At 65.9% G+C, this 229,471-nt stretch carries 211 protein-coding genes, 6 tRNA genes and 3 pseudogenes (2 of these 220 only partly in view); 80 read left to right on the top strand and 140 right to left on the bottom strand.

The features are described 5' to 3' along the window. Nucleotides 1-213, top strand: the final stretch of a protein-coding gene (locus tag IPM73_01355; GenBank protein ID MBK8916741.1) for a TVP38/TMEM64 family protein. Its footprint begins 378 nt before the window's first position; the window shows 213 of its 591 coding nt (coding positions 379-591); its start codon lies off the left edge, out of view; it ends in the stop codon at nt 211-213. Between the two features lie 117 nt (nt 214-330). Here IPM73_01355 and IPM73_01350 read toward each other — a convergent pair. Beyond that, nucleotides 331-1,338 (bottom strand): annotated as a pseudogene (locus IPM73_01350) (catalase family peroxidase). 816 nt (nt 1,339-2,154) lie between these two features. Here IPM73_01350 and IPM73_01345 point away from each other — a divergent pair. The 3 genes from IPM73_01345 to IPM73_01335 all read left to right on the top strand — a co-directional run bounded on the left by IPM73_01345 (nt 2,155) and on the right by IPM73_01335 (nt 9,223). Then, nucleotides 2,155-2,886, top strand: coding sequence for an MFS transporter (locus IPM73_01345; protein MBK8916740.1), 732 nt, complete (start codon nt 2,155-2,157; stop codon nt 2,884-2,886). A 1-nt stretch (nt 2,887) separates the two neighbouring features. Further along, nucleotides 2,888-3,448, top strand: a complete 561-nt coding sequence (locus IPM73_01340; protein ID MBK8916739.1) for a hypothetical protein — start codon at nt 2,888-2,890, stop codon at nt 3,446-3,448. Between the two features lie 810 nt (nt 3,449-4,258). Next, the gene (locus IPM73_01335; GenBank protein MBK8916738.1) at nt 4,259-9,223 is read left to right on the top strand and encodes a heme utilization protein; all 4,965 of its coding nucleotides are present in this window, start codon (nt 4,259-4,261) and stop codon (nt 9,221-9,223) included. Here IPM73_01335 and IPM73_01330 read toward each other — a convergent pair. Beyond that, nucleotides 9,136-10,620, bottom strand: a complete 1,485-nt coding sequence (locus IPM73_01330) for a hypothetical protein (GenBank protein MBK8916737.1) — start codon at nt 10,618-10,620, stop codon at nt 9,136-9,138. The genes IPM73_01335 and IPM73_01330 overlap by 88 nt on opposite strands. On the opposite strand from IPM73_01330, the gene IPM73_01325 reads away from it, so the two are divergent. Next, on the top strand, nt 10,604-20,431 hold the full coding sequence (locus IPM73_01325) for a hypothetical protein (protein ID MBK8916736.1): 9,828 nt from the start codon (nt 10,604-10,606) through the stop codon (nt 20,429-20,431). The genes IPM73_01330 and IPM73_01325 overlap by 17 nt on opposite strands. Nucleotides 20,432-20,498: 67 nt before the next feature. Further along, entirely contained in the window at nt 20,499-22,331 is a 1,833-nt protein-coding gene (locus IPM73_01320; GenBank protein ID MBK8916735.1) for a tetratricopeptide repeat protein, read from the top strand. Nucleotides 22,332-22,359: 28 nt separating this feature from the next. Here the strand turns inward: IPM73_01320 and IPM73_01315 are convergent, their stop codons facing one another. Next, entirely contained in the window at nt 22,360-23,139 is a 780-nt protein-coding gene (locus IPM73_01315; GenBank protein ID MBK8916734.1) for a hypothetical protein, read from the bottom strand. Nucleotides 23,140-23,358: 219 nt separating this feature from the next. Here IPM73_01315 and IPM73_01310 point away from each other — a divergent pair, with 219 nt between their 5' ends. From IPM73_01310 to IPM73_01290, 5 genes are all read left to right on the top strand, one after another. Further along, complete coding sequence (locus tag IPM73_01310; protein MBK8916733.1) at nt 23,359-25,020, top strand: type I secretion system permease/ATPase; 1,662 nt, start codon at nt 23,359-23,361, stop codon at nt 25,018-25,020. Beyond that, nucleotides 25,017-26,348, top strand: coding sequence for an HlyD family type I secretion periplasmic adaptor subunit (locus IPM73_01305; protein MBK8916732.1), 1,332 nt, complete (start codon nt 25,017-25,019; stop codon nt 26,346-26,348). Before IPM73_01310 ends, IPM73_01305 begins: the two co-directional genes overlap by 4 nt. Nucleotides 26,349-26,496: 148 nt before the next feature. Next, entirely contained in the window at nt 26,497-26,847 is a 351-nt protein-coding gene (locus tag IPM73_01300; GenBank protein ID MBK8916731.1) for a YXWGXW repeat-containing protein, read from the top strand. Nucleotides 26,848-26,977: 130 nt separating this feature from the next. Next, the gene (locus IPM73_01295; GenBank protein MBK8916730.1) at nt 26,978-27,253 is read left to right on the top strand and encodes a hypothetical protein; all 276 of its coding nucleotides are present in this window, start codon (nt 26,978-26,980) and stop codon (nt 27,251-27,253) included. 141 nt (nt 27,254-27,394) lie between these two features. Then, the gene (locus tag IPM73_01290; protein MBK8916729.1) at nt 27,395-27,580 is read left to right on the top strand and encodes a hypothetical protein; all 186 of its coding nucleotides are present in this window, start codon (nt 27,395-27,397) and stop codon (nt 27,578-27,580) included. Nucleotides 27,581-27,584: 4 nt separating this feature from the next. On the opposite strand, the gene IPM73_01285 is transcribed toward IPM73_01290, so the two are convergent. From IPM73_01285 to glyQ, 7 genes are read right to left on the bottom strand one after another with little or no spacing between them, the layout of a single operon-like run. After that, nucleotides 27,585-28,193 carry a hypothetical protein gene (locus IPM73_01285; GenBank protein ID MBK8916728.1) on the bottom strand — a complete coding sequence of 203 codons (609 nt, stop codon included), beginning with the start codon at nt 28,191-28,193 and terminating at the stop codon, nt 27,585-27,587. 58 nt (nt 28,194-28,251) lie between these two features. Continuing rightward, nucleotides 28,252-28,635, bottom strand: a complete 384-nt coding sequence (gene gloA / locus IPM73_01280) for a lactoylglutathione lyase (GenBank protein ID MBK8916727.1) — start codon at nt 28,633-28,635, stop codon at nt 28,252-28,254. An 8-nt stretch (nt 28,636-28,643) separates the two neighbouring features. After that, complete coding sequence (locus IPM73_01275) at nt 28,644-29,453, bottom strand: M48 family metallopeptidase (GenBank protein ID MBK8916726.1); 810 nt, start codon at nt 29,451-29,453, stop codon at nt 28,644-28,646. Next, nucleotides 29,341-30,090, bottom strand: coding sequence for a 1-acyl-sn-glycerol-3-phosphate acyltransferase (locus tag IPM73_01270; protein MBK8916725.1), 750 nt, complete (start codon nt 30,088-30,090; stop codon nt 29,341-29,343). The genes IPM73_01275 and IPM73_01270 overlap by 113 nt, the downstream gene beginning before the upstream one ends. Beyond that, on the bottom strand, nt 30,087-30,638 hold the full coding sequence (gene gmhB, locus IPM73_01265; protein MBK8916724.1) for a D-glycero-beta-D-manno-heptose 1,7-bisphosphate 7-phosphatase: 552 nt from the start codon (nt 30,636-30,638) through the stop codon (nt 30,087-30,089). Before gmhB ends, IPM73_01270 begins: the two co-directional genes overlap by 4 nt. 8 nt (nt 30,639-30,646) lie before the next feature. Then, nucleotides 30,647-32,764, bottom strand: coding sequence for a glycine--tRNA ligase subunit beta (locus IPM73_01260; GenBank protein MBK8916723.1), 2,118 nt, complete (start codon nt 32,762-32,764; stop codon nt 30,647-30,649). Continuing rightward, nucleotides 32,761-33,735: a glycine--tRNA ligase subunit alpha gene (glyQ, locus tag IPM73_01255; protein ID MBK8916722.1), complete on the bottom strand. Its 975-nt coding sequence runs from the start codon at nt 33,733-33,735 to the stop codon at nt 32,761-32,763. The genes IPM73_01260 and glyQ overlap by 4 nt, the downstream gene beginning before the upstream one ends. 442 nt (nt 33,736-34,177) lie before the next feature. Between glyQ and IPM73_01250 the strand changes: the two genes are divergently transcribed. After that, nucleotides 34,178-34,873, top strand: a complete 696-nt coding sequence (locus tag IPM73_01250; GenBank protein MBK8916721.1) for a transglycosylase SLT domain-containing protein — start codon at nt 34,178-34,180, stop codon at nt 34,871-34,873. 12 nt (nt 34,874-34,885) lie between these two features. Here the strand turns inward: IPM73_01250 and lnt are convergent, their stop codons facing one another. From lnt to IPM73_01220, 6 genes are all read right to left on the bottom strand, one after another. After that, nucleotides 34,886-36,334 carry an apolipoprotein N-acyltransferase gene (gene lnt / locus IPM73_01245; GenBank protein MBK8916720.1) on the bottom strand — a complete coding sequence of 483 codons (1,449 nt, stop codon included), beginning with the start codon at nt 36,332-36,334 and terminating at the stop codon, nt 34,886-34,888. Continuing rightward, nucleotides 36,327-37,184: a CBS domain-containing protein gene (locus IPM73_01240; GenBank protein MBK8916719.1), complete on the bottom strand. Its 858-nt coding sequence runs from the start codon at nt 37,182-37,184 to the stop codon at nt 36,327-36,329. Before IPM73_01240 ends, lnt begins: the two co-directional genes overlap by 8 nt. Before the next feature lie 76 nt (nt 37,185-37,260). Next, complete coding sequence (ybeY, locus tag IPM73_01235) at nt 37,261-37,710, bottom strand: rRNA maturation RNase YbeY (GenBank protein MBK8916718.1); 450 nt, start codon at nt 37,708-37,710, stop codon at nt 37,261-37,263. Continuing rightward, nucleotides 37,688-38,686, bottom strand: coding sequence for a PhoH family protein (locus tag IPM73_01230; protein MBK8916717.1), 999 nt, complete (start codon nt 38,684-38,686; stop codon nt 37,688-37,690). Before IPM73_01230 ends, ybeY begins: the two co-directional genes overlap by 23 nt. After that, nucleotides 38,667-40,016, bottom strand: coding sequence for a tRNA (N6-isopentenyl adenosine(37)-C2)-methylthiotransferase MiaB (miaB, locus tag IPM73_01225; protein MBK8916716.1), 1,350 nt, complete (start codon nt 40,014-40,016; stop codon nt 38,667-38,669). Before miaB ends, IPM73_01230 begins: the two co-directional genes overlap by 20 nt. Before the next feature lie 8 nt (nt 40,017-40,024). Beyond that, entirely contained in the window at nt 40,025-40,375 is a 351-nt protein-coding gene (locus tag IPM73_01220) for a hypothetical protein (GenBank protein ID MBK8916715.1), read from the bottom strand. A 75-nt stretch (nt 40,376-40,450) separates the two neighbouring features. Here IPM73_01220 and IPM73_01215 point away from each other — a divergent pair. The 3 genes from IPM73_01215 to IPM73_01205 all read left to right on the top strand — a co-directional run bounded on the left by IPM73_01215 (nt 40,451) and on the right by IPM73_01205 (nt 42,327). After that, nucleotides 40,451-40,527: transfer RNA gene (locus IPM73_01215), tRNA-Met, on the top strand. Nucleotides 40,528-40,710: 183 nt separating this feature from the next. Continuing rightward, entirely contained in the window at nt 40,711-41,406 is a 696-nt protein-coding gene (locus IPM73_01210; GenBank protein MBK8916714.1) for a class I SAM-dependent methyltransferase, read from the top strand. Between the two features lie 93 nt (nt 41,407-41,499). After that, the gene (locus tag IPM73_01205; protein ID MBK8916713.1) at nt 41,500-42,327 is read left to right on the top strand and encodes a lipopolysaccharide kinase; all 828 of its coding nucleotides are present in this window, start codon (nt 41,500-41,502) and stop codon (nt 42,325-42,327) included. 135 nt (nt 42,328-42,462) lie between these two features. On the opposite strand, the gene ahpF is transcribed toward IPM73_01205, so the two are convergent. The 6 genes from ahpF to IPM73_01175 form a co-directional block, all read right to left on the bottom strand. Further along, entirely contained in the window at nt 42,463-44,043 is a 1,581-nt protein-coding gene (ahpF, locus tag IPM73_01200) for an alkyl hydroperoxide reductase subunit F (GenBank protein ID MBK8916712.1), read from the bottom strand. Nucleotides 44,044-44,229: 186 nt separating this feature from the next. Continuing rightward, nucleotides 44,230-44,793 (bottom strand): peroxiredoxin, encoded by a 564-nt coding sequence (ahpC, locus tag IPM73_01195; protein MBK8916711.1) that lies wholly within the window; start codon nt 44,791-44,793, stop codon nt 44,230-44,232. A 113-nt stretch (nt 44,794-44,906) separates the two neighbouring features. Continuing rightward, nucleotides 44,907-45,431 (bottom strand): peroxiredoxin, encoded by a 525-nt coding sequence (locus tag IPM73_01190; protein ID MBK8916710.1) that lies wholly within the window; start codon nt 45,429-45,431, stop codon nt 44,907-44,909. Between the two features lie 56 nt (nt 45,432-45,487). Continuing rightward, nucleotides 45,488-45,994 carry an SRPBCC family protein gene (locus tag IPM73_01185; protein MBK8916709.1) on the bottom strand — a complete coding sequence of 169 codons (507 nt, stop codon included), beginning with the start codon at nt 45,992-45,994 and terminating at the stop codon, nt 45,488-45,490. Next, nucleotides 45,991-46,809, bottom strand: coding sequence for a cupin domain-containing protein (locus IPM73_01180; GenBank protein ID MBK8916708.1), 819 nt, complete (start codon nt 46,807-46,809; stop codon nt 45,991-45,993). Before IPM73_01180 ends, IPM73_01185 begins: the two co-directional genes overlap by 4 nt. After that, a complete protein-coding gene (locus IPM73_01175; protein ID MBK8916707.1) occupies nt 46,806-47,297 on the bottom strand; it encodes a sigma-70 family RNA polymerase sigma factor in 492 nt (163 codons plus the stop codon). Before IPM73_01175 ends, IPM73_01180 begins: the two co-directional genes overlap by 4 nt. 877 nt (nt 47,298-48,174) lie before the next feature. On the opposite strand from IPM73_01175, the gene IPM73_01170 reads away from it, so the two are divergent. From IPM73_01170 to IPM73_01155, 4 genes are read left to right on the top strand one after another with little or no spacing between them, the layout of a single operon-like run. Next, entirely contained in the window at nt 48,175-48,474 is a 300-nt protein-coding gene (locus IPM73_01170; GenBank protein MBK8916706.1) for an HU family DNA-binding protein, read from the top strand. A gap of 56 nt (nt 48,475-48,530) precedes the next feature. Then, nucleotides 48,531-48,869: a hypothetical protein gene (locus IPM73_01165; GenBank protein ID MBK8916705.1), complete on the top strand. Its 339-nt coding sequence runs from the start codon at nt 48,531-48,533 to the stop codon at nt 48,867-48,869. A 44-nt stretch (nt 48,870-48,913) separates the two neighbouring features. After that, a complete protein-coding gene (locus IPM73_01160) occupies nt 48,914-50,077 on the top strand; it encodes a UbiH/UbiF family hydroxylase (GenBank protein ID MBK8916704.1) in 1,164 nt (387 codons plus the stop codon). 9 nt (nt 50,078-50,086) lie between these two features. Beyond that, nucleotides 50,087-50,794, top strand: coding sequence for a DsbC family protein (locus tag IPM73_01155; protein ID MBK8916703.1), 708 nt, complete (start codon nt 50,087-50,089; stop codon nt 50,792-50,794). Nucleotides 50,795-50,912: 118 nt separating this feature from the next. Here IPM73_01155 and IPM73_01150 read toward each other — a convergent pair whose 3' ends face one another. Continuing rightward, nucleotides 50,913-51,893, bottom strand: coding sequence for a patatin-like phospholipase family protein (locus IPM73_01150; protein MBK8916702.1), 981 nt, complete (start codon nt 51,891-51,893; stop codon nt 50,913-50,915). 211 nt (nt 51,894-52,104) lie between these two features. Here IPM73_01150 and IPM73_01145 point away from each other — a divergent pair, with 211 nt between their 5' ends. Further along, entirely contained in the window at nt 52,105-53,706 is a 1,602-nt protein-coding gene (locus tag IPM73_01145) for a fatty acid--CoA ligase (GenBank protein ID MBK8916701.1), read from the top strand. A gap of 91 nt (nt 53,707-53,797) precedes the next feature. Here IPM73_01145 and IPM73_01140 read toward each other — a convergent pair whose 3' ends face one another. Further along, nucleotides 53,798-55,000, bottom strand: coding sequence for an ammonium transporter (locus IPM73_01140; protein ID MBK8916700.1), 1,203 nt, complete (start codon nt 54,998-55,000; stop codon nt 53,798-53,800). A 150-nt stretch (nt 55,001-55,150) separates the two neighbouring features. Next, entirely contained in the window at nt 55,151-56,449 is a 1,299-nt protein-coding gene (locus IPM73_01135) for a murein transglycosylase A (GenBank protein ID MBK8916699.1), read from the bottom strand. 58 nt (nt 56,450-56,507) lie between these two features. Between IPM73_01135 and IPM73_01130 the strand changes: the two genes are divergently transcribed. Both IPM73_01130 and IPM73_01125 read left to right on the top strand, forming a co-directional pair. Then, nucleotides 56,508-57,386: an ATP-binding protein gene (locus tag IPM73_01130; protein ID MBK8916698.1), complete on the top strand. Its 879-nt coding sequence runs from the start codon at nt 56,508-56,510 to the stop codon at nt 57,384-57,386. Continuing rightward, on the top strand, nt 57,383-58,324 hold the full coding sequence (locus IPM73_01125; protein MBK8916697.1) for a Nudix family hydrolase: 942 nt from the start codon (nt 57,383-57,385) through the stop codon (nt 58,322-58,324). Before IPM73_01130 ends, IPM73_01125 begins: the two co-directional genes overlap by 4 nt. A gap of 37 nt (nt 58,325-58,361) precedes the next feature. Here IPM73_01125 and IPM73_01120 read toward each other — a convergent pair whose 3' ends face one another. From IPM73_01120 to IPM73_01100, 5 genes are all read right to left on the bottom strand, one after another. Further along, nucleotides 58,362-58,562, bottom strand: coding sequence for a DNA gyrase inhibitor YacG (locus IPM73_01120; protein ID MBK8916696.1), 201 nt, complete (start codon nt 58,560-58,562; stop codon nt 58,362-58,364). A gap of 13 nt (nt 58,563-58,575) precedes the next feature. Then, nucleotides 58,576-59,334, bottom strand: a complete 759-nt coding sequence (zapD, locus tag IPM73_01115; protein ID MBK8916695.1) for a cell division protein ZapD — start codon at nt 59,332-59,334, stop codon at nt 58,576-58,578. Nucleotides 59,335-59,397: 63 nt separating this feature from the next. Beyond that, the gene (locus IPM73_01110; protein MBK8916694.1) at nt 59,398-60,021 is read right to left on the bottom strand and encodes a dephospho-CoA kinase; all 624 of its coding nucleotides are present in this window, start codon (nt 60,019-60,021) and stop codon (nt 59,398-59,400) included. Continuing rightward, nucleotides 60,018-60,731: an SPOR domain-containing protein gene (locus IPM73_01105; protein ID MBK8916693.1), complete on the bottom strand. Its 714-nt coding sequence runs from the start codon at nt 60,729-60,731 to the stop codon at nt 60,018-60,020. The genes IPM73_01110 and IPM73_01105 overlap by 4 nt, the downstream gene beginning before the upstream one ends. A gap of 190 nt (nt 60,732-60,921) precedes the next feature. Continuing rightward, entirely contained in the window at nt 60,922-61,905 is a 984-nt protein-coding gene (locus IPM73_01100; GenBank protein ID MBK8916692.1) for a diguanylate cyclase, read from the bottom strand. Between the two features lie 116 nt (nt 61,906-62,021). On the opposite strand from IPM73_01100, the gene IPM73_01095 reads away from it, so the two are divergent. The 7 genes from IPM73_01095 to pqqE all read left to right on the top strand — a co-directional run bounded on the left by IPM73_01095 (nt 62,022) and on the right by pqqE (nt 67,332). Then, complete coding sequence (locus IPM73_01095) at nt 62,022-62,582, top strand: DOMON-like domain-containing protein (GenBank protein MBK8916691.1); 561 nt, start codon at nt 62,022-62,024, stop codon at nt 62,580-62,582. Beyond that, nucleotides 62,579-63,799, top strand: coding sequence for a DUF1343 domain-containing protein (locus IPM73_01090; GenBank protein ID MBK8916690.1), 1,221 nt, complete (start codon nt 62,579-62,581; stop codon nt 63,797-63,799). Before IPM73_01095 ends, IPM73_01090 begins: the two co-directional genes overlap by 4 nt. A gap of 145 nt (nt 63,800-63,944) precedes the next feature. Continuing rightward, nucleotides 63,945-64,019, top strand: a complete 75-nt coding sequence (gene pqqA / locus IPM73_01085; GenBank protein MBK8916689.1) for a pyrroloquinoline quinone precursor peptide PqqA — start codon at nt 63,945-63,947, stop codon at nt 64,017-64,019. Between the two features lie 213 nt (nt 64,020-64,232). After that, nucleotides 64,233-65,147: a pyrroloquinoline quinone biosynthesis protein PqqB gene (gene pqqB, locus IPM73_01080; GenBank protein MBK8916688.1), complete on the top strand. Its 915-nt coding sequence runs from the start codon at nt 64,233-64,235 to the stop codon at nt 65,145-65,147. Continuing rightward, nucleotides 65,144-65,899: a pyrroloquinoline-quinone synthase PqqC gene (gene pqqC / locus IPM73_01075; GenBank protein MBK8916687.1), complete on the top strand. Its 756-nt coding sequence runs from the start codon at nt 65,144-65,146 to the stop codon at nt 65,897-65,899. The genes pqqB and pqqC overlap by 4 nt, the downstream gene beginning before the upstream one ends. Next, a complete protein-coding gene (gene pqqD, locus IPM73_01070) occupies nt 65,896-66,171 on the top strand; it encodes a pyrroloquinoline quinone biosynthesis peptide chaperone PqqD (protein ID MBK8916686.1) in 276 nt (91 codons plus the stop codon). The genes pqqC and pqqD overlap by 4 nt, the downstream gene beginning before the upstream one ends. Before the next feature lie 21 nt (nt 66,172-66,192). Then, complete coding sequence (pqqE, locus tag IPM73_01065) at nt 66,193-67,332, top strand: pyrroloquinoline quinone biosynthesis protein PqqE (protein MBK8916685.1); 1,140 nt, start codon at nt 66,193-66,195, stop codon at nt 67,330-67,332. A gap of 127 nt (nt 67,333-67,459) precedes the next feature. Here the strand turns inward: pqqE and IPM73_01060 are convergent, their stop codons facing one another. From IPM73_01060 to ftsY, 5 genes are all read right to left on the bottom strand, one after another. Then, the gene (locus IPM73_01060) at nt 67,460-67,711 is read right to left on the bottom strand and encodes a type II toxin-antitoxin system Phd/YefM family antitoxin (protein MBK8916684.1); all 252 of its coding nucleotides are present in this window, start codon (nt 67,709-67,711) and stop codon (nt 67,460-67,462) included. A 100-nt stretch (nt 67,712-67,811) separates the two neighbouring features. Then, a complete protein-coding gene (locus IPM73_01055) occupies nt 67,812-69,434 on the bottom strand; it encodes an FAD-dependent oxidoreductase (protein MBK8916683.1) in 1,623 nt (540 codons plus the stop codon). After that, nucleotides 69,427-70,326, bottom strand: coding sequence for an ABC transporter permease (locus IPM73_01050; GenBank protein MBK8916682.1), 900 nt, complete (start codon nt 70,324-70,326; stop codon nt 69,427-69,429). Before IPM73_01050 ends, IPM73_01055 begins: the two co-directional genes overlap by 8 nt. Continuing rightward, nucleotides 70,323-70,976 (bottom strand): cell division ATP-binding protein FtsE, encoded by a 654-nt coding sequence (gene ftsE, locus IPM73_01045; protein ID MBK8916681.1) that lies wholly within the window; start codon nt 70,974-70,976, stop codon nt 70,323-70,325. Before ftsE ends, IPM73_01050 begins: the two co-directional genes overlap by 4 nt. Next, the gene (gene ftsY, locus IPM73_01040) at nt 70,973-71,935 is read right to left on the bottom strand and encodes a signal recognition particle-docking protein FtsY (GenBank protein ID MBK8916680.1); all 963 of its coding nucleotides are present in this window, start codon (nt 71,933-71,935) and stop codon (nt 70,973-70,975) included. The genes ftsE and ftsY overlap by 4 nt, the downstream gene beginning before the upstream one ends. Before the next feature lie 98 nt (nt 71,936-72,033). Between ftsY and IPM73_01035 the strand changes: the two genes are divergently transcribed. Genes IPM73_01035 through IPM73_01015 form a run of 5 tightly spaced genes read left to right on the top strand, consistent with a single transcriptional unit; the run spans nt 72,034 to nt 76,069 of the window. Beyond that, on the top strand, nt 72,034-73,431 hold the full coding sequence (locus IPM73_01035; protein ID MBK8916679.1) for an insulinase family protein: 1,398 nt from the start codon (nt 72,034-72,036) through the stop codon (nt 73,429-73,431). A 10-nt stretch (nt 73,432-73,441) separates the two neighbouring features. After that, on the top strand, nt 73,442-74,740 hold the full coding sequence (locus IPM73_01030) for an insulinase family protein (protein MBK8916678.1): 1,299 nt from the start codon (nt 73,442-73,444) through the stop codon (nt 74,738-74,740). A gap of 20 nt (nt 74,741-74,760) precedes the next feature. Continuing rightward, nucleotides 74,761-75,303 carry a 16S rRNA (guanine(966)-N(2))-methyltransferase RsmD gene (gene rsmD / locus IPM73_01025; GenBank protein MBK8916677.1) on the top strand — a complete coding sequence of 181 codons (543 nt, stop codon included), beginning with the start codon at nt 74,761-74,763 and terminating at the stop codon, nt 75,301-75,303. Then, nucleotides 75,304-75,795: a pantetheine-phosphate adenylyltransferase gene (gene coaD, locus IPM73_01020; protein ID MBK8916676.1), complete on the top strand. Its 492-nt coding sequence runs from the start codon at nt 75,304-75,306 to the stop codon at nt 75,793-75,795. 16 nt (nt 75,796-75,811) lie between these two features. Beyond that, nucleotides 75,812-76,069, top strand: a complete 258-nt coding sequence (locus IPM73_01015; GenBank protein ID MBK8916675.1) for a YfhL family 4Fe-4S dicluster ferredoxin — start codon at nt 75,812-75,814, stop codon at nt 76,067-76,069. A 73-nt stretch (nt 76,070-76,142) separates the two neighbouring features. Here IPM73_01015 and IPM73_01010 read toward each other — a convergent pair whose 3' ends face one another. Both IPM73_01010 and mutM read right to left on the bottom strand, forming a co-directional pair. Beyond that, a complete protein-coding gene (locus IPM73_01010; GenBank protein MBK8916674.1) occupies nt 76,143-78,089 on the bottom strand; it encodes a dynamin family protein in 1,947 nt (648 codons plus the stop codon). A 176-nt stretch (nt 78,090-78,265) separates the two neighbouring features. Further along, entirely contained in the window at nt 78,266-79,093 is an 828-nt protein-coding gene (gene mutM, locus IPM73_01005) for a bifunctional DNA-formamidopyrimidine glycosylase/DNA-(apurinic or apyrimidinic site) lyase (protein MBK8916673.1), read from the bottom strand. A 100-nt stretch (nt 79,094-79,193) separates the two neighbouring features. Here mutM and IPM73_01000 point away from each other — a divergent pair, with 100 nt between their 5' ends. From IPM73_01000 to IPM73_00945, 12 genes are all read left to right on the top strand, one after another. After that, complete coding sequence (locus IPM73_01000) at nt 79,194-80,915, top strand: tetratricopeptide repeat protein (protein MBK8916672.1); 1,722 nt, start codon at nt 79,194-79,196, stop codon at nt 80,913-80,915. Then, nucleotides 80,912-81,466 carry an outer membrane lipoprotein LolB gene (gene lolB / locus IPM73_00995; GenBank protein MBK8916671.1) on the top strand — a complete coding sequence of 185 codons (555 nt, stop codon included), beginning with the start codon at nt 80,912-80,914 and terminating at the stop codon, nt 81,464-81,466. Before IPM73_01000 ends, lolB begins: the two co-directional genes overlap by 4 nt. Beyond that, the gene (gene ispE / locus IPM73_00990; protein MBK8916670.1) at nt 81,463-82,317 is read left to right on the top strand and encodes a 4-(cytidine 5'-diphospho)-2-C-methyl-D-erythritol kinase; all 855 of its coding nucleotides are present in this window, start codon (nt 81,463-81,465) and stop codon (nt 82,315-82,317) included. The genes lolB and ispE overlap by 4 nt, the downstream gene beginning before the upstream one ends. A gap of 27 nt (nt 82,318-82,344) precedes the next feature. Beyond that, nucleotides 82,345-82,650: an STAS domain-containing protein gene (locus IPM73_00985; GenBank protein ID MBK8916669.1), complete on the top strand. Its 306-nt coding sequence runs from the start codon at nt 82,345-82,347 to the stop codon at nt 82,648-82,650. Nucleotides 82,651-82,741: 91 nt separating this feature from the next. Then, a tRNA-Gln gene (locus IPM73_00980) sits at nt 82,742-82,818 on the top strand. 93 nt (nt 82,819-82,911) lie between these two features. After that, nucleotides 82,912-83,862, top strand: a complete 951-nt coding sequence (locus tag IPM73_00975; GenBank protein MBK8916668.1) for a ribose-phosphate pyrophosphokinase — start codon at nt 82,912-82,914, stop codon at nt 83,860-83,862. A gap of 55 nt (nt 83,863-83,917) precedes the next feature. Then, nucleotides 83,918-84,526, top strand: coding sequence for a 50S ribosomal protein L25/general stress protein Ctc (locus IPM73_00970; GenBank protein MBK8916667.1), 609 nt, complete (start codon nt 83,918-83,920; stop codon nt 84,524-84,526). Nucleotides 84,527-84,598: 72 nt separating this feature from the next. Then, nucleotides 84,599-85,201, top strand: a complete 603-nt coding sequence (gene pth, locus IPM73_00965; protein MBK8916666.1) for an aminoacyl-tRNA hydrolase — start codon at nt 84,599-84,601, stop codon at nt 85,199-85,201. Nucleotides 85,202-85,217: 16 nt separating this feature from the next. Continuing rightward, nucleotides 85,218-86,309: a redox-regulated ATPase YchF gene (gene ychF / locus IPM73_00960; protein MBK8916665.1), complete on the top strand. Its 1,092-nt coding sequence runs from the start codon at nt 85,218-85,220 to the stop codon at nt 86,307-86,309. 119 nt (nt 86,310-86,428) lie between these two features. Then, nucleotides 86,429-88,159, top strand: a complete 1,731-nt coding sequence (locus tag IPM73_00955; GenBank protein ID MBK8916664.1) for an EAL domain-containing protein — start codon at nt 86,429-86,431, stop codon at nt 88,157-88,159. Nucleotides 88,160-88,717: 558 nt separating this feature from the next. Next, nucleotides 88,718-89,815: a zinc ribbon domain-containing protein gene (locus IPM73_00950; protein ID MBK8916663.1), complete on the top strand. Its 1,098-nt coding sequence runs from the start codon at nt 88,718-88,720 to the stop codon at nt 89,813-89,815. Nucleotides 89,816-89,896: 81 nt separating this feature from the next. Next, nucleotides 89,897-90,184: a hypothetical protein gene (locus IPM73_00945; GenBank protein MBK8916662.1), complete on the top strand. Its 288-nt coding sequence runs from the start codon at nt 89,897-89,899 to the stop codon at nt 90,182-90,184. Nucleotides 90,185-91,104: 920 nt separating this feature from the next. Here IPM73_00945 and IPM73_00940 read toward each other — a convergent pair. From IPM73_00940 to glnA, 12 genes are all read right to left on the bottom strand, one after another. Next, on the bottom strand, nt 91,105-93,459 hold the full coding sequence (locus IPM73_00940; GenBank protein ID MBK8916661.1) for an RHS repeat-associated core domain-containing protein: 2,355 nt from the start codon (nt 93,457-93,459) through the stop codon (nt 91,105-91,107). Between the two features lie 6 nt (nt 93,460-93,465). Next, nucleotides 93,466-95,025, bottom strand: a complete 1,560-nt coding sequence (locus IPM73_00935) for a polyamine aminopropyltransferase (GenBank protein MBK8916660.1) — start codon at nt 95,023-95,025, stop codon at nt 93,466-93,468. Then, a complete protein-coding gene (locus tag IPM73_00930; GenBank protein MBK8916659.1) occupies nt 94,967-95,113 on the bottom strand; it encodes a hypothetical protein in 147 nt (48 codons plus the stop codon). The genes IPM73_00935 and IPM73_00930 overlap by 59 nt, the downstream gene beginning before the upstream one ends. Then, a complete protein-coding gene (locus IPM73_00925) occupies nt 95,113-97,032 on the bottom strand; it encodes a DUF4178 domain-containing protein (GenBank protein MBK8916658.1) in 1,920 nt (639 codons plus the stop codon). Before IPM73_00925 ends, IPM73_00930 begins: the two co-directional genes overlap by 1 nt. Before the next feature lie 33 nt (nt 97,033-97,065). Then, on the bottom strand, nt 97,066-98,118 hold the full coding sequence (locus tag IPM73_00920) for an SPFH domain-containing protein (protein ID MBK8916657.1): 1,053 nt from the start codon (nt 98,116-98,118) through the stop codon (nt 97,066-97,068). A gap of 17 nt (nt 98,119-98,135) precedes the next feature. Further along, nucleotides 98,136-98,537: a DUF350 domain-containing protein gene (locus IPM73_00915; protein MBK8916656.1), complete on the bottom strand. Its 402-nt coding sequence runs from the start codon at nt 98,535-98,537 to the stop codon at nt 98,136-98,138. Between the two features lie 195 nt (nt 98,538-98,732). After that, nucleotides 98,733-99,446 (bottom strand): type III pantothenate kinase, encoded by a 714-nt coding sequence (locus IPM73_00910; protein ID MBK8916655.1) that lies wholly within the window; start codon nt 99,444-99,446, stop codon nt 98,733-98,735. Continuing rightward, nucleotides 99,443-100,249 carry a biotin--[acetyl-CoA-carboxylase] ligase gene (locus IPM73_00905; GenBank protein MBK8916654.1) on the bottom strand — a complete coding sequence of 269 codons (807 nt, stop codon included), beginning with the start codon at nt 100,247-100,249 and terminating at the stop codon, nt 99,443-99,445. The genes IPM73_00910 and IPM73_00905 overlap by 4 nt, the downstream gene beginning before the upstream one ends. A 111-nt stretch (nt 100,250-100,360) precedes the next feature. Next, nucleotides 100,361-101,770, bottom strand: a complete 1,410-nt coding sequence (gene ntrC / locus IPM73_00900; protein ID MBK8916653.1) for a nitrogen regulation protein NR(I) — start codon at nt 101,768-101,770, stop codon at nt 100,361-100,363. 126 nt (nt 101,771-101,896) lie between these two features. Next, nucleotides 101,897-102,958, bottom strand: coding sequence for a PAS domain-containing protein (locus IPM73_00895; protein MBK8916652.1), 1,062 nt, complete (start codon nt 102,956-102,958; stop codon nt 101,897-101,899). 70 nt (nt 102,959-103,028) lie between these two features. Next, the gene (locus IPM73_00890; GenBank protein ID MBK8916651.1) at nt 103,029-103,505 is read right to left on the bottom strand and encodes a DUF4124 domain-containing protein; all 477 of its coding nucleotides are present in this window, start codon (nt 103,503-103,505) and stop codon (nt 103,029-103,031) included. 108 nt (nt 103,506-103,613) lie between these two features. Then, nucleotides 103,614-105,029, bottom strand: a complete 1,416-nt coding sequence (gene glnA / locus IPM73_00885) for a type I glutamate--ammonia ligase (GenBank protein MBK8916650.1) — start codon at nt 105,027-105,029, stop codon at nt 103,614-103,616. Nucleotides 105,030-105,347: 318 nt separating this feature from the next. Between glnA and IPM73_00880 the strand changes: the two genes are divergently transcribed. Genes IPM73_00880 through clsB form a run of 4 tightly spaced genes read left to right on the top strand, consistent with a single transcriptional unit; the run spans nt 105,348 to nt 108,905 of the window. Next, nucleotides 105,348-105,800, top strand: coding sequence for a rhodanese-like domain-containing protein (locus tag IPM73_00880; GenBank protein ID MBK8916649.1), 453 nt, complete (start codon nt 105,348-105,350; stop codon nt 105,798-105,800). 51 nt (nt 105,801-105,851) lie between these two features. Continuing rightward, nucleotides 105,852-106,937: a quinolinate synthase NadA gene (gene nadA, locus IPM73_00875; GenBank protein ID MBK8916648.1), complete on the top strand. Its 1,086-nt coding sequence runs from the start codon at nt 105,852-105,854 to the stop codon at nt 106,935-106,937. Nucleotides 106,938-106,943: 6 nt separating this feature from the next. Next, nucleotides 106,944-107,702 carry an endonuclease/exonuclease/phosphatase family protein gene (locus IPM73_00870; GenBank protein MBK8916647.1) on the top strand — a complete coding sequence of 253 codons (759 nt, stop codon included), beginning with the start codon at nt 106,944-106,946 and terminating at the stop codon, nt 107,700-107,702. A 6-nt stretch (nt 107,703-107,708) separates the two neighbouring features. Beyond that, complete coding sequence (gene clsB, locus IPM73_00865) at nt 107,709-108,905, top strand: cardiolipin synthase ClsB (GenBank protein MBK8916646.1); 1,197 nt, start codon at nt 107,709-107,711, stop codon at nt 108,903-108,905. Here the strand turns inward: clsB and gluQRS are convergent. From gluQRS to scpA, 5 genes are all read right to left on the bottom strand, one after another. Beyond that, nucleotides 108,895-109,809, bottom strand: a complete 915-nt coding sequence (gluQRS, locus tag IPM73_00860) for a tRNA glutamyl-Q(34) synthetase GluQRS (protein ID MBK8916645.1) — start codon at nt 109,807-109,809, stop codon at nt 108,895-108,897. The genes clsB and gluQRS overlap by 11 nt on opposite strands. A 627-nt stretch (nt 109,810-110,436) precedes the next feature. Beyond that, entirely contained in the window at nt 110,437-112,440 is a 2,004-nt protein-coding gene (gene accC, locus IPM73_00855; GenBank protein MBK8916644.1) for an acetyl-CoA carboxylase biotin carboxylase subunit, read from the bottom strand. Nucleotides 112,441-112,612: 172 nt separating this feature from the next. After that, nucleotides 112,613-114,148: an acyl-CoA carboxylase subunit beta gene (locus IPM73_00850; GenBank protein ID MBK8916643.1), complete on the bottom strand. Its 1,536-nt coding sequence runs from the start codon at nt 114,146-114,148 to the stop codon at nt 112,613-112,615. Nucleotides 114,149-114,174: 26 nt separating this feature from the next. Further along, on the bottom strand, nt 114,175-115,521 hold the full coding sequence (gene meaB / locus IPM73_00845) for a methylmalonyl Co-A mutase-associated GTPase MeaB (GenBank protein ID MBK8916642.1): 1,347 nt from the start codon (nt 115,519-115,521) through the stop codon (nt 114,175-114,177). A gap of 62 nt (nt 115,522-115,583) precedes the next feature. Beyond that, entirely contained in the window at nt 115,584-117,740 is a 2,157-nt protein-coding gene (gene scpA / locus IPM73_00840) for a methylmalonyl-CoA mutase (GenBank protein MBK8916641.1), read from the bottom strand. A 150-nt stretch (nt 117,741-117,890) separates the two neighbouring features. Between scpA and IPM73_00835 the strand changes: the two genes are divergently transcribed. The 3 genes from IPM73_00835 to IPM73_00825 all read left to right on the top strand — a co-directional run bounded on the left by IPM73_00835 (nt 117,891) and on the right by IPM73_00825 (nt 121,438). Continuing rightward, nucleotides 117,891-118,562, top strand: coding sequence for a GntR family transcriptional regulator (locus tag IPM73_00835; GenBank protein MBK8916640.1), 672 nt, complete (start codon nt 117,891-117,893; stop codon nt 118,560-118,562). 156 nt (nt 118,563-118,718) lie between these two features. Next, nucleotides 118,719-120,032 carry an HD-GYP domain-containing protein gene (locus tag IPM73_00830; protein MBK8916639.1) on the top strand — a complete coding sequence of 438 codons (1,314 nt, stop codon included), beginning with the start codon at nt 118,719-118,721 and terminating at the stop codon, nt 120,030-120,032. Between the two features lie 32 nt (nt 120,033-120,064). Continuing rightward, a complete protein-coding gene (locus IPM73_00825) occupies nt 120,065-121,438 on the top strand; it encodes an EAL domain-containing protein (GenBank protein MBK8916638.1) in 1,374 nt (457 codons plus the stop codon). 94 nt (nt 121,439-121,532) lie between these two features. Here the strand turns inward: IPM73_00825 and ubiA are convergent, their stop codons facing one another. Together ubiA and IPM73_00815 are read right to left on the bottom strand one after the other, a co-directional pair. Next, the gene (ubiA, locus tag IPM73_00820; protein MBK8916637.1) at nt 121,533-122,411 is read right to left on the bottom strand and encodes a 4-hydroxybenzoate octaprenyltransferase; all 879 of its coding nucleotides are present in this window, start codon (nt 122,409-122,411) and stop codon (nt 121,533-121,535) included. 51 nt (nt 122,412-122,462) lie between these two features. Beyond that, nucleotides 122,463-123,671 (bottom strand): MFS transporter, encoded by a 1,209-nt coding sequence (locus tag IPM73_00815; GenBank protein ID MBK8916636.1) that lies wholly within the window; start codon nt 123,669-123,671, stop codon nt 122,463-122,465. A gap of 38 nt (nt 123,672-123,709) precedes the next feature. Here IPM73_00815 and IPM73_00810 point away from each other — a divergent pair, with 38 nt between their 5' ends. After that, nucleotides 123,710-123,889: a hypothetical protein gene (locus IPM73_00810; protein ID MBK8916635.1), complete on the top strand. Its 180-nt coding sequence runs from the start codon at nt 123,710-123,712 to the stop codon at nt 123,887-123,889. Here the strand turns inward: IPM73_00810 and IPM73_00805 are convergent. From IPM73_00805 to IPM73_00745, 13 genes and pseudogenes are all read right to left on the bottom strand, one after another. Continuing rightward, nucleotides 123,879-125,900: a methyl-accepting chemotaxis protein gene (locus tag IPM73_00805; protein MBK8916634.1), complete on the bottom strand. Its 2,022-nt coding sequence runs from the start codon at nt 125,898-125,900 to the stop codon at nt 123,879-123,881. The genes IPM73_00810 and IPM73_00805 overlap by 11 nt on opposite strands. Nucleotides 125,901-126,058: 158 nt before the next feature. Beyond that, a pseudogene (locus IPM73_00800) lies at nt 126,059-127,429 on the bottom strand (radical SAM protein). 9 nt (nt 127,430-127,438) lie between these two features. Then, nucleotides 127,439-128,608, bottom strand: coding sequence for an ATP-binding protein (locus IPM73_00795; protein MBK8916633.1), 1,170 nt, complete (start codon nt 128,606-128,608; stop codon nt 127,439-127,441). A 30-nt stretch (nt 128,609-128,638) separates the two neighbouring features. Further along, nucleotides 128,639-129,395, bottom strand: a pseudogene (locus tag IPM73_00790) (prolipoprotein diacylglyceryl transferase). Beyond that, the gene (locus tag IPM73_00785; protein MBK8916632.1) at nt 129,392-129,622 is read right to left on the bottom strand and encodes a hypothetical protein; all 231 of its coding nucleotides are present in this window, start codon (nt 129,620-129,622) and stop codon (nt 129,392-129,394) included. Before IPM73_00785 ends, IPM73_00790 begins: the two are co-directional and overlap by 4 nt. A 15-nt stretch (nt 129,623-129,637) precedes the next feature. Next, on the bottom strand, nt 129,638-129,949 hold the full coding sequence (locus tag IPM73_00780; protein ID MBK8916631.1) for a hypothetical protein: 312 nt from the start codon (nt 129,947-129,949) through the stop codon (nt 129,638-129,640). Then, nucleotides 129,946-132,690: a DUF2339 domain-containing protein gene (locus tag IPM73_00775; protein ID MBK8916630.1), complete on the bottom strand. Its 2,745-nt coding sequence runs from the start codon at nt 132,688-132,690 to the stop codon at nt 129,946-129,948. The genes IPM73_00780 and IPM73_00775 overlap by 4 nt, the downstream gene beginning before the upstream one ends. 32 nt (nt 132,691-132,722) lie before the next feature. After that, nucleotides 132,723-132,980: a hypothetical protein gene (locus tag IPM73_00770; GenBank protein ID MBK8916629.1), complete on the bottom strand. Its 258-nt coding sequence runs from the start codon at nt 132,978-132,980 to the stop codon at nt 132,723-132,725. Nucleotides 132,981-132,987: 7 nt separating this feature from the next. Beyond that, nucleotides 132,988-134,871 carry an MFS transporter gene (locus tag IPM73_00765; GenBank protein ID MBK8916628.1) on the bottom strand — a complete coding sequence of 628 codons (1,884 nt, stop codon included), beginning with the start codon at nt 134,869-134,871 and terminating at the stop codon, nt 132,988-132,990. Continuing rightward, entirely contained in the window at nt 134,868-136,457 is a 1,590-nt protein-coding gene (locus IPM73_00760) for a hypothetical protein (GenBank protein MBK8916627.1), read from the bottom strand. Before IPM73_00760 ends, IPM73_00765 begins: the two co-directional genes overlap by 4 nt. A gap of 88 nt (nt 136,458-136,545) precedes the next feature. After that, nucleotides 136,546-137,796, bottom strand: a complete 1,251-nt coding sequence (locus tag IPM73_00755) for an amidohydrolase family protein (GenBank protein MBK8916626.1) — start codon at nt 137,794-137,796, stop codon at nt 136,546-136,548. A gap of 4 nt (nt 137,797-137,800) precedes the next feature. Further along, nucleotides 137,801-139,942 (bottom strand): bifunctional acyl-ACP--phospholipid O-acyltransferase/long-chain-fatty-acid--ACP ligase, encoded by a 2,142-nt coding sequence (gene aas / locus IPM73_00750; protein ID MBK8916625.1) that lies wholly within the window; start codon nt 139,940-139,942, stop codon nt 137,801-137,803. 92 nt (nt 139,943-140,034) lie between these two features. After that, entirely contained in the window at nt 140,035-140,346 is a 312-nt protein-coding gene (locus IPM73_00745; protein MBK8916624.1) for a winged helix-turn-helix transcriptional regulator, read from the bottom strand. 169 nt (nt 140,347-140,515) lie between these two features. On the opposite strand from IPM73_00745, the gene IPM73_00740 reads away from it, so the two are divergent. Both IPM73_00740 and IPM73_00735 read left to right on the top strand, forming a co-directional pair. Next, nucleotides 140,516-141,115, top strand: coding sequence for a hypothetical protein (locus IPM73_00740; GenBank protein MBK8916623.1), 600 nt, complete (start codon nt 140,516-140,518; stop codon nt 141,113-141,115). Then, nucleotides 141,108-142,118 carry a nucleotidyl transferase AbiEii/AbiGii toxin family protein gene (locus tag IPM73_00735; protein ID MBK8916622.1) on the top strand — a complete coding sequence of 337 codons (1,011 nt, stop codon included), beginning with the start codon at nt 141,108-141,110 and terminating at the stop codon, nt 142,116-142,118. Before IPM73_00740 ends, IPM73_00735 begins: the two co-directional genes overlap by 8 nt. Before the next feature lie 253 nt (nt 142,119-142,371). On the opposite strand, the gene IPM73_00730 is transcribed toward IPM73_00735, so the two are convergent. Then, entirely contained in the window at nt 142,372-143,349 is a 978-nt protein-coding gene (locus tag IPM73_00730) for an IS5 family transposase (protein ID MBK8916621.1), read from the bottom strand. A gap of 359 nt (nt 143,350-143,708) precedes the next feature. Then, a complete protein-coding gene (locus IPM73_00725; protein MBK8916620.1) occupies nt 143,709-144,005 on the bottom strand; it encodes a hypothetical protein in 297 nt (98 codons plus the stop codon). A gap of 164 nt (nt 144,006-144,169) precedes the next feature. Here IPM73_00725 and chrA point away from each other — a divergent pair, with 164 nt between their 5' ends. Then, nucleotides 144,170-145,492: a chromate efflux transporter gene (chrA, locus tag IPM73_00720; GenBank protein ID MBK8916619.1), complete on the top strand. Its 1,323-nt coding sequence runs from the start codon at nt 144,170-144,172 to the stop codon at nt 145,490-145,492. A 31-nt stretch (nt 145,493-145,523) separates the two neighbouring features. Here the strand turns inward: chrA and IPM73_00715 are convergent, their stop codons facing one another. The 6 genes from IPM73_00715 to IPM73_00690 all read right to left on the bottom strand — a co-directional run bounded on the left by IPM73_00715 (nt 145,524) and on the right by IPM73_00690 (nt 151,968). After that, on the bottom strand, nt 145,524-147,533 hold the full coding sequence (locus IPM73_00715) for a hypothetical protein (protein ID MBK8916618.1): 2,010 nt from the start codon (nt 147,531-147,533) through the stop codon (nt 145,524-145,526). Between the two features lie 463 nt (nt 147,534-147,996). Beyond that, a complete protein-coding gene (locus IPM73_00710) occupies nt 147,997-148,686 on the bottom strand; it encodes a hypothetical protein (protein MBK8916617.1) in 690 nt (229 codons plus the stop codon). Continuing rightward, nucleotides 148,683-149,006 (bottom strand): thioredoxin family protein, encoded by a 324-nt coding sequence (locus IPM73_00705; GenBank protein ID MBK8916616.1) that lies wholly within the window; start codon nt 149,004-149,006, stop codon nt 148,683-148,685. Before IPM73_00705 ends, IPM73_00710 begins: the two co-directional genes overlap by 4 nt. Continuing rightward, nucleotides 149,003-149,401 carry an FKBP-type peptidyl-prolyl cis-trans isomerase gene (locus tag IPM73_00700; protein MBK8916615.1) on the bottom strand — a complete coding sequence of 133 codons (399 nt, stop codon included), beginning with the start codon at nt 149,399-149,401 and terminating at the stop codon, nt 149,003-149,005. The genes IPM73_00705 and IPM73_00700 overlap by 4 nt, the downstream gene beginning before the upstream one ends. 75 nt (nt 149,402-149,476) lie before the next feature. Further along, nucleotides 149,477-151,588, bottom strand: a complete 2,112-nt coding sequence (recG, locus tag IPM73_00695; protein MBK8916614.1) for an ATP-dependent DNA helicase RecG — start codon at nt 151,586-151,588, stop codon at nt 149,477-149,479. Beyond that, nucleotides 151,585-151,968: a RidA family protein gene (locus IPM73_00690; protein ID MBK8916613.1), complete on the bottom strand. Its 384-nt coding sequence runs from the start codon at nt 151,966-151,968 to the stop codon at nt 151,585-151,587. The genes recG and IPM73_00690 overlap by 4 nt, the downstream gene beginning before the upstream one ends. A gap of 39 nt (nt 151,969-152,007) precedes the next feature. Between IPM73_00690 and IPM73_00685 the strand changes: the two genes are divergently transcribed. Continuing rightward, on the top strand, nt 152,008-152,346 hold the full coding sequence (locus IPM73_00685; protein MBK8916612.1) for a tetratricopeptide repeat protein: 339 nt from the start codon (nt 152,008-152,010) through the stop codon (nt 152,344-152,346). Nucleotides 152,347-152,409: 63 nt separating this feature from the next. On the opposite strand, the gene IPM73_00680 is transcribed toward IPM73_00685, so the two are convergent. Genes IPM73_00680 through IPM73_00665 form a run of 4 tightly spaced genes read right to left on the bottom strand, consistent with a single transcriptional unit; the run spans nt 152,410 to nt 155,398 of the window. Further along, nucleotides 152,410-153,141: an SPOR domain-containing protein gene (locus tag IPM73_00680; protein MBK8916611.1), complete on the bottom strand. Its 732-nt coding sequence runs from the start codon at nt 153,139-153,141 to the stop codon at nt 152,410-152,412. A gap of 15 nt (nt 153,142-153,156) precedes the next feature. Then, nucleotides 153,157-153,690, bottom strand: a complete 534-nt coding sequence (locus tag IPM73_00675) for a DUF2802 domain-containing protein (protein ID MBK8916610.1) — start codon at nt 153,688-153,690, stop codon at nt 153,157-153,159. A 24-nt stretch (nt 153,691-153,714) separates the two neighbouring features. Further along, nucleotides 153,715-155,007, bottom strand: a complete 1,293-nt coding sequence (locus IPM73_00670; GenBank protein MBK8916609.1) for an outer membrane protein transport protein — start codon at nt 155,005-155,007, stop codon at nt 153,715-153,717. Continuing rightward, complete coding sequence (locus IPM73_00665) at nt 155,000-155,398, bottom strand: acyl-CoA thioesterase (protein ID MBK8916608.1); 399 nt, start codon at nt 155,396-155,398, stop codon at nt 155,000-155,002. The genes IPM73_00670 and IPM73_00665 overlap by 8 nt, the downstream gene beginning before the upstream one ends. 91 nt (nt 155,399-155,489) lie before the next feature. Here IPM73_00665 and IPM73_00660 point away from each other — a divergent pair, with 91 nt between their 5' ends. From IPM73_00660 to IPM73_00650, 3 genes are read left to right on the top strand one after another with little or no spacing between them, the layout of a single operon-like run. Further along, the gene (locus IPM73_00660; protein MBK8916607.1) at nt 155,490-157,301 is read left to right on the top strand and encodes an ABC transporter ATP-binding protein/permease; all 1,812 of its coding nucleotides are present in this window, start codon (nt 155,490-155,492) and stop codon (nt 157,299-157,301) included. A gap of 30 nt (nt 157,302-157,331) precedes the next feature. Continuing rightward, on the top strand, nt 157,332-160,034 hold the full coding sequence (locus IPM73_00655; protein ID MBK8916606.1) for a CHASE domain-containing protein: 2,703 nt from the start codon (nt 157,332-157,334) through the stop codon (nt 160,032-160,034). 30 nt (nt 160,035-160,064) lie between these two features. Beyond that, nucleotides 160,065-161,600, top strand: coding sequence for a SpoIIE family protein phosphatase (locus IPM73_00650; GenBank protein MBK8916605.1), 1,536 nt, complete (start codon nt 160,065-160,067; stop codon nt 161,598-161,600). Nucleotides 161,601-161,676: 76 nt separating this feature from the next. Here the strand turns inward: IPM73_00650 and rplQ are convergent, their stop codons facing one another. The 48 genes from rplQ to ilvD all read right to left on the bottom strand — a co-directional run bounded on the left by rplQ (nt 161,677) and on the right by ilvD (nt 196,447). After that, complete coding sequence (gene rplQ, locus IPM73_00645) at nt 161,677-162,081, bottom strand: 50S ribosomal protein L17 (GenBank protein MBK8916604.1); 405 nt, start codon at nt 162,079-162,081, stop codon at nt 161,677-161,679. 57 nt (nt 162,082-162,138) lie between these two features. Continuing rightward, complete coding sequence (gene rpoA / locus IPM73_00640) at nt 162,139-163,113, bottom strand: DNA-directed RNA polymerase subunit alpha (protein ID MBK8916603.1); 975 nt, start codon at nt 163,111-163,113, stop codon at nt 162,139-162,141. Nucleotides 163,114-163,137: 24 nt separating this feature from the next. Next, nucleotides 163,138-163,767 (bottom strand): 30S ribosomal protein S4, encoded by a 630-nt coding sequence (gene rpsD, locus IPM73_00635; protein MBK8916602.1) that lies wholly within the window; start codon nt 163,765-163,767, stop codon nt 163,138-163,140. Between the two features lie 12 nt (nt 163,768-163,779). After that, the gene (rpsK, locus tag IPM73_00630; GenBank protein ID MBK8916601.1) at nt 163,780-164,169 is read right to left on the bottom strand and encodes a 30S ribosomal protein S11; all 390 of its coding nucleotides are present in this window, start codon (nt 164,167-164,169) and stop codon (nt 163,780-163,782) included. Between the two features lie 12 nt (nt 164,170-164,181). After that, on the bottom strand, nt 164,182-164,544 hold the full coding sequence (gene rpsM, locus IPM73_00625) for a 30S ribosomal protein S13 (protein ID MBK8916600.1): 363 nt from the start codon (nt 164,542-164,544) through the stop codon (nt 164,182-164,184). Nucleotides 164,545-164,597: 53 nt separating this feature from the next. Further along, nucleotides 164,598-164,711, bottom strand: a complete 114-nt coding sequence (gene rpmJ, locus IPM73_00620; GenBank protein MBK8916599.1) for a 50S ribosomal protein L36 — start codon at nt 164,709-164,711, stop codon at nt 164,598-164,600. A 74-nt stretch (nt 164,712-164,785) separates the two neighbouring features. Then, nucleotides 164,786-165,004 (bottom strand): translation initiation factor IF-1, encoded by a 219-nt coding sequence (gene infA / locus IPM73_00615; GenBank protein MBK8916598.1) that lies wholly within the window; start codon nt 165,002-165,004, stop codon nt 164,786-164,788. A gap of 6 nt (nt 165,005-165,010) precedes the next feature. Further along, the gene (gene secY, locus IPM73_00610) at nt 165,011-166,333 is read right to left on the bottom strand and encodes a preprotein translocase subunit SecY (protein ID MBK8916597.1); all 1,323 of its coding nucleotides are present in this window, start codon (nt 166,331-166,333) and stop codon (nt 165,011-165,013) included. A 23-nt stretch (nt 166,334-166,356) separates the two neighbouring features. Beyond that, nucleotides 166,357-166,791: a 50S ribosomal protein L15 gene (rplO, locus tag IPM73_00605; GenBank protein MBK8916596.1), complete on the bottom strand. Its 435-nt coding sequence runs from the start codon at nt 166,789-166,791 to the stop codon at nt 166,357-166,359. 3 nt (nt 166,792-166,794) lie between these two features. Continuing rightward, a complete protein-coding gene (gene rpmD / locus IPM73_00600) occupies nt 166,795-166,977 on the bottom strand; it encodes a 50S ribosomal protein L30 (protein MBK8916595.1) in 183 nt (60 codons plus the stop codon). A 3-nt stretch (nt 166,978-166,980) separates the two neighbouring features. Then, complete coding sequence (rpsE, locus tag IPM73_00595; GenBank protein ID MBK8916594.1) at nt 166,981-167,508, bottom strand: 30S ribosomal protein S5; 528 nt, start codon at nt 167,506-167,508, stop codon at nt 166,981-166,983. Nucleotides 167,509-167,534: 26 nt separating this feature from the next. Beyond that, a complete protein-coding gene (gene rplR, locus IPM73_00590) occupies nt 167,535-167,891 on the bottom strand; it encodes a 50S ribosomal protein L18 (protein MBK8916593.1) in 357 nt (118 codons plus the stop codon). Nucleotides 167,892-167,900: 9 nt separating this feature from the next. Then, complete coding sequence (rplF, locus tag IPM73_00585) at nt 167,901-168,434, bottom strand: 50S ribosomal protein L6 (GenBank protein ID MBK8916592.1); 534 nt, start codon at nt 168,432-168,434, stop codon at nt 167,901-167,903. Between the two features lie 10 nt (nt 168,435-168,444). Then, nucleotides 168,445-168,840 carry a 30S ribosomal protein S8 gene (gene rpsH, locus IPM73_00580; protein ID MBK8916591.1) on the bottom strand — a complete coding sequence of 132 codons (396 nt, stop codon included), beginning with the start codon at nt 168,838-168,840 and terminating at the stop codon, nt 168,445-168,447. A 12-nt stretch (nt 168,841-168,852) separates the two neighbouring features. Further along, nucleotides 168,853-169,158: a 30S ribosomal protein S14 gene (gene rpsN, locus IPM73_00575; protein MBK8916590.1), complete on the bottom strand. Its 306-nt coding sequence runs from the start codon at nt 169,156-169,158 to the stop codon at nt 168,853-168,855. Between the two features lie 7 nt (nt 169,159-169,165). After that, entirely contained in the window at nt 169,166-169,705 is a 540-nt protein-coding gene (rplE, locus tag IPM73_00570; protein ID MBK8916589.1) for a 50S ribosomal protein L5, read from the bottom strand. A gap of 9 nt (nt 169,706-169,714) precedes the next feature. Beyond that, nucleotides 169,715-170,032 carry a 50S ribosomal protein L24 gene (rplX, locus tag IPM73_00565; GenBank protein MBK8916588.1) on the bottom strand — a complete coding sequence of 106 codons (318 nt, stop codon included), beginning with the start codon at nt 170,030-170,032 and terminating at the stop codon, nt 169,715-169,717. A gap of 10 nt (nt 170,033-170,042) precedes the next feature. After that, a complete protein-coding gene (gene rplN / locus IPM73_00560) occupies nt 170,043-170,411 on the bottom strand; it encodes a 50S ribosomal protein L14 (protein MBK8916587.1) in 369 nt (122 codons plus the stop codon). A 145-nt stretch (nt 170,412-170,556) separates the two neighbouring features. Then, on the bottom strand, nt 170,557-170,823 hold the full coding sequence (rpsQ, locus tag IPM73_00555; protein ID MBK8916586.1) for a 30S ribosomal protein S17: 267 nt from the start codon (nt 170,821-170,823) through the stop codon (nt 170,557-170,559). Further along, nucleotides 170,820-171,014, bottom strand: coding sequence for a 50S ribosomal protein L29 (gene rpmC / locus IPM73_00550; GenBank protein MBK8916585.1), 195 nt, complete (start codon nt 171,012-171,014; stop codon nt 170,820-170,822). The genes rpsQ and rpmC overlap by 4 nt, the downstream gene beginning before the upstream one ends. 2 nt (nt 171,015-171,016) lie before the next feature. Continuing rightward, nucleotides 171,017-171,430 (bottom strand): 50S ribosomal protein L16, encoded by a 414-nt coding sequence (gene rplP / locus IPM73_00545; GenBank protein ID MBK8916584.1) that lies wholly within the window; start codon nt 171,428-171,430, stop codon nt 171,017-171,019. Further along, nucleotides 171,431-172,240 carry a 30S ribosomal protein S3 gene (rpsC, locus tag IPM73_00540; GenBank protein MBK8916583.1) on the bottom strand — a complete coding sequence of 270 codons (810 nt, stop codon included), beginning with the start codon at nt 172,238-172,240 and terminating at the stop codon, nt 171,431-171,433. Between the two features lie 9 nt (nt 172,241-172,249). After that, nucleotides 172,250-172,579 carry a 50S ribosomal protein L22 gene (rplV, locus tag IPM73_00535; protein ID MBK8916582.1) on the bottom strand — a complete coding sequence of 110 codons (330 nt, stop codon included), beginning with the start codon at nt 172,577-172,579 and terminating at the stop codon, nt 172,250-172,252. A 9-nt stretch (nt 172,580-172,588) separates the two neighbouring features. Continuing rightward, nucleotides 172,589-172,864: a 30S ribosomal protein S19 gene (rpsS, locus tag IPM73_00530; protein MBK8916581.1), complete on the bottom strand. Its 276-nt coding sequence runs from the start codon at nt 172,862-172,864 to the stop codon at nt 172,589-172,591. 10 nt (nt 172,865-172,874) lie between these two features. Beyond that, entirely contained in the window at nt 172,875-173,702 is an 828-nt protein-coding gene (rplB, locus tag IPM73_00525; protein ID MBK8916580.1) for a 50S ribosomal protein L2, read from the bottom strand. After that, entirely contained in the window at nt 173,702-174,016 is a 315-nt protein-coding gene (gene rplW, locus IPM73_00520; protein MBK8916579.1) for a 50S ribosomal protein L23, read from the bottom strand. Before rplW ends, rplB begins: the two co-directional genes overlap by 1 nt. Beyond that, a complete protein-coding gene (rplD, locus tag IPM73_00515; GenBank protein MBK8916578.1) occupies nt 174,013-174,636 on the bottom strand; it encodes a 50S ribosomal protein L4 in 624 nt (207 codons plus the stop codon). Before rplD ends, rplW begins: the two co-directional genes overlap by 4 nt. Before the next feature lie 9 nt (nt 174,637-174,645). Next, complete coding sequence (rplC, locus tag IPM73_00510; GenBank protein MBK8916577.1) at nt 174,646-175,284, bottom strand: 50S ribosomal protein L3; 639 nt, start codon at nt 175,282-175,284, stop codon at nt 174,646-174,648. Nucleotides 175,285-175,395: 111 nt separating this feature from the next. After that, a complete protein-coding gene (gene rpsJ / locus IPM73_00505; protein ID MBK8916576.1) occupies nt 175,396-175,707 on the bottom strand; it encodes a 30S ribosomal protein S10 in 312 nt (103 codons plus the stop codon). 59 nt (nt 175,708-175,766) lie between these two features. Continuing rightward, nucleotides 175,767-176,957 carry an elongation factor Tu gene (tuf, locus tag IPM73_00500; protein ID MBK8916575.1) on the bottom strand — a complete coding sequence of 397 codons (1,191 nt, stop codon included), beginning with the start codon at nt 176,955-176,957 and terminating at the stop codon, nt 175,767-175,769. A gap of 21 nt (nt 176,958-176,978) precedes the next feature. Further along, a complete protein-coding gene (gene fusA, locus IPM73_00495; GenBank protein ID MBK8916574.1) occupies nt 176,979-179,072 on the bottom strand; it encodes an elongation factor G in 2,094 nt (697 codons plus the stop codon). Between the two features lie 18 nt (nt 179,073-179,090). After that, nucleotides 179,091-179,561 carry a 30S ribosomal protein S7 gene (gene rpsG, locus IPM73_00490; GenBank protein ID MBK8916573.1) on the bottom strand — a complete coding sequence of 157 codons (471 nt, stop codon included), beginning with the start codon at nt 179,559-179,561 and terminating at the stop codon, nt 179,091-179,093. 122 nt (nt 179,562-179,683) lie between these two features. Then, a complete protein-coding gene (rpsL, locus tag IPM73_00485; protein ID MBK8916572.1) occupies nt 179,684-180,061 on the bottom strand; it encodes a 30S ribosomal protein S12 in 378 nt (125 codons plus the stop codon). Nucleotides 180,062-180,261: 200 nt separating this feature from the next. Then, nucleotides 180,262-184,464 (bottom strand): DNA-directed RNA polymerase subunit beta', encoded by a 4,203-nt coding sequence (gene rpoC, locus IPM73_00480; GenBank protein ID MBK8916571.1) that lies wholly within the window; start codon nt 184,462-184,464, stop codon nt 180,262-180,264. A gap of 22 nt (nt 184,465-184,486) precedes the next feature. Then, nucleotides 184,487-188,770 carry a DNA-directed RNA polymerase subunit beta gene (gene rpoB, locus IPM73_00475; GenBank protein ID MBK8916570.1) on the bottom strand — a complete coding sequence of 1,428 codons (4,284 nt, stop codon included), beginning with the start codon at nt 188,768-188,770 and terminating at the stop codon, nt 184,487-184,489. A 212-nt stretch (nt 188,771-188,982) separates the two neighbouring features. After that, nucleotides 188,983-189,354 (bottom strand): 50S ribosomal protein L7/L12, encoded by a 372-nt coding sequence (gene rplL / locus IPM73_00470; protein MBK8916569.1) that lies wholly within the window; start codon nt 189,352-189,354, stop codon nt 188,983-188,985. Nucleotides 189,355-189,392: 38 nt separating this feature from the next. Further along, a complete protein-coding gene (gene rplJ / locus IPM73_00465; protein ID MBK8916568.1) occupies nt 189,393-189,890 on the bottom strand; it encodes a 50S ribosomal protein L10 in 498 nt (165 codons plus the stop codon). A 228-nt stretch (nt 189,891-190,118) separates the two neighbouring features. After that, a complete protein-coding gene (gene rplA, locus IPM73_00460) occupies nt 190,119-190,817 on the bottom strand; it encodes a 50S ribosomal protein L1 (protein ID MBK8916567.1) in 699 nt (232 codons plus the stop codon). A gap of 2 nt (nt 190,818-190,819) precedes the next feature. Continuing rightward, entirely contained in the window at nt 190,820-191,251 is a 432-nt protein-coding gene (gene rplK / locus IPM73_00455) for a 50S ribosomal protein L11 (GenBank protein MBK8916566.1), read from the bottom strand. Nucleotides 191,252-191,411: 160 nt separating this feature from the next. After that, on the bottom strand, nt 191,412-191,945 hold the full coding sequence (gene nusG / locus IPM73_00450) for a transcription termination/antitermination protein NusG (protein MBK8916565.1): 534 nt from the start codon (nt 191,943-191,945) through the stop codon (nt 191,412-191,414). After that, entirely contained in the window at nt 191,942-192,295 is a 354-nt protein-coding gene (secE, locus tag IPM73_00445; GenBank protein ID MBK8916564.1) for a preprotein translocase subunit SecE, read from the bottom strand. The genes nusG and secE overlap by 4 nt, the downstream gene beginning before the upstream one ends. Before the next feature lie 21 nt (nt 192,296-192,316). Beyond that, a tRNA-Trp gene (locus IPM73_00440) sits at nt 192,317-192,392 on the bottom strand. A gap of 61 nt (nt 192,393-192,453) precedes the next feature. Then, the gene (gene tuf / locus IPM73_00435; GenBank protein ID MBK8916563.1) at nt 192,454-193,644 is read right to left on the bottom strand and encodes an elongation factor Tu; all 1,191 of its coding nucleotides are present in this window, start codon (nt 193,642-193,644) and stop codon (nt 192,454-192,456) included. A gap of 50 nt (nt 193,645-193,694) precedes the next feature. Next, nucleotides 193,695-193,769: transfer RNA gene (locus IPM73_00430), tRNA-Thr, on the bottom strand. A gap of 30 nt (nt 193,770-193,799) precedes the next feature. Beyond that, nucleotides 193,800-193,873 (bottom strand) — tRNA-Gly (locus tag IPM73_00425). 47 nt (nt 193,874-193,920) lie between these two features. After that, nucleotides 193,921-194,005, bottom strand: a tRNA-Tyr gene (locus IPM73_00420). A 108-nt stretch (nt 194,006-194,113) separates the two neighbouring features. Further along, the gene (locus tag IPM73_00415; GenBank protein MBK8916562.1) at nt 194,114-194,419 is read right to left on the bottom strand and encodes a c-type cytochrome; all 306 of its coding nucleotides are present in this window, start codon (nt 194,417-194,419) and stop codon (nt 194,114-194,116) included. A 171-nt stretch (nt 194,420-194,590) separates the two neighbouring features. Continuing rightward, a complete protein-coding gene (gene ilvD, locus IPM73_00410; GenBank protein MBK8916561.1) occupies nt 194,591-196,447 on the bottom strand; it encodes a dihydroxy-acid dehydratase in 1,857 nt (618 codons plus the stop codon). A gap of 73 nt (nt 196,448-196,520) precedes the next feature. Here ilvD and IPM73_00405 point away from each other — a divergent pair, with 73 nt between their 5' ends. The 3 genes from IPM73_00405 to IPM73_00395 are packed head-to-tail and all read left to right on the top strand — an operon-like array spanning nt 196,521 to nt 198,634. Then, nucleotides 196,521-197,315 carry a prolipoprotein diacylglyceryl transferase gene (locus IPM73_00405; GenBank protein MBK8916560.1) on the top strand — a complete coding sequence of 265 codons (795 nt, stop codon included), beginning with the start codon at nt 196,521-196,523 and terminating at the stop codon, nt 197,313-197,315. Nucleotides 197,316-197,372: 57 nt separating this feature from the next. After that, a complete protein-coding gene (locus IPM73_00400) occupies nt 197,373-197,849 on the top strand; it encodes a VOC family protein (protein MBK8916559.1) in 477 nt (158 codons plus the stop codon). After that, complete coding sequence (locus IPM73_00395; protein MBK8916558.1) at nt 197,846-198,634, top strand: hypothetical protein; 789 nt, start codon at nt 197,846-197,848, stop codon at nt 198,632-198,634. Before IPM73_00400 ends, IPM73_00395 begins: the two co-directional genes overlap by 4 nt. Before the next feature lie 200 nt (nt 198,635-198,834). Here the strand turns inward: IPM73_00395 and IPM73_00390 are convergent, their stop codons facing one another. Both IPM73_00390 and htpX read right to left on the bottom strand, forming a co-directional pair. Beyond that, nucleotides 198,835-199,746 carry a GAF domain-containing protein gene (locus tag IPM73_00390; GenBank protein ID MBK8916557.1) on the bottom strand — a complete coding sequence of 304 codons (912 nt, stop codon included), beginning with the start codon at nt 199,744-199,746 and terminating at the stop codon, nt 198,835-198,837. Between the two features lie 199 nt (nt 199,747-199,945). Continuing rightward, on the bottom strand, nt 199,946-200,818 hold the full coding sequence (gene htpX / locus IPM73_00385) for a protease HtpX (protein ID MBK8916556.1): 873 nt from the start codon (nt 200,816-200,818) through the stop codon (nt 199,946-199,948). Between the two features lie 108 nt (nt 200,819-200,926). Between htpX and IPM73_00380 the strand changes: the two genes are divergently transcribed. Genes IPM73_00380 through lipA form a run of 6 tightly spaced genes read left to right on the top strand, consistent with a single transcriptional unit; the run spans nt 200,927 to nt 205,786 of the window. Then, a complete protein-coding gene (locus tag IPM73_00380) occupies nt 200,927-201,835 on the top strand; it encodes a LysR family transcriptional regulator (GenBank protein ID MBK8916555.1) in 909 nt (302 codons plus the stop codon). A gap of 29 nt (nt 201,836-201,864) precedes the next feature. After that, nucleotides 201,865-203,007, top strand: a complete 1,143-nt coding sequence (locus IPM73_00375) for a D-alanyl-D-alanine carboxypeptidase (GenBank protein ID MBK8916554.1) — start codon at nt 201,865-201,867, stop codon at nt 203,005-203,007. Continuing rightward, on the top strand, nt 203,007-203,891 hold the full coding sequence (locus IPM73_00370) for a D-amino acid aminotransferase (GenBank protein MBK8916553.1): 885 nt from the start codon (nt 203,007-203,009) through the stop codon (nt 203,889-203,891). The genes IPM73_00375 and IPM73_00370 overlap by 1 nt, the downstream gene beginning before the upstream one ends. Continuing rightward, nucleotides 203,888-204,154, top strand: a complete 267-nt coding sequence (locus IPM73_00365) for a DUF493 domain-containing protein (GenBank protein MBK8916552.1) — start codon at nt 203,888-203,890, stop codon at nt 204,152-204,154. The genes IPM73_00370 and IPM73_00365 overlap by 4 nt, the downstream gene beginning before the upstream one ends. A gap of 21 nt (nt 204,155-204,175) precedes the next feature. Further along, nucleotides 204,176-204,829, top strand: coding sequence for a lipoyl(octanoyl) transferase LipB (gene lipB, locus IPM73_00360; protein ID MBK8916551.1), 654 nt, complete (start codon nt 204,176-204,178; stop codon nt 204,827-204,829). Continuing rightward, nucleotides 204,830-205,786 (top strand): lipoyl synthase, encoded by a 957-nt coding sequence (gene lipA, locus IPM73_00355; protein MBK8916550.1) that lies wholly within the window; start codon nt 204,830-204,832, stop codon nt 205,784-205,786. It begins immediately after the preceding gene. A gap of 64 nt (nt 205,787-205,850) precedes the next feature. Here the strand turns inward: lipA and IPM73_00350 are convergent, their stop codons facing one another. After that, the gene (locus IPM73_00350) at nt 205,851-207,077 is read right to left on the bottom strand and encodes an HD domain-containing protein (GenBank protein ID MBK8916549.1); all 1,227 of its coding nucleotides are present in this window, start codon (nt 207,075-207,077) and stop codon (nt 205,851-205,853) included. Nucleotides 207,078-207,246: 169 nt separating this feature from the next. Between IPM73_00350 and IPM73_00345 the strand changes: the two genes are divergently transcribed. The 4 genes from IPM73_00345 to IPM73_00330 all read left to right on the top strand — a co-directional run bounded on the left by IPM73_00345 (nt 207,247) and on the right by IPM73_00330 (nt 210,933). Then, entirely contained in the window at nt 207,247-209,022 is a 1,776-nt protein-coding gene (locus tag IPM73_00345; protein MBK8916548.1) for a thioredoxin domain-containing protein, read from the top strand. Continuing rightward, entirely contained in the window at nt 209,019-209,591 is a 573-nt protein-coding gene (locus tag IPM73_00340; GenBank protein MBK8916547.1) for a TlpA family protein disulfide reductase, read from the top strand. Before IPM73_00345 ends, IPM73_00340 begins: the two co-directional genes overlap by 4 nt. Before the next feature lie 130 nt (nt 209,592-209,721). Then, entirely contained in the window at nt 209,722-210,030 is a 309-nt protein-coding gene (locus tag IPM73_00335; protein ID MBK8916546.1) for a hypothetical protein, read from the top strand. A gap of 57 nt (nt 210,031-210,087) precedes the next feature. Beyond that, on the top strand, nt 210,088-210,933 hold the full coding sequence (locus IPM73_00330) for a DUF692 domain-containing protein (protein MBK8916545.1): 846 nt from the start codon (nt 210,088-210,090) through the stop codon (nt 210,931-210,933). A gap of 19 nt (nt 210,934-210,952) precedes the next feature. Here IPM73_00330 and IPM73_00325 read toward each other — a convergent pair whose 3' ends face one another. The 3 genes from IPM73_00325 to IPM73_00315 form a co-directional block, all read right to left on the bottom strand. Further along, nucleotides 210,953-211,381, bottom strand: coding sequence for a type II toxin-antitoxin system VapC family toxin (locus IPM73_00325; protein ID MBK8916544.1), 429 nt, complete (start codon nt 211,379-211,381; stop codon nt 210,953-210,955). Continuing rightward, nucleotides 211,381-211,635: a type II toxin-antitoxin system Phd/YefM family antitoxin gene (locus IPM73_00320; GenBank protein MBK8916543.1), complete on the bottom strand. Its 255-nt coding sequence runs from the start codon at nt 211,633-211,635 to the stop codon at nt 211,381-211,383. The genes IPM73_00325 and IPM73_00320 overlap by 1 nt, the downstream gene beginning before the upstream one ends. Nucleotides 211,636-211,722: 87 nt before the next feature. Continuing rightward, nucleotides 211,723-213,018 carry an acetyl-CoA hydrolase/transferase family protein gene (locus tag IPM73_00315; GenBank protein ID MBK8916542.1) on the bottom strand — a complete coding sequence of 432 codons (1,296 nt, stop codon included), beginning with the start codon at nt 213,016-213,018 and terminating at the stop codon, nt 211,723-211,725. A 194-nt stretch (nt 213,019-213,212) separates the two neighbouring features. Here IPM73_00315 and IPM73_00310 point away from each other — a divergent pair, with 194 nt between their 5' ends. From IPM73_00310 to IPM73_00285, 6 genes are all read left to right on the top strand, one after another. Then, the gene (locus IPM73_00310) at nt 213,213-213,899 is read left to right on the top strand and encodes a DUF4197 domain-containing protein (protein ID MBK8916541.1); all 687 of its coding nucleotides are present in this window, start codon (nt 213,213-213,215) and stop codon (nt 213,897-213,899) included. A gap of 207 nt (nt 213,900-214,106) precedes the next feature. After that, a complete protein-coding gene (locus tag IPM73_00305; protein ID MBK8916540.1) occupies nt 214,107-218,417 on the top strand; it encodes a type VI secretion system tube protein Hcp in 4,311 nt (1,436 codons plus the stop codon). Nucleotides 218,418-218,528: 111 nt separating this feature from the next. Next, nucleotides 218,529-220,289, top strand: a complete 1,761-nt coding sequence (locus IPM73_00300; protein MBK8916539.1) for a bifunctional alpha/beta hydrolase/class I SAM-dependent methyltransferase — start codon at nt 218,529-218,531, stop codon at nt 220,287-220,289. Continuing rightward, complete coding sequence (locus IPM73_00295) at nt 220,286-221,656, top strand: phosphatase PAP2/dual specificity phosphatase family protein (GenBank protein ID MBK8916538.1); 1,371 nt, start codon at nt 220,286-220,288, stop codon at nt 221,654-221,656. Before IPM73_00300 ends, IPM73_00295 begins: the two co-directional genes overlap by 4 nt. A gap of 4 nt (nt 221,657-221,660) precedes the next feature. Then, on the top strand, nt 221,661-222,263 hold the full coding sequence (locus tag IPM73_00290) for a nuclear transport factor 2 family protein (GenBank protein ID MBK8916537.1): 603 nt from the start codon (nt 221,661-221,663) through the stop codon (nt 222,261-222,263). 191 nt (nt 222,264-222,454) lie between these two features. After that, nucleotides 222,455-223,105, top strand: a complete 651-nt coding sequence (locus IPM73_00285) for a PEP-CTERM sorting domain-containing protein (GenBank protein ID MBK8916536.1) — start codon at nt 222,455-222,457, stop codon at nt 223,103-223,105. A 384-nt stretch (nt 223,106-223,489) separates the two neighbouring features. Here the strand turns inward: IPM73_00285 and IPM73_00280 are convergent, their stop codons facing one another. From IPM73_00280 to IPM73_00260, 5 genes are all read right to left on the bottom strand, one after another. Continuing rightward, nucleotides 223,490-225,541, bottom strand: a complete 2,052-nt coding sequence (locus IPM73_00280; protein ID MBK8916535.1) for an elongation factor G — start codon at nt 225,539-225,541, stop codon at nt 223,490-223,492. Nucleotides 225,542-225,553: 12 nt separating this feature from the next. Next, nucleotides 225,554-226,000 carry a hypothetical protein gene (locus tag IPM73_00275; GenBank protein MBK8916534.1) on the bottom strand — a complete coding sequence of 149 codons (447 nt, stop codon included), beginning with the start codon at nt 225,998-226,000 and terminating at the stop codon, nt 225,554-225,556. Beyond that, complete coding sequence (gene glmU, locus IPM73_00270) at nt 226,000-227,358, bottom strand: bifunctional UDP-N-acetylglucosamine diphosphorylase/glucosamine-1-phosphate N-acetyltransferase GlmU (protein ID MBK8916533.1); 1,359 nt, start codon at nt 227,356-227,358, stop codon at nt 226,000-226,002. The genes IPM73_00275 and glmU overlap by 1 nt, the downstream gene beginning before the upstream one ends. Before the next feature lie 45 nt (nt 227,359-227,403). After that, on the bottom strand, nt 227,404-228,144 hold the full coding sequence (locus IPM73_00265; protein MBK8916532.1) for a hypothetical protein: 741 nt from the start codon (nt 228,142-228,144) through the stop codon (nt 227,404-227,406). Nucleotides 228,145-228,374: 230 nt separating this feature from the next. Then, on the bottom strand, nt 228,375-229,471 hold the 3' portion of the coding sequence (locus IPM73_00260; GenBank protein ID MBK8916531.1) for a glutamate synthase subunit beta. Its footprint extends 373 nt past the window's final position; the window shows 1,097 of its 1,470 coding nt (coding positions 374-1,470); its start codon lies beyond the right edge, outside the window — the gene reads right to left on this strand; the stop codon is at nt 228,375-228,377.

Raw genomic sequence — 229,471 nt, 5'->3', positions numbered from 1 at the left:
GCCTTCGCCCACCTGGACGCAAAGCCGGTGGCTTGCGTGGTAGTCCTCCGCCTGATGTTTCAAACCCTGCCAGCGCTCAATGTCGCGCTCGCTTTATCTGGCGTTCGCTTCCCCAACTACCTGGTGGGAACACTGCTCGGCCTGCCACTGCCGATTGCCGCGTATTGCCTGTTCTTCGACCAGTTCGCGCGCATCGTGGGAATCCATGCTTAGGGAATTCCAGGCAGGGCGCAATGACTAGGCGACCCTCGGCCTGCAACACACATGAAATTGCTGCCGGGCTGCCGATTCAGGATCGGCGTGAACCACCCGGCCTTATGTTGGCAGTCACTACTGCTTGGCACCCTCGCCCAAGCGACGTCCCAGCGAAATTGCATAAGGCGCTGCGCGCGCGGCCAGCATCGGGTCAGCCGAAGCTTCCACACCCTTGGGCAGAATCATGGGGTTGTAAGTGATGCTGAGACAGGGACCGCCCGCGTCATCCGATACCGAAGTGATCTTGAGCATTCCCAGCGTGACTTTCTTGCGGCCTTGCGGCAACGGAACCGTCGCGTTATCGATCTTGTCCCCCGGCTGAGCCAGTTCCAGATTGAAGTTGAACGCGACCTTGCCTTCCTTGACCCGTTGGCGCAAGTCATCAAAAAGGAAGCTTGGGCCTTTGGCCTTGGCTTCTTCGTCGCTCAGGCCCTGGACGCCGGCAGCGGGCTCGAAAATCCACTTGCCGAATTGCTTTGTACCGTTGGCAGCGACGAAGCCAAAGCCATGCACACCCCAGTAGTTGATGCTGCCGAAACTAGCCGGCACGGGCTGCGAAGCCAGGTATTTTGGCAAAAGCAGCACATCGGGGTTGCCCTCATTGAATGCCTTGACCTTGGCGGGGTCGGCAGCCTTGGTTGCGGGGTCAGGCTGGCGGGAGGCAACCAGCGCGATGAATTGCTGTGGCGATGAGGCGCCAAAAACGGGAGCGGAAATATTGCCCATCTGCCATTGCTCACCGCCGGGCAGATCGAATTGCAGCGCCATGTTGCGTTGTGACTTGGCGTTATCAGGCGCCTTCGGATTGGCACCTCCGACTGAGAAGCGCACGATCACGGGCACCGGTTTGCCGCTGAAGGCCGAGGCGGTGGAAAGAGAGCGGGCATCTGCAGGTGCCGACGAATTCGCCCATCGCACAAATGCCCTTGGCGCCTGACCGGCGGTATCCTCGAACTTGCCGAAGGTGGCCTCAAACTGATCAACGAAGGCAGAAGGGTCCACCGGGGCGGGCGATTGCGCAAAGGCATTTACGGCAGAGAGGACGGCAACGGCTGCAACGGCGAATACGAAAGGTGGTTTCATTAAATGGCACTCCTGATGTTGTTGATGAAAAGGAAGTAGTGGAAGCCTGACGCTCGGCTATCAGCGCTTCTGCGAAATAGTCGATCCTCGATCGAATACCTTACAAACGGCCCAAAAATGACGAGCGCAGGCGCAGTGCTTCAGCAGTCTCCGCAGTTTCGGCAACCGTGGTCATTGCGGAAGCTAGCGCGTCGCTTCGGGGTATGCAGCGGTAATGAGTTATACCGTTGGTGTGGCGTAGGTAATCCGCCAATGCGGCGACTGCGCTAGCCCAACGTACGGAAAAGAAGGGGCACCCTTAAATACACGACCACTTCGGAGCGAACGGTAAAAAGAATGGCCGCAATGGAGTAAGTCCCGAGCGGTGGATCATGACTGTCAGCAGACCTGCACCTTGCGGCCGTTAGTGGAGACACACCTCAATGATCGGATTGGCCGAAGCGGAGACGGTGAGCATCAAAGCTCAACAGGCAGGTTCAGGATCGGAAAGCCGCCATCTGGCTTGCGAACATCATCAGACCGTTGTGGGTCGAACAGAGCCACTCCCGTTTTTTTGAGTCCGCAAGAGATGCGAACCAGCTTGCTGCATTGCGGTAGGCGATGGGGCGATCAACCACGGATTACGGATACCCGTAATTTTTCGTGAGGCTCACTTGGCGAGCCTGTACGGAATTGAAAATGGCGCGAGGGGGGGGGGCTTGCACCACGCTCCATTTGTGCTACTCCTATGGGCGGGCGAGTTCGGCCTTTGAGCGTTTTCCCGGAGGGAATCTAGCTACATACAGAGGTCATCCAGGTCTATATAATTTAGTAATCATGGAAGAGATTTGCGACTTCGACTTGCGCATCACGGCATACACGCCCGCCACGATTCCTATGGATCGTCTGGCGAGGTACATGCTGGAATTCGCCGCCCTCATGGGTAGCTCGGAGCGTGTCCATTTTGGCAAGTTGCGGAAGGGCAGTACCCATGTCATTGCCCATGTTGACCGCGATGATGTTCAGCGGGTTAGTGAACGCCTCGCGTTAGCTCATCGCGCCGACGCACCGAGTGATATGTTGCGGTCGATCCGCAACATCAACGCACTGCTCCGGGAAGACGGTGCGCGCGGGACGTTGAAGCGAGGAACCGCGCAAATATTCAAGTTCCCAGGCGTTGACGAGCAGATTCCCAAACGTATCGGGCCGATCAGAGAAGCTGGCGTACTGGATGGGGAAATTGTTCGCGTTGGCGGCAAGGATCGGACGATTCACATTCAGCTTGTCGGACCGGATGGTCAAGATTACAAGTTGGTCACTACCAGCCGCGATGTCGCTAAAAGCATGGCCAATCACCTCTTCTGCCCGGTCCGCGTAACCGGAACCGGGACTTGGAGCCGGAATGAGGAAGCTGTGTGGGAATTGGAAAGCTTCAGCGTGCAGGGGTTTGAACCGATTGAAGAGCGAAGCCTGATCGAGGCTGTGGCGGCGCTACAGGCGGTCGAAGGTAGTGACTGGAAGCGGATGGAAGATCCGCTCTCGGCTTGGCAAAAGCTGCGGAGTAACTAATTTGACCGTCCTGTTCGATACCAGCACCCTTCTGCTGGCGCTTCAGCCGGACGCGAGACCCCCGCTTGACCCTGAAACCAATCTGCCGCTTGAACATGCCAAGCAGCGCGTTGAGTTCCTGATCAAGACGCTTAGCAAGAACAAGACGAAGGTCATAATTCCCGCGCCAGTGCTGGCAGAGGTACTTGTCCACGCTGGTGATGCCGCAAATGAATACATCCAGATCCTCCAGACGAGCCCATTTCGGGTCGCCCCTTTTGACACACGTGCCGCTATCGAATGTGCTGATGCGATCTCTCGATTTGGACTGAAAGCGAAAGGGAAGGAAAACATCCGCGCCAAGGTCAAATTCGACCGACAGATTGTGGCGATTGCAAGTGTCGAGCGAGTTGAGGCGATTTACGCTGATGACGGACACATCTGCACGATCGCCAAGCAGTTTGGCTTGAAGGTTATTCGTACTTTCGAGCTGGAACGCGACCCGGCCGATCGCCAAGGGCACTTAGCCTTCGAAACTCCTGACGCAGAGAACACCGATGGTGCCGACCTCGCCGGCGACTGATGAATTACGGGACACTTCCAGTCATTAACCCGATGGACAACGCTGCATAAGCGGGAACGTCCTTCGGTCCATTTCCGGTACTTCCGGTGGCATATGGTCCCGATCTGGTCATCGATCCGCGGCTTGTCGCTCGTTCTGATTTCTATACATTGTCTTTACAATCAACCACCTAAGAGGTTTTTCGAAGTCTAGAGGAGTGGGACTCATAATCCTTTGGTCCAGGGTTCGAGCCCCTGCGGGCCCACCACCCCTCCGCGCCTCCCTGGCGCCCCCCGCACGCCGTTTCACCTCCGCATTGACCCTGCCGCCAGAGCTCCTGGCTGCCCGAGGGGCCGAATTGACTTGGCCTTTTTTCGTGCTAGTATCAGAATTCACAAATTTGATACTACGCCTTTTTGCTCTGCAACAATGCTTTGATTTCGCCATTTTTATCACTTTATGGCGATTCCTCCGGGCCCGCTGCGCAGCACACTCCAGGGAACCGTAAAGTTCCCGTCCGATTGAGCCGTTAAGGTACGGTACGAATGGGTAGGGTCAGCCCATACCCCGCGAGGGACGGGCGGGCATGACCTTTTTGCGTGTTGGTGAGGAGACAAAATGAGCATCATCGATAGCGGCATGACCACGGCACAAATCGCGGCAATTTCGACCGACGACATTGCGGCGATGACCACCGACGACGTGGCAGCCTTCACCACCGCACAGATACCCGCCCTCACCACCGACCAGATCCAGGTCATCACCACGGCCAACATCGCGGCCTTCAGCACCACCCAGTTCCCCGCCTTCACCACGGCGCAGATCGTGGCCATGACCACCGCCCAGGTGGCGGCCATCGAACCCGCCGATCTCGCGCGCCTTGCCACCGACCGCATCGCTGCGATGGAAACCGCCGACGTGGCCGTCCTCACCACCGCCCAGATCGCCGCCCTCTCCGTCGGCCAGATCGCGGCCCTGACCACCGCCCAGGCGGCCGCCATTTCCACCGCCGGCATCGTTGCCCTCTCAACTGCCCAGGTCAATGCCCTCACCTCGTCGCAACTGAGCGCCCTGACCACGGCGCAGATCGCCGCCATCGAGGCCGGCGATTTCGACAACATCGGCACCCTCGCCCTCAGCGCCCTGACCACCGACCAGATCGTCGCCATAACCACCGCCCAGGCGGCGGCCCTCACCAATACCCAGGCGTCAAGACTGACCACCGCCCAACTGGCGGCCATGGAAACCGCCGATGTCGCCGCCCTCACCACCGCGGCCGTCAATTCCCTCACCACCACCCAACTCGTGGCGCTGACCACGGCCCAGGTGGCAGCCCTCACCACCGCCCAGGTCTTCAACCTGACCAACACCCAGGTCGCCGCCCTGACCACGGCCCAGGTGGCCGCGCTGTCCACCGCCGCCATTGCTGCCCTCAGTTCAGGCCAGATCAACACCCTCACGTCCGCCCAGGCCGCAGCCCTGACCACGGCCCAGATCGCGGCCATCGAAACCGCCGACATCGACAACCTCTCCACCACTGCCCTCGCCGCCCTGTCGACGGCGCAAATCGTCGCTCTCACCAGCAGCCAGGCCGCCGCCCTGTCCGCCACTCAAGCCGCAAAGCTCACCACAGCCCAGATTGCCGCCCTGGAAACAGCCGATCTCGCCGCCCTCACCACCTCGGCCATTGCCGCCCTCACCACGACGCAGGTGGCGGCCCTCACCACGGCCCAGATCGCGGCGCTGACCACCGCTCAGGTCGGCGCCTTGACTGCCGCCCAGTTCTCGGCGCTATCCACGGTCCAGATCGCTGCCCTGGAGACTGCCGACGTTGCCGCCCTGACCGGCGCCCATGTGGCCCTGCTCACCACCACCCAGATCGCCGCCCTCAGCACCGCTCAGATCGCCGCCATTGAAACCGTGGACATCAACGATCTCTCCACGGCCGCCATCGCCGCCCTGTCCACCGCCCAGATCGTCGCCCTCACCAGCGCCCAGGCCGCCGCCCTCACCACCGCCCAGGCGCCCAAGCTCAGCACCGCCCAACTGGCGGCCATGGAAACCGCCGATGTCGCCGCCCTCACCACCGCGGCCATCGCTTCCCTGTCCACCACGCAGGTCCGCGCCCTCACCACCGACCAGATCGCGGCCCTCACCACCGCCCAGGTCGCCGCCCTCACCACGGCCCAGGTCGTCGCCCTCACCACCGCCCAGGTCGCCGCCCTGGAGACGGCCGACGTCGCCGCCCTCCGCAGCGACCACATCGCCGCCCTGTCCACGGCCCAGATCGCCGCCATGAGCACGGCCCAGATCGCCGCCCTCGAAACGGCGGATATCGACAACCTCACCACCGCAGCCGTCGCCGCCCTGACCACCGCTCAGATCGTCGCCCTCAGCACCGGCCAGGTGGCGGCCCTCACCGCGGCCCAGGCGGCCAAGCTCACCACGGCCCAGGTCGCCGCTCTGGAAACGGCCGATGTTGCCGCCCTCAGCTCCGCCGCCCTCACCTCCCTGACCACCACCCAGGTGCGGGCTCTCACCACCGCCCAGATCGAAGCCCTCACCACGGCCCAGGTCTCCAAACTGACCGGCGCCCAGATCACCGCCCTGACCACCGCCCAGGTCGCTGCCCTGGAAACCGTCGACGTCGCCGCCCTCACGTCGACTCAGGTCGCCGCCCTCACCTCGGCCCAGGTGGCTGCCCTGTCCACGGCGCAAATCGCCGCCATCGACGTCGGCAATATCGACAATCTCACCACCGCCGCCGTACGGGCCCTGACCACGGCGCAGATCGTCGCCCTGTCCACCGCCCAGGCCAACGCCCTCACCGGCGCGCAGCTGGCGGCCCTGACCACCGCCCAGGTGGCCGCTATCGAGACCGCCGACCTCGCCGCCCTGGCCACCGGCGCCCTCAGCGCCCTCACCTCGGCCCAGATCCAGGCGCTGACCACCGCCCAGGTGGCGGCCCTCACCACCTTCCAGGTCAGCAAGCTCATCTCCACCCAGATCGCCGCCCTGGAAACCGCCGACGTCGCCGCCCTGTCTACCGACCAGATCGTCGCCCTCACCACCGGCCAGACCGGCTCTCTCACCTCGGCCCAGATCGTCGCGCTGTCCACTGCTCAAATTGCCGCCCTGGAACCGGCCGATCTGGCCAAGCTTTCCACCGGCGCCCTGGCCGGCCTGGGGACCGACGACATCGTCGCCCTCACCACGGCCCAGGCCAACGCCCTGACCGGCGCGCAGCTCGCGGCCCTCAGCACCGCCCAGATCGCCGCCCTGGAAACCGCCGATGTGGCCGCCCTGTCCACCGGCGCCATCACCTCCCTCACCACGGCCCAGATTCGCGCCCTCACCACCGCCCAGACGGCCGCCCTCACCACCGCCCAGGTGGCCAAGCTGACCAATTCCCAGGTGGCGGCCATGGAAACCGCCGACCTCGCCGCCTTCACCACGGACCAGATCGTCGCCCTGACCACCGGCCAGGCCAGCGCACTTACCTCCGGGCAGGTCGCCGCCCTCACCACTGCCCAGGTCGCCGCCCTGGAAACCGCCGACCTGCGCGCCATCACCACCGCGGCCATCAAGGGCATGACCACCGACCAACTGGGGGCCCTGACCGCGCCCCAGACCGCGGCCCTCACCGCGGGCCAGATCGCCGCCCTCACCACCGCCCAGATGGCGGGCCTGGACGTCACCCAGCTGTCGCCCTCTTCCATCGCCGGGCTGACCACGGCCCAGATCGTCGCCCTCACCTCCACCCAGGTCGCCGCCCTCAGCACGGCCCAGGTCGCCGCCCTCACCGCCGGCCAGATCGGCGTGCTGCAAACGGACGACATCGCTGCCCTCACCACGGCCCAGATCGTCGCCCTCACCACCGCCCAGGTCGCCGCCCTCACCACCACCCAGATTCCCGCCCTGGACAGCGACCAGATCGCCGCCATCGAAACCGCCGACATCGGCTCCCTCACCCTGGCTGCCGTCGCCCGCCTGTCCACCGACCAGGTCGTCGCCCTCACCACCGCCCAGGCCGGCGCCCTGCGCTCGACCCAACTCGGCGCCCTGACCACGGCGCAGATCCAGGCCATCGAAACCGCCGACCTCGCGGCCCTGGCCACTGGCGCCCTGGCCGGCTTCACCACGGCCCAGATCGTCGCCCTCACCACGGCCCAGGTCGCCGCCCTCACCACGGCCCAGGTCGCCGCCCTCAGCACCGCCCAGGTGCGCGCCATCGAAACCGTCGATATGGCCGCCCTCACCTCCGACCAAGTCGCCGCCTTCACCCCCGATCAGCTGGGTGCCCTCACCACGGCCCAGATCGCCGCCCTGACCAATCCGCTTTCTTCTACCCAGGACGACATCCGCGAAATTCGGCTGCTCACCACCGCCCAGATCGCCGCCCTCACGACCGCCCAGATCGCCGCCTGGACGACGACCAATGCCTCGGCGCTCACGTCGACCCAGGTGGCCGCCCTGACGACCGCCCAGGTCGCCGCCCTGGAAACCGAAGACCTCGCCGCCCTCAGCACCTCCGCCACCGCCGCCCTCACCACCGCCCAGGTCAAGACCCTATCCACCGATCAGGTGGCCGCCCTCACCACGGCCCAGGTGGCCGCCCTGTCCACCCAGGCCGTCATCGCCCTCACCACCGCCCAGGTGCAGGCCCTCACCACCGCCCAGGTCGCCGCCCTCACCACGGCCCAAGTGCGCGTCATCGAAACCGCCGATCTCGCCTCCCTCACCACCGCCCAGGTGGCAGCCCTGACCTCCACCCAGGTCGGTGCCCTCACCTCCACCCAGGTCTCCAAGCTCAGCACGGCCCAGATCGCCGCCCTGGACAGCCAGGATGTCGCCAACCTGTCCACCCTGGCCATCCCGTCCCTCACCACGGCCCAGATCGTCGCCCTCACCAGTGCCCAGGTCGCGGCCCTCACCAGCGCCCAGGTGCAGGTGATGACCACCGCCCAGATCGCCGCCATCCAGACCGACGACATCGACAATCTATCCACCGCCGCCATCGCCAAACTCAGCGCGGCTCAGATCGCCGCCCTCACCGTCGGCCAGGTGGCCGCCCTCACCACGGCACAGGTCGCCGCGCTGACCACGGCCCAGATCGCCGCCATGGAAACGGCGGACATCGCCCAACTGACCACCGACCACATCGTCGCCCTGTCCACCGCCCAGGTCGCGGCCCTGACCACCGCCCAGGTGGCCGCCATGACCAGCGACCAGATCGCCGCCCTGGAAACCGCCGATTTCGCCAAGCTCCAGCCCACTGCAGTCGCCAAACTGTCCACGGCCCAGATCGAAGCCATCACCACCGCCCAGGCAGCGGCCATGACCACCGCCCAGGTCGCGGCCCTCACTACCGCCCAGATCCCGCTCCTCGAAACCCAGGATCTCGCGGCCCTCAGCACCTCGGCCATCGCCGCCCTGTCCACCGCCCAGATCGCCGCCCTCTCCACCACCCAGATTCCGGCCCTCACTACGGCCCAGATCGCGGCGCTGTCCACCACCCAGATCGCCGCCCTGCAACCGGCTGACGTGGCCCGACTGTCCACCGACCAGATCGTCGCCCTCACCACCCTCCAGGCGGGCGCCCTGACCTCGGCCCAGGTGGCCGCCCTCACCACCGCCCAGATCATCGCCCTGCAAACGGCGGATCTGGCCAAGCTCACCTCCACCGCCATCGCCGCGCTGACCACCGATCACATGGAAGCGCTGACCACGGCCCAGATCGCCGCCCTCACCACCGCCCAGATCATCGCCCTGGAAACCGGGACCTCGCCCGCTTGAATCCGGAACAGGTCGCGGCCCTCACCACCGGGCAGGTCGCCGCCCTCACCAGCCTCCAGGTCGCGGCCCTCACCACCGAGCAGGTCGCTTCCCTGGAAACGGCCGACCTGGCCGCCATGGGCACCCTCGCCTTCAAGAACCTGTCCACCGCCCAGGTCGCGGCCCTCACCCCGGCCCAGGTCGCCGCCCTCACCACGGCCCAGATCGCCTCCCTGAGCACCGCCGTGCTCCCGTCGCTGACCACGGATCAGGTTCCCGCCCTGACCACCGCCCAGGTGGCCGCGCTGACCTCGACCCAACTCGCCGTCCTCACCACGGCGCAAGTGGCTTCCATAGAAACCAACGACCTCAGCGTCATCACCACGACGGCCATCAAGGGACTGACCACCGCCCAGGTGGCGGCCCTCACCACCGACCAGGTCATCGCTCTCACCAGCGCCCAGATTTCCGCCCTCACCTCGACCCAGCTCGCCGCGCTGACCTCCAGCCAGATGGCCGCCATCGAGACCGCCGACGTCGCCGCGCTGTCCACCGCCTTCCTGCGTGCCCTGGGCACCGCCCAGATCGCCGGCCTGTCCACGGATCAGATCGTCGCCCTCACCTCGACCCAGATCGCCGCGCTGACGACCACCCAGATCGCCGCCCTCACCACGGCCCAGATCGCCGCCATCGAGACCGCCGACCTCGGCGCCCTGTCCACCGCCGCCATGGCCGCGCTCACCAGCGCCCAGGCCGCCGCCTTCACCACCAGCCAGATTCCCGTCCTGGCCACGGCACAAATCCGCGCCCTCACCACGGCGGCCATCGCGGCCCAATCCACCGCGCAGATCCTGGCCCTCACCACCGCCCAGGTGGAAGCCCTCTCCAGCGCGCAACTGGGCGCCCTCGGCACCGCCCAGATCGGCGCCCTGGAGACCCAGGACATCCAGGCCCTCAGCACGGGCAGCATCGCCGGGCTGACCACCACCCAGATCCAGGCCCTGACCAACACCCAATTGGGCGCCCTCACCACCGCGCAAGCGGCCGCCCTGACCACCGCCCAGGTCGCTTCCCTGACCACCGCCCAGATCGGCGGCCTGGTCACCGACGACCTGCAAGCCCTGTCCACCGCCGCCGTGGCCGCCCTCACCACGGCTCAGGCCCAGGCGCTCAGCGCCGAGCAGGTCGCCGCCTTCTCCAATGCCCAGATTCCGGCCCTCACCACGGCCAACGTCGTGCTCCTGGGCACCGCCCAGGTGGCGGCCCTCACCTCCGACCAGACCGCCGCCCTCACCACCGCCCAGGTCGCGGCCCTCACCACGACCCAGATCCAGGCCCTCGACACCGAAGACGTGGCCAGCCTGGCCACCTCCGCCGTCGCCGCCCTCAGCACCGCCCAGGGTGGCTGCCCTTGCCACGGCCCAGGTCGCCGCCCTGACCTCGGCCCAGACCGCTGCCCTCACCACGGCCCAGGTCGCCGCCCTGTCCACGGCCCAGGTCGCCGTCCTCGACCCGACCGACGTGGCCGCCATGAGCACCGCCGCCGTGCAGACCCTGTCCACGGCGCAAGTCCAGGCCCTCACCACGGCCCAGGTCGCCGCCCTGGGCACCGCGCAGGTCCAGGCCCTGGACACCGCCGACGTCGCGCTCCTCAGCACCACCCAGATCGCCGCCCTGACCAGCCGGCAGGTGCAGGCCCTCACCACCGCCCAGGTGCAGGCCCTGACCACCGCCCAGGTGGCGGCCATCGAAACCTCCGACATCGTCGGCTTCGGCACCGCCGCCATCGCCGCCCTGTCCACCACCCAGCTCGCCGCCCTCACCACCGACCAGATCATCGCCCTCACCTCGGATCAGATCGGCGCCCTGTCGTCGGCCCAGTTGGCCAGCCTGTCCACCAGCCAGTTGCGCGCCATCGAAACCGGCGACCTGCCGGCCATCGCCAGCGGCATCATTCCGGCCCTCACCACGGCCCAGACCGCCGCCCTCACCACCGACCAGATCGCTGCCCTGACGCCATCCCAACTGCGGGCTCTGGAAACCGCCGACGTGGCAGCCCTCACCACGGCCCAGATCGTCGCCCTGACCACCTCCCAGGCCAGCTTCATCACCTCGACCCAGCTCGCGGCCCTCACCACCGCCCAGGTGGTGGCCCTGCAGACCGCCGACCTGGTCGCCCTGTCCACCTCCGCCCTGCCGGGCCTGACGACAGCCCAGGCTGCCGCCCTGACCACCGGCCAGATCGCCGCCCTCACCACCAACCAGCTGCGCATCCTCGGCACCGACGACATTGCTGCCCTCACCACGGCCCAGATCGTCGCCCTGACCACCGCCCAGGTGGCCGCCCTCACCTCGGCCCAGGTGGCCGCGCTGACCTCGGCCCAGGTGGCTGCGCTGGAAACGGCAGACCTGGTGACCATCCCCACCGGCTTCATCGCCGCCCTCACCACCGCCCAGGCCGCCGCCCTCACGGCGGACCAGATCGCCGCCTTGACCACGGCCCAGGTTCGCGCCCTGCCCACCGCCGACGTCGCCGCCCTCAGCACGCTGCAAGTGGTCTCCTTGACCACCGCCCAGGTGGCCGCCCTGGCCACCAGCCAGGTCGCCGCCCTCACCACCGCCCAGGCCGCCGCCCTCACCATCGATCAACTGGGTGCCCTGAGCACCGCCCAGATCGCGGCCATCGAGACCGCCGACGCCGCCGCCCTGACCACCGACCAGATCGTCGCCCTCACCACCGCCCAGGCGGCGGCCCTCACTTCGACCCAGCTCGCCGCCCTGACCACGACCCAGATCGCGGCCATGGAAACCGCCGACCTCGCCACCCTGAGCACGGCCGAAGTCGCCGCCCTCACCACGGCCCAGATCGCCGCCCTCACCACCAACCAGATCGGCAGCCTCTCCACAACCCAGGTGGCCGCCCTGACCACCGCCCAGGTCGTCGCCCTCACCACGGCCCAGGTGGCTGTCCTGAGCACCGCGCAGGTCGCGGCCCTCGCCACGGTCCAGGTCGCCGCCCTGGAAACGGCCGACCTCGCTGCCCTCACCACCGCTCAGGTGGCGGCCCTGAACAGCGGCCAGGTGGATGCCCTGAGCACCACCCAGCTCGCCGCCCTGAGCACGGCCCAGGTGGCCGCCATTGCGCCCTCCGTGCTGGCTGCACAATTCACCGACACCCTCCGGGCGCTGTCCACCGCCCAGACCGCCGCCCTGACCACCGCCCAGGTGGCCGCCCTGACCACCGCCCAGGTGCGCAATCTGGAGACCGCCGACGTGGCGGCCCTCACCACCGCCCAGGTGGTCGCCCTGACCACGGCCCAGGCCGTAGCGCTCGTTTCGGCCCAGGTGGTCGGCATGAGCACCGCCCAGGTGGCGGCCCTCGAAACCGCCGATTTCGCCGCCCTCACCACCTCCGTCATCACCAATCTCACCACGGCCCAGGTCGCCGCCCTGACCTCGGACCAGGTGGCAGCCCTCAGCACCGCCCAGCTCGCCGCGCTCACCACCACCCAGTTCGCCGCCCTCAGCACCGACCGCATCGTCGCCCTCACCACCGCCCAGGCGGCGGCCCTCACCACCGCCCAGGTGGCCGCCATGACCACCGCCCAGATCGCCGCCCTGGAGACGGCCGATCTTGCCGCCCTGGCCACCAGCCGCATCGCCGCCCTCACCACCGCCCAGGTGGCGGCCCTGACCACGGACCAGATCGCCGCCCTCACCTCGACCCAGATCGGTGCCCTCACCACCGGCCAGATCGCTGCCCTCACCACGGCCCAGATCAGCCGCATCGAGACCGCCGACATCGGCGCCCTGAGCACGGCGCAGATCATCGCCCTGACCACGGCCCAGATGCCGGCCCTCACCACCGCGCAACTGGTGGCCCTGAGCACCTCGCAGATCCACGCCCTGGAAGCTGCCGATCTGGCGGCGCTCACCTCAACCCAGGTCGCCGCCCTCACCCCCGCCCAGGTAGCCGCGCTTTCCAGCGCCCGCCTGCCCGGCATGACCACGACCCAGATCGCGGCGCTGACCACCGACGCCATCGCCGCCGTACCCACCGCCGTGGTCGCCAGCATGACCACGGACCAGATCGCGGCGCTGACCACCGACCAGGTACGGGCCCTGACCACGGCCCAGATCGCCGCCCTGACCAATGATCAGGTCGTCGCCCTGGGTACGGCCCAGTTCGCCGCCTTCCAGACCAGCCAGATCCAGGCCTTCACGTCGAGTCAGTTCCCGGCCGTCGAAACCGTCGATCTCGCTGCCCTGTCCACCGCCCAGATCGTCGCCCTCACCACGGCCCAGGCGGCCTCGCTGACCTCGGCCCAGCTGGCGGCGCTGACCACCGCCCAGGTCAGCGCCCTCGAAACCGCCGACGTGGCGGCCATTTCCGCTACCGTCATCCCCGGCCTCACCACGGCCCAGACCCACACCCTGTCGGTGGCACAACTCACTGCCCTGACCACCGCCCAGGTGCGCGCCCTGGAAACCGCCGACCTTGCCGCCCTGGACAGCGACCAGATCGCCGGCCTCACCACCACCCAGGTCGCCAGCCTCACCACGGGCCAGATCGCCGCCCTGTCCACCGACCAGATCACCTACCTCACCACGGCCCAGGTCGCCGCCCTCACCAGCACCCAGCTGCGGGCCCTGGAAACCGTCGACGTGGCCGCCCTCACCACGGCCCAGATCGCCGCCCTGTCGTCCAGCCAGATCGCCGCCCTGACCACCGATCAGTTCGCGTCCCTGACCACCGCCCAGATCGCCGCCATCGAAAACGCCGACATTCCGGCCCTGAGCACGGCGCAGATCGTCGCCCTCACCACCGATCAGGCCCCGGCCCTGCGCACGGGCCAGGTGGCCGTCCTGACCACGGCCCAGATCGTCGCCCTGGAAAGCGCCGACCTGGCCGCGCTCACCACAGCCCAGATCCAGGCCATGACCACGGCCCAGATCGCCAAGCTCACCACCGCCCAGATCTCCAAGCTCACTACCGCCCAGGTGGCGGCCCTCGAGACGGCCGACATCGTCGCCCTGACCACCGCCCAGGTGCAGCAACTGACCACCACCCAGGTGGCCGCCCTCACCACGGCCCAGGTCGCCGCGCTCACCACCGCCCAACTGACCACCCTGGCGACGGCCCAGATCGCCGCCCTCACCACGGCCCAGGCCCCGGCACTCACCACCACCCAGGTGCAGGCCCTGACCACGGCCCAGGTCGCCGCCATCGAAACCGCCGACCTGGCGGTCCTCACCACGGCCCAGGTCGCCGCGCTCACCACGGCCCAGATCGTCGCCCTGGGTACGGCCCAGCTCGCCGCCCTCACCACGGCCCAGGTCGCCGCCATTGAAACCGCCGATCTGGCGGCCCTGTCGGTAGCCTCCATCCAGAGCCTCACCACCGACCAGGTGGCCAACCTCACCACGGCCCAGGTCGCCGCCCTCACCACCGCCCAGGTAGCGGGCATGGAAACCGCCGATATCGCCGTCCTGACGCCTGCCCAGGTCGCCGCCCTGACCACGGCCCAGATCGCCAAACTGACCACGAGCCAGGTCGTCGCCCTCACCTCGGATCAGGTTCCGGCCATCGAAACCGCCGATCTCCAGGCCATGACCACGGCCCAGATCGTCGCCCTGACCACGGCCCAGACCGCCACGCTGACCACGGCCCAAATCGCCGCCCTCACCACGGCCCAACTCCGGGCGCTGGAGACGGCGGACATCGCCGGCCTCAACAACGGGCAATTGCAGGCCCTCACCACCGCCCAGGCGGTAGCCCTCACCACGGCCCAGGTGGCGGCCATTGCCACCAACCGCATCAGCGCCCTGGAAACCGCCGATCTCGCAGCCCTCGGCACGGATCAGATCATTGCCCTGTCCACCACCCAGGTGGCCAACCTGAGCACGGCCCAGGTCGCGGCCCTCACCACGGCCCAGGTGCGCGCCCTGGAGACCGGCGACATCGCCGCCCTGACCAGCGACCAGCTTCCCGCCCTGACCACCACTCAGGTGGCGGCACTGACCACCGGCCAGATCGTGGCCCTGGCGTCCAGCCAGGTCGCCATCCTCACCACCGCCCAGATCGCCGCCCTCACCACCGCCCAGATTCGGGCCCTGGAAACGGCCGACATCGCCGCCCTCACCACGGCCCAGGTCGTCGCCCTCACCACCGACCAGGCCGCGGCGCTCACCACGGCCCAGGCCGCCGCCCTCACCACCGACCAGATCGTTGCCCTGGAAACCGCCGACCTCGCGGCCCTCAGCACCGATGCCATTGCCGCCCTCACCACGGGCCAAGTCGCCGCCCTCACCACCACCCAGATCGCCAATCTGACCACCGATCAGGTGCGCGCCCTGGAGACCGCCGACGTGGCAGCCCTCACCACCGCCCAGGTGGTCGCCCTCGGCACGGCCCAGTTCGTGGCCCTGGCCACGGCCCAGGTCGCCGCCCTCACCACGGCCCAGGCCGCCGCTCTCCAGACGGTCGATCTGGCCGCCCTGTCCACCGCCCAGATTCGTGCCGTGGAAACGGCCGACCTCGCCGCCCTGACCACCGCCCAGGTGGCCGCCCTCACTACCGCCCAGGTGGCCGCCCTGACCACCGCCCAGGTGGCCGCCCTCACCACCGCCCAGGTGGCGGCGCTCTCCACCGCCCAGTTCCAGGCCCTGACCACCGGCCAGGTGGCCGCGCTCACCACGGCGGACATCGCCGCCCTCACCACGGATCAGGTCGTCGCCCTGACCACCGCCCAGGCCGCCGCCCTCACGGCAAGCCAGGCCGCCAAGCTCACCACGGCGCAACTGGCCGTACTCGAAACCGCCGATCTGGTGGCCCTGACCACCGGCGCCCTCGCCGGCCTGACCACCACCCAGGTGGCGTCCCTCAGCACCGCCCAGGTCGCCGCCCTCACCACGGACCAGGTGGCCGCCCTCACCACGGCCCAAGTGGCCGCCCTGGAAACCGTGCAGATCGGCGCCCTGACCACCAGCCAGCTCACCCACCTGACCACGGCCCAGATCGCCGCCCTGACCACCGACCAGGCCTCCAGCCTGAGCACCGGCCAGATCGCCGCCCTGACCACCGCCCAGGTCGCGGCCATCGAGACGGTGGACCTCGCCACCCTGTCCACCGCCCAGGTCGTCGCCCTCACCACCGCCCAGGCGGCCGCCCTGACCGGCAGCCAGGCCGCGGCCCTCACCCTGGACCAGCTCGCCGCGCTCCAGACGGCCGATCTCGCCAGCCTGAGCACCGGCGCCATCCAGAGCCTCACGACCACCCAGGTGGCCAACCTGACCACGACGCAGGTGGCGGCCCTCACCACCACCCAGATCGCCGCCCTGGAAACCGTCGATCTCCAGGCCCTGTCGCCGCAGCACATCGCCGCCCTGACCAGCGCCCAGTTCGCCGCCCTGAGCACGACGCAACTCGCGGCCCTGACCACCGGCCAGGTGGCGGCCATTTCCACCGCCAATCTCGCCAGCCTGACCACCGCCTCGGTGCGCAGCCTGAGCAGCGACCAGATCGCCGCCCTCACCAGCGCCCAGGTCGTGGCCCTCACCACGGCCCAGGTTCACGCCCTGGAGACGGCGGACATCGCCGCCCTGACGACCAACCAGGCCGGCTGGCTGACCAGCGACCAGATTGCCGCCCTGACCACCGCCCAACTCGTCGCCCTCACCACGGCCCAGGTTCCGCAACTGGCGGTGACGGGCATCGCCGCCCTGACCACCGCCCAGATCGCGTCCCTGGAAACGGCGGACTTTGCCGCCCTCAACACGGACCAGATCATCGGGCTCACCACCGAGCAAGTCGCTTCCCTGGGCACGGCCCAGCTCGTCAGCCTGACCACGGACCAGATCGCCGCCCTGCAGACCGCCGACCTCGCGGTTCTGTCCAGCGCCCAGATCGCCGCCCTCACCACCGCCCAGGTCGCCGCCCTGAGCTTCGAGCAGGTGCTGGCCCTGAGCACGGCCCAGATTCGCGCCCTGGAAACCGCCGACATCGCGGCCCTGACCACAGACCAGGTCTCGCTCCTCAGCCCGACCCAGGCCGGCGCCCTCACTTCGGCCCAGCTCGTCGCCCTGTCCACCACGCAATTGCAGGTGCTCCAGCCGGCTGCCCTGGCCGCCCTGTCCACCGCGGTCGTCCCCGCCCTGACCACCGCCCAGGTGGTGGCGCTGACCGATGATCAGCTCCTCTCGCTCACCACCGCGCAGATTCGCGTCCTGGAAACCGCCGATCTCGCCGCTCTGACCACGGATCAATTGCAGGTGCTCGACCCGACCCAGGTGGCGGCGCTGACCACGGCCCAGATCGTCGCCCTCTCCACCGCCCAGGCAGCAGCGCTGACCACCGATCAGATCGGCGGCCTCACCTCCGCCCAGGTGGCCGCCCTGGAAACCGCCGATCTCGCCGCCCTGAGCACGGCCCAGATCGCCGCCCTGGAAACCGCCGACGTCGCCGCCCTCACCACGGCCCAGATCGTCGCCCTGTCCACCGCCCAGGTCGCCGCCCTGGCCACCGATCAGATCGCGGCGCTCACCACAGCCCAGGTGGCCGCCATCCAGACCGTCGATCTGGTGGAACTGTCCACCACCCAGGTGGCGGCCATGACCACCGCCCAGATCGCCGCCCTCACCACCGCCCAGATCGCCGCCCTCACCACCGCCCAGGTGCAGAACCTGACCACGGCCCAGGTCGTCGCCCTGACCAGCGCCCAGGTGGCGGCCCTGGAAACCGCCGACCTGGTGACCCTGAGCACCGACCGCATCGCTGCCCTCGACACCGTCGATGTGGCGGCCCTGGGCACGGCCCAGATCGCCGCCCTGACCACCGACCAGGTGCAGGCCCTCACCACGGCCCAGATCGTCGCCCTCTCCAGCGACCAGTTCGTCGCCCTGGGCACCGCCGGCATCGCCGCCCTCACCACCACCCAGTTGGTCGCGGTCGAGTCGGGCGATCTCGCCGCCCTCACCACCGCCCAGATCGTCGCCCTGAGCACCGATCACGCCGCCGCCCTGTCGTCGCGCCAGTTGTCGGCCCTGAGCACCGCTCAACTGGCGGCCATGGAGACCGCCGACCTCGCCGCCGTCACCACGGCTGCCCTGCAGGGCCTGACCACGGCCCAGGCCGCCAACCTCACCACGGCCCAGGTCGCCAACCTGACCACCGATCAGATCGCTTCCATCAAGACCTCGCCCATGGCGGCATTGACCACGGCGCAAATCGCCGCCCTCGCCACCGACCAGGCCGCGGCGCTCACCAGCACGCAGTTGCAGGCCCTCACTACCGCCCAGGTGGCGGCCATCGAGACCGCCGACCTGGCGGCCATCACCGCCGCCCGCTTCGCCACCCTGCGCACCTCCAGCATCGGGGCGCTGACCACGGACCAGATCGTGGCCATCACCACCGATCAGGCCGCCGCCCTCACCTCGGCCCAACTGGCGGCCATGAGTACCGCCCAGGTCGCGGCCCTGGAAACCGCCGATCTGGTCAACATCGCCACCACCGTGGTGCCCAGCTTCACCACCGCCCAGGTGGCTGCCCTGACCACGGCCCAGATCGCGGCGCTCACCACCGACCAGATCGCAGCCCTGGAAAGCACCGACATCGCCGCCCTCACCACGGCCCAGATCCAGGCCTTGACCACCGCCCAGATCCAGGCCCTGACCACCGCCCAGGTGGCCGGCCTCACCTCGGCCCAGGTCGCAGCCCTGGAGACGGTCGATCTGGCCGCCCTGACCACCGCTCAGATCGCCGCCATCGAAGGGGTCGATCTGGGAGCCCTCAGCACGACCCAGATCCAGGCCCTGACCACGGACCAGGTGGGTGCCCTGACCACGGCCCAGATCGTGTCGCTGAGCTCGGCCCAGGTGGCCGCCCTGACCACCGACCAGATCGGCGCCCTGTCCACCGCCCAGGTGGCGGCCATCCAGGGTGGAGACCTGGCCGCCATGAGCACCGACCAGATCGTCGCCCTGTCCACGGCCCAGGTGGCCGCCCTGACCACATCCCAGATCGTCTCCCTGACCTCGGCCCAGATCCAGGCTCTGGAGACGGTGGACGTGGCGGCCCTCACCACCGCCCAGGTGGCCGCCATCCAGGGCACCGACCTGCCGGTCATGACCACCGCCCAGATCGTCGCGCTGGGCACCGATGTCGCGGCACTGACCACGGCCCAGATCGTTGCCCTGACCACGGACCAGTTCGACAGCATGACGACGGACCAGATTGCCGCCCTGACCACCACCCAGATCGAGGCCATCCAGGGCACCGACATCGCAGTCCTCACCACCGCCCAGATCGAAGCCCTCACCACCGCCCAGATCGCGGCCCTCACCACCGCCCAGATCTTCGTCCTGACGCCCGCCCAGGTAGCCGCCATCGAGACCGCCGACATCGCCGCCATGACTTCGGAGCAGTTCGGCACCATGAAGACCTCGCAATTCGCCGCCCTCACCACCGACCAGATCGCCGCCATCGAGACCGCCGACATCGCCGCCCTTACCGCGGCCCAGCTCTCGCACCTCAGCATGGCGCAGCACGACGCCTTCACCGGCGGCCAACTGGGAGCGATGAGCGCCGAGCAATTGGCTGCCCTGGCCCTGTCCACGCCGCTGGTCCTCGACCTGAACGGCGACGGTGTCGACACCGTGGGCCTCTCCGCCGGCGTCGAGTTCGACTTGAACGCCACCGGCCAGGCCGTCGCCACCGGCTGGGTCTCCCAGGATGACGGCCTGCTGGCCATCGACCTGGACGGCAACGGCAGCATCGACGACGGCCGCGAACTGTTCGGCAGCGCCTTCGTCCTGGCGGATGGCAGCACCGCCACGAACGGCTTCGAGGCCCTGGCCAGCCTGGACGACAACGGTGACGGCGTCGTCGACGGCGCGGACGGCGGCTTCGCCAACCTGGTGGTGTGGAAGGACGTCAATCAGGACGGCACCAGCCAGGGCGACGAACTGTTCGACCTCAGCGCCCTGGGCATCACCGGCCTGGGCACCGGGTCCACCGCATCCACCGCCCTGGACGACGGCAACTGGCTGGGCCTCACCGGCAGCTACAGCACGGCAGACGGCGCCACCCACGCCCTGGCGGACGTCTGGTTCCAGACCGCCCCGGTCGAGACCCCGGCGGCCCCGAGCCCTGCGGCCGATGAAACCGCCCTGTTCTCGGAAGACGACTTCCTCATGCCGCCGGCGAGCGACAGCCAGGACTGGTTGCTATAAGATCGCCGCGTCCCGAACCACAGCCGGCGGGGGCCTCCCCGCCGGCTGTTTTCTTGAGCCCGCCCCCATGACCGAAGCCCGAGTCCCCGCCGCCGACCTGGACGCCGCCCTGGCCGAAGCCCGTGGCCTCGCCGCCGCCGACGCCCTCGATCCCATGGCCGTCATCGGCCTGGCCGACCGCCTGGGGGGCGCCGGGCGCACCGCTGACGTGGTCGATTTCTACCAGCACTGGCTGCAGCACACCCGCTCGCCCCTGGCCCACATCGTCCGCTTCAACCTGGCCGTCGCCCTCACCCAGCTCGAACGCTTTGCCGAGGCCGAGGAAAGCTACCGCAAGGCCATTTTCGAAAAACCGGATTTCGTCCAGGCCTGGTTCAACATCGGCACCGTCATCGAACGCCAGGGCCGCGCCCCCCAGGCCCTCGCCGTCTGGCAATCCATGCTCGACCACCCCCTGGTCGGCCCCAGCCTGAACCGGGATCTCTACATCCTGGTCCTCAACAGCATGGGCCGCCTGCAGGAAGAAAACCGCAACTTCCAGGCGGCCGAAGAGAAACTGGCCGCCAGCCTGAGCGTCGATCCGGACCAGCCCAAGGTGATCCAGCACTGGGTCCATCTGCGCCAGAAGCAGTGCGAATGGCCGGTGTTCTGCGATTTTCCCGGGCTCTCCGTGGGCAGCATGCTGCGCGCCACCTCTCCCCTGGCCATGCTCTCGGCCAGCGACGACCCGGGCCTGCAACTCGCCACCGCGGTCCACTTCGCCCAGGAGCGCATCAATTCCCGCGTTCCCGTCCTGGCGCCCCCCGAGGGCTACGCCCACCCCCGCCTGCGCCTCGGCTTTCTTTCATCCGACTTCTGCCTGCACGCGGTCTCCCTGCTCACCGTCGAACTGTTCGAACTGCTCGACCGGGATCGCTTCGAACTCTACGGCTTCTGCTGGAGCCGGGAAGATGGCTCCGCCCTGCGCGCCCGCGTGATCCGCGCCTTCGACCACTTCTTCAAAATCGGCGGACTGGACGACGCCAGCGCGGCCCAGGCCATCCGCCAGAACGAGATCGACATCCTCATCGACCTGCAGGGCCTCACCTCCGGCGCCCGCCCCAACATCGTCGCCTACCGTCCCGCCCCGGTGCAGATGACCTACCTGGGCTTCCCCGGCCCCACCGGCCAACCGGGGATCGACTACGTCGTCGCCGACCGCTACCTCATTCCCGACGCCGAACGCCCCTACTACACCGAAAAGCCCCTTTATCTCCCCAAGGTCTTCCAGAGCAGCGACCGCCAGCGCCCCGTATCGCCCCTGCCTACCCGGCAGCAGTGCGGCCTGCCCGAGGCAGGATTCGTTTACTGCTGCTTCAACAACAATTACAAATTCACCGAGGCCATGTTCGAAACCTGGCTGCGCGTCCTGGCGCGGGTTCCCGACAGCGTCCTCTGGCTCCTGTCCGACAACCCCTGGGCCCAGGCCAGCCTCACCGCCCGGGCCGAGGCCCGCGGCATCGACAAGAGCCGCCTGCTCTTCGCCCCGCGGGTCGCACCGCCCGACTACCTGGCCCGCTACACCGCGGCCGACCTCTTCCTCGACGCCTATCCCTTCAACGGCGGCACCACCGCCAACGACGCCCTGTGGATGGGGCTCCCCGTCCTCACCCTCTCCGGCCGCACCTTTGCCTCACGCATGGCCGGGGGCCTGCTCACTTCCCTAGGGGTGCCCGAACTCATCGCCACCGACTTTGCCGAATACGAGGAAAAGGCCGTCGCCCTGGGCAGCGACCCGGACCGCCAAGGCGAACTGCGCCGCCGCGTCGAGGCGGCGCGGCAGACTTCGCCGCTGTTCGACATGCCCGGCTTCGTGCGGGATTTTGGCGACGCCATCGCCGGGGTGGCACTGCGGCGCTGATGCGTCTAAGGGGCGGAGAACCCGGCTGTCAGCGCTTGAGCACCAGGCCCTGCCCCGTGGGCAAGGGAAAGACCCGGTAGCCCCGGGCTTCGAACCAGGGGTCTTCCGCCTGTTTCTGCTTGCGATAGACCCCCGCCCATTCGTAGTCGTCGAGGATGACGATGCCGCCGCTCACCACGCGGTCGAAAAGCCCCTCCAGGGCGGCGAGTTCACCTTCGGCGTTGTTGAGGTCGATATGCAGGTAGGCGAGTTTTTCCGGCATGCCCTGGGCGAAGGAATCGGGGATGAAGCCGGCGATGAGCCGCACCTGGGGGTAGGCGGCGAAGCGGGCCTTGACCTTGTCGAAGAAGCCCGCTTCCTGACCGGCGAAGTGGTGGCCTTCGACCGGGTTGTAGTCGAAGGTGTCGTAGCCCCAGAAGGTCCTGGGAAAGGCGGCGCCCCCCAGGTAGTCCATGACGGTCTTGATGCCGGTGCCGGTGTAGACGCCGCACTCGGCGAAATCGCCCTCCAGTTGGACGCAATGGAAGGCCGCGCAGGCGAGGATGTAGCGCCGCCAGGCGATGGCCTGATCGGCGTCGTTCTGGATGTTGGCGCCCCAGGCCTCCCGGAAGGCGTCGTCTTCGAAGAGGGAGTTGTTGCGCCCCCAGGTGAGGAGGTTGTCGCCGAAGTAGACGCCGGAGGTGAGCAGTTTCTTGGCTTCTTCGAGCAGGGCCATGAAGCGGACCGGATCGCTGATTCCCCAGGACTTGGGCGTGGAGAAATTGATGACCTGTTCGAGGGAAAGGGGTTTCAGACGGGGGAGGTCCATGGGGATACGCCTCTGAGGATGGCCGTGCCGGTGGAGGGGAGGGGGTGCCGCAAGCGCCGGCAAGCGGCGCGGGGCCATGCTACCAGCTTGGCCCGCCCGGGGAAACGTCCCGCCCGGGTGGCGCTGCGTCGATCTCTGGTGCCAGGGCGCGGCCGCCGCTTTACAATCCGGCGTCCGCCGCCTTCCTCACTCTGCCCGAGCCGACTTCCCCTGCCGCCCATGAACGCTCTGCTCCGCCCTTACCGTTACGTCGTGATCCTGGCGGCGGGGATCAGTTTCTTCCTCAATCTGCTTCTGCTGGCGCCGACCTTCTACATGATGCAGATTTTCGACCGGGTGTTCATGAGCCGCAGCCTGGACACCCTGGGCTGGCTGTCCTTCATCGTCCTGCTCATGCTGCTTTTCTACCTGGCGGTCGATTGGCTGCGGGGCCGCATGATGACCAGCGCCGCTCTGCTCTGTGACCGCCTTCTCGGGGAGCGCGTGCTGCGCGTCGTCCTGGACGACGCCGTTCAGCCCGGTTTCGGCCGCCACGGCTTCCTCATGCGGGACGTCGCCGCCATACGTCGTTTCATCGCGGGCAATGGCCTGAGCGCCCTGCTCGACAGCCCCTGGCTGCCGGTCATGCTGCTGCTCATCTTCCTCTTCCACCCCGTGCTCGGCATTCTGGCCTTCGTGTGTTCCGCCGCACTGGTCATCCTGGCAGTCCTGAACAATCGCGTGAGCCAGAAGCCGGTGGAAGACCTGCAAATGGTCAGCCGCAAGGCGAGCGCTTATATCGATTCCAGCCTGCGCAACGCGGAGGTGGTCCGCGCCATGGGCATGTTCCCGGCCCTGGCCCGACGCTGGGATGCCATCAATCACCAGGCCCTGCGCCACCAGCACGAAAGCGGGCGCATCTCCGCCCTGGTGAGCGGTCTTTCCCGCTTTTCCCGCCAGATCGTCCAGGTCATCATGGTCGGCGCCGGGGCGTATCTGGTGGTGGGGCAGAACGCCACCCCGGGCATCATGCTCGCCGCCACCCTGATTCTCGGCCGCGCCCTGGCGCCAGTGGAACACCTGATCGCGAGCTGGAAGGACATTCTCGAAGCCCGTGCCGCCTATCGCCGCCTGGAGGAGGCCTTCGCGGAAGCTTCCGGCCAGGCGCCGCGCACCCGTCTACCCGAACTCAAGGGCGCCCTGGAAGCCGACCGGGTGGTCTATGCCCTGGGCCCGACCACCCCTCCCCTGGTCAAGGGGGTCAGCTTTTCCCTGGCAGCGGGGGAATTCCTCGGCATCATCGGCGCCAGCGGTTCGGGCAAGTCGTCGCTCTTGCGCCTGCTTACGGGAACCTGGCGTCCCCAGGCCGGCAGCGTGCGCTACGACAACGCGGAAATCGCCCAGTGGCTGCCCGAGGAACTGGGTCGCCAGATCGGCTACCTGCCCCAGGACATCGAGCTTTTTCCCGGCACGGTGAGCGACAACATCGCCCGCATGGGCGTGCCGGACAGCGGGGCCGTGGTGGCCGCCGCCCACCGCGCTGGAGTACACGACATGATCCTGCGCCTGCCCCAGGGCTACGACACCGAGATCGGCCCCGGCGGGGCGGCGCTGTCCGGTGGCCAGCGGCAGCGCATCGCCCTGGCCCGGGCACTGTACGGGGAGCCGCGCCTTCTCCTGCTCGACGAGCCCAATTCCAACCTGGATGCCGAAGGGGAAACCCTGCTGCAGCACGTTCTCGGCCAGTTGAAGGCCGAGGGCGTCACCCTGGTGGTGGTCACCCACCGCCGCTCCCTGGTGGCCGCCAGCGACAAGCTCCTGGTGCTGCGCGAGGGCGCCGTCGCCCTCTATGGACCCAGCCGCGAGGTGGTGGAAAAACTCTCCGGCGGAGCCGCCGCATGAAGGCGCTCCTGGCTTTCCTCGCCGGGCGACCCGACCTGGATCCGGCGGAAAAGGAGCTCCGGCTGTGGGCTTTCGCGGCCGGCGCCACGGTCGTCCTGGCCGGCCTCGTCTTCCTGGCCTGGGGGCTCCTCGCTCCCCTGGACGGCGCCGTGGTGGCCTCGGGCAGCATCCGGGTCGAGAACGCGCGGCAGCAGGTCCAGCATCAGGAGGGCGGCCTGGTGAAGCGCATCCTGGTCAAGAACGGCGACAGGGTGCACAAGGACCAGGAGTTGCTTGAAATCGAGGATTTGCGCGTTTCCGCCAGCACCGGGATCATCCGCCAGAACATTGCAGGAGAACTCGCCAAGCAGGCGCGCCTCGCCGCGGAGCGGGATTTCCACGAGCGCATCGTCTTTCCCCCCGCCCTGACAGGGAAGGTCGACGACCCCTTCATCGGCAGCATCCTGGCCAAGGAGCGGGAGCTGTTCGAACAGCGGCGCAGAACGCTGCACGAGCAACTCGACGTTCTCGGCCAGCAGATTGCCGAAACCGGACGCGAGATCGAAGCCACCCGGCAGCAGGTCGCCGCCGACGAGGCCTCCAGCAAGGCCATGGAGGACGAGTTGCGGGCCCATCAGGGTCTCCTGGAAAAAGGCTTCATCTCGCCCACCCGCATGTACGGCCTGCAACGCAGTGTGGCGGAGTATCGCTCCCGCCTGGCCGAACACCGGGCGGACCTTTCCCGCGCCCTGCAAAAGCAGAACGATCTGCGCCTCAAGCAGCAGGATGTCCGCAACACAGCGCGCCAGACCGCCCTCGCCGAACTGAAGGATTCCTTCTCCCGCCTCGCGGACCAGGAGGAGCAATTGCGCCCCGCCCAGGATGCCGACCGGCGCCAGATGGTGCGCTCGCCCACCGACGGCGTGGTGGTCAACCTCAAGGCCAACACCATAGGCGCCGCCATCGGACCCCGGGACGCGATCATGGAAATCGTGCCGGAGAATCAGGAACTCATCGTCGAGGTGCGCCTGCCTCCCGATTCCATCCTGCAATTGCGTACCGGCATGGCGGCCGAAGTGCGACTCCTGTCCTACGACGCCCGCACGACGCCCCTGGTCGCCGGCCAACTGAAGTATCTCTCCGCCGACGTGTTGAGCGACCCCAATGGCGCCACCTATTACGTCGGCCAGGTGGCCCTGGATCCCCGCGCCCTCGCCGAGGCCCGCATCGACATCGTTCAGGCGGGCATGCCGGCGGAAGTGTATATCCGCACCACGCCCCGCACGGCGTTCCAATACCTGGCCGACCCAGTCACCAGTTCCCTCGCCCGGGCGTTTCGCGAACGCTGAGCGGGTGAAGAACCCGTGGCCGGCAGCCCGCGTGCGGGGCAGGGCTGGCGCCCGAATTAACAAGTCCTAACAGGACGTAACAGCGCCGCCGTGACAGGCCGCCTAGATTCGGCCGGTCGCACGCCTCCCCGGCGTCGGAAAGGCTCCCATGAAATCTCCCCTCGTCATCGCCCTTGCCACGACCGCCCTTGCAGCCTGTAGCGCCCTTTCCCCGGGCCACCGGCACCCCCAAGGTCCGCCCGTGGCCGTCGTGCCCCCGCCCGCCCAGGTGGAAGACGTTCCCGTCGGCCCGCCACCCCCCCGTCACGAACTGGCCGGCCCGCCGCCGGCCGTCGGGCTGATCTGGATCGACGGCTACTGGAACTGGACAGACCGGCGGCACGCCTGGGTTCCCGGACATTGGGAAGCGCCCCGTCCCGGCCATCACTGGGTTCCCCGACGCTGGGAGCAGCGTGGCGGCCAGTGGGCCCTGCGCGGGGGCTACTGGAGCCGAGACTGAGGCGTTCCGGCTCCGCTTGCAATCCTTTGTACAAGCCGCAACAATAGTCCTTCGGTACGAGAGGGGGCCACAAGCCCCCTTGCTTTTGGGCGAGTCCTTTCGCCGCCCTCCCCTCCCGACAGGAGCCGCAATGCTGAAGTGGGTGTATATCTTCTGGCCGTCCTTCGCGACCGCCATCATCGGCGAAGCCGTGTTCTTCGCCTTCATCAATCCGCAGGAGCTCTATCTGATGGGCAAGCCCGTCTATTGGAGCCCCCTGGCCATCTACTCGACGGGTTTCCTCATGTTCTGGGGGCTCACGGCCCTCACCGCCTGGGCGATGCTCTTCTTCCTCAAGCCGGCGGACGAAATCAACCGTCCCATCGAATCCCGGCCGGGCGCCGCGCGGGAACGCCCGCAGTCCTGAAGCACTTGGAGGAGTAGCCAGAGACGCCCTTGGGACAAGGGTTTCCGAGGCTTCATCAGCGTCTCGTGAATTGCTTCACGGGCTCATTTTCGGGTTTCTGGGATCATCCTTTCCAAGGACACGCCCTTTGGGAAACCCGCCATGTTGGCCCTCAAGAAAGACTTCTCGCAGCCCCCTCTCCCGGTTCCGCCAGGTGCCGTGCTGAAGGCCGCCGAGGGTTTCGAGGTGGACCTGCGGGACGCCTTGGCCCACACCACGGTACGCGAACTCTCCCTGGAAGAATTCCTGCGCGTGCGGGACGATCTCTCCCACCGCAAGGCAGCCTGAATCCTCAGTCGGAAAACCGCACGACGTCCGGGTGATCGAAGTATTCGAGCAGCAGACGCTCGACCCGGGCCTGCCAACGGGCCGCGAATTCAGTCCTCAGCTCGGCACCGGCCTCCCCCGCAAGAATGCCCCCCAGCAGCCTGGCCAGGGCGGGGTCACCCGGAACCGGGCTGAGATCGAGGCTTGCCGTGCAGCACGCGCCCGTGTCGTCCCGGTTCAGACGCACGTCGCCTGGCACGTCCGCCACCGCGAAGCCGAGTCGGCCACAGCGCCCGTGCATCCCGCCCAGTCCCTTGAAGCCTCCCGGGCCGGCGGCCCCGGTCAGGAGTCCAAACACGGCCGCCTGCACCCCCACCGTCCCTTCGGCTTCGCCACGACGAAACTCGACCCGCAGGCTCCCGCGTTGCGCGGGGCCATCGGGGTAGAGGCGGCGCAACATGCGACTGGCCAGGACGTAAGTACCGGCAACCGTGGGACAAGAATGCCCCGCCAGACGCACCGCGTCCTCGTAGCGATAGCGGATATGGCCGTCGCTGGACGCCCCGAGCAGCGCCGCCAGCGGATCGAAGAGCGTGACCTCGGGCACCCGGGAAAAGAATTCTGGAAAGGACATGGCAAGCCCAAAAAGGCCGCAGTATGGCTTTGCCAGGCGGAACGAGCCTTGATACGCGTCAGGCGCGCTGGATCAGTTCGATCTTGTAGCCGTCGGGATCCTCGACGAAGGCAATGATCGTGCTGCCATGCTTCATGGGCCCCGCTTCGCGCACCACCTTGCCGCCCCGGGCACGGATTTCGGCGCAGGCCGCGGCCGCATCGGGAACCGCCAGGGCGACATGGCCGAAGCCGGTGCCGATATCGTAGGACGCGGTATCCCAGTTGTGCGTCAGCTCGAGGACCGCGCCCTCGCTTTCCGGCCCGTAGCCGACGAAGGCGAGGGTGAAGCGGCCATCGGGGTAATCCTGGCGCCGCAGGAGTTGCATGCCGAGAACTTCGGTATAGAAAGCCAGGGAACGGTCCAGGTCACCGACCCGGATCATGGTGTGCAGGATGCGCATGGGTTTCCTCAGAACAGGGGTACTCCGGCCCCACGGAGGCGGAGTTCGCGTCGGCGTTCGCGCCAGTCGGGACAAAGGCCTTCCACCAGGGACCAGAAGCGGGGACTGTGATTCATTTCCCTCAGGTGGGCAAGCTCATGCACGACGACGTAATCCACCAGGTCCAGGGGAAGAAACCCCAGGCGCCAGTTGAGGCGCACCACGCCACGGCTGGAGCAGCTCCCCCAGCGGGTGCGGGCGGCGCTGAGGGCAATGGGCGGCGCGGCAAGCGCCAGCTGCGGCGCCCAGTGGGCAATCCTTTGCAGGAAGACTTCCCGGATGCGCTGCCGCAGGGCTTTTTCCAGGGCCAGCGTTGCCGCGTCGGGGGCCTGGGGCAGACGCAGTTCAGCACCGTCGGCGGACCAGCGCACGCGGGACGTTCCGCCGAACTGGAGCGCCAGCTCGCCGCCCAGCCACGGCAGGCGCAGCCCTTCGGACAGGCGGAGCACGGCAGTCGGTAATCGTTCGCGCCAACGGTCGAGGTGCTCGACCACCCACGCGCCATGGCGCCGCACGATGTCGTCTATGGCCGCCAGGGTGGCGCTGACCGGAGCGCCGACGATCAGGCCGCGGTGATCGACGCGGAGTCCCACGCTGCGCCGGTGGCTGCGGCGCAACAGGTAGGTGACTTCCCGGTCGGCCAGCCGGACGCTGCGGGCGACAGGTTCAGGCAGCGCCACCGGTCTCGGGGTACCGATGGGGCGAGATGCGGCGCATTTCGCCTTCGATCCAGGCCTCGGCCCGTTGGTTGATTTCCTGCTCCGAGAGTCCCGTGGCATCGAAGGCCGGACCGATACTGACCGTGATGGTGCCCGGGCGCTTGAGGAAAGCCTGGCGGGGCCACAGCTCGCCGGCGTCGTGGGCCACCGGAACGACCTTGCAGCCAACGTGGTTGGCGAGGTAGGCACCGCCGACCTTGTAGCGCCGCTTCTGTCCCGGCGCTACCCGTGTCCCCTCGGGAAAGACGATGACGTAGCAGCCATCCGCCAGCCGCTCGCGCCCCTGCTCGACGACCTGGTCCAGAGCCTGCCGGCCAGCCGTGCGATCGATGGAAATATGACGCATGGCCGCCAGGGACCAGCCGAAGAAGGGCAGCCGCAACAGTTCCTTTTTGAGCACGAAGACACAGTTGGCCCCGGCGGGAACCAGTTCCTGCAAGGCGACGGTTTCCCAGGCCGACTGGTGCTTGGCCAGCATGACGGAAGGTTCGGCGGGCATGTTCTCGCGGCCCAGGACGCGACAGTCGATGCCGAGAATGAGCGCCACCGCTCCCAAGAAGCCGCGCCGCCAAAGGGCGACGATGCGAAAGGCGATGTCCCGTGCCCCGAGAAGGGCGAAAAGGATGATGAAGGGTGCCAGGACCACGGTCAGGACGATGACCCAGGCCATGAACAGGGCGCTCCGCATGATGATCATGCGGAGCGCCCCCGCAGGAGCCAGTCGACCACCGCCGCCAGATCGGCAAACTCAAGGGTTCCCTCGGGTAGCTGGCTCTCGCTGCTGGTCTTCTGGCCTTTCCCCGTCAGCACCAGGATGGGCTGGCAGCCGAGGACGGAACAGGCTTGCAAATCGCGCAGGGAATCCCCGACTGCCGGAACCCCTTTCAGGTTGACGTTCAGGGTGTCCGAAATACGACGGAACATGCCCGGCTTGGGCTTGCGGCAATCACAGGCCGAATCCGACCCATGGGGGCAGTAGAAGATGGCGTCGACACGCCCCCCGGCGGCGAAGAGCGCCTTGTGCATCTTTTCGTGGATGGCGTTCAGGGTGTCCATATCGAAGAGACCCCGCCCCACACCGGACTGGTTGGTCGCCACGACGACCCGGTACCCCGCCTGGTTGAGCCGGGCGATGGCCTCCAGACTCCCCGGAATAGGCTTCCACTCTTCCGGACTCTTGATGTAATTGGGCGAATCGACGTTGATGACGCCGTCGCGGTCGAGGATGACGAGTTTGGTAGGCATGGTCGGCTTCAGGCGGAGAGTTTCGACAGGTCCGCCACCCGGTTCATGGCTTCGTGCAGCGTCGCCAGAAGCCCCTGACGGTTGGCCCGCAGGGCCGGATCTTCGGCATTGACCATGACCTGATCGAAGAAGGTATCCACAGGCGCCTTGAGGGCCGCCAGGGACTGGAGCGATGCCGTGTAGTCGCCGGCGGCGAAGGCGGCGTCAGCCCGGGGCTTGATGGTCTGCAAGGCGCCATTGAGGGCGATTTCCGCAGCTTCCTTGAGGGCCGCGGCATCCACCCGGGCGGCGACCCCCCCCTCCACCTTTTTGAGGATGTTGCCGACGCGCTTGTTGGCAGCGGCCAGGGCGGCGGCTTCCGGCAGCGCGGCGAAGGCGCGCACGGCGGCGAGGCGCTTGGCGATGTCGCCCAGGCGCTGCGGTCGCTGGGAGACGACGGCGTCCACTTCCTGGGGGGTGTAGCCCTGGTCCTTGAGGCTGCCGGCCAGGCGGTCGTAGATGAAGTCGGCCAGGGCAGCGTCGCTGGCCTTGAAGCCCTCCACCGTCGCGAAGGGCGCGGTGGCGGTGGCGAGCAGTTTGTCCAGCGGCAGGTCGAGATCGCCTTCGCTCAGCATGCGGATCACGCCCAGCGCATGCCGACGCAGGGCAAAGGGATCCTTGTCGCCGGTGGGAATCTGGCCGATGCCGAACATGCCGACCAGGGTTTCCAGCTTGTCGGCCAGGGCGACGACGGTGCCCACGTTGCCCCGGGGCAGGCTGTCGCCGGCGAAACGGGGTTTGTAGTGATCCTCGACGGCATCGGCGATTTCCGGCGCCAGGCCGTCGTGGAGCGCGTAGTAGCGGCCCATGGTGCCCTGCAGTTCCGGGAATTCGCCCACCATGTCGGTCAGCAGGTCGGCCTTGGCCAGCAGCGCAGCCTGATCGGCCTGCAGGGCCAGGGCTTCGCCGCCCAGGGTCTCGCCGAGTTTGTCGCCAATCGCCTTGGCGATGGCGCAGACCCGCTGCACCCGCTCGCCCTGGGTGCCGAGCTTGTTGTGATAGACCACCTTGGCCAGCCCGAGGACGCGGGATTCCAGGGTCTTCTTGCGGTCCTGGTCGAAGAAGAACTTGGCGTCGGCGAGCCGCGGGCGCACCACCCGCTCGTTGCCGCCGATGACGGCGCTGGGGTCGGCCGGGCTGATGTTGCTCACCACTAGAAACTTGTTGGTCAGCTTGCCCCGGGCATCCAGCAGCGGGAAGTACTTCTGGTTGGCCTTCATGGTGAGGATCAGGCACTCCTGCGGGACGGCCAGGAATTCCTCCTCGAACTGGCCGATGAGCACGTTGGGGCGCTCCACCAGGGCGGTCACTTCATCCAGCAGGGCCTCGTCCTCGATGGGCTTGCCACCGGCCTTCTCGGCGGCGGCGGCCAACTGGCGGGCGATCTCGGCCCGGCGCTCGGCGAAGCTGGCGATGACGGCACCGTCACGCTTGAGGGTTGCGGCGTAGCTGTCGGCATCGGCGAGGGCCACAGGCTCGACGGCCGCCTCGAAGCGGTGGCCTTGGGTTTCGCGGCCAGATTCCAGGCCGAGGACGGAAACCGGCACCACGTCGGCACCGTGCAGCGCCACCAGCCGGTGGGCCGGACGCACGAAATGCACGCTGCTCCACCCGTCCTGCCGCTGGTAGCTCATAACCTTGGGGATGGGCAGGGCGGCGAGGGCCGCCTCGATCGCCTTCTGCAGGCCTTCGGCCAGGGTCGCGCCCTTGGCCTGGCTGTCGTAGAACAACACGTCGGCCTTGCCGTCCGACTCGCGACGCAGGCTGGGCACGACGGACGCGTCGGCACCGAGGGCGGCGAGTTTCTTGAGCAGCGCCGGGGTGGCGTTACCACCGGCGTCGAGACCGACGGCTACCGGCATCAGTTTCTGCACCACCGGCCTGGCGGCGGCCGCCGCCACCACGCCGGTCACGTGGGCGGCCAGACGACGGGGTGAGGCGTAGGCGGTGACGGCTGCATCCGCCGCCAGGCCTTGGGTCTTGAGGGACTGGCCGAGGGCCTGGGCGAACGCTTCGCCCAGCTTCTTCAAGGCCTTGGGCGGCAGTTCTTCGACGAACAGTTCAACGAGCAGGTTCTTCATGTTCAAGCGGCTTTCTTGGCGTTCTGTTCCTCGAGCTTGGCCAGCACTTCGGCGGCCCAGGCCTTGGGCGCCATGGGGAACCCCAAACGGGCACGGCTGTCCAGGTAGCTCTGGGCGACGGCCCGGGCCAGATTGCGGATGCGGCCGATGTAGGCAGCCCGCTCGGTGACCGAGATGGCGCCGCGGGCATCCAGCAGGTTGAAGGTATGGGCGGCTTTCAAGACCTGTTCGTAGGCGGGCAGCGCCAGTTGGGCGCCCATCAGGTGCTGGGCCTGCTTCTCGTGGGCACCGAAGGCGGTGAACAGGAAGTCAGCGTCGGAGTGTTCGAAGTTGTAGGCGGACTGCTCGACCTCGTTCTGGTGATAGACGTCACCGTAGGTGAGCCCCTCCGTCCAGGTCAGGTCGAAGACGTTCTCGACACCCTGCAGATACATGGCCAGACGCTCCAGGCCGTAGGTGATTTCGCCGGTGATGGGCTTGCAGTCGATGCCGCCCACCTGCTGGAAGTAGGTGAATTGCGTCACTTCCATGCCGTTCATCCACACTTCCCAGCCCAGGCCCCAGGCGCCGAGGGTCGGGTTCTCCCAGTCGTCCTCGACGAAGCGCACGTCGTTCTTCTTGAGGTCGAAGCCGAGGGCCTCCAGGGAGCCCAGGTAGAGTTCGAGGATGTTCTCGGGGGCAGGCTTCAAGACCACCTGATACTGGTAATAGTGCTGCATGCGGTTGGGATTGTCGCCATAGCGGCCATCCTTGGGACGGCGGGAGGGCTGGACGTAGGCGGCCTTCCAGGGCTCGGGGCCGAGGGCACGCAGGAAGGTGGCGGTATGGCTGGTGCCGGCGCCGACCTCCATGTCGTAGGGCTGCAACAGGGCGCAGCCCTGTTGGCTCCAGTACTCCTGCAGGCGCAGGATGACTTCCTGAAAACTCGGCTTTTGTTTCGGTGCAGACTCACCGCCGCCCGTTGTGGGGATAAACATCGGGGAGGACGGGGAATTCTGTCCCGCGGTCGCCGCCGCGGAAGAAGTTGCAAGCGAGGAGTTCATGGACGCACTTGAAGAGACGGAAAGCCTTGAATTTTACTTGTTTTTCCCCCTCGCCGGCAGGCGACCGCCGTCCCAAGGACAAGAAGTCCTCCCATCGCCAACCCCCCCCCACGCGGGGCTTTCCGCCATACCGCGGCGCACAACCAAGGCCCTGCGTGGAAAGCCATGGGTTTGACAAATTGGCACCAAATCAATAGACTGCGAATCTGCTGCGGTGCAACATCGTTCCGCGGGGCACCTTCACAGCAGGTTCTCACCGCCCCCGCCCGGCCCTCCCCGGATTCACCCCTTGCCGGTATCGAACGAAGTGACACCCCCTGTAACCGTTCGCTGACGGGAGATCATCCCCGCAGTGGCAACAGTCAAGGAGAATCGCATGATCGCAACGGCAGCTCTATCGCCCAATCTGTTGCGTGCCACTTCGGCCCTGCTCAACGTCTTCCAGGCCGCCCTGATGGCCGCCGGAACCGTGTTGATCATTGGCCTCGTGAGCCTGTACCAGGGCCAGACCGGCATCATCGATGGCGCGCGCGCCCTGCTTCCGCAAGCCATCGCCGGCAGTTTTGGCCGCCCCACTGAAGAACCCTCCGACGCCGACCGCCCGGCCGAGGCGCTCACGCCCCGCATGCGGAGCGCGCTGGATTACGTGAGCCGCCGCTACCGCGTCTCCACCGAGGCGCTGGAGCCGATTTTCGTCACGGCGCAGGCCACGGGACGGGACCTGCGTCTGGATCCCTTGCTCATCATCGCGGTGATCGGCGTCGAATCCGGATTCAATCCGCTTTCCCAAAGCACGGCCGGCGCGCAGGGCCTGATGCAGGTGATGCCCCGTTACCACAAAGACAAGTTGCCGGAAGACGCAGGAAATCTCCCTTTTCTCGACCCCCTGACCAATGTGCAGGTCGGCGCCCGGGTTCTCAAGGATTCGATCCAGCGTTTCGGTGGCGTGACGGAAGGCTTGCAGCAGTTCGGCGGCGCCCTGAGCGACCCGGATCGCCGCTATTCGGGCAAGGTCCTGGCCGAGAAGCAGCGGCTGGAGCAGGCGGCCCTGCGGCTGCGGGGCAACGTCTGAAGGGCGCCCACCCTATCTTCTGAAGACTCTTGCCACGACAAGGGCGGCGCAGGCCAGGGCGAGGAAGGCCAGATTGCCTGAGCTGGCATAGGGAGTCATGCCTTCGTAGGCCCGAATCTCCGCGCGCAGCACCCCCTGGGAAAAAGCCGGCAGGCTGGCCGCGACGCGGCCGTCCGGCATCACCACCGCCGTCATGCCGGTATTGGTCGCCCGGAGAATGGGGCGTCCGGTTTCCAGGGCCCTCAGACGGGCAATCTGGAGATGCTGGGGCTGGGCAAAGGAACGCCCGTACCACGCGGTATTGGATAAATTGGCGAGGACGCCGGCTTCGGGCAGGCTGCGGATGATTTCCTCGCCGAACACGTCCTCGTAGCAGATATCGACCGCCACCTTGAGCCCCGCCAAGGCGAGGGGGCGCTGCCCCTGCGGACCGCGCGCGAATTCGGACATGGGGATGTCCGCCCAGCGCAAAAACCACGAAAACCCCGGTGGGATGAACTCGCCAAAGGGCACCAGATGGGATTTGCTGTAGGCCTGGGAGGCCGAAGCCCCCAGGCTGACCGCACTGTTCCAGTAGCGCTCGCTGTCGCCCGTGACCGTACCGAAGAGGATGTCCCCGCCCCGCGCGAGTGCCAGGGCCTCCAAATCGTCCAGGAATTCCGGCGGGACGGCGTCGAGAAAGGCCGGAACGGCGGTTTCCGGCAGCACGATGAGGCGGGCGGGATTTTCGGCCACCAGTTGCCGATACCGCACCAGGGTGGCGGCAAAGTGCTCCGGCCTCCATTTCAGTTCCTGGGGAACGTTGCCCTGCACCAGCGCCACACTGACGCTTTCGCCCACGGGCCGTGTCCAGGCCACACTCCCGAGGGCGGCCCCGAGGGCGAGGCAGCCTGCCGCCGCCAACGCACCCCGGCGCACCTGGAACAACACAGCCGAAGCGAGAGCCAGGACAAATCCCAACCCGTAGACGCCGAGCACCGGCGCGTAACCGGCCAGGGGGCTTGGCGGAGCCTGGGAATACCCCCAGGCCAGCCACGGAAAACCGGTCCCCAGCCAACCCCGTAACCAGTCGGCCAGGGCGATCAGTGCGGCGAAGGCCAGGGCCCGGCCAAGCGCCCCCTGCGGCCGCCAGCGGCGATAGACAAAGGCAGCGAGGGCGTAATAGAGCGCCAGCGCGGCACAGAAAAGGGCGGTGGCCGGGGCCGCCATCCAGACGGGCATGCCCCCGAAGACGGAAAGGCTGACGTATATCCAGGAAACGCCCAGGAGGAAGAAGCCCATGCCGAAGGCGAAGCTTTCCCGGGCGGCCTGCCGGGCGCCGGGAGCACTGTCCCAGAGCCAGAAAAGCGCCAGGAGCACTCCCGGGGCCAGCCAGAACAGGCCAAAGGGTTCGAAGACAAGCACCCCCGCCGCGCCGGTCAGCGCCGCGAGGGTGGCCCGCAGGGCCGGCCGCTCAGGCAGGTGCGGAATCGGCACCGGCCGGAGCCGCGGGGCGGTCCACCAGAAGGGTGTAGAGGCGGCGGCTGTCGGCCCGCAGCACCTGGAAGCGGGTGCCGTCGATTTCCATGATCTCGTTGCGCTTGGGCACCCGCCCCAGGTGGCGCAGCACGAGGCCGCCCACGGTATCGCACTCCTCGTCGGAGTAGGCGGTGCCGAAGGCTGCGTTGAAATCGGCGATCTCGGTGCGGGCCTTGACGCGGTAACGGCCCGAGGCGTCCTGGCGGATGTTGTCGTGGGCTTCGTCGAAGTCGTATTCGTCCTCGATGTCGCCGACGATCTGTTCCAGCACGTCCTCGATGGTCACCAGGCCGGCGACGCCGCCGTATTCGTTGACCACGATGGCCATGTGGTTGCGGGAGACGCGGAATTCCCGCAGGAGCACGTTGAGACGCTTGGATTCCGGGATGAACACCGCCGGCCGCAGCCAGTCGCGCAGGTCGAAATCCTTTTCCGTGTGCAGGCGCAGCAGGTCCTTGGCCAGCAGGATGCCGAGCACCTTGTCGCGATCGCCGTCGACGACGGGAAAACGCGAATGGGCGGCGTCGATCACCACGGCGATGATGTCGTCGATGGGATCGTCCACATCGACCACGTCCATCTGGGCCCGGGGCACCATGACGTCGGTGACGCGGGTTTCGGAAGTGGCCAGGGCGCCCTCGATGATGGTGAGGGCGTCAGCGTCCATCAGGTTCTTTTCGTAGGCCGAATGCAGGAGCTGCATCAGCTGTTCGCGATCCTCCGGCTCGCGCAGGAGCAGGGAGGAGAGCCGTTCAAAAAAACCGGGTTTGTGCGAACTGGGAGGAGGTTCCATGGCGCGGTGGGCTGGGAGGAGTGAGGAGTGGGGGGTGAGGAGCAAAGGTAGGTGCCCACTCCTCACCCCTCACTCCTTACCCCTCACTGCGGTATGGGTCCGGAAAGCCCAGACCGGCGAGAATCCGTGTTTCCTCCGCCTCCATCGCGGCGGCATCGTCGTCGTTGTCATGGTCCCAGCCCTGCAAGTGCAGCATACCATGCACCACCAGGTGGGCGTAGTGGGCGGCGGCCGGCTTGCCCTGCTCCGCCGCTTCCCGGGTCACCACATCGGGGCAGATGACCATGTCGCCGGCAACGACGGGCTCGAATTCGTAGGGAAAGGACAGCACGTTGGTGGCGTAATCCTTGTGCCGATAGTCGCGGTTGAGGGCGCGGCCCTCGTCGGCATCGACGAAGCGGATGACCACCGTACCGCCACCGATCAGCCCCGCCCGGGCCCAGCGCCGCAGGTCTTGCCGCAAGGGTAGGCCCTCCTTGTTGCAGGCGTATTGCACCGAAAGATTAAGCTTTTTGCTGATTGCCATGGATTTCGTAGGCGGCGACGATGCGCGCCACCAGGGGGTGGCGGACGACGTCTTCCTTGAGGAATTCGGTGAAGGCCAGGCCGCGCACTTCCTTGAGGATTTCCCGGGCTTCCCGCAGCCCGCTCTTCTGGCCCTTGGGCAGGTCCACCTGGGTGAGGTCGCCGGTGACCACGGCCTTGGCACCAATGCCGATGCGGGTGAGGAACATCTTCATCTGTTCCGGCGTGGTGTTCTGGGCTTCATCCAGAATGATGAAGGCGTGGTTCAGGGTGCGGCCGCGCATGAAGGCCAGGGGCGCGATCTCGATGGCGCCCTTTTCGTAGAGCTTGGACACGCGGTCATAGCCCATGAGGTCGTAGAGGGCGTCGTAGAGCGGTCGCAGATACGGGTCCACCTTCTGGGCCAGGTCGCCGGGCAGGAAACCGAGGCGCTCGCCGGCCTCCACCGCCGGACGGGTGAGGATGATGCGTTCGACCAGGTCTCGTTCGAAGGCATCCACGGCGCTGGCCACGGCGAGGTAGGTCTTGCCGGTGCCGGCGGGGCCGATGCCGAAGGTGATGTCGTGGGCCTGGATGGCCTTCAGGTACTCGATCTGCCGCGGCGTGCGGCCGTGGAGCTCGGCCTTCCTGGTGATGAGTTGCGGTCCGTCCACCGGGCTTTCGCCGCTGGACACCCGGCGCACCGGGGCGTTGATCAACTCGATGAGGCCCAGTTGGATATCGTCCACCGAAAGCGGCTGGCGGGCCAGGGCGTAGAAATGCTCGATGGCCTGGGCCGCCCGCTGGGCATGGTCACCGCGCACGGTGAAACGCTCGCCACGACGGGCAATGGCGACGTCGAACGCGGTTTCGATCTGGCGGATGTTTTCGTCCAGGGCACCGCACAGGTTGGCCAGCAGGGTGTTGTCCACCGGCGCCAGAGCCAGGTCGACGGGGCGACTCCTGGGCGCCGGCTTGTCAGCTTTCGCGGAGGACAATCTCGCCCCTCAGGCTGTGGGGCAGGGCCCCGGTGATGCGGACATCGACGAAGGTGTCGATGAGCCGCGCGCTGTTGACAGACCCGCCCACGAAATTGACCACCCGGTTGTTGTCGGTGCGCCCGGCCAACTCGTTGGCGTCCTTTTTCGACCGGCCTTCCACCAGTACGCGCTGCACGCTGCCCACCATCGCCTGGCTGATGACCTGGGCCTGTTCCTCGATGCGCTTTTGCAGCCGCGTCAGGCGGGCGGACTTGACCTCGGCGGTCGTGTCGTCGGCGAGTTCCAGGGCCGGCGTGCCGGGACGGGGGCTGTAGATGAAGCTGAAGGACGTGTCGAAACCCACCTCCTCGATGAGCTTCATGGTCTTCTCGAAATCCTCGTCGGTCTCGCCGGGGAAACCGACGATAAAGTCGGACGAGAGGGAGATATCCGGCCGGGCCGCCCGCAGCTTGCGGATGATCGATTTGTACTCGATGGCCGTGTAGCCCCGCTTCATGGCCGCCAGCACCCGGTCGGAACCGGCCTGCACGGGCAGATGCAGATGGGAGACCAGCTTGGGCACCTTGAGGTAGGTGTCGAACAGACGCTGGGTCATCTCCCGCGGGTGGGAGGTGGTGTAGCGGATGCGTTCGATCCCCGGCACCTCGGCGATGTACTCGATGAGCAGCGCCAGATCGGCCTTCTCCTCGCTCCCCTCCATGTCGCCCCGGTAGGCATTGACGTTCTGGCCGAGGAGCGTGACTTCCTTGACGCCATGGGCCGCCAGACCGGCGACTTCGGTGAGGATGTCGGTGAAGGGCCGGGACACCTCGCCGCCCCGGGTGTAGGGCACGATACAGAAGGTGCAGAACTTGGAGCAGCCTTCCATGATCGAGACGAAAGCGGCGGCGCCCTTCACCTCGGCCGGCGGCATGGCGTCGAACTTTTCGATTTCGGGGAAGGACACATCCACCGCCGCCTTGCCTTTCGCCTTGCGCTCGGCGATCAACTGGGGGAGACGGTGCAGGGTCTGGGGCCCGAAGACCACGTCCACGTAAGGCGCCCGGGCGACGATGGCGTCGCCCTCCTGGCTGGCGACGCAGCCGCCAACGCCGATGACGAGGTCGGGGTTCTGCTGTTTCAGGTGCTTGACCCGGCCCAGGTCGTGAAAGACCTTCTCCTGGGCCTTTTCCCGCACCGAGCAGGTGTTGAAGAGGATGATATCTGCGTCTTCGGGACGGTCGGTCTTGACCACCCCTTCGGCAGCGGCGAGCACGTCGGCCATCTTGTCCGAATCGTACTCGTTCATCTGGCACCCGAAGGTGCGGATGAACAACTTTTTAGGCATAGGCGGAATTACTGGGATTTGGCAGCCGCGACTTCGGCGGCGGTGAGAATCCAGATACGATGGACGTTGCCCATCAAATCGAGCTGGTAACGAACGGGCACGGCCCCCTGGATAGCCCCGGGCATCAAGATCAGGTTGTTGGGGCCGCGCAATTGCAAGCCAGGTGAAGCGTAGAGCGTACTGCCGTTGATCTGGAGTTCCCGCTGTACCGGAGGCGTGAGTTCGCCAAGCTTGCTATCCGCCGGAAACGCCCTGGACAGCGCAATCATGGCCGCCTCTGGGGAAGACGGCGGCAAGTCGGCCACGGCGTTGATGACGCTATTGACGATGGCGGCGTAGATGGCTGAGGGCACAGGCATGGGTCGATTATAGCCCAGCGTTGTAACGTTGACCCTAATCCGGCCGGCAAACTATAATGCGCGCCCTCATTGTGTGGTGATGTAGCTCAGACGGTTAGAGCGATGGATTCATAACCCATAGGTCGGCAGTTCGATTCTGCCCATCACCACCAGAAAATTCGAAGGCCGCCGATCCGCAAGGGTCTGCGGCCTTGCATCTTGCGGCGCGAAGATGCACTCCTCCGGCACTGCCCCGGCCTCTGTTAAGCTCGCGCCTTTGGGCTGATCTCACCGCCCCGAGTCTCCCCTTGCGCTCCATCGCACCGTCCAACATTTTTTTCGGAACCAGGCTCCCGATGACCTCTCAAGAACCGTCCCCGAGTTATGAATTCTCCGAAAAATACACGCCGGACCATGCCGTCGAATACCTCGAAAAACATGACAATGGATTCTGGCGACGTTTGTCGACCTGGCGCGAAATCGGAATGGCGCGCAAGGCTCTCCACCTCGCCGGAAATCCCAAGTCCGTCCTGGATCTGCCCTGCGGTACGGGCCGCTTCTGGGAGATGCTGGCCGAGTCGCCCGAAAGGACCATTTTTGCCGCAGACAACAGCCAGGCAATGATCGATACCGGCATGCAGCACCGTCCCGGTCCGATCACGGCACGTATTGCCAAGGCCTTTCAGTGTTCTGCGTTTGGAACCGGCCTGCCTGACGATTTTGTCGAGTGCGTATTCTGTATCAGACTGCTACACCACATTCAGCAGCGGGAAGACCGGGTGCTCATCCTCAAGGAATTCGCCCGCATCAGCTCAGGCACCGTCATTGTGTCCCTTTGGGTCGATGGCAATTACCGGGCTTGGCGCCATAAACGCAAGCAGGTCCGCAAATTGCGCCGCGGAGAGGATGCAGCCCCCCGCGATCGACTCTTGCTTCCACGGTCCGACATTGAGGCCGAATTTGCCGAGGCAGGGCTCGAGGTGGTCGGTAGCGTGGATTTCCTGAAGTACTGGGACAAATGGCGTGCCTACGTCCTGCGAGTCACCCCCTAGCCACAAGGTACCGATGGTCATCGCCCTCCCCCGCTACAGCCCCGGCACTGCAGGAGATAGCGGGGGACACCTGTCGTCACTCGGATTGGTGACATGACTGATTTCATCCACCCGGATTGGCAGCACATCCTTGCCCATAACCACCTGCTGGACTTTGATCACGTGTGGGCGCTGGAAGCGCCGTGGTTCGAAGAGCCCAATCGCCGACGTGGGGGTTGGAGCGGCGTCAGCCGCGTCGAGCTCGCCCTACCGGGGGGCGGGAGCCGTGCCGTGTTCCTGAAACGCCAGGAAAACCATGGCACCTTTGCCCTGAGCCACCCCATCAGAGGGGTCCCCACCTTCCAGCGTGAATTCGACCGCATCGAGCTCTATCGTTCCTTGGGGATTCCTGCCCTCGTCCCCGTCTATTTCGCCGTGCGCCGCAGTTCGGTGGGGCATAGGGCCATCCTCGCCACTGAAGAACTGGTCGGTTATGTTTCCGTGCAGGAGCAGGTCAGCCGCTGGCTGCGGGACGGCGTACCGCCACGGGCCAATCGCCGCCAGGTTCTGCAGGCGGTGGCCGACCTGTTGCGCCGCATGCACGATGCGCGCCTCCAGCATAGTTGCTTCTTCCCCAAGCACATCTATATCCGCACCCTGCCCGACGGCGCGGTGGAGGCGAGGGTCATCGATCTGGAAAAATCCCGCCGCAGGCCTTTCAGAAGCCAGTGCGCCCAGCGCGACCTCTATTCACTGCTCATCCCCTCCCTTCACTGGTCGCTCTCGGACCGCCTATGGTTCTTCAAACGCTACCTTGGGCTGGACAGGCTGGATGCTCCGGCCAAAGCCCTTTGGCGGAGCATCGCACGGCGGGCGACGGGAAAGGGACGCGTCGATCCTCGGAGTGCGCGTTCCTTGCCCAAACTGCTGACACGGACCTGAACCCCCTCAGCGCCTGTGAATTTTTCGGGCGCGCGCGAGCGGCGTGCTGAGGTATGCACGATAAGGCGCAACCATAGCTCGGACTATGGCTGCGCCTTGGCAACGCCGAGCGGGGTGAATGATATTCGCAGGCTCTCAGGCGGCCAGTGCCAGCCTCGGCGGCTCAGGCATGCGGATCAGGTGGTCGAAGGCCCCCAGGGAGGCCTTGGCGCCTTCACCCATGGCGATGATGATCTGCTTGTAAGGCACCGTGGTGCAGTCGCCGGCGGCGAAAACGCCGGGCACGGAGGTCTGGCCCCGGGCGTCCACCTCGATCTCGCCCCGACCGGAGAGCGCGACCGTTCCCTTGAGCCAGTCGGTATTGGGCAAGAGGCCGATCTGGACGAAGATGCCGGCCAGATCCACGGCGTGCTTCTCTCCCGTCGCCCGGTCCTGGTAGATCAAGCCGGTGACCTTTTCGCCGTCGCCCACCACTTCGGTCGTCAGCGCCTGGGTGATGACGGTCACGTTGGGCAGGGTGGCGAGCTTTTGCTGCAGCACAGCGTCGGCCCGCAGTTTGCCGTCGAATTCGAGGAGCGTCACATGGGCGACGAGGCCGGCCAGGTCGATAGCCGCCTCGACGCCGGAATTGCCGCCGCCGATCACCGCCACCCGCTTGCCCTTGAACAAGGGTCCATCGCAGTGGGGGCAGAAGCAGACGCCCTTGGCCTTGTATTCCTTCTCGCCGGGCACGTTCATCTCGCGCCAGCGGGCGCCGGTGGCGAGGATGACGCTGCGGCTCTTCAACTCGGCGCCGCTCGCCAGGCGCACCGTGGCAAGCCCGTCTGCCCCGGCCGGCACGAGCGCTTCCGCCCGTTGCAGGTTCATCACATCGACGTCGTACTGCTTGACGTGCTGCTCCAGGGCGGCGGCCAGCTTGGGGCCGTCGGTTTCCTTTACCGAGATGAAGTTCTCGATGGCCAGGGTGTCCATCACCTGGCCGCCGAAGCGCTCGGCGGCGACGCCGGTACGGATGCCCTTGCGCGCCGCGTAAATGGCGGCGGCCGCACCCGCCGGCCCGCCACCGACGACGAGCACGTCGAAGGCTGCCTTGCCGGCGATCTTCTCCGCCTCCCGGGGGGCGGCACCGCGATCGACCTTGGCGAGGATCTCCTCGATGGTCATGCGACCCTGGCCGAAGGGTTCGCCGTTGAGGAAGACGGTGGGCACCGCCATGATCTTGCGGCGGGCGACTTCGTCCGGAAACAGGGCGCCGTCGATCATGACGCTCTCCACGCCGGGGTGGAGCACGGCCATCAGATTGAGGGCCTGCACCACGTCCGGACAGTTATGGCAGGAGAGGGAAATGAAGGCCTCGAAGCGGAAAGTCCCCGGCAAGGCCTTGATCTGTTCGATCACCGCCGGCTCCACCTTGGGCGGATGGCCGCCGGTTTGCAGCAGCGCCAGCACGAGGGATGTGAATTCGTGCCCCATGGGCAGGCCGGCAAAGTGGATGCGGGTTGCCTCGCCCGGCACGCCGATGGAGAAGGACGGACGCAGGGTGGCAGCACCGTCCTCCCGCAGGATGACCTTCGCCGAAAGACCGGCGATGTCGACGAGCAAGCGCCGCATTTCCTGGGCCTTGGGGCTGTCGTCGAGGGACGCCACCAGTTCGATGGGGCGCTGGAGCTTTTCGAGGTAGGCCGACAGTTGGGCCTTGATGGTGGCGTCGAGCATGGTTTTCTCCCTGAAGGAATTGCACTGGCAAGCGGCCGTTGGCCGCTTGGCGGTGGAATCCCCGCCTTCGGTTACCGAGGTCGGGATTTCGGTGACCGGCTGTTCGTGACGCGAAGACGAGCCGAAGACAGTGCTGTCGCACGGCGAGGCGAAGTCGACAAAGTCACGGACAGCCGGGGAGCGAAATCAGATCTTGCCGACCAGGTCCAGGGACGGAGCCAGGGTGGCGTCGCCCGGCGTCCACTTGGCGGGGCAGACTTCGCCCGGGTGGGAGGCCACGTACTGGGCGGCCTGCACCTTGCGCAGCAATTCCTTGGCGTCACGACCGATGCCCAGGTCGTGGATTTCGGCGACCTTGATTACGCCTTCCGGGTTGATGAGAAAGCTGCCACGCAGGGCCAGGCCCTCTTCCTCGATCATCACGCCGAAGTTGCGGGTGATGGTGCCGGTGGGGTCGCCGACCATGGGGTAGGCGATTTTCTTGATGGTATCGGAGGTGTCGTGCCAGGCCTTGTGGGTGAAATGGGTGTCGGTGGAGACGGCGTAGATTTCGACGCCCAGATCACGGAACTTGGCGTACTCGTCGGCCAGATCGCCCAGTTCGGTGGGGCAGACGAAGGTGAAGTCGGCCGGGTAGAAGAAGACCACGGACCACTTGCCCTTCAGGTCGGCATCGGTGACCGGGACGAATTTGCCGTTGTGGAAGGCAGTGGCCTTGAAGGGTTTGATTGCAGTGTTGATGAGGGACATGGCGATGACTCCTGGGTTGGGTGGAAAAGCAACAACGCCAGTCTAGGAACAGCCGCCCCATCAATCCAATTGAATGATCCGATAAAGATCATAGGCAATGCCTATGCCCCCGATCATGCCCCCCCCAGTTGCCGGATGTCAGCCAGGACTTCCTCCGCATGGCCGTCCGCGTCGACCTTGAGGTAGGTCCGGGCAATACGCCCCTCGGGGTCGATGAGAAAGGTGTAACGCTTGGCAAAGCGAAACACACCGAAATCGGACAGCGCTCCGTAGCGCTTCGCCACCGTGCCCCCGGCGTCGGATAGCAGGGTGAAGGGTAGGCGGTGCTTATCGGCGAAGGCCCGGTGCGAAGCTCCGTCGTCCAGACTGACCCCCACCACCTCCGCCTTCTGGGCCGCAAACCGCTCCAGCCGATCGCGGAAATTGCGCGCCTCGGTGGTGCAGCCCGGCGTATCGTCCTTGGGGTAGAAATACAGCACCAGCCAGCGTCCCCGCCAATCGGCGAGGCGCCTCTCCTTGCCGCTGGCATCGGGGAGGGCAAAATCCGGCGCCACGGACCCCGCCACCGGCGCCGCCGCCCAGGCGGATTGAGCAACGGCGAGAAACATCGCGGCCAGGGGAGAAAAGAGAGATTTCATGATCGCATTCCGGGTACGAATTGAAGCCATAGGCCCCCGGAGTGGGGGGAAGTTCCTCAACTCGGTCGCAAGGTCAGACTCGACCATTCCTCGACGCGGCCCGCTTCGCAACCCAGTTGGTGCGCCATGGCGCGGGCGCCGTCGCGCATGACGCGGAAGTGGCGCTGGGCAAAGACGGGCCAGAGCAACGGGGCGAGGAGACGCATCCAGGGCTTTTCCAGTTGCACGTCCCAACGGTAGGTCAGGCGAGCGCCGTCGCCGGCTTCCTCCAGGAGCCAGAGCCCGCTGCCCCGCAAGTTGCCGCGAGCCTCCCCTTCGAGCTCGATGGGTTCCTGGACGCGCACGGTAGCGACTGCGAATTCGATGCGATAACCCAGGCCGCTGTTCCAGCGGAATTCCGTCACTGCGCCCAGGCCGTCGGCGGCGCCGGGCACGGTTCGGCGGGCACTTTCGAGCCGGGGCCACCAGTGGGGCCAGCGCTCGGGATGGACGAGCAGTTCCCAGACGCGCTCGCGGGGAGCGGGCATCAGCCAGCGGCTGACCAGGACGAAGCGGCTCTTCATGACCCCAGCGCTCCGCCGCGCACGAAGAGCAGAGCTCCGCTTTCGGAGCAGACGTCGCCGTGGCAGGTACCCGCCGGGGCAAGATGGAAATCGCCCGCCTGGACGAGGAGATCGCCGAAGTAGAGTTCGCCTTGCAGCATCATGCATTCCTCGTCGACCGGATGGTCGTGCCCCGGAAGGCTTGCCCCAGGAGAAAGTCGGACAAAACGGGACTCGACGCCACCGCCCGACCACAGGGGGAGAAGCTCCACCCCCGGAGCAACGGACTGCCAGCCGCCATCCCGCAGAAGCACGGTACGCTGGGGGGCGCCCTGCCCGGGCAGGAGCCCGCCAAGGAGTTCGCCGATCTGGTGGCCGGGGTGTCCGAGGGAAGTGCCCCTCAGGTAGGCGAGGGCACCGCGTCGCGGGCAACTGGTGATGGCCGCGTGGCGACTGCCCGGAGGGGAGGCCTGGTAGTCGCCAGGGCCGAGTTCCAGGTCGCCGGCCAGCAAGCCCCCCGAAAGGCAGATCCCCTCCTCCAGCCAGGCGTGGCGATGGCCGGGCAGCTTTACCCCGGGCTGGAATTCGAGCAGGACCGAGGCGCCCTGAGGACCGTCCCAGAGCACTTTCTTGCGCACCCCGGCCATGACCTTGCGCCAGGTATCCTGCCGGGCGCGCACGGTGGTCATGGCTGCACGGGCGGCGGCGCTGGCGCGCACCCGGTCGAGAAGGCCGGCGGGCGACTGAGGCGCACGGGAAGCTGGGGCGAGGTCTTCGCAGAGGAGGCGACTGAGAGCCTCGTCGGAAGGCGTGAGGGGGGGGGCTGGGGGTTTCATGATGTCACCATCGATTGTTCCGCCGGCGCGAGGAAGCGCCGCAGGCGCTCCAGGGCACGGCGGATGTGGGACTTGACCGTCCCAAGGGGTATGCCGGTCTGGTCGGCGATCTCCTCGTGGCTGAGGCCACGGAAGAACGCCAGGGCAACGAGTTGACGCGGCAGGGGGTCGAGTCTGGCCAGGGCGGCGTGCAGGAGCGAGCCTTGCTGCACGGCCTCCAGGAGATCCTGGGGGCCGGCCTGGGCGTCGGAACCGCTTTCCGCCAGACGTTCGATATCGGCTTCACTCTCGGCGGGCTCACGCCGGCGCAGCGCATCGAGGGCCCGACTGCGGGCCATGGTCATGATCCAGGCCATCGCAGTCCCGCGACCGGCATCGTAACGGGGCGCCTGGCGCCAGATTTGCCAGAAAGTGTCTTCGGCCACTTCCTCCGCCAGTTGAACCTGCCGCGTGATGCGCAGGGCCAGGCCGTAGACCCGGCCGACCATGGCCTCGTAGAGCGAGGCCAGCGCCGCTTCGTCACTGTTTACGACGCGCCCGATCCAGGCGCGCAGGGCCGTTTCAGTGGCAGGATCGGCGACGTACGGCGTCGGCGCTGCCTGGGCGCCTTCGTCCTCCGTCTCGTCCTGCTCCTCTTCGGCCTCGAGTGCGTCGACGGAAGGCAGGTCGAGTGAGTCGTCGTCCCAGGATTCCATGAAAACCCCCATCTCCCATGCCTCAGTGCGGGAAGTCAGCACGCAGGGGGGCCGTCGCAAGCCCTTGCTCCGCCGCGTCGGCCCCGCCATATTCCAGATGCGGAACGGCAAAAAGCCCCTCCACTTTGGCCTGCCTCGCCGCGTGGGCGCACGCCCCCTTGACCATTCTTGCACGCCTGACGCCGACGCGACAGTCGCTGCCGCAGAGCCCTCCTGGAAGCGTCGCCTGCCCATGGGATCGCCGCGAGGACCGCGCAAGCCGTAAGCGCTTCCCGGCCTGGGTGGTGAAGATTCGGCAGAGATCCGGGAAGGGAAGGCAACAGGGTGTCAAGGCAAGTCCTTTCGAGGTCGATCAGGGGCATTCCACGGGGAGCGGCGGAGCGTGCAGCACCTCCTGGGCGTCTTGAAAACGAGTACGCAAACGACAACGATCCGGATGCAGGCGCGCAAAATCCCATCTCCGCCCATCCGCTCCCGGACTGCCGGGACGTACTCCAACCGCCGGACACCCCCGCCGAAAGGGCCTTTTTAGTCCGGATTACCACACATTGCCCGAAAAAAGGCGCAACAAAGCTATGCCACTGCCAACAATTCCAAAAAAAATGTGCTAACTTAGTTGCGCTGCCGTGAAAGCGGCCAGTCATTTCAATCACTATGAGGAGGCACGTAGATGAACAAATCCGAATTGGTCGAAGTTGCCGCCAAAGAAGCCGGCATTACCAAGGCCGCCGCCGACAAGGCTCTGTCCGCCATCATCGGCGCTGTAGTGAAGACCGTCTCCAAGGGAGAATCCGTGACGCTGGTCGGATTCGGCACCTTCAAGTCGGCCAAGCGCGCTGCCCGCACCGGCAAGAACCCCAAGACCGGCGCGACGCTGAAGATTCCGGCCACCACCGTGCCGAAGTTCTCCGCCGGCACCGCCTTCAAGGCTGCTGTGGCCGCCAAGAAGAGCGCCAGCAAGAAGAAGTAAGCCGTGTTTTACCCTGCGAGGTCCGCCTCTGCGGACCTCGTTTTAGTTTCTACTCCATGAATTCATCTGCCAATCCTCCCCCCAATGACCTGCGCCGCCGGCTGCGGGAACTGCTCTCGGTACCCGAGCGCGACCGTAGCGACGAGCAATGGGACGAGATCGTCGAACTGGAAATCCAGCTCGCTCCGGGCAACCGCATCGGCCCCGCGCCCGGTGGTGGCGGTGGTGGCGGTGGTGGCGGTGGTGGCGGTGGTGGCGGTGGAGGCGGTGGAAGTGGCGGTCAGGCTGCCGGTCCCGGGGGCAATGCCGGCCAGGGTCAGAACCCGGGTGGCAACCGCAAGCACCGTCCGCGCAGCAACAACCGACGCCCCAAGCCTCCCAAACAACCGGTCTGATCCGGCCCTTGCCGTTTGTCTGGCCCCTCGGCACAATGCGGCCGATGCAGCATTTCGACCTCGCCATCGTCGGAGGAGGACTCGCCGGCACCAGTCTGGCGGTCGCCCTCCGGGATTCCCGCCTCAAAATCGCCCTGATCGAACCGAATCCGCCGGTCCGCCCGGCCGGCTGGGATGCGCGCATTTACGCCATCAGCCCTGCTAACGCGGCGTTTCTTGAGCGTATCGGCGTCTGGCGGCATCTCGACCGGGACCGCCTGGCGCCGGTGACCGCCATGGATGTCCATGGTGACGCCGGCGGCCGGATAGGCTTCAGCGCCTACGACACCGGCGTGACCGAACTGGCCTGGATCGTGGAATCCTCTCTCATGGCCTGCGAGCTCTGGGAAAGCGCCAAGCGCCAGAGCAACCTCACCCTGATCTCACCGGCCCGTCCATGCTCTCTGGAAATCCGCCACGACGCGGCCTGTCTGGGCTTTGGGGATGGCAGTTCGCTGAGCTCCCGCCTGGTGGTCGGCGCCGACGGCCGCGATTCCTGGGTGCGGGGCTGTGCCGGCCTTGAGGCCCACAATACGCCCTATGGCGAAAAAGGCCTGGTAGCCAATTTCGCCACCACCCGCGCTCACCGTGGCATCGCCCGCCAGTGGTTCCGTGACGACGGCGTCCTTGCCTGGCTTCCCCTGCCCGGGAACCGCATTTCCATCGTCTGGTCCACCCCGGATGACCACGCAGACGCGCTGTGCGCCCTCCCTCCCGCAGAACTGTGCAGTCGTGTGGCCGAGGCCGGCGGCCACACCCTGGGTGAGTTGGAACTCCTCACGACTGCCGCGGCCTTCCCGTTGCGGCTCATGCGGGTTCCCCAGACGGTGGCCCCACGCCTCGCCCTGGTCGGGGACGCAGCCCACGGCATCCACCCCCTCTCCGGCCACGGCATCAATCTCGGTTTTCAGGATGCCGCCGAGCTCGCACTTCGTCTCGGATCTGCGCAACCCTGGCACGATATCGGCGACCTGCGTTTCCTGTCGGGCTACCAACGGGCGCGCAAGGAAGAAACCCTGCTCCTGCAAACAGCCACCGACGGCCTGCGCCGCCTCTTCCGTCACCCGGCCCCCGGCCTCAGACCCTTGCGCAACTTCGGCCTGGGCCTCACCGATTCCCTGCCCTTCATCAAGAATGCCCTGGCGCGCTACGCCCTGGGCGCCTACTAGGAGAACCCGATGTTCGCGAAGACGCTGATTCCCGCTGTGGCGGGCCTGATATTGGCCACCGCCGCAGGAGCCGACGAGGGCGAGGTGCGCAAGGCCATTGAAGCGCGACTCAAGTCCAAGGTTGAGAGCGTGACCAAGACCAGTTATCTGGGTTTGTACGAAGTCTATGTGGATGGTCACATCATCTATACGGACGACAAAGTCACCACCCTCATCGACGGCGTCCTGCTGGATGCCAAGACCGGCCAGAACATCACCGAGGAACGCATCCGCAAACTCACGGCAATCAAATTCTCCGATCTGCCCCTGGAACGAGCGATCAAGCAGGTGAAGGGGGACGGCAAGCGGGTTCTGGCGACCTTCGAGGACCCGAACTGCGGTTACTGCAAGCGTTTGGCGAAGGATCTTCAGAAGCTGGACAACGTGACCATCTATACCTTCCTTTACCCCATCCTCTCCGAGGATTCGGTCAAGAAATCCCGCCAGATCTGGTGCTCGCCTGACCGCGCCAAGGCGTGGAACGACTGGATGGTCGAGAGCAAGACCCCTCCCGGCAAGGATGATTGCGATGCCACCGCGATAACCCGCAATCAGGAATTCGGCAAGAAACTCAATATTTCCGGCACCCCGACACTGTTCTTTGGTGACGGCGAACGTGTCCCCGGCGCGGTGCCTCTGGCGCGCATCGAACAGAAGCTTTCGTCGCTGCCGCGCTGAGCGTCCGTGAATATTCCGGGCGCCCCCTTTTCACGCCCATCGGCGCCCGCGCGGGCGCGCCCGAATAATCCATAGGCTCCGCGGGGGCAACTACGGGGCGAACGGAATATTCGGGTGCTCAGCGCCGGGCCAGAAACTCCGCCCCGCTCCGGCGCCCTTCGTCCATCAACCGGGCGATGAAGGCCGAGCTGCGGTCGAGTTTGGAAGGGTAGTCGAGCTCCATTGCGAGCGTGATCGGGCGCACGGTGATGGGCTTGAAGCGGTCCGGCGGAAGCCAGCCTGCGTCGATCCAGGCATTGACCTGGGCAACGAAAAACAACTCCTGCGCCAGGGATAGATTTCCGGCCAGTTCGTTGCGCCGGTCCGCGATGTCCGCCACGGTACGCGGCTCTGCCTCGCGCCTCTCGGGATTGATCTGAACGAGCCAGATTTCGTCCGGCTTTTCCTCTACCGAAGCGCATCCGGAAATGAAGCCCCGCACCGGGGGATTCTGGGAAAAGAGACCATCCCAGTAAATGGCCTCCCCCATGCGCTTGGCGCGGAAGAGCTCGGGGATCGCCGCCGAAGCCAGGAGGGCATCCCGCCCCACCCGCAGCGCGGGTTCCGGCGCGCGGGAGCTGAACACCGTGAAGGCCCCGCTCAGAACCTCCACCGCCCCCACCAGGAGCGCTGGACCGGCAAGGCCATCCAGGCTGGCAAAGGGAATGTGCGCGTCGATGAGATCGGCCAGGACGGCCCTACCGAATTCGGGCAGGCTGTAGGGGCTGACCTCGGGCAGGGCAAGCCAGTCCCGGGAGCGTTGCAGCCAGACCAGTCCCAGGTTGGTCAGGAGATCCACCGGCGCCCGGGCGACCATGTCGTTCCAGAAGGATTCCAGGCGGCGCGCGCCATCGGCCGCATCGCCCCGCACCAGCCCGGCCCAGGCGAGGGCCGCGCAAAGGGCACCCCCGGAAGTTCCTGACAGGCCGGTAATGCGGTGCCGCGCGGGATCCACCCCGGTCAGCAGTGCCTGAAGGACTCCGGCGGTGAAGGCGGTATGACTGCCGCCGCCCTGGCAGGCGATGGCGACGGATAGGGGTTGGGCTTGAGCAGATGGCATGACAATTTCAAATGACGTTGTAAACCCATCAGTCTGCCACAAAGTTTGCGCGACCTCACCCTGGATAGATGACCGTACGGATGCATCCACACCCTGCGCGGCCGCGTAATATCCACAGACGACCGGGGCAGTTCCCGGACGCCCCGAACCCCCTCCATCGCTCCAAGCTTGCGCATTATCGGCATGCATCGGCGAACCCCAGGAGAGCGTGATGTCCGACACCGCCTATCCCTATCCCCTTCTCATCCGTCAGCTCCTGCACACCCCGTTGGCCACCACGCCGCAGCAGGAAATCGTCTACCGGGAGCGGCGCCACAGCTACCGGGAATTCGCGCAGCGTCTGGGCCGTCTGGCCAATGTCCTGGCCGGGTGCGGCGTCGGCGCCGGAACGACGGTTGCCGTCCTGGATTGGGACAGCCACCGCTATCAGGAAGCCTTTTTCGCCGTTCCCATGCTGGGAGCCGTCCTGCAAACGGTGAATGTCCGCCTGCCGGCGGACCAGGTGCTCTACACCCTCGACCACGCGGGCGCCGAGGTCATCCTGGTCCACGCCGATTTCGTCCCCCTCGTGGCGGGGTTGCGGGAGCGCCTCCCCCGGGTGAAGACCTTCATCCTGATCGAAGACGACGCGCCCGCGGACCCGGGTGCCCTACCCTTTGCCGGCGAATACGAGGCACTGCTCTCTGCTGCCCCGACCGACTACCCGTTTCCCGATTTCGACGAAAACACCCGGGCGACGACCTTCTACACCACGGGCACCACCGGGCTCCCCAAGGGCGTGCATTTCAGCCACCGCCAGATCGTGCTCCACACTCTGGCCGCCGCGCTCGCCTACACAGCCGCCCCTGTCGCCGGCCGCCTGCACCGGGGCGACGTATACCTGCCCCTGACGCCGATGTTCCACGTCCACGCCTGGGGGTTGCCATACATCGCCACCCTTCTCGGGCTCAAGCAGATCTATCCCGGGCGCTACCAGCCTGAAAACCTGCTGCGTCTGATCGCCGCCGAGGGGGTGACCTTCTCTCACTGTGTCCCGACGGTGCTGCAGATGCTTCTATCCAGCCCCGAGTCCGAGCACGTCGACCTCTCCCGCTGGAAAGTCGTCATTGGCGGTTCCGCCCTGCCCGGCGGCCTGACTGCCGCAGCTCTGGCCCGCGGCATCGACGTCTTCGCCGGTTACGGCATGTCGGAAACCGGCCCCCTGCTGACCCTGGCACGGGTTCCCGATGGAGACGGCGATACGCTCGCCGCCCGCAGTTGCACGGGCTATCCCGTCCCTCTGGTGGAACTGCGCACCGTAGACGCAGAGTTTGCCGACACCCCCCGGGACGGCAAAACCCCGGGCGAGATCGTCGCCCGTGCCCCCTGGCTCACCGCGAGCTACCGCGACAATGCGCAAGCCTCCCGGGAGCTCTGGGCCGGCGGCTACCTCCACACCGGCGACATCGGCACCCTCGACCCCGACGGCTGCCTGCGCATCACCGACCGGCTGAAAGACGTCATCAAGAGCGGCGGTGAATGGATTTCCTCCCTGGAAGTGGAGAGTCTCCTCTCCGCTCATCCCGCCGTCGCCGAGGCGGCCGTGATCGGCGTCCCCGATCCCCGCTGGGGCGAACGCCCCTACGCGCTCGTGGTCCTGCGGCAGGGCGGCAACGCAGACCCCGAGGATTTACGCCGCCTGGTACGCGAAGCCGCCGCAAACGGCAGCATTTCGCGCTACGCCGTCCCCGAACGCATCGATTTCGTCAGCGAACTGCCCCGCACCAGCGTCGGCAAGCTGGACAAGAAGCGTCTCAGGACGCAGACGGACTGAGCGCGCACGCCGACGAAGGATAGGCGCAGGCAGCAGGCTTCGCTGAAACTCCACGCCGGCCACCCTGGTCGGCGCGGAGCTCGGGTGCTCGCTACCAGTTGGCTTCCCGCTCGGGCGTGGCGGTGATCTTGTGGATCGACAGGTCCGCGCCTTCGAACTCCTCTTCCCTGTCGAGGCGCAGGCCGACGGCCGCCTTGAGACCGCCGTACACCAAACCACCGCCGATGAGGGCGATGGCGATGGCCAGCAGGGTCATCAGCAGTTGGGGCATGAAGGCCACGCCGCCCGTCCCGCCCAGGGCCTGGGCACCGAAGATGCCGGCAGCGATGCCGCCCCAGGCGCCGCAAAGGCCGTGCAGGGGCCATACGCCGAGCACATCGTCGATCTTCCAGCGGTTCTGGGTCAGGGTGAACATGACGACGAACAGGGCGCCGGCAACGCCGCCCACCGCCAGGGCGCCAATGGGATGCATGATGTCGGAACCGGCGCACACGGCGACCAGGCCGGCCAGGGGGCCGTTGTGGACGAAGCCCGGGTCGTTCTTGCCCAACACCAGGGCCGCCAGGGTACCCCCCGCCATGGCCATGAGGGAATTGAGCGCCACCAGGCCGGAAATCTTGTCCAAAGTCTGGGCACTCATGACGTTGAAGCCGAACCAGCCGACGGTGAGAATCCATGCCCCCAGGGCCAGGAAGGGAATGGATGAAGGCGGGTGGGCGGAAATGGCGCCGGTCTTGGAATAGCGCCCGTGGCGGGCCCCCAGGAGCAGCACGGCCGGCAGGGCGATCCAGCCGCCCATGGCATGGACGACCACGGAACCGGCGAAGTCGTGGAATTCGGCCCCGTAGGAAGCCTTCAGCCAGGCCTGGATGCCGTAACCCTGATTCCAGGCGATGCCTTCGAAAAAGGGGTAAACGAAGCCCACCAGCAGGAAGGTGGCCGCCAGTTGGGGATTGAAGCGCGCGCGCTCCGCGATGCCTCCGGAGATGATGGCGGGGATGGCCGCGGCAAAGGTCAGCAGAAAGAAGAACTTGGTCAGTTCGAAGCCGTTCTTGTCCAGCAGGGCTTCGGCACCGGAGAAGAAATTGACGCCGTAGGCCACGCTATAGCCGATGAAGAAGTAGGCCAGGGTGGAAACCGCAAAATCGCTCAGGATTTTGACCAGGGCATTGACCTGATTCTTTTTGCGCACGGTTCCGACTTCGAGAAAGGCGAAGCCGGCGTGCATGGCGAGCACCATGATGGCGCCCAGCAGGATGAAGAGGACGTTGCCTCCAGACTGAAATGCTTCCATGAAACCTCCCGATCAAAGAACCGGAAAGTGAAAGCAAGCACCATTCCAGTGCATCTATCCACCCAAAATCAAGGGCTTGCTACAGAACGGGGCGCCCGGTGCGCACTCATATAGTGCATGCGGCGCTCGTGCGCCATTTGCTGGTGCAATTTACCGCGGCGCAGCTTCCGGTGGCAGGAGCACCCACAGGCGGCCAGGCTGCCGCATGCGGCCGGCCTGCTCGCCGGCCTGTGCCCCGAATCCCCAGAAAAAATCCGCCCGCACGGCGCCCTTGATGGCACCGCCGGTATCCTGGGCCATCATCAGGCGATTGAGGAGGCGGCTCGAATTGGGCTGCGTGGTGGCCATAAAGACCGGCGCCCCCAGGGGAATCGTCCTGGGATCTACCGCCAGGCTGCGCTCGGCCGTGAGGGGAACCCCCAGGGATCCGGCCGGACCTTCCTGGCCGTTACCGCCCTCGCGGAAAAAGACGTAACTCGGATTGGCGTTGAGCAGTTCGGGCAGTTTGGCCGGGTTGGCCCGCCCCCAGGCCTGGATGCCCTGCATGGAGGCCTCTTCCAGACGCAGTTCGCCCCGCTCGACCAGGAGCCGGCCGATGGACTGGTAGGGATGACCGTTCTGATCGCCGTAGGCCAGGCGCACCAGGCTGCCATCAGGCAATTTGACGCGCCCGGAGCCCTGGACGTGGAGGAAGAAAAGTTCGACGGCATCATCGACCCACAACAGGGTGCGGGCGGGGAAGCGGCCTTCCTGGGCGGCAATTTCGCCGCGACTGTGATAGGGCACCAGCTTGTTGCCCTGGAGCCGGCCCCGCAGGCGCAAATGCTTCAATTCCGGGTAGAGCTCGCCCAGGTCCACGGTCACCAGGTCATCCGGCACCCCGTGCACCGGCTGGACATAACGCCCCCCCGGCGTACGGCTCCCCCGCAGCAGGGGTTCGTAATAGCCGGTAATGAGGCCACTGGCGTTGCCGTCCGCGCCGAAAACGGCATGGGGGCGCAGTTCAGCCTCGAAGAAGCGCCTTACGGCGGCCGCGTCCTTGCCATCCACTTCCCGGGCCAGATCGCAGACGCGCTTCCAGGCACTGCCCTGGGGACGGCTGGCGAGACCACGGCAGGATTGCAGGAAGGGCGGCCAGGCGGCCCGCAGGTCGTCTTCACGCCAGCCGGGAAGCTCGGACCAGGCGACGGGCTGGAGGGGTTTGGCCGGAGCGCTCGGGACGGCCGCCGGGCAGACGGGACAGGCAGGGCAAGGGACCGGAGCCGGGCAGGTCTGGGGGGGGGCTGCAGGAGCAGGCGTTGCGGGCGCGACTTCGGCCGTCGGCGCCCCCCCGGCCTGACTGCTCCAGGGCATCGAGCCCAGGCTGGCGCAACCCGCTAGCCCGAGCAGGGCCAGGACGCCTACATGGAGTTTTGCCGGGGACTTGGTTAGAGTGGCAGGCTTCTTCATCAAGCCGCGCAGTATACCGCCTCAATGATCCCGGAAACCTCCGTTGGACGAGCCCTCCATGATTGAGCCGAGGTCTGTCGAATCCTTGCTGGAGCGCCTCGAGTCCGTCCTGGCCCGCGCGGAAGCCCTGCTGCCCGCACCGCCTCCCCCATTGGACTGGACCGCGGGCCGCGCCTTCCGCTGGCGCCGCAGCGCAGGGCGATTCACCCTGCAGGCCGTGCGCGACCCCCACGCCATCCGCCTCGCCGACCTCACCGGCATAGACGAGCAGAAAGCCCGCGTCGTCGCCAACACCCGCCAGTTCCTGGCGCGCCGGCCGGCCAACAATGTGCTGCTCACCGGCGCCCGGGGTTCGGGCAAGTCGTCCCTGGTCAAGGCCGTGTTCAACGCCTTCGCCGACCGGGGATTGCGCCTCGTCGAGGTGGACAAGGACGATCTGATCGACCTGCCCGACCTGGTGGACCTGCTGGCCGGGCGCAAGGAACGCTTCATCGTCTTCTGCGACGACCTCTCCTTCGAGGCCGGAGAGACGGCCTACAAGGCACTGAAATCGGTCCTCGACGGCTCCGTGGCGGCGGCGCCGGAGAATGTGCTGCTCTACGCTACCTCCAACCGGCGGCACCTGATGCCCGAGTATTTTGCGGAAAACCTGGAAGCCCATCGCGTGGGAGACGAAATCCACCCCGGCGAAAGCACCGAGGAGAAAATTTCCCTTTCCGAGCGCTTCGGTCTCTGGGTTTCCTTCTACCCCTTCGACCAGGACCATTACCTGGCCATCGTCGCCCACTGGCTGCGCACCTACGGGGTGAGCGAAGCCCGTATTGCCGCCGCCGAGCGCGAGGCGCTGAACTGGGCGCTGGCCCGCGGTTCCCGCAGCGGCCGGGTAGCCTGGCAATTCGCCAAGGACTGGGCGGGCAGCCACCGCTCCCGGCGATGAATCCCCCGGTCGAGGTCGCTGCCGCCGTCATCCTGCGCAGCGGCGGTCGGGAATTTCTGCTGGCCCAGCGCCCGCCGGGCAAGGTCTATGCCGGCTACTGGGAATTTCCCGGCGGCAAGGTCGAAGCCGGCGAAAGCGTCCACGCCGCGCTGGTGCGGGAACTGCAGGAAGAACTGGGCATCGCCGTGCAGACCGCCACGCCCTGGCTCACCCGCCGTTTCGTCTATCCCCATGCGACGGTGCGCATCCATTTCTGGCGCGTCACCGCCTGGGAGGGAGAGATCGGCGTCACCGCCCCGGTGGAGCACAGCGCCGTCGCCTGGCTGAAACGCTGCGAGCCGATCCCGGTCGCGCCGGTGCTTCCGGCCAATGGCCCCATCCTCGATGCCCTGGCCCTGCCCACCGTCATGGGCATTACCCACTGCTCCGAAATCGGCGAGGACGGGGAACTGGCGCGCCTGGAGAGCGCCGCCAGCCGGGGCGTCGGCCTCATCCAGGTGCGCGAGAAATCCTTGCCCGAAGGCCCCCGCGCCTGGTTTGCCCAGAGCGTTGTGGAAATGGCCCGCAGCCGCGGCCTGGCCGTGGTCATCAACGACGATCCCACCCTGGCAGCGCGGCTACACGCAGGCTTGCACCTGCCGGCAGACCGCCTGCGCCGCACCTCGCAACGGCCGAATTTTCCCCTGGTCGGGGCTTCCTGCCACAACGGCGAAGAACTGCGGCAGGCAGCCGCGCTCGGCCTGGATTACGCGCTTCTCGGGCCGGTTCTGCCCACGCCCACCCATCCGGATCAGGCGGGCCTGGGCTGGGACGCCTTCACCGTGCTGGTGGCGCAAACCGAGATACCGGTGTTCGCCCTGGGGGGCCTTCGTCTTGAACATCTCGCCACGGCGCAGTCCCGGGGAGCCCACGGCATCGCCCTGATGCGCGGCTGGTAGGGCCCCGCCGCCCAAGGCTGGCAGGACAGAGCCGGTATCAGCCGCCGGCCCGTGCCGGGTTCTCGGGAGTGCCTTCGCCACCGGCATCCTCCTCGGCCACCGCGATGCGATAACTGTCGGAAGCCCAGCAGCCCAGATCGATGGCCTTGCAGCGCTCGCTACAAAAAGGGCGCCAGGGATTCTCCGGCCCCCACAGGGCTTCGTCCCCGCACTGGGGGCAACGGACCTTGCGCGTCATGGCAACCTGCGGCTCAAAGATTGCAGAAGGTCAGCTCGAAGTCCACGTCCCGGTCGCACATCTTGCTGCGCGCATCGCTGTTGGGCGGGTTGGTGAAACGGACGTTGAGGGCGTACTTGTTGGCGCTGACCTCGGGAACCGCGGCATCGACCTGAGCGACGGCGATACGCACCATCTGGGCCGCGCTGCCCCCCAGGTTGAGCTGAAATTGCCCGGCACCGGCGGTATAGGCCTTGGGCCGGCCGCTGGAGCGCAACAGCCGCAGCACGATCGCCAGCGCATCCCGCAGGGGCAACAGCGGGTTGGTCCAGGCGGCCAGGGTGTCCTGCCGCTGGGCGCCCGAGCGATGCAGCCACCAGTGGTAGGAAGGCAGGTCGAATTCGCACACGCCGCCGGGAATCGCCGCCCGGCTCTTGATGCCCATGAGCCACTCGTTCTCGCGCAGGTACTGCCCGATCTTGCCGGTCATGGCGAGCAGGGCAGCGGAGGACTGCTCGATTTCGTAGAGCGCCCCGGAAAGGGCTTCTTCAGAGATTTCCGGGTTATTGCGGTAGGCGAGCAGCGTTTGCCGCTGGCGTTCGAGCTCTTGAATGAGATCCATCTTGAGGTCGGCGCGGCCTGCCACTTCCAGGATTTCGAACAGGGTCACCAAGGCGACATGGTGTTCCTGCGCCCCATCCAATTGCGCAAAATAGAGGGTCTTGTCGAACAGGTCTTCCAGGCGCAGGAGGGTGCGAATGCGCTCGTTGAAGGGGTACTCGTAGGTGATCACGGGCTGGCGCCGTCCGACAAATTCGCGAAAATGCCTGAATTCTGAGCCATTTGCAGCAAAATCTCAACAGGCTGCTTGAAGTTTTGCGGCAGCCAATTCGAGGTATTTGCGGTGCAGCGGAGCGACTTTTTGGCCCAAGCGGTCCAGCGCACCGTCGTTGTGCAGCACCTCGGTGGCGACGGCCAGCCGCGCCTCACGGGTGGCCTGGGCCGCCATCACCGCCCGCACCTCGGCCTCCCCCAGGCCACTGCGTGCGCCAACCCGGGCGATACGCAGGGCATCGTCGCAATCGACCACCAGAACCCGGTCACAGGCATCCCGGTAGGCGCCAGTCTCCACCAGGAGCGGTACGGCGAGGATCACGTAGGGCGAAGCTGCCGCCCGGCAGCGGGCGAAGGCTGTCTGGCGGATCAGGGGGTGCAGGATGGATTCCAGACGCGCCCGCGCCGCGGGGTCGGCAAAGACCAGGGCGCGCATGGCGGCGCGATCGAGCCCGCCGTCCGGCCGCCGGATGGCCGACCCGAAGGCCTGCACGAGGGCCGCCATGGCTCCCCCCCCCGGAGCGGTGAGTTCGTGGGCAATGCCGTCCGTATCGACAACCGCCGCTCCCTCAGCCGCGAAACACGCAGCCACCGCCGTCTTGCCGCTGCCGATGCCGCCGGTGAGACCGACGATGAAGGCGCTCACGGACAGGCCTGGGATTTGAGTTCGGGGAGTTCCGCCGCGACCGTCGCCAACAAGGCCTCGCGGCTCTCGGCCGGGCCGATGGCGTCCAGACTGTGCTGGGCTTCCTTGCCGGAACGCGGGCCGTGTCGCGCGCTCTTGACGCCCTGCGCCCGCAGTTCGGCAAGCCGTCCCTGGGCGCCCGCCTCGGCGGAGAACACACCCAAGGAAATGGCCAGATGATTGGGCCCCTGCTCCTGGATGACGAAGTAGTCACTGACCCCCAGGCGCTTCAATTCGGCGGCCTTGCGGTCGGCGTCGGCCTTGCTCGGCTGGGGGGGAATGAAGACCCACCAGGTTCCACCATCAGGGACCAGTTGGCGCCGACTTTGCCGGAAGGCATCGAACTTTCCCGCCAGCAGGGCGGAAAGCCGGTCGGCCTCGACGGCAGCCATGCCGCTCCAGTGCAGACATATGGTGGCTGGTTCGGCCGCCCCGGCAGGCAGGGTCGGGGCTTCCGCGGGGGGGGCGGACGCCGCTTCGGGCACCGATCCGGGTGAAGAGGCCCCGCCTTCGACGGGAGCCACGCCGTGGGAGATCACCTTCACCTGCTCGGGCCGCACCTGCTGCTCGACGCGCAGGGCGTCGGGGTTTTCCGGGCGCCCGAAGTAGCCCTCCGTGTAGGCGAAGAAGAGCAGATTGGCGAGGACGAGGAGGAAAACGAGAATTCGCATCGGGGGAGCGCAGAAGCGGTGGAACGGCCTGGAACGGAGCACTCCGGGCGGCAAGGCGATAAGTTACCCGAAATGACGGCCGCGTCCAAGAAACCGCTTGTCCCGCCCCCGAAGGAGAAAGTCCCTTCTGGCGCTTTCCCTCGCCGCGGTACTGGAGCGCCGGGTCAGTGACCTTGCGTGCCGCATGGGCTCATCGGGCGGTCGAGCCTGCCTCCAGGCGGGGCTCGACCAAGGCGACGCGGTTGCGACCGGCCCGCTTGGCGGCGTAGAGCGCCGCGTCCGCCGCTTGCAGCAGATCGGCGGCACTGCCCCTGGCATCGGGGCGGGCGTTGGCGACCCCGAAGCTGCAGGTCACGAAGCCGGCCACCCCGCCCACATGGGGAATGCGCAGGGATTCCACCGAGTGGCGCATGCGCTCCGCGACCGCAGAGGCTCCCCCGGCGTCGTCCCCCGGCAGGACGGCGGCAAACTCTTCGCCGCCGTAGCGGGCCACCAGGTCCTCGATGCGGAAAAGGGAGTCGTGCAGGGCTCCGGCGACGGCCTCCAGGCAGCTGTCCCCCGCCTGGTGGCCGTAGTGGTCGTTGTACTGCTTGAAGAAATCGACGTCGCAGACGATGACCCCCACCGGCGTGTGCTGCCGCATGGCGCGCCGCCACTCGCTGGCCAGGACTTCGTCGAAGCGACGCCGGTTGGGAATGTGGGTGAGCCCGTCGACATAGCTCATCTCGGTGAGCAGGCGATGGGCATCGCGCAGGGCCTCGCGCATGGTGGCGATGCGCAGCATGGCCCGTACCTTGGCCATCAGGACGATTTCGGAAATGGGCTTGGTCAGGTAGTCGTCACCCCCCGCCATGATGCCCTGCGCCAGGGCCTCGTCGTCGGTCGCCGAAGACAGGAAGACGATGGGCGTCCAGGCCAGCAGATCGGCTTTTTCGCTGGATTTCTCCCGGGCCCGGATGCGCCGCGCCACCTCGAGGCCGTCCAGGTCGGGCAGGGCGGTGTCGAGCAGCACCAGGGCCGGTGCAAGTTCCTGGTAGCGGGCGAGGGCCTCCTGCGCGCTGCCCACGGCCACTGGGCGGGCATCGGGCAACTGGGCCAGACAGTCGCAGATCAGATCCCGGTTGAACGGGGAAGGCTCGACCACCAGGACCACGGGTATGTTGCATGCATTCATTGTTATTTTGACCCCCTCCGGGTGGCCCACAACCACGCTCAATCCCTGACGATGATCCCAAAGGCGGGCAAACAGGTAAAGTACCGCCTGCCCCGCCGAACCCGCCGTTCGATCCGATGTCCGCCCTGTTCAATCCGCTCCGCTGCCACCCCAGCCTCTCCTCCCCGCCCGCGGTGCGCGTCGAAGGCGCGGCCTCCTTCGACGACGCGGGCGATCTCGCGGTTGATTTCGAACTTTCGGGCGACCTGGCCGCCCTGCGGGTTCCGCCCCCCGGTCCTGCGCACCCTGCCGACGGCCTGTGGCAGCACACCTGCCTGGAGGTCTTCGCCGCAACGATGGACGGCGAGGCCTATCGCGAGTTCAACTTTTCTCCGTCCGGCTCCTGGGCCGCCTACGCCTTCACGCGCTATCGCGAGCGGCAACCGGACTTCGCGCCCGGCACCCCGCCGGCCCTCCTGGCCCTGCATGGCGAAGGGCGGCTGAGCCTGGGGGCCATCATCCCCGCCGCTGCCCTACCCCGGGAACGCCCACTCCGGCTCGGCCTCAGCGCGGTGCTGGAAAGCCGGAACGGCTCCCTCTCCTACTGGGCCCTCGCCCATCCGGCCCCGCAACCCGATTTCCATGACCACCGGGGCTTCGTCCTCGTCTGCCCCGACCCTGCACCGTCTGACCCATGACCCCAGCCCCCGCCTTCGGACTCGACCGCCTTCTCGCCGACCCCGCCCTGCGCCGCCCCCTGGCCGGCCGCCGGATCGCCCTTCTGGCCCACCCCGCCTCGGTCAGCGCCGACCTGACCCACGCCCTGGACGCCCTCGCCGCCTTGCCCGAGCTGCGTCTCAGCGCGGCCTTCGGCCCCCAGCACGGCTTGCGGGGGGACAAGCAGGACAACATGGTCGAGTCGCCGGATTTTCTCGACCCGCTGCTGGGCATCCCGGTCTTCAGCCTCTACGGCGAGGTGCGCCGCCCGACCCCCGCCATGATGGACAGCTTCGATGTGCTGCTGGTGGACCTCCAGGACCTGGGCTGCCGCATCTACACCTTCATCACCACCCTGCTCTACGTCCTGGAAGAAGCCGCCGCCCGGGGCAAGGCGGTGTGGGTGCTCGATCGCCCCAACCCGGCGGGCCGGCCGGTGGAAGGCCTCACCCTGCGCCCGGGCTGGGAGAGTTTCGTCGGCGCCGGCCCGCTCCCCATGCGCCACGGCCTCACCCTGGGGGAACTGGGCGCCTGGTTCATCGCCCGGGGTCGCCTCGACCTCGAATACCGGGTCATCCCCATGAGCGGCTGGCAGGCCGACCTGGCGCCCGGCTGGGGCTGGCCCCTGGGCGAACGTCCCTGGATCAACCCCAGCCCCAACGCCGCCAATCTCTTCATGGCCCGGGCGTATGCCGGGACGGTGATGCTGGAAGGCACGACCCTTTCCGAAGGGCGGGGCACCACGCGGCCCCTGGAACTCTTCGGCGCCCCCGATCTCGACGCCCGCGCCCTGGCGGCCGAGATGGTCCTCCTCGCCCCGGACTGGCTGGCCGGCTGCCGCCTGCGGCAGTGCTGGTTCGAGCCCACCTTCCACAAGCACGCCGGCAAGCTGTGCCATGGCCTGCAAATCCACGTCGAGGACGGCCGCTACGACCATGCCGCCTTCCGCCCCTGGCGCCTGATGGCCCTGGCCTTCAAGGCCCTGCGGCGCCTCTGCCCGGAGTACCCCCTGTGGCGTGACTTTCCCTACGAGTACGAGCGGGAACGTCTGGCCATCGACCTCATCAACGGCTCGCCCCTGCTGCGGGAATGGGTCGACGACCCGGGGGCCGAGCCCGGCGACCTGGACGCCCTGGCCCGGCCCGACGAAACCGCCTGGCGGGCCGAACGGCATCCCCACCTCCTGTACGCCTCATGAAAATCACGAGACGAACTCCCAGGATTCTTTGACGCACATCAAGCCGCCGCCGGGCACCATGGGAACCGTGTCGGGGCCTTCGCTCCGGTGCAATAAAGTCCGGAACCGCCGGTTCCGAATTGTGAAACCCAACAGGAGACTCATCATGGTCTGGCAAACTCCCGCAGCTTGCGACATGCGTTTCGGCTTTGAAATCACGATGTACATCGCCACTCGCTAAGAGCGTACTTGCACCCGCCGGCCCGTCCCTGACGGCCGGCGGGCCCAACCCGACGCGCAGCCCGCGAGCGCTTACGCAGGCTGCGAAGAGGGAATCTCCGGCAACGGGCGAAGCCGCCCGGAGAACAGATGACATCGGGACGTCGCGGTCGCAACCGGCCGGACGTCCCGATTTTCTTGGCCGCGGCCTTTTGCCCCGGCCCAGGTAAATACGATGCGAATTCACATCCTCGGCGCCGGCGCCGGCGGCGGTTTTCCCCAGTGGAACTGCAACTGCCCCAACTGCGACGGCCTGCGCAAGGGCACCCTCCGGGCCACCGCCCGCACCCAGTCGTCCATCGCCGTTTCCGGCGATTGCGAGAACTGGGTGCTGTTCAACGCCTCCCCCGACGTCCTGCAACAGGTGCAGCGCTTCCCCGCCCTGCAGCCGGCCCGCAGCCTGCGCGACACCGCCATCCGGGCCATCGTCCTCATCGACGCCCAGATCGACCACACCACCGGGCTCTATATGCTGCGCGAACATCGCCAGCCCCACGCCCTGTGGTGCACCTCCCTGGTACGCGAAGACCTCAGCACCGGGAACCCGCTGTTCAAGGTGCTGGAGCATTACTGCGACCTGGACTGGCACGACATTCCGCTGGCCGGCAGCTTCGCCATGGACGGCATCCGGGGCCTGGAATTCGCCGCCCTGCCGCTGATCAGCAATGCCCCCCCCTATTCGCCCCACCGTGACCATCCCCAGCCCGGCGACAACATCGGCGTCACCATCACCGACGCCAAGAGCGGCCGCCGCCTCTTCTACGCCCCCGGCCTGGGCCAGATGGAAGATCACGTCTGGGCGGCGATGCAGGCCGCCGATTGTGTCCTGGTGGACGGCACCCTGTGGGCCGACGACGAAATGATCCGCCTGGGGGCCTCGACCAAGACCTCCCGCGCCATGGGCCACCTGCCCCAGTCCGGCGCCGACGGCATGATCGAATGGCTCGACCGCCTGCCGGCCACGACGCGCAAGATTCTCATCCATATCAACAATACCAATCCCATCCTCAACGAAGACAGCCCCGAGCGGGCCGAGCTGACCCGCCACGGAATCGAAGTTTCTTACGACGGAATGGAAATCGAACTATGACCCACCTCGCCATGCTGAATGACACCCGCGCCCCCTGGTCCCCGGAGGAATTCGAAGGGAAGCTTCGGGACAAGGGTACCGGCTACCACATCTACCACCCCTTCCACGTCATGATGGCCGAGGGCAAGCTGACCCAGAAGCAACTCCAGGGCTGGGTCGCCAACCGCTTCTACTACCAGATCGCCATCCCCGTGAAGGACGCGGCCATCATGGCCAACTGCCCGGACCGGGAAGTGCGCCGCGAGTGGATTCAGCGCATCCTCGACCACGATGGCTACGAGATCGGCGGCGTCCAGGATCCCGGCGGCATCGAGGCCTGGATTCAACTCGGCATCGCCACCGGCCTCACCCGGGAGGACGTGACCTCCCTGCGCTTCGTCGCCCCCGCCTCGCGCTTCGCCGTGGACGCCTACATCAACTTCGCCCGCCAGCAGCCCTGGCAGGAAGCCATCGCCTCCAGCCTCACCGAACTCTTCGCCCCCCACATCCACCAGCAGCGCATCGACACCTGGCCGGACCAGTACCCCTGGGTCAAGCCGGAAGGCCTGCAATACTTCAAGAACCGCCTGACCCAGGCCCGCCGCGACGTGAAGCACGGCCTGCGCTTCACCCTGGACTATTTCAGCCAGTCCCGCGCCCTGCAGGAGCGGGCCCTGGAAATTCTCCAGTTCAAGCTCGACGTGCTCTGGGCCCTGGCCGATTCCATCATGCTCAGCCAGTGCGAAGTGGCCATCAAGGGACCGAAGGCGTGAGCGACGCCGGCGAACTCGACGCCCGCCCGGGCGTCTCGCGCAAGTTCCGCCTCCAGTGGGAGGAGGCCCAGGGCAACTGGGTGCTCCTCTACCCGGAGGGCATGGTCAAGCTCAACCAGAGCGCCGGCGAAATCCTCAAGCGCTGCGACGGCCAGACCCCCGTCGCGGCCATCGTCGCCGACCTGGAAACGACCTTCGGCCAGGCCGGCCTGGCCGCCGACGTGCTGGCCTTCCTCGCCATCGCCCGCCAGAAACTCTGGGTCGAGGGCTGAAAACCCCTTGGGAGCACGATCATGAACGCCCCCCAATCCCTGCCCCCCGTCGGCCCGCCCCTGTGGCTGCTGGCGGAAATAACCTACCGCTGCCCGCTGCACTGTGTGTTCTGCTACAACCCGGTCAATTTCGCCCGCACGGAAACCGAGCTGTCCACCGAAGACTGGCTGCGCGTGCTGCGCGAGGCCCGGGCGGCAGGGAGCGTGCAGTGCGGCTTCTCCGGCGGCGAGCCGATGCTGCGGGAAGATCTCGAAATCCTGGTCGCCGAAGCCCACCGCCTGGGCTTCTACACCAACCTCCTCACCTCCGGCGTGGGCCTCACCGACGCCCGGGCCGCCAAGCTCAAGGAAGCCGGCCTCGACCACATCCAGCTTTCCTTCCAGGATTCCACCCGGGAGCTCAACGATTTCCTCTCCCACACCCGCACCTTCGAACTGAAGCAGCGGGTCGCCCACCTGATCAAGTCCAACGGCTGGCCCATGGTGCTCAATTGCGTCATCCACCGCATGAACATCGACTACATCGGCGAAATCATCCAGATGGCCGTCGACCTGGGCGCCGAGTACCTGGAACTGGCCAACAGCCAGTACTACTCCTGGGCCGAGGTCAATCGGGACCACCTGCTCCCGTCCCGGGAGCAACTGGAGCGGGCCGAGCGCATCACCAACGAGTACCGGCAGAAGCTGGGGGACAGGATTCGCATCTTCTTTGTCGTCCCCGACTATTACGAAACCCGCCCCAAGAAGTGCATGAACGGCTGGGGCAGCGTCTTCCTCACCGTCACCCCCGATGGCACCGCCGTGCCCTGCCACACTGCCGCCATGCTGCCCGGACTCAAGTTTCCCAACGTGCGTGACATGGGCATCCGGGAAATCTGGTACGAATCCGAAGGCTTCAACCGCTACCGCGGTACCGGCTGGATGAAGGAGCCCTGCCAGAGCTGCCCCGAGAAGGAAAAAGACCTGGGCGGTTGCCGCTGCCAGGCCTACATGCTCTCCCAGGATCCCAACGCCGCCGATCCGGTGTGCAGCAAATCCCCCCACCACGCCATGATCGAAGCCGCCGTCGCCCGGGCCCAACTGCCCGACGCCCAGCGCATCACGGCACCGCTGGTGTTCCGCGACCCCAAGGAATCGAGAAGGTTGTCGGAAGTCGGCTGAGCGCTGGGATCAGCCGGCCTGCTCCCAGCCGAACTTGTCTGCCCCAACTGAATCGCGAGGATCGACAGCGGTGCACCAATGCCGTAAAGGCTGTGCCGATGAATTTCGTGCTGTCGACAACCGCAGCTCAACTTTCATCGCCCAGCAATTTTTCCAGTTCCACTTCGTTGAGCCCCCTGGCAGCCGCTTCACCGGCCGTCTGTGCCAGGATCCGGCCCAAACGCCCAGCATAGAAATCGCGCATGGCCCCATAGTCTTCCGGCGAGACCAACATCGCCACCACCCGATTGCGGCGAGTCACCTGGACGGGTTCCCGCTGCACGCGGTCGAGCAATTCGCCAAAGCGATTCCTGGCCTCGTTTGCAGTCAATGTCAGCATGAAAAGGCTCTCCGCAGTCCGATCTGGTCATGCTGAACGAATCGCGCAACTCGGTCAATCGACCCGCCGATTTGCTTGTACCTGCCGCGCCTTCCAGCCCTCAAAGGGAACTTGAAAAGCGCCGCCCCTCCGTGCGCAGTACCCGTTCGGCCGCCAGAATGCCCCGGTATTGGGCCTCTTCGAAGAGCGAGAAGCCGGAGAGGTCGGCGTGGGCGAGCTTCACCCGGGGCGACGACCACGCGGCCAGTGCCGGGCGGCCGGCACCCCACAGCGATCCGGGGATGGGGCGGCGCATGGCGTGGCCGTGGCGGAAGACGTCGAGCCGGGTGGTGTGGCGGCGGAGGTCGGGATGGACCCGCTCCAGTTCGGCGAGGATGCCATCGGCCCAGGATTCCCGGGAGGTGTCCAGCAGCAGGCGGCGGGCGGCGGCCGGCTCCAGGTCGCTGAAATCGCGGTAATACGTGAACACGGTGCCCGGCAGACGGCGGCGGATGAGCTGGTGGGTGGCGACGATATAGCCCAGGCCCTGGCCCTCGTAGAGCACGTTGTCCCAGGCCGTCGGCGCGCCGTGGCGTTCTTCGGGGAAATCCGCCAGGTGCAGGTTGGCCACCAGCCAGGGGGCGTAGTCGCCGTTCCGGGCTGCCGCCGCGAGGGGAGCCGGGAGGCCGCGCCATACCCGGGGAAGGAGAAAAAGGGGAGCCGCCCATACCACCTGCCGGGCGACGTAGCGGCGGCTCCTGCCCTCGGCGGGCACCCAGCAGTCCACCGTCACCGACTGGCGGCCTTCCTCGATGCGCCAGACCAGGGCGCCCGTCAGGACTCGCCCTTCGGCCCGCCGGGCGAGGCCCCGCAGCAGCCAGCCGTTGCCGTCCGGGCCGGTCAGAACGGTGTCGCCGGTGGCGTTGGCGGCGCGGCCAGTGCGGCAGGCGAAGTAATGCAGGCCTGCCCAGGCGGAGGTCTGGGCGCTGCGCAGGCCGTAGTCGTCGCGGCAGGCATAGTCGGCGAGCCAGCGCAGGGTGGGGGCGGTGAAGCCCTGTTCGTCGAGCCAGCGGGAGAAAGGGATGCGGTCCAGAACGAGCCACTGCGGGTCGCGGCTGGAGAGCTCCATGGGGATGGCGAAGGCCCGCCTGCCGTCGCGGCCCCGGGCCTGCTTGAGTCCTTCCATGGCCTGCTGGAAGCGGCGCTGCTGGGCGCGCTCCTCGGCCGAGACGCCCAGGTGGGGCAGGAGACCCTCCTGCCACAGGCCGTCCCGGAAGACCCGCTCCTGGGGCGTGGCGCACAGGCGATTCTCGTCGTAGACGGGGCTTGGCGCGGCCGCATCGCCTTGCAGGGTGCCGATTTCGGCCAGCAGTTCGCGCACCGCGCGGGACTCCTGCGTCGGGAGCGGCAAGTAGTGGGCACCCCAGGGGTAGGCGACCAGGGGGCTGCTTCCGGCCCGGGAATTCCCTCCCGCCTCGCTTTCCATTTCCAGGACGAGAAAATCGTCCAGGCCGGCCTTGTCGAGCTTCCAGGCCGCGGAAAGCCCGGAAACCCCGCCGCCGACGACGAGGACGCCGACCGATCGGGTTTCTTCCGCCGGCGGAAAGCCCCCATCGCGCAGGCGATGGCCCAGGGCGTGGGACATGCCGAGGAGTTCCCCCGGCGGCAGGGGCGGAACGGCGGGGGCGCAGCCCGCCACGGCGGCGGCGCCCAGGGTGCGGAGGAAATCGCGGCGGCTAGCCAAACCTGCGCAGCGACAGGCTGACCGAAAGCTGGGCGCCGAGCCAGCCGAGGAAAGCACCGGAGGCCGCCAGGGCCGCGGCGGCCGCAAGGCCGGGGCCGCGCAGCACGAAGGCGCCACCGTAGAGGCTGGCCAATTCCCCCGCCGGCGCGGCGAGAAGACCCAGGCCGGCGGCCACCAGGCCATAGGCCAGCAGGCCCCCCAGCAGCCCCTGCAGCGCGCCGAAATACTGGAAGGGCCGACGAATGAAGGCGTCGGTGGCGCCGATCAGGCGCGCCACCTCGATTTCCGCCGCCTGGGAGAGCACTTGCAGGCGGATGGTGTTGAAGGTGACCGCCACCAGGCCAGCGGCAAAAACCGCAGCAAGCAGGGTGACGGCCAGGCGCCCGAGGCGCAGGAAGGCATCGAAACGCCTGATCCAGGCGGAATCGAGCTGGACGTGGGCCACCCGGGGCCACTCGGCGAAGCTGCGGCGCAGGGATTCGAGTTCTTCCGGAGAAGCGCCCTGGGGTTCGACGATGAAGGCGTCGGGCAAGGGGTTGCGGGGCAGGCTGGCGACGATCTCGGCCATGCCTTCGCGGGCCTGAAGCCGCTTCAGGGCCTCTTCCCGGGGAACGAAGCGCCAGGCGGTGCCCAACTTCTGCCGCAGGCGGGCTTCGATTTCGGCACTTTCCTTGCGGCTCGCGTCCAGGGCCATGAAAACGCTGATCTGGGGCGCGCCGGAAACGCTGCGGCCGAGGTCGCGCAAATTTTCCAGGAGAACGAAACCGGCACCGGGCAGCGTCAGGGCAATGCCGATGGCCAGCAGAGAGAGGACGGTGTTCAAGGGCGAGCCGACCAGGCGCCGCAGGGCGCGGACGAAGGCCGCCCGGTGCTGGGAGAACCAGGCGCTCACGCGGCGAGCCTCCCGTGGTCCAGGCACAGCACATGGGGGCGATAGCGCTCGATCCACTGGGGGTCGTGGGTGGCGACGACGACGGTCACGCCGACCTGGTGGAAGGACTCGAAAATTTCCAGCACCTCCAGAGCCGAGGCGGCGTCCAGATTGCCCGTGGGTTCATCGGCCAGCAGCACCGTAGGCCGATTGACCACGGCCCGGGCGATGGCGAGGCGCTGCTGTTCGCCGCCGGAAAGCGCGATGGGGCGGGCCTTTTCCCGGGCCAGCAGCCCCACCTTGTCCAGGGCGGCCTGGGCACGGCGCACGGCCTCCCGCCGCGGCAGCCCGACGATCTCCAGGGGCAGGAGGACGTTTTCCAGGACACTGCGGTCAAAGAGCAGTTTCTGATCCTGGAACACCAGGCCGAAGTGGCGACGCAGGTAGGGCAGGGCACTCTTGCGGAGAGCGGCGAGGTTTTGGCCATTGACCACCAGGCTCCCCGAGGTGGGCCGCTCGATGGCCGCCACCAGCTTGACCAGGGTCGATTTTCCCGCCCCGGAGTGGCCGGTGATGAAGACCATTTCGCCGACCGACACTTCGAAGCTCACATCCCGCAGGGCCTCGAAGCCGCCCGGGTAGCGCTTGGTGAGGCCGGAGGCGGCGATCATTCGAACAGGGCGTCGACGAAATCCCGGGCGACGAAGGGACGCAGGTCGTCGATCCCTTCGCCCACGCCGATGAAGCGCACCGGCTTCGGGCACTGCCGGGCGATGGCGGCCAGTACCCCGCCCTTGGCCGTACCGTCGAGTTTGGTGACCACCAGGCCGGTGACGTGGATGGCCTTGTCGAAGGCCCGCACCTGGGCCAGGCCGTTCTGGCCGATATTGGCATCGAGCACCAGCAGGGTTTCGTGGGGACCGTCGGGCTCGACCTTCCTGATGACCCGGCGCACCTTGGCGATTTCCTCCATGAGATGAAGCTGGGTCGGCAGGCGGCCGGCGGTGTCGGCCAGGACGACATCGATGCCGCGGGCCTTGGCGGCGGCGATGGCGTCGAAGATGACCGCGGCCGGATCGCCGCCTTCCTGGGCGATGACGGTGACGCCGTTGCGCTCTCCCCAGGTCTGGAGTTGCTCCCGGGCCGCCGCCCGGAAGGTGTCGCCGGCGGCGAGCAGGACGCTCTTGCCCTGGCCCTGGAAATACCTGGCCAGCTTGCCGATAGAGGTGGTCTTGCCCGCCCCGTTTACCCCGGCGATCATGATGACGTAGGGCTTGTGGCCGGCAATGACCAGCGGCGCTTCCAGGGGCGCGAGGGTTTCCGCCAGGGCATCCGCCAGGGCCTTCTGGATGGCCTCGGGGGTTTCCAGCTTGTCGCGCTTGGCGCGGGCCTTCAAGGCGTCGAGCAGGTGCTGGGTCGCTTCGATGCCCACGTCCGAGGTGAGCAACAGGGTCTCCAGTTCCTCCAGCAGCTCGTCGTCCACCTTGCCGCGGGAGAAGAGCGACTTGAGCTTGCCGCCCCACTGGGCGCGGGTGCGGGAGAGGCCGCGGAAAAGCCGCTCGCGCCAGGAAGGCGCAGCCTCGGCGGCCGGCTGATCCGGCTCGCCGGACTTCTTGAAGAAACTGAACATGGAGATTGGGGTCTGAAGCGCTACTGACAGCGCGGCGGCAAGCCTTTAAGATGCCGCACGCAAACGGTATGCCATTCTAGCAGAAAGCCCCCCACCCCATGGACCTGCACGCCCCCGACCGCCGCGGCACCCCCCGTCGCCAGCTGCCCCGGCTCCTCGCCGCCCTCTTCCTCCCCCTGCTGGCCACCCCGGCCCTGCCCAACCCCTTCGAAACCACGCTCAAGAACGGGCTCAAGGTCATCGTCAAGGAGGACCGGCGCGCCCCGACGGCGGTGCAGATGGTCTGGTACCGCGTGGGCAGCATGGACGAGGTCGACGGCAACTCGGGCGTCGCCCACGTCCTCGAACACATGATGTTCAAGGGCACCCCCAGCGTCGGACCGGGCGAATTCAATCGGCTGGTGGCCGCCGCGGGCGGCCGCGACAATGCCTTCACCAGCCGCGACTACACCGCCTACTTCCAGCAGGTACCCAAGGAGAAACTGCCGCAAATGATGGCCCTGGAAGCGGACCGCATGCGCCACCTAAACGTGGACGCCAAGGAATTCGAACAGGAGATCAAGGTGGTCATGGAGGAGCGACGCATGCGCACCGACGACAACCCTCAGTCCAAACTCTTCGAGCAGATGAACGCGGTGGCCTACCAGGCCCATCCCTACCGCCGCCCCATCATCGGCTGGATGAGCGACCTGGAGTCGATGACCGCCGCCGACGCCCGCGCCTGGTACGACATCTGGTACCTGCCCAACAACGCCACCGTCGTCGTGGCGGGAGACGTGGATCATCAGGCGGTCTTCGCCTTGGCGGAAAAGCACTTTGGCGCACTGGAAGGCCGGCCCCTGCCCGTCCGCCGGCCCCAGACCGAGCCCCTGCAGGAGGGAGTCCGCCGCCTCACGGTCAAGGGCCCTGCCGAGCTGCCGGTGCTGCTCATGGGCTACAAGGCGCCCGTTCTGCGGGACGTCGTCCGGGACAGCGACCCCTACGCCCTGGAAATGCTGGGGGCCGTCCTCGACGGCCACGCCGCGGCGCGCTTCGGCAAGAAACTGGTGCGGGAAGACAAGGTCGCCGTGTCGGCCGGCGTCGAGTACGACTCCACCGCCCGCGGCCCCGGCATGTTCTACCTGCACGGCAGCCCCTCGGAAGGGCACACGGTGGCCGATCTGGAAGGGGCCCTGCGGGCCGAGATCGCCCGCATCCAGAAGGACGGCGTAGACGAGTCCGAGCTGAAGCGCGCCCGGGCCCAGATCGTCGCCAGCCAGACCTACAAGCTCGATTCCGTCTTCGCCCAGGCCATGGAAATCGGCCAGTTCGAAGTCACCGGCCTCTCTTACCGTGACGTGGGACGCATCCTGGAAAAGCTCCAGGCGGTCACCGCCGCGGACGTCCAGGCGGTGGCGAAAAAATACTTCAACGACGACAGCCTCACCATCGGCGTCCTCGACCCCCAACCCCTGGACGGCAAGCCGCGCCGCGCCGGCGTCGCCACCCGTCACTGAGAACGCCCCGATGAAACGTCTCATTCTCGCCTTCACCGCCCTCGCCGTCCTTGCCTGCGCCCCCCTGGCCCGGGCCGGCGTCGCCATCGAGCACTGGGTGTCCCCCTCCGGCGCACGAGTGTTCTACGTCGCCAGCCGGGGTCTGCCCATCCTCGACGTGCAGGTGGATTTCGCCGCCGGCTCCATGTTCGATCCCCAGGGCAAGTCGGGCACCGCGGCGCTGACCCGCGCCCTCCTGGATCTGGGCGCCGGTGACCTGGACGAAAACGCCCTTGCCGACCGCCTGGCGGACGTGGGTGCCGTGCTCTCCGGCGGCGCCGACACGGACAGGGCCTCGGTGGCCCTGCGCACCCTGGCGGCGAGCGACAAGCGCGGCCCGGCGCTGGAAGTCATGCGCGCCGTGCTGACCGCCCCCCGCTACGATGCTGCCATCTTCCAGCGCGAACAGGCCCGCACCGTCACCAGCCTCAAGGACGCTCTCACCCGCCCCGACGCCATCGGCGGCCGCGCCTTCTGGAAAGCGCTCTACCCCGATCACCCCTACGGCCGCCAGTCGTCCCCGGAGAGCGTCGCCGCGCTGAGCCGCGACGAAGTGCTGAGCTTCTACCGGAGCCACTACACGGCCAGGAACGCCAGCGTCACCCTGGTGGGCGATCTTTCCCGGGCCGAAGCGGAGACGATCGCCGAAGCCCTCGTGGCCGGCCTGCCGGCAGGAGCCGTCGCTGCCCTGCCCGCCCCGCCCTCGTCGCCCAAGGGCGGACGTGACGACGTCGCCCATCCCGCCGCCCAGGCCCACATCATGGTCGGCCTGCCCACCGTGGAGCGCGGCAATCCGGACTTCTTCCCGCTGCTGGTGGGCAATTACACCCTGGGCGGCGGCGGCTTCGTCTCCCGCCTGATGAAGGAAGTGCGCGACAAGCGGGGCTACGCCTACAGCGTCTATAGCTACTTCGCGCCCCTGAAGCAGGCCGGTCCCTTTCAAATCGGCCTGCAAACCAAGCGCTCCCAGGCCAGGGACGCCCTTGCCGTGAGCCTCGACGTACTCAAGGCCTTCCTCGCCGAAGGCCCCACGGCCCAGGAGCTGGAAGCCGCCAAGGCCAATCTCACCGGCAGCTTCCCCCTGCGCCTGGACAGCAACAAGAAGATTCTCGACAACGTCGCCAACATCGGCTTCTACGGCCTGCCCCTGGACTACCTGGATCGCTACCAGGAGAAGATCGCCGCGGTGAGCGCCGCAGACGTGCGCCGCGCCTTCGCCCGCCACGTCCGCATCGAGAGTCTGGTGACGGTGACGGTGGCGGCTGACTGAGAGTCTGCACAGGGGCACGGGTGAACACGGTCCGCATCGTCGGGGGCGACTGGCGCCGCCGCCTGCTGCGCTTTCCGGACAGTGAAGGTCTGCGCCCCACCCCCGACCGGGTGCGCGAAACCCTGTTCAACTGGCTGGGCCAGGATCTCACCGACCAGGCCTGCCTCGACCTCTTCGCAGGCAGCGGTGCCCTGGGCTTCGAGGCCGCCTCCCGGGGGGCCAGCCGGGTGACCCTGGTCGAGCAGAACGCAAAGGTTTTTGCGGCGCTCAAGACCAACGCGGCGCTTCTTGGAGGCGCGGCGCGGGTAGAGTTGCTGCGCGGGGATGCGCTACAATACGCCGCCTCGACGGCATCGCGCTTCGACCTGATCCTCCTCGACCCGCCCTATCGGCACGGATGGATCGACCGACTGGTCCCCCACCTGGACCGCCTGGCCCGGGAAGACGCAGCGCTCTACGTCGAAGCCGAATACGCCATCGACTCGCTGGGCCCCTGGACGACGACACGCCGGGGCCGGGCGGGGGAAGTCCATTACCACCTTTTGCGGCGGGAGCCCGCCTGAATGCTCGACCATAGAATCGCCATTTACCCTGGCACCTTCGACCCCATGACGCGGGGTCACGAGGATCTCGTGCGCCGTGCCGCGCTGCTTTTCGAACGGGTGGTCCTGGCCATCGCCGAGAGCCCGGCCAAGCGCCCCCACTTCGCCCTCGCCGACCGTGTGAGCATGGCCCGGGAAATTCTCGCCGATGTCCCCAACGTGGACATCGTCGGCTTCAATACGCTGCTCATGAACTTCGTCCATGAACGCGGCGCCAAGGTCATCGTCCGCGGCCTGCGGGCGGTGTCCGACTTCGAGTACGAATTCCAGATGGCGGGAATGAACCGCAGCCTCTATCCGGAAGTCGAAACAGTGTTTCTGACCCCGGGCGAGCAGTACATGTTCATTTCGGCGACCATGGTGCGGGAAATCGCGCGCCTGGGTGGCGACGTGGGCAAGTTCGTCCAGCCCTGCGTCGAACAGCGCCTGCGGGCAAGCAATTCAGTTCAATGAGAGAGGAAAGACGGCCATGGCCCTGATGATTACCGACGAATGCATCAATTGCGACGTTTGCGAGCCCGAATGCCCGAACGAAGCCATTTCGCAGGGAGCGGAAATTTACGAGATCGACCCCGGCAAGTGCACCGAATGCGTCGGCCACTACGACGAGCCCCAGTGCGTCCAGGTCTGTCCGGTGGATTGCATCCCCAAGAATCCTGAAAAGGCCGAAAGCGAGGATCAACTCTGGGTCAAGTACGAGAAGCTCACCGGCAACAAGCGGCCCTGAATCTTGCCGCTACGGCGCCCATGCAAAAAAACCCGCGCCAAGCGCGGGTTTTTCTTTGGCGCGAGGAAAGTGCTCAGGCCGCCCGTAGCGCTGCCTGAGTCGGGGCAAGCAACTGGCGCAGGCCTGTGGCGATCGTTTCCAGCCCCTGGATTTGCTGCAGGAGCGAGGCCTCGACGCTATCCAGTTCGCCGATGCGGTCTTCCAGGGTATCGGTGGCCTGGTGGATGCGCTTGATGCTTTCCAGGCGGCGCTTCAACTGGATCTGGTGCTCCCGCACCTGGGTTTCCATGGGAGCCATAATGGCCTTGAGCCACAGTTCGGCGTCCCGATTGGCGTGTTCGAAGGCGCGCCGCACGAGCACCGCCACCTCGTCGAAGAACTTGTGGATGATGTTGCGCTTTTCGTGGGTCAGAAGATTGACCATGGTGGCCAGGTGGGTCTTGCACCATTGCTCCAGGCGGTCGATTTCCTTCAGGTAGCGCAGCAGCGAGAAAGGCGTCGGCGCACCGAGCTTGAGGCCGTGCTCCACCGAGAATTTCTTGTAGATGGCATCCATCATGGAGAGGATTTCCTCCACCTCGCCACTCGACTTTTGCAGGGCGCCACGGGATTCGGAGAAGAAGTGGCCCATGGAATCGGTGAGGGTCTTGGAGAAACTGGCGCTGTCCATGGATTCCCGGGTTTCCCGGGTGAGCTGCTTGAGGGCGTCGATGCCGAGGTGGCTGAACAGCCGGTTGGTCAGGGTCGAGAAAACGCTGCGCACGGCGTAGTAGCGCTGCAGGCCGGCTTCAAATTCGTCTTTCTCGGCCCGCACCTTGCCCATCATGTACTCGACCACGCCCTTGTTCTTGCCGCGCAATTCGTTCAATTCGGTCAGTTGTTCGCGCAGGCCGGCCAGACGGGATTCCAGCAGGCCCCGCACGCGCCGGTGCACCTCGCCGAATTCGGTCTCGGTGTTGTCCCGCACGATGTCCTGCTTGGCGGGGATGAGTTCCTCGGAAAGGGCGGATTCGAGCAACGGCAGGCGACTGCGGGTGAGCAGCTCCGCCTCGCCGTTGATCTTGGCCACCAGGCCCTTCTGGGCGGAAACCGGGAAGACCTGCCGTGGCGGAAGGTTCAGGATCGAGGCGCAGGAATCGACCTGCTTGCGGATTTCGGCCTCGATTTCCTCACCGGTCTTCAACTCGTCCCACAGGCCGTCGATCTTGTTCAGCACCACCATGCGGCCACGCCGCGCCGCGCCGCCTTCGCCGATGTGCTCCTTCCAGATGGTGAGGTCGGACTGGGTCACCCCGGTGTCGGCCGCCAGGATGAACAGGACGGCGTGGGCGTTGGGGAGCAGCGAGAGGGTCAGTTCCGGTTCCGCCCCGATGGCGTTGAGACCGGGGGTATCCAGGATGACCAGACCTTCCTTCAGCAGGGGGTGGGGGAAGTTGATCACCGCGTGGCGCCAGCGGGGAATTTCGACCTGACCGTCCTCGCCCACCCGATAGGCGTCGGCATCATTGTCGCCGACCTGGAAGCCCAGCCGCCCGGCCTCCTGGGGCAGAACCCGGACGGTCTCGCTGACGTGCTTCAGGGCTTCCTGCATGGCTTCCGGAGACTCGACATCGAGGGTGACCCAATGCCACTCGTCGGGAAATTTCTTGTATTCGCCGACGCTCGCCGTGGCGCCCCGGGTCTGGATGGGCAGCAGTTCGATGCGGGGGGGACGCGCCGCGTCGTAGAGAAGTTCGGTGGGGCACATGGTGGTGCGCCCGGCCGAAGAGGGCAGCATGCGGTTGCCGTAGTCGGCGAAGAAAATGGCGTTGATCAGCTCCGACTTGCCGCGGGAAAACTCGGCGACGAAGGCGACGTTGAGCCGGTCCTCCCGCAAGCGGTCGAGCAGCTGGGTGAGGCGTAGGTCGGTCTGGGCGTCGGAAAGCTCGTTCTCTGCGAGCCACTCCTGAAATTCGCCGATGCAGGCGGAGAGCGCGGATCGCCACTCGCTGTAGGCGGCGAACTGATGACCGAGGGACATGGGGGTCTCCATCATTTCGATGTCAAGACGGTCAATCTAGCACAAAACCCCGCTTCTTCAACATGTTGAAGGCATCCGCAGCGGCTGGAAACGCCGCTCCGTGGCGTCTGTGCGCCACCCGAAGGGCACGACGCTCCCACCCATGCCGCGCGGGGGCATTCGTGCGCCACCGGGCGCTACCGCTGACAGCCGGGACAGAAGAAGGTGGTCCGCCCGCCTTGGCGCAGGCGCCCCACGGTTCCCCCGCAGCGGCGACAGGGTTCTCCGGCCCTGCCGTAGACGGCGCAGGCGATCTGGAACCATCCGGTGCCGCCGTCGTGATGGACGTAGTCGCGGATACTGCTCCCGCCGGCGGCGATGGCCTCGTTCAGGGTCTGACGCACGGCATCGGCCAGACGCCGACAGGCGTCCTTCCCCAGCCCCCCGGCGGCCCGGTCCGGCCGGATGCCGGCCCGGAACAGACTCTCCGCCGCATAGATGTTGCCGACACCGACGATCTGGTGGGCCTCCATGAGAAAGCTCTTGATCGGCCCGCGCCGTCCCCGGGTCGCGGCGTGGAGCCAGGCCCCGTCGAATGCCTCGCCCAGCGGCTCGATTCCCAGAGAGGCCAGCAGAGGGTCGCTGCCGGGATCATCCCCCTCGTGCCAGGCCAGCAGGCCGAAACGGCGTGGATCGTGGTAACGCAGCAAGGCGCCGTCCAGTTCCAGATCCACATGGTCGTGCCGCCCCGCGGGCACCTCCGGGCCAAGCAGGCGCAGGCTGCCGGTCATGCCCAGATGGACGATCAGCCAGCCGCGCCCGCCGGTGCGGCGGCAGTCGAACAGCAGGTACTTCCCGCGCCGTTCGAGGGCGGCGATCTCGGCGTCGGCGAGCTTGTCCGGCAGGGCGGCGGGAATGGCAGAACGCAGTTGCCAGAAGCGAATCGTCGCCCGCCGGATGCGCTGCCCGACCAGACGGGGATGCAGCCCCTGGCGACAAACCTCGACTTCCGGCAATTCCGGCATCTTGTTCCCCCTCTCATTCCCCAATACCATCGCGGCTGGGGTCATTGTATGCCGCGCCGCGGTGCCCGCACCCCGACCGTTCTGCCGAAAGACCACCCCCATGCCCCGTTCCCTTGCCGCCGCCCTTCTTCTGGCTTGTTCCGTCAATTGCTGCCTGGCCGCTGAAGCCGCGAAACCTGCGCCCAAGCGCGCGCCACCGGCCGCCCCCGCGGTGGAGATGCGCGAGAGCGATGCGGATTTCTACGGGCGAACGGTCTTTCAGGTCCTGATCGCCGAATTTGCCCTGCAACGCGGCCAATTGGACATCGGCGTCGGTGCCTACGCCGACCTGGCCAGGCGGACCCGGGACCCCCAGGTGGTCGCCCGGGCGACAGAAGTGGCCCTGGTCGCCCGCCAGGGCGAAGTCGCCCTCGAACTGGCGCGGCTGTGGACCCAGATCGAACCCGATTCCCAGCGCGCCCGCCAGTCGGCGTCGACGGCCCTCGTCATGCTCAACCGCATCGAGGATCTGGCGCCGGAAATCGCCGCCCTCCTGGAGAAGGACAAAGCCAGTCTGCCCGACCACCTCCTGCGCCTCAACCGCCTCCTGGGCAGGCACGCCGACAAGCAGGCCGTCCAGCGCCTGATCGACGCCGTGGCCAAACCCTACGAGGGCATTGCCGAGGCCCATCTGGCCATGGCCACCGCCGCTGCCAACGCGGGGGATCATCCCCGGGCGCTGAGCGAATCGGCCCGTTCCCTGGAACTGCGCCCCGACTGGGAAGCCGCGGCCCTTCTGCGCGCCCAGTTGCTGGCGCGCCAGTCCCAGGGCGAGGCGACCGCCCTCCTGCGCGACTTCGTGGGCAGCAACGCGGGGGCCAAGGACGCCCGGCTGGCCTTGGCCCGCCTGCTCATCGCGGAGAAACGCTACGACGAATCCCGCGGCCACTTCGACCGCCTGTTGAAGGATTTCCCCGACAATCCGGAAATCATCTACCCGGTGGCCATGCTCGCCCTGCAGGCGAACGACCCGGTTACGGGCAAGGCGCAACTGGAAAAGCTGCTGAGCGGCGATTTCAAGGACAAGGCCACGGTACGCTTTTTCCTGGGGCAGATCGAAGAGGAAGCCCGTAACCTGGACGCCGCCCTCGCCCACTACCGCCAGGTGGATTCGGGCGAGCAGCACGTTCCGGCCCGCGCCCGGGCAGCCCAGATCCTCGCGGGCAAGGGGAAACTGGAAGAGGCACGCCAACTGGTGCGCGAGACCACCGGCCGCACGCCGGAGGAAAAGACTCAGCTCCTGCTGGCCGAGGCCCATCTGCTGCGGGAGGCCAAGCGGACCGACGACGCCTTCGCCCTGCTCAACGCCGCCCTGCACAAGGCACCCGACGACACCGACCTGCTTTACGACTCGGCCCTGTTGGCGGAACGCCTGGGCAAATTCGACATCCTCGAAGCCCGCTTGCAGCGCCTGCTGGAAATCAAGCCCGACCACGCCCACGGCCTCAACGCCCTGGGCTACTCCTGGGCCGACCGAAACGTGCGCCTGGGCGAAGCCTACGAACTGATCTCCAAGGCGACGAGCCTGGCCCCCAATGATCCTTTCATCATGGACAGCCTGGGGTGGGTGCTCTACCGCCAGGGCAAGTCCGCCGACGCCCTCAAGACGCTGGAACGCGCCTACGGCTTGAAGGCCGACCCCGAGATCGCCGCCCACCTCGGCGAGGTACTGTGGTCCCTGGGCCGCAGGGACGAAGCCCGGAGCCTTCTGCTCGAGGCCGTGCGCAAGAACCCGGAAAGCGAAGTGCTGGCCGAGGCCGTGCGCAAGTTCGGCAAGCCTTGAGAGCCGTTTTCGCTGCCCTTCTCCTCGCGGGCTGCGCCTCCCTCCCTCCTTCCAGCGCAGACCGCGACGGCGTGGGCGACTTTGCCCTCGAGGCGCGCTTTGCCCTGCGCAGCGAGCGCCCCGGCGAGCCCCCAGCCCACGCCAGCGGCCGTTTGAGCTGGACCCACGCAGCAGGCCGGGACGCCATCCTCCTCTCCTCTCCCTTCGGCCAGGGCCTGGCCGAGATCACCGTGGACGCCGACGGCGCCCGTCTCAGGAGCGGCGACGGCAGCCTCCGCCAGGCAAGGGACCCGGCCGCACTGGTGCGGGAGGCAACGGGCTATGCGCTTCCCCTCGGGGAACTGCCAGCCTGGCTCCTGGGCCGCACGCGCGTTCCCGGCGCCCTTTCCCGCGATGCCCAGGGCCGTCCTGCCAGCCTGCGGGAAGACGGCTGGACGGTACGCTACACCTACGACGACCCGCGCCCCGGTGCGCTTCCCGCGGCCCTCACCATCACGCGGGAAAGCGAGCTGGAACTGCGCCTGCGCATCGAAGACTGGAAAACTCCGTGACCCCGCCGCCCTTCGCCTGGCACACCCCCTGGCCGGCCCCCGCCAAGCTCAACCTCTTCCTGCACGTGGTCGGTCGCCGCCCCGATGGCTACCACCTGCTGCAAACCGTCTTCCGCTTCGTCGATCGCTGCGACTGGCTGCATTTCGCCCCCCGGGACGACGGCCTCATCGTCCTGGCCAATCCGCTGCCGGGCGTGCCACCGGAAGCCGACCTGACCGTGCGCGCCGCGCTGGCCCTGAGGCGCGAAGCCGGGGACACCCCCGGGGTCACGCTGCGCCTGGACAAGCGACTTCCCCTGGGCGGCGGCCTGGGGGGCGGCAGCTCGGACGCGGCCACGGTTCTCGTCGCCCTCAACCACCTCTGGGGACTGGGACTGCCGCGGCAGCGGCTCCAGACCCTCGGCCTCGCCCTAGGCGCGGACGTTCCCGTCTTCGTCGCCGGCAGGAACGCCTTCGCCGAGGGCGTCGGCGAAGCCCTCACGCCGGTGGACCTCCCCGCGGCCTGGTATCTGGTGGTCGAGCCGGGCGCCACGGTTCCCACCGCAGCCATCTTTTCCGACCCCAGCCTGCGCCGGGACACACCGGCCATACCCGCCGACGGATGGCGGCCGGGATTCGGCCACAACGACCTGGAACCGGTGGCCTGCACCCGCTTCCCGGCGGTGGCCGAAGCGCTGAGCACCCTCAGACAGGTGGCCCCCGCCGCCCTGATGACGGGCTCCGGCGCCTGCCTGTTCGCCGCGTTCTCCAGCGCGGAAGCCGCTTCACAGGCCCGGGCCGCTCTGCCCGCCGGATTCCGCGCCTGGGTCGCCGCCGGGCTGGACAGCCATCCGCTCGCCGACGTAAACTGACCCTCGCCCCCCCACCGAAACCTTCTCATGAACGTCTCCAGCACCCTGAGCGGCAACGCCGCCACCCTTTCCCTCGCGGGCCGTTTCGATTTTGCCGCCCACCGCGATTTCCGCGGCGCCTACAAGCCCTTGCTCGAAAACCCGGCGGTCAGCGACATCCTGATCGATTTCCACCAGGTCGCCTACATGGACAGCTCGGCCCTGGGCATGCTCCTCCTGCTGCGCCAGGGTGCGGACGAAGCGGGCAAGACCGTCCGCCTGCGGCCGGGCGAAAGCCCGGTGCGCAAGGTCCTGGAAATCGCCAATTTCGAAAGGCTTTTCGGCTTCGCCTGAAATTCCGCGCCCAGGGCCGGTGTGGCTTTTGGAAGCGGCTTCCTGTATCATGCGCGCCTCGTTCTCGCGGTCTCCTGCGGGGACGATCCGCTGGGGAGTCGCCAAGTTGGTCAAGGCACCGGATTTTGATTCCGGCATCCGAAGGTTCGAATCCTTCTTCCCCAGCCATTCAGAATTCCTCGGGCAGGCCCAAAGCCTGCCCGAGTGCGCTTTTGGCGAGACCTTGCGGGATGGGTCTCCGCCGCTGGGAACTGAATCGAGATGGCCTACAACAGTCTGATGGTCTTCACCGGCAACGCCAACCCGAAGTTGGCCGCCGACGTGGCCGAGCACCTGAACGTCGACCTCGGCCGCGCCAATGTCGGCCGCTTCTCCGATGGCGAAGTCAGCGTCGAACTGCAGGAACACGTGCGGGGCCGCGACATCTTCGTCCTGCAATCCACCTGCGCCCCCTGCAACGATAACCTGATGGAATTGCTGGTCATCGTCGACACCCTCAAGCGCGCCTCCGCCGGCCGCATCACCGCCGCCATCCCCTACTTCGGCTACGCCCGCCAGGACCGCCGCCCCCGCTCTTCCCGGGTGCCCATCGCGGCCAAGCTGGTGGCCAATATGCTGGCCGCGGCGGGCGTCGACCGGGTGCTGACCATGGACCTCCACGCCGAGCAGATCCAGGGCTTCTTCGACATCCCGGTCGATAACATCTACGCCCTGCCCATCCTGCTCGACGACATCAAGAAACAGAATTTCGAAAACCCCCTGGTCGTTTCCCCCGACCACGGCGGCGTGGTTCGCGCCCGCTCCCTGGCCAAGCGCCTCGAATGCGACATGGCCATCATCGACAAGCGCCGCCCCAAGGCCAACGTCTCCGAGGTGATGAACATCATCGGCGAAGTCGATGGCCGTACCTGCATCATCATGGACGACATGGTCGACACCGCCGGCACCCTGTGCAAGGCCGCCACGGCCCTCAAGGCCAACGGTGCCAAGCGCGTGGTGGCCTACTGCACCCACCCGGTCCTGTCCGGGCCGGCGATCGAACGGGTTAACGCCTCCGACCTGGATTCCCTGGTCGTCACCGACACCATTCCCCTGCACGACGAAGCCTCGGCGTCGCCGCGCATCCGCCAGCTTTCGGTGGCGGAAATCATGGCGGAAACCATCCGCCGCATCAGCAACGACGATTCCGTTTCGTCGCTGTTCATCGATTAAGTTTTTTTCAACCTCCCGCTCTGGTCGCGGCGCGGGAATCAACTCTGGAGTCATCATGCAATTTGAACTCAACGCGCAACTGCGCACGCTGCAGGGATCGGGTGCGAGCCGCCGCCTGCGCCGCGCTGGCAAGGTGCCGGGCATCGTCTACGGCGGGGAAGCTGCCCCCGTCGCCATCGAACTCGACCACAACGCCCTCCTCCTGGGCCTGAAGAAGGAAGCCTTCCACTCTTCCATCCTCAACCTCCTCATCGACGGCAAGAAGGAACAGGTTCTGCTGCGCGACACGCAAGTGCACGCCTACCGCCCCCTGGTCCTGCACGTGGATTTCCAGCGCGTGGACGCCACCCACGAGCTGCACATCAAGGTGCCGCTGCACTTCGTCAATGAAGATGTTGCCCCCGGCGTCAAGCTCTCCGGCGGTCTGGTGAATCACGTCATGACCGAAGTGGATATTCACTGTCTGGCCAAGGATCTGCCCGAATTCGTCGAAGTGGACGTCGGTGGCCTCAAGGTCGGCGAGAACCTCCACGTCTCCCAGCTCAAGCTGCCCAAGGGCGTCAAGGCCGTGCAGCACGGTTCCGAGGACCCCATCGTCGTCGGCATCGTCGGCAAGGGCGGCACCGAGGAAGGCGCCGAAGGCGAAGCTCCGGCGGCTGCCTAAGCGACTCCTGCTCCCCGGACGGCCGCCGCAGGCATCCCGCCCCGGCGGCCGTCTTGCGTTCCGACCCCCGCCATGCCCTCCGCCCCCCGCCTCCTCGTCGGCCTCGGCAACCCTGGCGCCGAGTACGAAGCCACCCGGCACAACGTCGGGTTCTGGTTCGTGGACCAGCTCGCAGCCGCTCTGCGGGTCAGCCTTGCCCCCCAGGCCAAATTCTTTGGCCGGGCCGGACGGGCCGGCGAGTTGTGGCTGCTCCAGCCCACCCCCTTCATGAACCACTCGGGCCAGGCGGTGGCGGCGCTGGCCAATTTCTACAAGATCGCCCCGGACGAAATCCTCGTCGTCCATGACGACCTCGACCTGCCTCCCGGCGGCATCCGCCTCAAGCAGGGGGGCAGCAACGGCGGCCACAACGGCCTGAAGGACATCCAGGCGCGCCTGGGCACGCCGGATTTCTGGCGCCTGCGCCTGGGCATAGGCCACCCGCGCAGCCTGGGTCTCGCTCAAGGGGTGGTGGATTTCGTCCTCCATCCCCCACGGCGCGAGGAAATGCCCGCCATCGAAGCGGCCCTGGAACGCTGCCTGCGGGCCTGGCCCGCCCTCGCCGGCGGCGAGTACGAAACGGCCCAGCGCAGCCTGCACGCCAAACCCGCAACCGGCGGCCCCGCCGCCCCCTGACCCCGAAGGAAACCCCATGTCCCTCAAGTGCGGCATCGTCGGCCTGCCCAACGTCGGCAAGTCCACCCTGTTCAACGCCCTCACCAAGGCAGGCATCGAAGCGGCCAACTACCCTTTCTGCACCATCGAGCCCAACGTCGGCATCGTCGAGGTGCCGGATGCGCGTCTCGCGCAGCTCACCACCATCGTCAAGCCGCAGCGGGTCGTTCCCGCGGTGGTCGAATTCGTCGATATCGCCGGCCTGGTGGCGGGGGCCTCCAAGGGCGAGGGCCTGGGCAACCAGTTCCTGGCCAACATCCGGGAAACCGACGCCGTCGTCCATGTGGTGCGCTGCTTCGCCGACGACAACGTGGTGCACGTTTCCGGCGGCGTCGATCCCATCCGGGACATCGAGGTCATCGACACCGAACTCGCCCTGGCCGACCTGGCCACGGTGGACAAGGCCCTCAACCGCTATCGCAAGCCCGCCAACGCCGGTGACAAGGAAGCCAAGCTCCTGGTCGCCGTCCTGGACAAGTGCTACGCCCAGCTCGACCAGGGCCGGCCGGTGCGGGCCCTCGACCTTTCCCGGGAAGAGTGGGCCAATCTCAAGCCCTTCTGCCTCATCACCGCAAAACCCGTGCTCTACGTCGCCAACGTCGCCGAAGGCGGCTTTGCCGACAACCCCCTGCTCGCTGCGGTGCAGGCCCACGCCGCGACGGAAGGAGCCGAAGTGGTGCCCGTATGCGCAGCCATCGAAGCCGAAATCGCCGATCTGGACGATGACGAAAAACAGATTTTTCTCGCCGACCTGGGCCTCGAAGAACCCGGCCTCAACCGCCTCATCCGGGCCGGCTACAAGCTCCTCGGGCTGGCAACCTACTTCACCGCCGGGGTGAAGGAAGTGCGCGCCTGGACCATCCACCGGGGTGACACCGCGCCCCAGGCGGCGGGCGTCATCCACACCGATTTCGAGCGCGGCTTCATCCGCGCCCAGACCATCGCCTACGAGGATTTCGTCGCCTGCAAGGGCGAAAGCGGCGCCAAGGAAGCGGGCAAGATGCGGGCCGAAGGCAAGGACTACGTCGTGCAGGACGGCGACGTCATGAATTTCCTTTTCAATGTATGATGCCCTGACCTGAGCCCGGCGGCGCACCGGGCCATTCCACAGCACACACGGAGCGAAGCTTGGGCGAGGACATGAACCCCGAAGAGCCCCGGGAGGCGGCCCCCACGGACGATACCCCGATGGTCGATTTCGACCCCCTCGACGACCGCGAGGCCCTGGACCTCGACCGTGCCGTCCTGACCCGTATCTTCTCCCAGACCCTGGACGCCGTGCTCATCACCGACGGCGCCAACCGCATCGTCGCCGGCAACCCGGCCTTCACCCGCATGAGCGGCTACAATCTGGACGAAATCCGCGGGCGCGACCCCAAGATTTTCGCCTCGGGTCTCACCTCCGGCGACGTGTTCCGCTCCATGTGGCTCGAGCAGCAGCAGTGCGACTACTGGCAGGGCGAAATCTGGGACCGGCGCAAGGACGGCACCCTCTACCCCAAGTGGATGACCGTTTCGGTCCTGCGCGACGAAGCCGGCCAGCCCCGCTTCCACGTCGCCCTGTTCACCGACATCAGCGAGAAGCGCGAAGCCTCCGAACGCATCGCCCACCTGGCCACCCACGACACCCTGACCGAACTGCCCAACCGCTTTGCCCTGGAAAGCCAGTTGCACCTGGCCATCAATTCCTGCCAGCGGCAGGGCCAGCAACTGGCCGTCCTGCTCATCGACCTGGACCGCTTCAAATCGATCAACGATTCCCTCGGCCATCACGTGGGCGACGCTGTGCTGGTGGAAATCGCCCGGCGCCTGAAGGAGTGCGTGCGCTCCAGCGACATCGTCGCCCGTCTGGGGGGTGACGAGTTCGTCGTCGTCCTGCCCGACATCGACAGCGCCATGACCGCCGGCTCCATCGCCGGCAAGATCGAACGCAACCTCGCCGACCGCATGAGCGTTTCCGGCCACGACCTGTTCACCAGTCCCAGTATCGGCATCAGCCTCATGCCCGGCGACGGCACCGATCCGGAAACCCTGATCCGCAATGCCGACGTGGCCATGTACCACGCCAAGACGGCGGGCCGAAACAACCACCAGTTCTTCGCCGCCCGCATGAACGAGGCTTCCGCCGAACGCCTCACCCTGGAAAACGCGCTGCGCGAAGCCCTGTCCACTTCCAACTTGATCAGCGCCCAGTTTTCCCTGCACTTCCAGCCCCAATACCACCTGGCCACGGGCAGTATCATCAGCGTCGAAGCCCTGGCCCGCTGGACCCACCCCACCCTGGGCTCGATCCCGCCGGTGCGCTTCATCCCCCTGGCCGAAGAAACCGGTCTCATCCAGGCCCTGGGCGATTGGGTGTTCTGGGAAAGCTGCCGCCAATTGCGTGCCTTCAAGGATCAGGGGCTCGACCTGCGCGTCGCCGTCAATCTTTCTGCCCAGCAACTGCGCCACGAGGGCTTGCCCGCCGTGGTGCGCGGCGCTCTGGCCTGCTTCAACCTCGATCCTTCCGACCTGGAACTGGAAATCACCGAGAGCACGGCCATGCAGAACCCGGAGCTGACCGTGCGCATCCTGGACCAACTCTCGGACATGGGCATCATTCTGGCCATCGACGATTTCGGCACCGGCTATTCCTCCCTCTCCTACCTCAAGCACCTGCCCATCCAGCGCCTCAAGCTCGACCGTTCCTTCGTCAAGGACATCGAAACCGATGTCAACGACGCCGCCATCTGCTCCGCCACCGTGGCCCTGGGCCACAACCTCGGTCTGGAACTGGTGGCCGAAGGCGTTGAGACCGAGACCCAGAAAGACTTCCTCGCCCGCCTGGGCTGCGACGTGCTGCAAGGCTACCTGTACAGCCGGCCACTGCCGGCGGACCAGATGGCCGACTTCCTGCACGGGCTGGCCGGCACGCACTGAGCGCCACGCGCCAGGGACGAACCGGCCGCCCAGAAGTCTGCGCATGGCGTCTTCCGTTGGCGGGTGAAGTTTGCACATTTCGGTAGGTTTGGCAGGTGACCCGATGGCGGGAGCGACTATCCGCGTGGTGGGAACGTGTTGGTTGGCAGCGGCGCGGGATTGCGTGATCGGAGCGATTTGGGGTCATTTATTTTGGGTATTCGTGGTCTGTCCCCAATGCCGTTATATACCTACCACTACAAAAATGGTAGATATAGGCTAAAAGGACAACTGATGCTTCCATCAGCAGTAAGTGGTAGCTGTTGGTGGGAAATGTTTTGGAAACGTTTGAACGGTTATCAGCGAATTTCAAATAACAAAGAATCTGATGAATGTTGTAATAACTGCCCACGATAAATTGCGGATTAAGCAGCCGTTGGCGAACGCTGATGGAAGGGTGAAGTAATTACGCCTGCAATTACGAATTGCAATTAGTTCCGTTTCAGTAGCAGAATGCATTTGAACATACTCTGAGTATACATAGCACTGCAGAAACATACAACGATATAGGGGGTGAAGATGTTTTGTTCGCAATGCGGCACTAGCATTCAGCAAGACTCAAAGTTTTGCTTCAAGTGTGGAAAGCAGATCAATTCAACAGAAGAAGCGGCCAATATTAAATCAGAAACCGAAGCAGCAGACAATCTTGAAGCTCTTCCAAGCGATCAATTCCAGAATGCGACAAACCAAAGACAGGTATTCACTAAGGCAAACATTGCTAAGATAACTCGTAGATTGCTAGTAGTAGTATTGGTATTATTTCTTTGTGTGAACGCACTTGTTGTAATCGTGCCTTCGTTTGATGGAATAGTTTTTGATGCGGGTAAGTCTGGTCCAAGTATGGCATTTGTGTGGGCTGCTAGTTTCTGGTATTTCTGGCGACTTCGCGGATTGAAAGGATGGCACGGAGCAATATCTGGTGTATTTGTAATGTTTCTAGTTCTTTGGCTGGGAGGGGGAATCTCTGCATATGTCCGATATCACCGATCAAGTTCTGATTACGTTCTTGAGAACACCAAGCCGTGGCCCGCGATTAAGAAACATTTTCCACAGGAATACGGCAGATTGCGCGTTGAATTATCCAGCCAGACCAAGGGTAACAAATTGTCAGAGCAAGAGGTGGCTTCAATTACAATGAAGCATTTATTGCCGCTATTTCCGATAGCGGCTAAAACGACGTCAGACGCCGCAATTATGCAGTTCAATAGGTCAAAGATCTTTCAGCTAAAGGAACTTAGTGCAAAAAGTGCTGAGCTTTGTCTAGCATCTGCGACTGGCGACATAACAAGTACTTCGGCAATTAAGATAATGCAGGCATCTTCTGAGCAAACAAAGGTGAAAGGTCGTGAATCGTTCATGCAATTATTTGAGGATGTAGGTACCTACAATGGAAGTATTGTAGGCCCCGAAGCTGAGGCAAGATTGAGTTCTATTTATTCTAAATTGGAACAAACAATACAGAAAAAATACTCGTCGTCAATTTATTATATTAATAGCCCAATTGAGGGTGTGACTGTCCAAACACGTTGCGCGCTTGCAATTGCATTATTTGAGGAGGCGGGGAACCTTCCTGGAACCGACGGTGCCTTTGTATTGAGAAGTCTTTTTAGTCAGTAATTGTGAATAGTAAAGATTGCTGATCAAACGCGATTCGCGGAGCATTCTGTAGCTTTGTGGTTAGCCAAAAGGTAATGTTCAATGATAGATATTCTTGGATTTGCATATACAGTAGCAAAGGACATTAATGAATATTTAAAGTGGACGGAGGAGGAAAAATTGGTGGATTTTAGTTGGCCTGAGAAGTCTGGTTTGAAGGCTAGCTATGAGGCGAATGGCTATAGCATCGCATTTGTAAGGCCAGATCGCATTGCATCACTTCAGTTAGATGGAACTGAAATCGTATATGAAATTGATAAAAGGAAGCGCATAAAGCGACGGGTAGTGTTGCGAGATGGACTAGTTCTTGTAGGCACAAGAATAAAATAGATAGGGATTACTATTACTAACTTTTCAGAAAGCATTGTCACAAACATGATAAAATATGCTAATGAAATGCAAAAGAACTACCGACGGTCGTAAGCACGGCCGAGCCGCCCTGCCGGTGATGCGGCAACAGGCGATCAAGGCCATCCGTGAGGGGCAGGACGTGAACAGCGTTGCCGCCGCCTACGGCGTCAATGTGCGCAGTGTCTTTCGCTGGCTGGCCGATTTTGCCAACGGTGGGCAGAACGCGCTGTTGTCCAAGCCGATTCCGGGGCGCCCGCCGAAGGTAAGCGCGGATGAAATGCGCTGGCTGGCCCAGGCGGTGAAAGACCATACCCCGCTGCAATTCAAGTTTGCCTTTGGTCTGTGGACGCTGTCGCTGATCGCCGCGCTGATCGAACGCGAATTCGGCAAGAAGCTCTCGCTGGCCTCGGTCAGCCGCATCATGAAGCTGTTGGGCTTCTCGGCCCAGAAGCCGCTCTACCAAGCATGGCAGCAGGATGCGACCCTGGTGCGGGCCTGGGAAGCGGAAATCTACCCGGCGATCCGTGCCGAAGCCAAGGCCGCCGGAGCGACGATCTACTTTGCCGATGAATCGGGCATCCGTTCCGACTACCACACGGGGACGACCTGGGCGCCGGTAGGCGAGACCCCGGTGGTGGAAGTGACCGGGCGCCGCTTCTCCCTGAACATGATCTCGGCCGTCAGTCCGCAAGGCGAATTCCGCTTCATGCTGCACGACGGCACGGTCAATGCCGAAGTCTTCCGGGAATTCCTCAAGCGCCTGCTGATCGGGGCTGAAAAGCCGGTGTTCCTGATCGTAGATGGTCATCCGATCCACAAGGCGAAACTGATCAAGACCTTCGTCGAGGCCCAGAACGGCAGGCTCAAGCTGTTCTACCTGCCGCCGTACTCGCCCCAGATCAATCCTGACGAGCAGGTCTGGGCACACGTGAAACGCCAGGTCGCCCGGCAACTGGTGCAGTCCAAAGACGAGATGAAGCGGTTGGCCCTCGGGGCCCTGCGCCGAATCCAGAAGTTGCCCGGGTTGGTGAAATCCTTCTTTCGCCAGCCCGAGTGCCAATATGCCGCTGAATGACATTGTTTATGCAAAGGTTAGTAACCGGACTATTCCCCACATACGCATACAGGTTGGCGTCGTCAGCGTACCCAATCGGATCCGTCTGCAAGAACCTCCCCAGCATCGGCGAGTAGAACCGCGCCTTGTAGTAGTACAGCCCCAGCTGGCTCAGATACTGCTGCCCCGTATACCGGAACCGCGTCCCCGCCGTCTGGTTCGGTTCCCCGAAGGGGCCGTAGCTGTAGATCGCCGTGCTCGTTCCCGTGGCATCCGCCTGACCCACGATGCTGCCCTGGTGGTCGGCGTAGAGCCAGGTCTTGCTGGTGGTGCCGGCGCCTTCGTACCACACCAGGGGTTCGTCGATGCCGGGGCCGTGGACGTAGCGGCGCAAGACGTTGTTGCTGCCGTCGTATTCGGCGATGAGATTCACGCCGTCGTAGAGAAGGTTGGTAACGGTACCCCCCAGGTCGGTCTGGCGTAGCCGGCCCACGGCGTCGTAGGCGAGGCTGGCGCTGTAGCCGGGGGCGGTGGCGGTCTTCAGGCGGTTGTCGAGGTCGTAGCCGTAGCTCCAGTAGCCGTCTCCGGCGAGGTTGCCGTTGCCGTCGTAGGTGAGGGGGCTGGCGCCCACGGCGGTGTATTGGTTGAGGCCGTTGGCGGTGTAGGCCTTGCTGCCGGTGACGGCGCCGTTCCAGGCGTAGAGGTCGTTGTTCCAGCTGTGGGTGACGATTTCCCGGGCCTGGTTGCGGGTGTAGGTGAGGCTGAGGTCCTGGGCGGTGCCGGTGAGGTTGTGGGTGAGGCTCGCGAGCGCCCCTTGGGCGGTGCTGTAGCCGTAGGTGGTGGTGGTGGTGGCGTTGCCCAGGGTCACCGTGGTGCGCCGCGAGAGGTCGTCGTAGGCGTAGGTGGCGAGGTTGGTGGTACCCAGCTCCTTGATCGCCGTGGGGCGGTTGAGGGCGTCGTAGGTAGCGGTGATGAAGAAGGGGGTGGTTTCCGGCCAGGTGCTGCGGGTGCGGTTGCCGGCGGGGTCGACTTGGTAGGCGACGGTCTTGCCGCCTGCCGTGGTGCTGGTGAGCCGCCCGGCGGCGTCCCAGGCGTAGCTGAGGCTGGCGCCGGGGGTTGTAGCGGTGGCGGCGGTTTTGCGGTTGAGGAGGTCGTAGGTGAAGCTGATGTTGTCAGCGGGGTTAGGGTAGGCGCGGGTGACGAGGCGGTTGAGGGCGTCGTAGCTGAGGGTGAGGGCCTGGCCGTTGCGTTTGGTGAGGGTGGTGAGGTTGCCGCTGGCGTCGTAGGCGTATTGTTCCAGGTCGGTGGGGCTGGAGAGGCCGGGGGTGACTTTGTCCGGGTAGCGGGTCTGGGTCTTGCGGTCGTGGCCGTCGTAGAGGGTGGTGGTGAGGTTGCCCTTGGCGTCGGCCATGGTGGCGGGCAGCCCGTTGGGGGTGTAGGTGAAGCTGGCGTAGGTCTGGGCCAGGGCGGTGCCGATGGCCCGCTGGACGGTGCTGACCCGGTCGTCGGCATAGTAGGTGGTCTGCGTCACCCGGTTGCCGCCTTCGCCTGCGGTGAGGGCCTCGGTGACCTGGGTGAGGCGGTCGAGGTCGTCGTAGGTGTAGTCGGTGATCGGGGTGGGGGCGGCGGCCGTCGGACAGGTGACGGCCGTGGCGGTCTGGGCCGGGCCCCAGGATTTGAGGAGCTTGCCGCTGGGGGTGTAGGTTTGGCAGGTGACCAGCCATTGGGTGCCGATCGCGGCAGCCGTGCGGTTGGGCCGCCCGTCGGCGTCGTAGCCTTGCTGGGTGGCTTTGGCCAGGGCGTTGGTCACCGTGATGGGGCGGCGTTCATTGTCGTAGGCGGTGGTCACGGTGTCGGTGACGTCGCTGCGGGGGCCGTTGACGACGGTCAGATTGCCGAAGCTGTCGTAAGTGAAGGTGGTGGTGAGGTTGAGTTTGCCGGTGCCGGAATCGACGACCACGGTCGCCGGGACGTATTTGTTGGCGGCGTTGTAGGTGGTGGCGGTGACCACGGTGTTGGTGGCGTCGACCTTGGCCGTGGCGCTGGTTTGGAGATAGAGGGTGGGGAAGCCTGTCGGGGTGAAGGCGGTGTAGCCGAAGGTGGTGGCGGGCTGCACGCCGGCGTTGTCGGCCGGGGAGGTGACGGTGAGGGGCAGGCCCTGGGCGGTGTAGGTATAGGTGGAGACGCCCAGGGCCTCCATCGCCTCTCAGCGCTGCACCTTCTGCCACTCGGCCTCGAAGTAGCGCACCAGGACCTGGTTGTTGAGCTGATTCACTTGCGTCGGCACCCGCGCCATGTCGGCCGGGAATTGGAACAGGGCAGGCGTGGTTTCCGCGGTAAGGAAGCGCGTTGGCACCGGATAGGCCGCGGGCGGCGCATAGGCGCTGCGACCGGCGAGGAGGAAGCCCCATTCGCCGAAGGAAGGCACCAGGGCGTGATAGGGATACACGGTGAGGCCGACGCTTTCCAGGGTCGTGGCGACGCACCAGAAGGCCTGGCGGGCGTAGAGGGGTGAGGTGGATTGCACGACCAGGAGACCGCGGGCCGAGAGGCGCTTTTCCAGGAGGCGGTAGAAGGCCGAGGTATAGAGCTTGCCCAGGGCGAAATTGGCGGGGTCGGGGAAGTCGACCACGATGAAGTCCCAATGGCCATCGGCCTCTTCCAGCCACTTCAGGGCGTCGGCATTGACCACCTGCACCCGGGGCGATGCCAGGGCGCCGCCGTTCAAGGCGACCAGGGAAGGCGCCTGGGAGAAGAGCCGGGTCATGGCCGGGTCCAGGTCCACCAGGGTGACCGACTGGACCTGGGGGTACTTGAGGATTTCGCGCACCGCCAGGCCGTCCCCGCCCCCCAGGACGAGCACCCGCCGGGCGCCGGGGAGGGCGGCGAGGCCGGGGTGGACCAGGGCTTCGTGGTAGCGGTATTCGTCCCGTGAGGAGAATTGCAGGTTGTTGTTGAGGAAGAGGCGCAGGTCGTCGCGCCAGCGAGTGACGACGATGCGCTGGTAGGGCGTCGATTCGGCATGGACGATTTCGTCGGCGTACAGATGGGCTTCGGCCAGGGTGGTGAGTTGCCCCGCTCCGGCAAAGGCGGCGGCCACGGCGGCGAAGGCCGTCCAGCACTGGGCGGCCAGGGCACGGCCGGCGGGCAGGCGGGTGCGAAAGAGCAGCAGGGCCCAGAGGGCGACCGCGATGTTGAGCAGGCCGAACAGCAGGCCGGTGCGCACCAGTCCCAGTTGCGGGGCGAGCAGCAAGGGAAAGAGGACCGATACGGCAAGAGCCCCCAGGTAGTCGAAGGTGAGCACCTGGGAAACCAGATCCTTGAAATCCAGTTCCCCCTTGAGGATGCGCATCACCAGGGGGATTTCGAGGCCGACCAGAACCCCCACGCCAAAAACCGAGAGGTAGAGCAGGAGTTTGAAGGGGGCCGGTTGCCAGACGAAGGCCATGAAGAGGACGACGGCGGAGAAGCCCCCCAGCAGACCGACCATGACTTCGATCTGGATGAAGCGCCGCACCAGATCGCGGGTGATGTAGCGGGAAAGCCAGGAGCCGGCGCCCATGGCGAAGAGGTAGGTGCCGATCACCGTCGAGAACTGGGTGATCGAATCGCCCAGGAGGTAGGAGGCCAGCGCCCCGGCGATCAGCTCGTAGGCGAGCCCGCAGGAGGCGACGATGAAGACCGAGACGAGAAGCGCGTGTTGCAAGTTACTTGTGGTAGAGGCGGCTGCTGCCGCTGCCCGAACGCCCGTCGGAATTGGCCACATCGTCGAAGAGATTCCAGCCCTGGTGCTGGGCGTAGCCAAAGAAGGATACGGCGGCGAGGCTCATGACGAGGGTGAATTTCCTGAACATCAGTCGTCGTCCGAATCTTCGGAAGCCACGGGGGCGTGGTCGCTTTCCGCCCAGCGGCGAACCTCGAAGGCGCCCCGGCGCAGGCGGGTGAAAATGGGGAAGACAGCGAGGAAGAGCAGGACCAGGACAAAGTTGGACCAACCCGACGAGCCCGCCTTTACTTCCAGGCGGCTGTGCACGTCCCGCGGCGTCTCCGAATAATCCGGGTCGATGGCCAGATAGTAGGTTCCCGCCGGAATGCCGACGAAGACCACTTCGTTGTCGCGGCTGCCCTCGGACCAGCTCTCGCCGCCGTCGACTCCGGCGTAGTAGGAAACCTCCCGCGGCGCCGGCCAGGCCTCGCCGGTGGCCTTGTTGACCAGATTGACGTTGAGCCCGATCCAGTCGTTGTAGAGGTCGGTCTCGTGGGCCACCACCAGCTTCTTGGTCCCCGGCTTGACCACGAAGGCCTGGGAGACGACCGTGTCCTCTTCCCCGTGGGGCTGGAAAGCCAGTTGCTGACGCAGCAGCACGGGGCTGCCCCCCAGGAAGGCGAAATAGGCCTGCAGGAGCACGACGACGAGCAAGGCCCACCAGAACATCTTGCACACCCGGCCGTGGGTCTCCTCCCAGGGGTTGGGCTGATTGGCATAGACCCCCACCGGGCTGCGCAGCGCCTCCTTGAGGCCGAAGGCGCCGGCAATCGTTTCCGGTTGCACGTAGAGGCAACGGGACCAGCTCACTTCCTTGGCCGTACGGTCGCGGGAGAGCATGAGGGGCGGGGCGACGAAATCGGCCACGGCGGAGACGTCGCCGCGCTTCACCCGCCAGTTGAATTCGCCCTGGACCTGGATCACCTCGGCCTTGCTGGTGGCGAAGTGCTTGTAACGGCCACCTTCGAAATTCACATCCTGGAAGTCATTGCCGCCGCTGGGATGCTGGGAGAGTACATCGACCACGTTCCAGTGCCCGTCGTACTCGGTCAGCCAGCGGTAGGTGCCGTTGCCGGCCGCCAGAAGGTATTCCCCCCAGGCGTAGGCCACGCCCTCGCACACCGATTCCCGCACCATGAAGCCGATCACTTCCACGGGCTGCCCGTCCAGGGTACCCGTGCTGCCCAGGGGAATGCGGGGCAGGTGCTTCTCGTCCCGCATGCCGAGGGCCTTGGACAGAAGCTTGTAATCGTTGCGTGAGGTGTCGACCACGGCGCCGCAACTGCCGCACCCGACGGTCAGGATTTCCTTGGAGCGCGCCTGCATGGCCGATCCGCAGCTCGGGCAGCGGAAGACCTGGGCTGCCACCGTCGGCGCCTCCTCCGGCATGCCTTCGCGCAGGTGGCTGAGTTTGAGGGATTTGAAGGCCACCGCCGACCCGACGAAGAGCAGGGGCGGCGTTTCCGAATAATCCAGGGTGGCGAAATTGTCGCCGCAGCGCAGATCCACCACGGGAGCCTTGTAGCCCGGCCCCACCTTGAACGGCAGTTCCCCTTGGCCGGCGACGCATTCGGCGTCCTCGATATTGGTCACCGTCCAGGCCCGGCTGGCCAGGGTCAGCCGCCCGCCGGGCGCCAGGGACTCAAAGGGAGGCAGCGGCTCCCGCAGCTGATGCAGGAAGGAAACGACGTATTCGCCGTTGGCTTCGGAAAGCCAGCCGGTACGCTGGTCGTCGAAGAGCAGATGCCACTCGTTCCACAAGCCCTCGCCGTAGCGCAGCTGGATGCGGCCGATGAGGGCAAAGTGCAGCCCCTGCCATTGGCCCTCGCTGCCCAGTTGCAAGGGCGAGCGGTCCTCGGCCAGGGCCGCCATCTTGCCGATGTCCTCGAGGGCCTGGTCGTGACGCACCAGGGTGCTCTGGCAGTACTCGCAGACGGCGAAGATGGACGCCGCCGACTTGAAGACGACGGGGGCTCCGCAGGAGGGGCAGGCGGCGGTCCGGGCCATGGGAAAAGTGCGGCGGCGTGGGGCCGCCGCCGGTCAGGAGAGTTTTTTGAGAAGCTCCGCCTTCTTGGCCTCGAATTCCTCCTTGGAGAGGATGCCCTTCTCGACCAGGCCGTGCAGTTTTTCCAGGGTCGCCACGATATCGTCGGCCGACACCCCGGGGGCGGCGGGTGCCGCAGCCGAGGGGGTGGCGGCAGGAGCGGCTCCGGCGGGCGCTGCCCCGGGCTGCATGGCCTGGGCCATGGCCTGGCCCATCACCTGCCCGAAACCGACCCCGGCGCCCAGGCCGGCGCCCAGGCCCGCCATGCCGCCTTCGTTCTGGGCCGCCAGCGGAATGCTGTTGGCAACCTGATATTGGGTGTAGCGCCCCATGTCGCCGATCATGTTCATGCCGATGCGCTGGTCGAGGATCTTCTGCAATTCCTCGGGCAGGGAGACGTTCTGCACCACCAGGGAATCCAGGGCCAAGCCGAAATCGGCGAAGACCGGGTCCATCTTGGCTTTCATGGCCTTGCCGAATTCGTCCTGGTTGGCCGCCATGTCGATGAAGGCCAACCCGGATTCGCCAAAGAGGTCGGTCATGCCGGCGACCATGGTATTGCGCAGCTGTCCGGCAAGTTCGTCCCGGGTGTAGGTGTCTCGGGTGCCGGAAATCTTCTGGTGGAAGACCTTGGGATCAACGATGTGGTACGAGTAGATGCCGAAGGCCCGCAGGCGGACGATGCCGAATTCCTTGTCGCGGATGGTGATGGGGTTGGGGGTGCCCCACTTCTGGTCGAGCTGGCTGCGGGTCGAGAAGAAGTACAGGTCGGACTTGAAGGGGGATTCGAAGAGCTTGTCCCAGTTCTGCAGGTAGGTCAGGACCGGCAGGGTCTGGGTGGTGAGCTTGTGCATGCCCGGCGTGAAGACGTCGGCCACCTTGCCCTCATTCACGAATACCGCCATCTGGGACTCGCGCACCGTGAGGCTCGCCCCGTACTGGATTTCGAAATCCTGCATGGGATAGCGCCAGGCGAGGACGCCGTCGCCCTCCTCGGTCCATTGCAGGATGTCGATGAATTGTTTCTTGATGAAGTCCATCAGGGCCATGGCGATCTCCCAGGTGATTAAACGATGCAGGCGGCGTTGATGACGCCGATACCCAAAGACAGAGAAGCGACGAAGACGCCGGAGGCAACCTTGCCCGCCGGGATATCCTCGGCCAGATGGGGCAGGACGAGGCGGGCGACGCCGAAGACGGCAAGCTGGATGACGCAGGCCACCGTGCCCCAGCCCGCCATGGTGTAGAGGTTGTGGCTCACCGCCACGGCGACCGCCACCGGCAGCGCGATCCCCAGGAGGGTGCCGGCCAGACTCACCGAGGCCGCGGCGTTGCCCTGGCGGATGAGGGTCAGCTCGTCGTAGGGGGTCATGAAGGCATACAGCACGAGAAACACGGCCAGAATGACAATGGCGGCCGCGAAATACATGGCAAAGCCGGGCAGGTTGTTGAGCACCTGATCTAGCATGGCGTCCCCTCGGGTGGTCGTCGTGGCCGGATTGTCGCCCGGCCGGGCCGGATATTCAACCTTGATTTCTCGCCCGCCGCGGGGGGAGCCCGTCGATAGGCCCGTTGCACGTGTTGCCCCGGAGACGCATTCACCGGATCGGGGCGGCCGCGCGGAACCGCGTGGGGTCGAAGCGAAGGATCGAACTGTCCCGATTCAGGCGCTATCGGCGGCGAGGACGTGCAAGCCTTCGAGGACCAGGAGCGGCTCCTCGATCACCTCCAGGGTCAATGCCGCCTTGAGGGGAGCGGCCGCCCCGCCGAAGAGCAGACAGGGGGCGTCCCCCAGGCGGCGGCTGGCCCGTTCCACCGCCCCCGCCGTCGCTTCGACGGCACCGCTGGCGATAGCATCCGCCGTATTGTCCGGCAGCCTGACCACCTGGCCGGAAGCCCGGGCCAGCCCCGCCGTCCCGCGGGCCAGGGATTCGCGCATCAGTTCCAGCCCCGGCAGGATCAAACCCCCCAGAAAGCGGCCATGGCCGTCCAGGAGATCCACCGTGGTCGCGGTCCCCGCCCCCACCACCACTGCGGCTCGCCCCAGGCGCCGCCGCGCCCCCACCAGGGCGCACCAACGATCGACCCCCAGGGTTTCCGGCTGCCGGTAGCCATTGACGACGCCCCCGGCGCAGGCCGTGGCGCGCATCACGGTAACCGCCTTCCCCCAGGCCCCCAGGGCTTGCAGGATGGCAGCCTGGGCGTTGGGCCCGGCCACATTGGACAACAGGATGCGGCTCGGCTCGGGCCAGGCGACCACCAGTTCGGACAGGTCTGCCGCCCGCCCCTGGCGGCAGACGCCCTGCCCCACCCAGGCGCGGCCATCGTGCATGCCCCACTTGATGCGGGTATTGCCGCTGTCGATACAGAAGATCACGCGCTCGGGCCTCCGCTCACGGCTCTCAGGCTCACGTCACCGGCGACCACGCGCTGCGGGCCCTCCGGGCCGGAAAGCAGCAGACTGCCGTCCACGTCGACGCCGACGCAGCTTCCCGTCAGCTCCTTTCCCGCGTCGATGATGACCCGGACGCTCTGCCCGGCCCAGGCGTGGCGCGCTTCCCAGGCCGGCCGCAGGAGCGCGAAGCCCTGCCGGGCGAATTGCGCCAGAACCTCGCCCAGGGACGCGAGGAGCGCCGCCAGCACCTCATGCCGGTCGGGCACCGGGCCCAGGTCGGCCAGCCCGGCGGCCGCCTGGTCGAGACCCACTTGCGGCGCCCGCAAATTGATTCCGACGCCGATCACGGCCTGCGTCCCCCGCGGTCCGCTGCTCAGTTCCACCAGAACCCCGGCCAGCTTGGCCCAGCCGCCGCAACAAAGACCGAGCACGTCATTGGGCCACTTGAGGCCCAGGGCGCGGAAGCCCAGGTGTTCCAGCGCCTGGACCAGGGCCAGCCCCACGGCGAGCGAGAGGCCCGCCAGCCGCGCAGGGGGCCCCTCGATGCGCCAGAGCAGGGAAAACGTCAAGGCATCCTCGGGTTCGGCATGCCACACGCGGCCCCGGCGCCCCCTCCCGGCGGTCTGGCGGTCGGCCACCACCACCAGACCGGCCGGTGCCCCGGCCTCGGCGCGCCGCAGCACCTCGCTGCTGGTCGAGTCGCACTCCGCCAGGGCATCGACGTCGAACCGTCCGGCCCAGGGGCCAAGGAGGGGAGCGAGGCGGGCGGGGTCGATGAGCGGCATGGCGGCATTGTAGAGCCCCGCGACTCGAAACCGCGGCCCGGCGGCGACCCGGGGTGTCATCCCGCCCGCTCCCGGCCCGCAGCCTGCGCTCCCGCGGAGCGCGCAAACGGACTACTCCGCCGCCTCCCGTCCGGCGTCGATGCCGAGTTCCGCGATCTTGCGGGTAATGGTATTGCGGCCGATGCCCAGGGCGTTGGCGGCTTCGATGCGCCGTCCGGCGGTATGGGCCAGGGCGCGGGCGATGAGGATGCGCTCGAAGGTCTGCGACAGAAGACCATGGACGTCCCCCACCCCCCGCGCCAGCAGGCGATCGACTTCGGCTTCCAGGGCACTCTCCCAGTCGGTGGCGACGGCGGCGGCGGGGGCGTCGCGCAGTTCCGCCGGCAGGTCGTTGACTTCGACCAGTTGCCCCGGCGCCATGACCGTCAGCCAATGGCAGAGGTTCTCCAGTTGCCGCACGTTGCCCTGGAAATCCAGGGCGCAGAGATACTTCACCGCCGCTTCCGACAGGCGCTTGGGTTCCACCCCCAGTTCCTTGGCGCTCTTCTGGAGGAAGTGCCGGGTGAGCAGGGGGATGTCCTCGTGCCGCTCGCGCAAGGCCGGCAGCCGGATGCGGATGACGTTGAGGCGATGGAAGAGGTCTTCCCGGAACAGCCCCTCCTTCACCCGGGTTTCCAGATTCTGGTGGGTGGCGGCGATGACCCGCACATTGGCTTTGATGGGCGAGTGACCGCCCACCCGGTAGAAATGGCCGTCGGAAAGCACCCGCAGGAGACGGGTCTGGAGTTCCGCCGGCATGTCGCCGATTTCATCGAGAAAGAGGGTGCCGCCGTCGGCCTGTTCGAAGCGTCCGCGGCGCTGGGCCTGGGCGCCGGTGAAGGCGCCCCGCTCATGGCCGAAGAGCTCGGATTCGAGCAGATCCTTGGGGATCGCCGCCGTGTTGATGGCGACAAAGGACTTCTCCGCCCGGGGACTGTGCCGGTGCAGGGCACGGGCCACGAGTTCCTTGCCGGAGCCCGATTCGCCGGTGATGAGTACCGTGGCGTGGGAAAGGGCCAGGCGGCCGATGGCCCGGAAGACTTCCTGCATGGCCGGCGCCTGACCGAGGATCTCCGGCGCCAGGCTCACTTCCTCCGACGCACCTTCCTGGTGCATGGACTGATCGACGGCGCGACGGATCAATTCCACCGCCTGATCCACGTCGAAGGGCTTGGGCAGGTATTCGAAAGCGCCGCCCTGGAAGGCGGCAACGGCGCTTTCCAGGTCGGAATAGGCGGTCATGATGATGACCGGAACCGCCGGAAAACGGGCTTTGATCTCCTGCAAGAGATCAAGGCCCGACTGGCCGGGCATGCGGATGTCGGACAGCAGGACCTGGGGAGGCTCGGCGCCGTGGTCGAGCTGGGAAAGGGCTTCGGTCGCCGAGGCGTAGCTCTTGAAGGGAATGCCTTCGCGGGCCAGGGTTTTTTCGAGCACCCAGCGGATTGAACGGTCGTCATCGACGATCCACACCGGTTTCATGATTTTGGCTTCACCCATGGAAAGAACGCCTCCCTTCAAGCAAGGAGCAGTCCACTGAAGAAGGTGACGCTGCCCTCCCCGTCTCTCCCCCGGGGCAGGAGAAGGAAGCGCGGTGGGTCCGCCGCACTACGCGGGCTCGATGGGCAGGCGCAGGGTAAAGCAGGTGTCTCCCGGCCGACTGTTGCATTCGATGGTGCCCTGGTGATGCTGCACGAAATTCTGGGCGATGGTGAGCCCCAGGCCGCTGCCCCCTTCGCGCCCGGAAACCAGGGGGTAGAACATGCGTTCCTGGATCTCGGCCGGGATCCCCGGGCCGTTGTCGATCACCTTGATGGCCAGGGCCAGGCGATACAGCTTCTTGACCAGGGTGACCTGGCGAATGGCCCGGGTGCGCAGGATGATCTGACCGCTGCCCTGCATGGCCTGAGCCGCGTTACGGGCCACGTTGAGCACGGCCTGGATGAGTTGTTCCCGGTCGCCGACCAGTTCCGGCAGGCTGGTGTCGTAGTCGCGACGCACGTCGAGGGAACCCGGGAATTCCGCCATGAGCAGGCTGCGCACCCGTTCGAGAATTTCGTGGATATTGACCGTGGTCGGTTGCATGGCCCGATGGGGCGTCAGGAGCCGCTGCATGAGATCCTGCAACCGATCGGTTTCCTTGATGATGACCTGGGTATATTCCTTGAGCGAGGGATTGTTGAGTTCGTGTTCGAGCAACTGGGCGGCGCCGCGGATGCCTCCCAGGGGGTTCTTGATTTCGTGCGCCAGATTGCGGATCAGTTCGCGGTTGGCCTGCTGCTGTTCGATGAGCCGCTCCTCCCGGCTCGCTGCCAGTTGCTGCTCGATGGGGTGGAGTTCGACCAGCAGGCGGGCGCCGCCCGCGTCTTCCACCAGCAAGGGCGTGACGGTGCAGTTCAGGTGGAGCGGATCGCCGTCGGCCCGTTCGATTTCGACATTCTGGCCGGTGTAGCTCCAGTTGTTGCTCACGGCGTTGACCAGAGCCGCCTGGAGGGAAGGCGAACAGGGGCAGACGTCGGTCAGGCGATGGCCGACCAGATTTTTTTCGCTCACTGCGAGGAGATTTTGACCGGCTCCGTTGAGATGGCGCACGCGGAGCTCGGCATCAAGGACGAGGACCGCCGAGGCCAGCAGGTCCAATCCGGCAAAACGGGAACTGACGGAAGTCATGGGGGCATTCTACGCCCGAAGGGCGGGGGGTCTCGCCGAAGCCCTGAGGCGGCGGGAGGCGGAAGGCCCCTCAGCGGAGGTTGGAGAGTTCCTTGTTGATCGCCTGGATGTTGCGCTCGTGCTGGGCGACCCGATCCTTGTAGGGCTGGATGCGGTCGACGACCTTCTGGTAATTCTTTTCGTCGCCGGTGCGCAGGGCCTCCTGCTCGGCGAGATCCTTGCGGGCGGCTTCCAGGTTCTTCTGCTCGGCGGCCAGTTCCTGCTCCAGGATGAGGCGGCGGTCGCCGTCGCGGGACTTCTGGGTTTCCTCGCCCACCTTGGGAAAGCCGGCGGGGGAAGGTGTCGCCGCCGCAGGCGAGCGCGTCTTGGGTGGGGGAATGCTGGAATCCGGCCCGCTGACCACGGCCTGGCAGGACTTGTTGACGCGGCTGTTGGAAATGAGGGTGCCGCCGTGCTCGTCGGTGCACTTGTAGATCGTGTTGGCCAGTACCGGAGAGGCGGCCGACAGAAGCAGGATCAGGGCTGGAGCAGTACGTGTCATCGTCATCGGTCCCGGAGGCGGCATCAGTGTACCGGACATAACGCCTGACTGGGCAAGCCAGCCGACAAAAAAAAGGACGGGCAAGCCCGTCCTTTTCGCGGCGCGCCTGAGCGCTCAGCAGCTGTAGTACAGATCGAATTCCACCGGGTGGGTGGTCATGCGGATCTTGTTCACTTCGTCCATCTTCAGGTCGATGTAGGCATCGATCCAGTCGTTGGAGAACACGCCGCCCTTGGTCAGGAATTCGCGGTCCTTGTCCAGGGCATTGAGGGCTTCTTCCAGGCTGGCGCAGACGGTCGGGATCTTGGCATCTTCTTCCGGCGGCAAATCGTAAAGATTCTTGTCGGCGGGATCGCCGGGGTGAATCTTGTTCTGGATGCCGTCCAGGCCGGCCATCATGAGGGCGGAGAAGGCCAGGTAGGGGTTGGCGATGGGATCCGGGAAGCGGGTCTCGATGCGGCGAGCCTTGGTGGAAGCCACGAAGGGGATGCGGATGGAAGCGGAACGGTTCTTGGCGGAGTAGGCCAGCTTGACCGGGGCTTCGTAGTGGGGAACCAGACGCTTGTAGGAGTTGGTGCCCGGGTTGGTGATGGCGTTCAGGGCCTTGGCGTGCTTGATGATGCCGCCGATGTAGTACAGGGCGAACTCGGACAGGCCGGCGTAGCCGTCACCGGCGAACAGGTTCTTGCCGTCCTTCCAGATGGACTGGTGAACGTGCATGCCGGAACCGTTGTCGCCCACGATGGGCTTGGGCATGAAGGTGGCGGTCTTGCCGTACTGGTGGGCAACGTTATGCACCACGTACTTGAGGATCTGGGTCCAGTCGGCGCGCTTGGTCAGGGTGCTGAACACGGTACCGATTTCGCACTGGCCGGCGTTGGCGACTTCATGGTGATGCACTTCCACGGGCACGCCCAAGGCTTCCAGGGTCAGGACCATGGCGGAGCGGATGTCGTGCAGGCTGTCGACCGGGGGAACAGGGAAGTAGCCGCCCTTGACGGAGGGACGGTGGCCGGAGGCACCCATGCCTTCGTTCTTCTCGCCGGAGGCCCAGGCCGCTTCGGCGGAGTGGATCTTCAGGGAGCAGCCGGACATGTCGACGGACCATTCGACGCCGTCGAAGATGAAGAATTCGGGTTCCGGGCCGAAGTAGGCGGTGTCGCCCAGGCCGGAGGACTTCAGGTAGGCTTCGGCGCGCTTGGCGATGGAGCGCGGGTCGCGGTCGTAGCCACGGCCGTCGGTGGGATCGACCACGTCGCAGGTGATGACCACGGTGGTTTCGTCGAAGAAGGGATCGACGTAGGCGGTGTCGGCGTCCGGCATGAGCAGCATGTCGGAGGCCTGGATGCCCTTCCAGCCGGCGATGGAGGAGCCATCGAAGGCATGGCCGTTTTCGAACTTGTCTTCGCTGAAGGCGGAGACCGGCACGGTGACGTGCTGTTCCTTGCCACGGGTATCGGTAAAACGGAAATCGACGAACTTGGCGTCGTTTTCCTTGACCATCTTCATCACGTCTTGCGGGGTTGCCATGGGGGTCAGTCTCCTAACTAAACAAGATACCGGCGATACCGGCGACAATCGAATGCGAAAGCGGAGCGTTTTTAGCAGGAAACATGCCACGCATCCTGACGAAAGCTTTGCATTCTGCCACAAAGAGTTCGAGAAGGTACCCCCCGGAGAACGGCACCGCGGTGGTGCATCATGTCCGATTGCGCACCGTTATGGTGCGCTTTGCTGCCGACTGAAGACGGCGCCTCGGGACATGGACGAAGGTCGTCGTGGCGGGGGCAACGCCCCGGGGAGCGGTGACTGTTTTATACTGCAAGGCCCTTCCACGTGGCGACTCCCATGGGAAAACTGACCGAGACCCTTGCCCTGGCCCAGGAACGCGCCCAGGCCCTCAAGCTTCCCTACGCCGGCGCCCTGACGGCGCAGGAAGCCGCCACCGTCCTCGAATCCGCCCCCGGGGCTCGCCTCGTCGATGTGCGCACCCGGGCCGAACTCGACTGGGTCGGCCGCATTCCCGGCGCGGTCGAGGTGGAATGGAACCTCTATCCCGGCGGCGCCCGCAACGAACATTTCCTGGCCCAACTGACCCGCGCGGTGGACGCCCAGGCCCCGGTGCTCTTCATCTGCCGCAGCGGCGCCCGCTCCGACGCGGCAGCCCGGGCCGCCGCAACGGCGGGTTTCGCCAGCGCGTATAACGTCCTCGAAGGCTTCGAAGGCGACAAGGACGCCGCCGGCCACCGCAGCACCGTAGGCGGCTGGCGCCACGCTGGCCTGCCCTGGATTCAGTCCTGAGGGCTTTATAGAGAAGCCCTCTCCCCCTCACCGCCCAACCCGCCTCACCCCATGCTTCCCTTCGACCGCTACAACGATCTCTCCGATTCCGAATGCCAGGAGCGCATTCGCGCCGCCCGGGCGCAACTGGGCAAGAAGGCCGTCCTGCTCTGCCACCACTACCAGCGGGCCGACGTCTATCAGCATGCCGACCTGACCGGGGATTCCCTGAAACTCTCGCGCCTGGCGGCCCAGGCCGATTCCGAATTCATCGTTTTTTGCGGCGTGCATTTCATGGCCGAGGTGGCGGACATCATGTCGCGCCCGGCCCAGACGGCCATCCTGCCCGACCTGGCCGCCGGCTGTTCCATGGCCGACATGGCCAATCTGGCCAAGGTGGAGCGTTGCTGGCGGGAACTGGGCGAAGTGCTGGACGTGGAAGCCGAATTCACCCCCGTCACCTACATCAACTCGGCCGCCGACCTGAAGGCCTTTTGCGGCCGCCATGGCGGCATCGTGTGCACCTCGTCCAACGCCGGCACCATTGCCCGCTGGGCCTTCGAACGCCGCCCGCGCATCCTCTTCTTCCCCGATCAGCACCTGGGGCGCTGGACCGGCCACCAACTCGGCCTGCCCCTGGAGGCCATGGAAGTCTGGGATCCGGACCAGGAACTCGGCGGGCTGACGCCGGAGCGCATCCAGAACGCCCGCATCCTCCTGTGGAAAGGGCACTGCTCGGTGCACCAGATGTTCCGCAAGAGCCATATCGACGCCTTCCGCGCCAAGTACCCGGAGGGCCGGGTCATCGCCCACCCGGAATGCGCCTTCGAGGTCTGCGCCGCTTCCGACCACGTCGGCTCCACCGAGGCCATCGTGCGCACGGTGAAGGAATCTCCCGCGGGAACTCGCTGGCTGGTGGGCACCGAATTGAACCTGGTGGACCGCCTGGCGCGGGAAGTGCTGCCGGACAACAAGATCGTCCAGTTCATGGCCACCACCATCTGCATGTGCTCGACCATGCAGCGCATCGACCCGCAACATCTGGCCTGGACCCTGGAAAACCTGGCTGCCGGCGCAGTGGTCAACCCCATCCGCGTACCGCCCCACGAGGCCGAACCCGCCAAAGTGGCCCTGGACCGCATGCTGGCGGTGTCCTGATCCCCCATGGGACAGACTGCCCTCCACGTCACCACCTACAACATCCACAAGGGGTTTTCCCAGTTCAACCGGCGCATGATGGTCCATGAATTGCGGGACCGTCTGCGCCACCTGGGGCCGGACATCGTCTTCCTGCAGGAGGTCCAGGGCCTGCACCTCGGCCATGCAGAGAACCACAACGACTGGCCCGACGCCCCCCAGCACGAGTTTCTCGCCGCCGACGCATGGCAGGCTTCGGCCTACGGCCGCAATATGGTTTATGACCACGGCCACCACGGCAACGCCATCCTGGCGCGCTTCCCCATCCTGGACAGCCACAACCAGGACGTCACCCACCTGCAATTCGAGCGCCGCGGCCTGCTGCACTGCCGCATCGCCGTCGCCCAGGGGCTCGTCGTACATTGCGTCTGCGTCCATCTTTCCCTCTTTGGGCGCTCGCGCAAGAAGCAGATGGAGGCCCTGGCCGACTACCTGGATTCCCTGGCGCGTCCCGGGGAGCCCCTCATCATCGCCGGCGACTTCAACGACTGGCGCAATCGGGCCGACGACCATCTGGCCCAGCGCCTGGGGCTGACCGAAGTCTTCGGCGGCATCGCCGGGCGCCCGGTAAAGAGCTTTCCCGCCGCCCTGCCCGTCTTTCGCCTCGACCGCATCTACGTGCGCGGCTTCCATGTCGAGCGCACCGAAGTCCATCACGGCCGTCCCTGGTCGATGATTTCCGACCACGCGGCACTCTCGGCCCATCTGGTTCGGGACGGCAACTAAGACTCCGTGGCCAGCAAAGCGGATTACCGCGCCGGCAACCGGCTCACCCTCCTGGAATCGGGGCGCGAGTATTTCCCTGCCCTGCTGGCGGAAATCGCCGCCGCCCGGCAGGAGATTTTTCTGGAAAGCTACATCTTCGCCGCCGACCCGGTGGGCGAAGCCGTCGCTGCCGCCCTCATCGACGCGGCCGCGCGGGGTGTGCGGGTGCAGGTGCTGGTCGATGGCTTCGGCGGGCGTAATTTTCCCCAGGATTTTTTGCCCCGCCTCGGCGCCGCGGGCGTGTACGCCCTGCTCTACCGGCCGGAACTCACCCGCTTCAACTTCCGGCGTCACCGCCTGCGGCGCCTGCACCGCAAGCTGGCGGTCATCGACGCCCGCGTGGCCTTCGTCGGCGGCATCAACGTGGTGGACGACGACAACGCGCCGCCCACCATGCGCCCCCGCTATGACTATGCCGTGCGTGTGGAAGGGCCGGTGGTGGCGCAGGTTCACGCCGCCGTGGCGCGCATGTGGGAAATCGTCGTGTGGGCCAGTTTCAAGCGGCGCTACCGCATCCGCAGCCTGACGCCGCCCGAGTGCCCGGAGGCGGAAGGCCAGATCGCCGCCTTCCTGCGCCGCGACAGCTTCCGCCACCGCAACGACATCCTCGATGCCTACCTCGTCGCCATCGCCTCGGCCCGCGGCCAGGTGCTCATCGCCAACGCCTACTTCCTGCCCGGCTTCCGCTTCCGCCACGCCCTGCGGGCCGCCGCCCGGCGAGGCGTGGCGGTGACCATCCTGCTCCAGGGCGTCAGCGACCATCCCCTCATGCAGTACGCCTCACGCACCCTGTACGCCAGCCTGCTGGCCGACGGCATCCGCATCTTCGAGTACCGGCGCAGCTTTCTCCACGCCAAGGTGGCCGTGGTCGATGACCGCTGGGCGACGGTGGGGTCATCGAATATCGACCCCTTCAGCCTCTTTTTGGCCAAGGAAGGCAACCTCGCCGTGCGCGACCCGGATTTCGCCCGGGAACTGCACGGACGTCTCGACGCCGCCATGGCCACCGGAGCGGTGGAAATCCTCCCCGGCGACCTCGCCCGCCTGCCTTGGTACTCCCGGCTGCTACGCTGGATCAGCTACGGCGCGGTGCGCGCCCTGGTCGGCCTGGCCGGATTCGGCCCCCGGCTGTCGCGGCGGGAAGATCCCGGCCTCAAACCCTGATCGCCCGCTGCCGCGGGAGCGCGGCGAAGGACCAGTGCTCCCGGGCCCAGGCCCACACCTCGGCCACCGGAGCGGATGCCAGTTCCTGCGGTGGCCGCTGCCCCAGGAAGTCCAGCGCCCGGCACAGCTCGGCTGGGGCAGCCGCGCGATCCAGGGGCCGGGCGCGGGTCTGCTTGGAAAGTTTCTCGCCGGCCCCGTTCACCGCCACCGGCAGGTGGGCGTAGGCTGGGGCCGGCAGGCCCAGGCAGGCTTGCAGCCAAAGCTGACGCGGCGTCGAAGCGATGAGGTCGGCCCCGCGCACAACGTGGGTGATGCCCTGGGCGGCGTCGTCCACCACCACCGCCAACTGGTAGGCGTAACAGCCATCGGCCCGCAACAGGACGAAGTCCCCCACGTCGGACGCGAGGCGTTGCGCCATCCGGCCCTGCAGGCGGTCATCGAAGGCCGTTTCCCCAGCGTCGGTGAGCAGGCGCCAGGCCCGGGGCGCGCGCCCGGGCGGCAGACCGCCCCGGCAGGTGCCCGGGTACACGAGCCCCCCGTCCACCGCTTCGCCCAGGGCGGAATCGGCGATTTCCCGGCGAGAACAGGCGCAGCCATAGGCCATCCCCGCCTGGAGTAGACGGTGCAGCGCTTCCGCATAGGCCTCCGACCGCTCGCTCTGGTAGAGGACAGGCCCGTCCCAAGCGAAGCCAAAGGCCTCCAGTGTGCGCAGAATGGCGCCGGCGGCCCCGGCAACGGTCCGCGGCCGATCCACATCCTCCATGCGCACGCGCCACTCGCCCCCCTGGGTCCAGGCGTCCAGGGCGCTACCCACCGCCGCCACCAGGGAGCCAAAATGCAGCGGCCCGCTGGGCGAAGGCGCGAAGCGGCCGCGGTAGGACGGGAAACGGGCTGGCGAGGGCATGGGGAAAATTATCCTCGAAACCTCAGTTGGACGCGCCGGTCGACGCATCCCGGCGGTTTCAACCCGGCTTCGGGTCGCATCCCCGGCCTGCGGCCGGGGCCCCTGCTCCGCCGTCCGCCGGGCCGCCCCGTCCGGAACCACACAGCGTACCGGGCGGCTTCAACCCGGCTTCGGGTCGCATCCCCGGCCTGCGGCCGGGGCCCCTGCTCCGCCGTCCGCCGGGCCGCCCCGTCCGGAACCACACAGCGTACCGGGCGGCTTCAACCCGGCTTCGGGTCGCATCCCCGGCCTGCGGCCGGGGCCCCTGCTCCGCCGTCCGCCGGGCCGCCCCGTCCGGAACCACACAGCGTACCGGGCGGCTTCAACCCGGCTTCGGGTCGCATCCCCGGCCTGCGGCCGGGGCCCCTGCTCCGCCGTCCGCCGGGCCGCCCCGTCCGGAACCACACAGCGTACCGGGCGGCTTCAACCCGGCTTCGGGTCGCATCCCCGGCCTGCGGCCGGGGCCCCTGCTCCGCCGTCCGCCGGGCCGCCCCGTCCGGAACCACACAGCGTACCGGGCGGCTTCAACCCGGCTTCGGGTCGCATCCCCGGCCTGCGGCCGGGGCCCCTGCTCCGCCGTCCGCCGGGTTACTCAAACTCCACGATCACCTGATCCACCGTGAGGCTTTCGCCGGGGGTGGCGGTGATTTTTTTGACTTTGCAGTCCTGGTCGGCTTTGAGGATGTTTTCCATCTTCATGGCTTCGATGACCGCGAGTTTTTCGCCGGCTTTGACTTCCTGGCCGGCCTTGACGGCGATTTCGCGCAGGAGGCCGGGCATGGGGGAGAGGAGGAATTTGGAGAGGTCGGGGGCGGCTTTTTCCGGCATGAGGGCGAGGAGTTCCGCGGCGCGGGCGCTCATGACCATGAAGTCGGCGCGGGTACCCCAGTGGAATAGGCTGTAGCGGGTCTTGTTGCGTTCGACCTGGAGGGTGAAGGCTTCGCCGTTGCAGGTTCCGCTGAAAAGGGATTGTCCCAGTTGCCAGTCGGAAAGGATTTCGTATTCCCGCCCCTGGTATTCGACGTGGTATCCGCCGCAGATCGGCCGGGCGACGACGGCGTGGTTTTCTTTGCCGCGGGGGCTGAGGCGCACGACCATCCAGTGGTCACCGACGATGCGTTCATGGCCTTCGAGCTGGCCGGAGACCGAGGCGCCGCGGTCGGTGTAGGCCCGGTAGACGTAGGCGGCGACGGAAACGAGGAGGGCTGGATCGTCGTGGGGCACCATGGAGGCGTCGAAGCCATTGGGGTATTCCTTGGCGATGAAGCCGGTGTCGAAGATGCCGGACTGGAAGCGCGGATGTTGCATCAGCGCAGCCTGGAAGGGGATGTTGGAGGAGATGCCGCGGATGACGAAGGTGTTGAGAGCGTCCCGCATGCGGGCGATGGCCTGCTCCCGGGTGGCGCCGTGGACGATGAGCTTGGCGATCATCGAGTCGTAGTACATGGAGATTTCGCCGCCGTCGTACACGCCGGTGTCGACGCGCAGTTGGCCGGGAATTTCTGCCGGCGGGGCGAACTTGACCAGGCGGCCTGTAGAGGGCAGGAAGCCACGGAAGGGGTCTTCGGCATTGATGCGGCATTCCATGGCCCAACCGTCGATGCCGACGTCCGCCTGGGTGAGGGGCAGTTTTTCGCCGTGGGCGACGCGGATCATCTGCTCCACCAGATCGAGGCCGGTGATGAGTTCGGTGACCGGGTGTTCGACCTGGAGGCGGGTGTTCATTTCCAGGAAATAGAACTCCTTGGTGGCGCCGGAGACGACGAACTCGACAGTGCCGGCGGATTCATAATCGACGGCTCTAGCCAGGGCCACGGCCTGCTCGCCCATGGCCTTGCGCATTTCGGCGTCGACGAAGGGGGACGGGGCTTCTTCGATGACTTTCTGGTGGCGGCGCTGGATGGAGCAGTCACGCTCGTTGAGGTATACGTAATTGCCGTGGGAGTCGCCCAGCACCTGGATTTCGATGTGGCGCGGTTCCAGAACGTATTTTTCGATGAAGACGCGGTCGTCGCCGAAGGAATTGCGGGCCTCATTGACGCAGGAGGTGAAGCCTTCGTGGGCTTGTGCATCGTTGTAGGCCACGCGCAGGCCCTTGCCCCCACCGCCGGCGGAAGCCTTGATCATGACCGGGTAGCCGATCTTGCGGGCGATTTCCACCGCCTGATCCGGACCGGCGATGGCGTCGTTGTAGCCGGGAATGGTGTTGACCTGGGCGGCGATGGCGAGCTTCTTGGATTCGATCTTGTCGCCCATCTTGGCCACCGAGTAATGCTTGGGGCCGATGAATTTGATGCCTTCTTCCTCCAGGCGACGGGAGAACTCGGCGTTTTCCGAGAGAAAGCCGTAGCCCGGGTGCACCGCCTGGGCGCCGGTCTGCTTGCAGGCGGCGATGATCTTGTCCATGGCCAGATAGGACGCTTTCGAGGCCGCAGGGCCGATGCACACGGCTTCGTCGGCCAGATCCACGTGCAGGGCATCCCTGTCGGCCTCGGAGTAGACGGCCACGGTCCTGATGCCCATTCGGCGGGCGGTCTTGATGACGCGGCAGGCGATTTCTCCCCGGTTCGCGATCAGAATTTTTGTGAACATGTGATGTTCCTTGTTAGTGAAAGGTGGGCCCTGAAATGTGAAATGTGGCGCCTGGCCACGGCCTTCACTTTTCCTGCATCACCCTTCATGTTCATCCGTCGGTGAAACCGGCGACCCGCGTTGAGTACCCCTGGACGCCTCCGCGTTTCACCCTTCACCTTTCACGTTTCGCTCAAAGCGGAATGTTCCCGTGCTTCCTCCACGGGTTTTCCACTTTCTTGTCGCGCAGCATGGCCAGGGAGCGGGCGATGCGCTTCCTCGTGGCGTGGGGCATGATGACGTCGTCGATGAAGCCGCGGGCGCCGGCCACGAAGGGATTGGCGAACTTGGCCTTGTACTCGGCTTCACGCTCGGCAAGCTTGGCGGGATCGTTCTTTTCTTCGCGGAAGATGATTTCCACGGCACCCTTGGGGCCCATGACGGCGATTTCGGCCGAGGGCCAGGCGAGGTTCACGTCGCCGCGCAGGTGCTTGGAACTCATCACGTCGTAGGCGCCGCCGTAGGCCTTGCGGGTGATGATGGTCACCTTGGGTACGGTGCATTCGGCGTAGGCGTAGAGCAGCTTGGCACCGTGCTTGATGATGCCGCCGTATTCCTGGGAGGTGCCGGGCATGAAGCCGGGGACGTCCACAAAGGTGACGACGGGAATGTTGAAGGCGTCACAGAAGCGTACGAAGCGTGCGGCCTTGATGGAGGACTTGATGTCGAGGCAACCGGCCAGCACCAGGGGCTGGTTGGCAACGACGCCCACCGGGTGGCCGCTGATGCGCATGAAGCCGATGATGATGTTGCGGGCGTAGTCGGGCTGAAGCTCGAAGAAATCGCCGTCGTCGGCCACCTTGACGATCAACTCGCCCATGTCGTAGGCGGCGTTGGGATTGTCGGGCACCAGAGTGTCGAGAGAGTAATCCATGCGCCCGGCCGGATCGTTGGTGGGCATGACCGGGGGCTTTTCGCGATTGCTGGCCGGCAGGAAGTTGATGAAGCGGCGCAACATGGCCAGGGCCTCGACGTCGTTCTCGAAGGCCAGGTCGGCCACCCCTGATCGGGTGGTATGGGTGACGGCGCCCCCCAGTTCCTCGGCGGTGACTTCCTCGTGGGTGACGGTCTTCACCACCTCCGGGCCGGTGACGAACATGTAGGAGCTGTCCTTGACCATGAAGATGAAGTCGGTCATCGACGGGCTATAGACGGCGCCGCCCGCACAGGGGCCCATGACCATGGAAATCTGCGGGATGACCCCGGAGGCCATGGCGTTGCGCTGGAACACCTCGGCGTAACCCCCCAGGGAGGCGACGCCCTCCTGGATGCGGGCGCCCCCGGAATCGTTGATGCCGATCAGCGGCGCCCCCACCTTGATGGCGTGGTCCATGACCTTGCAGATCTTTTCCGCATGGGTCTCGGAAAGCGAGCCGCCGAAAACGGTGAAATCCTGGGCGAAAACGAAGACCAGACGGCCGTTGATGGTGCCATAGCCCACCACCACGCCATCCCCCGGCGGCTTTTCCGCCTGGTCCATGCCGAAGTCGACGCAGCGGTGTTCCTTGAAGAAATCCCATTCCTCGAAGGATTGCGGGTCGAGCAGAAGTTCTATTCTTTCCCGGGCGGTGAGCTTGCCCTTCTTGTGCTGGCTGTCGATGCGCTGCTGGCCGCCGCCGAGGCGGGCCATGCTGCGCTTTTCGTCCAGCTGGCGAATGATGTCGTGCATGAAAATCTCCGAGTGTTCGGTCACTGTTATTTGTCCCGCAAGCGGCCAAGCAAGGCCCGGGCTGCGGCGGTTGGGGTGGTGCGACCGTCTTCGACGGCTTGGATCAGTTCCGGCAGGGTTTCACGAACCCCCGGATGGTAGCGGAAATATTGCCGCAATCCGGAATCGATCAACTGGTCCATCCAGGCGCGGGCCTGGCGCTGCCTTTTGGCGGCAAATTCCCCTCCCGGGGTGAGGACCGCCCGATAGTCCTCGACGGCTTGCCAGAATTCGGTCAGGCCCTCCCGCTTGAGGGCACTGGTGGCCAGGACCGGGGGATGCCAGAGCGGAGATGCAGGGCGCAGCCAGTGCAGGGCGTTCTTCCACTGGGCCCTGGCCACCGCCGTCGCCCGGGGGTCGATATCGGCCTTGTTGATGACCACCAGATCAGCGATTTCGACGATGCCTTTCTTGATGGCCTGCAAGTCGTCGCCGGCGTTGGGCAACTGCAGGAGGCAGAAGATATCGACCATGCCGGCCACCGTGGTTTCCGACTGGCCCACCCCCACCGTCTCGACGATGATGACGTCGAAGCCGGCAGCCTCGCACAGCAGCATGGCTTCCCGCGTCTTTTCGGCCACGCCCCCCAGGGAACCCGCGGAAGGACTGGGGCGGATGAAGGCTTCCTCCCGCTGGCAAAGGGTCTCCATGCGCGTCTTGTCGCCCAGGATGGAGCCCCCGGAAACCGTGGAGGACGGGTCCACCGCCAGCACCGCCAGCCGGTGGCCCCGGTCGATGAGCCAAGTGCCCAGGGCCTCGATGAAGGACGACTTCCCCACCCCCGGCACCCCCGAGATGCCGACCCGGATGGCCTGCCCGCTATGGGGCAAGAGGGCGTTGAGCACCTGTTGCGCCCGCAGTTGGTGATCGCCGCGGGTCGATTCGATGAGCGTGATGGCCTTGGCCAGGGCACGCCGCTGCCCGGCCAGGACACCGTCGATGAGGGTCTGGTCGGCAAGCGCGACAGTCCCGACCCCCCCCCCACGCTCCCCGCACCGTTCGCTCTGAGCCTGTCGAAGGGCGCTTTGCCCCGGGCTTGTTCCTTCGCCGCCAAGCTGACGGGATCGCGCCAGCCTGCTGATTTCAGGCCAATTTCCAGCGATCAAGGCCTCCTTTTTCGCCCGCGACCAGCCCTTGATCTGCCGCTCGAAGGCCAGCGCTTCCTCGCGTTTCTCAAACCCCCCCTGCCAAACCAAGGTCACCGGCTTGCGCACGGCGGTATGACCGATCCTTCCCGTCGCATGCTGCTGCATGCGCAGTTCCAGGTCATCCGTGTGGCCGCAGTAATAGGTGGCATCGGCGCAACGCAGCAGGTAGACGAAGAATGGTTTCAATCGCAGTTCTCGTGGCAACGCCCTTCGACAGGCTCAGGGCGAACGGTGGTGGGGATCAGTGTTTAGGTCGTGCTGCGTGCCTTCTTGATCTCTTCCAGCACCTTCTTCGCCGAATCCTCGATGCGGGTGCCGGGGCCGAAGATGGCCTTGGCGCCGGCCGCGTAGAGGGCATCGTAGTCCTGGGCCGGGATGACGCCGCCGGCAAAGACGATGATGTCGTCCGCGCCCTGGTCCTTCAGCGCCTGGATCAGCTGCGGCACCAGGGTCTTGTGACCGGCGGCCAGGGACGAGCAGCCGATGGCGTGCACATCGTTTTCGACGGCCTGGCGGGCAGCTTCTTCGGGGGTCTGGAAGAGCGGCCCCATGTCGATGTCGAAGCCCAGGTCGGCGTAGGCGGTGGCCACCACCTTGGCGCCCCGGTCGTGGCCGTCCTGGCCCAGTTTGGCGATCATCACCCGGGGACGGCGGCCTTCTTCCTCGGCAAATTTCGCCACCTCGGCCTTGAGAGATTCCCAGTTGTCCTGTCCTTCCACGACACCTCCATAGACGCCGGAAATGGTCTGGTTGTTGGCGCGGAAGCGGCCGAAGATTTTCTCCAGCGCATCCGAAACTTCGCCCACGGTCGCCCGCAGGCGGATGGCCTTGACCGTCAGGTCGAGGAGATTGCCGTCGCCGGTCTCGGCGCAGCGGGTGAGGGCGTCGAGGGCGGCGCTGACGGCAGCCGCATCGCGGGTCGCGCGGATGCTCTTCAGGCGGGCGATCTGGGCCTCGCGCACGGCGTGGTTGTCGATATCGAGAATGTCGATGGCGTCTTCCCTGGCCAGCTTGTACTTGTTGACGCCGACGATGACGTCCTTGCCCGAATCGATGCGCGCCTGCTTGTCGGCGGCGCAGGTTTCCACCTGCATCTTGGCCCAGCCGGACTCGACGGCCTTGGTCATGCCGCCCATGGCCTCGATTTCCTCGATGATGCCCCAGGCCTTGTCGGCCATGTCCTGGGTGAGCTTCTCCATCATGTAGGAGCCGGCCCAGGGGTCGATGACGTTGGGGATGTGGGTTTCTTCCTGGATGATGAGCTGGGTGTTGCGGGCGATGCGGGCGGAAAATTCCGTCGGCAGGGCGATGGCCTCGTCCAGGGCGTTGGTGTGCAGGGACTGGGTACCGCCGAAGACCGCCGCCATGGCCTCGATGGTCGTCCGCACCACGTTGTTGTAGGGGTCCTGCTCGGTAAGCGACCAGCCGGAGGTCTGGCTGTGGGTGCGCAGCATCTTCGACTTGGCGCTCTTGGCATTGAAGCCGCTCATGATGCGGTGCCACAGCAGCCGGGCGGCGCGCATCTTGGCGATTTCCAGGTAGAAATTCATGCCCACCGCCCAGAAGAAGGACAGGCGGCCGGCAAAGGCGTCCACGTCCATGCCCGAAGCGACGCCCGTGCGCACGTATTCCATGCCGTCGGCCAGGGTGAAGGCCAGCTCGATAGCCTGATTCCCGCCGGCCTCCTGGATGTGATAACCCGAGATCGAGATGGAGTTGAACTTCGGCATGTGCTGCGCGGTGTAGCCGAAGATGTCGGCGATGATCCGCATCGAAGGCTTGGGCGGATAGATATAGGTGTTCCGCACCATGAACTCCTTGAGGATGTCGTTCTGGATGGTGCCGGAAAGCTGCGCCTGGGCCACGCCCTGCTCCTCGGCGGCGACGATGTAGCCGGCCAGGATGGGCAGCACGGCGCCGTTCATGGTCATGGAGACGGAAATCTTGTCCAGCGGAATACCGTCGAACAGAATCTTCATGTCCTCGACCGAATCGATGGCCACGCCGGCCTTGCCGACGTCGCCGAGAACCCGGGGATTGTCGGAATCGTAGCCGCGGTGCGTGGCCAGATCGAAGGCGACCGAAATCCCCTGGCCGCCGGCGGCCAGGGCCTTGCGGTAGAAGGCGTTGGAAGCCTCGGCGGTGGAGAACCCGGCGTACTGGCGGATAGTCCACGGCTTCACCGCATACATGGTCGGCTGCGGGCCGCGCAGGAAGGGGTCGAGGCCGGGCAGGGTGTCGGTGTAGGGCAGGCTCTCGATATCTCGTCTGGTGTAGAGCGCCTTGACCTCGAGGCCTTCGGGAGTGCTCCAGGCGAGCTTGGCCACGTCCCCGCCGGGGGCCTGTTTGGCCGCCAGTTTCTCCCAAGCATCCAAATGGTTCGAATCGTGATACGTCTCGGACATGGCAAGCCTCGCAAGTTCGAATTTGTGTACCATTGATGCAGAATTCAAAATTCTACGCCGGTACAAGAGCAAAAAAGTGCAGTGGGCGTATAATACTGCATCCATAATTACGGAATCAAGCCGGGCCTGCCCTTTTAGAGAGACAACAGGATGACCCATCGCATTGCCCCCACCGCCCTCTACCAGGAAGTCGCCGAGCGTCTGCGCCAGCGCATCTTCGCCCACGAACTGCCGCCGGGCACCTGGATAGATGAACAAAAGCTCGCCGAGCAATACGGCATTTCCCGGACGCCGCTCCGGGAAGCCCTCAAGGTGCTGGCCTCCGAAGGACTGGTCACGCTCAAGCCCCGCCGTGGCTGTTACGTCACCGAAATCAGCGCCGATGACCTGGACGACATCTTTCCCCTCATGGCGCTCCTGGAGGGCCGCTGCGCCGCCGAAGCCGTGCGGCGGGCAACCCGGGCGGACGTCGAGGCCCTGACCGCCATCCACGACACCCTGGAGGAAAGCGCCCGGGAAGGACGCATCGAAGCCTTTTTCGAGGCCAATCAACTCTTTCACCGCCGAATCCAGGAACTGGCCGGCAACCGCTGGACCCTTTCGGTCATCCAGGATCTGCGCAAGGTACTCAAGCTTTCCCGGCTGCACTCCCTGTCCCTGGAAGGCCGCCTGCAACAGTCGCTGGACGAGCACCGGACCATCCTGGCCGCCATCCGCGCCGGCCAGCCTGCGGCGGCGGAGACCGCCATGCACGATCACCTGCTGTCCGGCCGGGAAGCCCTGGCCAAGATGCAGCACGACACCCAGCCCAAGGCGGCATGATCCTGTAGCCCTCCGGCTGCGCCCATCCTCAGGACGACGATGGGCGGCCTTTTCGGCCCGCCGCCGACCCAAGCCCCGCTTTGACCAGGAGCAGAGCTACGCGGGCGGCATCCGCGGTAGACTTGGGGCCTTTCCATCACCCCCGGGAGCCCTGCCGTGAAGGCCGTCATTGCGAGCGACGCCGTCGCCGCCGGCATGTTCGTCGTCGAACTCGACCGGCCCTGGCTCGACACGCCCTTCCCCCTGCAAGGTTTCCTGGTCGAAAACGACGAGCAGATCGCCACCCTGCGCCGCCTGTGCCGCACGGTGAGCATCGACCGCAGTCGCTCCCTGGGCAGACACCAAACCGGCCGCGAGGTGGCCGCTGAATCCCCCAGCCGCGGCCTGCCCGCCCTGGCTTTCCAGGGGGTCGAGGAGGCCCTGGACGACGATTTCGCCGCCATCTGCCGCATGTTGCGCCTTGAGCCCCACAGCCGGCGCTACGAGCAACTGCCCCTCATCCGCAACGTGGACGAGCAGAGCCGGCTCGAAGCGGAGCTGTTGTATTCCGCCCCCATCGTCGATGACGTCCGCGCCGCCCTGAAGAGCATCCGGGATTGCGTCGATGCCCAGGCCACGCCCGACCTCGCCCAGGTGGGCAGCCTGGTCGGCGAGATGGCCCTGGGCGTGGAACGCAATCCGGACGCCATGATCTGGCTTTCGCGCCTGAAGAGCGCCGACCAGTATTCCTACGATCACGCCGTCGATGTCTCGGTGCACATGATGGTCTTCGGGCGCTTTCTCGGGCTTCCGGGCAAGACGGTGGAAATGCTCGGTCTGGCGGGCCTCATGCAGGATGTCGGCAAGGTGGATTTGCCCCAGGAAATCCTCAACCGCCCGGGACCGCTGGAGGCGGAGGAATACGCCCTGGTCCAGTCCCACGTGGCGAGCTCCCTGGAAATCCTGGTGAGCCGGCGCGGCTTTCCCGTCGAGGTGCTGGACATCGTCGCCAGCCACCACGAACGCCGCGACGGCAGCGGTTATCCCCGCCGCCTGCACGGCGAACGCCTGGGCCTCAACGCGGAACTGGCCGGCGTGGTGGACTGCTACTGCGCCATGATCCGCCAGCGGGCCTACCAGGCCGCAGTCTCCAGCCAGCACGCCCTGGAATCCCTGATCCGCCTGCGGGGCTCCCTCTTCCGGGAAGCGGTCATCGACCAGTTCATCCAGTGCATGGGCATCTATCCCATCGGCAGCCTGGTCGAGTTGAACAGTGGCGAAGTCGCCGTCGTCATCCAGCAGAACCACATCCGCCGTCTGAAGCCACGGGTGCTCGTCATCCTGGGTCCGGACAAGAGTCCCGAGCGGCGCCCGCGCACCCTGGATCTCCTCATGGAGCCCAGTACCGGCACCGGGGAAGCCTGCCGCATCGTGCGCGCCCTGCCGGCCGACGCCTACGGCATCGACCCCGCGGAATACTATCTCGGCTGACCGGCCGTGGATCAAAGGACCGATCTCCCGCGATGAACACCAGCCCCTTCGCGTCACTCCACAACGATCTGGTGGACCACGTCACCGGCCTGCCCCGTTACGCCTCGGCGCTGGTCGAGATTCCCCATCTGGCACGCCGCCACGGTGAACGCAGCCTGGGCATCGTCGCCTTTTCCGTGGTGGCCGACGCCACCCTGCTTCGCCTCACGCCGGAGGCGGCACAGCTCCTGCGCGCCGACATCACCCGCCGCCTCACCGGCCTGCTGCAAGGGAAGGACAGACTCTATTCCATGAGTCACTGGGAATGGCTCGCGGTACTGCCCGATCTGCCTGGGGGCGCCCCGGTGCACCTGGCCATGATGCGTTTGCAGGGGAGTTTCATGGACCCCCTGGCCACCCTGGACGGCCTCCACACCTTCGTCACCCAATGTGGCGGCGCCCTGTGGCCGGACGATGGCGAAGATGCGCTGCACCTCGTTCAGTCGGCCCGCATCGCCCGTCTGGCGGCCGCGGCGGAACCGGCGGGCCACGCCCTCTACCGGCCGGAGTTCGAACAGGCCAGCGGCGACCAGCGCGCCCTGCACGCCGATTTGCGCAACGCCCTCAGCGACGGCACCGGACTCGCACTGCACCTGCAGCCGCAAATCGACCTGGCCAGCGGCGCCTGCGTCGGGGCCGAAGCCCTGCTGCGCCTGCGTCGCAAGGACGGCCTGCACGAAGTCCCCCCCCGCGTCCTGGCCGGAATCGAGCGCCTGGGCCTGCGCAAGGTCTTCAACCGCTGGCTGCTGCAACAGGCCATGCAGACCCAGGAGCGCCTGACCGGCGCGGGCGTCGCCCTCACCCTGGCCATCAACCTGACGGCCAACGACCTGCTGGACAGCGAACTGCCCGATCTCATGGCCCAGAGTCTGGCCACCTGGGCTATCCCCGCCGCCAGCCTGCGCCTGGAACTCACCGAGACGTCCATGATCGAGGAGACCGAACCGGTCATCGAGGTGTTGCAGCGCCTGCGCACCCTGGGCGTCGATCTGGCCATCGACGATTTCGGCACCGGCTACGCAGGCATGAGCTACCTGCAGCGCCTACCCGTCCAGGAAGTGAAGATCGACCAGAGCTTCGTGCGCAACGCGGCGGAGTCCAAGCGGGACCGGGAGATCATCGCGGCCGTCGTCCGCCTGGCCCACCGCCTCAAGATGCGGGTCCTCGCCGAAGGGGTGGAATCGTCCGCGGTCGCCGCGGCGGTCGCCCACCTGGGCTGCGACCTGGCCCAGGGTTTTCACTACGCTGCCGCGCTGCCCCTGGACGAATTCATCCCCTGGTGGCGGCAACGCCACGAGCGCTTTCCCCCGCCCCCCCCGAAGCCGGTCCGCCGGCGGCGCCGCAGCCCCCCACGCAAAGCAAAGTAGGCGGTCGGCAGCGGCGCAGTCCGTGGCACGGTCTTCGTCCCACCAGGCATCGGCCAGGAAGGTTTACCCACCCTTCGGCACGCCCGCGGAATGCTCAGAGCACTCCCGCGAAATCGGCCGCAATGCCCGCAAAAACCGCCGCGCCCAGGTAGTTGTTGTGCAGAAAGGCGCGGAAGCACTGGGCCTTTTCGCGGCCCCGGATGAGGGTGAAATGCCAGCCCGCAATGGCTGCCGCAAGCACGAGCCCCCCGTAGAACGCCTTGCCCATGTGCAGGGTATGGCCGATCCAGGCCAGAATCCCCAGGGCCGCGGCGTAGCAGAGCATGACCGCGGCCACGTCGAAGCGGCCAAAGGTGAGCGCAGACGTGCGGATGCCGATGCGGACGTCGTCGTCCCGATCCACCATGGCGTACTCGGTATCGTAGGCGACGGCCCAGAACACGTTGGCGAGCAGCAGCCACCAGGCCTCCGGCAGCACCTCGCCCAGATGGGCCGCGTAGGCCATGGGGATGCCAAAGCCGAAGGCAACCCCCAGGTAGGCCTGGGGAAGGGCAAAAAAACGCTTGGTGAAGGGATAGCTCGCGGCGAGGAAGATGGCCGGCAGGGTCAGCCAGATCACCAGGGGAATGGCCAGCATCCAGACCAGCCCGAAGGCGGCCAGGGAGAGTACGGCAAAGAGCGCCAGGGCCTCCCGCGTTGATACCTTGCCCGCCGTGAGGGGGCGGTCCCGGGTGCGCTCCACGTGGCGATCGAAATCCCGGTCGGCGTAGTCGTTGATGACGCACCCGGCGGATCGCATCAGCACGGTGCCCATCACAAACACCACGACCACCGCCCAATCGGGCTTGCCCAGGGCGGAGAACCACAAGCCCCACAGGGTGGGCCATAACAGAAGCAGGATGCCTATGGGCTTGTCGAGCCGCATCAGGCGTTCGTACAAATCGAGGCGTTCCTTGAGCGTGCTCCAGTTCATGGGCGGCATTCTACCGGCCGTAGCCGGTTGTGACGAAGCGGAGCGGCAGGATCAAACCGCAGCCCCGCGACGCGCCTCCAGGCTGCGCTCGTCCACGGGCAGATTGAGCAGCGCCGCCACGACACCCAGGGCGATGCAGATCATCCAGACCCCATCGTAGGATCCCGTGGCGTCGAACAGGCGCCCCCCCAGCCACACCCCCAGGAAGCTGCCGATCTGGTGGCTGAAGAACACCGCCCCCGACAGCATGCCCAGGTAACGCACCCCGAAGATCTGGGCCACGATGGCATTGGTGGCCGGCACCGTGGACAGCCACAGGAGCCCCATGGCCGCCGCGAAGAGATAGACCGAAAGCGGCGACAGCGGCACCAGGAGGAAGGCTGCGATGACCGCGCTGCGCAGGCTGTAGATGGCCGCCAGCAGGTAACGTTTGGGGTAGCGCGCCCCCAGCACCCCGACCGCGTAGGTGCCGGCGATATTGAACAGGCCGATGAGCGCCAAGGCCGTCATGCCGACATTGCCCGACAGCCCCCGGTCGAGCAGGTAGGTAGGCAGATGGACGCCGATGAAGACGACCTGAAAGCCGCACACGAAGTACCCGGCAGTGAGCAGCACGAAGCTGCGCTCGCCGCAGGCCTGGCGGATGGCCTGGGCGGCGGTCTGGCCTGCACTTGCCGCGGCCGGAGCCAGACCCCGGGTCAGCCCGCTGCCCAGGGGCAGGATGAGGAAGGCCCCGGCGGCAAAGACCAGCAGGGTGCCGAACCATCCCAGGCCGGCGATGAGTCCGGCGCCCACCGGCACCATGAGGAACTGGCCGAAGGAACCCGCCGCCGCCACGATCCCCATGGCCCAACTGCGCCGCGCCTCGGGCACCAGACGCCCCAGGGCGGAAAACACCACGCTGTAGGCGGTGGCGCTCTGGGCCAGACCGAGGACGATCCCGGCGCTGGCGGCGAGGCCGGTGGCAGTGGCGGCCCAGGCCATACCGATCAGGCCCAGCGCGTAGAGCACCCCGCCGCCCCACAGCACCCGCCGGGCCCCCCAGCGGTCCGCCAGCAGACCGGCGAAGGGCTGGGCGGCACCCCAGGCCAGGTTTTGCAGGGCCATGGCGAAGGAGAAGACCTCCCGTCCCCACTGATGGTCGGCGCTCATGGGCGCCAGGAACAGACCGAAGGTATGGCGGATGCCCATGGCCACGCAGACGATGCCGGCGGCAAAGAGCAGGACCGGCGCGAGGCCACGGGGGGATGAGGAAGACATCGGCTTGATCGAGGTCCTTAGCAAGGAGAGACAAGGCCATGGATGATGCCGACCTGCCCTGGGACGGGCCCTGCCATCAGGCGCTTGTGGGCGCCTCGACAAGCATGACCCGGAGGACGGACACCCAGCTCAGCCGCAAGAGCAGTCCAGGCTGCAAAAAATTCAAGCGCAACCCGCTCGGCCGCGCCACCGCCAATTGCCCCCGATTCAAAGCCTGAAGCGCGCCGCCCCTTCGGCAAGTTTGGTGGCCAGTTCGCGCAATTGGCGGGCTTCGTGGGCCATGTTGCGGATGGAGGCGGTGCTTTCCTCGGCGCCGTGGGCGATCTGATCGACTTCTCCGGCGATTTCGCGCCCCATGGAATTGGTCTGGCTCACCGAATCGGAAATGCCGCTCATGCCCGCCGCGGCGGCATTGACCGCCTGGGCGGCCTCGTCCAGGGCCTCCTTGACGCGCCCCAGATGCTCCTCGGCCGCTTCGATGGCCGTGCGACCCTCCAGAGCCACGGACTCGGCCTTTTCCGAGCGTTCGCCCAGGGTGCGGGTGACTTCGTCGATGTCCCGCGCCACCATGCCGGACTTTTCGGCCAGCTTGCGCACCTCGTCGGCAACGACGGCGAATCCCCGGCCGTGCTCGCCGGCCCGGGCCGCCTCGATGGCGGCGTTGAGCGCCAGCAAATTGGTCTGGTCGGCCACGTCGCGGATTTCCTTGGTCATGGCTGAAATGCCGCCGGCGCTTTCGACGAAGGCCGCTGTGCTAGCCGCCATTTCGTCCACGGCCTCCCGGGCCTGGCGGATTTCGTTCAGCATCTGATTCAGCGCGTCCAGGCCCCGGCGCGTCCCCCCCAGGCTGGCGTCGGACTGGCTGCGCACCTGCTGTGCCTGATCCGCGACGCCGCGGATGGTTTCCGACATGCCCTTGACCGCCCCAGCCACCCCCTGGGCGGAAGTGCTCTGGCGCGAGGAGGAATCGCTCACCCGCTGGGAAACCGTGGCCATGGATTCGGTGGCCCGGGAAACCTCTGTCGCCCCCTGCTGCAGGCTCTGAATCAGGCTGCGCAAGGCATCGCCCAGGCGGTTGAAGGCTTGGCCGATCTGGCCCATTTCGTCGTTGCCCCGCACCGGGATCGAGGTGCTGAGGTCACCCTGGGCCATGCGTTGGCCGCCTTCGCTGATCGAACGCAAGGAGGCCCGCAGCGAACCGCCGATGGCCCACAGCACCAGGCCGGTAAGCGCCATGGCGCCGAGGGCGAGCCCCAGATTGAGCACCAGAGCGCCCCAGGCCCGCTGGCGGTGGGAGGCCAGAGCCTCTTCGAGTTCGGTGAAGATGCGGTCGGCCAGTTCGGCTGCGGCCGTCGCAGCCGCAGTGCCGGTGTCGCCGATCTCCGTTGCCGCGCCCATGCCGACGCTACGGGATAGCACGCGATCCTGCACCACCTTGCGCGCCGCCTCGAAGCGCTGCCCGACGCCCTTGATGGATTCGTCCAGGCGGCCTGCGGTATCCGGGGCATGGCGTGCGAGGCGGGTCTGGGCCGCGCTGAGGGCGGTGATCCGATCGGCCGCCAGACGTACGGTGACGGCCAGCTCGGTCAGTTCCTCGGGTTCCGGCTCCTTGCTGCTGAAGGCGATCGCCTGGTCCCGCATGCGTCCCATATATTCGACCAGGGGCGGCAGGACGGCGATGGAAGCCGAGCTCAGGGTGCTGGTGTCGGCATGCTGATCGAGGCTGAGGGAAGTTGCGTCGGCGGCGCTCTGCCAATGGAGCATGACCTTCTCCAGCCACTCGGTCTGCCGCGTGAAGCTGGAGGCGGCGCCGAAGCCGGTGAGTTCCTTCTTGACGTTGTCCCAGCCGGCGACGAGTTCATCGACGGTCGCCGCCTCTCCGGAAAGCACGGAATGACCCGCGATGAAGCCTTTCAGCTCGCCCAGGGAAGCATCCACCGCCTCCTGGGGCTTGGCGAGGCGGTCCCCGCCGCCGACACCGCCGGTTCCCACGCCGGTGGACAGAGCCCGGTGTTCCTGGGCCGCCAGCACCAGCTTGAGCAACTGGCGGGAATAGGCTGCCCCGTGTCCCTCGTTGGACAATTGATTGACCTGGCGCAGTTCGCCAATGACCAGTTGCGCCAGCATGAGCCCCATGCCCCCCAGGGCGATGACGCATACGAGAATGATCTTCTGCCCGATGGACAAATTGCCCATCAGCGCCAAGCCACCGAACCGCCCCATAGCCATATTCTCTCCTCCACCCTTGTTATTGCCGGGAATCGCTCCGGCAGGCTTGTCGGGGCAGATTAGCGCTTGCCGGGCAAAGCGGCAATCACCGGGAGGCTTCTTTTTTCGGTCGCTGCCTGGATTTCGGCCTGAATGGCCGCGCTGATCGCTCCCCGCCCGCCCCGGTAAAAGAGGTTGTAGGCCTCGAAGGGAATCAGCCGCCCGTCAGGCTGGGCGAAGTGGATGCAGGATTTCTTCAGGGCCCGCAGGTCCAGGTTGGCGGCGTCCATGAACTGCACGATGAGGACGCGGAAGACGTTTTCGTAGCCGAGGTCCGGCGCCGACACCGCCGGCAGGCAGCAGAGCAGCGCCGACAGACAGTTGGCCTGCGACTCCGGCGAGTGGTTGGTGGAGAAGAGATTGAACACGACGTCCTTGATCGCTGGCGCATTTTCGTCCATCCGCTCGAAAACGATGGTGTTGCGCGGCCCGGCCAGCAGGGACTCCGGCCCCAGGTGGCGGGTCAGGGGCACCACGGCGCCCGCCAGTTTGACCGCGTAGCCCATGGCCAGGGTATCCGGGTTGCAGGGCACGGGCACGATGTCGTCCAGCGTGAACAGGCCGGACTGCTCGGCGATCCTGCGGCGGACTTCGCTCACCGTCAGGCGGTGGCGGGCTTGGTCGAAATCCAGATTGCGACCGGCGTCCGAAACCGGTTGCAGGGTGACGCCCCGCACGCAGCGGTACGTGAGGCCGTGGCGGATGACCTCGCCGATCTCGTCATCGTTCACGTCCCGTTTCACGGTCATCACCAGGGTCGTCGAGAGCTCGTTGGCTTCCAGGTTGGCGAGCGCTCGCTCATGAATCTCGGCCAGTTCGGCGCCCCGCAGTTGCTGCAAGACCTCGTCCCGCAGGGAATCGAATTGCAAATAGATCTCGATCCCCGGCTTGTAGGCCGCCAGGCGGGCGACGAACTCCGGCTCCCGGGCCAGGCGCAGGCCGTTGGTGTTGATCATCAGATGGCGGATGGGCCGCGCCTTGGCGGCGTCCAGAATGGCGAAAAAATCCGGATGCAGGGTCGGCTCGCCGCCGGAAAGCTGCACCACGTCCGGCTCCCCCTCATTGGCGACCACGGCGTCCAGCATCGCTTCCACCTCCGCCAGGGACCGGTGCAGTTGCCGCTCCGGCCCGGATTCGGCATAGCACACCGGGCAGCGCAGGTTGCAATGCTCGGTGATCTCGACCACCGAAAGACAGGAATGCTGCATGTGGTCCGGGCACAGGCCGCAGTCGTAGGGGCAGCCGTGGCGCATGGCGGTATTGAAGCGTTCCGGCATCTCCGGCGCCTTCACATACACCTCGCGGCACAGGCGGTAATACTCGGCATCGTCGGCGATGAGCACCCGCTCCGCGCCGTGGGCCGGGCACCACTTGTCGAGAAAGACCTCGTTCCCCTTGATCACCACCTTGGCCTCCACGGGACGCAGGCAGGTGGTGCACACCGAGGCGGTGGTGTCGTAGAAGAGCCAGGGACGGTTCTTGCGGGTCATGGGGATCTCTCAGCGGGACGCCAGCAGGTGAGCAGCCGCCAAAGGGTTCATCGCCTCCACATCCTCGGCCAGGCGGAATGTCTCCGCACCGGGGTAGACCACCAGCTTGCGCGCTGGCTTGAGGTCGGCGCAGGCCGAGTGGAAGCCCCGTTCCAGCTTCGGGGTGAGGCTGCGCTTGATCTCCACTGCCCACAGCGAGCCATCCGGCCAGGCGAGCAGCAGGTCGATCTCGGCGCCGCCGGTGCTGCGGTAGAAATAGCCCTGCACCCCCTCGGGTGCCGCAGCCAGCAGGTTCTCGACCACGAAACCCTCCCAGCTTGCCCCCACCACCGGGTGCCCAAGGAGGGTTTCCTTGTCGGGGATGGCCAGCAGGGCGTGGACCAGGCCGCTGTCGCGGACAAAGACCTTGGGCGACTTGACCAGGCGCTTGCCCAGGTTGGCGTGCCAGGGCGGCAGACGGCGGACCAGCAGGAGGTCGACAAGAAGGTCAAGGTAGCTGGCGGCGGTCTTGGCATCGACCCCCAGGTTGCGGGCGAACTGGGCAATGTTGAGCAGCCCGCCCTGATGATGGGCCAACATACCCCAGAAGCGGCGCAGGGTTTCGGCGGCGATGCGGGGGCCGAACTGGGGGACGTCGCGCTCCAGGTAACTGCGGATGAAGTCCTGCCGCCAGCGCAGGCTGCGGGCATCGCTGGCGGCCAGCAGACTGCCCGGGAAGCCGCCCCGGAGCCAGACGGCATCCGCCGGCAGATGACGCGTTTCGGTCAGCGTAAAGGGGGTCAGCTCCAGGTAGGCGACGCGGCCGGCCAGGGTCTCCCCCGACTGTTTGAGCAAATCCAGCGAGGCGGAGCCGAGCAGGAGGTAAAGCCCCGCCTCCCGGCCGGCCCGCCGGGCGCGGTCGATCAGACCGCGCAGAACGGGAAATAGACCGGGGGCACGATGGACTTCATCGAGAATGACCAGCTTGTCTTGGTGATCCGCGAGATAGAGCTCGGGCTGGGCGAGCTTGGCCCGGTCCTGCTCCGATTCCAGATCGAGATAAAGGCTTGGTCTGCCGATCTTCCCGCCAATTTCCAGGGCCAGGGTCGTCTTTCCGGACTGGCGCGGGCCAAGCAAGGCCACGGCCGGGGAATAAGCCAGGACATCGCACAGCGAAGCGGTCAACGAGCGCTCAATCATCATTGCAATTATGGAATTGCATTCCGCTATTTACAAGGATAAATTGACCGAACGCGAAAGCGAACGCTGCTGACGCCACGCCAGAGGCCCATAGGCTAGCAAGGCCAGCAGGCACACCCACTGGATGCCCGAAAGCCCCAGGGGATAGGCGAAGGGCACCGGCTTCAAGGCATCGACGGCGAGGCGCCAGAGGAGGTAGGCGACGAGCATGGTCTTGAACAGCAGGCCGGGCTGGGACGCGAGACGGGCTTGCAGGCGGCGCAGGCCCAGCCAGAGCGCCCCGGCGAAGGCGATTTCGTAGAGCTGGGTCGGGTGGCGGGGAATGCCGTCGCCGAAATCCACGCCCCAGGGCAGATCGGTGGGCAGGCCGTAGGTGCCGTCGGCCAAGCCCGCCAGGAAGCAGCCGACGCGGCCGATCATCAGCCCGAGCAGAACGGGATAGACGAAGGCATCGCCGGTGGAACGGGTCACCCCAGCGAGCTTCTTGGCGATCTCGACCCCGATCAGCCCCCCCCAGCAGGCCGCCCACCATGGATTGCCCGCCCAGCCAGGCGGCCGGCTGATCCCAGATGAGGGGCAGCAGCTGCGGCATCTCGATCCAGAAAACAAGTTTGTTGCCGACGGCGGCCCCGAAGATGCAGCCCACCGCCACGGCGAATTCCGCGCCACTGACGACGCTGGGCGCGCCGGCCCGGGCGCGAAGCCAACGGTAGTAGGCGAAACCGGTGGCGAGGGCAAGCGCCTCCAGGACGCCGTGCACCAGGGGCGCCAGCGCCGCCGGGATCACGGCCGGCCCTCGCCTTCCCGGTCAGGCCCACGCCCAGTGGAAGGCTTCGCCTTGCCCCGGGACGCCATCACCCCCACCAGCAAGATCCCGAAGATGAGGAGAATGAAGCCAATCGCGGCAGTCGGATCCCCGTGGCTCCCGAAAGCGACACCGCAGAGCCCGAGCAGGCCGCCACCCAGGATCATCAACAGGCCCAACAGGACGAGCAGCCATTTCAGCACGACCACGGGATTCTCCGCCCATCATCCATGCGGGCCATCCTCCCCTGTCGGCGCGCGACCTCGCTGCCGGATCGCTTCCAGTTCGGCCTCCAGCCTGGCCTTGGCCGCCCGCCGGTCGCGGCGCAGGCTGCGCCAGGCAGGGATGGCCATGATCAAGCCGACGACGAAGACGATGATGGCGATGACGAAGAAATCCTTGGCCAGGGCGTCGTGTCCCATGGCGCCCGGCGCGAGAAAAGCCCCGCAGATGCCGCCAGCCAGGATGGCGCCGATGCCGGCGACCAGGAAGACCCCCTTGGCAACGATCCACAGGATGCGCAGCAATTCGTTCATGGCGCATTCTCCTTCTCCGCCGCTGGCGGCGCCGGGGCAAAGTAGCCGGCCGCCAGCACCAGCAGGGCGACGCCGATGAGTGAAGCGGTCCACACCAGGGTGCCGGCATTGGCCAGATCGACCAGCAGGAGCTTGGCCCCCACCACCGCCAGCAGGGCGAAGCCCCCCTGCCACAGGCGGCGTACGCGGACCCGGGTGGCCGCGATCATGGCGGCGATGGCGAGCGCCGTCCACAGGAAGGTCAGCAAGGCCTGCAACAGGGTGGAATGCCACAGATAGTGCCCGGTGAAGGGAACGCCACCCCAGTGGTGGGCGATGCGGGCGGCGAGGCAACTGATCCAGATGAACGCAAGCGCGCCGACCCAGGCTGGCCGCGGCACCGGCATTCCGACCACGGGTTCCTCGGCCAGGGTCCGTAGCCACGCGAAGAGTGCGCCCATGACCGCAATCTGTACAAGGTCGAAGGGATTGAGGAGAGGCACATAGGGCAACCCGGCTCCACCCCCGGTGTGGTCGAAGTTGGCGAAGACCGACCAGCCGGCCAGAAAGGCCGCCGGCAGGAGCGCCCCAAAGCCCAGGTAGGCGAAGCCGTGGCCGGCCACCGGCGGCAATTGCCGGCGCTCCCCGAGCACTGCCGCCCACAGGCCCAGAGCGGGGCCCGCTGCCGCGGCCAGGATCAGCCACAGCCGCACCCCGGGCGCCAACCGGTCGCCCAGCCAGGCGAGTTCCACCGTCACCAGGGCCATGAGCAGCCAGAAGCCGCCCCCATGGCGCAGCGTGGGCCAAAGCGCCGCATCGTCCGCCTCCTGCCGCGCGAGAGCCCAGTAGTGGAGGCCGATGGCAAGGGGCAGGACGATGACCATGAGGCCGGGGAGGAAGTGGTGATCGTGCTCCAGGGCGAAGGCCGCCGCCAGCCACAGGGCGGGCAGGAGCAGCAGCGACAGGTGGCGGGCCGCCCGCCAGCCCTCGCCCCGCCCGAGGACTTCCAGCGCCGCCAGGGTGCCGGCCACGTACGCCAGCAGCAGCGGCAGGCCCAGGGTCTGGGTGGTCAGGCGGTCGAGCTCGAAGCCGCCGGCGAAGCACCACCAGGCGAAGGCCCACAGCAGCGCCCCCGCTGCCGGCCCCTCGGCGAAGCGGCGCAGCAGGCGGGCGCTGGCAAAGCCGGCCCCGGCCAGCAGCACGGCCCCGAGGCAGACGTCGTTGATGACGGGCAGTGCCGTCGCCATGCGCTCCAGCCCATAGAGGAAATAGGCGCCCGCCGCGGCTTGCAAGAGGGCGCCGGTGGCCATGGCCAGCCGCCGGCCTTGCGCCACGCCGAACCACAGCACGGCGACGCCCTCCAGGGCCCAGAAGGCGGCCGTCACCTGCACGCCGAAGGCCAACGGCACGGCCAGGGTGGCGAAGGCGATGGCCAGACCCAGTTGGCAGCGTTCCAGCAAGCGGCTCTCTTCCTCACCCCGGCGGAAGAGCAGGCCCCACAGGGCGCCGTAGGCCAGCGCCGCGGCGAAGGCCGCCCAGGCGAGCTCGTAGCGGTCCGCCGCCAGTTGCGACTGCAGGGCGAAACCCACCAGGGGCGTGCCGAAGACCAGGGTGGCGTCGCTCCAGCCGGCCCAGCCCGGCGCCCGGAAGAGGGCCATGAGCACCGGCGTCGCGGCGTAGAGCGCCCAGAAGAAGACGAGGAAGGCCTGGCACACGTCGTGGTGGCCGGCATGGTAGTGCTGTAGCGCCCAGGCCACGCCCACCCCCAGCGTGAAGAAGAAGCCGGTGACGTTGAGCAGCCGCCAGGCCTTGAACCAGGAGACGCCGACGATGAAGGCGTTGAGCAGGGCGAAATAGCCGAAGAGCCCCACCGGATCGCCGCTCCCGCTGGAGGCCAGCACCGGCGCGGCAAAAGCGCCCGCCAGACCGAACACCGCCAGCACCACGCCATCCTGGGCGACCGCCAGCAGCACGCAGGCCACGCCCAGCAGGGCAAACAGCGCGAAGGACGGCGTCGGCCCCAGCAGGCCGTAGCGGGCCAGCATGAAATAGGCGATCAGGTAGAGGATGGCGAAACCGCCCCCCTGGAGGGCGATGCCGAAGGCGAAGTGGCCTCCCTGGCGCACCTTGTGCCAGCCGAAAGCGATCATCGCCGTCCCCGCCACCGCCCCCAGCAGGAGGCGCAGGGGCACCGGCAGGAAGCCATGGTCCACCGCCAGCCGCAGGGCGGAAGCGACACCGAAGAAGAGCAGCACGACGCCGATCTTGGCCAGGGGGTTGCCGGCCATGAGGCGCTGCCACAGGGTGGAGGCTGCCGACACCTCCACCGGCGCCGCCCGGGTCTCCCCCGCCCGGGAAAGATCGCCATCGCCTGCCGCCGATTGCGGCGGGGGCCCAAGCGCGGCTTCGGCCCACGGCGCTGCGGGAGGCACATCGTATCCGGGCTGGGTCGGCGTTTCGTCGATGAAGACCACCGGCGCCTCTGGCAAAAAAGCCGCCTCGCTTGCTGCCGGTGTCGGCGCCCTCTCGGGCCCACCGCCCAGGGCCGCCAGTTCGGCCCGCAGGGCTGCCGATTCACGGTGCAGCCAGGCCACCTGATCTTCCAGCAGCTTGAGGCGTTCCTCCGTGGCAACCGGCAGTGCGGTTTCTCCGGCCGGGCGCCGCAGGACTCCGGCGAGAATCCCGGCCACCAGCCCGATCAGGGCTCCCCCCACCGCGGTCTCGCCTCCGAAAGGCGCCCCCAGCAGGAGTCCGATGATCATTCCCAGGAACCACATGGCTTTCCCCCTCGTTCTCAAGCGCCGTCGGCGGATTGCTTTCCCGTCCCACCCGAACCCTGCGCCCGCAGTGCCCGCAGCATAGCCACGAACAGGATCAGGCCGATGGCGAAAGCCATGACGGAAACCAGCAGGAAGGGGGCGAGGTTGCTCCCGTTGCCGACGCGCCAGGCCTCCGGCAGCAGAAAGGCCATGCACATACCGCCGCCCAGCAGGAGGGCAATCCCCACCAGGAGGAGCAGGCAGCGCAGGATCAGGAGAAGCGCCTTGCCCATGGTGCGCCTAGCGTGAATCCCCGCGCAACTCGGTGACCCGGGCGTGCAAGGCGGCTGGCGTTGCCTCGGCCGCCGGTACCGGCGCCCCCGCCACCAGGGCAATGCGGGAGAACAGTCCGCGGCGGAAGGGGGTCTTCATGGCCCGTCCATCGACCCGGGAGAAGTAGCTCCCCCATAAACCGCGCAGGGCCAGGGGCACCACCGGGACGGAACTGCCCGCCAGGATCGCGCTCATGCCGGGCCGGAACTCGTGAATCTCGCCGTCCTCGCTCACCCGCCCCTCGGGGAAGATGCCCACCAGTTCGCCGTCCGCCAGGGCCTGGGCGGCGGCTTCGAGGGCCCGCGCCTTCATGGCCGGGTCTTCCTTGGCCGCGGCGATGGGAATGGCACGGCTGTGGCGGAAGACGAAATTGAGGATGGGCAACCGGAAAACATGGTGGTCCGTGACGAAACGAATGGGCCGGCGGCACGCCGCAGCGATCACCAGGGCATCGACGAAGCTGACGTGATTGCACACGATGAGGGCGCCGCCCTTCTCCGGGATGCGCTCGTCCACCCCCCGGCAGTCCAGGCGGTAGATGGAGTGGACCAGGATCCAGACGATGAAGCGCAGGAGGAATTCCGGCACCAGGGAGTAGATGTAGATCGCCACCACCGCATTGAACAGGGCGGTGGCCAGGAAAAGCTGCGGAATGCTCAGGCCAAGGGCGAACAGCCCCATGGACACCCCGGCCGAAACCACCATGAACAGGGCGTTCAGGATGTTGTTGGCGGCGATGACCCGGGATTGATGGCTTTTTTCGCTGCGGGTCTGGATCAGGGCGTAGAGGGGAACGATGTAGAAGCCGCCGAAGAGGCCGAGCAGCACCAGGTCAAGCAGGATACGCCAATGGGCCGGCTGCATGAGGAAACTCCCCCAGGCCCAGGCCTGGGCGGGCGCCGCGCCCCCCGGAGTGGCGAAGTACAACTCGACACCGAAAACGGTGAGGCCGATGGCGCCAAAGGGCACCAGGCCGATTTCCACCTTGTGACCGGAGAGCTTTTCGCACAGCAGCGACCCCAGGCCGATTCCGAAGGAGAACACGGCCAGAAGAAGAATGAAGACGCTCTCGTCGCCGTGCAGCACCTCCTTGGCGTAGCTGGGAAACTGGGCCAGCACGGTGGCGCCGTAGAACCAGAACCACGAAATGCCCAGGAGCGAGAGCCACACCGTCCGGTTGCCGTGGGCGAAACGCAGGTTGTTCCAGGTTTCGGTGACGGGATTCCAGTTGATCTTCAGGCCGGGATCGGCGGCGGGGGACAGGGGAATTCCCCGGCTCACCCAGTAGCCGGCTACCGCCACACCGACCACCACGGCCGACATGAGGCCGGGTCCGAAGGACGACGTCGCCAGCCAGGCGCCCAGGATCTCCCCCACCAGAATGGCGACAAAGGTACCCATCTCGATCATGCCGTTGCCGCCCACCAGTTCCTCCTCCTTCAAATGCTGCGGCAGGTAGGAATATTTGACCGGCCCGAAGAGGGTCGAATGGACCCCCATCAGGAAGAGCGCCCCCACCAGGGGCGGCAGGCTGTTGTTGAGGAAGCCCCAGGCGGCGAGCAACATGATGCCGATTTCGAAGACCTTGACCGCCCGCGCCACGGCGGATTTCTCATACTTGTCGGCGATCTGGCCGCTGGTGGCGGAAAAGAGAAAGAAGGGCAGGATGAAGAGCCCGGGCAGCAGGGTCGCCAGGGTCTTGCCGTCGAGGTCGGTGAGTTGCCCGGCGCGGAAGGTCACCAGGGTGATGAGGGCCGTCTTGAAGACGTTGTCGTTGAAGGCCCCCAGGAACTGGGTAAAGAAGAAGGGGCGGAAGCGACGCTCCTTGAGGAGCTGGAACTGGCTGCTCATCGGGCGCCTCCCTGCTTGCCGTTTTTCGTCTTGCGGCGGCGCACCACCGTGAGGGTGGCCATGCCGAACACGCCGCCATAGGCTGCCAGGGCGTAAGACGAGGGCTCCCACGCATCGGCCGGCGCCGCGGCATCCTTCATTTCCGGCGGGAAGGGCCGTGGCGGCACCGGCACCACTTCCCAATTTTCCCGGTCCTCGGGGACGCGGCTCATGTATTCGTCGAAGGACGCCACCGGCGCCTGGCCGAAGGCCCGCGACGACGGGAACTGCGGGATGCGCACAAAGACGATGGCCTCGACATCCTCGGCTAGCACCTTCTCCAGCTCGCTTCGGGCGCCGCCCCGGGTGATGCGCCCGAGCAGGTCGCGGCCGATGGCGTCGAAGGCGACGAAGGGGTACAGGTCGGTCACCTCGGCGGAAAGATAGTCGTAGGCCTTGGTCCCGCTTTCCAGGTCGCGATCCTTGATCGCCATGTAGGGCAGTGCCGCAACAGCCTTCAGGCGACTGGTCGCCCCTTCCTTGGGAATCCCCCAGCCCAGGGTGCGCAGGGTTTCGACGCTGATCCCGGCGCAATTGGCGGTCGCGTGCCGGTAGGTGAAGTCGTGGCGGTAGAAATGGGTGAAGACCCGGGCGATGGCTTCCTGGTATTCCCGCGCCGCCCGCTCGTCTTTCAACACCGCCACCAGCATGTGGGAAGGCCGGTACCAGGACTGGCCGGAATTCAGGTCACCCATGTAGGCGTCCATGGGCAGCATGGCGGCGACAATGCCTTTCTCGCTGTAGGAATCGAGGCCGTAGAAGTTATTGACCAGCCAGTCGCCCCACTCCCCCCGGGGTCCGAAGCGCCCGGTGGCGATGGCGAAGTGGCCGCCGTGGGCTTCGTCGTCATCCCCCTGGGCACCGTTGAGCATGAAGGCCAGCACCGGCTTGCCGGCCAAGGCCACCGTCTTACCCTCCTCCTTTTGCCACAGTACCCGGGAGGCCAGGGGAAGCTGCGCGCCCCCCTTGTCCGCCCGCACGAGGCCGTCCAGGGTTTCGCCGGCTGCGAGGGGTGCCAGAGCCGCCGGGGCCAGGGCGAAATCCTCCGGCCACAGGGTCCGCGCCACAAAGCGCCCGCCGTCGCTGCGGCCCCGCAGGCTCAAGGAGCGGCCGGCAAAATAGCGCAGGCTGCTGGCATCGAACCAGGAGCGATTGGCCTCGATCTTATCCACCAGCGCCAGGGGCCGCGAGCTGCCATCGGCGGCGACGAGCTGCGATCCATCCTCGGCCATGGCCCAACCGGCGGCCTTCTCGGGAGAACCGACCCAGACCGGCGTCGGCCGTTCAGGCGCCGCCGCGGCCGTGCGCCCCGCCCGCCACTGGCGCACATCGTCCTGAGCCCGCAGGCGCGGCGAAAACCCCGCCGCCCCGGCCCTGGGCACGGCCAGGGTGTCGTCCGCGAAGTACCACAGCGCCTGCTTCTCCGCCGGGCAATCGGTACAGCGCCCGGTGGCCAGACGAAATTCGGCGGCCCCGTAGAGACCGAGGGCGCCGCTGGTGACGGCGCTGTCGATGGTGGCGGCCTGGAGGCCCGCCGGCAGCGCCAAGCCCGCACCAAGCAATGCCGCAGTGAGATTTGGGAGGCGTTTCCGGGAAAGCATCTCGTTCATGAATTTGTCTCTATGTCCGTTTGGTTCAAGCCTGGAACACCCGCCGCGTCTCGAACACCGCCGCCGGGAAGGATTTTCCTTCCCAGGCCAGCAGGCGCTTCAAGGCGAAGTCGAAGAGCAGGGGGTTGTGTTCGCGCACCGCTTCCAGATCCCCCACGGCTTCCACCGGCAGCAGCCCGGCCCGAGCCAGGGCGGCGGGCGAGATGATGGGCAGGACGCCAGGCAGCGGATAGTCCGAGCCGTTGAGCAGTCGCCCGTGCCAGTCGGTCCTTTGCAGGATGGCCTTGATGCGTTCGGTGGAGCGGTTGCGCAGGACGAGGGCCGAGATGTCGCCGTGGAGAAGCCCTCGGGCGCGGGGTTCGGCCATCAGGCGGGCGAAGAGGTCGAAGCTCTCGCGGCGGGGGCCGGCGCTGCCGGCGTCGAGATCGATGTCCTCGCCGATGCTGGCGCAGTGGGCTACCACCACGGTGACGCCGGCATCGAGGGCGCGGCGCAGCAGGAGGGGGTTACCCAGGTGCTGGGTGTCGCCGCCCTTGACCGCCTTTTCTTCGCCGCAATGGACGATGAGGGGCAGCCGGGTCTCCGCCAGCACACGATAGAAGGCGTCGCACCGGGGCGAGGCGGGGTCCATGCCCATGGCCGCGGGCAGCCACTTGACCGCCCGGGCACCGCCGGCGATGGCCGCCTGAAGGGCTTCCAAGGCGTCCGGCCGGTAGGGATGGAGGGAGGCGACCCATTCGAAGCCGGCCGGATAGGCGGCGGCCAGTTGACGGGCGTAGGCGTCCGGCACGTGGAAGGCCATGTGCTCCGCCAGGGGGCGGCCAGCTTCGTCGTAGGGGCGCTCGAAGGCGAAGAGCAGCACCTTGAAGCCGGCGGGCATGCCCTCCACCAGGTTTTGCAGGCGGGCGGCGTAGCTGGCATCCACCCGGCCCGGGGCGTCGTGGGCGCAGCCGGCGTTCATGTAGAAGAGGCGCTGGGCGTACTGCACCGGATAGAGCCAGGAGGAAAGCTGGGGGCCGATTTCGATGCCGCTGCCGCCGTCGCCGGTACCGGCCACATGGACGTGGCAGTCCCACACCTGGGTCGGGTCGATTGCCGCCCAGGCCTGGGCGAGCCAGGGGCTGGCGGCCAAATCCGGCGGCAGGGCGGCGCGGCAGGGGTTGATCAAAAGGGGCCGGGCGGCGGCCCAGCCGGCAGCGCCGACAGCGACCGTTCCGGCCAGGGCCGTGATGAGGCGGCGGCGGACAGGCGAATGGGGTGGGGTCTTGAGGTACATGGCGTCAGACGCTCTCGGCCAGGCGCTTCAGGGTCACGTAGTCCACCTTGCCGGTACCCAGCAGGGGCAGGGAATCGACCTTGTGGATCTTCCTCGGCACGGCCAGTTCCGGAATGCCCAGATCGCGGGCCTTGGCGGCCAGCAGCTCGCGGGAGAGCCCGCCGTCGGTGGTGAACAGCACCAGGGCCTCGCCCTTGGCGGCGTCGGGCTGGCTGGAGGCCGCGTGGGTCTGGGACGGGGAGGTCGCCACCGCCAGCTTTTCCACCACTTCCAGGCTGACCATTTCGCCAGCGATCTTGGCGAAGCGCTTCACCCGACCGACGATTTTCACGAAGCCTTCATCGTCGATGTCCACCACGTCGCCGGTCTCGTACCAGCCCTCCCCCGCATCGGAAGCCGGCGGTTGCAGCACGCCGGGGCGGTCGGCCTTGAGGTAGCCGGCCATGACGTTGGGGCCGCGCACGTGGAGGATGCCGCCGCGCTCGATGCCTGGCACCGGCAGCAGCTTGGCCTCGATGCCCGGCAGGAGATTGCCGACGGTGCCGCTGCGGAAGGCCATGGGCGTATTCACCGCCAGCACCGGGGCGGTCTCGGTGGCGCCGTAGCCTTCGAAGATGCGGATGCCGAATTTCTCGAACCAGGTATTGCGCACGGCATCCGACAACTTTTCGGCGCCCGCCACCACGTAGCGCAGGCGGTAGAAGTCGTAGGGATGGGCGAAGCGGGCGTAGTTGGCGAGGAAGGTGGAGGTGCCGAAGAGCACCGTGCAACTGCGGTCGTAAGCCAGTTCGGGGATGATGCGGTAGTGCAACGGGGTCGGGTAGAGGAAGAGGCTGGCGCCGGTGAGCACCGGCAGCAGCGCCCCGGCGGTGAGGCCGAAGGAGTGGAAGACCGGCAGGGCGTTCAAGACCTTGTCGTCCACCGAGAAGTCGATCACCGCCCGCACCTGGGCGATGTTGGCCAGGATGGCCCGGTGGGGCAGCACCACGCCCTTGGGCTTTCCTTCGGAGCCGGAGGTGAACAGCACCACGGCAGCCTCCTCAGGCGAGGTCGGCAGTTCAAAGGCCCGGGGCCGGTGGATGGCCCACAGCATCAACCAGAGCTTGTCGCGCAGGCCGATGGCCTCGCGCAGGTCTTCCAGGTAGAGGCACTGGATGTCGGCGAGGGCCGCCAGTTTGTCGGAGAGCTTGGCCTGCTCGACGAAGGCCCGGGAGGTGACGATGGTGCGCACTTCCGCCGCCGTGCACGCCGCCTGCATGGCATCCACGCCGGCGGTGTAGTTGAGCATGGCCGGCACCCGATGCCGGGCGGTGAGTCCGATGAGCAGCCCCAGGGTCGGCGCCAGGTTGGGCAGCAGCAGGCCGACCCGCTCGTTCTCGCCAGTCTGGCGCTCCACCAGGCGGGTGAGCATGAGCGCCATCTTGAGCAGGTCGTTGTAGGAATACTCGATCTGCTTCATGTCCTCCAGCACCCGGCGCTTCTTGCCGAAAACGTCGGCGGCGTCGCACAGGGCGCTGAACAGCGTCTGCTGCGGGCGGGAGGCGAAGATCATCTCCTGCATCAGGCGCCGCATGGCCTCGCCGGCCTTCCTGCGCCGCAGCTTGGCGGTGGGCGCTTCGGGCATGGGGATGGTCGTGGCCGGCAGGACGCTCACCCGCACCTTGGGAAACAGGACGCGAGGATGCTTGCCGGAGAGCCGCGAGAAATAGCTGCGCGATGGCCCGTCCAGCCGCACCGGCAAGACCGTCGCCCCAGTCTTCGCGGCGACGAAGGCGGGGCCTTCATAGACCTTCATCAGGCTCCCCGTCGTGGTGATGCGCCCCTCGGGGAAGATGACTACCGGCCGGCCGGTTTCCAGCAGGCGGATGACCTTCTTCATGGCCATGGGGCTGGTGGGGTCCACCGCCAGGTAATCGACTTGCGAAAGCAGCAGGCGGAAGAACCAGTCGTTGGCCACCCCGGTGTGCACCACGAAAACCGGGTCGATGGGCAGAAAAAGGCCGAGCAGCAGGCCGTCGAGGAAGGATTCGTGATTGGCCACCACCAAAAGGCGCTTGGCGGCGAACTCCCGGGTCAGCCCCTCCACCCGGACCCGGAACAAAATGCGGCACAGGCCGCGCAACAGCGGTTTGATCAGCGAACGCATACGGTCAACTCCCTCCCGTTGGCACTATAAACGAAGCATTCCACATAAGTAACGATATACATAAGCAATTCGATATATTGTGCAAAAAAATATCAAGCGTTGCCCTGGACATACCCCAACACATTCCCCAGAACACTCTCCAGGTAAGGCCGGTTGATCCAGAACCAGACTTCCTTGCCGATCTTCTCCGAAGCCAGCACCTCGGCCTCGCGCAAAATCTTCAAGTGGTGTGAAACCGTGGAGCGGGTCAGGGTCGACACTTCGGCGATCTGCCCGACGTTGAGCCGCTCACCCTTCTCGAAGAGCAGCAGGATGCGCTGCCGATGCTCGTCGCCTAGGGCGGTGAACACCTTGGAGAGAGGCTTCCATTCTTCGGGGAGGGCGCGGCTGTAGTCGGACTTCATGTCGATGATCGTAGTTATGTCGATACGTCGTGTCAAGTGTTCTTTTTGCCTGATGGTGGCCAGGACGACACCCCATCCTATTTTGGACGCGGCACAAATCATGCTGCGCCCGTGAGTTTGAGCGCTGTCGGAAATATTGCTATATTTCTGACATTCTGGAGCCATTGCCTTGCACACCCTTGCCCAACAAGTCATGGAACACGCCGCCGGTTTGCCCGAAGGCACGCCTTTGGTCGCCAAAGAACTCTTGCATCTGGGAAGCCGCGCTGCTGTAGATCAAGCGTTGTGCCGCCTTGTGCAGCGTGGCGCTCTGCTGCGCGCGGGCCGCGGCATTTATGTCCTGCCGGTGGAAAGCCGCTTCGGCACCCGAGCACCGTCGACCGCCAGGATGCTCGAAGGGCTGGCGAGCCATCGCGGGGAAACCATCGTCTCGCACGGTGCGGCGGCCGCCCATGCACTGGGCCTCACCGCCCAGGTCCCGATGCGGGCCATCTACCTGACCTCCGGCCCCAGCCGTCGCCTGAAGTTAGGGGCGCAAACCGTGGAGTTGCGGCATGCGGCAGTGTGGCAGTTGATCTTTCCGGGCCGTGCTGCCGGCGATGTGGTCCGGGCGCTGGCATGGCTGGGCCCGGAAAAAGCCGGAGCGGCGTTGCGAACACTGCGCACCCGATTGCCGCCGGCCGAGATCAACGAGGTGGCCGCGGCACGTGCACGCCTCCCGATGTGGATGGCACAGGAAATCAGTGCGCAAGTCGTGCCCCATGGCTGATTTCTTCCAACTCTCTGCCGATGAGCGTCTGGAAGTCCTCGTTCAGGCGGCCAATGCTTCCGGGCGCCCTCCCCACCTGTTGGAAAAGGACGTTTGGGTGGTCTGGTCCCTACGGCACCTCTTTGCCACGCCCTATGCGGGGCACCTCGTCTTCAAGGGTGGCACTTCCCTGTCCAAGGCCTTCGGCGTCATTCGGCGCTTCTCCGAGGATGTGGACATGACCTACGACATCCGCGCCATCGCTGCCGATCTGATCGGCGATGCGGGCACACCGCTTCCGGTCAGCAAGAGCCAGGAGAAGAAGTGGAGCAAGGAGATCCGTGCCCGACTCGCGACGTGGGTGGCGACAGCAGTCGTCCCACAGCTCCAGCACGACCTCGGTCAGCAGCGTCTTCCCGCCATGGTGCGGGCCGACGCCGACAAGGTGTTCATCGACTACACCCCCCTCACCCCAGGAACGGGCTATGTCGCATCGACGGTCATGCTCGAATTCGGCGCACGCTCCACCGGGGAGCCTTGCCATTTTCGCCCCGTTCGGTGCGACGCTGCCCCATACCTGCAGGGCGTGAAATTTCCCGAGGCGACGCCTCAAGTGATGCGCGCCGAGCGGACTTTCTGGGAAAAAGCCACGGCGATCCACGTCTTCTGCGCACAAGGTGATTTTCGCGGCGGCGACCGGTTCGCGCGCCATTGGCATGATCTCGCCCGCCTGGCTCGCGCCGGTTTCGCCGATGCGGCCATCGCGGACAGGGCACTGGCGAAGGCAGTGGCCGACCAAAAAGCCGTCTTCTTCTCGGAGAAACATCCGGACGGCTCCTTGATCGACTACCACAGCGCCGTTTCAGGTGGCCTTCGGCTCGTGCCCGATGGCGAAGCCTTGAGCAAGCTGGCAGCCGACTATCAGCGCATGGCCGACGACGGCCTATTCCTCGACGAGGTCGAGACCTTCGATGCCCTCCTTCGCGAATGCGAGACCATTCAGGAGAAGGCGAACGCCGCATGAAGTGGCATCGAGCGAACTTACTGGTCTCAATCGACATGCTTTTCAAGGCGGCGGACCGGTGAGGCTCATCATGCCTCCGCGTCGGGCGCCCCTGCGCCTGGAATGCTCCCCGGCCTCCTCCGGATCGTTGAACCCCAAGGGATTCTCTGAATAACCGGCTATTTCCGCGCAGGCTGTCATAAAAAAGATGAAAAACAGGCGATTTTCGACCGTTGACCGTGAAATCCAGGGAGTTTTCCCTGCATTTCCCGTTTCACGGGCGCACCTCGCCCACCAAGGGCAACAATCGCTTGCGAGCCATCCACAAATTTGCCAGCGCAAACAGCGTCACGATCTGCCCCGTATTCTTCGCCAGACCACGGTAGCGAACTTTCACAAAGCCAAACTGGCGCTTCACTACCCGGAACGGATGTTCAACAATTGCCCGCACCGCCGAGAGCATCCGGTTGAACGCCTTCTGCTCCTCAGTCAGCGCTCCGCCAGCCGGCTTCTTGGTCGGTGTCAGAACAGACAGATTGCCTTCCTTCTGGAACTCGTCAATCGTCCGGTTCTTCTTGTGATAGCCGCGATCACCGAGCGCAATGGCTTCTTCCCCGTGCAGGCACTTCTCCATCATCGCAATGTCCGCAACCTTGGCCGTCGTGCATTCCACGGTATGAATCAAGCCGCTGTCGGCATCGACGCCAATATGGGCTTTCATCCCGAAGTGCCACTGATTGCCCTTCTTGGTCTGCGTCATTTCTGGATCACGCTTCTTGTCTTCGTTCTTCGTCGAACTCGGTGCTGCAATCAGCGTTGCATCGACTACCGTGCCGCGCTTCATCGACAGCCCTTTCTCCGACAACACCGCGTTGACCTCGGCAAAGATCGCCACCGCCAGGTCATGCTTCTCCAGCAGATGGCGGAAGCGCAAGATGGTGCTTTCGTCTGGCATCACATCCTCGAAGGCATCCAGTCCGGCAAACTGGCGCAGCAGCGGCACGTCGTGCAAGGCTTCTTCCATCGCCGGGTCCGAGTAACCAAACCACTGTTGCATGAAGTGAATCCGCAGCATCGTGCCCAGCGGCATCGGCGGGCGGCCGTTTCCCTTTTTCGGGTAGAACGGCTCGATCAGCGACTCAAGACGCGACCACGGCACCACCGTTTCCATCTCCGCCAGGAACACTGCCTTGCGGGTTTGCTTGCCGGCTTTCGGCAAAAAACCCGTCTCGGCCAGGCTCAGTTGCTTCATCGGTTTCATCTGTCTCATCAACTCAATGACAATGCCGTCATTTTCTCAAATTGCGCTGCATGATGGTTACTTATGCAGAGTTTCCCAAGCGCTCCAGGACGCGCTGCATGCGCAGGGCTTCGTTTTCGGCCCCCTCGAGCAAGGGTCCGTCGTAGTCGCGCAGACGATCGAGGACGAACTGGACGACCTCGACCGGCATCGCCTCCGCCTGGGCGCGAAACGCCGCTGGTGGTCTGCTTCGCCATTGGCGGAACACGATGAAAGCGCCGGATTTGCGTTTCTGGCTAGGCGCGAACCGCAGCGATAGCCGAAGCTATCGCGAGGATGAGCAACAACGCCAGGAGCGCAAAGGCAAGCTTTCATGTTTCGTCAATTGCGAAGCAGACCGCCAGCACCCGGTCCCTCGGAAAACGCCCGCCTGGGGCGAGAAGTGGCGTCCCCGCCCGGGGTCCGGTCTCGACCCTGTAATGGCGATATCCCCGTTCCGCGCTCCAGGCCACCGATTGCTCGTCGCGATGTTTGTCGTAGGCCAGTTGAAACGCGGCCGGCTTCCCCTCGGGGTCGAACCAGACCACCAGGTCGAGTTGCCGGGCGAAGTACCACTTGCGCGGGGGCTCGCCTTCGATCTGGCGGGTGTTCCTGATTTCTCGCAGCACGGGGTGGCGGGGAATGACGGACGGAAGATGCCAGGGAGTTTCCTGACGACCCGGCTGCCGCTCAAGTCCGCCGGGCAGCGGCCCCGTTGGCCAGAGCCGAGGCACCCACGCGAGCGTCCCGCGGCTACACTACGCCCTGCCGCACCTCCCTTTTCCCGCCCCCCATGCTCCCGCCCGCCCCCGTTTCCTTCCGCCAGGCCCTCGCCTTTTGGCTCAAGCTCGGTTTTCTCAGCTTCGGTGGGCCCGCCGGGCAGATTGCGCTGATGCACCGGGAACTGGTGGAACAGCGGCGCTGGATTTCCGAGGGCCGCTTCCTGCATGCCCTCAATTACTGCATGGTCCTGCCCGGCCCGGAAGCGCAGCAACTCGCCACCTACACCGGCTGGCTGCTGCACCGCACGGCGGGAGGCATCGCAGCGGGCGCCCTGTTCGTTCTGCCTTCGCTCTTCATCCTCATCGCCCTGTCCTGGGTCTATGCGGCTTACGGCCAGGTGCCCCTGGTAGCCGGGCTGTTCTACGGCATCAAGCCGGCGGTGACCGCCATCGTCGTCCAGGCAGCCTGGCGCATCGGCTCCCGCGCCCTGAAGAACGGCCTCCTGATCGGCATTGCGGCGGCGGCCTTCGTCGCCATCTTTGCCCTGGCCGTGCCCTTCCCCGCCATCGTCGCCGGGGCGGCGACCCTGGGTTTCCTGGGCGGACGCCTTCTCCCGGAAAAATTTCGCTCCGGCGGCCATGGCAAGGCGGAAAAGTCCTTTGGCCCCGCCCTCATCGACGACGCCACGCCCATCCCGGACCACGCCCGCTTTACCTGGCCACGGCTCATCCGGGTGGCCGTCATCGGCGTTCTGCTGGCTGTCCTCCCCCTCGCCGCCCTGACCCTGGCTTGGGGCTGGGAGCACACCCTGACGCAGATGGGCTGGTTCTTCACCAAGGCGGCCCTGCTCACCTTCGGCGGCGCCTATGCGGTGCTGCCCTACGTCTACCAGGGCGCCGTGAACCACTTCGGCTGGCTCACCCCGGCCCAGATGATCGACGGCCTGGCCCTGGGCGAAACGACGCCCGGCCCGCTCATCATGGTGGTGGCCTTCGTCGGCTTCGTCGGGGCCTACGGGCAGGCGCTCTTTGGCCCGGACAATCTCTTTCTGGCTGGCGCGACGGCGGCCACGGTGGTGACCTGGTTCACCTTCCTGCCATCTTTCGTCTTTATTCTGGCCGGCGGCCCCTTCGTGGAAACCACTCACAACGACCTGAAATTCACCGCCCCCCTCACCGCCATCACTGCCGCCGTGGTGGGCGTCATCGTCAATCTCGCCCTCTTCTTTGCCTACCATGTCCTGTGGCCCAAGGGCCTCGACGGCCCCTTCGACCCCATCGCGGCCCTCATCGCCACCGCAGCCGCGGTGGCGCTGTTCCGCTACAGGATCGGCGTGGTGCCGGTGATCGCGGGCTGCGCGCTGGCGGGGCTGGGGATGGCGATGCTGGCTTGAGGGGAACCGCCCGGCTCCCCTCCCGGGACGATCAGGATTGGCGTTTGCGTTTGCCCGCCCCCGGCGCGGCGCCCGCAGCCTTGGGCGACGGAGCGGAGGTTTTTTTCCCTGCCGCGGCGGATTTTTTCTTCTTGCCCTTGGGGATGTCCGGTGCCCCCTCGTGGAACGGCGCATCGACCACCGGTGGCTTGCCGACACCCGCTTCGACGTGCAGCCCGACCGGGACGTCTATCCCTTCGAGACCCTTGCCCTTCACGACGAAGACGAGCACATAGCTGCGCTTGGCCGAGGGTGCGAATTCGAGGGTATGCACCGTCGCCCCTCCGCCATCGACCGCTTTGGCCGTCGCCACTTTGTCGCCTTTGTGGGTGAACAGTTCGAGCGTGGTCCCCGACGGCAGGCCGGTAAAAGTCAGGCGCGTCCAGGACGGCGCGGGAACGCCCTGCACCCCGAAACTCCCCGGCAGCCTGATGCCGGGCTGACCATAGAGGGCCGGCAAGGGCAGCAGTCCGCCGCGCCAGCCCCGGCCGCCACAGGTGAGCAGCAGCCGCAGCCCGCCCAGCGGGAAGCCGAAACGCCCGCCCCCCGGCACCCAGGGAAAACCCACTGGAATGCCACAGGGCAGGGGCGGCGGCGGTTCCAGCAAACGCCCCGGAGGAACGTTGGGCGGACAGCAGCCCAGCTTCTGCGCGCCGATCAGGGTCGCGGAAACGCCGCTGCTCTCCTGCCAGGCGACGATACTGGTGTCGCCGGCCGATACGACGGCCAGCGCATCGGACTGGCGGCCCGCCCCCTGGCTCACCGCCACGATGGCGTCGCGCGTCGCGGCAGCACCCTTCTCGTCGCAGCACCAGGACATCAGCTTGGGCACTTCGCCGCCGTGATCCTCGAAGCTGACCAGGGCGCCGCCCTTGTCGCGCGCCGTGACCGTCACCAGCCGGGCGTGGTTGAAGTGCAGTTGATTGGCCAGCGCCCCCACCGCCACGGTGGCAATGTGGCGGGCCGAAGTGAAGCGCCAGTGGGAGATGTTGCTCGCATCCACCTTGTCGACACTCACCGTGCCATTCGTCTCGACCGTGGCCAGAAGAAAACCGCCGGATCCGTCGGCGGCAAGGCTGTAGGCCTGGGGGTGGGACAGCGCGACCGTGCTGCGCGTCCAGGCGGGAACGTCGGCATCCGCCTCGAAGCGCTGCACCACCAGGGGCGCGCTGATGGGATCGGGGCTGAAGGCCACGTACATCGCGCCGTCCGGGTCGGCCACCACGCGGCGGGGGGCCGCGTCATGGCGAAAATCGAACCCCAGGCCGATGGGGAACGGCCCGGCGGTCACGTTGCCGGAGAGATCGAGCCAGGCGCCGGTAATCGGACTCGGCCCGGTCGGGTTCGGATCCAGCCACACCGCCCCGACGCGATTGCCAGCCAACGCCAGGGCAAGCTGGGCCTTCCCGCCCGCCGCCGGGGGTCCGGACAGGGCCACGCCACCGGCCGGCCATTGCAGGGCACCGGCGGCGCTGATGCGTTGGGCCAGCACATTGCGCCCGCTGCCGTTCGTCACATTGGCCGAATTGACGGCGACGATCGCCCCCCCGGCACCGTCGCCGATGGCATCCAGCCCCGTGAAGCCTCCGGCGCTGGGCAGCACCCGCAGGGCCTGCGGCCACTGGGACTGGCACTGGGCATCGAAGCGCTGGGCCAATAGCGGTGCGCCATGGGCAGGTGTGGCGAACACCACGATGCACCCGCCCCCCGGCGCCGGCACCAGGGCCGCCTGAATGATGAAGGCCAGGACCGGCGTCTGCACGACTCCCGAAGCCTGCACCTGGCCGCTGCCGCTCACATGGACCAGCTTCAGACTGGCCGCCGAAGCCTGCGGAAACTCGAGCACGGCCACATAGCAACCGTCGCCGCCATCGCCGCACAGCGCCATGACGCGGGACTGCGCCATGGATTGGGCGACATCGACTCCGGCACCCCAGCGGTTGCGCGCGCAGGGGCGCAGGTCGGGCAGTTTTTCAGGAATGAACACGGTTCCGATCGGCATGGTCTTGGTCCTCGGGACAGCGGCGGGCAGGGTGAGCCCACCTGGTTGGCAGGAGACGCGGCGGGCTGAACAACCCCGACTGAATAGCGGGGATCGACAGTCGGAGGGGTGGCGCCGGGCGCACAAGCACGGCCGGGAATGCAGGCCTGCCGGAGCCGGGGACAACGATACACCAATTCCATATGACTGTGACTCACCCGGGGAAGCCGGCCTGGCGGAGCCTGCGGAGGGATCCCGGGCAAGCTTGCTTCCACCCCTCCCATGCAAGGCAAGACGCCCGAGAAGCCCGTCAGATCGGTATGCGTCGCTGCCGAGGCCCGCATCGACGCCCCTATCCCGCGAAGCGAACCGCAGCCATGGCCGAAGCCCTGGCGGGGATGAGCGACGAGCGGGGGGCGTGCCGAACCGTGCTGAACCTATCTGACGCACTACCCGTGTCGCTGCGCCCCCTGCGCCAAGCGGTCTACCGGATTTTCGCCATCTCCAGCGAGACCCTGTAGGCATGGCGCATCTGCGCCTCGGTGTAGGCGTGCTCACGCCCCACCGGACAAGCGCGGCGGGCCGGGCAGTCGCTTGCGCAAGGCGAGGCGGGCCGCAACCGGTGCGCCACGCAGACCTCCACGCGAAAGCCGGTCTGCGCCGTCGCCCCCGCGGGGCACGCGGCCAGGCAGGGCTGGCCGACGCAGGTGTCGCAGGGGCGCTGCGGAGGCGTGGCTTGGGTGACGGGCAGATCCGAATCGGCCAGCAGGGCGGCGCGATAGGCGAACCAGGTTCCCCAGTGGGGGTGAATGCCGAGTCCCAGGGGCGAGGGCCGCTGCCAACCGAGCCCGTCGCCGAGGGCGCCGAGATTGAGGGGAAAAGCGGAATTTCCCGGAGTTTCGGGATAGACGAGGCGCTGGCGCACCCCTGCCAGGTGCTCCGCTGCCCAGGCGCAGACGATGGCACGGCTGGCGCTGTCGATGGGGTCCCACCCGGAGAGGCCGCCGGCTTCCAGGGCCTGCCAGAAACGACGGCCGGCGTGGCCGAAGAGGATGAGCTGGCGGTAGCCTTCCATTGCCGCCGCCAGCACAGGCGGCAGGTCGGCCACGGCGATGACCGCCTGCAAGCCCAGTCCGGCATCCTCCAGCACCGCGGCACCGGGGAGGATGCTCACCCCTGCAGGCGGCCCAGCGCCGCAACGAGGGCTTCGGGGCCGGCGGGCCGCACGATGCGCTCGATTTCCCGGCCGTCCCGCAGGAAGATCAGGGTGGGCCAGAGCTTCACCGCGAAGGAACGGCCCAGGCGGCGGCCGGGACCGTCCTCGATCCGCCAGTGGGGGACCGCAGCCGCCTCCAGGGCCGCGACGATGGCGGGGCGGGCGGCGCGGCAGATGCCGCACCAGTTGGCGCCGAATTCCAGGATCAGCGGCCCGCTGCGCCCATCCACCTCGGCCCGGGTGAGGTCGGCATGGGCGTAATCGGCTTCCACGCTCAGCGGATGACCTTGAGCAACTCGACTTCGAAGCTCAGGGTGGCGTCGGGGGGAATGACGCCGCCGGCGCCGCGGGAGCCGTAGGCGATGGCCGGCGGGCAGGTGAGGCGGGCCTTGCCGCCTTCGCGCATCTTGGCGACACCCTCGGTCCAGCAGGGGATGACCCGGTTGAGGGGGAAGGTGGCGGGCTGGCCGCGCTTGTAGGAGCTGTCGAATTCGGTGCCGTTGGCCAGGGTGCCGCGGTAATGCACCTGGACGTTGGCTTCCGGGGTGGGCTGCTGGCCGGTGCCGTCCTTGAGGGACTCGTAGACCAGGCCGGAGGGCATGGTCTCGGGGGCGGCGTGAGCGAGGGGGGCGGCACCCAGGGCGGCGAGAAGGACGAGGGAACGCGGGGTCATGGAAGAAAGTCTCCGGCAAAGGGCGGGAAGCTACCGGGAAGCACTGGCGGGCGCAAGGGTAGGCCTGCGGCGGGCTTACGACTTGAGCAATTCCTGGCGGGAACCCAGCCAGCGGCGCAGGTGCAGCCGGGCGGCTTGCGGGTCCGAGTCGAGGAGGGTTTCGGCGACTTCGCGGGCGGCTTCGACGAGGTCCGCGTCCATTTCCAGGTCGGCGTAGCGCAGCAGCGGAACCCCGCTCTGACGGCTGCCGACGAACTCCCCGGGGCCGCGCAACTGGAGATCCTGGCGGGCGATTTCGAAGCCGTCGGTGTTCTCGAAAATCACCCGCAACCGCTGGCGGGCAGTCTGGGAGAGGGGCTGGGCGTAGAGCAGGACGCAGGTCGATTCGACCGCGCCGCGCCCCACCCGGCCGCGCAACTGGTGCAACTGGGAGAGTCCGAAACGTTCGGCGTGCTCGATGACCATGAGGCTCGCGTTGGGCACATCCACCCCCACTTCGATCACCGTGGTGGCCACCAGGACGTCGATCCCGCCAGTCGCGAAGGCGGCCATGGCGGCCTGCTTCTCGTCGGGCTTGAGGCGGCCGTGCACCAGGCCGACTTTGAGGTCCGGCAGTTCTTCGCTGAGGCGGGCGTGGGTTTCCAGGGCGGTCTGCAACTGGAGGGCCTCGGATTCCTCGATCAGGGGGCAGACCCAGTAGGCCTGGCGGCCTGCGGCACCGTGGCGGGCCAGGAAGGCGATGACGTCGTCGCGGCGGGCGTCGGCGACCAGGCGGGTCTTCACCGGGCTGCGGCCGGGGGGCAGTTCGTCGAGGACGGTGACGTCGAGGTCGGCGTAGTAGCTCATGGCCAGGGTGCGCGGGATGGGGGTGGCCGACATCATGAGCTGGTGCGGATTGCCCCCCTTCCTGCGCAGGGCCAGGCGCTGGGCGACGCCAAAGCGGTGCTGCTCATCGACGATGGCCAGCCCCAGGCGGGAAAAATCGACCGCGTCCTGAATCAGGGCATGGGTGCCGACCACCACCTGGGCGTCGGTCGCCGCCTTGGCCTGCTGCGCCCGCTTCTGTTTTCCCTTGAGGCTGCCGCAAAGCCAGGCGAGGGAAATCCCCAGGGGTTCGAGCCAGGCGGAAAGTTTCTTGTAGTGCTGCTCGGCGAGGATTTCGGTGGGCGCCATGAAGGCCGCCTGCCAACCAGCCTCCACCGCCCGGCAGGCGGCCAGGGCGGCGACGATGGTCTTGCCGCTGCCCACGTCGCCTTGCAGCAGGCGCTGCATGGGGTGGGGCCGGGCCAGATCGGCGGCGATTTCGTCCGCCGCCCGGCGCTGGGCACCGGTCAGGGCAAAGGGCAGTGCCCCCAGGAGCCGTCCGGCCAGATCGCCGCAAGCCGCCAGCACCGGGGCGCCGAGTTGACGGCGGCTGCGGTAGGCCAGGCGCAGGGAAAGCTGCTGGGCGAGCACTTCGTCGAACTTGATGCGCCGCCAGGCGGGATGGTTGCGGGCGTGCAGGGCTTCCAGCGCCGTTCCCGGCGGGGGCGCATGGAGAAAGCGCAGGCTGCGGGCGAACTCGGCCAGCCGGAGGCGCTGGCGGGTGGCGGGGTCCAGGCTGTCGGCCAGATCGTCGTCTTGCAGGGCCTGGGTGATGAGGCGACGCAGGGCCGCAGGGGAAACGCCGGCCGTGCAGGGATAGACGGGGGTCAGACCCGCGGGCAGAGGCGCCTCGCCGGCAATGGCGTGAAAGCGGGGATGGATCATCTCGGCGCCGAAGAAGCCGCCCCTCACTTCGCCGAAGGCCCGGATGCGCGCCCCTTCGACCAGGACCGCCCGTTGGGCCGGATAGAGGCTGAAAAAGCGCAGCCACAACTCGCCGCTGGCGTCCGAGGCGCGCACCACCCATTGGCGGCGCGGACGGAACTGGGCCTCGAGCGACTGCACCGTGACCTCGACCTGCACCGGAGCCCCCTCGGGGGCTTCGGCCACCGGTGTGATGCGGGTTTCATCCTCGTAGCGCAGGGGCAGGTGCACGAGAAGATCGTCCCGGGTATGGAGACCCAGGCGGGCGAGTTTCTTCTGCAGGGCTGGCGAAGCCGGGATCGGGGCAGCAATCCCCGCGCTGCCCGGGGCACCGTCCTGGGACGGCCCGGGGCCTGCGACTTCCGCCGTCGGGGGAGCGCCGGCCCCCGCTGGCGTCATGCGCCGAGGAACATCACCGCGTCGGCTTCCACCAGGGCACCCCGCGGCAGTTCCTTGACCCCCACCGCCGCCCGGGCCGGGAAGGGCTGGGAAAAGTAGCGGGCCATGGCCTCGTTGACCTTGGCGAAATGGGCCAGATCGGTGAGGAAGACGTTGAGCTTGACCACATCGGCCAGGCTGCCGCCGGCCGCCTCGGCGACCGCCTTGAGATTCTCGAAAACCCGCAGCACCTGGGCATCGATGCCTTCCACCAGGTGGCCGCTGGCCGGGTCCAGGCCGATCTGGCCGGAGAGATAAACCGTGTCGCCCACCCGTACCGCCTGGGAATAGGTGCCGATGGCGGCGGGGGCGTGGGGCGTGGAAATGATCGTTTTGCTCATGGTAGGGTCTCAGGAAACAATGCAAGACGGAGATGTTAAATGACGACGCCCACCCTCGCCAGCCTGGAAAAGCTTCTCGACGGTCCCCGGGACGGCCCCCTGCTGCGCTACTCCCTCGGCAACGAATACCTCAAGGCCGGCGACCCCCAGAAAGCCGCCGCCCGCCTGCGCGAGGCCGTGGCCCGCGATCCCCACTATTCGGCCGCCTGGAAGCTCCTGGGCAAGGCCCTGACGGCCGCCGGGGAAGACAGCGCCGCCCTGGCCGCCTACGAGATGGGCGTCCAGGTAGCGACCGACCGCGGCGACGTCCAGGCCGCCAAGGAGATGGAAGTTTTCGCCAAGCGGCTCCGTAAGGCGAGGGACGCGGGGGTCGGATAAGCGCCGTTTCCTCATCCCCCCGCAAGACGCGGGGGCTGAATCCGGCCGCCGGGGTTTTCCCGATCAGTGCTTTCCGGCGGGCGGAATAAGGACCGGATCGATGCCCAGGGCGCGCAGCTTTTCCCGCGCCGCATCGGCTTCCTGCCGGGACTTGAAGGGCCCCACCTGGACCCGGGCTTCCAGGGTGGAGGGGATACCGGCCAGGGTCAGCTTGGCGTGCAGTTCCTCGGCCCGCTGGGGACTGCTGAAAACGCCGGCCTGGAGCACATAGCCCTGGGCCGCGCGCGGTGCGACGGCCATGGGCGCCGGGGAGGCCGCGGGTGCGGGAAACGCGGGGCGGCTGGGAGCATCAGCCCGAGTCGGCGCGCCGGTGCCTTCCGGCACGGCCGCTGGAGGCGCCACCGCAACCGCCGACTGGGGCGCCGCGGCCGGAGCCTGCGCCACCGGCGCGGACTTGGGCGCTGGGGCCGCAGGCACGGCGGTGGGCTGGGGCAATTCCGGCTGGGCGGCCACCTCGGGCTTGGCCGGTGCCCCAGGAGCTGGCGACGGCTCCGCGGGAGCGGCCTTGGGCTCGGAGGTCGGCTCGCCGCCCTTGACCGGCTGGGTCATTTCCTTCTTGGGCGGTACGGGGACCGGCTGGCTGTACACCGGGGTTTCCGGCTCTTCCGGGGCGCTTGCCAGATGGTCGAAGAAGGCAAGCACCGCCAGCAGGACAGCAACCAATCCCCCCGCCACCACCAGGCGCTTCAACAGCTTGCCGCGCAGTTCGCCGCTTTCGGGAGTGTCTTCGCTCATGGAGTGCTCCGTGGATCAGGACCGCTGGCCATTGACCAGAGCGACGACCAGGTCGGCCTCGGCCCGGGAAATACCGCAGCGCTCGGCAATGGTCGCCGCATTGTGGCCGGCGGTGGCCATTTGCATGGCGTCGTTGTAGAGGGGAGAAACGGCCTGGGGCGCACGCCGCTGGGCGATTTCCGCCTGCAATTCGCGGCGCAGGGCAGCGAGTTCGCTGCGCAGGGCATCGACCTCGTCCCGCAGCAGCAGCACTTCGGCTTCCAGTCCCTCGGCGTCCGGGGAACGGGCCAGTTGCTGCGGCGCCTCTTCCCAGGCCGACGGCGCGAGGGGCAGGGAAGTTTCCTGCTCGCCCGCATCGCTGCCTGGGACCGGCGGGATATCCACACCCGCCGCTCCAGGGGTGGGGACATCGGGCTCCAGGGTATCGGCCTTGCGCCGCAGGCGCCCCATGCGCAGCAGGAGAAATCCCATATAGGCCCCCACCAGGACGATGAGAACGACGACGCCCTCACGCCAGCCGAAGGCCCCGTCCCCCAGTTCAGGAATCAAGCCGCGCCCCCGGCCACCCGCCGGTCAGAACCCGTGCGAATACTGGATTCCCAGGACATGCCCGGAATCGTCATAGCGACCGCGTAGGGTGGCGGTTCCGGTGGGTAGCACCTTGGTTTGGTTGATCGACGGATCGCGCAGATACAGATACGCATAACCAATATCGACCGCCGACTCCTTGCTCGGCTTCCACTGGGCCCCCAGCGTCAGCCACAGACGATCGTTGTCGGGGACACGGGCGGTACGGTGGGAATCGCTGGTCGGCGTGTGGTCGAAGGCGATACCGAACTTGATTTTCCAGGCCTCGTTGGCCTTGTATGCCGCGCCCCAGGCGATGCGCCAGGCGTCGCGGTAGTTGAAGGGTTCGCTACCCAAAAGGGTGCCATTACTCTTCGTCACGATGTCCGCCTTGTCGAAATCGCTCCAGTCCGTATAGGAGAGATCCCCCATGGCTTCCCAGCGGTCGGAAACCTGCTGCCAGACAGAGAGAATGAAGGTATCGGGCAATTCAACCTTGGTCTTGGCCGGGAAGACGGTCGTGGCAACGGTTTGCTCTCCGTCTACCGTATAGCGCATCGCGGAACGGTAAGAGACCCCCACGCGCATCGAGGGCGAAAGGGTAAACAAGGCTCCTGCGTTCCAACCCCAGGCGCTGTCATCCCCCTTCAATTCCGAACTCACCGGAATGCCAACGTGGGTGAGACTGGTCATCTTGGCGTCGATAAGCTGGTAATTGACGCCAAAGCCGAGGGAAAGCTTGTCATTCACCTTGTAGGCCACGGAGGGATTGAAATTCACCGTGCGGATATCCGCTTTGAGCGAGTGATAGCGCCCAATCCAGCCGTCGTCGTATTCAGTCGCCAGGCCAAAGGGAGCGGAAATCCCGAGACCCACGAACCACTGAGGACTCAGTTGCCAGGACAGGTAGGCATTCGGCACAGCAGCCCAACCACCCGCGTCGCCACCGTCGCCGCCCGACAAACCTGCCACGAGCCCGGTCCCCGAAGAGCCGCGATCATTGAATTCGAAACTCGGCCCGACAGCGGAAACACCAAGAGAAACACGAACGCCGCTCAACTGCGTCATTCCCGCCGGATTGAAGAAAATGGTGCTGGCGTTGTCGGCGATGGCGGCAGAACCGGCGTAGGCGGTGCCGATGCCGCTGGCGTTCTGTTCCCAGAGTTGGAAGCCGGCGGCGGCGGCGGTTCCCGAAAAGGCGGCCAGAAGGCAGGCCGGAAGAAGGCGCAGGCGAAGGGCGTTCAACGGAATTCTCCCCGAATATCCATAAATCTTGAGTAATGGCCGGATTTTACGCATTTTCCGGGGGAACGTCCCGTTTTTCCCCCTGGGAATCGATGGCGACGTAGGTCAGTTGCGCCTGTGTCACACGGACGACGATGGGTTCGGCGTAGTTGCGCTCGGCATAAACCTCGACATCCACCGTGATCGAGGTTTTTCCCACCCGCACGACGCGGGCGTAAAAGCTCACCACGTCGCCCACCGATACCGGCTGCTTGAACTGGAAGCAATTGACCGACACCGTCGCCACCCGGCCCCGCGCCCGGCGCAGGGCGGGAATGGCGCCGGCCACGTCCACCTGGGCCATGACCCAGCCGCCGAAGACGTCGCCGTATTGGTTGAGATCGGCGGGCATGGGCATGACCCGCAGGGTGGGTTCGCTGGCGGGGAGTTGGGCGATGTGGTCCATGGGAGGGGCGCTCGACAGGAGGAAAGCGGCTGATTTTCCCGGAAGCGGCGCAGTTTTCCTATACTCCCGCTTCCCCCTCCAGAAATCGCCCATGCGCCGCTCCTCCGCCCTGCCCCGCCCCCCCGCCGGATCGCCGGTTCCGACCCTGCATATCCGCACCACCCTGGCCACCCTGCTGCCCTACCTGTGGCGCTACCGCCTGCGGGTGGTGCTGGCCCTGTCCTGCCTGGTGGGGGCCAAGGTGGCCAACGTATCCGTGCCCCTGGTGTTCAAGGCCATGATCGACGGCCTTTCCGGCCCCCAGCAGGCCCTGGCGCTGCCGGCGCTGCTCCTGCTGCTCTACGGTGCCCTGCGCTTTTCCACGGCCCTGTTCACCGAGTTGCGCGAGATGCTCTTTGCCCGGGTGACACAGCAGGCGGTGCGCCACGTGGCCCTGGAGGTTTTCCGGCACCTGCATTCCCTGGCCCTGCGTTTTCATCTGGATCGACAGACCGGCGGGGTTTCGCGGGACATCGAGCGGGGAACCCGCTCCATCGGCAGCCTGATTTCCTACAGCCTGTACTCGATCCTGCCCACCCTGGTGGAGATCGCGCTGGTGCTGGGCATTCTCTTCGTGCAGTACGACGTGGGCTACGTCGTCATCACCGCCCTTTCCCTCACCGCCTACATCGTGTTCACGGTGAAGGTGAGCAATTGGCGCATCGATATCCGGCGGGCGGTGAATGAGTCGGATTCGGCCGCCAACACCCGGGCCATCGACAGCCTCATCAACTATGAGACGGTCAAATACTTCAACAACGAGGCTTTCGAAGCGCGCCGCTACGATACCCAGATGCTCCAGTGGGAGGACGCGGCAACCCGCAGCCAGACGACCCTTTCCTTCCTCAATCTGGGGCAGCAGGGCATCATCGCCCTGGGGGTCACGGCGATGATGTGGCGGGCGGCGTCCGGCGTGGTGGACGGCAGCATGACCTTGGGCGATCTGGTCCTGGTCAACGCCTTTCTCATCCAGCTCTATACGCCGCTGAACTTCCTGGGCATGGTGTATCGGGAGATTCGCCAGGCCCTGACCGACATCGAGCGCATGTTCGGCCTCCTGGCCGAGCACCGCGAAGTGGCCGACGCGCCCGACGCCCGCGAGTTGCCCGCAGGCCCCCTGCGGGTCGATTTCGAGGCGGTACGCTTTGCCTACGAGCCCGAGCGCCTGATCCTGGGCGGCGTCGATTTCACCATCGCTCCGGGACATACGGTGGCGGTGGTGGGGCCTTCCGGCGCCGGGAAATCGACTCTGGCCCGGCTGCTCTTCCGCTTTTACGACGTGAGCGGCGGCGCCATCCGCATCAACGGTCACGATCTGCGCGGCCTGAGGCAGGCCAGCCTGCGCAGCGCCATCGGCATCGTTCCCCAGGACACGGTGCTGTTCAACGACAGCATTTTCTACAACATCCAGTACGGTCGGCCGGAGGCTTCCCGGGACGAGGTCCTGGCGGCGGCCCGGGCGGCCCAGTTGCATGATTTCATCGAGTCCCTGCCGCAAAAGTACGACACCCGCGTGGGCGAGCGGGGCCTGAAGCTTTCCGGGGGAGAGAAGCAGCGGGTGGCCATTGCCCGCACCCTGCTCAAGAATCCGCCCCTGCTCATTTTCGACGAGGCGACCTCGGCCCTCGATTCGGGCACCGAGAAGGCCATCCAGGCGCAACTGGAATTTGCCGCCCGCGGACGCACGGTGCTGGTCATCGCCCATCGCCTGTCCACGGTCATGAACGCCGATCTCATCCTGGTCATGGACGAGGGGCGCATCGCCGAGCGCGGCAGCCACGGCTCCCTGCTCCAGGCGGGCGGCACTTACGCCCGCATGTGGGCCTTGCAGCAGCAGGAAGAGTCCGGGGCACAGAAGCCCTGATACCATGGCCGGCGTCGGCAACCTCCCACCATGAAATTCCCGACTCCCCCCTCCCTGCCCCGCCCCTCGGCGCACCTGCGCTGGGTGGCGCCGGTCGTGCTTTTCCTGCTCCTGGCCGCTCTCGCCTGCAGCTATGGCAAGCATCGCCGCCTGGCCCTGGAAGAAAGCCGCAATCAGGACTTCCAGCGCGAGGCAGCCCAGGCGACCTACGAACTGCGGGAGCGGCTGCAGTTCCACGGCCAGTTCATCCGGGACCTGGCCGCCTTTTTCGCCAGCAGCGAGGCCATCAGTGCCGAGGAATGGCGGCTGTACACCGTGCGGACCGATGCGTACCGTCATCTGCCGGGGATGATCGCCTACGGTTTCGCCCCCCGCATAGAGCGCAGCGAAGTGGGTGCCCTGGAGGCCAGGGTCCGGCAGCGGGACGGCGGCGGCGATTTCACGGTCTATCCCGCGGGGGACTCGCCCATGCTGGTCGTCGTGGACCTGCTCGCCGCGGGCCAGGATGTGGCACTGCGCGCCCGGGGCTTCGACCTGTATTCCGAGCCCGCACGGCGCGAAGCGCTGGAGCGGGCCATCGACGTTGATGACATCGTCGTTTCCCGCAAGGTCGTGCTGGTACACGATGAGGAACAGTCGGCCTTCCTCATGCTGCGCGCCGTGTATCGCGCCGGGGCGCCCATCGGCAACGTGCAGGAGCGCCGCGCTGCCTTCGCCGGCGTCGCCTATGCGGCTTACCGCATGAGCGAATTTCTGGATACAACGCAGAAGACGATGGTCGATACCCTGGCCCTGCGCGTCTTCGACCAGGATCAGGAGTCCGGCGAGGTCCCCTTTCACAGCACTCGGCCGGCACTCGATTGGGATTCCGCTCCCCTGCACACCCAGCACGAAGTGGATTTCGGCGGCCGGACCTGGCGGCTCGAATTTGCCTACGGCGGCGGCCCCGCGGCAGCGAGTCTTGCCGATCCGGCCCTGATCATCGTCGGGGGGCTCACCATCTCGCTGCTCCTGTCCCTCGGGGTTTTTCTGCTCCTGACCCAAAAGCACATGGCCATGGCCTACGCCGCTCAGGCGACGGCGGATTTACGCCAGGCCGAGGCCGCCATCCGCGCCCGGGACCAGTTCAAGCAGGCGATTCTGGACTGTGCCACCGAGGTCAGCATCATCGCCACCGACGTGAGCGGAACGATCACCCTGTTCAACCGCGGGGCGGAGAAATTGCTGGGGCGGGAAGCGAGCGACATGCTAGGCAAGGCAACGCCGGCGGCCTTCCATCGGGAGGACGAGATCGCGGCACGCTCCGCAGAGTTGTCCCGACTGTTGCAGCGCCCGGTCGAGGGCTTCCAGGTCTTCACCGCGCTACCGGACCGGGAGGGCTTCGAACGGCGGGAATGGACCTACCGGCGGGTGGACGGCGCGCTGCTGCGGGTCGATCTGACCGTCACGGCCCTGCGCGGGGCCGACGGCAGCGTCACGGGTTACCTAGGCATCGCCATCGACGTGAGCGACAAACACGCCGCCGAAGAGAAGCTCGCGCGCCAGCACGACATGGTGCAGACCATCCTGGCCAACGTGCCCTGCGGCATCTCCCTCATCGACCCCGAGCTCAATTTCATCGCTGCCAACCAGCGTCTGCTGGAGGTGCTCGATTTTCCGCCCGAGCTTTTTGCTCCTCGCACGCCCACCTTTCGTGAGGTGGCGCTGTTCAACGCCCGCCGTGGCGAGTATGGCCCTGGCGACCCGGAGGCCCTGGCCGATGCACTGATGGCCAAGGCGGCCAATCCCCAAGCCCACCAGTTCGAGCGCACGCGCCCCGACGGCCGGGTCATCGAGGTGCGTGGCACCCCCCTTAGCGGGGGCGGCTTCGTCACCATCTATACCGACATTACGGATCGCAAGCGCATCGAGGCGGAACTGCGCCGGCACCGGGACAATCTGCAGGAACTGGTGATGGCGCGCACCGCCGACCTTTCCCGCGCCCTCACCGCGGCGACCAGGGCCGATCGGGCCAAGTCGGAATTCCTGGCGAATATGTCCCACGAGCTGCGCACCCCCATGCACGCCATCATGAGCTTCAGCCGCCTGGGGATGGAGCGGGCCCACGCGGCCCCCGAAAAGGCGATTCCGTACTTCGAGCGCATCCGGCAAAGCGCCGAACGGCTGGTCGTCCTCATCAACGACCTGCTCGATCTTTCCAGGCTGGAAGCGGGACGCATGCCCATGCACAAGGCCCGCTTCGACCTCGCCGGAGTGGTCGGCGACGCCATCCGCGACCTGGAGTCCCTCCTCACGCCCCACGCCCTGACGGTCAGTTTCAGCCTTGAGGCGCGGGACTGTTCCCTGATCGGCGACGCGGTCCAGATCGCCCGCGTGGTCCACAACCTGCTCGCCAATGCCATCAAGTTCTCGCCGCCCGGGGGCGAGATCGGGGTGCGCATCGGCGAGACCCTGGATTGCTTCGGCACCCCCACCCTGATGGTCGAGTTCTGCGACCGGGGCGTTGGCATTCCGGCGAGCGAGCTGGATCAGATCTTCGAGAAGTTCGTCCAGAGCAGCACCACCAAGACCGGGGCCGGCGGCACGGGCCTGGGACTGGCCATCTCGCGCGAGATCATCCAGGCCCACCATGGTACGATTGCGGCAAAGAACAACCCGGAGGGCGGCGCCACATTCACCATCACGCTCCCGGTCGCGCCACCCACCGAGGGTGCCGGCGAACCGGTGATCTGATCCCGCCTGTCGGCCCCAAGCCAGTTTCCGATGACCGATACCCTCAAACCCCTGCGCATCCTCGCGGTCGACGACAACAAGACGAACCTGCACGTCCTGCAGGTCTTCCTAAAAAAGCTGGGCCATCAGGTACTGTTGGCCGAGAACGGCGAGGAGGCGGTACAGGCCTTCGAGGCGGAGCGCCCCGACATGGTCCTGCTCGACATCATGATGCCGGTGATGGACGGCTTCGAGGCTGCCCGGCGCATCCGGGCCCTGGTCAAGGAACTCTGGGTTCCGGTCATTTTCCTGTCGGCGCTGAATCGGGACGAGAACCTGCTGGAAGGGCTCAATGCCGGGGGCGACGACTACCTGACGAAGCCGATCAATTTCATCGTCCTGGAAGCGAAGCTGCGCTCGATGCAGAAGTCGCTGACGCTCCAGGCCCAGTCGATCGAGGCCTTGAAGCGCCTCCAGGCCATTTCCGACAACGTGCTCGAGGCGATCATCACCATCGACACGAAGGCCACGATCCTGGCCTGCAATTCGGCCACGGAAAAGCTTTTTGGCTGGCCGGCCGCCGATCTGATCGGCCAGAACGTCAAGGTGCTCATGCCGGAACCTTACCATTCCGAGCACGATGGCTACGTCGGCCGCTACGTGGGTGGCGAGCCCCCACGCATCATGGGCAGCGAGCGGGAAGTGATCGGCAAGCGCCGGGACGGCGCCCTGTTCCCTGCCGAACTCGGCGTGTCCGAAATTCAACTCGACAACACCCGCCTTTTCATCGGCGTCGTGCGCGACATTTCCGAGCGCAAGGCCGCCGACGCCAAGCTGCACGAGAATGCCCGCCAGCTCCAGGCCTACTACGACCAGACCGAGAGCGAGCAGCAACTCGCCATGCGTCTGGTGGAAAAGCAGATGCACCGGCGCGGGCTCCAGGATCCCAGCCTGCAATACAAGGTGATTCCGGCCGAGCATTTCAGCGGCGACGTGGTGGCGGCGGCCCGCTCACCTCAGGGGCGCTTTTATGCCCTCCTGGCGGATGCCACCGGACATGGTCTGGCGGCAGCCATCAGCGTGCTGCCGGTACTGACGGTCTTTTACCGCATGAGCGCCCAGAACCTGCCGGTGCATGAACTGATCCGGGAACTCAACCAGCAGTTGCGCGAGTCGATGCCCATCGGCCGTTTCGTCGCCGCCACGGTCGTGGCCCTGGACCCGACCAGCAAGCGGGGCGAAATCTGGGTGGGGGGGACGCCTGCGGCACTGCTCATCGATCGCTGGGGGCGCAAGGAGGCGGAGTTCCCGTCCACCCAGGTGCCCCTGGGCATCATTGACCAGATTGACGCCGAGGCGACCTCGTTTACCTGGGAAAAGGAGAGTCAGCTCTTCCTCTATTCGGATGGACTCATCGAGGCCACCGACCGCGAAGGCCGCCAGTTCGGGCCGGAAGGCATCCTGGGCAGCCTGGCCCACACCACACCGGGTCAGCGCTTCGACGCGGTCCAGACGGCGTTGCGGCGGCACCTGGGCGAGGAGATGGCCGCTGACGACGTTTCCCTGATGGTCATTGCCTGCCCGTGACAGACCCCACCGACGCGTTTGCCGCGGGCGCAAAAAAGGCCGGGATTTCCCGGCCTTTTTTTGTGCGCTGACCCGATCAGGCAGCGGCTTGCTCGTCGGCGACTTCCACCGGCTCGGTGGGCTCGGGACGATCCACCAGTTCGACGAAAGCCATGGGCGCATTGTCGCCCACGCGGAATCCGCACTTCAGGATGCGCAGGTAACCGCCCGGACGGGTGGCGTAGCGCGGCCCGATCTCGGCGAAGAGTTTGACCACGATATCGCGATCACGCAGCCGATCGAAGGCCAGACGCTTGTTGGCGAGGGTCGGGGTCTTGCCCAGTGTGATCATCGGCTCCACGACGCGGCGCAATTCCTTGGCCTTGGGCACGGTGGTCTTGATCGCTTCGTGACGCAGCAGCGAAACGGTCATGTTGCGCAGCATCGCCAGGCGATGACTGCTGGTACGGTTGAGTTTGCGAAGTCCCAAACGGTGACGCATGGTTAATCCTTTCTATATTCTGCAGGCGTCCCTTGACTGCCGCGGTCGAAAAAGGCCTTAGGCCTTTTCCAGACCGGCGGGCGGCCAGTTCTCGAGTTTCATGCCCAGGGTCAAACCACGGGCAGCCAGCACTTCCTTGATTTCGTTGAGCGACTTGCGACCCAGGTTGGGGGTCTTGAGCAACTCGTTCTCGGTGCGCTGGATAAGATCGCCGATGTAGTAGATGTTCTCGGCCTTGAGGCAATTGGCGGAGCGAACCGTCAGCTCGAGGTCGTCCACCGGGCGCAGGAGGACCGGATCCACCTGAACGGGCTTGGAAGCCTCGATGGCGGGGGCTGTCCCTTCCAGATCGGCGAAGACGGAAAGCTGTTCCATCAGCACGCGGGCGGCGTAGCGAATGGCTTCTTCCGGCTCGACGACGCCGTTGGTCTCGATATCGACCACCAGCTTGTCCAGGTCGGTGCGCTGCTCGACGCGGGCGCTTTCGACGTTGTAGGCGACACGGCGAATCGGACTGAAGGACGCGTCCAGGACCAGCTTGCCGATGGTCTTGGAGTCCCCCAGGTTGCGCACGTTGCCGGGTACGTAACCCCGACCCCGCTCGACCTTGACCTCCATGGAGAGCTTGCCCCCCGGAGAGAGGTGAGCGATGACGTGCTCGGGGTTGATGATTTCGACATCGTGGGGCAGCTCGATATCACCGGCCCGGACGGCGCCTTCACCTTCCTTGTTCAGGGAGAGGGTGACCACTTCCCGGTTGTGAAGTTTGAAGACGATGCCCTTGAGATTCAACAGAATGTCCACCACATCTTCCTGCACGCCATCGACGGTGGAGTACTCGTGGAGCACGCCGTCGATGGTGACTTCCGTCGGCGCGAAGCCGGGCATGGAAGAGAGAAGGATGCGGCGCAGGGCGTTGCCCAGGGTATGCCCGAAACCGCGTTCGAACGGTTCCATGACCACCTTGGCTTGCACCGGCGAGACGCTCTGCACGTCGATGATACGGGGCTTCAGAAGTCCACTGCTTTGCATGAGGGGGGTTCCTGTGCGGGAGTGTTACTTCGAATAAAGTTCGATGACCAGGCCTTCGTTCAGGGTAGCCGGCAGCTCGGAGCGCTGCGGCAGTGCCTTGAACGTGCCCTTGCCTTCCTTCACATCCACCGCCAGCCACTCGGGGAAACCCCGGGAATCAGCGGCTTCGAGGGCGGCCTTGACGCGCAGCGAACCCCGGGCGCGGTCGGTCAATTGCACGACGTCACCCGGCTTGACCTGATACGACGGGATATTGACGCGCTTGCCATTGACCAGAACACCATTGTGACGCACCACTTGGCGCGATTCGGCGCGGGAAGCGCCGAAGCCCATGCGGTAGGCAACGGAGTCCAGACGGGATTCGAGCAACTGGAGCAGGTTTTCGCCGGTCTGGCCTTTCTTGCGCTCGGCGTCGGCGAAGGTCTTGCGGAACTGCCCTTCGAGGACGCCATAGACCCGGCGAATCTTCTGCTTGGCACGCAGATGGACGCCGTAATCGGAGAGGCGGGCGCCGGACTTCTGACCGTGCTGACCGGGAGCGTAGGAACGGCGCTCGATGGCGCACTTGTCCGTGAAGCACTTTTCGCCCTTGAGGAAGAGCTTCTCGCCTTCACGGCGGCATTGACGGCATTTGGGATCGAGATTGCGAGCCACTTGTCTTTCTCCTTAAATGCGGCGCTTTTTGGGCGGGCGACAGCCGTTGTGGGGCACCGGCGTGACATCGGAAATGGCGGTGATCTTCAGACCCAGCGCGTTGAGGGCGCGGACGGAAGACTCGCGGCCGGGACCGGGGCCCTTGATACGGACTTCCAGATTCTTGACGCCGCACTCCTGGGCCGCCTTGCCCGCCGCTTCGGCAGCCACCTGGGCCGCGAAGGGCGTGGACTTGCGGGATCCCCGGAAGCCGGCACCGCCGGAAGTCGCCCAGGACAAGGCATTGCCCTGGCGATCGGTGATGGTGATGATGGTGTTGTTGAAGGAAGCGTGGATGTGGGCGATGCCCTCGGCCACGTTCTTCTTGACCTTCTTGCGAACCTTGGTTGCAGTCTTTGCCATTTTCTTTCCCTGTTACTTCTTGCCGGCGATGGCTTTGCGCGGACCCTTGCGGGTGCGGGCGTTGGTGCGGGTGCGCTGACCGCGGCAGGGCAGGCCCTTGCGGTGACGCATGCCCCGATAGCAGCCCAGGTCCATGAGGCGCTTGATGCTCATGGTGACCTCGCGGCGCAGATCGCCTTCGACGGTGAACTTGCCGACTTCCTCCCGCAGACGGTCCATGTCGGAATCCGACAGATCCTTCATCTTGGTGGTGCGCACGATACCGGCGGCGTCGCAGATCTTCTGCGCGCGCGTACGGCCGATACCGTAGATCGCCGTCAGGGCGATTTCGGCATGCTGATGGTTCGGAATGTTTACCCCTGCGATACGGGCCATCGAATCACTCCAATATTTCTAAAATTGACAAACTCAGGACACGTCCCGGGCAATCAGCCCTGGCGCTGCTTATGACGCGGGTCCTTGCAAATGATGCGCACGACGCCCTTGCGACGGATGACTTTGCAGTTGCGGCAAATGCGCTTCACTGAAGGTTGAACTTTCATGGTTAACTCCTCGTCTGCGAAAGCTTGGAAGCAGCCGTGATTCCTTGCCCCGCGGTTTGTTGCGTAGAGATTCTTTACTTGGCCCGGAAGGTGATCCGGGCCTTGGATAAGTCGTAGGGGGTCAGCTGCACGGTCACCTTGTCGCCCGGCAGGATGCGGATGTAGTGCATGCGCATCTTCCCTGAAATGAAGGCATGGACGATGTGGCCGTTTTCCAGCTTCACCTTGAAGGTCGCGTTGGGGAGGTTCTCAACCACCTCCCCTTGCATCTCGATGAGGTCTTCCTTGGCCATACCTGATTACTTGATGAGCGGCGCGCCCTTGAAATTGGCTTTCTTCAGCAGGCTTTCGTATTGGTGGGACATCACGTAGGCCTGGACCTGGGACATGAAATCCATGGTGACAACCACAATGATGAGCAGCGAAGTGCCGCCGAAATAGAACGGGACATTCCACTTGAGAATGAGGAATTCCGGCAGCAGGCAAACAATGGTGATGTAGGCCGCGCCGACCAGGGTGAGACGCATGAGAATCTTGTCGATGTAGCGCGCGGTCTGCTCACCGGGACGAATGCCGGGAACGAAGGCGCCACTCTTCTTCAGGTTGTCGGCAGTTTCCTTGGAATTGAAAACCAGGGCCGTGTAGAAGAAGCAGAAAAAGACGATGGCGGCAGCGTAGAGCATGACGTAGATCGGCTGCCCTGGAGAAAGCGCGCCCGCCAGATCCTTCAGCCAGCGCATGGTCTCGCCGGAACCGAACCAACCGGCAAGTGTGGCGGGGAAGAGGATGATGGACGAAGCGAAAATGGGCGGGATGACCCCGGACATGTTGAGCTTGAGGGGCAGGTGTGAGCTCTGCCCACCGTAGATCTTGTTGCCCACCTGACGCTTGGCGTAGTTGACGAGAATCTTGCGCTGACCGCGTTCGACAAAGACCACGAAGGCGGTGACGAGGACGACCAGAATGCAGATCACCAGAGCCGTGAGCGGATGCATCGCCCCGGTACGGACCAGTTCCAGCAGCCCACCGATGGCATTTGGCAAACCCGCCGCGATGCCCGCAAAAATGATGATCGAGATACCGTTGCCCAAACCACGCTCTGTGATCTGCTCGCCCAGCCACATGAGGAACATGGTGCCCGTCACCAGCGTGGTGACGGTGGTCAAGCGGAACATGAAGCCCGGGTCGAGCACCAGCCCCGGTTGCGCTTCAAGGGCTACCGCAATGCCCAAGCCCTGAAAGAGGGCCAGGCCCAAAGTCCCGTAACGGGTGTATTGGGTGATCTTGCGCCTTCCGGCCTCACCCTCTTTCTTGAGGGCTTCGAGCTGCGGACTGGCGACGCTCATCAACTGCATGATGATCGACGCCGAAATGTAGGGCATGATGCCCAAGGCGAAGAGGGTGAAGCGGGAAAGCGCGCCTCCGGAGAACATGTTGAACATGCCCAGGATGCCGCCCTGCTGGGTGTTGAACAGGTCGGAAAGCACCTTGGGGTCAATCCCCGGCACGGGAATGTGAGCGCCGATGCGATAGACGATCAGCGCCCCCAGAAGGAACCACAGCCGGCGCTTCAGATCGCCGAACTTGCCGCCCTTGCCGATGGTGTTGGGATTGGCCGCCAAGACGTTTGTCCTTGTTCCTGTCCTCAGGCGGCCACGGAGCCGCCAGCCGCCTCGATGGCAGCCTTGGCGCCCTTGGTGGCGCCAACGCCCTTCAACTGGACCTTGCGGCTCAGCTTGCCGGACAGGATGACCTTGGCCGACAGCGCGTCGGAAGGAACGACCCCTGCCACTTGCAGCGCCAGCAGATCGACTTCCTCAACCGGCAGCTTCTCCAGTTCGGAGAGGCGGACTTCGTAGTTGCGCGCACGGGTGAGCGAGTTGAAGCCCCGCTTGGGCAGGCGGCGCTGCAGGGGCATCTGACCGCCCTCGAAGCCCACTTTGTGGAAACCGCCGGAACGGGACTTCTGACCCTTGTGACCCCGGCCGGCGGTCTTGCCCAGGCCGGAACCGATGCCGCGACCGACGCGCTTGGCGGCGTGCTTGGAGCCTTCGCCGGGTTTGATGGTATTGAGACGCATGGCTTAACCCTCGACCTTCACCAGGTACTGAACCTTGTGGATCATGCCGCGCACGGCAGGCGTATCCAGCAGTTCAGCGGAACTGTTCAGCTTGCGCAGCCCCAGTCCGCGCACGGTGGCGCGGTGGTCCTGCTTGGTGCCGATGATGCTCTTGACGAGCGTCACTTTGATCTTCTTGTCAGCCATGGCTTACCCCAGGATCTGTTCGACCGACTTGCCCCGCTTGGCGGCAATCTCGGCCGGCGTGCTGACCTTCGACAGTCCGTCGATGGTGGCGCGCACGATGTTGTAGGGATTGGTCGAACCGTGGGCCTTGGCCACCACGTTGGTGACGCCGACCACTTCGAAGACGGCGCGCATGGCCCCCCCGGCGATGATGCCGGTGCCGTCGGGCGCAGGCTGGATCATCACGGTGGTGGCCCCGTGGCGGCCCATCACGGTGTGATGGACCGTACCGCTCTTCAGATTGACCTTGCCCATCTTGCGACGCGCTTCGTCCATGGCCTTTTGCACCGCCACGGGCACTTCGCGGGACTTGCCCTTGCCCATGCCAATGCCGCCATCGCCATCGCCAACCACGGTCAGTGCCGCGAAACCGAGGATACGGCCGCCCTTGACCACCTTGGTGACGCGGTTGACCGCGACCATCTTTTCGCGCAGACCGTCGTCGCGCTCTTCAGCCTGCTGGGGCTTCTTGTTTCTTTCAGGTTTAGCCATTTCTTAACCTTTCCTTTCGCCGCCGCTCAGAACTTCAGTCCGGCTTCGCGGGCCGCTTCGGCGAGGGCCTTGACGCGACCGTGGTACTGGAGGCCGGAACGATCGAAGGCCACCTGCTCGATACCTGCTGCCTTGGCGCGCTCGGCAATGAGCTTGCCGACGACCGCCGCCGCGGCCTTGTTGCCCCCGTTGGGGACATCACCCCGCACACCCTTGTCCAGCGTGGAGGCCGAAGCGAGCACCTTGCCGCCGCAGGGGGAAATGATCTGGGCGTAGATGTGCAGGTTGGTGCGATTAACGCACAAGCGCACAGCCTTGAGCTCGGCGATTTTGGCCCGGGTTTTGCGGGCACGGCGCAGACGCGCTTGGTTCTTGTTAAACATGAGCCACCCTTACTTCTTCTTGGTTTCCTTGATAACCACCACTTCGTCCGCGTAACGGACGCCCTTGCCCTTGTAGGGCTCGGGCTTGCGATACGCACGGACTTCGGCGGCGACCTGCCCCACTCGCTGCTTGTCGAATCCCTTGATGAGGATTTCGGTCTGGGTGGGACATTCGACCTTCACGCCGGCTGGCATCTTGTGGGCCACCGGATGCGAAAAACCGAGGGACAGGTTCAGGGTATCCCCCTGGGCCTGGGCCCGGTAACCCACGCCAACCAGTTGCAGCTTCTTCTCGAAGCCCTTGGAGACGCCGGTCACCATGTTGTTGAGATTGGCACGCATGGTTCCCCACATGGCCGACGCATTGGCCGCGCCTTCGACCTTGCTCACGGAGAGGCTCTGACCTTCGAGGCTGACCGTGACGGAGGGGTGGGCTGCGGCGGTCAGGGTGCCCAGGGGACCCTTGACGGTGATGGCGCCATCGGCCACCTTGACTTCGACGCCAGCGGGCAGGGTGATGGGATTCTTGCCGATACGAGACATGGTTCCTCCCTTAGGCGACGATGCAGAGGACTTCGCCGCCAACCTTGCTGGCGCGGGCCTTGCGGTCGGTCATGACACCCTTGGGCGTGGACACGATGGCCACACCGAGACCGTTCATGACGCGGGGAATGTCGTCGCAGCCCTTGTAGATGCGCAGGCCGGGCTTGGAGACACGCTCGATGCGCTCGATCACCGGACGGCCGGCGTAATACTTGAGCGCGATGTCGAGGGTAGCCTTGCCTTCGGCCTGACGGACAGCAAAATCGTCGACGTAACCCTCGTCCTTCAGCACGGCGGCGATGGCCACCTTGAGCTTGGACGAAGGCATGGACACAGACGCCTTTTCGGCGAGCTGGGCGTTACGGATGCGGGTCAGCATGTCCGCGATGGGATCGCTCATAGCCATTTCTGTATCTCCTTACCAGCTGGCCTTGACGACACCGGGAATCTCGCCACTGAAGGCAAGTTCGCGGATCTTGTTGCGGCACAGGCCGAATTTGCGGAACACACCCCGCGGGCGTCCGGTCAGCTGGCAGCGATTGCGCAGACGCGAGGGGCTGGAATTGCGGGGCATGGCCTGCAACTTCAGACGTGCTTCATAGCGCTCGGCTTCCGAGAGGCTCGCGTTGTTGATGATCGCTTCAAGGGCGGCACGCTTCTTGGCGTACTGAGCCACCATCTTGCGGCGCTTCTCTTCACGGTTGATCAGAGCAAGTTTTGCCATGATTGCCTCAATTCTTGAACGGGAACTTGAAGGCGGCGAGCAGGGCCTTGGCTTCTGCGTCGGTCTTCGCGGTAGTGGTGATGCTGATGTTCATCCCCCGGAGGGCATCGATCTTGTCGTACTCGATTTCCGGGAAGATGATCTGTTCCTTGACGCCCATGTTGTAATTCCCCTGGCCGTCGAAACCCTTGCCGGAGATGCCGCGGAAGTCGCGGACACGGGGGAGGGCCACGGTGACCAAGCGATCGAGGAACTCGAACATGCGCGGACCGCGCAGGGTGAGCATGCAGCCGATGGGGTAGCCGTCACGAATCTTGAAGCCGGCGATGGACTTGCGGGCCTTGGTGGTCACGGGCTTCTGGCCGGCGATCTTCTGCATGTCGCCGACGGCATTCTCAAGCACCTTCTTGTCGGCCACGGCTTCTCCGACGCCCATGTTGAGCGTGATCTTTGTAATGCGGGGGACCTGCATGACGGACTTGTAGCCAAACTTCTTGGTCAACTCGCCGACGACGGAGTCCTTGTAAAACTGTTGCAAACGCGCCATGACTGCTCCTTAAGCGTTCACCGGTTCGCCGTTCGACTTGAACACGCGAATCTTGCGGCCGTCCTCCAGCAGCTTGAAGCCGACGCGATCGGCCTTCTTGCTCGCCGGGTTGTAGAGGGCGACGTTGGAGATATGGATCGGCATGTCCTTGTCGACGATGCCGCCGGCAACACCCTTCATGGGGTTCGGCTTGACGTGCTTCTTGGCGCGATTGACGCCTTCGACCACGACATGCTCGGCATCGACCCGAGTCAGCACGGTGCCGCGCTTGCCCTTGTCCTTGCCGGTGGTGACGACGACGTCGTCTCCCTTTCTGATCTTTTCCATCATCCGCTCCTTACAGCACTTCCGGGGCCAGGGACACGATCTTCATGAAACGCTCGGTACGCAGTTCACGCGTCACAGGCCCGAAGATGCGGGTGCCGATGGGCTCCAGCTTGTTGTTGAGGAGAACGGCGGCGTTGCCATCGAAGCGAACCAAGGAACCGTCGGGGCGACGAACCCCTTTGGCGGTACGAACGACCACGGCGCTGTAGACGTCGCCCTTCTTCACGCGACCGCGCGGTGCTGCGTCCTTGATGCTCACCTTGATGATGTCGCCGATGCCGGCGTAGCGGCGCTTGGAGCCGCCGAGCACCTTGATACACATCACCGAACGCGCGCCCGTGTTGTCGGCGACGTCCAGAATCGTCTGCATCTGAATCATTTAAATTAACTCCAACTTGTCCCGCAAACTGCGGTCAGTCTTGGAACCCGTACGGGTTGAAGGTTTTCCCCGGTCACGGTCGCGACGCGAGGAAAAAAGAAGCCGGATTATACCGGCCTCTTTCATTGTGCGCAAGCGCTGTAGATCAGACGATGACCGCCTTCTCCAGGACGCTGGTGACGCGCCAGGCCTTGGTCTTGGAAACCGGACGGGTTTCCTCGATCTGAACCAGATCGCCGGCCTTGGCGCTGTTGCCGTCGTTGTGCGCGTGATACTTCTTGGACCGGACCATGACCTTGCCGTACATGGGGTGCTTGACCTTGCGCTCGATCAGAACGGTGACGGTCTTGTCCATCTTGTCGCTGACCACACGGCCGATCAGCGTACGCTTGATGCTGATGGTTTCGCTCATTGCTGGACTGCCTTTTCACGGATCAGGGTACGGACCCGGGCGATATCGCGCCGGACCTTGCCCAGTTGGCTGGTATTGGACAACTGCTGGGTGGCCACCTGCATGCGCAGGCCAAATTGGGCCTTCAGAAGATCCAGCAGCTCCTTGTTGAGCTCGTCCACGCTCTTGGTTCTCAGTTCGCTAGCTTTCATGATTACCCCAGATGGCGGGTGACGAAGGCGGTGGAAATGGGCAGCTTGGCGGCAGCCAGGGCAAAGGCCTCGCGAGCCAGGGCCTCGTCGACACCATCCATTTCGTACAGCACCTTGCCGGGTTGAATTTCAGCGACCCAATACTCCGGGTTGCCCTTGCCGTTACCCATACGGACTTCGGCGGGCTTCTTGGAAATGGGCTTGTCCGGGAAGATACGGATCCAGATACGACCGCCCCGCTTGATATGACGGGTCATGGCACGACGAGCCGCTTCAATCTGACGGGCCGTCAGACGACCACGGCCGGTGGCCTTGAGACCCCACTCACCGAAGGACACCTTGGTGCCGCGGGTCGCCAGACCCTCGTTGCGGCCCTTGTGCTCCTTGCGGTACTTGCGACGATTCGGTTGCAGCATTTAGGCACCTGCCTTTCTGACACGCTTGGCCGGTGCCTTGGCGTCGCCCTCGCCGCCTTCGGCCTTCTTGACCGTACGGGTGCGGGGCTTGTCGCCTTCGGGACCCGGCCGAGCCGGCGCACGGCGCGGCTTCTTGTCCTCGGGGGACGCGGAGGGTTCGCTCACTTCCGGCTGCTCATTGCGGCCCAGCATCTCGCCCTTGTAGACCCAGACCTTGATACCGATGATGCCGTAGGTGGTCAGCGCTTCCGAAACGGCGTAGTCGATATCGGCACGCAGGGTATGCAGAGGCACGCGGCCTTCGCGATACCACTCGCTGCGCGCGATTTCAGCACCGTTCAGCCGGCCCGCGCTCATGACCTTGATGCCCTGAGCGCCGAGACGCATGGCGTTCTGCATGGCACGCTTCATGGCGCGGCGGAACATGATGCGCTTTTCGAGCTGCTGAGCGATGGAGTCGGCGATGAGCTGAGCGTCGAGCTCGGGCTTGCGGATTTCCTCGATGGACACATGGACGGGGACACCCATGATGCGCTGCAGATCGCTGCGCAGCGCTTCGATGTCCTCGCCCTTCTTGCCGATGACCACACCCGGACGGGCGGAGTACACGGTGACGCGGGCATTCTTGGCCGGACGTTCGATGAGCACGCGACCCACGGATGCGTGAGCGAGCTTGCGCTTCAGGTACTCACGAACCTTGGTGTCCTCGTTGAGCATGCCGGGGAAGTCCTTGCTGTTGGCGTACCAGCGGGAACTCCAGTTTTTGGTGACGGCCAGACGGAAGCCCGTCGGATGAATTTTCTGTCCCATGGCTCTTCCTCAGTTACCAACGGTCAGATAAATGTGGCAGGTCGGCTTGATGATCCGATTGCCACGACCCTTGGCGCGTGCGGTGAAGCGCCTCAGCACCATGCCTTTTTCGACGTAGATGGTCTTTACCGTCAGTTCGTCGATATCGGCGCCATCGTTGTGCTCGGCGTTGGCGATGGCCGACTCCAGCACTTTCTTGACGATGCCAGCACCCTTCTGGGGGCAGAAGGCCAGGATGTTGAGGGCCTGACCGACCGGCTTGCCGCGTACCAGATCCGCCACCAGGCGACCCTTCTGCGCAGAGAGGCGTACGCCTCGCAGACTTGCACGAGTTTCCATGTCAGCTCCTTACTTCTTGGCTTTCTTGCCGGCGGTGTGACCCTTGAACGTCCGGGTCAGCGAGAACTCGCCGAGCTTGTGGCCCACCATGTTCTCGGTGACGAACACCGGAATATGCTGCTTGCCGTTGTGAACCGCGATCGTCAGGCCGATGAACTCGGGGAGGATCGTAGAGCGACGCGACCAGGTCTTGATCGGGCGCTTGTCGTTGGTGGCGCGAGCGGCTTCGACCTTGTCGACCAGGTACGCATCAACAAACGGGCCCTTTTTGAGAGAACGTCCCATTTCCTACCCCTTAACGCTTATGACGGCGCTGAACGATCATGCTGTTCGTGCGCTTGTTCTTGCGGGTGCGGTAACCCTTGGTGGGCTGACCCCACGGGTTGACCGGCACGCGGCCCTCACCGGTACGGCCTTCGCCGCCGCCGTGGGGGTGGTCGATCGGGTTCATGGCCACGCCGCGAACCGTCGGACGAATGCCACGCCAGCGCTGGGCACCCGCCTTGCCGATTTTCCTCAGGTTGTTCTCTTCGTTGCCCACTTCACCGATGGTGGCGCGGCACTCGACATGCACCCGACGCACTTCACCGGAACGCAGACGGATCTGAGCGTAGGTGCCTTCGCGAGCCAGCAACTGAACCGAAGTACCGGCAGACCGGGCGAGCTGGGCGCCCTTGCCGGGCAACATCTCGACGCAGCAGATGGTGGTACCCACGGGAATATTGCGGATGGGGAGGGCATTGCCCGGTTTGATCGGCGCTTCGGAACCGGACACCACCTGCTGACCGACCACCATGCCCTTGTTGGCAATGATGTAACGGCGCTCGCCGTCGGCATAGCAGACCAGGGCGATATTGGCGGTGCGGTTGGGGTCGTATTCCAGACGCTCGACCGCGCCCGGGATGCCGTCCTTGTTGCGCTTGAAGTCGATCACCCGGTAGGCCTGCTTGTGTCCACCGCCCTGATGGCGAACGGTGATGTGACCGTTGTGGTTGCGACCGGCCTTCTTGGATTGCGCTTCGAGCAGGGGAGCGTAGGGCTTGCCCTTGTGCAGATCGGCGTTGACGACCTGGACGACGGCGCGGCGCCCCGGAGAGGTGGGCTTGACTTTGACGAGAGCCATTATGCGTTACCCCCCTCGACGAAATTGATTTCCTGGCCGGGCTTCAGGCTGACATAAGCCTTCTTCCAGCCTTTGCGACGGCCGGTCACGCCTTTGAAGCGCTTGACCTTCCCCTTGACGTTGGCGACCTGCACGGACTCGACCTCGACCTTGAAGAGCAGTTCGACCGCGGCCTTGATCTCCGGCTTGGTGGCGTCGGAGGCCACGCGGAAGATCACCTGCTCGTTCTTGTCGGCGATGAAGGTGGCCTTCTCGGAGATCTGCGGCGCCAGCAGCACCTGCAGCAGACGTTCCTGGTTCAGATTGGCGCTCATGCCCACATCTCCTCGAACTTGGCCACGGCATCCTTGGTCACCAGCACCTTGGGGAAGCGCACCAGGGAAACCGGATCGGCCTCCTGGGCTTCGAGCACGAGGACGTTGGGCAGGTTGCGCGACGACAGGTAGAGGTTCTCGGTCAAATCACCGGTGATCACCAGCAGATTCTGATCGAGCCCCATGTTCTTCAGCTTCTCGGCGAAGAGCTTGGTCTTGGGGGCATCGACCGCGAGGGTGTCGACGACGACCAGACGCTCCTGACGGTTCAACTCGGAGAGGATCGCAGCCATACCGGCGCGGAACATCTTCTTATTGACCTTCTGGCTGAAATTTTCTTCCGGAGAATTCGGGAAGATGCGACCACCCCCGCGCCATAGCGGGCTGCCGTTGCTGCCGGCGCGGGCACGGCCCGTACCCTTCTGGCGCCACGGCTTGGTGGTGGTATGACGGACTTCGGAGCGGTCCTTCTGCTGGCGATTGCCGGCCCGGGCGTTGGCCTGGTAGGCGGTAACCACCTGATGAACGAGCGCTTCGTTGAATTCACGGCCGAACAGAACGTCGGAAGCTTCGAGCTTCGCCGATTCCTGGCCCTGATCGTTGATGACCTTGAGTTCCATGTCGCCCCCTTAAGCCTTGACTGCCGGACGCACGACGACGTCGGAACCCTTGGCGCCCGGAACGGCACCCTTGACCAGGAGCAACTGGCGCTCGGCATCCACGCGCACCACCGTCAGGCTCTGCATGGTGGACTGCACGGCCCCGAGGTGGCCAGCCATGCGCTTGCCCGGGAAAACGCGGCCCGGATCCTGAGCCATACCGATGGAACCCGGCGCATTGTGCGACACCGAGTTGCCGTGGGAAGCGCGGTTGGAGCTGAAGTTGTGGCGCTTGATGCCGCCCTGGAAGCCCTTACCGATGGAGGTACCGGTCACATCGACCTTCTGACCTTCAGCGAAGATGGTGACGGCCACCTGATCGCCCGCCTTGAAACTGGCGAGCTGGTCGGCAGAAACCTGGAATTCACGGGCCACATGACCGGCCTCCACACCTGCCTTGGCCAGGTGGCCAGCTTCGGGCTTGGTGACACGGGAGGCGCGGCGCTTGCCGAAGGTGACCTGAATGGCTGCGTAGCCATCGATCTCCGGCGTTTTGACTTGGGTCACGCGGTTGTTCGACACGTCAAGCACCGTCACAGGGATGGACGCGCCATCCTCGGCAAAGATGCGAGTCATGCCGACCTTGCGACCGACAAGGCCTAGACTCATGGTTATTCTCCTCATCGCCGGCTGCGATTGGCCGGCCGATGTGTGACAACGAATGGGCGACCGTCGCCGGCCACCCCCGAAAAGCTTTCGATTATATCTTCAAAAGCGGAATTACTGCAACTTGATCTCGACATCCACGCCGGCGGGGAGGTCGAGCTTCATCAGGGCATCCACAGTCTTGTCGGTGGGATCGACGATGTCCATCAGGCGCAGGTGGGTGCGAATTTCGAACTGGTCACGGGAAGACTTGTTCACGTGGGGCGAGCGCAGGATATCGAAGCGCTGCTTGCGGGTCGGCAGGGGCACGGGGCCACGGACGACAGCGCCGGTGCGCTTGGCGGTCTCGACGATTTCCTGAGCGGACTGATCGATCAAGCGATAGTCGAAGGCCTTGAGACGGATGCGGATTTTCTGGTTTTGCATGGTGATTTCCAAAGAGCGGGGAGTGAAGTTGCCTCCACCCCGGGTTGCACAAAGAGCGATTACTCGACGATTTTTGCGACGACGCCGGCGCCGACGGTACGACCGCCTTCACGGATGGCGAAGCGCAGGCCTTCTTCCATGGCGATGGGGGCGATGAGCTTGACCGTCATGGCGATGTTGTCGCCGGGCATGACCATTTCGACGCCCGAGGGCAGGTCGATGGAGCCGGTCACGTCCGTCGTGCGGAAGTAGAACTGGGGGCGGTAGCCGTTGAAGAACGGGGTGTGGCGGCCGCCTTCGTCCTTGGAGAGGATGTACACCTCGCCCGTGAAGTGGGTGTGCGGGGTGATGGAGCCCGGCTTGCACAGCACCTGGCCGCGCTCGACGTCTTCCCGCTTGGTGCCCCGCAGCAGGGCGCCGATGTTGTCGCCGGCCTGACCCTGGTCGAGGAGCTTACGGAACATTTCGACGCCGGTGCAGATGGTCTTGACGGTGGGGCGGATGCCGACGATTTCGATTTCTTCGCCAACCTTGATGATGCCGCGCTCAACCCGGCCGGTGACGACAGTGCCGCGACCGGAGATGGAGAAGACGTCTTCCACAGGCATCAGGAAGGGCTGGTCGATGGCGCGCTCGGGGGTGGGAATGTAGGAGTCGAGGGCGTCGGCCAGCCGCAGGATGGAGGCTTCGCCAATTTCCGACTTGTCGCCTTCCAGGGCCTTGAGGGCGGAACCGTGGATGATGGGGGTGTCGTCTCCGGGGAAGTCGTACTTGGAGAGCAGCTCACGCAGTTCCATTTCGACGAGCTCAAGGAGCTCGGCGTCGTCGACCATGTCGCACTTGTTCATGAACACCAGAACGTAGGGCACACCCACCTGACGGGCGAGCAGGATGTGTTCGCGGGTCTGGGGCATGGGGCCGTCGGCAGCGGAGCAGACCAGAATGGCGCCGTCCATCTGGGCGGCTCCGGTGATCATGTTCTTGACGTAGTCGGCGTGGCCCGGGCAGTCGACGTGGGCGTAGTGACGGTTGGCCGTCTCGTATTCGACGTGGGCGGTGTTGATGGTGATGCCGCGAGCCTTTTCTTCCGGCGCCGCGTCAATTTCATCGTACTTCTTGGCCGAGCCACCAAACTTGGCGCACAGCACCGTGGTGATCGCCGCCGTCAACGTGGTCTTGCCGTGGTCAACGTGGCCAATCGTGCCCACATTCACGTGCGGCTTCGTACGCTCGAATTTTTCCTTAGCCATTATCGGTTCTCCAATAAGGGGTTACTTCTTGTTGATGACAGCCTCGGCGACGTTCTTCGGCGCTTCGGAGTAGTGCTTGAATTCCATCGAGTAGGTGGCACGCCCTTGTGACAGGGAGCGCAGGGACGTGGCATAGCCGAACATCTCGGACAGGGGCACTTCGGCGCGTACGGCCTTCATGCCGCCGGGCAGGTCGTCCATGCCCTGGACGATGCCGCGCCGGGACGAGAGGTCGCCCATGACGTTGCCCATGTAGTCTTCCGGCGTTTCGACTTCGACGGCCATCATCGGCTCGAGCAGGGTCGGGCTGGCCTTCTTCATGCCTTCCTTGAAGGCCATGGAAGCCGCCATGCGGAAGGCGTTTTCGTTGGAGTCCACGTCGTGGTAGGAACCATCGAACAGGGTGAACTTGATGTCGACCACCGGGAAGCCGGCCAGCACACCGCTGGTGACGGCATCCTGAAGGCCCTTGTCCACCGCGGGGATGTATTCGCGGGGCACGACGCCGCCCTTGATGGCATCGACGAAGGCGTAACCTGCACCCGGCTCGTTCGGCTCGATCTTGAGCCAGACGTGGCCGAACTGGCCGCGGCCGCCCGACTGCTTGACGAATTTGCCTTCCTGCTCGACGGCCTTCTTGATGCACTCGCGGTAGGCCACCTGAGGGGCACCGACGTTGGCCTCGACGTTGAACTCGCGCTTCATGCGGTCGACGATGATTTCCAGGTGCAGTTCGCCCATGCCGGAAATGATGGTCTGGCCAGATTCTTCGTCGGTGCGCACGCGGAAGGACGGGTCTTCGGCCGCCAGACGGGAGAGCGCGATGCCCATTTTCTCCTGGTCACCCTTGGTCTTGGGCTCTACGGCCACGTGAATCACGGGCTCGGGGAAGATCATGCGTTCGAGGATGATCGGAGCGTCAGGGTCGCACAGGGTTTCACCGGTGGTCACTTCCTTAAGGCCCACGCAGGCGGCGATGTCGCCGGCCAGGATTTCCTTGATCTCTTCCCGGTTGTTGGCATGCATCTGCAGAATGCGGCCGATGCGCTCCTTCTTGTCCTTGACCGAGTTGAGCACGGTGGAGCCGGAAGCCAGAACGCCGGAATAGACGCGGATGAAGGTGAGCTGACCGACAAAGGGGTCGGTCATCAATTTGAAGGCCAGAGCGGAGAATTTCTCGCTGTCGTCGGCCTTGCGGGAAGCAGGCCGTTCGCGGTCGTCCAGCCCCTGAACCGGCGGGATATCGATCGGCGAGGGCAACAATTCGATCACGGCGTCCAGCATGCGCTGCACACCCTTGTTCTTGAAGGCCGTACCGCAGAGCATGGGCTGGATTTCACAGGCCAGGGTACGCAGACGCAGCCCCTCCTTGATCTTCTCTTCCGACAGATCACCGTTTTCCAGGTACTCGTTCATCAGGTCTTCGCTGGCCTCGGCGGCAGCCTCGACCATTTGCTCACGCCACGTTCCCGCGACGCCGATCAGTTCAGCCGGAATGTCCCGGTACTCGAACTTCATGCCCTGGGAGGCCTCGTCCCAGATGATGGATTTCATTTTGATGAGATCGACCACGCCAGCAAAGGTATCCTCGGCACCGATGGGGATGACGATGGGCACCGGATTGGCCTTGAGGCGGGTCTTCATCTGCTCGACGACCTTGAAGAAGTTGGCGCCGGAGCGGTCCATCTTGTTCACGAAGGCCAGACGGGGCACGTTGTACTTGGTTGCCTGACGCCACACGGTCTCGGACTGGGGTTGAACACCACCGACCGCGCAATAGACCATGCAGGCACCGTCCAGAACACGCATGGAACGCTCCACCTCGATGGTGAAGTCCACGTGCCCCGGGGTGTCGATGATGTTGAAGCGGTGCTCCTGGAACTGTAGGTCCATGCCCTTCCAGAAACAGGTGGTGGCGGCGGAGGTGATGGTGATGCCCCGCTCCTGCTCCTGCTCCATCCAGTCCATGGTGGCAGCACCGTCGTGCACTTCGCCGATCTTGTGATTGACCCCGGTGTAGTACAGGATGCGCTCGGTCGTCGTCGTCTTGCCGGCGTCGATGTGGGCGCTGATGCCGATATTGCGGTAGCGCTCGATGGGTGTTTTACGTGCCACGTTAAAGCCCTTTGCGAATTAGAAGCGGAAGTGGGCGAAGGCCTTGTTGGCCTCGGCCATGCGATGCACTTCGTCACGCTTCTTGACAGCGCCACCACGGTTCTCGGCGGCTTCCATCATTTCCGCGGCCAGCCGCTGACCCATGGACTTCTCGGAACGCTTGCGGGCGGATTCGCGCAGCCAGCGCATGGCCAGGGCCGCGCGACGGGCGGGCCGCACCTCCACGGGCACCTGATAGTTGGCACCGCCGACGCGGCGGGACTTCACTTCGACCATCGGGCGCACATTGGCCATGGCGGAACCGAACACCTCGAGGGGATCCTTGCCGCCCTTCTTGGTGATGATGTCAAAGGCGCCATAGACGATGCGTTCGGCAACGGACTTCTTGCCGCTTTGCATGATGGCGTTGATGAACTTGGAAACTTCGACGTTGCCGAACTTGGGATCCGGCAGGATGTCACGCTTGGGTACTTCACGACGACGGGGCATATTTACCTCACTTGATCACTATTCAGTTGAAAAGCCGGAGGGTGGTCTTCACCCATCCGGCCTCTCCCGGCCGCCCAATCAGGAAAAACCTGGGACGACCACTTACTCAAGCCGCTAAAGCTTTAAGCGGCTTTCGGACGCTTGGCCCCGTACTTGGAACGGGACTGCTTACGATCCTTGACGCCCTGGGTATCCAGGGAGCCCCGCACGGTGTGGTAACGCACACCGGGCAAATCCTTGACACGACCACCGCGGATCAGGACCACGGAGTGCTCCTGGAGGTTGTGGCCTTCACCACCGATGTAGGAGATGACTTCGAAGCCGTTGGTCAGGCGAACCTTGCACACCTTACGCAGCGCAGAGTTCGGCTTCTTCGGAGTCGTGGTGTAGACGCGGGTGCAGACACCGCGCTTCTGGGGGCATTTCTCCAGAGCGGGCACCTTGCTCTTGGACACCTCGGCAACGCGCGGCTTGCGCACGAGCTGGTTGATGGTCGGCATAGCAAAAATCCTTCAACGGCCGGGCATTGACGCCAATGCACGCGGCAATTTTGTTATCCAAAGCGGAGACAATGATTAGCCTCCGCCGACAAAGACCGTAGATTTTAGGGTCGATCAACCCCCAAGTCAACGAAACAAGGGGGTTTCCCCAGGCAGCTTCGGTCCGAAAAGCGACAAAGGACGGCCCCCTGCGCAGGGGATCAAACGCTCTGATCCTCCTCCTGAGCCGCTGCTTCCGCGTCCACGGCTCCTTGACCGGCCATGTCCTCGCCGGCAGTCTGAGCCTTGCGCGTACGGTGGTAGGCAAGGCCGGTACCGGCGGGGATGAGGCGGCCGACGATGACGTTTTCCTTGAGGCCCCGGAGTTCGTCGCGCTTGCCCATGATGGCAGCCTCGGTGAGCACCCGGGTGGTTTCCTGGAAAGACGCCGCCGAGATGAAGGAATCCGTCGACAAGGAGGCCTTGGTAATCCCGAGCAGCATGTGCTCGAAGGTGCAGGGCAGCTTGCCGTCGGCGACCACGCGGTCGTTTTCGGCCAGCAATTCGGCGCGTTCCACCTGTTCGGACTTGATGAACTTGGTGTCGCCCGGTTCGACGATGGTCACCCGGCGCAGCATCTGGCGGACGATCACTTCGATGTGCTTGTCGTTGATCTTCACGCCTTGCAGACGATAGACATCCTGCACTTCGTCGGTGATGTAGCGGGCCAGGGCCTCGACACCCTGCAAACGCAGGATATCGTGCGGATCGGGTTCGCCTTCGACGATCTTTTCGCCCTTGTTCACCACTTGGCCGTCGTGCACCAGCACGTGCTTGTCCTTGGGGATCAGGTATTCGTGGGCGGTACCGTCCATGTCGGTGATGATGAGGCGCTGTTTGCCCTTGGTGTCCTTGCCGAAACTGATGGTGCCGGTGAATTCGGCCAGGACCGAGGCATCCTTGGGAGTACGGGCTTCGAACAGTTCGGCCACCCGCGGCAGACCACCGGTGATGTCGCGCGTCTTGGCAGATTCCTGCGGCATTCTCGCCAGGACATCGCCGACGCCGACCTTCTGACCATCGGCCACGGAGATGATGGACCCCACCTGGAAAGCGATGGAAACCGCGTGATCGCTGCCGGTGACCCTCACTTCCTGACCGGCGTCGTCGAGCAGCTTGACCACGGGGCGCAGACCTTTGGCGGCGGCCTTGCCGCCGCGCTTGGAGTCGATGACCACCAGGGTGGACAGGCCGGTCACGTCGTCCACCTGCTTGGCGACGGTGACCCCCTCTTCGACGTTTTCGAAGCGCACGTTACCGGCGTATTCGGTGATGATCGGACGGGTGTGGGGATCCCAGGTGGACAGTTTGACACCGGCCTTCACGACTTGGCCTTCGTCCACGGTGAGAAGCGCACCGTAGGGAACCTTGTGGCGCTCGCGCTCACGACCGTGGTCGTCAGTAATCAGGACCTCGCCGGAACGGGAGATGACTACCTTTTCGCCCTTGGCGCTGGTGACGTAGCGCATGTTGGCGGTAAGTCGGATGGTACCGGCCGACTTGGCCTCCACTTGCGAGGCCACCGCGGCCCGGGAGGCCGCGCCGCCGACGTGGAAGGTCCGCATGGTCAGCTGGGTTCCCGGCTCGCCAATCGACTGGGCCGCAATCACCCCCACAGACTCGCCGGAATTGACCAGCATGCCGCGACCCAGATCGCGACCGTAACACTTGGCGCAGAGGCCGTAGCGGGTCTCGCAGGTGAGGGGGGTACGGACCTTGACTTCGTCGATGCCCAGCTTGTCGATCAGTTCGACCATGTCTTCGTCCAGCAAGGTGCCGGCGAAGATGACGGTTTCCTGGGTTTCCGGGTCCACCAGATCCTCCCCGGTGACGCGGCCAAGGATGCGCTCACGTAGGGGTTCGATCACCTCACCACCTTCGACCAGGGCCTTCACGGCAAAGCCGTTGTTCGTCCCACAATCGTCCTTGGTGATGACCAGATCCTGGGTCACGTCCACCAGGCGGCGGGTCAGGTAACCGGAATTGGCCGTCTTCAACGCCGTGTCGGCCAGACCCTTACGGGCGCCGTGGGTGGAGATGAAGTACTGTAGAACGTTCAGGCCTTCACGGAAGTTCGTGGTGATGGGCGTCTCGATGATGGAGCCGTCCGGCTTGGCCATCAGGCCGCGCATGCCCGCCAGCTGGCGAATCTGGGCGGCGGAGCCGCGGGCACCGGAGTCGGCCATCATGAAGATGGAGTTGAAGGAATCCTGCTTGACCTTCTTGCCGTGGCGGTCGACGACTTCCTCGTGACCGAGTTGTTCCATCATGACCTTGGCCACCTGGTCGCCGGTACGGCCCCAGATGTCCACAACCTTGTTGTAGCGCTCACCTTGAGTCACCAGGCCGTTGGTGTACTGGGTCTCGATCTCCTTCACCTCTTTTTCTGCCTCGGCGATGATCTCGTACTTCTTGGCCGGTACAGTCATGTCATCCGAGCAGAAGGAAATCCCGGCGCGGGTGGCCAGGGCGTACCCGTTCTGCATCAGCTTGTCGGCGAAAACCACGGTTTCCTTCAGGCCGCAGCGGCGGAAGGATTCGTCGATCAGCTTGGAGATCTCCTTCTTCTTCAGGGCCTTGTCGATGGCCTTGAAGGGCAGCCCCTTGGGCAGGATGGTCGACAACAGCGCGCGACCGACGGTGGTATTCACCCGGGCCACCTTTTCCACCCACTCACCCTCGCTGGCGCCGGCTTCGTACTGCTTGAGGCGGATGGTGATGCGGGAGTGGATGTCGACTTCCTTGGCCGCCAGAGCACGTTCGGCCTCGGCGACATCGGCGAAATACATGCCCTCGCCCTTGCCGTTGATCTTCTCGCGGGTCGCGTAGTACAGACCGAGCACGATGTCCTGGGACGGCACGATGATCGGCTGGCCGTTGGCGGGGGACAGCACGTTGTTGGAGGCCAGCATTAGGGTGCGGGCTTCCATCTGGGCTTCCAGGGACAGGGGGACGTGGACGGCCATCTGGTCACCGTCGAAGTCGGCGTTGAACGCGGCGCAGACGAGGGGGTGCAGCTGGATGGCCTTGCCTTCGATCAGGGTCGGCTCGAAGGCCTGGATACCCAGACGGTGCAGGGTCGGCGCCCGGTTGAGCATGACCGGATGTTCGCGGATGACGTCTTCCAGGATGTCCCACACCACCGGCTCCTGTCCTTCCACCATCTTCTTGGCTTGCTTGATGGTGGTGGCGTAGCCGAGCACTTCCAGCTTGTGGAAGATGAAGGGCTTGAAGAGTTCCAGGGCCATCAGCTTGGGCAGGCCGCACTGGTGCAGCTTGAGTTGCGGACCGACCACGATGACCGAACGGCCTGAGTAGTCGACACGCTTGCCCAGCAGGTTCTGACGGAAACGACCGCCCTTGCCCTTGATCATGTCGGCCAGGGACTTGAGTGGGCGCTTGTTGGCGCCGGTCATGGCCTTGCCGCGACGGCCGTTGTCGAGCAGGCTGTCGACGGCTTCCTGCAACATGCGCTTTTCATTGCGCACGATGATTTCCGGGGCCTTCAGCTCCAGGAGGCGCTTGAGACGGTTGTTGCGGTTGATGACGCGACGATAGAGGTCGTTCAGGTCGGAAGTGGCGAAGCGGCCACCGTCCAGGGGCACCAGGGGACGCAGGTCCGGCGGCAGGACGGGCAGGACTTCGAGGATCATCCAGTCGGGCTTGATGCCGGACTTCTGGAAGGCTTCCAGTACCTTGAGGCGCTTGGCGATCTTCTTGTTTTTGGCTTCGGAACCGGTGACTTCCAGCTCGGCGCGCAGGGATTCGACTTCGCTGTTGAGGTCGAGGTTGCGCAGCAGTTCGCGGATACCCTCGGCGCCCATGAAGGCGGTGAATTCGTCGCCGTGCTCTTCCATCATCTCCAGGTACTGCTCTTCGGTGAGCAGTTGGGCGCGCTGGAGGGTGCTGACCAGACCAGGGTCGGTCACCACGTAGGCTTCGAAGTAGAGGACGCGCTCGATGTCGCGCAGCGTCATGTCCAGCACCATGCCGAGACGGGACGGCAGGGACTTCAGGAACCAGATGTGGGCCGTGGGGGAAGCCAGTTCGATGTGGCCCATGCGGTCACGACGGACCTTGGCCAGGGTGACTTCGACGCCGCACTTCTCACAGATGACGCCGCGGTGCTTCAAACGCTTGTACTTGCCGCACAGGCACTCGTAGTCCTTGATGGGGCCGAAGATCTTGGCGCAGAACAGGCCGTCGCGCTCGGGCTTGAAGGTCCGGTAGTTGATGGTTTCCGGCTTCTTCACTTCGCCATAGGACCAGGAACGGATCTTGTCGGGCGAGGCAAGCCCGATGGTGATCGCGTCGAATTCCTCTTCCTGCGTAACCTGCTTGAACAGATCGAGCAATGCTTTCATCGTTTAACTCCTCGGCCCTAAATCAGTAACGTTCCAGATCGATGTCGATAGCCAGCGACCGGATTTCCTTGACCAGCACGTTGAAGGATTCCGGCATGCCGGCATCGATCCTGTGCTCGCCCTTGACGATGTTTTCGTAGACCTTGGTGCGGCCATTGACGTCGTCGGACTTGACGGTGAGCATCTCCTGCAAGACGTAGGAGGCGCCGTAGGCTTCCAGGGCCCACACTTCCATTTCGCCGAAGCGCTGGCCGCCGAACTGGGCCTTGCCGCCCAGTGGCTGCTGCGTGACCAAGGAGTACGGCCCGGTGGAACGGGCGTGCATCTTGTCATCGACCAGGTGGTGCAGCTTCAGGAAGTGCATGTAGCCGACGGTGACCTGGCGCTCGAAGGCTTCTCCGGTACGGCCGTCGAACAGGGTCATCTGGCCGGAGGACGGCATGCCGGCGAGGGCCAGCATGGCCTTCAGCTCCTCTTCCTTGGCGCCGTCGAACACCGGGGTGGCGAAGGGCACGCCCTCCTTGAGGTTGCCGGCCATCTCCATGATCTCGGCGTCGTTCAACTCCTCGAGTTGCTCGGGCTTGCCATTGGAGTTGTAAACCTTGTCCAGGAAACCGCGGACCTCCTTGGCATTGGCGTTGGCACGCAGCATGTCGCCGATCTTGTGGCCGAGACCCTTGGCAGCGAGGCCCAAATGGACTTCCAGGATCTGGCCGACGTTCATCCGGGAGGGCACGCCCAGCGGGTTGAGCACGATATCGACGGGGCGGCCGTCGGCCATGTAGGGCATGTCTTCCACCGGCAGGATGCGGGAGACCACACCCTTGTTGCCGTGACGACCCGCCATCTTGTCGCCGGGTTGCAGGCGGCGCTTCACGGCCACGTAGACCTTGACCATCTTCTGCACGCCCGGGGGCAGTTCGTCGCCCTGGGTGAGCTTCTTGCGCTTGCCTTCGAAGGCGATGTCGAAGTCCTTGCGAGCCTGCTCAAGGCCATCCTTGACCTGCTCGAGCTGTTGGGCGACGTCTTCGTCGGCGATGCGGATGTCGAACCAGTGGTGCGGGTCCATGCCATCCAGATAGTCCTTGGTGATGTCGCTGCCCTTGGCCAGCTTCTTCGGACCACCGTTGGCCTTCTTGCCCAGGATCAGGCGCTCGACGCGGGCGAAGGCGTCACGCTCCACGATGCGCATCTGGTCGGCGAGGTCCAGTTTGTAGTGGCGCAGGTGCTCATCGATGATGGACTGGGCGCGCTTGTCGCGCTCGATGCCTTCACGGGTAAACACCTGGACGTCAATGACGGTGCCGGCAATGCCGGACTGGACGCGCAGGGAGGTGTCCTTCACGTCGGAGGCCTTCTCGCCGAAGATGGCGCGCAGCAGCTTCTCTTCCGGCGTCAGTTGGGTCTCGCCCTTGGGCGTGACCTTGCCCACCAGCACGTCGCCGGCTTCGACCTCGGCACCGATATACACGATGCCGGAGTCGTCCAGGCGGGAGAGTTGGGCCTCGCCCAGGGAGGCGATGTCGCGGGTGATTTCCTCGGGGCCCAACTTGGTGTCGCGGGCGACGACCGTCAGTTCCTCGATGTGGATCGAGGTGTAGCGGTCTTCAGCGACGACGCGCTCGGAGATGAGGATCGAGTCCTCGAAGTTGTAGCCGTTCCAGGGCATGAAGGCGATCAGCATGTTCTGGCCGAGAGCCAGTTCGCCCTTGTCGGTCGAGGCGCCGTCCGCGACCACGTCCCCCTTGGCGATGTGGTCGCCCACCTTCACCAGGGGTCGCTGATTGATGTTGGTGTTCTGGTTGGAGCGGGTGTACTTGACCAGATTGTAGATATCGACGCCCACTTCGCCGGCGACGGTCTCGTCATCGTTGACCCGGACCACGACGCGACCTGCATCGACATAATCGACCAAACCACCGCGCAGGGCGACGACGGCAGTGCCCGAGTCGACCGCCACGGTGCGCTCGATGCCGGTACCGACCAGAGGCTTCTCCGGACGCAGGCAAGGTACGGCCTGACGCTGCATGTTGGCACCCATCAGGGCCCGGTTGGCGTCGTCATGCTCCAGGAAGGGAATCAGGGAAGCGGCGACGGAAACGATCTGGCCCGGTGCCACGTCCATGTACTGGACGCGCGAGGGCTCGGCCAGGATGGTTTCGCCCTTCTCGCGGCAAGTGACCAACTCGTCGGTCAGTTTTCCGCCGCTGTCGAGGGAGGCATTGGCCTGGGCGACAACGTAGGCACCCTCCTCGATGGCGGAGAGGTACTCGATCTGGTCGGTGACCTTGCTGTCATTGACCTTGCGATAGGCGGTTTCGATGAAGCCGTAGGCGTTCACCTGGGCGTAGAGCGCCAGGGAATTGATGAGGCCGATGTTCGGCCCTTCGGGCGTTTCGATGGGGCAGACACGGCCGTAGTGCGTCGGATGCACGTCGCGCACCTCGAAGCCGGCACGCTCGCGGGTCAGACCGCCAGGGCCCAGGGCAGAAACACGGCGCTTGTGGGTGATTTCCGACAACGGGTTGGTCTGGTCCATGAACTGGGACAACTGGCTGGACCCGAAGAACTCCTTGATCGCCGCGGAAATGGGCTTGGCGTTGATCAGGTCGTGGGGCATCAGATTGTCGGACTCGGCCTGGGACAGGCGTTCCTTCACCGCCCGTTCGACACGGACCAGACCGGCGCGGAACTGGTTTTCCGCCAGTTCGCCGACCGAACGGACGCGACGATTGCCCAGGTGATCGATATCGTCAATGTCGCCCCGGCCGTTGCGCAGTTCGACCAGAATCTTGATGGTCTGGACGATATCCCGCGGAGAGAGGGTCAGTTGCTCGCGCACCTCGACGTTGGCGCCCAGGGGCTTGAGGCGGGCTGCCAGGGCTTCGGCTTCCGCAGCGGTGGTGTTCTCCAGCAGAGCACGGGCGCCGTAGTGCAATTCCGCCACCAGACCCTGGATGGTCTCCAGGGGGAGATTGGCACCGTCGGCCAGATTCTTGAGGGCTGCTTCCGCCTTGGACGCCAGACCGCGCACCATGACCTTGTGCTCGATGACGTCGGGCCGGCCCAGACGGCGGTTGAATTTCATGCGGCCAACCCCCGACAGGTCGTAACGCTCGTCGGAGTAGAACAGCCCGTTGAACAGGATCTCGACCGCTTCTTCGGTGGGCGGCTCGCCAGGACGCATCATGCGGTAGATGGCTACGCGGGCAGCCTGCCTGGAGGCGGTTTCGTCCGCCCGCAGGGTATTGGAGATGAAGGCTCCGCGATCTAGTTCATTGGTGTACAGCGTTTCCACGGTGGTAATGCCGGCCTCGCGCAGCTTGGCCAGCAGGGTCTCGGTGATCTCGTCGTTGGCATTGGCGATGATCTCGCCCGTTCCGGTATCGACGACGTTGCGCGCCACGACGCGACCCAGGATGAAATCCTCCGGCACGACGATCTGCTTGAGCCCGGCGGCTGTGACATCGCGGATGTGCTTGGCCGTAATGCGCTTGTCCTTGGGAACGAGCACCTTGCCGTCGGGCCCCGCGAAGTCGAAGCGGGCCACCTCGCCGCGCAAGCGTTCGGGAACGAGGGCAAACTCGACCTTGTCTCGGGTCAGCGCAAAGGTGTCGAACTCGAAGAATTCGGACAGAATTTGCTCCGACGACATGCCGATGGCCTTGAGCAGCGTGGTGACAGGCATCTTGCGCCGACGGTCGACGCGGAAGAACAGGGTGTCCTTGGGATCGAACTCGAAATCCAACCACGAACCGCGGTAGGGAATGACGCGGGCGGAGAAGAGCAGTTTGCCGGAGCTGTGGGTCTTACCGCGATCGTGCTCGAAGAAGACGCCCGGAGAGCGATGCAACTGGGAAACGATGACACGCTCGGTCCCGTTGATGACGAAGGATCCGTTGGTGGTCATGAGCGGAATTTCGCCCATGTACACTTCCTGTTCCTTCACTTCCTTCACGGTCTCGGGCGCTTCCCGATCCATGATGACCAGGCGCACCTTGGCCCGCAGGGACGATGCGAAGGTCAGGCCCCGCTGCTGGCACTCCTTCACGTCGAAAGCCGGCTCTCCCAGCGCGTAGCTCACGAATTCCAGACGCGCGTTGCCCGAATGGGAAACGATCGGGAAGATCGAGGTGAACGCCGCCTGCAGGCCCTCGTTCTTGCGCTTCTCGGCGGGCACCTCGGCCTGCAGGAAGGCGGTGAAGGATTCGAGCTGGGTCGCAAGCAGGAAGGGCACCTCAAGCACGTTGGCGCGCTTGGCGAAGCTCTTGCGGATGCGTTTTTTCTCGGTGTAGGAGTAAGTCATGGTAACTCCGGGATCAGGAAAGCGGGTGGTAAGCCCAAAGGAAGCGGGCAAACGCAAACGGCCTCCCCTTCCCTGCGGGGAAGGTCAAGGGCGACGTTTGCGTTTGCCGGCAGGCGATGCTCAAAGCGGGATTTTCGTGGAGGGCGGAACCTGGTGCAGAAAGCAGAAAAGGGCTGGCGGCAAAAAACCGCCAGCCCATCGGGCAATGCCTGTTACTTGAGTTCGACCTTCGCGCCAGCGTCTTCCAACTGCTTCTTGAGCGCTTCGGCGTCGGCCTTGGGAATGCCTTCCTTGACGGGCTTGGGAGCGCCATCGACCAAGTCTTTGGCTTCCTTGAGGCCCAGGCCGGTGGCGGCACGGACGACCTTGATGACTTCGACCTTCTTCTCGCCGGCGGCCAGCAGCACGACGGTGAATTCGGTCTTCTCTTCGACAGCGGCAGCGGCGCCGGCGGCCGGGCCGGCAACGGCGACGGCAGCGGCGGAAACGCCGAACTTCTCTTCGAAGGCTTTGACCAGGTCATTCAGTTCCATGACGGTCAGGGCGCCAACGGCTTCGAGGATATCTTCTTTGCTAATAGCCATTTCAAACAACTCCTAGTTCAGTTCGTAAGCGGTAGGGATCAAGCGGAAGCTTCTTCGCGCTGCTTGGCCAGGGCATCCAGGGCGCGGACGAAGCCGGCGACCGGTGCTTGCATGACGTACAGCAGCTTGGAGAGCAGCTCTTCGCGGCTGGGGATGGAGGCCAGAGCCTTCACACCTGCCTGGTCGAGCACCTTGCCGGCATAGCAGCCGGCCTTGAGTACCAGTTTGTCGTTGGTCTTGGCAAAGTCGTTCAAGACTTTGGCCGCGGCGACCGGGTCGGCCGACACGCTGTAAATCAGCTGACCCACCATTTGCTCGGCCAGGCCGGCAAATTGGGTATCAGCCACAGCGCGCCGCACCAGGGTGTTTTTCAGCACACGCAGGTAAACGCCAGATTCGCGAGCCTTTTTGCGCAGCACGGTGAGATCACCCACCTCGATACCGCGGTATTCAGCCAGCGCGATAGTCTGAGCGTTGGCCAGTTGCGCCGACACCTCAGCCACGACAGCTTTTTTGTCGTTCAGATTGAGACCCACAGGTCTTTCCTCCTTTCAAGTCCAAACACGGCAGGAAAATCCTGCCGCACCCACGGCGACCTGAACCAGAAGCTTCACCGTCCGTTGCCGGCCGGCTTTGAATCCTGTTCTGGGTACACCGTCTGCGCAGGCCGCTATGCCATTAAGCCCGGACGGATGCCCGGGCACCTGCGGTCTTTGACGATCCGCCCCCCGGCACACGCGGCACCGGAGAACGGCCCAAAGTTCTTACTGCCCCAGGAGCGATGCCTGGTCGATGCGCACCCCCGGACCCATGGTCGCGGAGACGGCGATTTTTCTGAGGTACTGCCCCTTGGAGGACGCGGGCTTGGCCTTGTTGAGAGCTTCGATCAGCGCCTTGAGGTTGGTCTCCAGATTTTCGACGGAGAAGGAAGCACGACCCAGGGTGGCATGCACGATACCGGCCTTGTCGGTCCGGTACTGCACCTGACCGGCCTTGGCGTTCTTGACCGCGGTGGTCACATCCATGGTCACGGTGCCCACCTTGGGGTTCGGCATCAAGCCCCGGGGACCCAGAATCTGGCCCAACTGACCGACCACCTTCATGGCGTCCGGCGTGGCGATGACCACGTCGAAATTGAGATTACCGCCCTTCACTTCGGCAGCCAGATCGTCGAAACCGACGATATCGGCACCGGCAGCCTTGGCGGCCTCCGCCTTGTCACCCTGAGCGAACACGGCAACGCGGACGCTCTTGCCGGTTCCGGCAGGTAACACGACGGAACCCCGAACCACTTGGTCGGACTTGCGCGCATCGACACCCAGATTGACGGCCACGTCGATAGACTCATCGAACTTGGCGGCCGCGGTGTCCTTGGCCAATTGCAGCGCTTCCTGGACGGGATAGAGCTTTTGGGGAACGACCTTGCTCTGCAGGGCCTTTTGACGCTTGGTAAGCTTTGCCATGATTAGAGACCCTCCACCGTGATGCCCATGGAACGGGCGGAGCCGGCAATGGTCCGCACAGCGGCGTCGAGGTCCGCGGCGGTGAGGTCGGGGGCCTTGGTCTTGGCGATTTCCTCAGCCTGGGCACGGGTGATCTTGCCCACCTTGTCAGTATGCGGCTTGGGCGACCCCTTCTGGATACCGGCGGCCTTCTTGATGAGAATGGTGGCCGGCGGTGTCTTCATCACGAAGGTGAAGGACTTGTCCGCAAAAGCCGTGATGACGACTGGAATCGGCAAACCCGGTTCCACGCCCTGAGTCTGGGCGTTGAAGGCCTTGCAGAATTCCATGATATTGAGGCCGCGCTGGCCGAGAGCCGGACCGATCGGGGGCGAAGGATTCGCCTTGCCGGCCGGCACTTGCAACTTGATGTAGCCAATGATTTTCTTGGCCATGATGACTCCTTGAAGATGAGTGGTAACGCGGCTTCGCCGGAGTTCCGACTACTGACGCTCCTCTTGTTACTGCTGTGTGAAAGATGAAAGGGAAATGCGTACGGTCCAAACCCTCTGGGTTTAAGCCGTTTCACCTTTCACTTTTCATCCTTTACTCAACTCAGGCCTTTTCGACCTGGGCAAACTCCAACTCCACCGGCGTGGCACGACCGAAGATGGTCACCGAGACCCGCAGGCGGCTCTTCTCGTAATTGACGTCTTCCACCGAACCATGGAAATCGGTGAAGGGGCCATCCTTGACACGCACGACCTCGCCCACTTCGAACAGCACCTTGGGACGGGGTTTTTCGACCCCTTCCTGCATCTGTTGCATGATCTTGGCGACTTCCTTCTCGGAAATCGGCGTGGGCTTGGTGGCGGTTCCGCCGACGAACCCGGTGACCTTGGGTGTGTTTTTCACCAGGTGCCAGGTGTCGTCGTTCATGTCCATTTCGACCAGCACGTAGCCGGGAAAGAACTTGCGCTCGGAAATGGCCTTCTGGCCCCCGCGCATTTCCACGACTTCCTCGACCGGAACGAGGATGCGACCGAAGTGCTCCTGCATCCCCTGCCGATTGATGCGCTCCTGGATGGCGCGCATGACGCTCTTTTCGAAGCCGGAATAGGCGTGGACGACGTACCAGCGCTTGCTCATGATTTCTTCCAGCCCAGGATCAGATCGTAGAGTGCCCATTCGAGGGTCTTGTCGGTGAAATACAACATGAGAGCCATGACCACGACGAAGGCAAACACGGCCCCGGTGGTTTGCATGGTCTCCTTGCGACTCGGCCAGACAACCTTTTTGGTCTCGTCGCTGGCTTCCTGGGCAAAGGTGAAGAAACGCCGCCCTGGCTCCGTTTGCCACGCCACTGCCACAGCCGCCCCCGCGCCGGCGAGTACCGCCAGCACACGGAGGATCATCGCCTGCTCGGACAGGAGGTAGAAGCCAGCCACGCCCGCCGCCAGCAGCAGCAGCGCCAGCGCGAACTTGATTTTGTCGGCCATTGAATGCGCGTTTCTAGAGAATGGCAGGGGCAGAGGGAATCGAACCCCCAACCTTCGGTTTTGGAGACCGACGCTCTGCCAATTGAGCTATACCCCTGCAGCAGAGACACCAAAGCGCCCCGGATTCCCCGGAGCGCCCTTGTTTGTTGCTAAGGCGATTACTCGACGATTTTTGCGACGACGCCGGCGCCGACGGTACGACCGCCTTCACGGATGGCGAAGCGCAGGCCTTCTTCCATGGCGATGGGGGCGATGAGCTTGACCGTCATGGCGATGTTGTCGCCGGGCATGACCATTTCGACGCCCGAGGGCAGGTCGATGGAGCCGGTCACGTCCGTCGTGCGGAAGTAGAACTGGGGGCGGTAGCCGTTGAAGAACGGGGTGTGGCGGCCGCCTTCGTCCTTGGAGAGGATGTACACCTCGCCCGTGAAGTGGGTGTGCGGGGTGATGGAGCCCGGCTTGCACAGCACCTGGCCGCGCTCGACGTCTTCCCGCTTGGTGCCCCGCAGCAGGGCGCCGATGTTGTCGCCGGCCTGACCCTGGTCGAGGAGCTTACGGAACATTTCGACGCCGGTGCAGATGGTCTTGACGGTGGGGCGGATGCCGACGATTTCGATTTCTTCGCCAACCTTGATGATGCCGCGCTCAACCCGGCCGGTGACGACAGTGCCGCGACCGGAGATGGAGAAGACGTCTTCCACAGGCATCAGGAAGGGCTGGTCGATGGCGCGCTCGGGGGTGGGAATGTAGGAGTCGAGGGCGTCGGCCAGCCGCAGGATGGAGGCTTCGCCAATTTCCGACTTGTCGCCTTCCAGGGCCTTGAGGGCGGAGCCGTGGATGATGGGGGTGTCGTCTCCGGGGAAGTCGTACTTGGAGAGCAGCTCACGCAGTTCCATTTCGACGAGTTCGAGGAGTTCGGCGTCGTCGACCATGTCGCACTTGTTCATGAACACCAGAACGTAGGGCACACCCACCTGACGGGCGAGCAGGATGTGTTCGCGGGTCTGGGGCATGGGGCCGTCGGCAGCGGAGCAGACCAGAATGGCGCCGTCCATCTGGGCGGCTCCGGTGATCATGTTCTTGACGTAGTCGGCGTGGCCCGGGCAGTCGACGTGGGCGTAGTGACGGTTGGCCGTCTCGTATTCGACGTGGGCGGTGTTGATGGTGATGCCGCGAGCCTTTTCTTCCGGCGCCGCGTCAATTTCATCGTACTTCTTGGCCGAGCCACCAAACTTGGCGCACAGCACCGTGGTGATCGCCGCCGTCAACGTGGTCTTGCCGTGGTCAACGTGGCCAATCGTGCCCACATTCACGTGCGGCTTCGTACGCTCGAATTTTTCCTTAGCCATACCATTTCCCCAAATCAATCAAGAAAATCAACAATGAACCAGCCAGTCGGTGGTGCCCATGGGCAGGATCGAACTGCCGACCTCTCCCTTACCAAGGGAGTGCTCTACCACTGAGCCACATGGGCCTACCTCAGAAAACTTCAGCCACAGCACGATGGAGCGGGTGAAGGGAATCGAACCCTCGTCTTAAGCTTGGAAGGCTTCAGCTCTACCATTGAGCTACACCCGCTTAAACGCTCTCTTCGCACCGCACCACAAGGTACTACGACAACTTACTGGTGGAGGGGGAAGGATTCGAACCTTCGAAGGCAGAGCCGTCAGATTTACAGTCTGATCCCTTTGACCGCTCGGGAACCCCTCCGAGAGAACCCGCGATTATCCAGATGCCCAGAAAGCCTGTCAACGGGTTTTGCTGCCACCCCACAAACAAAAAGACCGGCCAAAGCCGGTCTTGCTGGGCGTGCCGAACTTACTTCTGGGACAGAACCCAGGCAGCCAGTTTCTTGGCCTCGTCCTCGGTGACGTTGTTGGGGGGCATGGGAACTTCACCCCAGGCACCCTTGCCACCCGCCTTGATCTTGGCAGCCAGGGCAGCAGGAGCCTTGGCGTCACCCTTGTACTTGGCCGCGACATCCTTATAGGCAGGGCCAACCAGCTTTTTGTCGACGGCGTGGCAGGACATGCAGTTCTTGGCCTTGGCCAGCGCCTCGTCGGCTTGGACCTGACCAGCCATGACGATACCGGCGGCCATCATCGCAACGTAGATTGCTTTCATTTATTCGCTCCATCTGTCGGTTGGTAAACAAGCGCCGCCGATGATAAGCCCTTTTACCGGTGCGCGAAAGCACGCAAGGGAACGAGACAGCGACGGCAAAAGCTTAACGCGCCTTCGTCGCCGCGCGTTGACGATACGGCGCAATCAACGGGCCAGCAGCCTTGACACCGCTCAACGACGACGCTCGATCTGGCTCACGTCGCGCACCGCGCCCTTGTCCGCGGAGGTGGTCATGAGTGCGTAGGCCTGGAGGGCGGCAGACACCAGGCGCTCACGCTGAGCGGGCTTCCAGGCGGCAGTTCCCTTCGCCTCCATGGCCGCCCGACGCTTGCCCAGTTCGGCGTCCGAAATGGCCAAGTGGATGCGGCGAGCGGGGATGTCGATTTCGATGCTGTCGCCGGTTTCGATGAGGCCTATGGCGCCGCCATCCGCCGCTTCTGGCGAAGCGTGGCCGATGGACAGGCCGGAGGTGCCTCCGGAGAAGCGCCCGTCGGTGAGCAATGCGCATTCTTTGCCTAGACCACGGGACTTCAGATAAGAAGTGGGGTAGAGCATTTCCTGCATCCCCGGGCCGCCCTTGGGACCTTCGTAGCGGATGACCACGACGTCGCCGGCGACCACTTCGCCACCGAGAATGCCTTCCACGGCAGCGTCCTGGCTTTCGTAGACGCGGGCCCTGCCGGTGAATATCCAGATGGATTCATCGACGCCGGCGGTCTTGACGATACAGCCATCGCGGGCGATGTTGCCATGCAGTACGGCCAGGCCACCTTCTTTGGAATAAGCATTGGCGGCGTTGCGGATACAGCCGTGGGTGCGGTCCAGGTCCAGTTCGTTATAGCGGCGATCCTGGGAAAAGGCCGTCTGGGTGGGGACTCCGCCAGGGGCCGCCTTGAAGAACTGGTGAATCTTGAGGTCGTGCTCGCGCACCACGTCCCAGCGGTCGATGGCTTGGCCCAGGGTCTTGGTATGCACCGTCGGGACGTCACGCTGGAGGAGTCCAGCGCGGTCCAGTTCGCCCAGAATGCCCATGATGCCCCCGGCCCGGTGCACGTCCTCGATGTGGTAGTCCTGGGTGGCAGGCGCTACCTTGCACAGGCAAGGTACCTTGCGCGAAATGGCGTCGATGTCGCGCATGGTGAAATCGACCCCCGCCTCCTGGGCCGCAGCCAGGATGTGCAGCACGGTATTGGTGGAGCCCCCCATGGCCACATCCAGGGCCATGGCATTTTCGAAGGCCGCCTTGGTGGCGATGGAACGGGGCAGAACCGTGACATCGTCCTGCTCGTAGTAGCGCTTGCACAGCTCAACCGCGGTGCGGCCCGCCTTGAGGAAGAGCTCCTTGCGATCGGCGTGGGTGGCGACGACGGTGCCGTTACCGGGCAGGCTTAGACCCAGGGCTTCGGTCAGGCAGTTCATGGAATTGGCGGTGAACATGCCGGAACAGGAGCCGCAGGTGGGGCAAGCGGAACGCTCGAAACTTTCTACCTCGGCATCCGATACTTTGGTGTCGCCGGCCTTGATCATGGCGTCGATGAGGTCCACCGCGATGGTCTTGCCTTCCCATTTCACCTTGCCCGCCTCCATGGGGCCGCCGGAAACGAAGACGGCGGGGATGTTGAGGCGCAGAGCGGCCATCAGCATGCCCGGGGTGATCTTGTCGCAGTTGGAGATGCACACCATGGCGTCGGCGCAGTGGGCGTTGCACATGTACTCGACGGAATCGGCGATCAGGTCACGGGAAGGCAGGCTGTAGAGCATGCCACCGTGGCCCATGGCGATGCCGTCGTCGATGGCAACAGTATTGAATTCCTTGGCGATGCCGCCCGCCGCTTCGATCTCTCGCGCCACCAGCTGGCCGAGGTCCTTGAGGTGGACATGCCCCGGCACGAACTGGGTGAAGGAATTGACGACGGCGATGATGGGCTTGCCGAAATCGCCATCCTTCATGCCGGTGGCGCGCCAGAGGGCGCGGGCGCCGGCCATGTTGCGGCCATGGGTGGAAGTGCGGGAACGATAGTGGGGCATGACAGACTCCGTACAAAGCCGCTCGAGCGGCCGCGACTATAATCGGCCAATTCTAGCCGAAACCCTTTCCCCGATGCTCCTGCACCCCCAATTCGACCCAGTGGCGCTTTCCCTCGGCCCCCTTGCCGTACGCTGGTATGGCCTCATGTACCTGGTGGCCTTCGCCCAGTTCTATCTCCTCGGCCGCCACCGCATTGGGCGTGGTGTGCACGGGGACTGGACCCTGGAGCAACTGGACGACCTCCTCTTCTACGGCGTCCTGGGGGTGATTCTCGGCGGGCGATTGGGCCAGATCCTGTTCTACGAGCCCGGCCACTACCTCGCCAACCCGCTGGAAATCCTGGCCGTATGGAAGGGGGGCATGAGCTTTCACGGCGGTTTTCTTGGCGTGCTGGTCGCCATGGCGCTGTGGTCGAGGAAGCATGACAGACCTTGGCTTGACGTCACCGACTTCATCGCACCGCTCGTGCCCCTCGGCCTCGCCGCCGGCCGCCTGGGCAATTTTATCAATGGCGAACTCTGGGGCAGACCGGCCGACCCTGGCCTGCCCTGGGCCATGATCTTCCCTCAGGCCGGCGATGCAGTGCCACGGCACCCTTCGCAGTTGTACCACGTCGGCCTGGAAGGACTCGCACTGTTCGCGCTCCTTTGGTTGTACTCCGGACGGAAACGACCCAGGGGAGCAATCTCCGGCGCCTTTCTCATCGGCTACGGCATTTTTCGCTTCCTGACCGAATATTTCCGCGAACCCGACGCTGGCATTTTCGGGCATTCCTACACGATCAGCATGGGGCAGTGGCTTTCGCTGCCCATGGTCGCCGCCGGCCTGCTCCTCCTTGCCTGCAGCCGTTCATCCCGCCAGGCGTGACCGCGCCCCGGGAAGTTATTATAATTATGAATTATCAAGTCACGGGAGAATTCGGCCATGCAACGCCCCTTCAAGGTTCTCGGCCTGCAGCAGATCGCCATCGGTGCTCCTTCCAAGGACCGCCTGCGCACACTGTGGGTCGATCTGTTCGGATTGGCGCCCACGGGCAATTTCGTGAGCGAGAGGGAGAATGTGGACGAAGACATCTGTGCCCTGGGCAGCGGTCCCGGCAAGGTCGAGGTCGATCTGATGCAGCCCCTCGATCCTGAAAAGAAACCTGCCGTCCACGCCACGCCGCTCAACCACATCGGCCTGTGGGTTGACGATCTGCCCGCCGCCGTGACCTGGCTTTCCGGGCAGGGCCTGCGCTTCGCGCCCGGAGGCATACGCCGCGGGGCGGCCGGCTTCGACATCTGCTTCGTCCACCCCAAGGGCAACGAGGAATTCCCCTTGAGCGGCGAAGGCGTCCTCATCGAACTCGTCCAGGCGCCGCCAGAAGTCGTCGCGGCCCTTGATCGCTTCGCCAATCCATGACCCTGTCCGATTCGGACCGTGACGACGCGCGGGCGGCCCTGGCGCCCACGCTGGAAGCCACGGCGGCCATTCTGCCCCTGCTGGCAAGGCCCAGGAATCCCCGTTTTCCGGCCAAGGCAGCAGCACACTGGAACCAGGCCTGGGCAGATGTCCAGGCAGCCTGGAGCGACCGGAACGGAGGAGGATTGGCGGCGCTGCGCCCGGCGGTCTTTGCGCTTTCCGCCGCTGCCCTGGCCTTGCAGGATGTGGACTGCCTCGCCTTGAGCGAGGCCGTGGCCAGCGCCACCGACCGCCTCGACGAACCGGCCGGCCTCGGCAATTCCCGCCTAGTCACCGCAATCAGCGCTGCCGTGGAGTGCTTCGCTGTGGTGGACGCCCTGGAACATGAAGCGTTTCCGCAACGGGCGCGGCATTTTGCCTCCCGCCTGGAGCGGGTGGCCAAGGAAAGAGAAGCTCCCGCCCGCTCGCCCGTGCTCGATCGTCTGTTCGCCGAAGAGGGCCACGAGTGCCTGGAGAAGATGCGCCTCGCCTGCGCCGCGCTCCCCCCGGACCCCATGGCGCTCAAACGCGCTGCCGCCGATCTGGCCCGGGTCGCCGATGCCCTTGATCTGGGAGACGTTGCCCTCGCCGCGGGCCGACTGGTTCGCACCCTGCCTCTGCGCGCCGGAGAACGGGTGGACCTGGAGGCAGAGGAACCCCGGAACATGGTCCTGGGCCTGATCGCCGAACTGGAAGACTTGATCGGACGCCTGACCGGCGGGGATCGCGACCAGGTAAACCCCTGACGGAAGCCGGCACATAGCCGGCGACACCGCCCGCTGGCCTGCTCCAGGGGTAATCCGAGCCTGTGAATTGTTTGGGCACCCCCGAGCGCAGAGACCAGAGGCGCACGATCACGGCGCAAAGCGCAGCCATCGCTCGGGCCATGGCGAGGGAAACGACCCGCACGGCAGCCGAGCCCAAGACCTGCGGCGGGTCTCGCAGGCTACAACGGTCGGAATATCCCCAGGATCAAGCGGCGGCCGTTCCCCAGATCGGCCACTTCGGCCTGGATTTCCACTGGACGGCTCTCGCCATCTCCGCGCAGGATGGAAACCCTGACCGGGTCGGGAGCAAGGCCCGACACGGCTTCGCGAAAGGCCCTTGCGCAGCGCTCGCCTTCGGCGGCGGGATGAAGCTGGCGCTGATGGCGCCCGATAAGTCGCGCACGCGGCAAGGCAAACAGGGCCTCCGCCCGCTGATTGGCGTCCAGGATGATGCCCGTGTCGCCGTCCGCCAGCAGCATGGCATCGCGCGCGGCGTCGAATACGGCCCGCAGGCGCTCGCTGGCCGTCTGGGCCTGCTTGCGGGCTTCCGCCGCCTCGAACTCGACCAGGGCCAGGGTCACCAGATTCGATATGGCCTGGGCAAAGATGCGATGCATGGTGGTCCAGGGCTGCCGCGGCCCAACCTGCTCAAGGGCAATCACCCCCTGAAACTCGCCACGGATATGAATGGGCGTCGCCAGGAGGGCCGACACACCGTGCTGCGGGAAATAATCCGCCGCCAGTTCGCAAGTCGCCGGATGCAGGTAGGGGGTATCGGCGACGATGGCGCCCTCTCCCTGCAAGGCGGCAAAGTATGCAGGATAGTCCGCAGCCGCCAGGCACTCGCCACTGCTGTGACGATTGGACGCACGCTCGAATACTTCCAGACAGCGCAGTTCGTCGCGCTCGCCGGCAAGCGCCCAGATCCCGACGCGCGCAACGCCCGTTGCAGCGGCTGCCGACTCGGTGAGAATACTGAGCGTCATTTCCAGGGAGGCCTCCCGGAAATAGCTCCCCCGGGAGAGGCGGGCAATCCCTTCCTGCATGTCCACCGACGAGGACAGCATCGCTTGCTCGCCCAAATTCATCATGACCACGTTCGCAACTTTCGGGACCCAGGCCCCAACTCAATGACAGTTGCGATTGTAGGGCGCCCCTCCCTGGGGAGCCCGTGAAGTGCACCACACTTACTAAAGTAATAGGCCGGGCCGAAAACCTTCTCGACCCGGCCTGGCGAACCCCGGTCGGCCTCGCTTTCCTCTTGTCGCCGTCCTCTGCGGCGCCAGGCGGTCAGCGGGCGCTCAACGCAGCGATGCGGTCTTCCAGGGACGGGTGGCTGGAGAACAGCGAGATCCAGCCCTTGCCACCGGCAATGCCCGCCGTCGCCATGTTTTGCGGCAGCGGCTCGGTATGCAGACCGCCCAGGCGACGCAGGGCATCAATCATCGGCCGCGGCGTTCCCAGCAGGCTGGCAGCGCCGGCGTCGGCCCGAAACTCACGCTGGCGCGAAAAGTACATGACGACGATGCTAGCCAGGATACCGAAGACGAGTTCGCACACCATGCTGGTCACCATGTAGCCGATGCCCGGGCCGCTATTTTCCTCACCCTTGCGCAGAAAGGAGTCGACCGCGTAACCGATGATCCGCGAAATGAAGACCACGAAGGTATTGACCACCCCCTGGATCAGCGTCAGCGTCACCATGTCGCCATTGGCGATGTGGGCGACCTCGTGGGCGAGCACCGCCTCGACTTCCTCCCGGCTCATCCCCTGCAGGAGGCCGGTGGAGACGGCCACCAGCGAACTGTTGCGCGTGGCGCCGGTGGCGAAGGCATTGGGCTCGCCGTCGTAGATGGCCACTTCCGGCATGGGCAGGCCGGCTTTCTGGGCCAATCGGCCGACGGTATCCACCAGCCAGAACTCGGTCGAGTTGCGCGGCGTCTCGATGACCTGGGCGCCGGTGCTCCACTTGGCCATGGTCTTCGACATCCAGAGGGAAATGAAGGCGCCGCCGAAGCCGATGACCCCGGCGAAGACGAGCAGCATGCCGAGGTTGAGCCCATTCGCGGTGAGGAAGCGATTGACGCCCAGAAGGCTGGTGACCAGCCCGAGAACGAGCATGACCGCCAGATTGGTAACGAGAAAGAGGATGACACGTTTCATGAAAATCTCCTGATGGAGGGTGAACGACACGGCGAGCAGTTTACTCCAGGGAAACAATCCGAATAAATCGGATTAAAATTGAACAACGATTCGAAATTTTCAGAAGCAATGCCCAGGCTCAATTACAAGCACCTGCACTACTTCTGGGTCGCGGCGCAGGAAGGCAGCCTGACTCGAGCAGCCGAGCGCCTGGGGGTCGCCATCCAGACAGTCAGCGGCCAGATCGCCGTCCTGGAGCGCTCCCTGGGCCGCTCTCTCTTCGCCGCACAGGGACGTGGCCTGGCCCTCACCGAGGCCGGACGCAGCGCCCTGAACTACGCGGACCGCATTTTTCAGCTCGGGGACCAGTTGGAGGAGCATCTCGCCCGCCCTGAAGGTCCGGAACGTCTGCGTCTGGTGGCCGGCGTCTCCGACGGCCTGCCCAAGCTCGTCGCCCAGCGGCTCCTGGCCGAGGTCCAGGCCCCGCCGGCCCGCCTGCGCCTGGTGTGCCACGAGGGCGAATTCGAGGATCTGCTCGCCGATCTGGCGGTGCATCGTCTGGATGTCGTCCTCACCGACCGTCCCGCCCCGGGCGGCGGCAATCTGCGCCTCCACAGTCACTCCCTGGGCGAGCTGGCGGTCGGCCTCTTCGGCACGCCGCCCCTCGCCGATGCCCTGCGGCCGGGTTTCCCGGCTAGCCTCACCGCCGCCCCTCTGCTTCTCCCCACCCGTCACAATCGCCTGCGGGACCAGATCGACCTCTGGCTGGACGAGGCAGGGATCGAGCCCGACATCGTGGGCGAATTCGAGGACAGCGCCCTGCTGCAAACCTTCGGCCGCTCCGGCCTGGGCCTCTTCCCTGCCCCCCTGGAACTGGCCGCCACGGTCGCCACCGAACTGGGGGCTCATCCGGTCGGCCCTCTGCAGGGCGTGAGTGAGCAGATCTTTGCCATCGCCAATGCCCGCCGCCTCGCCCACCCGGCTGTGGAAGCGCTCTGTGCGGTGCGTCTGGGGGGCGACGGAGCGGCCGCGCTATAATCCTCCACCCCCAACCGCTGCACTGCACAATGACTCCTCTACTCCATTTCCTGGCCGCCTGCGGCCTCTCGTTGCTCGTTTCCCTTTCCCTTCGCGCCGAACAACTCCCGGTCCCGCCCGCAGTGGCTGCCAAGTCCTGGTTACTGCTCGACACGGGTTCCGGCCAGATCCTGACCACCGAGCAGCCTGACGAGCGCGTCGAGCCGGCCTCCCTCACCAAGATGATGACGGCCTACCTCACCTTCGCGGCGCTCAGGCAGAAGACCATCGCCCTCAACCAGACCGTCCCGGTTTCGGAGAGAGCCTGGCGTACGGGCGGTTCCAAGATGTTCATCCAGGTTGGCACCCAGGTGCTGGTGGAAGACCTGATCAAGGGCATGGAGATCCAGTCGGGCAACGACGCCTGCATCGCCCTGGCCGAGGCCATCGCCGGCAGCGAAGAAGCCTTCGCCCAGATGATGAACCGCGAGGCCCAGCGCCTGAACATGAAGAACACCCACTTCATGAACTCCAACGGCCTGCCCGATCCCCAGCACTACACCACGGCGCGAGACCTCTCCCTTCTCGCTTCCGCCCTGGTGCGCGACTTCCCGGAGGAGTACGCCAAGTACTACGCGATGAAGGAATTCCGCTACAACAACATCACCCAGCAGAACCGCAACCGGCTGATCTGGATCGACCCCACCGCAGACGGCATCAAGACCGGCCATACCGAGGCCGCCGGGTATTGCCTGGTAGGTTCGGCCAAGCGCGGGCCGCGGCGCCTGATCTCCGTCGTCCTGGGGGCGAAGTCCGACGCCACCCGCACCAGCGAATCGCAAAAGCTGCTCAATTGGGGTTTCCAGTTCTACGAGCCGGTGCAAATCTCCGCCAAGGGCCAGGAGGTCGCTTCCCTGCGCGTGTGGAAGGGCGAGACCAATCTGATCAAGGCAGGTTTCGCCAGCGATCTCTCCATTACCGTGCCCACCGGCTTCGCCGCCAAGGTCACCAGGGAATTCGTCGCCCAGCCCAGGCTGATCGCCCCCATCCAGCAGGGCCAGGTTCTCGGCACCCTGAAGGTGGCTCTGGACGGCAAGCCTCTCGGAGAGTACCCGGTGCTGGCCCTGGAGAACGTGCGCCAGGCCGGCATCCTGGGCCGCCTGATCGACACCATCCGGCTCTGGTTCGCCTGATGACCGACGGCGTCGCCGATCCGGTCTATCTCGACGGCGCCTTCGTGCCCTTGGCCCAGGCGCGCATCTCGCCCCTGGATCGCGGATTTCTCTTTGGCGACGGCGCCTACGAGGTCGTTCCGGTCTACTCCCGCCGGCCATTCCGGCTGGAGCAGCACCTGGCCCGGCTGGCCGCCACCCTGACCGCGATCCGCTTGGCGGACCCCTACCCCGCGTCCCGCTGGCGCTCGTTGGTCGAGACCCTGATCGCCGGCGCCCCCTGGGAAGATCAGGCCATCTACCTGCAGGTGACCCGGGGCGCCGACATCCGGCGCGACCACCCCTTCCCGCCCGCCACGGTGGCGCCGACGGTCTTCGGCTTCGCGTCGCCCCTGGTCACGGCGTCGGCCAAGTTGCGGCGGCAGGGCGTCGCCGCCATCACCGTGCCCGACCTGCGCTGGGGTCGCTGCGACCTCAAGGTCACCGCCGTCCTCGCCAATGTGCTGGCCCGCCAGCAGGCGACCGACGCGGGCTGCGCCGAGGCCATCTTCCTGCGCGAAGGCTGGCTCACCGAGGGAACCGCGTCCAATATCTTCATCGTGCGCGACGGCGTCGTGGCCACGCCCCCCAAGGGCCCCCTCATCCTGCCCGGAGTCACCTACGATGTGGTGCTGGAACTCGCCGCCGCCCATGGCCTGCCGGCCGAAACCCGCCCGGTGTCGGAAGCGGAACTGCGCGCGGCCGACGAGGTCTGGATGACCTCCTCGACCCGGGAAATCCTGCCCATCACCCGGCTCGACGGTCAGCCCGTCGGCACGGGCCTGGCGGGGCCGGTCGCCGCCGCCATGGGCGCCTGGTATCAGGACTTCAAGGAAGTCGTCATGCGGCGAGAGGGAAGACCATGAGCGAAAAGGAAACCCTCCTCGAATTTCCCTGCGCCTTTCCCCTGAAAATCATGGGCCAGGCCAACGACGCCCTCACCACGGCGGTGCTGGAGATCGTCACCCGCCACGCGCCGGATTTCGATTCCACCACCGTCGAGATGCGCGCCAGTTCGGGGGGCAGGTACCTCGGCCTCACCTGCACGGTCACCGCGACGTCCAAGGCGCAACTCGATGCCCTGTACCTGGAACTCACCTCCCACCCCCTGGTGAAGGTGGTTCTGTAGGTGAAGCGTGAGGGGCGAGCAGTGAGCGGTGAGGGGCAAGGCGGAGCGCGGGTCGGGCACTCTGCGCTCGCCCCCGTCGTCCGCCGCCTCGGCCTGGCCGATTATGTGCCGACCTTCGACGCCATGCGCGCCTTCACCGCTGCCCGCACGGCCGAGACCCCGGACGAACTGTGGATCGTCGAGCACCCCCCCGTCTACACCCTGGGTCAGGCCGGCAAGCCGGAGCACATCCTGCGCGATGTGGGCATTCCCATCGTACCCATCGACCGGGGCGGCCAGGTCACCTACCACGGCCCGGGGCAGGTGGTGATCTACATCCTCCTCGACCTCACCCGGAGAAAACTCAAGGTGCGGGAGCTGGTCAACTCCATCGAACAAGCGGTGATCGACTTCCTCGCCGATTCCCATGTTACGGCCGAACGCCGCGATGGCGCCCCCGGTGTCTATGTGGGCGAGGCCAAGATCGCCGCCCTCGGGCTACGCATCCGGAACGGCCGCTCGTATCATGGTGTCTCCCTCAACGTGGACATGGACCTCAGCCCCTTCGCAGCCATCAACCCCTGCGGCTACCCGGGGCTGAAGGTCATCCAGACCAAGGATCTCAATCTTCCCCTCACCGCTCACGAGGCGGGCGAGGGGCTTTGCCAACACTTGCTACAGCAACTGGAGTCGTAAATGGCCGCCAATGAACGCAAACTCGGCGTCAAGCAAAAGGGCGAACAAAAAACCGCCCGCATCCCCATCAAGATCGTCCCCGTGGGCGCCCCCCTCAAGAAACCGGAGTGGATCCGGGTCAAGGCCGGCAACAGCGCCGGACGCTTCGGCGAGATCAAGTCCATGCTGCGGGAGCGGAAGCTGCACACCGTCTGCGAAGAAGCCACCTGCCCCAACATCGGCGAGTGCTTCGGCCGCGGCACCGCCACCTTCATGATCCTCGGCGACATCTGCACCCGCCGCTGTCCCTTCTGCGACGTGGGCCACGGCCAGCCCCTGCCCCCCAACCCGGACGAGCCCCGCCAGCTGGCGGAATCCGTCGCCGCCTTGAAACTGCGCTACGTGGTGATCACCAGCGTGGACCGGGACGACCTGCGGGACGGCGGCGCCCAGCACTTCGTGGACGTCATCCGCGCCGTGCGGGAAGCCTCCCCCACCACCACCATCGAAACCCTGGTGCCCGACTTCCGCGGCCGCATGGAAATCGCCCTCGGTGTCCTCGGCCAGGCACTGCCCGACGTGCTCAACCACAATCTGGAAACGGTGCCCCGCCTCTACAAACAGGCCCGCCCCGGCGCCGACTACGCCCATTCCCTGGAATTCCTCAAGCAGTTCAAGGCCCGCTACCCGGCGGTTTCCACCAAGTCCGGCCTGATGGTCGGCCTGGGCGAGACCGACGAGGAGATCGTCGACGTGCTGCGCGACCTGCGCGCCCATGCCGTGGAAATGCTCACCATAGGCCAATACCTGGCCCCCACCGGCCACCACCTGCCGGTGACCCGCTACGTCCATCCCGACATCTTCAAAATGTACGAAACCGAGGCGACCGCCCTGGGCTTCAGCGGCGCCGCCTGCGCGCCGATGGTGCGCTCCAGCTACTGGGCCGACCAGCAGGCCCATACGGCCGGAGTGGCCTGAGCGGCGCGAGCGACGGGGAGCCCCACCCGATCCGATGGCTGCGCGGACGCGGGGTCCAGCCGCATCATTCGATGAAGGCGATCCGCCAGCACTCGTCCAGATTGGCCGCCACGCAGGCGATCACGTCGGCGTCGAGCTTTTCGGCGTCGGCTTCTTCGCGCAGGATGCTGAGGATTTCCCCGGGCGGCAGCGGCGCCCGGTAGGGGCGGTGCTGCTCCAGGGCCTGGAAGACGTCGGCCACCGCGACGATGCGCGCCTCCAGGGAGAGCGAATCCCGGCGCAGGTGATAGGGATAGCCCGACCCGTCGACCCGCTCGTGGTGCTGAGCAGCCCACAGGGCGACCTCTTCCAGGCCGCGGATGTTCTTCAGGACGTTATAGGTGTCGAAGCTGTGACGACGGACGATGGCGTACTCCTCGGCCGTCAGCTTCCCCGGCTTTTCCAGATACTCGTCGGGAATGCGCAGCTTGCCGAGGTCGTGCAGCAGCCCGGCGAGTTCGAGTAATTCGCAGCGGCGCTGGTCGAGCCCGATCCGTTCGCCGAGGAAGCGCGCCAGCCGCGCCACCGCATCGGAATGCTTGCTGGTGAAGCTGCTCTTGGCATCGACGATCACGGAAAAGATGTGGAACAGGCTGCGCAACTCGGCAAAGGCGATTTCGCCCTGATCCCCGTGTTCGAGCCAACCCGCGGCATAACCGGCCACCTGGTCCCCTTCCAGGCGGAACCAGAACGCTTCGGAACGCGCCAGATCGAAGAAGGCGTCGACCAGATCGGGATGGAACCAGCTTCCCCGTCGCTCGGCGACGCGCCGCCGGGTCTCATCGATGCCCAGGAGCACGTTGGCATTGTCCTTGAGGCTCGCCAGAGTGAGGATATCCACCCGATCGGCGAGGTAGATGCAGTTGGCGGCCAGGGCCGTTTCCTCGGACAGCGGTATCCCGGCCAGCGCTTGCCAATGGGTGTGGTGGTGGCGCACCACCTCGGAAAACTTGGCCAGCAAGGGACAGCGCGCCAGCAGGGCCGCCCCGTTGTCGCAGTGGTCGTTTTCGTGCTCCCACTCCAACTGGGCCAGACGAGAGTGGATGATGGTCTTGGACACACCGCAGTCGTGGAGGATCGCCGCCTGGAACAGGTCGTCGAGGCGCTGGCCGCTCCAGCCCAGGCGCTTGCCGCATTCGGCGGCGATATAGGCGACCCGCTTGCCGTGGTGGATGTGGGTGACGCCCACCAGATCGAGGGCATCCGAGAGCGAATAGATGGCCTGATGCAGACTGATATTGAAATTCGCCATGGGCCTCCGATCGTGGCAGCAAGGCCAGTCGGCTGCCAGAGGGCTTCATCCTAAGCCTTCCGGCGGCGGCCACCAAGCCTGCCCTGCCCCGGACCGCATCCGGACGCGGCGAATCCGCGTACTCGCCACAAGGGCGTCGAAGGACCCGACGCCACTCCCTGGAGTCACCATGCGCGTTCTGTTCAGATTGATCGCCCTCTGCTGTTGGGCGCCCTTCGCCTGGGGGACTGCCGGGCTCGTTCCCTGGCAGCCCTACGGCGATGCCGCCTTCGCCCAGGCCAGGGCCGAGGGGCGCTACGTGCTCCTGGAACTGGAAGCGGTGTGGTGCCACTGGTGCCACGTCATGGACGAGCGCACCTGGAGCGACCCAGCGGTGGCGGAGGCGGTCGCCAGACACTACGTTCCCGTGCGGGCCGACCACGATGCCCGGCCCGATCTGGCCGAGCGCTATCGGGACTATGGCTGGCCGGCCCTCATCATCCTGGACGGTGAGGGCCGCGAGATCGTCAAGCGGGCCGGCTACCTCGCCCCGGAAGCCATGCAGCGACTCCTCGCCGCCGTGGTCGCCGACCCCTCGCCGGAAAACCCCACAACCACGCCTCCGGTGCAATGGGCGCTGTCGCCCTTCCTCGACGCAGCAACACGGGCCGAACTGGAAAAACGCCTGGTCGAGAGCAACGACTTCCGGCGCGGCGGGCTCAAAGGTGCCCAGAAGGTCGTCGACCGGGATGCCGCCGAACTCGCCCTCCTGCGGGCCACGGAAGGCGACGCCACGGGGGCGCGCATCGCCCGGGGCAGCCTCGCCGGGGCACGGCGCCTGCTGGACCCGGTGTGGGGCGGGGTCTACCAGTATTCCACCGGCGGCGACTGGAAGCACCCGCACTACGAGAAGCTGGGCTTCATCCAGGCCGACTACCTGCGCCTCTTCGCCTTGAGCTACGCCACCACCGGCGACCCGCGGGACCGGGACGCCCTGCTCGCCATCCATCGTTACCTGCGCCGCTTCCTGCGGGCTCCCGATGGCAGCTTCTACACCAGCCAGGACGCCGACCTGCGACCCGGCGAACACGCCGCCGCCTACTTCGCCCTGGGCGACGCGGCACGCACCCGGCGGGGCGTCCCCCGGGTGGACAAGGCCATCTACGCCCGGGAAAACGGCCTCCTGGCCACCGCCCTGGTCCAGGCCCACCTGGCCACCGGCCTGCCGCAACTCCTCGACGACGCCACCTTCGCCGTGGAGCGCATGATGGTCCTGCGCCGCCTGCCGCGGGGCGGCTACACCCACGGTGCCGACGACCGGGGCGGCCCTTATCTGGCCGACAGCCTTGCAATGTTGCGCGCCCTGCTTGCCCTGCACGGCGCCACGGGCGAACGCCGCTGGCTGGCGGAAGCCATGACCACCGCCGACTTCATTGCCGACCGCTTCGCCTCTCCCGCAGTCCCCGGCTACCGCAGCGCAGTCCCTTCCGGCCCCCTGGCCCCCGTCGCCACCCTGGACGAAAACCTGGCCCTGGCCCGGGCCGCCAACCTGCTGGCCCACTACAGCGGCGAAGCGCGCCACCGGACCATGGCCGAATCGGCCATGCGCTACCTGGCCACGCCCGCCGTCGCCCTGGCCCGGGTATCGGACCCGGGCATCCTCATCGCCGACAGGGAGCTGGCCAACGACCCCGCCCACCTCACCGTGGTCGGCCGCCGCGATGACCCAGCCGCGCGCCGCCTCTTCGCCGCCGCCGCCCGCTGGCCGGTAGTCTATAAGCGAGTCGAGTGGTGGGACCGCCGCGAAGGCCCACTGCCCAATCCCGATGTCGCCTACCCGGAGCTGAGCCGAGCAGCGGCCTTCGTCTGCGCCGACGGCCGCTGCTCACGGCCCCTGTTCAGCGTCGAAGACCTTCTTGCCCTGGCGGCCGAAGCAAAGAAGAGAGAGCCCACGAGCACACCATGAAACCGCGACGCCCGCCCCCCCGCACACGCAGCGCCGCCGGTGCGCCGGACCGCGGAGTCTTGATCCGGCTGACCGCCAGCGCCTTGGCCCTGGCCGCAGCGCTCTTCGCCTTGCCCGCCCGGGCGGCCGAATTGCGCCCCCTAACCCCCACCCCCGCGGCACCGCTCGTCCTGCGCGACCTGGACGGCCGCGGCGTGGACCTCGCCCAACTGCGCGGCAAGCTGGTCCTGGTCAATTTCTGGGCCACCTACTGCAAGCCCTGCCGGGCCGAGATGCCTTCTCTGGACCGCCTGCGCACCCGCCTGGCGCCCAGAGGCATGGAAGTCCTCGGAGTAGATGTCGGCGAGGATGCCGACGCCGTGCGCCGCTTTACCGCCACGGTGCCGGTGGGTTTCCCTCTTCTGCTCGACCCAGAGGGAGCCACCATGGCCCGCTGGAAAGCCATCGCCCTGCCCACCACCCTGGTCATCGACCGGCGGGGCCGCCTGCGGGCGCGTCTTACGGGCGAAGCGGATTGGGACGGCCCCGACCTCGTCGCCGCCCTGGAAAAGCTGATGACGGAACCATGATTGGCTTTTTGCATCCAAACGGCGGGCTGTCGCGTACCTGCCTGTACGGAGCGCGCCGCTTGACCAAGCAGCCGACCGAAACCACGATCCCGGCCCCCGCGGCCAAACCCCCCCTGTCAGGAGACCCATCATGAGCAGCAAGAAGACCACCCTTTCCCTCGCCGTCGGCACCGCCTTCGCCGCCACCGCCCTGCTGGCCCCCATCGCCCACGCGGCAGACAACCCCTTCAGTCTCACCAAGCTCGATTCCGGCTATCAACTCGCTGCCGCCGACGACAAGGCCAAGGACGGCAAATGCGGCGAAGCCAAGTGCGGCGCCGACAAGAAGAAGGACGCCAAGTGTGGCGCCGACAAGAAAAAGGACGGCAGCTGCGGCGGCGACAAGAAGAAGGACGGCAAGTGCGGCGAAGCCAAGTGCGGCGCCGACAAGAAGAAGTAATTCCCCCCCGGGGCGCGCCCGGCGCGCCCCGTCCTTCCCCCTTCAGCCTTCTCCCCCATGCCCCGCACCCCTCCCACCGGCGCCGGACTCGGCTTTCGCCGCGAACTCATCGAGCCCCTCAAGGCCGGCGTCCCCGCGGCGCTCCGCTTCTTCGAACTGGCCCCGGAAAACTGGGCCGGCATGGGCGGCCGGTCGGCGAAGGATCTGCGCCACTTCACCGAGCGCCATCCCTTCGTCTGCCACGGCCTTTCCCTTTCCCTGGGCGGTCCCACGCCCCTGGACGAAGCGCTGCTCCGCCGCATCAAGGCCTTCATGGCCGAACACGGCATGGCCCTGTACACCGAGCACCTCTCCTGGTGTTCCGACGATGGGCAGCTCTACGACCTGCTCCCCATTCCCTTCACCGGTGATGCCGTCCGCTGGGTGGCGCAGCGCATCCGCCGCGCCCAGGACATCCTGGAGATGAAGATCGGCATCGAGAACGCCTCCTACTACGTCGCCCCCCCGGGGGCGGAGATGCGCGAGACCGAATTCATCTCGGCCATCGTGGCGGAAGCCGACTGCCTGCTGCATCTCGATGTGAACAACATTTACGTCAATAGCCGCAATTTCGGCTTCGACCCGCTGCAATTCATGACTGCGCTGCCCCTGGAGAAGACCTGCTACATCCACGTGGCCGGCCACTACACCGAGCCGGACGGGCTCCTGGTGGACACCCATGGCGCCGCAGTGATCGACCCGGTGTGGCATCTGCTGGAAGAAGCCTACCGCCGCACTGGCCCCGTGCCCACCTGCCTGGAGCGGGATTTCAACATTCCCGATCTGGGGGATCTGGTGCGGGAGGTGGAGGTGATCGCCAGGATGCTGGATCGAGCGGAAACCCCCGTCGCAAGAGTGGCCTGACGCCCGCGTCCCCAAGCAATCAGATCGAATTCGCGGCCCAGGGGTTGAGAACCGGCACGCCGGTTCCCTGAAAATCCACCACGTTGCGGGTGACGACTGTCATGCCATGGACCAGTGCCGTCGCCGCAATCAGTGCGTCGCGTTCGCTGCGCTTGTCGGGCACGTGCAGCCGGGCACAGCGCCGTGCCACAGCCGTATCGACGGGTAGCGTTCTCGCTGAAAACTCGGGCAATACCTGCTGCTCCAGCCACATCCGCAGCTGGGCTCCTTGGCCTGGGTCCCTGCGCTCCAGGGCCAACACGCCCAACTCCAACTCCAGAAGGGTGATGGCGGACACAAAGAGCTCCGAAGCATCGACGCTTCTTGCCCATGTCGCGACGTTGGCGTCGGCCTTACCAACATGAATCTTGCGCAGTTCGGACACCACGTTGGTGTCGAGAAGGTACATCACGAGAGATCAGCGACCTGGGGCTCGATCCTGACCCGCGGCGGCTCAAACTCAAGCTCCGCAATACCCGGCATCGCCAGCGCATCGGCAATATTGCGCCGCTGCCTGGTTAGCCGCTGGTAGTCCTCGAAGCTCAACAAGACATGCGCAGGCTTGCCACGATCGGTGATGAACACGGGACCGCTCTTGGCCGCTCTTTTCGCACGGGTAACGTCCTGGTTCAGCTCCCGGCTGGATAAGGTTGTGATGGTCATAACCACACCTCCTCGGTAAACATGTAATGTAGCGACGTTACTACACAGCGCACCGACGCGCAACACGCTTGCTCAGCGCCCTACCCCCTACAGCAGATGCATCTTCTTCGCCGCCTCCCGCAACTCACCGCGGAAATCCGGGTGGGCGATGCCGATGAGGGCTTCGGCGCGTTGTTTGGCGGTCTTGCCCCGCAGTTGGGCGACGCCGTATTCGGTCACCACGTAGCTGATGTCGTTCTTGCCGGTGGTGACGTGGGTGCCGGTGGAGAGGGTGGGGACGATGCGTGACACGCTGTCGTCCTTGGCAGTGGCGGGCAGAACGATGAAGGCCTTGCCGCCCTTGGAGCGATTGGCGGCCCGCACGAAATCGGTCTGGCCGCCGGTGCCCGAGTAGGGCAGGAAGCCGTGGGTTTCCGAGCCGCACTGGCCGACGAGGTCGATCTGCATGGTGCCGTTGATGGCCATGAGGTTGTCGTTCTGCCCGGCCAGGTAGGGATCGTTGGTGAAATCGACCGGGTGCATTTCCAGCGCGGGGTTGCGGTGCATGAAGCGGTAGAGCTTGCGGTCGCCGAGGGCGAAGCTGGCCAGCATCTTGCCCCGGTGGCAGTTCTTGCGCTGGTTGGTGACCACGCCATTTTCCACCAGGGTCATGATGCCGCTGCCGATCATTTCGGTGTGGATGCCGAGATCGTGCTTGTCGGCGAGCTGGATCACCACGGCGTCGGGAATGCTGCCGTAGCCGATCTGGAGGGTGGCCCCGTCGGGGATGAGGTCGGCGACGTATTTGCCGATGGCCTCCTGCACCGGTCCCACCGGCGGCAGGCCGACTTCCAGGATGGGCTCGTCGCTTTCCACCAGGGCGGCCACCTGGGAAAGGTGAACGTGGCAATTGCCGTGGGCGAAGGGGACGTTGGGATTGACTTCCAGCACCACCGTCCTGGCGCGGCGGATGGCGGCCATGGTGTAGTCGGCGGCCAGGGAGAGGGAAAAATAGCCGTGCTGGTCCATGGGCGAAGCCATGGTGAAGACCACGTCGGCGGCCAGCTGTTCGCGGTCCAGCAGCATGGGCAGTTCGGAGAAATAGGCGGGGACGTAGTCGATCCAGCCCGCCTGGCCGCCAACGCGCGTGGCGGCGCTGAAGAAATAGGAGAGATGCCGCACGTGCTCCACGGTGGCCGGATCGAAGTAATCGAACTTGCGCAGGGGCAGGAGCTGGGCGACGGTGACGCCGAGGAATTCCTTGCGCTGGGCAGCCAGGGCGTTGAGCAGGGTGGGAGGTTCGCCCACGCCGGTGGGGACGACGATGCTCTCGCCGTTGCGCACCAGGCGGACAGCTTCTTCCGCCAGTCGGCGCTTTTCCTGGTATTCGTGCAAGAGTTTCATGGCGTGCCCCCTGGTTCTCCCTCGAGCCGGCCGCTGCGCCGGACAGTAGTGGCCCAGTATCGAACCCGCCCGCCGGCCTGTCAAACGGGGTTTTCGGTGAAGATGCCGCAGCCATGCACCAAGGCGCCGCTTTGGCTTATATTGACGGTTGCATCGCCAACACCTTCAACACCGTTTTCCCCAGGAGATTCCCCATGCGCCTCATCCGTCTTGCCGCCGCCGCCCTCTTCGCCACCCTGCTCAACGTCGCCCAGGCCGGCAGCCTGGCCGATCTCACCTCCGGCGAGGCCAATTCCGGCCTCAAGGAGGCCCTGAGCACCGGCGCCGAGTTTGCCGTCACCAGCCTGGGCAAGGAAAACGGCTTCCTGGGCAACAAGAAGGTCAAGATTCCCCTGCCCGAATCCCTGGAAACCATCGAAAAGGGCCTGCGCGCCCTGGGGATGGGCAAGCAGGCCGACGAGCTGGTGGTGACCATGAACCGGGCCGCCGAAAAGGCCGTGGTCAAGGCCAAGCCCATTCTGGTCAATGCCATCAAGAGCATGAGCGTGCAGGACGCCAAGGGCATCCTCACCGGCGGCGACGATTCGGTGACCAAGTTCTTCCGCAAATCCACCTCGGAACAACTGGCGGTGGAATTCCTGCCCATCGTCCAGGAAGCGACCAAGAAGGTCGATCTGGCCAAGAAGTACAACAAGTTCGCCAAGAAGGGCGCCAGCCTGGGCCTCATCGACAAGAAGGACGCCGACCTCGACACCTATGTCACCGAGAAGGCCATGGACGGCCTCTTCCTGATGATCGCCGAAAAGGAAAAGAGCATCCGCGCCAACCCCCTGGGCGCCGGCAGCGATATGCTCAAGAAGGTGTTCTCCTCCCTCAACTGAGCGCCCCTCCCCCCAGGCGGGCGTGTCGGATTTCCTGACACTCCCGTCCCGCCAGGGGAGGCCCCGGCGCCTCTCCTCGATCCCGCCACGCCCCGCTGCGCCTGGGGCGGCAGGTTTTTTGCGGAAAACAGAACGGAACTTGCTTTCTCTCAGCCTCACCCCCGCGGCACGATCCCGCTGCCCCCATCCAAGAACGGAGCCCTCGCCATGAATTACTTCCTGCAGATTGACGGCATCGACGGTGGGTCGGCGGCCAGGGGCCTCGAAGGCGCCTTTGCCGGCGTTCAGGTCTTCGACTACCAGATCGACAGTCTCATCACCGTCCTGGGGGAGGAGAGGGAGATCACCCGGGCCGATTTTTCGCCCCTCGACCTTTCCCTGGACCTGAACGCCGGCCTGACCCGCCTGCTGGATTCTGCCCTCAATGGCACGACACTGGGGCCTGTCCGGCTGGTGGGCATGACCGAAGGCGACCGTGCGGAGATCGCCTTTGAAATGCGGCTGGGAAACGCCATCGTCAGCAAGGTGGAGGACGGCATCGCAGCCGACCAGCTCAGCCTGGATTTCAACGCCATCAGCGTCAGCGTCTGGGACATCCTGGCGGACGGACGCCGGGGCCAGGAAAACCACTTCTCCTGGGATCTCGTTGCGCAGCAGGAGGCACACGTCGAGATTCCCAAGCCGAACACCGCGGACGGCTCGGGAACCCCAGGCGGGAACCCCACCAAGTTCTTCCTCTTCGTCGAAGGCCTCAACGGCGGCTCCACCGCCCGGGGTGCGGAAAGGGCGTTCGAAATCACCGATTACAGCCTTTCCGCCACCCTGGAGGCGCTCACCACCGCCGTCCCCGGGGAAAGCGCCGGGGGAACGGCTTCCCTCGCCGTGGACCTGGAGATCAGCGATGGCCTGACCGGCCTGCTCGCCTACGCGGCTGTCGGCGAGACCCTCCGCGCCGTGCGCCTGGTCGGCATGAGCGACGACGGGAGAACCCTCACGCCTCAGTACGACCTGCACCTGGGCGGCGTGGTCATCACCACCTTCGAGCAGGCGGACAATACCGCCTCCGTCGAATTCGCCTTCGAGGCCCTGAAACTCACCACTACTGGAAACGATGCGAAGGCCAGCGGAGAGGATGAGGAGTTTTCCTGGAACGTCCCCGACAGCGGCATCCCCAACGTCACCCCGGGTAGCAAAGAGACGGGCGGCGAGGCGGAACGCTACTTTCTGTACATCGACGGGATACGCGGCGATTCGACGGCCAAGGGCTTCGAAGGCGCCTTCGAGGTCGACGCCCACCAGTTGGCCCTCAACACTCCGGTGAGCTTCGACGTGGAGGGCAACATCGTCTCCGGCCCCACCGAGTTTTCCAGCCTGAGGGTCAATCTCGACCTGGTCGACGGCCTCTCCCCCCTCCTGGGCACTGCCGCGCAAGGGGAGGTACTGCGTTCCGTGCGCCTCGTGGGGGTGGTCGAAGACGACGGAGAGAGGCTCACCACTTACGACCTGAGCCTGGGCAGCGTCCATGTCGCGGCAATCAACGAATCCTCGGAGGGCGACTCCCTGGCCTTCGATTTCGGCCAAGTCATCCTGAAAACCTGGGACGTCGAAGCGGGCGGGGGCCTGGGCTCGCCCTCCGAATTCAACTGGGACGTGGCCGGCAACCATATCGGGGACACCGCCATCACCAAACCGGACATTCCGAACCAAGGGACTGGGGGGGCCGCCAACCAGTTCTTCCTGCTGATTGAGGACGTCAATGGCGGTTCGACGGTGCGGGGTTTCGAGGGCGCTTTCGAAATCGACGCCTACAATCTGGGCATCGAGATTGCCAGCCTGCGGGGCAGCGTGGGCCGCCCGGATTTCAGCGATCTGGAGGTCAGCCTGTCCCTCGGCGACGGACTCACCTCACTGTTGAGCCAGTTGACCCAGGGAAGCCCGATTGAATCCGTCAGCCTCGTCGGGGTACAGAATGCGGGCACCAGCGGGACCCCGCAAAAGACCTTCGAACTGCGCCTGGGGGATGCCCACATCAGCGCGCTGGGGGAGACAGATGGCACGGACAGCATCAGCTTCGCCTATGAAAGACTGGTCCTCGACACCTACGATATCGACGACAAGGGTGTCCGGAATTCCAGCCCTCACACCTTCGCCTGGAATCTCGTCACCGGCGAAGCGGAGGCGTCCGTAGGCAAAACCACGCCCTCGGGGCCCGAAACCGGCGGCGCTGCAACCCAGTTCTACCTGCTGGTGGAAGGCATCAACGGCGGCGTGGATCTGGACCTCGCCCGCGGCGCCTTCGCCGTGGAGTCCCACCATTTCGACGTCGATCTGGTCTCGACCGGCGGAATTGGAGCCGTCGCGGGTGCCGGTCGCCCCGACTTTTCCAACCTCAGCGTCACCCTTTCCCTGGATGACGGTCTGACGCAACTCCTGCACGACACCGCTTCTGGTCAACTGATCGACAGCGTGCGTCTCATCGGCGTCACCGACGGCGACAGGCAGGAAATTACCTACGACCTGCGCCTGGCCGACGCGACGGTAGCCGCGGTGAATGACGCCCTCGGCGGCAGCGATTCCCTGGAATTCGCCTATCACGGCTTCAGCCTGACCACCCGGAACGTGCGCGCCGACGGCAGCCTCTCCTCCCCCAGCACCTTTTCCTGGGACGTCCCGAATGGACGGACGGGCGGCACCATCGCCCCCCCCGACATCCCACACGACACCACCGGCGGGGGCGCACAGCGCTTTTTCTTCTACATCGACGGCCTGATCGGCGATTCGACCGCCCGGGGTTTCCAGGGCGCCTTCGACGTCGAGGACTACGCCCTCTCCATCGGCAACACGGCCGAAGCCGGGGCGCTGGTCAGGTTCGAATCCGATGTCTCGCCTCTGGCCATCCGCTTCGCCCCGGGCGGCGATCTGGCGGAACTGCTGCAGCACGTCGCCGGCGGAGAGGTCATCCGGTCGGTGCGTCTGGTGGGCACGAGCGGCGACGAACGGGGGCAGACGGTCTTCGACCTCAAGCTGGGCGAAGTGCTGATCTCCCAAGTCCAGGGCAGTCAGGACGGCGAGGAATTCGCCTTCGACTTCCGCCAGATTCATCTGTCCACCTGGGAACTCGACGGGGGCCGCAGGGGCGACCCCCACGTCTTTTCCTGGGACTTCAGCCGGCGCACCGAAGATACGGACATCCCCGACCCCAATTCCAACGCCGCCCCCGTCGCGGTGGGGGACACCGCCAGTGCCGGGGAAAACGAGGCCCGCCAGGTCAATGTCCTGGCCAATGACAGCGACCCGGACGCCGGCGACACCCTGCACCTCGCCTCCCTGGGCGCGGTGAGCGTGAGCAGCAGCAACACCGCCATCGATGGCCTGAACGCCGGCGCCGCCGTCTCCCTGGCCGGCAACCAGATCGCCTTCGCACCGGGCACCCTGTTCGACGCCCTGCGCCAGGGGGAATCGGCCCAGGTCACGGTGAGTTACCTGGCCGCCGACAACGCCGGGCTCACGGCCCAGGCCAACCTCGTTCTCACGGTCCTGGGCAGCAACGACGGGCCGACCGTGGCCGGCCGCGTCGATCTGGGCAGCGCCACGGGCAGTGGCGCGATGCTCATCACCCGCGAGCAGTTGCTGGCCAACGCCAGCGACGTCGATTGGGGCGACACCCTGAGCGTCCTCGGCCTCTCCGTCACCGCGGGTAGCGGCAACCTGAGCGACCAGGGCAACGGCACCTGGCTGTTCACCCCGGCTACCGGCTTCGTGGGCGCCGCCGCCCTTTCCTACCAGGTGAGCGACGGCGCGGCCCAGGTTGCGGATGGGGCGGACCTCCAGGTCTACAACCCCATCGTGGCCCAGAGCGGCCAGGCGGTGGTGCGGGGAAGCGCCAGCGCCGACAGGGTCATCGTGGACCGCAGCAATGCCAATGTAGACGCCGGCTCGGGCGACGATACCCTGGTGGTCGACCCCGCCCCCCGCGGCGACATCTACCACGCCCTGAGTGGCGGCAACGGCAACGACACCCTCGACCTCTCGAGCTTTGCCAGCCCGGTCATGGTCAACCTTCAGGTGGGCCGTCTGGTCGGCGTGGAGTACGGCGTGGCCAACCTGCGTTCCTTCGAAAACGTCATCGGCGGCAGTGGCGACGACTACCTGGTGGGGGGCGCGGGCGCCAACCGCCTGGAAGGGCGGGACGGGGACGACAAGCTCCTGGGCGGCGCTGGCAACGACGTGCTGTTGGGCGGGCGCGGCGACGACCTGCTCATCGGCGGCGGTGGCGAGGATCACTTCGTCTTCGGCCCTGACTTCGGCGACGACCGCATCATCGACTTCAATCCGGGAACCCTCGCCCGCCACGACACCCTGGACCTGCGGGGCCTGGGCTTCGCCTCCCACGCCGAGGTGCTGGCCCATACCGACGGTGGCGGCAGCGCCGTCATCCACGCCGGCGACGATTCGATCACCCTGCAGGGCGTTTCCGTCGCCCAGTTGAGCGCCGCCGACCACTGGCTGCTGCTCTGAGGCGACGCCGGCGGCCCGGGTAGCCTCGACCTTCCCGGGACGGCCGGCAAGCCGGCATAATCCGCCGGTCCGCACCGCCCCCCACCCGGCCCCGCCGGGCTCTCCCTTGCCATGTCCGCGCCCCGCCCCGTCCTCGACTCCACCTTCACCACCCACGACAGCGTGGCGCTGTTCTACCGCCACTGGCCCGCCACCGGCCCACGCCAGGGTGCCGTCCTGCTCTTCCACCGCGGCCACGAGCACTCGGCACGCATGGGTCACCTGGCCAACGAACTCGACCTCCCCGACTTCGATATCTTCGCCTGGGACGCCCGGGGCCACGGCCGCTCCCCCGGCCCCCGCGGCTACGCGCCGGGGCTGGATTTCACCGTGCGCGACATGCAGACCTTCGCGGACCACATCCGCTCCCGCCACGGCATCGCCCTCCAGGACATGGCCGTGGTGGCCCAGAGCGTCGGCGCCGTGGCCGCTGCCGCCTGGGTGCACGATTACGCACCGCCCCTGCGCTGCCAGGTGCTGGCGGCGCCGGCCTTCAAGGTCAAGCTCTACGTCCCCCTGGCCCGCCCCGGACTGCGCCTGTGGCAGGCCCTGCGCGGCAATTTTTTCGTCACCAGCTATGTGAAGGCCCGCTTCCTCACCCAGGATGCCGCGCGCCAAACAGACTACGAGCGCGACCCCCTCATCAGCCGCTCGATCTCGGTCAATATCCTGCTCGAACTCTACGCGGTGGCCGAACGCATCGTCGCCGACGCAGCGACCGTCACCCTGCCCACCCAGATGCTGCTTTCCGGCCGCGACTGGGTCGTCCATCCCGGCCCCCAGCACGCCTATTTCGAGGCCCTGGGCAGCCCGGTGAAGGAGCGCCACGTCTTTCCCGACTTCTATCACGACACCCTGGGCGAGCGGGACCGCGCCCCCGCCGTGGCCGCGGTGCGCCGCTTCATCAGCGAACGCTTCGCAGCGCCCCCGGCGCCCGTGGACCTCGGCGACGCCGACCGCCAGGGCCCCACCCACGATGAAGCCGCCGCCCTGGCCGCGCCCTTGTCGCCCTTTTCGGCCCGGGGTCTCTACTGGGCCGCCACCCGCGCCGGACTCCGCTTCGGCGCCCTGCTTTCTACAGGCCTCAAGCTGGGCCGCGACACCGGCTTCGATTCCGGCAGCACCCTGGATTACATCTACCGCAACCAGGCCACGGGCCGGGGCCCCCTGGGGCGCCTCATCGACCGGACCTACCTCGACGCCATCGGCTGGCGCGGCATCCGGGAGAGAAAACGCCATCTGGAGGAACTGATCCTGCGCGCCCTGGCTCGCCTCGCCGAGGAAGGCAGTCCGGCGCGGGTGCTCGACATCGCCGCCGGCCACGGGCGCTACGTCCTCGACGCCGTGGCGGCCGCCCCCGTGCGACCCGCCGCCCTGTTGCTGCGGGATTTCAGCCCCCGCAACGTGGCCGCCGGGCGCACGCTGCTCGCCGAGCGCGGCTACGCCGACATCGGCCGCTTCGAGGAAGGCGACGCCTTCGACCGGCAGGCTCTCGCCGCCCTCACCCCCCAGGCCGGCGTGGCCATCGTTTCCGGACTCTATGAGCTCTTTCCCGACAACGGGCCGGTGCGGGAATCCCTGACCGGCCTCGCCGCCGCCGTCGCCCCCGGCGGCTACCTCATTTACACCGGCCAGCCCTGGCACCCGCAACTGGAACTCATCGCCCGCGCCCTGACCAGCCACCGGGAGGGCCGTCCCTGGGTGATGCGCCGCCGCAGCCAGGCGGAACTGGACCAGCTGGTCGCCGCGGCGGGCTTCGAAAAACTGGAGCAGCGCATCGACCGCTGGGGCATTTTCACCGTCTCCCTGGCCCGGCGCCGGCCCGGGCCGTGAGCGACGCCACCCCGGCGGCCCCGCCCTGGCCCTGGGGGCGCGCCCTGGCCTGGCTGGCCTTCCTCGGCCCCCTGTTCTTTCTCAGCTACGGCGCGGCCAACGCCCTGGCCGAAGCCCGGGGCGTCACGCGGAGCGTCATCTTCCCGTGGGAGGCGGCCATTCCCTTCCTGCCCTGGACCATCGTGCCCTACTGGTCCATCGACCTGCTCTACGGCCTGTCCTTCCTGGCCTGCCGCAGCCAGCGGGAAGTCGACACCCACGGCCTTCGCCTTCTCGGCGCCCAGGTGATCAGCGTCGCCTGCTTCCTCGTCTTTCCCCTGCGCAACAGCTCCGAGCGGCCCGCCATCGGCGCGCCCTGGTCCCCGCTCTTCGACGCCCTGGCGGCCTTCGACAAGCCCTACAACCAGGCGCCGGCCCTGCACATCAGCCTGCTGCTCATCATCTGGGCCCGCTTCGCCCCGCGGCTGCGGGGGCCGGCCCGCGGCCTGGCCGGGGCCTGGGCCCTGCTCATCGCCCTCTCAACCCTCACCACCTGGCAGCATCATTTCATCGACCTGCCCAGCGGCGCCACCGCAGGGCTGCTGTGCCTCTGGCTCTTCCCCGACCGGGGCCTCCGCCCCCGCTGGCAGCCCGTCAGCGACCCCCATCGCCGCCGCCTCGCCGGCCGCTACGCCCTGGGCGCCCTGATCTGCACCGGCCTCGCCCTGAGCGGCGCCTGGGGGGGCTGGACCCTGTGGCTGCTGTGGCCGGCCATTTCCCTCGCCGCCGTGGCCCTGGCCTACCGCGGCCTGGGCGCCCGCGTCTTCCGGGAAGACGACGGCCAGCGCTCCGCCGCGGCAGCCTGGCTCCTGGCCCCCTACACCCTGGCGGCCCGACTCAACGCCCGCCTGTGGACCCGGGGCGTGCCCCGGGCGGTCGCCATCACCGACGGCGTCTGGCTGGGCCGCCATCCCATCGGCAGCGGCCTGGACAGCGGCGGCTACGCCGCCCTGCTCGACCTGGCTCCCGAGCTCCCGCCCCCCAGCGGCCCGGCGCGGCGCATCAGCCTGCCCTGGCTGGACCTCGTCCCGCCCCAGCCCGCCGACCTCGCCGCTGCCGCGGCGGCCATCGAAGCCCTGCGCCCCCACGGCCCCGTGCTGGTCTATTGCGCCCTGGGCTACTCCCGCAGCGCCGCGGCCGTGGCTGCCTGGCTGTTGCTGAGCGGCCGGGCGAATGACATGGGGGATGCCCTCGCCCGGGTCCAGGCGGCCCGCCCCCAGGCGGTCCAGGGACCGGAGCACCGCCGGGCCCTGGCGACCCTTGCTTCCCCGACCGGCCTTGGGCAGACTCTCCCCACGCCAACCCCGCCCCCTTCCGCCCAGGAGTAAGCCCGTGCGCTCCTTTATTTTTGCCCTGCTGCTCAGCCTTGGACTCAACCCCATGACCTACGCCGCCGAAGACGACCGCGCCGCCGACCGCCAGGCGCTCCTGCTCATCCTCAAGGACGTGGAAAGCGGCATCAACGACGCCAATGTCGATCTGATGGCCAGGCACATCGACGACAAGGCCGTCGTCACCTGGCTCAACGCCGAAGTTTCCAACGGCCCCGACGAAGTCCGCGCTTACTTCAGACGCATGGTGGGCGACGCTCCGGGCACCATTCTGAGCAAGTATTCCACCCACCCCAAGATCGCCGGCCCCGCTACCTTCTACGGTGATTTCGCCGTGGCCCACGGCACCACAGCCGATGAATTCACCCCCCACCACCGCTCGGTCTTCCGCTTCGAGACCCGCTGGACGGCAAGCCTGCGCAAAGTCGACGGCCAGTGGAAAATCATCGCTCTCAACCTGTCCACCAACACCTTCAACAACGTGCTCATCACCGAACTGGAGCGACTGGCGCTCTACGCCGGCGTGGGCGGCCTGGCGGCGGGGCTAGGCCTTGCAGCGGGCTGGGCTTTCCTGCGGCGCCGCAAAGCAGCCCCGGCCGGCTGAAGAGTCCGGGTTTCTCGCTCACCCTCGACGTGCCCCACTCCCACTGCCGTACACCCGGTGTCGGAGATTTTGACACCGCCGCGACTGCGATGCGCAATTGTCGCCAATAATCATACCCGTACGAGACGGGCTTGAATTTTGCTTACGGTTGCACTGCACTTCAACCCGCACTTCAACGCTGTGGAGCCGTCATGAACACCAAGTTTCTCGCCACACTATTGCTTCTCGGGATCACCCAGACCGCTCAGGCCGGTGTGATCAATTTCGACAATCTTTCCCTCAACGATTTCGACGACATCGCTACCAACTACGGTAGTCACGGCGCCGGCGGCGCCGGTGATTCCCGCGTTGGCGTCAGCTACAGCGGCAGCAATAGCACAACTACCCATCTCGATTTCTGGAACAACAACTACGGCGACCTGAGCAAGGTCGCCTTTTCGCCCAGCGACGGCACCCTGGCGCGCATCAGCTTCACCTCGAACGCCGGCTGGCTGATCAGTTCCATTCGCTTCGACCTGGCCGGCTGGTTTGACCAGGACCGCGCCGCCCGTACGGTCGTCTATAACATCGGCGGCAACACGGTCACCCTGATCGACGAACCCATCGAGGGCGATTTCACAGGGAACCGTCACAGTTCGTTCTCCCTGTCGGATATGGGCAGCACGGCCTACATCGAATGGGGCAACGACTGGAATATCGGCATCGACAACATCGAATTCACCGTGGTCGCCGACCCCAATTTCAATGGCCGCGCTCCCGAGCCGGCGGGCCTGGCACTCCTGGGCTCCGCCCTCGGCCTCCTGGCGCTGCAGCGGCGGCGGAACGCCCGGCGTAGCTCCTGAGGTTCCGTAGCCGACAGAAAACGGGCGACCCCGGTCGCCCGTTTTTTTTCTGGATGCAACTCCGGGCAAGGGAGTGTGCCGCTCCCCAGATGGCGCTGAGCCCAAGCGGCCACTTTCCGGGCACCCCAGGCCCAAATTGGCGGGCAGGCAGAGGTGCTTAAAAGCCAACATGATCGCGCTCGACGGTTTGATCACAGCGGCCCGCGGATAATGGTCTTCATTCCCCACCGAGAAAATCCTGCTGCAAATGCACTGGCCTGGAGGATCAGGAAGTCACCGGGCAGTCCGAAGAGTTGGCCGGTGATGGAACGATACGGGGTGGCTGCGGCGCCCCAAGAAAAAGGCCGGGTCGCCCCGGCCTTTCCGACGACCGCAATAAGAGCCCTATTCGTCTTCTTCGTGCAACTGGAACTTGCTCGCCATCTGCTGCTGCACGTGGGGTGGCACGGCGGCGTAGCGGGCGAACTCGATGGCGTAACTGCCTTGGCCGCCGGTGAGGGACTTGAGCCGTGATTGGTAGTCGTTGAGTTCGGCCAGGGGCACTTCGCCGGTGATGGCGGCCATGCCGTGGCCGCGGCCGTCGGTGCCGGTGATGTGGCCGCGGCGGCTGGAGAGGTCACCGGTGAGATCGCCGATGGCGGTTTCCGGGACGACGATCTCGATGGTGACGATGGGCTCCAGCACGATGGGCCTGGCGCCGCGGATGGCCTCGATGACCGCCTTGCGGCCGGCGGTGACGAAAGCCACTTCCTTGCCGTCCACGGCGTGGGTCTTGCCGTCATGGACCGTGACCTTCAAGTCTTCCACCGGAAAGCCGGCGACGACTCCACCCTCCAGGGCCTGACGCACGCCTTTTTCCACCGCCGGCATGAAGACGCCGGGGATGACACCACCCTTCACCGCATCGACGAACTCGAAGCCTTCGCCACGTCCCTTGGGTTCGATCTTGAGGTGCACCTCACCGAACTGGCCGGCGCCGCCGCTCTGCTTTTTGTGGCGGTGCATGGCCTCGGCCGGGGCGGTAATGGTTTCGCGGTAGGGGATGAGGGGCGGCTTGGTGTCCACCTCCAGCTTGTACTGGGCCACCATCTTGGTCAGCTTGGACTTCAAATGAATTTCGCCCAGGCCGCGGATGACGGTTTCGTTGCTGTGGGGGTGGCGCTCGACGACGAAGGTCGGATCTTCCACGGCCAGTTTGGCCAGGATGTCGAAGAGCCGCTGCTCGTCGCCCTTCTTCTTGGTCTCCACGGCCAGACCGGCCATGGGGCGGGGGAAGTCGAGGGGAACCAGGTGGATGTGGTCCTCGTCGTGGGAATCGTGCAGCACGCAGTCGAAATCGATTTCCTCGACCTTGGCGATGGCGCCGATGTCGCCGGGGAGCAATTCGTCCACCTCGGCGCTGTCCTTGCCCTGGAGCTGGTAGAGATGGGCCACCTTGAAGGGCCGCTTGCCGTCGCCGACGAAGAGCTGCATGTCCTTCTTCACCGTGCCCTGATGCACGCGGAAGATGCCGATCTTGCCCATGTAGGGGTCGGCCACCACCTTGAAGACGTGGGCCAGCACGTGCTTGGCGGGGTCCGGCTCGGCGTGGAAGGCCAGCGTCTCGCCGCCCGGTTCGCCCTTGTAGAAGGGCGGTGGGTTGCCTTCCGCCGGGTTCGGTGCCAACGAGGCCAGCACATGCAGCAGTTCCTTGATGCCGGCGCCGGTCTTGGCCGAGGTGAACAGGATGGGGATCAAATGCCCTTCGCGCAGGGCCTTTTCGAAGGGGGCATGGAGGTCGGCCACGCTGGGGTCGGCACCGTCTTCCAGGTATTGGGCGAGCAGATCCTCGTCTTCCTCGACGATCTGGTCGATGAGGGCACGGTGGGCGGCGGCGACGGATTCGAAGTCGGCGTCACCGGCATCGTGCTCCAGCACTTCGACCACGTCAGCCGCGCCGTGGGCGGGCAGGTCGAGCACCATGCAGGCCTTGCCGAAACGCTCCCGGATATCGGCCACCAGGCCGGGGAGATCGAGGTTCTCGGCGTCGATCTTGTTGATGACGATCATGCGGCAAAGCTTGCGCTCGGCGGCGTAGCGCATCATGCGCTCGGTCATCAGCTCGACGCCAGTCTGGGCGTTGACCACTATCAGGGCGGTGTCCACCCCGGCCAGGGCGGCGATGGCCTGGCCGGCAAAATCCGGGTAACCCGGCGTATCCGCCAGGTGGATATGGGTGTTTTCGTAGGCGAAATTGACCAGGGCAGAGGTCAGGGAGTGGCCAGCATCCCGCTCCAGCGGGTCGGCATCGCAGACCGTGCTGCCCTTGTCGACGCTGCCCTTGGCGCCGATGGTGCCGGTGGCGAAGAGCAGGGCCTCGGCAAGGCTGGTCTTGCCCGCGGCGCCGTGGCCGACGAGGGCGACGGAACGTAGGGCTTCGGGGGGAATTCTGGACATGGTGGTCTCCCGTTACTTGTTGGAATCCGTTTGGGGCGCCTGAAGGCCGGCTGCCACCAGGCGCTCGGCAAAGTAGGGGCCGGCGCCGTACAGCACGCCGGCCGCCAGTGCCATGAGCAGCAGGCCGCCGCCGAGTTGCTTGCCGGTCTTGGCGTTGCCGTCCCAGTGGGCCGTAAAGAAGCGGAAAAGGCCGATGGCGTGAATCACCCCGGCCGGCGCCGCCATCCAGCGAGCCGCGGTGGCCGGCGCGGGCACCGCCAGGAAGGGCTGCAGGATGACCAGCAGAACGAAGGGAATGCCGACCAGCGCAAGGGGAATTCCGGCCACGGCGAGAATCCACTGCCGCCCGGCGGCAAAGGCGGCCGGAATGACGTTGATGTACCCCACGAGGGCGAGGGAAAAACCCGCTGCCGCCGCCAATGCCGTGAGGGCGACGAAAAGCGTGAACCAGATATCCATTATTTTTTGGCTTTCTGCGGGCGTTTCCAGCCGGGTATGGTCAGTTGGCGGGCCCGTGAAACCGTGAGGGCATCGGGAGGAGCATCCTTGGTCAGGGTGGTTCCGGCGCCAAGGGTGGCGCCGCGGCCCACGGTCACCGGTGCCACCAACTGGGTGTCTGACCCGATGAACACGTCGTCCTCTATGATGGTCTTGTGCTTGTTGGCGCCGTCGTAATTGCAGGTGATGGTCCCGGCACCCACGTTGACCCGCTGGCCGATGACGGCGTCGCCCACATAGGCCAGGTGGTTGGCTTTGGACTGGGCTGCGATGGTGCTGTTCTTGACCTCGACGAAGTTGCCGATGTGCACCTCGGGGCCCAGTTCGGTGCCGGGGCGCAGGCGGGCGAAGGGGCCGATCACGCCATCCGGCCCCACCACGGCATCGTCCAGGTGGCAGTAGGCGGCCAGCCGGGTTCCGGCGGCGATCTTCACATTCTTGAGCACGCAGTAGGGGCCGATTTCGACGGCGTCGGCCAGTTCCACCTTGCCCTCGAAGACACAGCCGACGTCGATGACCACGTCGCGGCCGCAAGCGAGTTCGCCGCGCACGTCAATGCGATTGGGGTCGGCGAGACGCACGCCGTGGACCAGCAGGGCATCGGCGATATTGCGCTGGTGTACCCGCTCCAGTTCGGCGAGCTGCACCTTGCTGTTGACCCCCAGCACCTCCCACTCGCCATCGGGCTGAGCGGTACGCACGGGCAGGCCCTCGGCGACGGCCAGGGCGACGATGTCGGTGAGGTAGTACTCACCCTGGGCATTGTTGTTGGAGAGGCCCTTGAGCCACGCCTCAAGGCGCGCCGAGGGAATGGCCATGATGCCGGTGTTCACCTCGCGGATGGCTTTCTCTTCGGCCGTGGCGTCCTTTTCCTCGACGATACGGACCACGCGGCCGGCACCATCGCGGACGATGCGGCCGTAGCCCGTTGGGTTGGCGAGGTCGACCGTGAGAATGGCCAGCCCGTCCTTGCCGCCCTGCAGGAGTCGCTTAAGGGTGCTGGCCTTGGTCAGGGGCACGTCGCCGTAGAGGACCAGGGTCTGCCCCTCGGACGACAGCGCCGGCACCGCCTGCATGACGGCGTGGCCGGTGCCCAGTTGGGGTTCCTGCTTGGCCCAGGCCAGATCGGGCGCTGCGAGGGCTTCCCGGACCACTTCGCCCCCGTGGCCGTAGACCACGACGATGCGGTCGGCGCCCAGTTCCCGGGCGGTGTCGATGACGTGTTGCGCCAGGGGCTTGCCGGCCACCGGATGCAGCACCTTGGGCAGATTGGAATGCATGCGCTTGCCTTGGCCGGCAGCGAGAATGACGATGTTCATGGGGATTTGACGATCTAAAAAGCCGGAGCATCTCCGGCGAAGGTTTCAGGCGATCTTCTTTTCTTCCTGGCCGGCGAGGATATCGCTCAGCACCTGCCTGCCACGGGGCGAAACGAACCAGTGCAGGACATTCTTGTCGTTGATGCGGGTTTCGATGACGCCCAGGGACTTCATCAGGGTCAGGCGCTGGCTGACGAACTCCCGGCCCAGGCCGGTGCGCTCGCACACTGCCGTCAGGTTGCCGTAGACGAAACTCTCTTCCGCCAGGGCACGCAGAATTTCGACATCGTTGTAAGTGAGCGCTTCCCTGGGCTCGGGCTTGACCTCGATGCGCGGCTCGGGAGCCTTCTCCTCGCGCACCGCGGCCAGTTCCTGGATTTCCTGATTCTGCTGGCGCAAGTCACCCACTTCGCGCTTCATCTGCTCCAACTGGCCTTTGAGCTTCAAGACCACGTTCTCCACCAGGCGCCGCGAGGCGACCACGTACATCAGGCAGAAGCCGGCGAAGACGTACAGGTCGAGGGGTTTTGTCCGGGCACCTTCGAGCAGGGTGCTGGAAATCATATTGAGAAAGAGGGGCACGGTCAGCGCCGCCACCACGCCGAGAACCGCGTACTTGGCCCAATCCCGGCGCCCGAAGCCTCCCTGGCGGTCGGCCAGGAAACCGTTGGCGACGCCCCCCAACACCCCCGCCACCAACATGATGGCGAAAATCAGAGCCATGTGACCATCCAACGCCCCGGAAGGCGTTGTTACCAGCATGGCAGCCTGCAATTCCCCGGTCATCTCGACCCCCCCCGTGATTTTTTGGCATTTTCACACGATTGGGCAGCCAAGTCGAAAAAACGAACCCCCACGGGCCAGGGGCCGGCAGGGGTTCTGTGAGCCGAGGCGGAATCAGCGCGGCCGCCGTGCTTCCCATCAGAAAGGCATCCACTTCACGGGCCGCCTGGCGACCTTCGCGCCAGCGGGCCGTCAGGCCCGCTCCAACACTTGCCCGCAGGGCGATCCGCCGCTCAGCGCGGCAGGGCGGTTGCCCCCATCAGGAAGGCATCGACCTCACGGGCCGCCTGGCGACCTTCGCGGATCGCCCAGACAACCAAAGACTGGCCGCGACGCACATCTCCGGCAGCATAGACGCCCTCGACGTTGGTCTTGTAGCAGCCTTCGCCGTCGGTAGTGGCCTTGGCATTGTTGCGGGCATCCTTCTCCACGCCGAAGGCGTCCAGCAGGCTGCCCACCGGGTTGGTGAAGCCCATGGCCAGGAAGGCGGCATCGCAGGGCAGCTCGAACTCGGAGCCGGCGACTTCGGTCATCTTGCCGCCCACCCACTCGACGCGCACACCCTTGAGGGCCTTGACCTTGCCCTGGCCGTCGTCGACGAAGGCCTTGGTGGCCACGGCGAACTCGCGGACGGTCTCGCCTTCCTTGTGGGAAGAAGAGGTACGCAGCTTGAGGGGCCAATAGGGCCAGACCAGGGGCTTGTGTTCCTCTTCCGGCGGCATGGGCATCAGCTCGAACTGGGTCACGGAAGCGGCGCCGTGGCGGTAGCTGGTGCCGACGCAGTCGGAGCCGGTATCGCCGCCGCCGATGACGACGACGTGCTTGCCCTTGACGCTGATCGGGTTCTTGATGCCCTGCTGGACTTCCTTGTTCTGCGGAATGAGGAATTCGAGCGCGGCGTAGATGCCCTTGAACTCACGGCCCGGAACCGGCAGATCGCGTGGCACCTCGGAGCCGGCGGCGAGGATCACCGCGTCGAAGTCCTTCTTCAGTTGATCGGCGGAGACGACCTCGGTGGCATCGCTGTGCACCCCTGCGGGGACGGCCTTGTCACCGACGATGACTTTGGTCTTGAAGACCACGCCTTCGGCCTCCATCTGGGCGACGCGACGGTCGATCACCGACTTGTTAAGCTTGAAGTCAGGAATGCCGAAGCCGAGCAGGCCCCCGATGCGGCTTGATTTCTCGAATACCGTCACCTCGTGGCCGACACGGGCCAGTTGCTGGGCAGCGGCCATCCCGGCCGGGCCGGAACCGACGATCGCCACTTTCTTGCCCGTCTTGACGGCCGCCGGTTGCGGCACGACCCACCCCATCTCCCAGCCCTTGT

It is taken from the genome of Betaproteobacteria bacterium (assembly GCA_016720065.1).
Lineage (GTDB): Bacteria > Pseudomonadota > Gammaproteobacteria > Burkholderiales > Rhodocyclaceae > SSSZ01.
The sequence above is the reverse complement of the archived record's forward strand: the minus strand, read 5'-3'. Positions and strand labels throughout refer to the sequence as shown.

Coding starts and splice junctions, on each gene's coding strand:
- IPM73_01345 (MBK8916740.1), top strand. CDS start 2,155: ATGGAAGAGATTTGCGACTTCGACTTGCGCATCACGGCATACACGCCC.
- IPM73_01335 (MBK8916738.1), top strand. CDS start 4,259: ATGACCACCGCCCAGGTGGCGGCCATCGAACCCGCCGATCTCGCGCGC.
- IPM73_01320 (MBK8916735.1), top strand. CDS start 20,499: ATGACCGAAGCCCGAGTCCCCGCCGCCGACCTGGACGCCGCCCTGGCC.
- IPM73_01315 (MBK8916734.1), bottom strand. CDS start 23,139: ATGGACCTCCCCCGTCTGAAACCCCTTTCCCTCGAACAGGTCATCAAT.
- IPM73_01310 (MBK8916733.1), top strand. CDS start 23,359: ATGAACGCTCTGCTCCGCCCTTACCGTTACGTCGTGATCCTGGCGGCG.
- IPM73_01305 (MBK8916732.1), top strand. CDS start 25,017: ATGAAGGCGCTCCTGGCTTTCCTCGCCGGGCGACCCGACCTGGATCCG.
- IPM73_01300 (MBK8916731.1), top strand. CDS start 26,497: ATGAAATCTCCCCTCGTCATCGCCCTTGCCACGACCGCCCTTGCAGCC.
- IPM73_01295 (MBK8916730.1), top strand. CDS start 26,978: ATGCTGAAGTGGGTGTATATCTTCTGGCCGTCCTTCGCGACCGCCATC.
- IPM73_01290 (MBK8916729.1), top strand. CDS start 27,395: ATGTTGGCCCTCAAGAAAGACTTCTCGCAGCCCCCTCTCCCGGTTCCG.
- IPM73_01285 (MBK8916728.1), bottom strand. CDS start 28,193: ATGTCCTTTCCAGAATTCTTTTCCCGGGTGCCCGAGGTCACGCTCTTC.
- gloA (MBK8916727.1), bottom strand. CDS start 28,635: ATGCGCATCCTGCACACCATGATCCGGGTCGGTGACCTGGACCGTTCC.
- IPM73_01275 (MBK8916726.1), bottom strand. CDS start 29,453: ATGCCACGGGACTCTCGGAGCAGGAAATCAACCAACGGGCCGAGGCCT.
- IPM73_01270 (MBK8916725.1), bottom strand. CDS start 30,090: ATGATCATCATGCGGAGCGCCCTGTTCATGGCCTGGGTCATCGTCCTG.
- gmhB (MBK8916724.1), bottom strand. CDS start 30,638: ATGCCTACCAAACTCGTCATCCTCGACCGCGACGGCGTCATCAACGTC.
- glyQ (MBK8916722.1), bottom strand. CDS start 33,735: ATGTTTATCCCCACAACGGGCGGCGGTGAGTCTGCACCGAAACAAAAG.
- IPM73_01250 (MBK8916721.1), top strand. CDS start 34,178: ATGATCGCAACGGCAGCTCTATCGCCCAATCTGTTGCGTGCCACTTCG.
- IPM73_01240 (MBK8916719.1), bottom strand. CDS start 37,184: ATGGAACCTCCTCCCAGTTCGCACAAACCCGGTTTTTTTGAACGGCTC.
- ybeY (MBK8916718.1), bottom strand. CDS start 37,710: ATGGCAATCAGCAAAAAGCTTAATCTTTCGGTGCAATACGCCTGCAAC.
- miaB (MBK8916716.1), bottom strand. CDS start 40,016: ATGCCTAAAAAGTTGTTCATCCGCACCTTCGGGTGCCAGATGAACGAG.
- IPM73_01220 (MBK8916715.1), bottom strand. CDS start 40,375: ATGCCTGTGCCCTCAGCCATCTACGCCGCCATCGTCAATAGCGTCATC.
- IPM73_01210 (MBK8916714.1), top strand. CDS start 40,711: ATGACCTCTCAAGAACCGTCCCCGAGTTATGAATTCTCCGAAAAATAC.
- IPM73_01205 (MBK8916713.1), top strand. CDS start 41,500: ATGACTGATTTCATCCACCCGGATTGGCAGCACATCCTTGCCCATAAC.
- ahpF (MBK8916712.1), bottom strand. CDS start 44,043: ATGCTCGACGCCACCATCAAGGCCCAACTGTCGGCCTACCTCGAAAAG.
- ahpC (MBK8916711.1), bottom strand. CDS start 44,793: ATGTCCCTCATCAACACTGCAATCAAACCCTTCAAGGCCACTGCCTTC.
- IPM73_01190 (MBK8916710.1), bottom strand. CDS start 45,431: ATGAAATCTCTCTTTTCTCCCCTGGCCGCGATGTTTCTCGCCGTTGCT.
- IPM73_01185 (MBK8916709.1), bottom strand. CDS start 45,994: ATGAAGAGCCGCTTCGTCCTGGTCAGCCGCTGGCTGATGCCCGCTCCC.
- IPM73_01180 (MBK8916708.1), bottom strand. CDS start 46,809: ATGAAACCCCCAGCCCCCCCCCTCACGCCTTCCGACGAGGCTCTCAGT.
- IPM73_01175 (MBK8916707.1), bottom strand. CDS start 47,297: ATGGTCGGCCGGGTCTACGGCCTGGCCCTGCGCATCACGCGGCAGGTT.
- IPM73_01170 (MBK8916706.1), top strand. CDS start 48,175: ATGAACAAATCCGAATTGGTCGAAGTTGCCGCCAAAGAAGCCGGCATT.
- IPM73_01165 (MBK8916705.1), top strand. CDS start 48,531: ATGAATTCATCTGCCAATCCTCCCCCCAATGACCTGCGCCGCCGGCTG.
- IPM73_01160 (MBK8916704.1), top strand. CDS start 48,914: ATGCAGCATTTCGACCTCGCCATCGTCGGAGGAGGACTCGCCGGCACC.
- IPM73_01155 (MBK8916703.1), top strand. CDS start 50,087: ATGTTCGCGAAGACGCTGATTCCCGCTGTGGCGGGCCTGATATTGGCC.
- IPM73_01150 (MBK8916702.1), bottom strand. CDS start 51,893: ATGCCATCTGCTCAAGCCCAACCCCTATCCGTCGCCATCGCCTGCCAG.
- IPM73_01145 (MBK8916701.1), top strand. CDS start 52,105: ATGTCCGACACCGCCTATCCCTATCCCCTTCTCATCCGTCAGCTCCTG.
- IPM73_01140 (MBK8916700.1), bottom strand. CDS start 55,000: ATGGAAGCATTTCAGTCTGGAGGCAACGTCCTCTTCATCCTGCTGGGC.
- IPM73_01135 (MBK8916699.1), bottom strand. CDS start 56,449: ATGAAGAAGCCTGCCACTCTAACCAAGTCCCCGGCAAAACTCCATGTA.
- IPM73_01130 (MBK8916698.1), top strand. CDS start 56,508: ATGATTGAGCCGAGGTCTGTCGAATCCTTGCTGGAGCGCCTCGAGTCC.
- IPM73_01125 (MBK8916697.1), top strand. CDS start 57,383: ATGAATCCCCCGGTCGAGGTCGCTGCCGCCGTCATCCTGCGCAGCGGC.
- IPM73_01120 (MBK8916696.1), bottom strand. CDS start 58,562: ATGACGCGCAAGGTCCGTTGCCCCCAGTGCGGGGACGAAGCCCTGTGG.
- IPM73_01105 (MBK8916693.1), bottom strand. CDS start 60,731: ATGCGAATTCTCGTTTTCCTCCTCGTCCTCGCCAATCTGCTCTTCTTC.
- IPM73_01100 (MBK8916692.1), bottom strand. CDS start 61,905: ATGAATGCATGCAACATACCCGTGGTCCTGGTGGTCGAGCCTTCCCCG.
- IPM73_01095 (MBK8916691.1), top strand. CDS start 62,022: ATGTCCGCCCTGTTCAATCCGCTCCGCTGCCACCCCAGCCTCTCCTCC.
- IPM73_01090 (MBK8916690.1), top strand. CDS start 62,579: ATGACCCCAGCCCCCGCCTTCGGACTCGACCGCCTTCTCGCCGACCCC.
- pqqB (MBK8916688.1), top strand. CDS start 64,233: ATGCGAATTCACATCCTCGGCGCCGGCGCCGGCGGCGGTTTTCCCCAG.
- pqqC (MBK8916687.1), top strand. CDS start 65,144: ATGACCCACCTCGCCATGCTGAATGACACCCGCGCCCCCTGGTCCCCG.
- pqqE (MBK8916685.1), top strand. CDS start 66,193: ATGAACGCCCCCCAATCCCTGCCCCCCGTCGGCCCGCCCCTGTGGCTG.
- IPM73_01060 (MBK8916684.1), bottom strand. CDS start 67,711: ATGCTGACATTGACTGCAAACGAGGCCAGGAATCGCTTTGGCGAATTG.
- ftsE (MBK8916681.1), bottom strand. CDS start 70,976: ATGATCGCCGCCTCCGGCCTCACCAAGCGCTACCCGGGCGGCTTCGAG.
- ftsY (MBK8916680.1), bottom strand. CDS start 71,935: ATGTTCAGTTTCTTCAAGAAGTCCGGCGAGCCGGATCAGCCGGCCGCC.
- IPM73_01035 (MBK8916679.1), top strand. CDS start 72,034: ATGGACCTGCACGCCCCCGACCGCCGCGGCACCCCCCGTCGCCAGCTG.
- IPM73_01030 (MBK8916678.1), top strand. CDS start 73,442: ATGAAACGTCTCATTCTCGCCTTCACCGCCCTCGCCGTCCTTGCCTGC.
- coaD (MBK8916676.1), top strand. CDS start 75,304: ATGCTCGACCATAGAATCGCCATTTACCCTGGCACCTTCGACCCCATG.
- IPM73_01015 (MBK8916675.1), top strand. CDS start 75,812: ATGGCCCTGATGATTACCGACGAATGCATCAATTGCGACGTTTGCGAG.
- IPM73_01010 (MBK8916674.1), bottom strand. CDS start 78,089: ATGTCCCTCGGTCATCAGTTCGCCGCCTACAGCGAGTGGCGATCCGCG.
- mutM (MBK8916673.1), bottom strand. CDS start 79,093: ATGCCGGAATTGCCGGAAGTCGAGGTTTGTCGCCAGGGGCTGCATCCC.
- IPM73_01000 (MBK8916672.1), top strand. CDS start 79,194: ATGCCCCGTTCCCTTGCCGCCGCCCTTCTTCTGGCTTGTTCCGTCAAT.
- IPM73_00985 (MBK8916669.1), top strand. CDS start 82,345: ATGAACGTCTCCAGCACCCTGAGCGGCAACGCCGCCACCCTTTCCCTC.
- IPM73_00975 (MBK8916668.1), top strand. CDS start 82,912: ATGGCCTACAACAGTCTGATGGTCTTCACCGGCAACGCCAACCCGAAG.
- IPM73_00970 (MBK8916667.1), top strand. CDS start 83,918: ATGCAATTTGAACTCAACGCGCAACTGCGCACGCTGCAGGGATCGGGT.
- pth (MBK8916666.1), top strand. CDS start 84,599: ATGCCCTCCGCCCCCCGCCTCCTCGTCGGCCTCGGCAACCCTGGCGCC.
- ychF (MBK8916665.1), top strand. CDS start 85,218: ATGTCCCTCAAGTGCGGCATCGTCGGCCTGCCCAACGTCGGCAAGTCC.
- IPM73_00955 (MBK8916664.1), top strand. CDS start 86,429: ATGGTCGATTTCGACCCCCTCGACGACCGCGAGGCCCTGGACCTCGAC.
- IPM73_00950 (MBK8916663.1), top strand. CDS start 88,718: ATGTTTTGTTCGCAATGCGGCACTAGCATTCAGCAAGACTCAAAGTTT.
- IPM73_00945 (MBK8916662.1), top strand. CDS start 89,897: ATGATAGATATTCTTGGATTTGCATATACAGTAGCAAAGGACATTAAT.
- IPM73_00940 (MBK8916661.1), bottom strand. CDS start 93,459: ATGGAGGCCCTGGGCGTCTCCACCTATACCTACACCGCCCAGGGCCTG.
- IPM73_00935 (MBK8916660.1), bottom strand. CDS start 95,025: ATGTGGCCAATTCCGACGGGCGTTCGGGCAGCGGCAGCAGCCGCCTCT.
- IPM73_00930 (MBK8916659.1), bottom strand. CDS start 95,113: ATGTTCAGGAAATTCACCCTCGTCATGAGCCTCGCCGCCGTATCCTTC.
- IPM73_00925 (MBK8916658.1), bottom strand. CDS start 97,032: ATGGCCCGGACCGCCGCCTGCCCCTCCTGCGGAGCCCCCGTCGTCTTC.
- IPM73_00920 (MBK8916657.1), bottom strand. CDS start 98,118: ATGGCCCTGATGGACTTCATCAAGAAACAATTCATCGACATCCTGCAA.
- IPM73_00915 (MBK8916656.1), bottom strand. CDS start 98,537: ATGCTAGATCAGGTGCTCAACAACCTGCCCGGCTTTGCCATGTATTTC.
- IPM73_00905 (MBK8916654.1), bottom strand. CDS start 100,249: ATGCCGCTCATCGACCCCGCCCGCCTCGCTCCCCTCCTTGGCCCCTGG.
- ntrC (MBK8916653.1), bottom strand. CDS start 101,770: ATGAAACCGGTGTGGATCGTCGATGACGACCGTTCAATCCGCTGGGTG.
- IPM73_00895 (MBK8916652.1), bottom strand. CDS start 102,958: ATGACTTCCGTCAGTTCCCGTTTTGCCGGATTGGACCTGCTGGCCTCG.
- IPM73_00890 (MBK8916651.1), bottom strand. CDS start 103,505: ATGACGATGACACGTACTGCTCCAGCCCTGATCCTGCTTCTGTCGGCC.
- glnA (MBK8916650.1), bottom strand. CDS start 105,029: ATGGCAACCCCGCAAGACGTGATGAAGATGGTCAAGGAAAACGACGCC.
- IPM73_00880 (MBK8916649.1), top strand. CDS start 105,348: ATGGGAAAACTGACCGAGACCCTTGCCCTGGCCCAGGAACGCGCCCAG.
- nadA (MBK8916648.1), top strand. CDS start 105,852: ATGCTTCCCTTCGACCGCTACAACGATCTCTCCGATTCCGAATGCCAG.
- IPM73_00870 (MBK8916647.1), top strand. CDS start 106,944: ATGGGACAGACTGCCCTCCACGTCACCACCTACAACATCCACAAGGGG.
- gluQRS (MBK8916645.1), bottom strand. CDS start 109,809: ATGCCCTCGCCAGCCCGTTTCCCGTCCTACCGCGGCCGCTTCGCGCCT.
- accC (MBK8916644.1), bottom strand. CDS start 112,440: ATGTTCACAAAAATTCTGATCGCGAACCGGGGAGAAATCGCCTGCCGC.
- IPM73_00850 (MBK8916643.1), bottom strand. CDS start 114,148: ATGCACGACATCATTCGCCAGCTGGACGAAAAGCGCAGCATGGCCCGC.
- scpA (MBK8916641.1), bottom strand. CDS start 117,740: ATGTCCGAGACGTATCACGATTCGAACCATTTGGATGCTTGGGAGAAA.
- IPM73_00835 (MBK8916640.1), top strand. CDS start 117,891: ATGACCCATCGCATTGCCCCCACCGCCCTCTACCAGGAAGTCGCCGAG.
- IPM73_00825 (MBK8916638.1), top strand. CDS start 120,065: ATGAACACCAGCCCCTTCGCGTCACTCCACAACGATCTGGTGGACCAC.
- ubiA (MBK8916637.1), bottom strand. CDS start 122,411: ATGAACTGGAGCACGCTCAAGGAACGCCTCGATTTGTACGAACGCCTG.
- IPM73_00815 (MBK8916636.1), bottom strand. CDS start 123,671: ATGTCTTCCTCATCCCCCCGTGGCCTCGCGCCGGTCCTGCTCTTTGCC.
- IPM73_00810 (MBK8916635.1), top strand. CDS start 123,710: ATGGATGATGCCGACCTGCCCTGGGACGGGCCCTGCCATCAGGCGCTT.
- IPM73_00805 (MBK8916634.1), bottom strand. CDS start 125,900: ATGGCTATGGGGCGGTTCGGTGGCTTGGCGCTGATGGGCAATTTGTCC.
- IPM73_00795 (MBK8916633.1), bottom strand. CDS start 128,608: ATGATTGAGCGCTCGTTGACCGCTTCGCTGTGCGATGTCCTGGCTTAT.
- IPM73_00780 (MBK8916631.1), bottom strand. CDS start 129,949: ATGAACGAATTGCTGCGCATCCTGTGGATCGTTGCCAAGGGGGTCTTC.
- IPM73_00775 (MBK8916630.1), bottom strand. CDS start 132,690: ATGATCATCGGACTCCTGCTGGGGGCGCCTTTCGGAGGCGAGACCGCG.
- IPM73_00770 (MBK8916629.1), bottom strand. CDS start 132,980: ATGGGCAAGGCGCTTCTCCTGATCCTGCGCTGCCTGCTCCTCCTGGTG.
- IPM73_00765 (MBK8916628.1), bottom strand. CDS start 134,871: ATGAGCAGCCAGTTCCAGCTCCTCAAGGAGCGTCGCTTCCGCCCCTTC.
- IPM73_00755 (MBK8916626.1), bottom strand. CDS start 137,796: ATGTACCTCAAGACCCCACCCCATTCGCCTGTCCGCCGCCGCCTCATC.
- aas (MBK8916625.1), bottom strand. CDS start 139,942: ATGCGTTCGCTGATCAAACCGCTGTTGCGCGGCCTGTGCCGCATTTTG.
- IPM73_00745 (MBK8916624.1), bottom strand. CDS start 140,346: ATGAAGTCCGACTACAGCCGCGCCCTCCCCGAAGAATGGAAGCCTCTC.
- IPM73_00735 (MBK8916622.1), top strand. CDS start 141,108: ATGGCTGATTTCTTCCAACTCTCTGCCGATGAGCGTCTGGAAGTCCTC.
- IPM73_00730 (MBK8916621.1), bottom strand. CDS start 143,349: ATGAAGCAACTGAGCCTGGCCGAGACGGGTTTTTTGCCGAAAGCCGGC.
- chrA (MBK8916619.1), top strand. CDS start 144,170: ATGCTCCCGCCCGCCCCCGTTTCCTTCCGCCAGGCCCTCGCCTTTTGG.
- IPM73_00715 (MBK8916618.1), bottom strand. CDS start 147,533: ATGCCGATCGGAACCGTGTTCATTCCTGAAAAACTGCCCGACCTGCGC.
- IPM73_00700 (MBK8916615.1), bottom strand. CDS start 149,401: ATGACCCCGCGTTCCCTCGTCCTTCTCGCCGCCCTGGGTGCCGCCCCC.
- recG (MBK8916614.1), bottom strand. CDS start 151,588: ATGACGCCAGCGGGGGCCGGCGCTCCCCCGACGGCGGAAGTCGCAGGC.
- IPM73_00690 (MBK8916613.1), bottom strand. CDS start 151,968: ATGAGCAAAACGATCATTTCCACGCCCCACGCCCCCGCCGCCATCGGC.
- IPM73_00685 (MBK8916612.1), top strand. CDS start 152,008: ATGACGACGCCCACCCTCGCCAGCCTGGAAAAGCTTCTCGACGGTCCC.
- IPM73_00680 (MBK8916611.1), bottom strand. CDS start 153,141: ATGAGCGAAGACACTCCCGAAAGCGGCGAACTGCGCGGCAAGCTGTTG.
- IPM73_00670 (MBK8916609.1), bottom strand. CDS start 155,007: ATGCGTAAAATCCGGCCATTACTCAAGATTTATGGATATTCGGGGAGA.
- IPM73_00665 (MBK8916608.1), bottom strand. CDS start 155,398: ATGGACCACATCGCCCAACTCCCCGCCAGCGAACCCACCCTGCGGGTC.
- IPM73_00660 (MBK8916607.1), top strand. CDS start 155,490: ATGCGCCGCTCCTCCGCCCTGCCCCGCCCCCCCGCCGGATCGCCGGTT.
- IPM73_00655 (MBK8916606.1), top strand. CDS start 157,332: ATGAAATTCCCGACTCCCCCCTCCCTGCCCCGCCCCTCGGCGCACCTG.
- IPM73_00650 (MBK8916605.1), top strand. CDS start 160,065: ATGACCGATACCCTCAAACCCCTGCGCATCCTCGCGGTCGACGACAAC.
- rplQ (MBK8916604.1), bottom strand. CDS start 162,081: ATGCGTCACCGTTTGGGACTTCGCAAACTCAACCGTACCAGCAGTCAT.
- rpoA (MBK8916603.1), bottom strand. CDS start 163,113: ATGCAAAGCAGTGGACTTCTGAAGCCCCGTATCATCGACGTGCAGAGC.
- rpsK (MBK8916601.1), bottom strand. CDS start 164,169: ATGGCAAAGACTGCAACCAAGGTTCGCAAGAAGGTCAAGAAGAACGTG.
- rpsM (MBK8916600.1), bottom strand. CDS start 164,544: ATGGCCCGTATCGCAGGGGTAAACATTCCGAACCATCAGCATGCCGAA.
- rpmJ (MBK8916599.1), bottom strand. CDS start 164,711: ATGAAAGTTCAACCTTCAGTGAAGCGCATTTGCCGCAACTGCAAAGTC.
- infA (MBK8916598.1), bottom strand. CDS start 165,004: ATGGCCAAGGAAGACCTCATCGAGATGCAAGGGGAGGTGGTTGAGAAC.
- rplO (MBK8916596.1), bottom strand. CDS start 166,791: ATGCGTCTCAATACCATCAAACCCGGCGAAGGCTCCAAGCACGCCGCC.
- rpmD (MBK8916595.1), bottom strand. CDS start 166,977: ATGGCTGACAAGAAGATCAAAGTGACGCTCGTCAAGAGCATCATCGGC.
- rpsE (MBK8916594.1), bottom strand. CDS start 167,508: ATGGCTAAACCTGAAAGAAACAAGAAGCCCCAGCAGGCTGAAGAGCGC.
- rplR (MBK8916593.1), bottom strand. CDS start 167,891: ATGTTTAACAAGAACCAAGCGCGTCTGCGCCGTGCCCGCAAAACCCGG.
- rplF (MBK8916592.1), bottom strand. CDS start 168,434: ATGTCTCGTATCGGCAAGAATCCCATCACCCTGCCCGCTGGCGTCGAA.
- rpsH (MBK8916591.1), bottom strand. CDS start 168,840: ATGGCTATGAGCGATCCCATCGCGGACATGCTGACCCGCATCCGTAAC.
- rpsN (MBK8916590.1), bottom strand. CDS start 169,158: ATGGCAAAACTTGCTCTGATCAACCGTGAAGAGAAGCGCCGCAAGATG.
- rplE (MBK8916589.1), bottom strand. CDS start 169,705: ATGGCGCGTTTGCAACAGTTTTACAAGGACTCCGTCGTCGGCGAGTTG.
- rplX (MBK8916588.1), bottom strand. CDS start 170,032: ATGGAAAAGATCAGAAAGGGAGACGACGTCGTCGTCACCACCGGCAAG.
- rplN (MBK8916587.1), bottom strand. CDS start 170,411: ATGATTCAGATGCAGACGATTCTGGACGTCGCCGACAACACGGGCGCG.
- rpsQ (MBK8916586.1), bottom strand. CDS start 170,823: ATGAGCGAAACCATCAGCATCAAGCGTACGCTGATCGGCCGTGTGGTC.
- rpmC (MBK8916585.1), bottom strand. CDS start 171,014: ATGAAAGCTAGCGAACTGAGAACCAAGAGCGTGGACGAGCTCAACAAG.
- rplP (MBK8916584.1), bottom strand. CDS start 171,430: ATGCTGCAACCGAATCGTCGCAAGTACCGCAAGGAGCACAAGGGCCGC.
- rpsC (MBK8916583.1), bottom strand. CDS start 172,240: ATGGGACAGAAAATTCATCCGACGGGCTTCCGTCTGGCCGTCACCAAA.
- rplV (MBK8916582.1), bottom strand. CDS start 172,579: ATGGAAACTCGTGCAAGTCTGCGAGGCGTACGCCTCTCTGCGCAGAAG.
- rpsS (MBK8916581.1), bottom strand. CDS start 172,864: ATGGGACGTTCTCTCAAAAAGGGCCCGTTTGTTGATGCGTACCTGGTC.
- rplB (MBK8916580.1), bottom strand. CDS start 173,702: ATGGCTCTCGTCAAAGTCAAGCCCACCTCTCCGGGGCGCCGCGCCGTC.
- rplW (MBK8916579.1), bottom strand. CDS start 174,016: ATGAGCGCCAATCTGAACCAGGAACGTCTGCTGCAGGTGCTGCTGGCG.
- rplD (MBK8916578.1), bottom strand. CDS start 174,636: ATGGAACTCAAGGTCATCAACGATCAGGGCCAGGAATCGGCGAAGCTC.
- rplC (MBK8916577.1), bottom strand. CDS start 175,284: ATGAGTCTAGGCCTTGTCGGTCGCAAGGTCGGCATGACTCGCATCTTT.
- rpsJ (MBK8916576.1), bottom strand. CDS start 175,707: ATGCAAAACCAGAAAATCCGCATCCGTCTCAAGGCCTTCGACTATCGC.
- tuf (MBK8916575.1), bottom strand. CDS start 176,957: ATGGCTAAGGAAAAATTCGAGCGTACGAAGCCGCACGTGAATGTGGGC.
- rpsG (MBK8916573.1), bottom strand. CDS start 179,561: ATGCCCCGTCGTCGTGAAGTACCCAAGCGTGACATCCTGCCGGATCCC.
- rpsL (MBK8916572.1), bottom strand. CDS start 180,061: ATGCCGACCATCAACCAGCTCGTGCGCAAGCCGCGCGTTGCCGAGGTG.
- rpoC (MBK8916571.1), bottom strand. CDS start 184,464: ATGAAAGCATTGCTCGATCTGTTCAAGCAGGTTACGCAGGAAGAGGAA.
- rpoB (MBK8916570.1), bottom strand. CDS start 188,770: ATGACTTACTCCTACACCGAGAAAAAACGCATCCGCAAGAGCTTCGCC.
- rplL (MBK8916569.1), bottom strand. CDS start 189,354: ATGGCTATTAGCAAAGAAGATATCCTCGAAGCCGTTGGCGCCCTGACC.
- rplA (MBK8916567.1), bottom strand. CDS start 190,817: ATGGCAAAGCTTACCAAGCGTCAAAAGGCCCTGCAGAGCAAGGTCGTT.
- rplK (MBK8916566.1), bottom strand. CDS start 191,251: ATGGCCAAGAAAATCATTGGCTACATCAAGTTGCAAGTGCCGGCCGGC.
- nusG (MBK8916565.1), bottom strand. CDS start 191,945: ATGAGCAAGCGCTGGTACGTCGTCCACGCCTATTCCGGCTTCGAAAAG.
- secE (MBK8916564.1), bottom strand. CDS start 192,295: ATGGCCGACAAAATCAAGTTCGCGCTGGCGCTGCTGCTGCTGGCGGCG.
- tuf (MBK8916563.1), bottom strand. CDS start 193,644: ATGGCTAAGGAAAAATTCGAGCGTACGAAGCCGCACGTGAATGTGGGC.
- IPM73_00415 (MBK8916562.1), bottom strand. CDS start 194,419: ATGAAAGCAATCTACGTTGCGATGATGGCCGCCGGTATCGTCATGGCT.
- ilvD (MBK8916561.1), bottom strand. CDS start 196,447: ATGCCCCACTATCGTTCCCGCACTTCCACCCATGGCCGCAACATGGCC.
- IPM73_00405 (MBK8916560.1), top strand. CDS start 196,521: ATGCTCCTGCACCCCCAATTCGACCCAGTGGCGCTTTCCCTCGGCCCC.
- IPM73_00400 (MBK8916559.1), top strand. CDS start 197,373: ATGCAACGCCCCTTCAAGGTTCTCGGCCTGCAGCAGATCGCCATCGGT.
- IPM73_00395 (MBK8916558.1), top strand. CDS start 197,846: ATGACCCTGTCCGATTCGGACCGTGACGACGCGCGGGCGGCCCTGGCG.
- IPM73_00390 (MBK8916557.1), bottom strand. CDS start 199,746: ATGATGAATTTGGGCGAGCAAGCGATGCTGTCCTCGTCGGTGGACATG.
- htpX (MBK8916556.1), bottom strand. CDS start 200,818: ATGAAACGTGTCATCCTCTTTCTCGTTACCAATCTGGCGGTCATGCTC.
- IPM73_00380 (MBK8916555.1), top strand. CDS start 200,927: ATGCCCAGGCTCAATTACAAGCACCTGCACTACTTCTGGGTCGCGGCG.
- IPM73_00375 (MBK8916554.1), top strand. CDS start 201,865: ATGACTCCTCTACTCCATTTCCTGGCCGCCTGCGGCCTCTCGTTGCTC.
- IPM73_00370 (MBK8916553.1), top strand. CDS start 203,007: ATGACCGACGGCGTCGCCGATCCGGTCTATCTCGACGGCGCCTTCGTG.
- IPM73_00365 (MBK8916552.1), top strand. CDS start 203,888: ATGAGCGAAAAGGAAACCCTCCTCGAATTTCCCTGCGCCTTTCCCCTG.
- lipA (MBK8916550.1), top strand. CDS start 204,830: ATGGCCGCCAATGAACGCAAACTCGGCGTCAAGCAAAAGGGCGAACAA.
- IPM73_00350 (MBK8916549.1), bottom strand. CDS start 207,077: ATGGCGAATTTCAATATCAGTCTGCATCAGGCCATCTATTCGCTCTCG.
- IPM73_00345 (MBK8916548.1), top strand. CDS start 207,247: ATGCGCGTTCTGTTCAGATTGATCGCCCTCTGCTGTTGGGCGCCCTTC.
- IPM73_00340 (MBK8916547.1), top strand. CDS start 209,019: ATGAAACCGCGACGCCCGCCCCCCCGCACACGCAGCGCCGCCGGTGCG.
- IPM73_00335 (MBK8916546.1), top strand. CDS start 209,722: ATGAGCAGCAAGAAGACCACCCTTTCCCTCGCCGTCGGCACCGCCTTC.
- IPM73_00330 (MBK8916545.1), top strand. CDS start 210,088: ATGCCCCGCACCCCTCCCACCGGCGCCGGACTCGGCTTTCGCCGCGAA.
- IPM73_00325 (MBK8916544.1), bottom strand. CDS start 211,381: ATGTACCTTCTCGACACCAACGTGGTGTCCGAACTGCGCAAGATTCAT.
- IPM73_00320 (MBK8916543.1), bottom strand. CDS start 211,635: ATGACCATCACAACCTTATCCAGCCGGGAGCTGAACCAGGACGTTACC.
- IPM73_00315 (MBK8916542.1), bottom strand. CDS start 213,018: ATGAAACTCTTGCACGAATACCAGGAAAAGCGCCGACTGGCGGAAGAA.
- IPM73_00310 (MBK8916541.1), top strand. CDS start 213,213: ATGCGCCTCATCCGTCTTGCCGCCGCCGCCCTCTTCGCCACCCTGCTC.
- IPM73_00305 (MBK8916540.1), top strand. CDS start 214,107: ATGAATTACTTCCTGCAGATTGACGGCATCGACGGTGGGTCGGCGGCC.
- IPM73_00300 (MBK8916539.1), top strand. CDS start 218,529: ATGTCCGCGCCCCGCCCCGTCCTCGACTCCACCTTCACCACCCACGAC.
- IPM73_00285 (MBK8916536.1), top strand. CDS start 222,455: ATGAACACCAAGTTTCTCGCCACACTATTGCTTCTCGGGATCACCCAG.
- IPM73_00280 (MBK8916535.1), bottom strand. CDS start 225,541: ATGTCCAGAATTCCCCCCGAAGCCCTACGTTCCGTCGCCCTCGTCGGC.
- IPM73_00275 (MBK8916534.1), bottom strand. CDS start 226,000: ATGGATATCTGGTTCACGCTTTTCGTCGCCCTCACGGCATTGGCGGCG.
- glmU (MBK8916533.1), bottom strand. CDS start 227,358: ATGAACATCGTCATTCTCGCTGCCGGCCAAGGCAAGCGCATGCATTCC.
- IPM73_00265 (MBK8916532.1), bottom strand. CDS start 228,144: ATGACCGGGGAATTGCAGGCTGCCATGCTGGTAACAACGCCTTCCGGG.